Below are 166,497 nucleotides of genomic sequence, written 5' to 3' on the forward strand. Positions count from 1 at the left end.
TCAGAATTAAGAGCACAAGTACAAAAAAAGGTACTTACTTTACCCATTAGTTTTTTTGATAATACAAAATCTGGTGCTTTAGTTTCTAGAATAATGACAGATGTAGAAGGCGTAAGAAATTTAATTGGTACAGGTTTGGTACAACTTATTGGCGGTTCTTTTACTGCAATTTTAACCTTAGTAATTCTCTTAAAAATGAATGTGTGGATGACCGTTTTTACCTTCGTTCCATTATCTATATTTGGTTTAATTGCGTTAAAATCTTTCAAATACATTCGCCCAATTTTTAGAGCAAGAGGTAAAATAAATGCAGAAGTAAAAGGACGTTTAACAGAAACTTTAGGCGGCATTAGAGTTATAAAAGCCTTTAATGCAGAAGCTCAAGAAACAGAAATTTTTGAAAAAGGCGTTGCAGAAATTTTTGTAAACGTTAAAAAAAGTATGACAGCCACTGCAATCATGACCAGTTCTTCTACGTTTTTAATTGGTTTGGCAACTACAGGAGTAATGGGAATTGGCGGTTATTTTATGATGCAAGGAACCTTAACCTTTGGAGATTTTGTACAGTTTACCTTTTTACTAGCCTTTATGGTGGCACCAATTGTACAAATGAGTAATATTGGGAGTCAGCTTACAGAAGCTTTGGCTGGTTTAGACAGAACAGAAGAATTAATGAATTTACCAGCAGAAGAAGACGATAAAGACAGAACAATAGAACTAGAAAACATAAAAGGAACGCTAAGTTTTAAAAATGTGTCTTTTGCCTATGATGAAGGAAAGGAAGTATTACACAATATTAATTTTAACGTTCCTGCAGGTTCTGTAACAGCTTTAGTAGGCAGTTCTGGTTCAGGTAAATCTACCATTGCAGGTTTATCTGCTACTTTTTTAAACCCAAAATCTGGCACAGTTACTATAGACAATCGTAATTTATCAAAAGTAAAATTAAATAGCTTTAGAAAACATTTGGGTGTAGTTTTACAAGACGAATTTTTATTTGAAGGAACCATAAGAGAAAATATTTTATTTCCAAGACCAAACGCAACAGAAAAAGAATTGCAAAATGCTGTAAACGCGGCATATGTAAATGAATTTACAGATCGTTTTGAAAATGGTTTAGATACGTTAATAGGAGAAAGAGGTGTAAAGTTATCTGGCGGACAAAGACAACGTTTGGCAATTGCTAGAGCCATTTTAGCAAATCCAAAAATTATTATTTTAGATGAAGCCACTTCTAGTTTAGATACAGAAAGTGAAGCGTTAATACAAAAAAGTTTATCAGAATTAATTAAAGATAGAACTACCATTGTAATTGCGCACAGATTAAGTACTATTAAAAAAGCAGCTCAAATTTTAGTTATAGAAGCAGGTAAAATTGCAGAAAGAGGCACACACGAAGAGCTAATTGCAAAACAAGGCAGGTATTACGATTTGTACACCTATCAATCTAAGATTTAGTGAAACTCAATTTTTAAAAGTTGCGAAGCAACGCATTAAAAATTGCAAGTTGAACAAATCCCGCCTTTCAGCGGGATCTTAATGTGGAGTTATCAAAATTAATTTGCACTTTTTCTACGTGGTTTTTGCAAAGCAACGCATTAAAAATTGCAAGTTGAACAAATCCCGCTTTTTAGCGGGATTTTAATGTGGAGTTTTCAAAATTAATTTGAACATTTTTCAATGTGATTTTTGCAAAGCAACGCATTAAAAATTGCAAGTTGAACAAATCTTGATGATTGGTTTGTTCTTTAAATTTAGATTTTAAAATTATAAATAAAAGGAACTAACACCGTTTTAGATTGTGAAATATCAGCAAAAAACGATTTAAATAAATATTTATCTATTTTTGTAAGCATTTCATTTTAAAATAGACTCTACGCAAATCAACTTAAAACAAATTCAAACATGAAAAATTACATTTTTATATGCTTAGCAGCAATCTCAATATTATCTTGTAAAAATGAAACCAAAAAAGGTACGGATAAAATCACAAAACAAGAAGTTGTTTCAGAAAATTTTCCGTCAGAATTGGGTAAAGTATTTGGAGCTCATGGAGGTATTAATGTTTGGAGAAAAGCAAGAATTTTATCTTTTAATATAATGGACGAAGTACATACCACAGATTTATATTCTAGAAAAATTGTAGTAAATCATAAAGATTATTCTTTAGGTTTTAACGGAGAAACAGTTTGGTTAAAAGAAGCTAAAGAAGGAAATTTTAAAAGTAATAAAGACTTTTATTACAACCTGTCTTTCTATTTTTATGCCATGCCTTTTGTTTTGGCAGATGATGGAATTACCTATACAAAAGTACCAGATTTAAAATTTGAAGGCAATCTATTTCCTGGTTATAAAATTTCTTATGCTTCAGATAAAGGAACTTCTCCAGAAGACAATTATATTATTTACTACAACCCAGAAACCTATCAAATGGAGTGGTTGGCTTATACAGTAACATTCAATTCTAAAAAACCAAGTGAGAAATACAATCTAATTCGTTATAATTCTTGGGAAAATTCTACAGGTTTGCTATTGCCAAAGTCTATTGCTTGGTATAATAAAGATGATAGTGGAAACCCAACAGAACAAGCAAGACCTTCTACTCAATTTACATTGCCACTGGTTAGTCAAGAAAAATTAGCAGATTCGTTTTTTGAGAAACCTATGAAATAAGTTGGCAGTTTTTCAGTAGCAGTAAAACCGTTGGTTGGCTTGTTGTATTTATAATAAAAACATTACTTTTATTTTATGTATTCAATAATCTTATCATAAACAGAAACATAATAACTATGAAACCTCGAAAGCAAAACGTTTTCGAGGTTTTTTGTGTTTTTAAGAATGTCTAAATTAAACAATTTAATGTCTGCAACTTCTTCTTCCTGGATTTTTAATTCAGATACAGGTTTTTTAAGTTCTGCAATAAACACATGATGATGTTCATTATCTTGAATACCATTTGCATGCGTAACTTGATGAATTCTTGTGCCAATTTTAATCAACTCTTTTTCATGCAATTCTAAACCAATTTCCTCTAAAACCTCTCTTTTTGCAGATGCTAAAATGGTTTCTCCAGCACCAATGTGTCCAGCTACAGAAATATCCCACAAACCAGGAAATACTTTCTTTGTTAATGCTCTTTTTTGAAGTAGTATTTTTTTATCAGCAGTAAACAACCAAATATGTACAGTGGCATGAAACCAACCGTTTTTATGCGCTTCAGATTTTAAAGCAGTTTTTCCTGTTGGTTTTCCTTCTGGCGTTAAAATGTCTATAAGTTCGTCCATTTTTAAAAATTATGAATTACGAATTTGTAATTAAAAATTCGTAATTCATAATTAAAGTATTTTTATTCAAAATAAGAAAACGTTTCTCCGTATTTAATATTTAACAAAGTTTCGTAAATCATTTTAATCACATTTTCAACATCTTCTCTATGTACCATTTCTACAGTTGTGTGCATGTAACGTAAAGGCAAAGAAATTAATGCAGAAGCCACACCACCATTGCTATACGCAAAAGCATCTGTATCTGTTCCTGTAGCTCTAGAAAGGGCAGAACGCTGAAAAGGAATTTCTTTAGCTGCTGCAGTTTCTGTAATTAAATCGCGTAATTTTTGTTGAACAGCTGGTGCATAAGCCACAACAGGACCTTTGCCAATTTCTAAAAGCCCCGCTTTTTTAGGTTCAATCATTGGCGTAGTTGTATCATGCGTTACGTCTGTTACAATGGCTACATTTGGTTTTATTGTTTGTGTAATCATCTCTGCACCACGCAAACCAATTTCTTCTTGCACAGCATTGGTAATGTATAAACCAAATGGCAATTCTTTTTTGTTTTCTTTTAATAAACGTGCAACTTCAGCAATCATAAAACCACCCATTCTATTGTCTAAAGCTCTGCAAACAAATTTGTCTCCATTTAAAATATGAAATTCATCTGGATAAGTAATTACACAACCAACATGTACACCTAAAGCTTCTACTTCTTCTTTGGTAGCACAACCTGTATCTATAAAAATATTGTCTGGTTTTGGAGCCTCTTCATTGGCTTTATTTCTGGTGTGTATTGCTGGCCAACCAAAAACACCTTTAACAATACCGTTTTTAGTATGAATATTTACAATTTTACTAGGTGCTATTTGATGATCTGAACCACCGTTTCTTATTACATAAATTAACCCATTGTCTGAGATGTAATTTACATACCAAGAAATTTCATCTGCATGCCCTTCTATAACTACTTTGTATTTTGCATCTGGATTAATAATACCAACCGCAGAACCATAAGTGTCTGTAATAAAAGTATCTACATAAGGTTTTAGATAGTCCATCCAAATTTTTTGACCTTCCCATTCATAACCTGTTGGTGCTGCATTATTTAAGTATTTCTCTAAAAAGTCTAAAGATTTTTTATTTAATATTGATTTTTCTGCCATTATTGTATTGTTTTCTAGAATTTCTATTTTTTTAAGTAGGGTAAAAATAAAACGTTTTTTTAGCAATTGCATTAAAATTGTCATAAAAAATGTAACAAAAACCATTAGCAGAATACTTATAAATCAGTTATATTTAATTTTTAAAAAATGATGCAAAATTCAAAATTATTCTTGGTGTTTATAATGCTATTTTTGGCGAGTTGTAATTTACAAGAAGCTCCTAAAAATATAGCACCTTCACCAAATTTTAAAATTGGTAAAAACGGTTTTGAGAAAAAATTACAAACCATTTTTGATTTTGAAAAACTTTCTGTAGGTACTACTGTAACCAGAAATTTAGGTATTTCTAAAACCGGTTTAAATTTAACTTTTAAAGTAATAGACTTAAAGTTGATGTCTGATGAAAGAATTTACAAACATAGTGAAGTTATTAAGTTTGAAACCAAACAGAATTTGCTAAAATTAAACACGTACGATTTTTTAACTATTATTTTTAAAGAAGAAATAAAAGAGGGAGATTTTACAAAATCATCAACTATAAAAATTAAAAAGCAACTAAACTAAACCCAATTGTTATGAAATTAGTAATAAAAAATTTAACAAAGACCTATAAAAACGGAGTTAAAGCAATAGATAATTTAAGTTTAGAAATTGGTACAGGTATGTTTGGTTTGTTAGGGCCAAATGGTGCTGGTAAATCTTCTTTAATGCGAACTATAGCCACTTTACAAAGTCCAGATTCTGGTAGCATAAAATTTGGAGATATAGATGTTTTAAAAGACAACATGTCGCTTAGAAAAGTATTGGGTTATTTGCCACAATCTTTTGGTGTTTATCCTAAAATGTCTGCAGAAGATTTGTTAGATTATTTTGCTACTTTAAAGGGGATTTCAAATAAAATAGAAAGAGCAACTATTGTAAAAGAAGTTTTAGAAATTACCAATTTATACGATGTAAGACGCAAATATGTTGCAGGCTATTCTGGCGGAATGAAACAACGTTTTGGCATTGCACAATTGCTGTTAAACAACCCAAAGTTAATTATTGTAGATGAACCAACAGCCGGTTTAGATCCTGCTGAAAGGCATAAATTTTTAAATGTTTTAAGAGAAGTAGGTAGCAATTGTACCATTATATTTTCTACACATATTGTAGAAGATGTAAAAGAATTGTGTAATGAAATGGCTGTTTTAAACGGCGGAAAAATACTAAAACACACCACACCACAAAAAGCAACGCAAGAGTTGGAAGGCAAAATTTTTAAAAAAGCAATAGATAAGGAAGATTTAGAGCAACACATGCAATTATATACTGTTTTATCTAGAAGTTTTAATGCAGATAATACCCTAAATATTAGAGTGCATGCACAAGAAAAACCATCAGAAGAATTTGCAGAAGTACAACCACAGTTAGACGATGTATATTTTATTGCTTTAAAACAAGATGAACCTGTTTTGGCTTAAACTTAAAATTTATAGTTTAAGATTTTAGTTTATTCAGTTACACAATTTAACAATTACACAACTCTCCATTTTTATGTTTTCAACAATATTTAAACAAGAATTAAAATATTGGTTTCATAAACCTTTACTTTATATATATGCAAGTATTTTTTTGTTACTTGCCTTTTTTTTAGCAGCGAGTTCAGCGGGTTTGTTTGATAGTATCAATGGCACAACAGGTTCTTCTAGAATTGTAAACTCTCCATTACAGGTTACAGGTACTTTTAATGTACTTACTATTTTTATTTTCTTTTTATTTCCTTCTATTATAGGGGTTTCTATTTATAGAGATTTTAAAAGTGAAATGCATACCATTTTATTTTCTTATCCGTTTACCAAAACCAATTATCTTTTTGCAAAGTTTTTTAGTGGTATTTTGGTAGTATCTTCAATTGTTTTAATGATTGCTATTGGTTTAATTATAGGTTTTAGATTTCCTGGAACAAACCAAGACTTGGTTGGTAATTTTAATTTTGTTACGTATTTACAATCTTACTTGGTATTTATTTTACCCAATGTTTTGTTTTTTGGTGCCGTAGTTTTTGCTGTGGTTACTTTTTCTAGAAGTATTGGTGCAGGTTTTATTACAGTTATTATTTTACTATTTTTTCAAGGGGCAATTGGTGGTATTTTATCAGAACCAGAACAAGCAAATTTATTGGCTATTTTAGATCCTTTTGGTTTTTCTGCTTTAAGTAAATACACTAAATATTGGACCATGTCTGAGCAAAATGAGTTGCAAATTCCTATTAAAGCGTATATTATTTATAATCGTTTGTTTTGGTTGGCAATATCTTCTTTAATATTTGGCTTGGTTTATAAGTATTTTAAATTCAGTCAGAATGCATTAAGTATTTCTTTTAAGAAAACGAAAGGAGAACGTTTTACAAAAACCAATTTTAGTGGTATATCAACTATAAAACTAACCAAGGTTTCTTATAATTTTTCTTTTCTTCAAAACTTAAAAACTACCTGGAGACTTTCTATATTAGAATTTAAATACATTTTTAAAAGTTTACCTTTTATTTGTATTCTTCTTGTTGGCATTTTAATATTATTAATAGCCTTATTTGGTATTGGAGAAATTTTTGGAACCAAAACATTGCCTGTAACATGGCAAATGCTAACAGGTGGTGCAGCTTTTTCATTAATTATAAATTTATGCACGTTTTTATACGCAGGTATGTTAATTCAAAGAGCAAGAACTGCTAAAATGAATCATTTGGTAGATAGTACACCAATACCAAACTGGACATTATTATTGTCTAAGTTTATTGCGCTTATAAAAATGCAATTGGTTTTATTAGCAGTTATTATGGTGGCTGGTATTTTGTTTCAAACCTACAAAGGTTTTTACGATTATGAAATTATGCATTATGTAAAAGAATTATTTGGTTTAAAATTCTTGAATTATCTCGTTTGGGCGTTTTTAGCAATTTTTATTCAAACCTTATTTAAAAATCAATATTTAGGCTTTTTTGTATTGTTAATTCTAACAATTATTATTCCACTTTCTAGTTTAATTGGTGTTGAATTGGCTGTTTTTAAATACAATGAAGGACCAGGTTTTAATTATTCAGACATGAATGGTTATGGCTCTGCATTATCTAGATATTTATGGTATAAATTGTATTGGATTTTAGGTGGCTGTGTTTTATTAATGCTAAGTTTATTATTTTGGGTAAGAGGAATTCCTAATAATTTTGCAGAACGCCTTTCTTTGTTTGGTAAACGTTTTAAATTACCACAACAATTAGCTTTAGGTACTTTATTTATTGCTTTTTTAAGTTTGGGAATTACCATTTATAAAGCTACTAAATCAGACTCTAAAAATTCCTCTTCTAAACAAGCAGAATTAGATGCTGTAAAATGGGAAAAAACATATAAAAAGTTTGAAAAATACAAACAACCAAGAATTGTTGGAGTAGTGGCAAATATGGATATTTTTCCCAAAAAGAGAACTTACAAAGCATCTGCTGTTTTTACAATGGTAAATAAAACAAACCAAGCTATAGACAGTATTTTCTTAAATCATAATTCTTTAAAAAGTACATTTGAGTTTAATAAACCCAATAATTTGGTGTTAGAAGATACCGTTTTTCATTTTGATATTTATCAACTAGAACAAAAATTACAACCTGGAGATTCTATACAATTAGCAATAACATTAAAAAGTAAAAAAAATACTACGTATCAAAGAAAATCGCCAATTAGAGAAAATGGCACCTTTATTAGTAACCGTATTTTTCCTTCTTTGGGTTATTCTTCTGCTGGTGAGTTAAGAGATGACAAAACCAGAGAAAAATACGATTTACCTAAAAATAATTTGCGTCCACACCCAACAGATTCTTCAGCTTTGGGCAATACGTATATCTCTAAAGATTCTGATTGGATAGATTTTGAAGCAACTGTTTCTACTTCTGAAGATCAAATAGCCATTGCACCAGGTTATTTGCAAAAAGAATGGGTAAAAGATGGTCGTAAATATTTCCATTACAAAATGGATAGCAAAATTTTGAACTTTTATGCTTTTAATTCTGCAAGGTACGAAGTGAAAAAAGAACTATGGAATGGCATTAGTTTAGAAATTTATTACCACAAACCACATACGTATAATTTAGATAGAATGATGAAGGGAATGAAAGCTTCCTTAACATACAATGCAGCTAACTTTAGTCCTTATCAATTTAAACAAGCAAGAATTATAGAATTTCCAAGAACAGGAGGAACCTTTGCACAAGCTTTTGCCAATACAATGCCTTTTTCTGAAGGAATTGGTTTTATTGCAGATGTAGATGATAAAGATGAAAACGGAGTAGATTATCCATTTGCAGTAACAGCACATGAAGTAGCACACCAATGGTGGGCACATCAAGTAATTGGTGCAGACGTTTTAGGAGCTACTTTATTATCTGAAAGTATGTCTGAATATGTTTCTTTAAAAGTTTTAGAAAAAAATCAAGGAAAACAAAAAATGAGAACTTTTCTTAAAAAAGCTTTAGATGGTTATTTAATGCAAAGAACTTTTGAAACCAAAAGAGAAAAGCCTCTAATGTATAATGATGGTCAAGGATATATCCATTACCAAAAAGGATCTATGATTTTGTATGCAATGAGCGATTATTTAGGAGAAGAGAAAATGAATAACGCCATTAAAAAATATATAGAAAAGGTAAAATTTCAAGAACCGCCTTACACAACTTCTATAGAATTTGTGAATCATATAAAAGAAGTTACACCAGATTCTCTGCAATATTTAATTAAAGATATGTTTGAAACCATAACTTTATACAAAAATAGAATTGTAGCTGTAGAATCTACAGCGTTAGAAAACGGTAAATATAAAGTAGATATTGAGTTTGAAGTAGCTAAATACAGAAATGATGAAAAAGGAAAAAAGTTCTATGGAGAACAAGTAGGCGATACCTTAAGTTACAAAACAGCAGAAATGAAAAAGCCAATTTTATCTGTGCCTTTAGCAGATTTTATAGATTTAGGTATTTTTACAGAAGAGGAAGTTGATGGTAAAAAGAAAGAAAAACAGTTGTATTTAAAAAAGCATAAAATAACAACAATTTATAATAAAGTTTCTATAATTGTTGATGAAAAACCTACAGAAGTAGGTATAGATCCATACAATAAATTAATAGATACAAAATCTGAAGACAATAGAAGGGCGTTTTAAAAAGTCTTATAAAATCAAAAAAAGCAATTACGAATAACGTAATTGCTTTTTCAGTTCGGGGTAAATTTTTTATATAAATTATATTTTTAAGTTAGGGCTTAAAGTATAATAAAAATTATTTACCATTTTTAGATATTTTTTACACATAATTTGTTAGGGCAAATTATACAGAATAAATAATATCTGCTAGGGGTTAATGTGTAATTGTTAATAATTAACTTCTTACATTGCAAGAATAATAAAAAAAAATTATTTAACAAAGAATTATGATGAAAAAATACATTTTTTTACTTTTTATTATAAAGCTATTAACTTCATGTAAACAAAACAATAAAATAGAAGTTAATTTTTTAGACGAATATGTATTAAAAGATAGTATAACATTTAAAAACACTATTATTGGTGGTTTATCTGGCATAGATATTTTTAAGAATAATTTTTATATAGTTGTAGATGATGCTAAAAATCCTAGATTTTTAAAAGGAAGCATTACAATTGTAGAAGATAAAATAGATACTATTTTATTTAATAATGTGCAGCTATTAAAAGATACGTTAATTCCGTTTTATAAAAATAATTATTTAGATTTAGAATCACTTTTTGTAAACTCAACAACTAGTGAAATCAATTTTTTTAGTGAAGGATCTGTAAATAAAGGCAATAAACCTACTGTTTTTGTAACCGACTTAAATGGGCAATTTAAATATGAATATGAGTTACCAGATTCATTTCAAAAGTTAGATAATATGCACCATAATGCAGTTTTTGAAGGTGCATCAAAAGGCGTTTCTAAAAAAGGGTTTTGGGCTATAATGGAAGCACCTTTAAAAAGCGATGGCGAAAAACCAACATTTACGAAAACACAATCTCCTGTTAGGTTAACTTATTTTGATTATCAAACAAAACAAGCAACCAAACAATTTGCGTATCAACTAGAAAAAATAACAAAACCTGCAAAAGGAAATATAAATTTAAATGGCGCAACAGCCATTTTAGAATATGCAAAAAATAAATTTTTTATTTTAGAAAGAACGTATCAAAATAATTATGGTGCAAATGCTAATATTGTTAGAATTTTTGATGCTGAAATTAACAACACAACTACAGATATTTTAAAAACAAAATCTTTAAAAGAATCGAATTACATTCCTTTAAAAAAACGATTAATCTTTAATTTTGAAGAAGTTAAAGAGCAATTAACAGCTGGTGTTATAGATAATATTGAAGGCATTGCTTTTGGACCAAGATTAACAAATGGCAGGCAGTCTTTAATTTTAGTTTCAGATGATAATTTTCAAGTGTATGGCAAACAATTAAATCAGTTTATTTTAATGGAAATTGTAAAAGAATAATTACTACTTTTATACACGCTAAAAATTAATTCAACTAATGCTTCAAAGATTTAAAGAGAATATTTTAAGAAAAAAATTACTAGAAGTAATAGCTAAAAATAAAAGAGTTGATGGTTTATCAGCAAAAAAAATAAAATCTGTAGGTATTATTTGTTTAGATGAATTTTCTTCAAAATTAAATTTAGCAAAAGAAATTGAACGCATTTTAGAAGTAAAAAATGTGAAAATTTATAGTTTTAAGAAGTTTCATAAAAAAGAAGAAATTTCTAAGATACACTTTACAGAAAAAGATATTAATTTTAATGGACAGTTTACCCAAACAGATTTTAAAAACTTTTTAGAGCAACCTTTAGATTTATTAATTGGTTATTTTTCTAAAAATAACATCTTTTTAGAAAGTGCAATAGTACAGTCTAAAGCAGTTTTTAAGGTTGGGTTTTCTAATGTAAATGAAGACTTATATAATATAGAAATTTCTGAAGATGCCCATAATCTAATTGGTTTTACTACAGAATTGAAAAAATACCTTCAGATACTTAAAAAATTATAAAATTAAACTTTCTTTTTAAAGTTGTTTATTCTTTAATTTTCATGTAAAAAACTACTTTGCAATTCAGCTTAAAATTGTAATTTTGTTTTATAAAATAATAGAAATGCAAAAATTTACAGGTACTGGTGTTGCGTTAATAACTCCTTTTAAAGAAGATTTAAGTATAGACTTTAATGCACTAGAAAAGTTGGTTAATTATAATATAGACAATGGTACCAATTATTTAGTAATTAATGGTACTACAGCAGAAAGTGCCACGTTAACAAAAGCAGAAAGACAACAAATTATAAATGCCATTGTAAAAACAAACCAAGGTAAATTACCTTTAGTTTTAGGTATTGGTGGCAATAATACAACAGCAGTAGTAGAAGATTTACAAACTACAGATTTAAGTAAAATTGATGGTATTTTATCTGTAGCACCTTACTATAGCAAACCAACCCAAGAAGGTTTTTATCAACATTTTAAAGCAATTGCCCAAGCTACAGAAAAGCCAATTATATTGTATAATGTGCCAGGTAGAACTGCAAAAAACATGGATGCAAACACAACTTTAAGACTGGCAAGAGATTTTAGTAATGTTGTAGGTGTTAAAGAAGCAGGTAACAACATGCAACAGTATTTAGAGTTAATTAGAGATAAGCCAAAAGATTTTTTAGTAATTTCTGGCGATGATGATTTAGCTTTAAGCGTAACTTTAGCCGGTGGTTCTGGTGTTATTAGTGTAATAGGTCAAGCTTTTCCAAAACAATTTTCTACTTTAATCAATCATGGTTTAGAAGGAAATAATAAACAAGGTTATGCAATCCATTTTAAAATGATGGAAATTATAGATTTAATATTCGCAGAAAATAATCCAGCAGGAGTTAAGTTTGTATTACAACAATTAAATATTTGTAGAGATACAGTACGTTTGCCTTTAGTAAATGCTAGTGAAGATTTGCAAACGAAAATAGCTGCTTTTGTAAAGCAATTTTAGTAAAACAAAAGCAAATACTTTTTTAAAACAATCATTTTTTTAAAATGATTGTTTTTTGTTTTTATAGATTAACAAAGATTTAGTAAACTAAATCTGTAGACCTCATTTTTTTTAAAGATACTTGTAGCATACAATTAAGCATAAAAAAGAACGTTTAAGAAATAAATAAGACTAGAAATTTTGCTTTAAATTAGTTGAAAATTTTAGTTGTTTTTCACACAATTTTTTATTTGTAAGATGTAAAAATAATTTTTTTTATAATCCATAATTAATCACTAATTTTGCCCGATGCAAAAATTTAAAAATTTAGCGGTATTAATAGCTAGTAGTTTGTTACTGTTTTCCTGCGGAGAATATCAAAAAGTATTAAACAAAGGTACAACTAGCGATCAGTTTAAAATGGCTGTAAAAATGTATGAAGGTCAAAAATTTGACAAAGCATTACGTTTGTTTGAAAAAGTAACACCAGCTTACAGAGGTAAACCTCAAATGGAGCGTATCTCTTTTATGGTTGCTCAATCTAATTTCAACGAAAAAAACTATACAGAATCTGGTTATTATTTTGACAGATTTGGTAAAAATTATCCTAAAAGTTCTAAAAAAGAAGAAGCTGCATTTTTATCGGCTTACAGTTATAAATTAGCTTCTCCGCGTTTTAGTTTAGACCCAACAGACACTAATAAAGCGCTAGAATCTTTTCAAAGTTTTATAAACACATACCCAGATTCAGATAAAGTAGAAGAAGCAAACAAACACTACAAAGAATTAAGAACTAAATTAGAAGAAAAGCAGTTTGAAATAGCAAAAACCTATTACAGAACAGCAGATTATGATGTAAGAAATTATAAAGCAGCAATGCAAGCTTTTGATAATTTATTAGAAGATTATTTAGGAACCAAATTTAAAGAGGAAGCCTTATTTTTAAAGTTTAAAGCGGCCCATGATTATGAGTTAAAAAGTACAGATAGAAGAAAACAAGAACGTATTAAAATAGCTTTAGAAGCTTACGATAAATTTAAATATAGTTTCCCAGAATCTAAGTTTTTAGATGAAGCCAATGAAATGGAAGCAACTTTGCAAAAAGAAAAGGTTAGAATTGATGCCTTAGTGGAAAAAATGAAAAAAGCAACCAAGAATACAAAAGAAATCATAAAATAATAGTATGGATTATAAAGATACAGACGCAGCATTAAGTACAATTACTTACAATAAAAACGAAATTGAAGCGGCTACAGAAAATATTTATGAAGCAATTTCAATTATCTCTAAAAGAGCAGAGCAAATTAATTCTGATTTAAAAAGAGAGTTGGTAGATAAGTTAGATGAATTTGCTACGTATAACGATTCTTTAGAAGAAGTTTTTGAGAATAAAGAGCAAATAGAAGTTTCTAAATTTTATGAAAGATTACCAAAGCCGCATGCAATTGCAGTAAATGAATGGTTAAATGATAAAGTTTACCACAGAACTCCAGAAACAGAATAAATGTCTGTCTTAAAAGGAAAAAAGATTCTTTTAGGAATAACGGCAGGTATAGCAGCATATAAAACGGCAAGTTTAGTTCGTTTATTTATAAAATTAGACGCAGAGGTTAAAGTTATTATGACTCCTGCGTCTAAAGATTTTATAACACCTCTTACACTTTCTACGCTGTCTAAAAATCCCGTGCATTCCACTTTTTACTCAAAAGAAGACGAAAACGAATTGTGGAATAATCATGTAGATTTAGGCCTTTGGGCAGATTATATGGTTATAGCACCTGCAACTGCAAATACCTTGTCTAAAATGGCAAATGGTACTTGTAATAATTTATTATTAGCCACTTATTTATCGGCAAAATGTCCTGTTTATATTGCTCCAGCCATGGATTTAGATATGTATAAACACGGTTCTACAAAAGCAAGTTTAGATAAATTACAGGCTTATGGTAATGCTATTATTCCTGCAACTTCTGGAGAATTAGCTTCAGGATTAGTAGGTGAAGGAAGAATGGCTGAACCAGAAGATATTGTTGCTTTTTTAAAGAATGATATTTTAGAAAAATTACCTTTAAAAGGAAAAAAACTACTCTTAACAGCAGGTCCAACTTATGAAGCTATAGATCCTGTTCGTTTTATTGGGAATCATTCTTCTGGTAAAATGGGGTTTGCTATTGCAATGGCGGCAGCAAATTTAGGCGCAGAAGTTTTTTTAATTGCTGGTCCAAGTCATCAAAAAATAAAACATAGTTTAGTACATAGAATAGATGTGGTTTCTGCAGAAGAAATGTATATACAAGCACATAAATACTTTAAAAATGTAGATATTGCCATATTATCTGCTGCAGTTGCAGATTATAAACCTAAAAATATAGCAAGTCAGAAAATAAAAAAGAAAGATACAACGTTAGATATAGCATTAGAACCAACAAAAGATATTTTAGCATCTTTAGGAGCTATTAAGAAAAATCAATATTTAGTAGGTTTTGCTTTAGAGACTAATAACGAGTTGGAAAATGCAAAATCTAAATTAAAAAGAAAAAACTTAGATGCCATTATTTTAAATTCTTTGCAAGATAAAGGTGCAGGTTTTGCTACAGACACCAATAAAATTACTATTATTGATGATTCTTTAAATGAAAAATCTTTTCCATTAAAGTCTAAAAAGGAAGTTGCAAAAGATATTATAGCAGAAATAGTACTCAAAGTAAAATAGACTTTTTAATTATAGATATAAAGTATTTTGAATTTAGTTTTTGAAGATAATTAAAAGTCTACGATAACTTTTTAATAAGAAATAACATTTTAGTATATGCGTAAAATTGCTTTTTTAATTATATTTTTTAGTTTTATTTTTAACTTAAGTAGCCAAGAATTAAACTGTTTGGTAACCGTAAATTCAGAGCAAATTGCGGGTTCTAATCAGCAGGTATTTGGTACTTTGCAAAAAGCGTTAACAGAATATATCAATCAAACCAAATGGACCAATAGAACTGTAAAATCTGAAGAAAGAGTAGATTGTGCAATGACTATTATAATTAATTCTAGAGATAATAATACCTTTACAGCTAGTTTGCAAGTACAATCTTCAAGACCCGTTTATAATTCTAGTTATGTAACTCCAATTTTAAATTTAAAAGACAACGAATTCAATTTTAACTATAACGAATTTGATCCTTTAATTTATAATAAAAACCAATTTGATAACAATTTAGTTTCTACAATTGTTTTTTATGTTTATGTTATTCTTGGGTTAGATGCAGATACTTTTGCATTAAAAGGAGGAGAAACAGAATTAAAAGAAGCGCAAAATGTAATGTTACAAGCACAACAAAGTGGCATTGGTTCTTGGCAAAATGTAGTTGGTGAACAAAATAAATTTTTATTAATTGATAATCTATTGTCTGGTAAATTAGACGCATATAGAAAAACAATGTATAATTATCACAGAAACGGTTTCGATTATTTAACAGATGCCAAATCAAAAGCACAACAAGCAATAGAAGATAGTATTTTGTCTTTAGAAAGTATCTTTAATAAAAGTGTAGGTAATTATTTAATTCGATTATTTTTTGACGCAAAATCAGACGAAATTGTTAGTATATATTCAGAGCCCACTAAAACAAGTAGAAAGCAACGTATGTTGCAAGCTTTAAAAAGAATTTCTCCTAACAATAATCCAAAATGGAGAAAATTAAACTAGATTTTAACTAATTTTATTTTAGATTGATTTTATATAAATCAACAAATTTTCATTAATTTTATACTTCAAAAAATTAGAAAATTTGCTTTCACAATTATCCATAAATAATTACGCTTTAATCAATCAGTTAAGTATAGATTTTTCTTCTGGTTTGTCTATAATTACTGGAGAAACAGGCGCAGGTAAATCTATTTTACTAGGTGCTTTAGGTTTAGTACTTGGCAATAGAGCAGATTTATCTTCTTTAAAAGACACTTCTAAAAAATGTATTGTAGAAGCAAAAGTAGCTTTAGAAAATTATAATTTACAAGACTTTTTTGTGGCTGTAGATTTAGATTATGATGCAGAAACCATTATTAGAAGAGAAATTTTACCTTCTGGTAAATCTAGAGCTTTTGTAAACGATACACCTGTTACCTTAACCGTTTTAAATCAATTAAGAACAAAATTAATTGATGTGCATTCACAGCATCAAACCACAGCATTATCAGATATTTCTTTTCAATTTGCTATTATAGATGCCCTGGCAAAAAACCAAGCACGCCTTACTTCATACAAAAAAGGGTTTTTACAACTCAATCAATTAAAAAAAGAATTAGAGGCTTTAGAAGAACAACAAAAAGAGGCAAATAAACAATACGATTATAATTTACACTTATTTACCGAGTTAGAAGAAGCAAATATTAAGTTAGAAGAGCAAGAGGAGCTAGAAGAAAAATTAGAGAAATTAAATAATATAGAAGACATTAAACTTAACTTATCTGAAAGTTTAGAAATTGCTACAAATGAAGAAATTGGCCTACAAAATTTATTAAATACTTTAGAACATAAAATTGCCAAAGTAGCACCTTTTTCTAAAGATTATCAAGAAATTGCAGATCGAATTACATCCATAAAAATAGAAATGGATGATATTGTTGCAGAGATAGAAAATGCAAATGAAAACGTAAATTTTAACCCCAATGAAGCCGAAGAAATCAATGACAGACTGCAATTACTATATAATTTACAAAAGAAACATTATGTAAGTTCTAATGAAGAACTTTTAAAAGTTTTTGAAGAATTATCTCTAAAAGTACAACAGGTTGAATCTGCAGAAGACACAATCAATCAAAAAAAGAAAGAAATTCATAATGTTTCAGATAAACTAGACCAAGTAGCAGATTTAATTACAAATGCCAGAAAAAAAGCAATTCCTAAACTTACAAAACAGCTAGAAAATATTTTGGCAGATTTGGGTATGGAAAATGCCCGTTTTGCTATCAACATAAAACAAACCATTATTTATTTTGCTAACGGAAAAGATAATTTAGAATTTTTATTTTCTGCAAATAAAGGAGGTAATTTTGGCGAACTAAAAAAAGTAGCTTCTGGTGGTGAATTATCAAGAATAATGCTTGCTGTAAAACAAGTATTATCAGAAAATACAAATTTGCCTACCATTATTTTCGATGAAATAGATACAGGAGTTTCTGGAGAAGTTTCAAACAAAATAGCTACTATAATGAAACAAATGAGTATAAATATGCAGGTAATTGCAATTACACATTTACCACAAATTGCGGCAAAAGGAGCAAATCATTATAAAGTATATAAAAAAGAAATTAATGGCATTACCACCACTAATTTAAAAGAACTTTCAGCAGAAGAAAGAGTTATAGAAATCGCAGAAATGTTAAGCGGTAAAAATATTTCTGATTCGGCATTAACCCACGCAAAAGAATTATTAAACTAGCTTTTTTAGAATAAAAGAGCAAAAGAAATTTGTAATTCATCACAACAGAAAAACACACAATACACCATAAAAATATTGTTTTCTCAAAAGTCTAAGTGCTTTGCAGCAAACCATCAACTATAAACAGCCACCAACATGCAAAACTTATTAAAAGGTAAAAAAGGAATTATTTTTGGAGCGTTAAACGAAAATTCTATAGCTTGGAAAACAGCAGAAAAAGCTTTTGAACAAGGAGCAGAGTTTGTTTTAACAAACGCGCCAGCAGCTTTAAGAATGGGGCAATTAGATGTTTTAGCAAAACAAACAAAAGCAACTATAATTCCTGCAGATGCAACTTCTATAGAAGATTTAGAAAATTTAATAGATAAATCTATGGAGCTTTTAGGCGGCAAAATAGATTTTGTAATGCACTCTATAGGAATGTCTGTAAATGTTAGAAAAAAAAGAGATTATACAGATCCAAATTACGATTTTACAACAAAAGGTTGGGACGTTTCCGCAGTTTCATTTCATAAATTAATGAACGTTTTATACCACAAAAAAGCAATGAATAATTGGGGCAGTATTGTGGCCTTATCTTATATGGCAGCCCAAAGAGTTTTTCCAGATTATAATGATATGGCAGACAACAAGGCATTTTTAGAAAGTATTGCCCGTAGTTTTGGCTATTATTTTGGTAGAGATTTTAAAGTGCGCGTAAATACCATTTCCCAATCTCCAACGCCAACAACAGCAGGTACAGGTGTTAAAGGTTTTGATGGTTTTATAGCCTATGCAGAAAAAATGAGTCCATTAGGCAATGCATCTGCCTCAGATTGTGCAGATTATACCATTTCTCTATTTTCAGATTTAACTAAAAAAGTTACCTTACAAAATTTGTATCATGATGGTGGCTTTTCTAATATGGGCGTAAGTGATGCTGTAATGCAAAAATTTGAGTAATATTTTTAGAAGCTATTTCCAGCTTTTCGCACTCGCTTTTTTTGTCGAAAAAGACAAAAAAGAGCTCAAACAAAGCTTCAATCTGGGCTAAACTAGTTTGCCAACTTTAGTAATTAATTCAGGTAAAAGTTCCTTTCAAACAAAAAATATCCGCTAAAATAAAACGGATTTATTCAATTTTAAACAAGGCAACAAATCAATTTATAATAAATTTGTTTGTTCTATTATGCTTTGGTTCATTTCTACCTTGGCCAAACCACAAGATTTACTGGTACTTCTGCAAGAAGAAAAACAAACAAACCCAATAACACAAATTGCAATAAATACTACTTTTTTCATTTTATAAATACTTTAAGGATTAAATGTACATATTTTTTATCAACTCTCCAGAATTTTTCTTCTCTTGAATAACGTTAAATTGTACCATTTTATTTTGAATACGGGTTACTAAGTTTTTGGTTAATGGTTTTCCATCATTCCATTCTGTAATTTTAAGCCACTTTTGTATGTCTTCTAATTGCTGTTCATACCTTGTTGCTAAAATTTCATCAATATTATTAATTTTTTTAAAATTACGCGTTTCAGCATTTATAATATCTAAAACTTCTTTAACTTCATTAAAATTATTTTCTAAAACTTCATTTCTAACAGCAATAACAAAACAAGGCCATGGAGTAGGGCAGTCATCAATTCTTCTAAATGTACCATTGTCTACCAAAGGTTTTGTGGTAAAATGTTCCCACATAAAATAGTCTGCTTCACCATTAGTTAAAGCAGCTATACCACCTTGTAAATTACCAATAACTTTAAATTTTAAATTCTCAATATTCCAACCTTGGTTGTAAGCATTTACAATTGCCATTAAATGAGATCCAGAGCCAAACCTACTAATAGCAATAGTTGCATGCTCTAAATCTGCCATTTTTGTAAATTTAGATTTTGCGCCTACATGAATTCCCCAAATAAGTGGTGTGCTTACAAAAGTTTGCAAAATTTTAGACGGATTTCCGTTGGCAATATCTTTAATAATACCTTCTGTTAAAACAATAGCAATATCAACCTCACCTTGGCGTAAAGCCTTACACATTTGTCCTGTTCCTCCAGGAAAATCTTGCCATCTTAAATTGATGTTTCTTTTTGTATAAGCTTTATTTTTTAAGGTTAAATACCATGGATAATTAAAATGTTCTGGTACGCCACCCACTTTTAGGTTTGTCATAGTTTTACTGAAATAGAAATAACAAAATTATAATAAAAAGCATTATTGATAAGATAATTATTAATGATTTTGATATTTTTTTTAAATTATAGTTGTAATGAGGTGTTAGTTGGTCTAAAATGTCAATATTGTTGGCTACACAAATGGCATCAATTTTTGAAAAATCTTTTTTTAAAGCATAAAAAATAAGACTGTTTGCGTTGGTAAAAACTTCAATTTCATTTTTAATAGGTATATTATGTTCGCTCATTAATGTTTTAAAAAGCAATAAACTTTCTACTTTTATAAAAAACCGAACACTTTTAGCACCTTCAAACACTTATTTTACAAATTTATGTAAAGCATATACAATTAAATCTTCTATAACTTTGCTAGGATTTGCACTAAACGTACCATTTGCTCTATTGGCAATAATTGCATTTAAAGAAACTGCATTATGACCTAATAATTTACAAAGGCCATAAATAGTGGCTGTTTCCATTTCTAAATTTGTAATTTTATGTTCATTGAAAATAAAACTATCTATGCTGCTATTTAATTTTGTATCTTTTAAAGGCAAACGCAAAACTCTACCTTGAGGGGCATAAAAGCCACCGGCAGTTGCTGTAATTCCTGTAATTATATGCTCTGAAATAAACCGATTTGCAAGTGTTTTGCTATTTTCTAAACACAAAGGTCGCGCCTTTTTAGGATCCCATTTGGTCTGTGCTATAAAAGCGTTTTCAATTAAAGGTGTCGTAAATTTATCAATTTGATAAAAATGTAACATTCCGTTTAAATCTAAAGCATATTCACTTAATAAAAAAGTGCCTAAAGGAATTTCTTTTTGCAGCGCACCAGAAGTACCAATTCTTACAATATTTAAAGGTGTTAGTTGTTGTTTTGGTTCTCTTGTTACCAAATTGATATTTACAAGAGCATCCAACTCATTTAAAACAATATCTATATTATCTGGCCCTATACCTGTAGAAATTACAGATAATTTTTTGCCTTTGTAAAAACCAGTAACTGTTTTAAACTCTCTTTTTTGGGCAGAAAATGTTATCGAATCAAAATGTTTAGTAATTTTTTCTACACGATCTTGATCGCCAACAAAAATAATATCTGTAGCAATATCTTTTGGTTTTAAATTTAAGTGATAAACACTACCATCTTCATTTAAAATTAATTCAGATTGTTTTAAAGCCATAATTTTAGATATAGTAAAATTTAGTTTGTTTTTTAACCGCCAACACGTTTTACTTTAAAACCTTTGTCTTTTAGCATTTGCATAATTTTATCTCTATAATCGCCTTGAATTATAATTTTATCATCTTTAAAGCTACCACCAACAGAAAGTTTGGTTTTAATTTCTTTTGCTAAAATTTTAAAATCGGATGTTGCTCCTGTATAACCTTCTAAAATTGTTATGGGTTTGCCTTTTCGTTTTTCATATTTGCAAATAATTGGATCGTTTTGTAACCAAATATTAGATTTTGCTTCTTTTGGAGTTTCTGTTTCCTTATGCTCAGGAAATAAGTTTTTTAATTGATCTTTTAAATCCATAATCCTATCCTAACCTTCCCAGAGGGAAGGAACTAGTAAGTTTGAAAACTAGTTTTTATTTTTTTATTTATAATTTTTTTTCAAAATCATTTCTTCCATTTGAGGAAATGAAGTGGGAATTTTATTTTTTTAATCCTAATTCCCTTAATCTTTCGTCTAAAAACTCACCAGCTGTAATGTTACCAAACTGTTTTGGGTTGTTTTTATCGATACAGTTTTCTAAAACATCTAATTTCATTTCTGAAACAGGATGCATAAAAAACGGAATAGAATATCTAGAAGTGCCCCACATTTCTTTTGGCGGATTTACTACGCGATGAATTGTAGATTTTAATTTATTATTACTGTGTCTAGACAACATATCGCCAACATTTATCATCAACTCATCAGGTGCTGCTATGGCATCAATCCAATCGCCATTATTATTTTTAACTTGTAGTCCTTTTCCTTGAGCACCCATTAACAATGTAATTAAATTAATGTCTCCGTGTGCTGCAGCTCTTTCTGCTCCTTTTGGTTCTGTTTTTATTGGAGGGTAATGTATGGGACGTAAAATACTGTTTCCGTTTTTAATATAATTGTCAAAATAAGTTTCTTCTAAATTTAAGTGTAATGCTAAAGATCTTAAAATATATTTCGCTGTTTTTTCTAACATTTTATAAGTTTGTTTGCCAACTTCGTTAAACTTAGGCAATTCTTTTACCAAAACATTTTCTGGATATTCTTTGGCTTTCTCAGCATCATTTTCTACATATTGCCCAAAATGCCAAAACTCTTTTAAATCTGCCTCTTTTTTACCTTTTGCAGATTCTTTACCAAAAGAAACATAACCTCTTTGGCCACCAATACCAGGTATTTCATATTTTTCTTTTGTTTCTAGCGGTAATTCGAAAAATTTTTTTATTTCTGCGTACAAATCAGAAACCAATTGTTCATCTAAAAAATGGCCTTTTAAAGCAACAAAACCAATGTTTTCATAAGCATGACCAATTTCAGATATAAATTTTTGCTTTCTACTTGCATCTGAAGATAAAAAGTCTGCTAGATTAATGCTGGGTATTTTATTCATCTTATTATTTTATAATAAACAACGGTTAAAGTTACTAAAATTTAAGGATTTTAAAAAGCGTGTTATTTTTTTAAAAAAGGTATTTGATACGAAATTGTGTAGTTGAAACCAAAACCAGTGTTCGTAGAAAAAATTCTATTAAAACCAGGAGCGTATAATGTTTTAAAATTATTAGGATCTTTAACTGCCATTAAAATTTTATAAGACCCGCTAAAACCCATAAATAAGTTGTTGGCAACTTCTACTTTAAAACCAATAATTAACTCAGACCAATGGGCATTTAAGTCTGTTGTGGTTTGGCTATTTAAGTTTTCTTGGGCTAAAAAATAATTGCTGTTATCTGCGTCAGATACATTTGGTGTATAACTATTTAGGGTCTGTTCAAACATTGCAAAACCATATCTATAACCAACATAAATTTCGTTATTCATGTCTAACCAATTTTTAAAAACATTGTAATTAATACCTAATCGTGCATAATTACCTTTTGCTGTAGAATTTGTTACCCTAAACTCTTTGGTTGTTTGTTCTTCAAAACCAATTTCTACTGCAATATATAAGTTCTTTTTAATTCTGTAATCTGCAACAATTTCTAAACCAGAATAATCTGCATTTACTGCGTCTAATATAGGTTTGCTTAAATCTACACCTAAACGTAACCCATATTTAGTTTTGTAAATAATACTATCTTTAGTTTTAGGCTTTAAACTATCTTTTTGTTGCTGAGAAAAACCATCAACAAGAACAAATAACATAAAAATACTAATGAAATACTTGTACATGTGCAGCAGTTTGATCATCTAAATTAAGGGCAGTATCTGGTGTAAAATCTATAAACCAAGTATTGTTTGGTGATGTAAATTCTACATTATTAAAAATTACTTTAAAACCACAAGACCTAGAAACATATTCTTCTTCAATATCATATTTTACAGAAAATTGATTGACAACTCCGTTTTTTGAAAAATTATAAACGGTTTCTAAAGCATTTGGGTTTAAAGGTATGGCAATACTATCTATGGTAACATTGTTATATCTGGCAATAGTATCACTATTTACTTCAGAATAAACGTAAAGATTTTGTACTCTTTTTGGAGTTTCTCTGTTTGTAGCATCAAAAAACCGAATAATTAATTTAGAAGTTACAGGATTTTGTATACAGAAATCGTCTTTTTCGCAAGCCGAAAAAATAGCCGATAAAAGTAGTAAATAGATAATTGTTTTTTTCACAGCTCAAATATAGCAATAAGATTTTTTTTATTGGCTTATTCTTCTTCAACTTCTACAATTTTATTGATAGCTGTTGCCAATTTAAAATCTAATTCAGTTACACCATCAGCATCATGTGTTGTTAGTTTAATTTCTAAAACATTATAAACATTTGTCCATTCTGGATGATGGTTTAAAGCTTCGCATTCAAAAGCAATCCGATTCATTGCAGACATACAATCTTTAAAATTATCAAATTCAAAATCGGTTTGTAATGCATTGTCCGCATATTCCCAATCTATTAAATTTTCTAATTTTTTATTAATTTCAAAAAGTGATAATTTTTTCATTCAATAAAGGTTTTTTATGTTTTTTATTTTCTAAAACTTGGTATTTAACGCTAATTATTAATTAAATTAAGTTTTTAATTAAACCATTGTTACATTTAAAAGTCTAAAGTAACAAATACCTATTAATAGTGCTTCATAAAAGTTAAATTATTAAACAAATTTAATAGTCAAAACAAACCAAATGAAATTATTTAAAACCTTATGTATTCTTTTTCTTCTTCTTTTTTCTAAAACCTTTTTTTGTCAACAGCAAGCTCCTAATATTTTATTAATTGTAGCAGATGATATGGGTTTAGATGCATTAGCAGGTTTTGATTTTGGTACAGATTTTCCTAAAACACCAACTATAGATTCTTTTAGAGAAAACGGTTTAACCTTTACCAATTGTTGGGCAACGCCACAATGTTCACCAACGCGAGCAACCATTATTAGTGGTAAATTTGGCATTAAAACAGGAGTTTTGAGACCACCTTTAATTTTAGACACCTCTCACACATCTGTTTTTACAAAGATAAAAGAACAAAGTACCACAGATTATAGTATGGGTTTAATTGGTAAATGGCATATTGGTGGCAATAGCAGTAGTAATTACAGTCACCCCAAAGATTCTGGAGTGCCCTATTATGAAGGTTTATTTACAAGTCAAGTAGATGATTACTACAATTGGACCAAAGTAAATAATAACGAAGAAGAAGAAGAAGTTACAGAATATGTAACTAGTCATTTAACAGATAGCGCAATTTCTTGGATAGATAATCAAACGAAACCTTGGTTTTTATGGCTAGCACATGTGGCGCCACACGTGCCATTTCAAGTTCCTCCAGAAGGAACTTATACAACAGCCATTACAGATAATAGAACTACCTATTTAGCAATGATAGAATCTTTAGATTTTGAAATAAATAGACTTATTGCAAGTATGGATGAAGATACCAAAGAAAATTCAGTAATTATATTTATTGGAGATAATGGTACACCAAGTAAAGCAAATACTTATTTTCCAAGAGGACATGTAAAATCTTCTTTGTATGAAGGTGGTATTCGAGTTCCTTTAATAATTACAGGTAAATCTGTAGAAAGAGTAAATGAAGTAGAAGCAAGTTTGGTACATACTACAGATTTACATGCTACAATTTTAGAGTTGGCAGGTGTGCAGTTGCTTGGTGGTTCAGATAATAGTTTTAGTTTAAAACCAGCACTAAAATTTGAAAATCAAATTAAAAGAGAAATAAATTATACAGATTATGAAAGCAATAATATAGAATCTTGGGCAACTAGAAATGCAACTTACAAGTTAATAGAAGATGAAAATGGTAATGAAGAATTTTACAATATAATTACAGACATAAAAGAAGAAAATAATTTAATAGGAAATTTAACTATAACAGAGCAAACTATAAAGGAAATGTTGCAGCAGGAAGCCCAAACTATTAGAACCAGTTGGTCTTGTAATGATGGCATTAAAAACGGAAATGAAACCACAATAGATGATTGTAATAATACTTGTGGTGTAACAGATGTATTAAGTTATGATAATATAGCGTGTTGTGGCACACCATCTAGCCCAAGTATATATTATGAATTTACAGAAAATAATAAAAGAGTAGTTTATTCTAACAATTACCCAAATCATAATTTTTGTTTTGTTTCTACCAGAATACCAGAACCTTATTATAGAACTTATCAGTTTGATTTGAAACCTCAATTAACAAACCAAATTACTAGTTTAACAAGAGCTAACGGAAGACCTGTAAACTTTTTTGGTATTGCTTTAAACGGAGTGTATATGATGCCAGCACCAGCAACACCTTTTATTTTTGAAGATGTTAATACAGGACAATACAATTGGGATTGGGTTTTTGAACCCACTACAAATATTGGTGAAGGAAGAGATTTTGTGGGTTTAGATTGTGCATCTGCCCATGTAAATCCTAATTCTGGCTATCATTATCATGGTAATATGTTTGAGTATGTAGAAGAATTAAAAGAAGGTATTTCTACTTTAAATTCTCCACCAACAGAAGTTTTACAAGTTGGTTGGGCAGCAGATGGTTTTCCAATCTTATATCGTTTTGGACCAGATAAAGATGGAAATATAAAAGAAATGTTTCCTAGTTTTCAACTTAAAAGTGGTTTAAGACCTGGAGATGGTATTAGTGCACCTTGTGGACCTTATTCTGGAAAATATACCAATGATTTTGGCTATGTAGCAGGAAAAGGAGATTTAGATGAATGTAATGGAATTGAAGCCTCTGTAACTTTAAACACTGCTCAAGGAGAAGAAACTTTTGCCTATTATTATGTGGTAACACAAGATTTTCCACAAATATCTAGATGTATGAAAGGTAATTTTAATGATAGTTTTATTAGCAATCGTGGTGGTTTAAATGATGTTGATAACGATGGTGATGGTTTTGTAAGTGCTTTCGATTGTGATGATACAAATGCGAACGTAAACCCTTTTGCAACAGACAATCCTGCAACCACTGTTGATGAAAGTTGTGGTGCAACATTAAGCACTAAAAATGTAAGTTTAGAAGATTTAGGGTATTATATAAGTGCTAATCCTAATAATGGTAACTTTTCTATAATTTCTACCAATATAGAAAAATATGAAGTGAAGTTGTTTTCTATGACGGGGAAACTTGTAAAGCAAAAAACGGGTAAAGGTGTTTTAGAAATAAATACAAGAACAAGCTCAGGAGTTTATTTGCTTAGTATTATTGTAAATGGAAAATTATTAGGAACTATGAAAACAATTATAAAATGAAAATTTTAATATGTACTTTTTTGTTTTTACTAAATATCAGTAATAAAAACAATACTCATGATGCTATTTCTGCAACGTTTAATGTCATAAAAAAAGGACATGTACTTATGTTAGAAATAGATTTTGACGAAGAAAATTTTATAAAGTTTGGAGAGTCTAGTAGTTTACGTGTTTCTAAAGAAGATTTTAGAAATTACCTTTATAAAACCACAAACTGGGAAATAGATGGAGAAATATTAAACCCTAAAGTTTTAACTTTAAAATCTACAGAACAACATACAAGAGTTATTTGCTTTTTGTCTAAAAAAGCTAAAAATATTAAATCTATTAAAGTTAAAAATGAATTTTTATTAAATATAGACTCTCATTCTAATATTATAAAATTAGATATTAATGATACTTTTAAAGATTTTAGGTTGCATAAAGATAGAAGGGAAATCGTAGTAAATTATTAAAATTACCTGTTGTGCATTTTAAATTATGCTAATTTTAATATTACTGATATTTCTATCAAAAATAAATTTGTTGATATATTGTATAGTTGTTAAAGAGGTTATTTTGGATAATACCCTTGTTTGAAACCCATCAAAAGATTTCGCATAATTTCTTCTAATCATAAATTGGTCGCAGAGTTGTGAGCATAAAGTTTCTATTCGTTTTCTTTTTTTTCTAAAAATATAAGGTTGATTTTTATAATTATTTTGATTGTATCTCATTGGAGTATTCAATTTTATATTACAGGTTTCAAATAAGTTTAGCTGAATTTATGCCGATAAATAACCACGATCTCCAATTAAAGTACAATTATTAATTTGATCTTTAATATCCTTTAAATAGTTGATGTCGTGCACGGATGCTGGGCTCAAATCTATACATTGAAACACTCCACTAACAGAACAAATGGCGTGTAATTTATAGCCATAATATTTCGAACCTTGTGAAGCACAAAATCCTTTATTTGGAACAGTTTCAATATTTTCTTTACAAACTTTAGAACAAGTACTTCTTGATAAATTACAAACTTCTAAAGGCATACTATCAACAACAAAATAATCCTCAAAATCATTAAAAAAGGAAGCTAATTTTAAACAAATACTATTTATATTTTCAAATAAATTCCTCCTTCTTCTATTGTAAACACTTCTTTCAATTTTTGATAAAAATGATTTGGGAAGATTTCTAAATAAATCATTCTCACTGTCAATACTCATCAATTCAGCAGTTAAACTTAAACTAATCAATTCTAAATCACTCATTTTAGGTATTCTTCTCTGATAAGTTAAAAGCTGTTCTTATGATATTTTTCTTAATACTTCCAAGATTCTTTCGTAATTTGTATTCAAGTGTTCATCATTAATGTTTTAGGGCTAAAATAATTTACTGTCTTTTAGTAAGATTGGTAACTTTTATTCTTTTAATCATAATGCACAACAGGTTAAAACCTTACCTTTTTATCAAACCAAGAGAACTATTTTAATAAAATTTAAAGTGGTTTTTTCCTATTAACCTTCATTTTTTTCCTGTTTAGCTTTTGTGTTTTATAAAAAGCAACCTTTTTTAGTATGTTTATATTTACTTAATGTTAAGATTTAATTTAAATAATCTTTTTAAACTTAAATTTAGTTAGAAAAATATTCTTCAGGCTATTTTTTTCGGTGTTTAAATGCAAAACTTCACCATACCAAATTTATTTTTTACGAAGTTTTAAATAATTTTAATATTGAGACCTATTAAATTCAAAATGATATTTATAATGTCTAAGCTAAAAGATTTTATCAACCCAAAAACACAGTATACCAAAAGTGGAGAAATTAATATTGCTTATAAGGTATTAGGAAAAGGTGCATTAGATTTGGTTTATGTACCTGGTTGGGTTTCTAATATTGATTGGATGTTTAGTAGTCCAGATTTAGTAAGTTTTTTTAAGGAATTAAGTAAAACTGTAAGAATAATACTTTTTGATAAAAGAGGAACAGGCTTATCAGATCGTTTGGTAGAACTATCAACTTTAGAAGATAGGATGGAAGATATAAACGCTGTTATGAATGCTGTAGATAGTAAAAAAGCTATTCTTTTTGGACATTCAGAAGGAGGCAGTGCAGCCACTTTATTTAGTGCAACATATCCAAACAAAGTTATTTCTTTAATTTCTTTTGGAGCCTTTGCAAAACGTAGATATTCTAAAGAATATCCTTGGGCGCCAAAAGATAAAGAAAGGGAAAAATTATACAATATGATTGAAAATGACTGGTGTAGTGAAGAAAATTTATTAGAAAAATTAGCACCGTCTAGAGCAAAAGATACAAAATTTATGAGTTGGTTAGCAAATTATTTTAGATCTGGAGCAAGTCCTGCAGCTGCCATTAAACTTACTAAAATGAACACAGAAGTTGATATTGTAGATGTATTACCCTACGTAAATGTACCCACTTTATTAATACAACGTAAAGGAGATATAGATGTAAAGATTGAAGAAGGTAGGTTTATACAAGAACGTATAAAAGAAGCAAAATTTATTGAATTAGAAGGAGAAGACCATCTATTTTGGGTGGGTAACACAGAAATGGTTTTGATGGAAATGAAAAAATTTATAAAAAAAACGAAACCTAATAATACTAGTAAAAAAGGATTAAAAACAATTTTATTTGGACAATTTAAAACATGTAACTTTAATGCCAATAAATTAGATATTGTAGCACACTTAATTAAAAAATATGAAGGAGAAGTATTGCTAAGGCATCAAAAAAATATATCAATAGCTTTTGATGTTCCAGGTAAAGCAGTACATTTTAGTATTTCTTTTTTAAATAAATTTAAAGAACTTGGTATTGAATTGTCTATGGGTTTATATATAAATGAGGTCACTCTAAGTGGAAATCATATATTAAACGATAAAGATTTTTATATGACAAAAATAATTCAAACTCAATTGCACCCAAATCAGATTTTAGCTTCAAAAACTGTAAAACACTTATTATCTGGTTCTAATTTTAACTTTATAGAAAACACCTCTGTTTTAGGATTTAAAAGTAATACTTTAATCAAGCTTTATGATGTTTCAGAAAAAGAAAAACCTTCTATAAATGTAGAAAAAACAACTAATTTTACCTTTTCTTATTACGATTCCTTTTTGGAAAAAGTACTTGAAATTATAGATAATAACTTAGAAAATGACACGATAAGTGTAGCGCTTTTAAGTAAAAAAATGAGAATGAGTGAACGGCAATTACAAAGAAAAATTAAAGAGATGACCAATAAATCTCCAAGTCAGTTAATCAACTCAATTTGTTTAAATAAAGCAAAAGAATCTTTAATGTCTACAAATTTAACAGTTTCTCAAACGGCTTTTAAATTTGGGTTTTCTAGTCCGTCTTATTTCGCCAAATGTTTTAAAAAAGAGTTTAATGTAAATCCAAATGTCTTTTTAAAAAAAATATAAAACCTTGTTTTTTGTGCTCATCTCTCCTTCTTGTTTTTCATAAAATTTAAAACTATTTCTTTTGAATACATAAAATTTCTGCATGTTTTGTGTTTTGAGATTTTATTTAAAGTTACAATAAAATTTAGGGTATTAATTTTAAAATATCTCTTTAATATATTCATTACTGAAAGATTTTAATAGTAATAGTTTATGATGCTTTTTTTAATTTTATAAGTAACTTTAAATCAAAATATATTTTTTATTTAAGAAACTTCAAAATCACTTCAACAGAAATCTCAAACTTTAAAAATAAATTATCCAAGCATTAGTTTCAGTAAAATTCAATGTAACAACATCATTATATTTTCCTTATTTGTAAATCAAATAATTCTTTTTTTAAAAAACACTTATTGTCGCTTTTTTAATAGTATCTGTCGTTTTATTTATGGTCTTTAAAATGCAACGACACTAATTTTGTATTGATAAAAAAGCAATTTAAACCTAAACTACTTTGAAATGAAAACAAAAACACTAATAAAACAATCCATTCTATGGTTGTTATTATTAATATCAACCATTGGTTTTTCACAGACTTTTACGGATAATGGCTATAATTTTAACGTACTATCCACAAATCCTAATGAAGTAGAACTCACAGGTGGCGGATCTGCAAATGCTATCCCTAGCAGCGCTACAGATAGTAATGGAATTGTATATACCGTAACAACTATAGGTAATTCTGCTTACAGAAATCGTGCAAGTAGTGTTACACTACCTAATACAATTACAACCATAAAATTTCGTGCATTTAGAGATAATAATCCACTCACTAGCATTACACTTCCAGCAAGTGTAGCTACTATAGAAGGAGAAGCCTTTTTTGAAGGTGGATTAAATGAAATTATTGCTCTAGGATCTGTACCTGCATCTATTTCAGCTAGTTCTTTTGGCACACGTAGTAATATAGATTTAACCATTCCTAGCGGAACAGAAAATATTTACAATGAGAATGGGTGGACGGGTTTTAAAACTATAAATGGTGAAACGCCAATAGGAGGTACATTTACTAACAATGGTTTTACTTATAGGATAGCTTCTAAAAATCCAAATACCGTCAGCTTAGTAAACGCAAACAATGCCGCTGGCAGTGTAACCATACCTGAAATAATAAATTTTGAATCGAAAAATTTCACTGTAACCGCTATTGGAGGTAATGCTTTTAGAGACGACCCTATTACAGCACTAATGTTACCTAACACAATTAAAGTTATAGGGTCAAGTGCCATTAGAAGCACTAATTTAACAAGTTTAGTGCTTCCCAATAGTGTAACAACTATTGAGAATTCGGGGATTTCTGTAAACCAAAATCTAACCAACATTACCATAGGTACTGGATTAGAAACCGTTGATTCCAATGGTTTTCGTGGAAATGGATCACTAACTACTGTAACCTCAAATGCTATTAACGCACCTTCTCTAGGTAGTAGAGTATTTAATGAAAGCCCTGGCCAGAAAAGCTTAGTAATTCCTAATGGTAGTGAAGCATCTTATGCAGCAGCAGGATGGAATAATAATTTCCTTACTATTAATGGAGTTGCAAGGATAGGTGGGCAATTCAATTCTGAAGGATTTACCTATCGTGTCACTGCAACCAATCCCAATGAAGTATCCTTAATCAACGGAAATGATGCCTCTGGAGATATTAGGATTCCTACTACTGTAACCCAAAACAGTATATCATTTAATGTAACCGCTATAGGTATAAGTGCCTTTAGAGATGATGCCATAACCAGTGTTATTATTCCAGCCAATATTATAAATATAGGTAATGATGCTTTTCTTAATACGAGTGAATTAACCTCGGTAATTTCTAATGCTACCACTGCACCTTCACTTGGTAGCAACGTATTTCGTGAAACCCCTAGTATTAAAGCATTAACGATACCTAATGGTAGCCAAACTTCTTATGAAGCAGCAGGGTGGAATGCTAATTTCTTATCTGTTAACGGAGTTTTTAGGATAGGTGGACAATTCAATTTTGAAGGATTTACCTATCGGGTAACTTCAGCCAATCCCAATGAAGTATCCTTAATCAACGGAAATAATGCATCAGATGATATTACGATACCTACTACCGTAACCCAAAACAGTATATCATTTAATGTTACAACAATAGGACAAGATGCCTTTAGAGATGATGCCATAACCAGTGTAGTTATTCCTGCTAATATTATAAGCATAGGTAATAATGCTTTTCGTAATACTAGTGAATTATCCTCGGTAATTTCTAATGCTACCACTGCACCTTCATTGGGTAGCAGCGTATTTCGTGAAACAACAAGTAATAAAGCATTAACGATACCTGATGGTAGTCAAACTTCTTATGAAGCAGCAAGGTGGAATACTAACTTTTTTACTATTAATAGTGTTGTAAGGATAGGGGTACAATTCAATTCTGAAGGATTTACCTATCGTGTTATTTCAGAAACCCCTAACGATGTATCTTTAATTAGTGGAAATAATGCCTCTGGTGGTATTACAATCCCTGATACGGTTAACGCTAACAATTTTACATTTAATGTTATAGTAATCGGACAAAATGCATTTAGAGATGATAACATAACTAATGTAGTTATAGGTGCTAATGTACAAGAAATAGGTAATGAGGCCTTTCGTAATACTAGTGAATTAACCTCGGTAATTTCTAATGCTACCACTGCACCTTCATTGGGTAGCAACGTATTTCTTGAAACCTCTAGTAGTAAAGCATTAACGATACCAAATGGAAGCCAAACTTCTTATGAAGCAGCAGGGTGGAATACTAATTTCTTATCTATTAATGGAGATGTAAGTATAGGTGCGCAATTCATTTCTGGAGGATTTACCTATCGTGTTGCTTCAGAAACCCCTAACGATGTATCTTTAATCAATGGAAATAATGCCTCTGGTGATATCACAATCCCTGATACGGTTACCGCTAACAATTTTACATTTAATGTTACAGTAATCGGGCAAGATGCCTTTAGAAATGATAGTTTAACCAGTGTTACTATTGGCGCTAACGTACAAGAGATTGGTATTCTAGCTTTTCAAAACAACCCTGATCTATTAACAGTTATTTCCAACAACTCACAAGCTCCAACTCTTTTAAGAGATATTTTTTCACAAACAGCTAGTAATAAAGCGTTAATCATACCAGAGGGCAGTGGCCCATCCTATCAAGAAGCAGGTTGGAATGCTTTCTTTAGCTCAATAAATGGTGTAGCACTTGATAATGAAATAACTGTAGATGGGCTTACTTACGAAATATTTTCTACAAGTCCTAGAGAAGTAATATTAACGGGAGGTACACCTTCGAGTAGTGATTTATTGATTCCAGCTTCTGTTTCTGACGGGATAAATAATTTTAATGTAGTTGCTATTGCTAACAGTGCTTTTGAGAGTGCCGGATTAACTAGCGTTACTTTTCCTAATACGTTGAGGCAATTGGGTAGTGTTGCCTTTCGCTTTAATTTCATTACAGAAGTTGTGATTCCTGAAGGAGTTACTCGAATTCCTCAACGTTGTTTCTCTAGTAACGACTTAACAAGTATTACATTACCTAATAGTTTAGAAAGTATTGATTTTAGATCTTTTGAAAGAAATAATCTTACCGAAATTACCATACCTCCTAAAGTAACACAAATTGCTCAATTAGCTTTTGACTTTAATAACTTAACTACAATTACATCGTTGAATACATCAGCACCAAGCGTAGTTGTTGGTACCAATGATGACTCATTTATTAGAGAAGATAGAATTGATTTATTCATCCCAACAGGTAGTACTCAATCTTATGAAAATGCTGGGTGGGTAGGTTTTAATTCGATTACAGAAATAGTTACAGGAGTTGTATTAACTCCAAAAGTTTTTTTACAAGGAGCAAGCATAAACCCAAAAACAGGTGAAGAAGATTTAATGCGTGATGATTTACGACAAGCTAATTTAATACCCACAAACTCTCCTTATGGCGATGGTGCTATTGTATCGCCAGTAGTATTTAGTGTTACAGGTAATGATGCTATTGTAGACTGGGTTTTTGTAGAGTTAAGAGATAAAAATAATATTTCTAATATTATAAAAACAGCACCTGCATTTTTACAAAGAGATGGAGATGTTGTAGCACTTGATGGTGTTTCTAATTTATCAATAAATATAGATGCAGATAATTATTTTGTAGCAATAGGCCATAGAAATCATATTGCTATTGTAACAGATACAGCTGTATCCTTATCTACAAACCAAACCATAGTAGATTTTACAAATAATGTAAGCTTTATAAGAGGAGGTAGTTTAGCTGTTTCCGAAGTTTTTACAGGACTACTATCTATGATAGCAGGAGATAGTGATGGCAATGGAAGCGTACAAACGGTAGATATAAACCCTATAGTAACCTCTATAGGTAATTTAGGCTACAACAACAACGATATTAATTTAAATGGAGCTGTACAAACTACAGATACTCCAACTGCAAGAAGTTTAATAGGTAAATTAAAACAATTCTAAATAAAAAAAACAGTAAAAACAACTAAAAAAATGGAGAAAATTACAGAAAAAATTAAATTACTTGCATTGGTAATTATTTTAACGAGTAGTCTTGTGTTTCAAAGTCAGACAATTAGCTATTCATTTGCGAATGCACAAAACACAGTAGAAGGTTCTAATACTTTTTATGAAGTAGATGTGCTACTTTCTACAGATACTAATTTTAAATTAGGTGCTGGTCAATTTTATATAGATTACAACACTGCAGCTTTTGGAGAAGCAATAGAAGGAGGTAATTTAACTTTTAGCAGACCAGCAGGTTCAGTATTAGCAGAAAAAATATTTGGAGGTGCTTTAGATGCCTATAACATTGTAAATACAAATAGTACAGCCTCTAAAGTAAGTTTTTCTTGGTCTACAGCAGTTGCTGGTCAAGTTTCAGAAAATGTAACGGTTGCAGGATCACCCAATCTCATTTGCCATTTAAAGATTTTGTATGTAGATACAAATGAAGCGCCTAATATTTCTTTTGATACCACAACAACACCAGATTTTGTAACGTCCTTTGGGTTAACCTTTATAGACACTACACCAATAGGTACACAATTACTAAATGACAATTATGACTCTTCTGGATCTGTTATTACACCTTTAATTACTTGGGAAGGTGGTTCAAATTCAAGTATAACGGATGCAAGCAACTGGGCAGGAGGTAATTTACCGTCTATAACAGATAATGTAACTATACCAAACGTAGCAATATCACCTAGAATTGATGCTGGAGTAACTTTTCAAGCGAATGATTTTACGGTTAACGGCTTGTTAAATATAAGAGAAGGAGGTAATTTATTAGTGGATGGTAATTTTACAAACACTAGGCAGGTAAGAATGACTTCTACAGCTACAGAAAGTGCAACTTTATTAGTAAAAGGTACTGCAACAGGAACTATAACCTATGAACGTGGAGGTTTAATAGCGAACGAATTTAGTATTGTAACAGCACCAGTAAACGGGCAAAGCATTAAAGCTTTTGTGGAAAACCCAACAAATGATATTAGAGTAAATACATCTGTAACACCAAATAGATTGGCAATTGCATTTTATGATGAAAGCCAACCAGTTGGTTCTAAATGGGTATATTATACTACAGATGATATAGCAACAGATGCACTTACTTTTGAACAAGGAAGAGCTTATGCAATATCAAGAAATACAAACGGAAGTGTAACGTTTACAGGAACTCTAGAAACAGAAAATGTAACTAAAAATTTAGATGTGGAATGGAACGCAATAGGAAATCCTTACACTACTTTTTTACCAGTAAATGAGAATGGCAATGCAAATTTTGTTTCAGATAATACTAGTAAATTAAATCCAGCTAACTTAGGTGTTTATGTTTGGGATAACACACAGGGTAAGTACATTGTTTTACCTTTATCTGGTCCAGAAAGTTTTGTAGCACCAGGACAAGGATTTTTTGTAAGAGCAGCTGTTGGCGCTACAGAAGTTTCTTTTGATGAAACACAAAGAATGACACAACCAGCATCTGGAGGTACTTTTAATAAAAATACAAATAATGAAACAGAAACCGGCATTACTTTAATCACAAAAGCAAAAGGTAAAAGTGTAAAAACAGTTGTTAATTATAGTAACAAAGCAACAGAAGGTTTAGATCCTGGTTACGATTTAGGAAATTTTGCAGGTGCCGAACTTGATGTATACACAAAATTACTATCAGATATTAATGGAGAAGATTTTACTATACAAGCTGTACCACTTCAAAATATAAATTCAACTAGTGTTCCTCTTGGTTTGGTTGCAGAAAAAGATACAGAATTAATTTTTTCAATAGAAACAAAAAATTTGCCTTTTGATACTAAAGTATATTTAGAAGATAAAGTATTAAATACTATAACCGAATTAGATGAGTCTGAACACATTGTTAATATTACAAATAAAATAAATGGTTCTGGTAGATTCTTTTTAAACACACAAAGTGCAAAAGAGGTTTTAAGTATAGAAAATAATTCTCTTTTAGCTGTAAAAATATATGCATCAAAAGAAACATTATTTATAAAAGGCTTAGAGAAGGGGGTATTTAATCTAAAGTTATTTAATGTAATAGGTAAAGAGGTATTTGCTGCAAAAGAAATAGGAAATGGAGCTAATAAAATAGCCTTACCAAATTTACAAACTGGTATTTATATAGTAAAAATAAATTCTAGTTTAGGTAGTAAAATAAGTAAAATTATTATCGAATAATTAAATAACTTTAAAAGAATAACATGAAAAAAAATATAAAGAATACAGAGGGAATTACTAGAAAAGAAGCAATAAATAAAATAGGTAATTATGGTAAATATGCCGCATTAACTGCTTTAGGAACATACATGATTTTAAGTCCGCAAAAAGCTCAGGCACAAAGTCCAGAAGCACCAGGATCTGGATTTTAAAAATAAATATTAGTATTCAAACAAGGTAAATGTTTTTATTGTTGGGGCACAATTTTAATTTTTTTACCTTGTTTATTTTTTAGTAAATATTCTTAAATTAAATAAGTGAAATTTTAAAATATTTTAAAAATTTAAAAAAATGTTTCATACTTTTCTAAGGAATTCTATTTTTCCAAATAATGAAGCATTTTTTTATTTTAATTAATAATTTCTCTAGATGTTTTTTCTATCCTAAAACAATTTTCTTCACCTAAAAACTCTGGATCTCCAAATTCTTCAGACCAAAAACCTTCTAAAATATCTTTAGAAATACATGTATAAACAACCGTACCAAAATAGGCAGTGTTTTCATCTCCTTGGTACTGAAAATTAATGACTAAAATATTGTTTTTAAAAAAACCAACTCCAAATTGTTCTTGACTTTTGTTGATGAGCCATTTGGCTAAAATTCTACCACTTTCATCAAAAGACAAAGAAAGTGTGCCTTTATAAGTGTTTTCAGAATTGTCTTGATTGCTTCCTATTATTTGATAATTGCCTATAAGATCTTCTTTTTTCATTTACTTCCCAATACAAAAATTTCCAAAAATGTGTCCAAGTATATCTTTATCTACATCATAATCTCCTGTAATGGCACCTAAATGACGTAAACATTCTCTTATATCTATTGAAAATAAATCTGTTGAAATTTCTAAATCGATGCCTTGTTTTACAGAACTTATAGCCTGCAAAGCATTATTTAAGGCTTCAAAATGGCGCGAATTGGTTACAATTGTTTCATTATTACTTAAAGCACCAATATTTACCAAAGAAGTTAATTCGTTTTTAAGTTCTTCTATACCTGTTTTACTTTTGGCAGAAAGTAAAATTAAATTTTCTATCTCAGATTGTAAAATAGCATTATCATGGCAAGATAAAGTATCTATTTTATTGGCAATTACCAGCAAACGTTTATTTGGAAAACGTGCTTTTATCGTTTCAATTTCAGTTAAAAATTCTTCTTTAGCGTAAGAAAATTTATTTGCATCAATTAAAAATATTATCAACTGTGCATTGTCTGCTTTTTCATATGCTTTTTTAATTCCAATAGATTCTACTACATCTTCTGTTTCTCTAATTCCTGCAGTATCTATAAACCTAAAGGCAACACCATCTATAATAATTTCATCTTCAATGGCATCTCTTGTAGTACCTGCAATATCAGAAACTATGGCTTTTTCCTCGTTTAAAAGTGTATTTAAAAGTGTAGATTTTCCAACATTGGGTTCTCCAATAATTGCAACAGGAATTCCGTTTTTCATCGCATTTCCAAAAGAAAAAGAATCTATTAATCGTTTTAAAACAAAGGTGATTTTTGCAACCAATTCTTTAAATTTTGTTCTATCTGCAAACTCTACATCTTCTCCAGAAAAATCGAGTTCTAGTTCTATTAAAGCAGCAAAATCTAACAATTGTACACGCAATTCTTTTAATTCGTTGGTAATACCACCGCGCATTTGTTGTATTGCCATTTGATGACTTGCTGCAGAATTTGAGGCAATAACATCTGCCACAGCTTCCGCTTGCGATAAATCCATTTTTCCGTTTAAAAAAGCACGCATGGTAAATTCGCCATTATCTGCCATTCTGCAACCATTTTCTAAAAATAATTGTATAATTTCTTGCTGAATAAAAGCAGAACCATGACAAGAAATTTCTACTACATTTTCTCCTGTGTAAGAATTTGGGTTTTTAAAAACAGAAACCAAAACTTCATCTATAATAACACCTTTGTGCACAATATGCCCCAAGTGAATGGTATGTGTTTTCTGTTGTAAAAGTGTTTTATCTTTTTTAATAGATTTAAAAAAAGTATTCGCAATTTTAATAGCACTTTCTCCAGAAAGTCTTATTACAGCAATTGCACCAACTCCGTTTGGTGTTGCCAGCGCTACAATGGTATCATTTTGAATCATAGCACAAAAATACAGAAAGATTTTTGGGATTAAAGCAAAAGTCTTTCTCAAAAGTAAAACCTTTTAAGATTTTGAGTTACTTTATTGTAACAAAATAAATTTAATGACGTCCTATAAATGATTAATTAGAAATTAAAAAAATAAAAAATGAAAGAAGACAATCAATTATTGGTAATTACACATTTAAGTCAGTTATTAGATTTAGTAAGTGGTATAGGTGGTTTTATAGTGCCTTTGGTGTTATGGCTCACTAAAAAAGATGAAATTTTTGGAATGGACGCGCATGGAAAAGCTATTTTAAATTTTAGAATTTCTATGTTTATCTATATTTTAATTTGTATTCCTTTAGTTTTATTTTTAGGTTTAGGTATTTTAGGATTTATCACAATTGGTATTTTTTATTTAATTTTCCCAATTATCAATGCCATTCGTGTAAGTAACAACCAAGCACCAAATTATCCTTTTAGTATTGCATTTTTAAAGTAATTAACGTTTAAAAGTTTTCTGTTTTAAATTTTAACTAATTTTACAGGAAATAGTAAGGTTTAAAATTACAGAAGAGGTAATGATAAAAACGTTTGATTTAATTAGTAATTCTGATGTAACCATTAGAAAAGCACTAGCAAGTTTTGTGCAAAAAGATAGGGTTTATAAAAATAACTATTTACAAGCTAACTATAAAAAAGCGTTTGATGGGTATTCTTTTATTGGGCAAAAAGACAGTTTAAATCAGTATGATACAGACATGCTACATTCTTTTGTTTTGTCTGATTTTCAAGAAGTAGAACATTTTCCAAAAGAATTTCATCCTTTTCTTAAAAACGAATGGAAACCTTTAATAAAACGCATTAAAGCTTTAGAGTTGGCGAGCATTAAAAAGTTGAATAATTCAATTTTAGAACAGTTGTATAAAGACGATGTTATTGGTTATATGATGTCTTGTAACTATTATCCTAAACCTTTAAAATATAGCGCTTTTGCTAAAAATAATACGCGTTTGTCTGCACACAAAGATGTTTCTCTGTTTACTACTTTTCCTTTTGGTATAGCAAACGGTCTCTCTTTCTTTAACGAAGAAAAAAATAGGGTAGCAGTTGGCGAGAAAAACACAATAATTCAGTTTTCTGGCTATTTTTTAGAGTTTGTTAGTCAGCATAAAATAAAAGCTTTAGAGCATCAAGTAAATTTGCCCAAAGATTTAAATACAGAGCGTTATTCTTTCGCTATTTTTTCGATACCAAAGCCCAATATTAGTTTTTGGTTGGGCAACAAAAAAATAGAAAGTAATAATTATTACAAGAAGTACTTATCTCTTTTTTAAACGTAAATTTAGCTTATAAAAATGAATTTTTCTCTTGAAATAATTGCTGTTGTTTTAAACTTAATTTACCTTATTTTACTGATCAGAGAAAATATTTTATGTTGGTTTTTTGGGATTGCAGGATCTTTAACAAGTATTTACCTTTTTTATACTATAGGTTTGTATTCAGAGTCTATTTTATATGTTTATTATGTAATTATAGGTGCTTACGGTTATAAACTTTGGAAAAGAAAAGAAACTAAAAAAGATGGATTAAAAGTACAAACCATTAGTTTAAAAAAGCATTTTTTAATTATCTTTTCAGCAATTATAGTTGCCTTAATTGTAGGTTATATTTTTGAGAAAAATACAGATGCAACAAATCCGTATTTAGATGCTTTTACCACTATATTTAGTTTTATTGCAAGTTTTTTAGAGGCAAAAAAAATTATAAGCTCTTGGATTTTTTGGATGGTTGTTAACGCACTTACTATTATCTTATATCTGCAACAAAATTTATTTATTTATCTGTTACTTACTGTAATTTATGTTGTGTTTTCTGTAATAGGTTATTTACAATGGAAGAAAAAACTAAAAAGCTATTAAAATAGTTAGAGTCTAAAGTTGTTACACCTTACAATTATTAAAAACAATTGTAAGGTGTTTTTTGGTTTATCACTTTACATCAATTCTACTTTTACAAACTACAAAAGAGCTTCTTTTAATAATGTAATTGGGTGTTTTGCAATACGTTTTGTACCATCAAAAATTTGATGCCTGCAACTGGTTCCTGCAGCAGCAATTTCTGTATCTGAACTACAATTTCTAACCTTTGGAAATAAAGTATCTTCACCCACTTGCATAGAAACTTGGTAATGTTCTTTTTCATAACCAAAAGAACCTGCCATACCACAACAACCTGTATTCATTATGGTTACTGTATAATTTTCTGGAATATTTAAAATTTTAAAGCTAGCTTGTGTGCCAGACAATGCTTTTTGGTGGCAATGCCCGTGAATTTTTAAAACCTTATTTTCTTTTGTAAAAAGTGCGGTATCAATATTTTCTGCTTGCAATTCTTTAGCTAAAAACTCTTCAAAAGTAAAAACATTGTCAGCAATTTTTTCTGCGGATGTTTTATCGTCTGCCAAACGTAAATATTCATCTTTAAAAGTTAATATTGCAGAAGGTTCTACGCCAATAAGCGGTGTTTCTGCAGTAATTAGGTCTTTAAAAATAGCTATATTTTTATTACATACTTCTTTGGCCTGCTTTAAAAAACCTTTAGAAATATAACTTCTACCGCTTTCTTCGTGATTTATAATTTGTAAATTATAACCTAGTTTTTCTAGTAAAATAAAAGCATCTTTACCAATCTCCACATCATAGAAGTTGGTAAATTCATCATTAAAAAGGTAAACTGTTTTAAGATTTTTAGTTTTTGTTTGAGATGCGTTTATTTTGGCAGCATTTACAGTTGATTTTTTAGTTTTACCATACCAAGAATTTAGTGTTTTCTTTGCCAATTTAGGCACTGTTCTTTCTACAGCAACGCCCATTGCTTTTTTAGCAAAAGGAGTATTTAAAATTGCGTTGGTAAGCGCAGGAGTTAGGCTTCCTAATTTATTTAGTTTACCATTATTCGCAAATAATTTACTTCTAAAAGAATACCCATTTGCCTCTTGAAATTGGTATAAAAACTCCGCTTTCATCGTAGCAATATCTACATTACTTGGGCATTCAGATGCACATGCTTTACAGCTTAAACACAAGTCTAAAACTTCTTTTAATTCTTTAGAATTGAATTTGTTAATGGCTGTATTATTGGTTAAAACATCGCGCAAAGTATTTGCTCTTGCTCTAGTGGTATCTTTTTCGTTTTTAGTGGCTCTATAACTTGGGCACATTGTTCCGCCAGCTTCTACTGGTTTTCTACAATCTCCAGATCCGTTGCACTTTTCTGCTAATTTTAAAATTCCTTCACTATCAGAAAAATCTTGAATGGTTGCTATTTCTGGCTCTTTTCTATCTACTTCATAACGCAAATTCTTATCCATAGGAAAAGCATCTGTAATTTTACCTTGGTTAAAAACGTTATTTGGGTCAAAAGCTTTTTTAATTCGTCTTAATAATTCGTAATTTTTTTCGCCAATCATTAAAGGAATAAATTCTGCACGTACAATTCCATCGCCATGTTCACCAGAAAAAGAACCTTTGTATTTTTTAACCAATTGGGCAGTTTCTGTAGTTATTTTTCTAAATAAAACAACGTCTACCTTCTTTTTTAAATTTAAAATTGGTCTCAAATGCAGTTCACCAGCACCAGCGTGCGCGTAATAAATAGCATCTTGCTGGTATTTGTCCATTATTTGCGTAAATTCTTCAATGTAATTTGGCAAATCATTTAAGGCAACAGCTGTATCTTCTATACAGGCAACGGCTTTCATATCACCAACCATGTTTCCTAAAGCACCCAAACCAGCTTTTCTTAAATAATGTACTTTGGCAATATCTTTTCCGTATACTTTTGGGTGATGATAGCCAAAATTGTTTTGCTCTAAATCTGCAATTAAATTGTCTGCTAAAACTTCTGCTTCTGCTACAGAGTTTGCAGAAACCTCTAACATTAAAACCGCTTCTGGATCTCCTTTTAAGAAAAACCTATTTTTAACCAATTCTCTATTGTTTTTAGTACAATCTAAAATGGCTTTATCCATTAATTCACAATTGTATAAATTATGATTCATGGCTGTTAATGTAGCTTTTAAACTTTCGTTTATAGACGTAAAATGGGTACAAACCATAATACTTTCTTTTGGCGCTAAATTGTCTAATTGTAAAGTTATAGCAGTAGAAAAAGCCAAAGTACCTTCACTACCAGATAAAAATTTGGCAACATTTATTGTTTTTTCTGTTCCACCAAATAACTCAGAAGTTAAAAATTCATCTACAGCATAACCTGTATTTCTTCTATGAATTTCTGGTTTTGGAAATTCTTTGTGTATTTCTTGTTGATTTTCTTCTGAAGAAAGCTCTTTAAAAATAGCCTTATAAATTTTACCTTCTTGTGTATTTTCTTTGGTTTTACTTATAAATTCTTCCGAAGAAATTTCTTTAAAAATAGCGGTAGAACCATCACTTAAAATGGCATCTATTTGCAAAACCTTATCTCTTGTAACTCCGTATTTTATAGATGTACTTCCAGAGGAATTATTACCTACCATACCACCAATCATACATCTGTTAGATGTTGATGTATTTGGACCAAAAAACAAACCAAAAGGTTTTAAATAAACATTTAAAGAGTCTCTTACAATTCCTGGTTGTAATGTAATTGTTTTTGCATTTTCATCTAAGCTAATAATTTTGGTAAAATGTTTAGAAACATCTACCACAATGCCATCTCCAACACATTGGCCAGCAAGTGAAGTTCCTGCAGTTCTAGGAATTAAAGTAATGTTGTTTTTGCTAGCGAAATCAATTAAAATTTTAATGTCTTTTTCATCTTTTGGATAAGCAACTGCTAACGGAATTTTACGATACACAGATGCATCTGTTGCATACAATGTTTTGTGTAAATTATCGAATAAAACATCGCCAGAAAGCGAATTGTTTAGGTTTTTTAAAGCGGTATTATCTGTCATCAAAAAAATGTAAAAAAATTCAATTACAAATATCTGAATAAAAAACCCAACATACTATTTTAAGAAACTTCTTTGCTTATTTTTATTGATTCTATAAAAAATGATTTCAAAATTTAATAAATATAAATTTGAATTTTAGAATACCACGTTTTTTAATTCAGAAAAATCATGAATTATAGCATCTGCATTTGCTAAGGTTTGCCCTTCAGAAAGTATGTTGGCGTAACCAAATACAAAAATATTGGCATCATTTGCAGCTTTAATTCCGTTGTCTGAATCTTCTATAACCACGCATTTTTCTTTTGGTATTTTAGATAAAAGTGCGGCTTTATTAAAAATTTCTGGGTGTGGTTTTGAGGCTTTTAAATCTGCACCACTAATTTTTGCGGTAAAATATTTTTCTAAACCAAAACGCTTAAAAACTCTGTTGATATTTACCATAGCAGAAGAGGATGCTAAAATTAGGGTAATGCCTTGGTCATAAAAATATTGAATAATTTCTTTTACGCCAGAAACCAAACTTAAATTAGGATCGTTTTCAAAGAAATTTACATAACGTGCTCTTTTGTCTAAAACCAAATCTTCTGGCTTGTTCTCTAAATTAAAATGTGCCACTAATTTTTGAAAGGCATTTAAGGTAGATGAGCCTGTAAAAGATTTATACAATTCCTTAGAAACATCAACATTTAAAGCCGTAAACGTTTGGTAATAGGCTTTTTTATGAATTTCTTCTGAGTCTATAATAACGCCATCCATATCAAAAATTACGCATTTGATTTCTTTGGGAATTTTCATTAATTAAAAAATTGAATTAGATCATTAATGTTTGCAATAATTATATAGGAGCATAAAATAACAGTTCCTGTATTTGTAACTAGAGCCACTATTTTTTTTGCAACACTTTTTTCTTTAATGCCTTTAACGGAATAAAAAAGCCCAATGCAACCAAAAACACATATTGCAAAAGTTAAAATGCCAATAAAAGTAGCTATAATATCAAAATACACACTTTTATCAAAAAAGCTTAAAACCATCACCATAACAATTAGCAACAGAATTGATAAACTAAATTTAACAGCTTTGGTTGTATATGTGCTCATTTTGTTTTTTTAGTTTAAAAACTTTGCTTTTAATTCTTTTGTAGGAATCATGCAACTTTCTTTTTTACCAAACCATTTATATCGGTTTTTTGCAATAAAATCATAAACCAAATCTCTAAAACCTTCTGGGAAAATCCAAAATAGTTTGGTTAAGCTCCAAAAACCGCCAAATGCATTCATTATTTTTAATGCTGCTGTAGATTTTATATCATAGGCAACATTAGGTTCATATAAAATAATAGAATCTATTTTGGTAACGTCTATTTTTAGGTATTCTATAATTGATTTGCCTGTTTTAGATTGTAATGAAGCAAATAAAAAGGCATTATTTTTATCATACTTAATAGCAGTTGTAACAGCGCTGTTGCACAAATTACATACACCATCAAATAGAATTACCTTTTTATTTTTAGGAATATTAGTCATTAAAAACCGCTTAAATCTTAAGAATACCAAAGATACTTTAAGTTTTTAATATCATCATAAATAATTAAAACTTTCTGTTTGTATTGGCAATTTTTTATCTTTTTGGCCTAAAAATAAGCTTTTAAAAAAATAATTTTAATTTGTGTAACATTATTAAAACTGATGCGTCTTATGGTTGTATTTGAATGGTTTTTACGGCTTTTAACATAAAATTAGTAAGCACAAATGTAAGCTTTCAATACTTTTATATCAAAATAACCAAACAATGATTAAAATAGAAAAATTACACAAATCTTATCCTATAGGTAAAGATTCTTTACACGTTTTAAAAGGTATAGATTTACATATTAAAGAGGGTGAGTTTGTTTCTATTATGGGATCTTCAGGATCTGGAAAATCTACCTTATTAAACATTGTTGGTTTATTAGATGTTCATGATGAAGGCAATTACTTTTTAAATGGACAACTAATTAAAAATATGAATGAAAAAAAAGCCGCACTTTTAAGAAATAAATTTTTAGGTTTTATTTTTCAATCTTTCAACTTAATATCTTACAAAACAGCTTTAGAAAATGTTGCTTTACCTTTATATTACAAAGGTATTAGTAGAAAAGAGCGCTTAAAAACAGCCTTAGATTATTTAGAAAAAGTAGGTTTAAAAGATTGGGCAAATCATTTACCAAATGAGCTTTCTGGTGGTCAAAAACAACGTGTGGCAATTGCAAGAGCTTTGGTTACCAAACCAAAAGTAGTTTTGGCAGATGAACCAACAGGAGCTTTAGATTCTACCACAACAGATTCTGTAATGGATTTGTTAAAAGATATTAATAATGAAGGAATGACTGTTTTTGTAATTACACACGAAGAAGAAGTTGCAGAACAAACCAAACGTGTGGTGCGTTTAAAAGATGGTTTAATTATCAGTGATGAAATTACTGCAGTAGGAAAATCTAAAGCAGTTTAATTATGTTTGATTTAGACCGTTGGAGAGAAATTTTTCAGAGTATTAATAAAAACCGATTGCGTTCTGTAATGTCTGGTTTTACAGTAGCTTTTGCTATTTTACTATTTACCTTATTATTTGGTATTGTAAGTGGTTTAAGCAATACCTTTAAAGGTGCTTTTGTAGACGATGCTCAAAACGCAATGTTTATTAGAGTTTGGAAAACTTCTAAACCTTATAAGGGTTTACAAACGGGTAGAAGAATTCAACTTAAAAATAAAGATTACAATTACGTAACAGAAGAGTATGCGAATAAAATACAATACCAATCTGCTAGAATTTATAAAAACTTTGCCATAAAGTATAAAAGTAATGCCAGTAACTATCGTGTAATGGCCGTAAATCCAGATCATCAATTTTTAGAAAAAACAATGATTGATGAAGGTAGGTATATGAATGAGCGAGATTTAAATGAAGCTGCTAAAGTTATTGTTATTGGTAGATTAATTAAAAAAGATTTATTTGGAGAACGACCTGCATTGGGAAAAAGAGTTAACGTTAACGGCAGTTCTTATTTAATAATTGGTGTTTTTTCTGATGATGGTGGAGATAATGAAGAAAGAAAAGCTTATATACCATTAACTACAGCACAAAGAATGTATGGTAATAACGATTATGTTAGCCAAATTGCGCTTGGTTATAATCCTAATTTAAGCTTAACAGAAGCGGTTACATTTGGTAATCGTTTAGAAAGAGATTTAAGAAATAAATTAAACATTCATCCAGATGATCAAAGTGCGCTTTCTGTTAGAAATATGGCAGAAGCAAACAAAGGTATTGGCCAGTTTATGGGTATTTTATATGCAATTGTAATTATTGTAGGTTCTGGAACTTTAGTAGCAGGAATAATTGGAATTTCTAATATTATGATTTTTGTAATTAAAGAAAGAACCAAAGAATTTGGTATTAGAAAAGCTTTGGGTGCTAAACCATTATCTATTGTTAGTATGGTGGTGCAAGAATCTGTATTAATAACCACTTTAGCAGGTTATCTTGGGCTCTCTTTAGGAACCTATATTTTAAGTTTAATAGGCAATAGTTTAGAGGAAAAATACTTTATTAAAGACCCAAGCGTAAGTCCATCAATTGTAATTGTAGCCACATTAGTTTTAATTTTATCTGGGTTAATAGCAGCTTATGTTCCAGCAAAAAAAGCAGCAAATATTAAACCAATAGAAGCTTTAAGAGCAGATTAATTATGAAATTTTTATTTGATTCAGATTCTTGGCAAGAAATTTACGGAAGTATCCGTAAAAATAAAATACGAACAGGTATTACCATAATAGGTGTGCTTTGGGGTATTTTTTTATTAGTTGTGTTATTAGGTGCAGCAAGAGGAATGGAAAATGGTTTCAACAAAATTTTTGGAGATTTTGCAACCAATAGTGTTTTTGTTTGGACACAGGCTACAGACACACCGTTTAAAGGTTTTCAAAAAGGTAGAACTTTTCGATTAACCATGAATGATATTGACGTTTTAAAAACTGAGTATGCAGATGAAATTAAATTATTAGCACCTAGAAATCAAAGAAATAATTTAGTAATTAAAGATTTTAAATCTGGAGATTTTAAAGTAAGCGGAGATTACCCAATTTTAGATCAAATTCAGAAGAAACCATTATTATATGGTCGTTTTTTAAATGAAAATGATATTTCATCTAGTGCAAAAGTTACTGTAATTTCAGAAGAAATGTACAAGCAATTATTTGATAAGGGAGAATTTCCCATAGGTGAATACTTAAAAATAAACAGTATAAGTTATAAGGTTGTTGGGGTTTATAAACGTTCTAGTAATGTAGATATTGATGGAGACACAGCTTACATACCTTTTACAACTTTTAGAAAAGTTTACAATACCTCAGATAAGGTAGATTGGATGATGATTACTGCCAATGAAGGTACGAATATTGAGCAAATGGAAAAAGACATTTTACTCACTTTAAAAGGTTTGCATAAAGTACATCCAGATGATGAAAGAGCTTTTGGTAGTGTAAATTTAGGTAAAGAAATTGGTAAGGTAACTGGTTTTTTAACAGGTTTACAGTTTTTAACATGGTTTGTAGGAATTGCTACACTTATTGCTGGTGTTTTTGCAATTGGTAATATTTTATTAATAACCGTTAAAGAACGTACCAAAGAAATAGGAATTAGAAGAGCATTAGGTGCAACACCAAAGAGCATTCGTCAACAAATTATATTAGAATCGGTTTTTTTAACCACTATAGCAGGTATGATAGGTATTATATTTGGCAGTTTAGTATTATTTTTAATTGATACTGCTTTTGGCCAAGGAGAAGATGCTGCACTTATAAACCCAACAGTAGACATTCCTGTTATTATGATAGCATTTGGCACACTAGTATTTTTAGGAACTTTAATAGGTTTAATTCCTGCACATATGGCAACAGTGGTAAAACCAATAGAAGCATTAAGAGAAGAATAAATTCAATCAATTCACAATAAATTATGAGTAAAAGATCAAAAATTATTATAGGAATTATAGCAATAGGTTTTATTGTTGCACTTCTTTGGTTTGGTAAAAAGAATAAAAAAAATATTGTAGCTTTTGAAACGGAAACACCGTTTAAAACCACAATTGTAAAGAAAACTGTAGCTACAGGTAAAGTAACGCCATTAGAAGAAATTGAAATTAAACCCCAAATTACTGGTATTATTGATAAAATAATGTTAACCGAAGGTTCTAAGGTTAAAAAAGGAGATTTAATTGCAACAGTAAGAGTTGTACCAAATGAACAATCTTTAATAAGTGCAAAAGGTAGAGTAGACAATGCCAAAATTAGACTTAATAATGCACAAATTTCTTATAAACGAAGCAAAAATCTTTTTGATAAAGGTGTAATTGCCAGAGCAGAATATGAAGGTGTAGAGTTGCAATACAACCAATCTAAACAAGATTTAAAGAACGCGCAAAACGATTATCAAATTATTAAAAGAGGTTCTGCAGGTTCAGGAGCATCTGCAAATACCAATATAATTGCACAAATGTCTGGTACTATTTTAGAAATTCCTGTGAAAGAAGGAGATCAAGTAATACAATCTAATAATTTTAATGCAGGTACAACAATTGCGTCTATTGCAGATATGAATAAAATGATTTTTGAAGGAAAAGTAGACGAATCTGAAGTAGGTAAATTGGTAAAAGGTGCTGATATAGACGTTTCAATTGGTGCTATTGAAGGAAAAAAGTTTCCTGCAAAACTAAATTTTATTGCACCAAAAGGTACAGAAGAAGGTGGTGCCGTGCAATTTAAAATTAAGGCTGATGTTTCTTTAGATGATAATTTTTTTATTAGAGCAGGTTATAGTGCCAATGCAGATATTGTATTAATTAAAAGAGATAGCGTTTTGTCTATTAAAGAAGCTCTATTACGATTTAATAAAAAAACAGAAGAACCTTATGTAGAAGTAAAAACAGGCGAAGATACATTTGAAAAAGTAACATTAAAATTAGGTACTTCAGATGGTGTAAATGTTGAAGTTTTAGAAGGTGTTACTGCAGAAGATGAAATAAAAATTTGGAACAAAGTTTCTAAAAAAGACAAGGAAAAGGGAAATAACTAATTTTAAAAATTAGTGATTTAGAAAATCAGGAACTTTTAATTAAGCTCCTGATTTTTTTTGTGAAACAGTATTTTCTATACAGTTTGTCAATCTTCAGGAATCTCTTAAGAACTAGTTTGTGTTGGGACGCTTACAGCGAGACAAACTGAACGGTTATTCTAATGTAAGTAACATTAGAACAATACTACACACAACTTTGTCATTCTGAAAGAATCTCTTGAGAACTTGTTTGTTTTTGGGACGCTTACAGCGAAACAAACAGAATGGTTATTTTAATGTATGTAAAATTAGAAAAATACTCCGCGCAATTTGTCATTCTGAAAGAATCTCTTAAGAACTAGTTTGTGTTGGGACGCTTACAGCGAGACAAACTGAACGGTTATTCTAATGTAAGTAACATTAGAACAATACTACACACAACTTTGTCATTCTGAAAGAATCTCTTGAGAACTTGTTTGTTTTTGGGACGCTTACAGCGAAACAAACAGAATGGTTATTTTAATGTATGTAAAATTAGAAAAATACTCCGTGCAGTTTGTCATTCTGAAAGAATCTTTTGAGAACTCTTTTGTGTTAGAGACGCTTACAGCCAGACAAACGGAATGGTTATTTTAATGTATGTAACATTAGAAAAATATTCCACATAGTTTGTCATTCTGAAAGAATCTTTCTGAATGGTTATTTTAATTTAAGTAACATTAGAAAAGTACTACACACAACTTTGTTATTCTGAAAGAATCTCTTGAGAATTTGTTTGTGTTTGAGCCGCTTACAGCGAGACAAACTGAATGAATTTTTGTTGATATATGTAACAAAAAAAACTAAAAACTACCACCAAACTAAAAAGAACTTTTCTATTTCTCCATTTGGATTTTTTAGCCAACAAAGTGGCGAAAAATTTCTATTCAAATAGTCTTTTGCATTGTTTTTAAAAGCAGAAAAAGAGAACCAATTTACATTTTTATGAGGTAGCATTAACCAATCTTTTTTATCAGGAATATAAAATTTACAAGTAAAAAATTTTTCTAACTCAGTTGTGTTTATGTAAAAACCAACAATACATGCTGTATTTAGCTGTTTTAATTGAATATTTTTACAGGATAATGGCACAAACAATTGCGCTTTAAAATATACTTTTTGGGCAATTTTACTTGTATCTAGTTTTAAGTTTTCTAAATAAGAAATACATTCCTTAGAGTAGAGCAGTGGCAATTGTTTTTCTTTTAATTTGGTTAACTTTTCTAATAAAGCGTCTTTTCTATTTGGTCCAATAAAATGCTCAATTTCGTTATTGCCAACACGTTTAACGTATAAATAGAATTTATAAATTATTTCTAAATGAACTGGTTTGTTATTTTCTATTAAAATACAATCCAACTCACCTAAAGTTCTTTTTTCTTGCTGAATTTGAATGTTTTCTGCTAATATTTCAATAGATTTTTCATTTTGTAATTGAAATGAAACAAAACGCTCAATATATTTTCCTAAGCGCAGTTTTTCATTAAGAACAATATCAATTTTACTTGATTTTTGTTTGATATTGAAATGCTCCATATCAAAAACTTCTTTATTTTTCCACAAACTAGGTGTTTGTAAAAAACCATCGAATCTTTTCTGTATTTCTTTAGTTTTTTGATGCATTTCAAAATCGAATTTACAAATCTATTTTGTAAATTTAACCTTTAAAATATTATAAAATGCAAATTGAAAAATCTACATTAAAATACCTTGAAAACCTTCAGAAAAACAATAATAGAGATTGGTTTGCAGAACATAAAGATACCTATGCTAAAGCACAAATAAATGCTAAAGCAGTATTTAGTGCCATACATGAAAAATTACAAGGGCATGATGAAATAGAAAAATCTAAAATGATGCGTATTTACAGAGATGTGCGTTTTTCTAAAGATAAAACACCCTATAAAGCACATTTTGCCAATTCATTTTCTAGATTAGGTAAAGAATTAAGAGGAGGTTATTTTTTAAGAATTAGACCAGGAGAATCTTTTTTAGCAGGTGGTTTTTGGGAACCTAGTAAAGAAGATTTGTTTCGCATTCGAAAAGAAATAGAATTGGACGCTTCTGAAATTAAAGACATTTTAAAAGAAAAGAATTTTAGAAAGCATTTTGGAGGAAACTTTGAGAGTTTTAACGAATTAAAAACAGCACCCAGAGGTTTTGATAAAGAGCATCCAGATGTAGCTTTATTGCGTAAAAAAGGTTTCGTAGCCATTGAAAACTTTACAGATGAAGAAATTTTATCTGCAGATTTTGTAAACCAAGTAGATGAAAGTTATAAAGCGTTAAGACCTTTTTTTAATTTGTTTAGTGATATTTTAACAACCAATTTAAACGGAGAGAAAATTGTTTAAAGACTTAAGGATTAGTTAATATAGTAGTTGCTAAAAAAAGTTATTTTTGATTAAAAGAGATTATGAAATATTTAATTATTAGCTTTATTATGTTGTCAGCATTTCCAACATGTTGTAATGAAGATAGCGTAGAGGTTGAAAGAATTTTATTATCTAAAGAAGAGGATAATTTAATTAATTATACTAAAGATGAAGTTGTAAAATTTAAACATTCTAACGGGTTTACTTTTGATGTATTAGTAACGAATAACGATTATTCTTTTAGAAGAAGTTTTGATGAATCTTGTGCTGAATGTTGTGGAGGAGAATATAAATCATTGCAAGAAAGATTTGTCTCTTTAACGTCAAATTACCCAAATTTGACAATGACATTATCTTTATCAAATAATAATTTTAGTTATTCAGAACATAAAAGCATCAATTTTAGTCTAAATAGCTACAGCACTAACTTGTTTTATGATAATAAAAACGAATTTATTTGTGATAGTTTAGTGGTTTGTCACGATCAAATTAAAATAAATAACACAAATTATTTTAATGTTTTAGAGAAAAAATTAGATAGCAGATTTCATGTAAATGATACTATAGATTTTTACCCACAAAAGCTTTTTTACAACACAACAAAAGGAATTATTCAAATTAAAATGTCAAATAATGAGTCGTATTTTATTGATAATTAGTTTTTTGTTTTTTTTAGGTTGTGTTAAGGATGAGCCTATTGGTATATTTAGTTTATCTAAAGAGGCCAGTAAATATAAAATAGATGGTGAAATAACATCTTTTAAAATGATTGATAATAATGGCATTACAGATTTGTTTCGTCAGGAAAATTTTAGTTTATATCATCACGAACCTTGGGAAGGTGGCTTTTTTGAAAGTTATGACATAGCCTATAGATCTATCATTAATAATTATTATTTTAATTTAAGATTAAATGCAGATGACTATTCTTCAACTATGAGTTTTACTTGGAATCAAAACAATTATGTTTATTATGATTTTAAATATAAAGAAACCGATTCAGATGGTTTTAAACCTGTTATAAGTTTTTATAAATCAATTATGATAAGGGGTGTAAATTATAAAGATATTATTGAATTAGATTATAGTAAAGGCGTAGATAAAATAAAAGACAATACTCCTCTTAAAGCGTTTATTTCTGGAAAAAAAGGGCTACTTAAAATTGTACGTAAAGATGGCATTGTTTTAGAAAGAATAAGCTAATTTAAATTCTTATTAACTTCTCTTTTTAAAATCCAAATAGTAGTTATAGTAGATAATGTATCTGCAATAGGAAAAGACCACCAAACACCATTTACTCCAAAATAAATAGGTAAAAAATAAGCTAGCGGTATTAAGAAAATTCCCTGCTTTAATAAAGTTAAAAATAAAGCAGGACCTGCTTTACCTGCTGCTTGAAAGTAAGCAGAACCAATAAGTTGCATGGTAACAATAGGTGTTACTAAAAATACAACTAACATTGCATTTGGCGTTTTTTCTAATAGAGTAGTATCGTTTGTAAAAATCCAAATTATTTGTTCTTTAAAAATTACAATGGCTATAAAAATTATAGTACCTAAAATAGTTCCAAAATAGATCGATTTTTTAATAGTTTCTTTTACTCTATTATTTTTTGCAGCACCAATATTAAAACCAGCAACAGGTAAAAAACCTTGTGATACTCCTAAAACAGGTGAGAGTGCAAACATCATTACTCTATTAATAATTCCAAAAACGGCAATAGAAATTTCTCCTCCATATTTAAAAAGGGAGTAGTTTAAAACAATCATTAAAATACTAATTGCACCTTGTCTTACAATAGAAACACCACCTAATTCTGTAATTTCTTTAACAATTTTAAAATCTAATTTAAAGTTTTTAGGTATTATTTTTAATTCGCTTTTAGAAGACAGAAAAAAAGATAAAATATACAAACCACAACTTGCATAGGCTAGGGAAGTGGCCAAACCTGCGCCCCACATGCCCCAATTAAATACTTTTATAAATAAAATATCTAAAACAACATTTAAAACTGCTGGAACCATCATTGCATACATGGCAAATTTAGGTTTGCCTTCTGCTCTAATGGTTGGGTTACCCATCATTGCAAAAGCTAAAAACGGAACTCCATAAATAATAACACTAAAATATTCTGAAGCAATTGGTAAAATAGCGCCTTTTGCACCAAATAAATTTAAAATGGGAATACTAAATACGTTTCCAAAAACAACAAAAATAATTGCTAAAATAACAGTTAAACAAATCTGATTTCCAAAGGTTAAAAAGGCTTTTTGAGCGTTTTCTGCTCCCAATGCTCTAGAAATAATAGAGCTTCCTCCAATTCCAATTCCCATTCCAATAGAAGAAATTAAAAAGGCGATTGGTAAAACAACAGTTATGGCTGCAATTGCTAAAACACCAATCCATTGCCCAACAAAAATGGTATCAACAATCATGTTTAAAGACATTACAAGAATACCTATAGTTGCAGGAACAGCCTGTTTAATTAATAATTTGCTAATTTTTTCTGTACCTAAATCGGTTGCCAATTGTGCCATAAATGCAAAGAAACTACTTTATATTTGCAATCACTAAAACGATAATTAATAAAAACGAAAAGTTATTATAAATTCAGTTTTATAATATGTAAGATGATGGAGCAGTTTTTTGAATACAAAATAAAGGTTACAACAGCAGATTTAGACGATTTAAACCACGTAAATAACGTAGTTTATGTAAAATGGATGGATAAAGTTGCTTTTGAACATTGGGCTTTTTTAACTTCAGAAAAAAAATTACCTCAATACATTTGGGTAGTTTTAAAGCACGAAATAGAATATTTTAAACAAGCAGTTTTAGGTGATGAAATAACTGTAAAAACTTGGGTTGGTAATACAAGAGGTTTTAAATCTGAGCGTTTAATGGAGTTTTATAAAGACGATGCTCTTCTAGTAAAAGCAAAAACAGTTTGGGGTATGTTAGTTGCAGATACCTACAAACCTGCTAGAATTCGCGAGGATGTTTTAGAAGTTTTGTATCCAGAATAGCGTTGTTGGCTTTTATATTTTTTAAAAATAATTTACCTATTTATTATAAATTCTTAGAATTCATCAAAGGCATTTTTTATCTAATAGAACCATGTATTATTGGTTCATAAAAAATAGCGATACACTTTCCGTTTAAAATCATTGCAATAAAAGTATCTTTGCCAAAGATTTAGAAACACAAAGTTATGTCAACATTTTTAGCATTAGGAATTCAGCAAGAATATATACAAGGTTTAAAAGAATTAGGAATTAAAGTTCCGTCTGAAATTCAAGAACAAGCTATACCTATTTTATTAAAGTCTAAAACCGATTTTGTTGGTTTAGCGCAAACAGGAACTGGTAAAACTGCAGCTTTTGGTTTGCCAATACTTCAAAATATAGATGCTTCTAAAAATGAAATTCAGGCGCTAATTTTATCGCCCACAAGAGAGTTGGTGCAACAAATAAAAAAACAACTTTTTAAATTTACGAAATACTGTAATGATAAAATTTTTTTAGAAGCCGTTTATGGTGGCGAAAAAATAGACATTCAAATTAAAAACTTAAAGAGAACAACACACGTAGTTATTGCAACTCCTGGTAGGTTGGTAGATTTAATAGAACGTGGCGAAATTGACATTAGCAATATAAATACTTTGGTTTTAGATGAAGCTGATGAAATGTTGTCTATGGGTTTTAAACAAGATTTAAACCGTATTTTAAAGTTTACGAAAGGCGAAAGAAATACATGGTTATTTTCTGCAACAATGCCAGAAGAAATTCAACGTATAATTAAAACTTATATGGATTCTAATGCACCAAGAGTAGAAGTAAATAAAAATGCATTGGTAAACGAAAATATTAGGCATCAATACGTAAAAACAACAATCAAGCAAAAAACAGATGCCATTATTTCTTATATAGAAAAAAGAGGAACAGAACGCGGTATTATTTTTTGTAGAACAAAGTTAGGCGTTCAAAACCTGTGCAATCAATTAAAAGAAGAAGGTTTTTCTGTAGGTGCCTTAGAAGGAGATATGCAACAAAGAGACAGAGAAAAAGCAATGAGAGCATTTAAAAACGGTAGCTTACAATATTTAATTTCTACAGATGTTTCTGCAAGAGGTATAGATGTTAGAGGCTTAGAATTTATAATTCATCACCAATTACCAGAGCAATTAGAATATTATACGCACAGAAGTGGAAGAACTGCAAGAGCTGGAAAAACTGGGAATTCTATTGCGTTTATTTTACCAAGTGAATTGGAAAGAATTCATCAAATACAAAAAAATTTACAGATTAAGTTTACAGAGTTAAAAGTTTAACATGAATATTATTTATGCCATAGACATTTTAGGAACATTTGCTTTTGCAATAAGTGGTGCATTGGTGGCTCTTGATAAAAAATTAGATGTTTTTGGTGTAATTATAATAGCGTTTGTTACAGCTGTTGGTGGTGGTATGTTAAGAGATATTTTAATAGATGCACATCCTATAAATTGGATTGGAGATTTAAATTATCTCTACACTATTTTTATGGCAGTTGTTGTTACTTTTTTATTTAAATCTAAAATTTCGCACTTAAGTAAAACCATGTTTTTGTTTGATACAGTTGGTTTAGGTGTTTTTACTTTGTTAGGTTTAAAAAAAGGAATTTCTTACAATTTACAGCCAATAATTGCCTTAATTATGGGCATGATTTCTGCAGTGTTTGGTGGCGTCTTAAGAGATGTTTTAACAAATAAAATTCCTTTAATTTTTGAGAAAGAAATTTATGCTTCTGCATGTTTAGTAGGTGGTTTTACCTATATGTTAATTAACAAGTTAACAGAAGTTCCAGAAAATATAAATTTTATAATTGCTTCAGCTGTAGTTATTATCATTAGGGTAGTTGCTGTTAAATTTCATTTAGAATTACCAAAAATAAAAAATGATGTATTTACAAAAAAGTAAGTAGTATGTTGGTTTTTGAAACAATTGCTGATTTTAAAAAGTACTTAGGAAAAGATTTACCAACAGGGAATTGGTATAAAATAACCCAAGAAATGATTGCCAATTTTGCCAATGCAACTTTAGATAAACAATGGATTCATGTAGATGAAGTTAGAGCAAAAAAAGAATCGCCTTTAAAAAGTACCATTGCGCATGGTTTTATGTCTGTTGCCATGATTTCTAAATTATTAGAAGATATATTTATAATTAAAAGCCTTAAAATGGGCTTAAATTATGGGTTAAATAAAGTGCGTTTTCCTAATCCTGTTCCTGTAAATAGCCAATTAAGAATGCATGCAAAGTTAACAGCTATAGAAGATTTAGCAAATAACGGAATTAAAGTTACTTTTTCTTGTACCATAAAAATTAAAGGCCAAGAAAAACCAGCTTGCGTGGCAGAATTTCTATGCGCTTTGTTTGAATAATCACTATTTTATGTATTATTTTTTACAAAATGTAAAATAAACTTGTCATATTTAAAAATGTAAAGTATATTTGTCATTATAGTAAATATATTTGTCTAATTGTAAAATAAATAAGATGTTAAAACAAACCATTTGCGAAAGAGAAAGAAGTCAATTAAAAAAAATGAATAAATTTCAATTGGGTAATTCCTACAAAAAAGTAGGAATTATTATTGCAATAGTAAGTTTTCTTTTCATGATTTTAAGAAAATATGTAGAAGCTTCTGAGTGGGTTAGACCTATTTTACATGGATTTTTATTATTCGGACTTTTAGTAATATCTGTATCAAAAGAAAAGTTAGAAGATGAATTTGTTGATAGTTTACGTTCACAAACCTATAGATTAGCATTTATTTTAGCCATTGTATATGCTTTGGTACAACCATTAATAAATTATGGAGTAGCAGTTTTGTTACATCAAGATGATGAATTACAGGGATTTAGTTATTTTCAAGTGTTGTTTTTTATGTTGATTGTTCAGTTATTATTTTTTTGGCAATTAAAAAGAATGAATAAGTAATATGAAAAATACACTTAAAGTTCAGCGTGCTATTTTAGATTTAACTCAAGACGATTTAGCCAAAAAAATTGGGGTTTCTAGACAAACCATCAATTCTATTGAAAAAAATAGATATGTACCTTCTACAGTATTAGCTTTAAAACTCTCTAAAGTTTTTAATATTTCAGTAAATGAATTCTTTATTTTAGAAGAAGAAGATTAAAACTAAAAAAAATCCTTCAAATAAAAAGTTTGAAGGATTTTTTAATTAATTTTTTTTTATTAATTGATAGAAATAACTGCCTCTTTAAACAAAGTTGCTTTTGATTTAAAGAAAGCGTTTTCTAATTTAATAGCTTTCAATTTAGAGTCTATAAATTTTTGTTCACGAGAATTTACTAAAAACAAAGAGCTTTCTCCTAAAAAGAATTTACGTTCCTCTGCTTTTAACAATACACTGTAATCCCTTACATTATTGGCAGTATAATCGCTTTGTAGTATAAAAGATTCTAGCTCTTGCAAAATGGCGTCTATTTTATTTTTAATGACCACTCTTGTTGCTTCTCTTTCAAAAATTTGATCTTGTAATTTAATTTTCGCTAATTTTAAATCTCCACGCTGTTTTCTAATAAATAAAGGCGTACTAAACTTTATTCCACCTTTGTAATTATCTACACCAAAAGCATTAAATTGGTTTACTTCTGGGGCAATAAAATTATAATTCAGGTCTATTTTAGGCAGTAAATTATTCAATTTTAGTTTACGTTCTACGTCTAAACTTTCTACTTTAAAGTTTAAAGACCTTATTTTTGGATGATTTTCAAGATCAAAATTTTCATTATTAAATAGGGCAATATTAAAAGTTCTATCTATGCTATTAAAGGTATCTACATCTGGTATTATGTTTTCTTTCAATTCTATTGGTGTATTGTCATTCAACCATAAAAAATTAGACAATTCTAAAGAAGATTTAATAAGATTAATACGCGCTTTTTCTAAATTTAACTTTCTAGTGGTTAAAGTTATACCTGCCTCTAAAGTATCTATTGCTGGTTTTTCTCCTTCTTCAAAGGCTCTTTTAGTACTTTGAAAACGGATTTTAGCATTTTCTAAAAAATCTTGAAAAACTAGCTTTTCATTATACGTTTTTAACCAATTAAAATAAGATAACGAGGCATCATACAAAATTTTGTTTACCATTATTTGTTGATCTTCTCTGGCTTGATCTCTAAAAAATTTGGCTTGTTTTAAAGACGCCATTCTATCATTAGTTAATAAATTTCTAGCTAATGAAACGGATACACCTGCACTGTATAAACCCTCTAAAGGAACATTATTTTCTGGATTTAAAAAAACACCATCATTTTGCTCAAAAGTTCCTTTAAATTCTATACCATACCAAGTAGGTATTTTAAAAGCACCGTTTAGTTTGTTGTAATATTCCGTTTCTTTAAATAATTTTTTATCGTAGTCTACTTCTATTTTAGGATCAAAAGCACCTCTAGCTTTTAATAATTTAGCTTCACTATTATTAATAATTAAGTTTGCTTGTTTCACAATTGGATGATAGGTTTTAACATAACCCAAATATTCAGATAAAGTCATAATAGACTCTATTTGATTTTGTGCATTTTGCTGCCAAAAAATCAACAGAAATATTAAAATACTATATTTTTTCATATTTTATTTCTTTTTTGCGTCTGATTTCCCTTTTCCTTTTGCGTTTGGTTGATAGTAGTTAGGAGGGAAGCCATTTAACTGTCTCCAAAGTTCAAACCAAATTGGCACATCTTCTAAAAGAGCAATTGTTCTTGCACCAGAGCCAACTCTAATAGCTTCTGGCCATTTGTGGTCTGTTTCATCTGGTGCTAGTAATATACGAAACATGCCATTATCACTAATAAAATTTTCTATAGCCACAACTTTTGCGCCATACGTACCATAAGATACATTTGGCCAACCAGAAAATACAATTGCAGGCCAACCATCAAATTGTACGCGCACTTTTTCATCAATATGTAAAAGTGGTAAATCTATTGGTCTTACAAAGGTTTCTACGGCAAAATCAAATTTTTGCGGCATAATACCAACTAAAGATTCTCCTTCTTTAAACGTGCCTCCAATACCACCTTTAATGGCTTTATTTATGTAGCCGTTTTGTGGAGCAGTAACATATAATAAATTTCTTCTAATTCTGTAATTGCTATTGCTGTTTTCTAATTTAGAAACCTGTACTTCAGCATCAAAACCACTAGACATTGCAGTAGACATATCACTTTGTGCTTTAGAAATTTTATTAGTGTATTCTGCATTAATTCGGTTTAACTCTATTCTTGCGTTAATTACATTATTTTTGCTTTCTAATAATTTGTTTTCTTTACCAATTAATTCCGCCTGTGTTTTTTGTAATTTTAAATTTTTCTCCTCAACATCTTTAACAGGAGAAATTCCCTCACTTTGTAATGTTACTGCACGATTAAATTGTCTTTCTGCAATTTTAATATTTGTTTTTGCAGCCTCAAACTCTATGCTATCACTTTGTACTTTAAGCTTAGATTGTAGCAGTTTGTTTTCTGCCATATCTAACTTTAATACTTGCTCATTTTTAAGTGATTTTATTTGCCTTTGTAAGGCGTTTACTTTTTCTTTATAAGCGCCAACAGATAAAACTTTTGAATTAATTTGTTGATTGGTTCTCTCAATTAATTGATCGTCGAAATAATCACTCTTAATTTCAGAAATTCTAAGAATAGTATCTCCTTTTTTAACAAAATCTCCTTCTTTTACAAACCATTCTTCAATTCTACCAGGAATTTGAGATTGTATACTTTGTGGTCTTTGATCTGGAGTTAAGGTAGTTACAGATCCATTACCAGAAATATTTTGTGTCCATGGTAAAAACAGTAAAATTAAAAGTAATAAAGCAAAAATTATTAAAAAACGATTTAAGCTTTTGTAATAGTTTTTATTAAAAACTTTTTTACCAGATTTGTAAGACGTTAAGTCTATATTTTTATATAATTGATTGTTAGATATGTTTAACATTGTATTTATTTTATAATTTTTATAGAACCACTATCTAAAGTAATTATTTGATTGCATTGCGTCTTCCATTTCTCTTTATTACTTACCACAATTAAAGCCCAAGGTCTTTCTGGAGCGGTTAAATAACTAATAATTTCTTTGGTTTCATCTTTATTAAATTGATCTAAAGGTTCTTCTAAAATCATTATTTTTGGTTGTTTAATAATGCCTCTAGCCAATATTATTTTTTTTGCAATTGTAAAAGAAATTTGTTTTCCTTCTGGATGTATAATTGTATCTAAACCATCTTCTTGTTCTCTTAAAAATTGACTTAAGCCTACAACATCCAATGCTTTAAAAATACGGTCGTCTGTAATTTCTTTGTTCCCAAAAACTAAATTGTCTCTAATGGTACCTTCAAAAGGTGTTTCTTCTGCAAGAGATAAACCCAATTGAGATCTGTAATGATTTAAGTGTAAGCTGCTTAATGATAGGTTGTTTACATAAATATTACCAGCAGTTGGTTCTATAACACCAGCCAATAATCTTAACAAACTAGATTTTCCTGAGCCACTTTCTCCATTAATAAGAATTCTACTGTTAGGTTTTAAAGTAAAAGAAATATCCTTTAAAATTGGTTTTTTTCTATTTGCAACGCTGTATGTTACATTATCTAATTCTAAGATTAAACCATCTTTAAATATAGGTTTGTTTCCTGTTTGAGATTCTAGATTCTTATCAACAACTTGTCCTATTTTTTCTATTGATGTTAATACGTCATAAAAAGATTCTAGACCCACAATTAGCTTTTCAACAGACTGTATTACCAATAAAATTATAATTTCTGCTGCTACAAATTGCCCTATATTCATTTCTTGATTTAAAACCAAGGCACCACCAATTAATAGTAAACTGGCAGTAACAATAACTTTAAAACCAATCATTTGGCTAAATTGTAATATTAATATTCTAAAGTGATTTTCTCTAGCTTCTATGTATTTGTTAACTAAGTCATCATTTTTTTCTAGTGCTAAATTGGTATTTCCAGACAATTTAAAGCTAACTACTGTTCTTGCCACTTCTTGAATCCAATGTGCTACTTTATACTTTATTTTAGATTCTTTTAAACTGGTTTCTAAACCTTTTTTGGCTGTAAATTTAAAAACAATAAAAATTAGAAATAATAATAAAATACCAAATATTATAAAAAATGGGTGATAAAAAGATAGTAGCAATAAAGCAAAAACAATTTGTAATAAGGCAGTTGGGACATCTAACAAAATTTTAGATAACCCTTTCTGAATGGTTAACGTATCAAAAAATCTATTGGCCAATTCTGGCGGATAATAATCTCTTAACTCATTCATTTTTATTTTAGGAAAACGGTAACTTAACTCAAAAGAAGCTCTCATAAAAATTCTTTGTTGTATGGTTTCAATAATTCTTAATTGCATTAATTGTAAAGAACCAGAAAAAATTACCCCAATAGTTACTACAATTACTAAAATTACCCAAGAAGTAGAAATTTGCGCACCTTGTATTAAGTTAATAATTGCTTGAATACCTAAAGGCAAAGATAAGGCTACAAGACCTCCAAAAATAGCGTAGTAAAAAATTTGAAAGATATCTTTTTTCTCTAATTTCAAGAGATTGGTAAACCTTTTCCATGGTGATAATGGTGTAGTATTCATAATTATAAAATAGTATTTTTAACTAATTGAGTAAAAAAGTGTGTAGGTGTTTGTTCTTTTGTGTAATTTGTTATTGATGGGAAATGTTCATTTAAAAAATGTTGTCTTAGACCACCTTCTAATATAGAGGAAGCTAAACTTAAAGCATATTCATACGATGGCTTTATTTCTAGAATAATACGTTCTAAACGAACTATTATTCTTTTGTATACTTCAAAATATCCTTCTTTATTTTCTGTATCTACCTTTTTTGTTAAAAAAGATTTAGAACTTTCATTCACAATAATTTTGTACAAAATAGCTTCGTTTATATGAGAATAATTGCTATCTAAAGTAACCTTTCTAGTTACTATATAGATAGCTTTTTCTAATTTTTCAATTTTATCAGAAATACTGTAGGTTTCTATAACTAAAAGATATTCTAACCAAGCCCAATACCAAGAAGATAAATAAAGTAACAATTTATGTTTACTTTCAAAATATCTGTAAACCGAACTTTCATTTGAGCCAATTTTTGCACCCAACTTTTTAAAAGTAAAGTTTTCGAAACCAATTTCATCTATTAGCAAAATACTATGCTCAATAATTTTTTTACCTAGCACAGAAGTTTCTGGGTCTTTTAAAAATATTTTATCGGGTACAGATATTTTTAAACTGGATAATAAACTTTTCATTTTTATAAATTAAAGTGCGAATATAATAGTAATGCTTTCAAAAATAAAATAGGTACTATTTTTTTAGTTAATATTTAACATCTAAAACAAAGTTTAAAAATTCAATGATATTTTGTATCTTTGTATTGTTAAAGCGTGGTAAACCATATTTTTATTATTTAAAAGTGTATTATTTTTGATTAAAAATGATTGCTGTCTTTAACATGAATACTAATTATTTAATACTCTAAATTTATTAATGGCAAAATCGCAACAAACATTTAGTAAAAGTGAAAAAGAAAAAAAACGTTTAAAAAAGCGTTTAGATAAGCAAAAGAAAATGGAGGCTAGAAAAGCCGAAAAAGAAGAAAATGGCACAACAGGAATACAGTTTGCTTATGTAGACCATAATGGTAATTTAACAGATACGCCGCCAGATCCAGAATTAAAAGTAGAATACGAATTAGAAGACATACAAATTTCTACAACTAAAAAAGAAGATTTGCCTGAAGAAGATCCTGTTAGAAAAGGAAAAGTATCTTTCTTTGACACTTCTAAAGGTTTTGGTTTTATTATTGATACAGAAAATAACGAAAAATATTTTACACACGTTAGTGGTTTAATTGATCAAATTGCAGAAAATGATAAAGTTTCTTTTGAATTAGAAAAAGGAATGCGTGGTATGAATGCTGTAAAAGTTACTAAAATTTAAAACATACTTTTTAATATATTTAAGGTCTTTTCAATTTATTGAAAAGACTTTTTTTTTAGGCAAAATGTAATTTATATTTGCTCAAAAATAAACGACCTTATTACCATGAAAAATAATTTAAAGTTTTCTTTTTTAATACTTTTTTTAATTTCTAGTTTGGCTATAAAATCTCAAATTAAAGGTAAAGTAGTAGATGCTTTAGATAATTATCCTTTAGAATTTGCTTCTGTAGCTTTGTATAAAACAACTTCAAAAACTTTAGAAACTGGTGTTATAACCAACGCAAAAGGTCTTTTTACTATTCAAAATATTAAACCTGGTACATATTATTTAGAAATTTCTTTTTTAGGCTATCAATTAAAAACTATAAAAAATATAAGTATTACTATTAAAAATCAGAAAAAAGAGCTTGGTGTTTTAAGTTTACGCTTAGGTAAAGGTAGTCAACTGAATGAAGTTGTTGTTAAATCTGAAAAAAATGTTGTTTCTCACAAAATAGATAAACAGGTTTTTGATGCCAAAAAGTTTCAAAATGCAATTGGCGGAAATGCAGTGGATGTAATTAAAAACTTACCATCTGTTAATACAAATGGTTTAGGTGAAATAAGCGTGAGAGGAAGCACAGGATTTACCGTATTAATTAATGGAAAACCTACTCAAGGAGATCCTTCAAGTATTTTGGCACAATTGCCTGCCAATGCTTTACAAACGGTAGAGTTGGTTACTGCACCTTCTGCAAAATACGATCCTGAGGGAAAAGCGGGAATTTTAAACATAATCACTAAAAAAGGAGCTATAGATGGCACTTTTACTCAAATTAATTTGCGTGGTGGTTTTCCTTCCATAGAAAATTATAATACTCAAGTTCCTGCAGAAAGATATGGATTAGATGCAACTGTAAATAAAAGAACGGGGAATTGGAACCTTTCATTTGGTGCGAGTTATCAAAGAAATGATAAAACTGGTAGAAGAGAAGGGGATGTTTTTATAAATAATATGTTAGCCAATAGAACTACTTTTTTACCTTCTGATGGTGAGCGTAGTTTTGATGAAGTTACGTATAATGGAAGGTTTAATGTTGATTATAATCCAGATGAAAAGAACATTTTTTCTCTTGGTTTTTTTGCAGGAAAACGCACTAAAGAGCGTTTGGCAGATATTGTTTATAATAATTCAGCAGTTTCTCCTATTGGTAGCAATAATCTATTGTATGAGTTCACTTATTTCAATCATAATTTAAGAATTAGAAAAGCAGATTTTGCCTTAGGTAGTTTTGATTATTCACATAAATTTGATAATACTTCTAAAATTACGACTTCATTTTTATATGAATATACATTTTTAGGTGGTCCTACAGAAAATGATAATTTAGGTTTTCCAGACAGTTCAATTGTGTATCAAAGAGAATTTAATACCAATGATAATCCGTTGTATGGTGCAAGATTTAATTTAGATTATCAATTTAAACCTTTCCGTTTTGGTATTTTAGAAGTAGGTTATCAATATAGAGATTTAGATCATACAGGTAAATTTGTATATCAAAGAGATGGTGCTTTAGTGCCAGAATTTTCTAGCGATATTCGTTTAAAAAGAAAAATTCATTCAGGATATTCTCAAATAACGGGTAAAAGAAACAAATGGGCTTATAATGCAGGTGTTCGTTTAGAGGCTATGGATAGAGTTTATAAAGAAACTTTAAGAAGTGATGGTATTCTAAATACATTCAACTTAGATTTTCTAAAATTATTTCCTTCTGTATCCTTACAATATAATATTAATGACAAAACCAATGTAAAAACAGCTTACAGTAAAAGAGTTGAGCGAACAACTACTTTTAAGATGAATAGTTTTGCTGAGCGAGAACATTCTGAAGTTTTTGAACAAGGAGATAATACTTTACAACCAGAATTTATAGATTTGGTAGAATTGGGCATTACAAAAAAGCTTAAAAAAGGAAATGCTGTTTATGCTACAGCGTATTTTAGACATGTAGACAACGTTATTAATAGAGTAAATACTTTGGCTTATCAACAAAATGGTGCAGTAATAGATAGTATTATTAATAGAGTATATTCTAATGTAGGCAAATCTAATACCATTGGTTTAGAAATTGGTGCTACTATTAAACCAACCAAAAACTGGACAAATTTTGTAGGTTTTAATATCTATAATTATGATATTAATGGCGTTCTTAACTTTAGACATAGAGATGGTATTGCTCGAGATTATAATATTGATAACAATTCAACCATTTATTCCATTAATGTAAATTCAACATATAACTTTTGGGAAAATGCTTCTTTACAGTTTACCTTTAATTACTTATCAGATAGAGTAACTGCTATGGGTGAAGATTCTCGTTTTTATTCGCCAAATTTAACCTTTAGAAAAAAACTATTTAAAGAGAAGTTAGTAGCTACTTTACAATGGCAAAATATGGATATGGATTTATTAAAAACAAATGAGCAACGAATTACAACTTCTAGAGTAAATGAATTTTTTACCACTACAAATTACAAATATGAAGTAGATATGATAACTTTAAACCTTTCTTACACATTTAACGCGGCTAAAAATAAATCAAAATTTATTGATAGTGAATTTGGTAAAAGAGAGTTTTAAAATATTTAACTTTTAAAGTAGATTATTGCTGCTGCTGCTGTTGCTGTGTTTGTTGTTGTTCGTTTTGGTTTTTTGCGGGTCTAATATCTACTGAAACTTTCATTGTACTTTTACCAGATCCATAAATAACGCCTTTTAATGGTGGTACATCATAATAATCTCTACCATAAGAAGTAATAATGTGTTGGTTTTTTGGTATTTGATCATTTGTAGGATCAAAATCTACCCAACCAAAATTAGGTATATAAACAGAAAACCAAGCATGAGAAGCATCTGTACCTACTAATTTTTCTTTTCCTGGAGGTGGTAAAGTTTCAATATAACCACTTACATAACGTGCAGGTAAACCAACAGAGCGCACACAAGCAATGGCAACTTGCGCAAAATCTTGACAAACACCCTTTTTTGCTTTCATTACTTTATTTATTGGTGTTGATACAGTACTAAAATTAGGATCAAATTTAAAGTCTGTAAAAATACGTTGCATTAATTCTTTTGAGGCTTCATAAACAGAACGTTCTGGTTTAAAAGAAACTTCTGCATATGCTTTAATAATGGGCGAAATGTTTTTAATAAATTTAGAGTCTAATAAAAACTGTTTCGCATCTAAAATTTCTGTATTTGTATTTTTTAAAGCAGCTTTTGCTTCATTTAATGTAAGTGCAAAAGATAATGGATAATCTTTAATGTTTTTTTGTAATTCGTAAGCTCTTTTAATTGTGCTTTTTGCGGTTACAATTAATTCTTTGTGTTGTTTTTCTATGGAAAAGTGCGTAATTAAATTTCCATAAAAGTCTTTTTTTTCTGATATTGAAGCAGGCTCTGGAGTAATTTCTAAGTCAAAATCTAACACCTCTTGACCAGCTGAATTTTGTGGTTTTAAATTCGCTAAATTGTGGCAATAAGTAACTGTATCGCTATAGGTATAACTTGTGGTATGTATTACAGAAAAAATCATTTATTCATTTAAGTTTTGTTGTACTAATTGACTTTGTTCTTCAGAATGATTGAAATACAGATCCGTTAAAGAAATATAAGTTTGGTGTAAACAATCACTTAAATTGGAAAGCATTTTGTCTAAACTTTTTCTTGTATAATCTTCTTTATCTGTTGCAATTAAATCTTTAGCATTTGCGTTTTCAATAATTTCAAAAGCCTCTACTATTGCTTGCTGAACAGCTGTAAACTCTATATTGTTACTTTTTTTAGGGAGTTTAAAAACATCTTTTCTAATTCGTTTTATTTGGTATTTTAAAGATTTAGGATAAGAATTGTCTAATAAAATTAAATTAACCACATTTTCTACATTCAAATAAGATCTAAAACTGTATCTATAAATATTTAAACTTTCATGACTGTTTAATAAAGATTCTAAAATTTCGTATTCTACATCTTCATCATAAGTAATAGCTAACAAAGCTCTAGTTTTATCTATAGTTATGGTTGCCAATTCTATTTGTAAACCAATAAAGTAGAGTAGTAGACCCTGATCTACTAAAATACTTTCTTCAATTAAACCAATAAATGCAATTAGTTTGGTAATAATATTGTCTAATAGTTTGGTTATTTTAGGAATGTTTTCGTGGTCTTTTTTATCGAAATCTTGCCACTCTTTTTGCAACATATCATACACACGCCACATATCTTTAGACCATAAATTACGTAACGAATAGTAAGAATTTTTAAAAGATAATAATGCATGTGCTAAGCTACCAACTTTGGTATCTTCAAATAAAACAATGGCAATTTCTTTTAAAGGATTTTCTAGTGCTTTTTCTTTGTTTTTGCCACTAAAACCAGGAAATATAGAGGTTAAATGAGTAACAGATTGGTAAAGAATCTGTAAACTTTCTGAGTCAGATTCTCGTTTGTTAAACTCAGCATTAGAAGTTTGGTTTAAAACCATTCTAATATATCTGGCTGTAGCTAAAGTTCTAGCCAAATACCTACCAGACCAAAATAGGTTTTCTGCGGTATTACTTTGTAAATTTTCTATACCTTTTAATACATTTGTGCTAGAATGATGCCAATGATAGCGTTGTCTTTTTTTGGTAAAATCATCACTAGTATTTGTTACCCAAAAATCTTTACTGGTGCCACCTTTTTGGTTAGATACATTTAATTCTTCTCGTTCAGCAGCAACTCTTACCAAACCACCTGGCATAACACTGTAAGAATTCTCTTTTGCCACAGAAAAGGTTCTACACATTACTTTTCTGGGTTCTAAATTTTCTTTGGTAAGATTTGGTGCCGTAGAAAAAGAAATTTTTTGCTGCGCCACAAAACGGTAAGGTTTTGCTAGAATTTTTTGTTTTAATTTCTCTAATTCTTTTTCTGACAAAAATTCACAGAAATAAATACTTTCTCTGTTTGTTTTATCAATAGGTTTTACAACCAGGTCTTTTATGTTTTCTAAAACATACTTTAATTCTTTTTCTTGTCCACACCACCAGGATGCAATTTGTGGTAATAAAAGTTCTTCTTTTAAAAAGTATTTACAAATTGAATTTAAAAAAGGAATTAACCCCGGGTTTTCTAATACACTGCTACCTACAGGATTCATAATGGCAACATTGTTTTTTCTTACCACTTTTAAAAGACCTGCAACGCCTAAATAAGAATCTCCTCTTAATTCTAAAGGGTCTACAAACGCATCATCTACACGCCTGTAAATTACATCAACCTGTATTAAACCTTTTAGGGTTTTTATCCATACTTTTTCATCTCTTACCACTAAGTCATTTCCTTTTACCAAAGGATAACCTAAAAAAGAAGACAAATAACTATGTTCAAAATACGTTTCGTTATGTGGACCAGGTGTTAAGATTACAATATTTGGATCCTTTTTATTGTTAGGTGCACTATTTATTAAAAGTTCATTAAAATCCTTAAAAAAATCAAACGGTTGTTGTACGTTAATATCTGTAAAAAAGTTAGGAACTACTTCTCTTGTAGAAAATCTATTTTCTAAAGCATAACCCATTCCAGAAGGTGCCGCAGTTCTGTCATTAACTACCCACATTCTTCCATCTGGACCTCTTGCCAAATCAGCCGAATGAATTAAAAGATTTTTATTGGTGTTGTACTGTATTTGGTCACAAGGTCTTAAAAAACCTCTGTGAGAATAAATAATTTCTTGTGGTACAATACCTTCGCTAATTAATTCTCTTTTACCATAAATATCTTTTAAAATTAAATCAAAAAGTGTGGCACGTTGTTTTAATCCTTCTTCTAAAGAATTCCATTCTTTTTGATCTATAATAAAGGGAATTATATTTAAACTCCAAGGTCTATTTAATCCGTTAGGATCATTATAAACATTGTAAGTAACACCATTTTCTGATAGCAACCAATCTAAATCTTCTTGTTTTTTAATTAATTTTGGTATACCCAAAGAAGAAAAGTTAGCTAGTAATTTTTTCCAATTAGAATTTATAGTCATATCAGATCTTAAAACTTCATCATAATTTTCAAAATCTTTAAAATAATCTTTAAATAATTCATTCGTCACCATACGCACACTTACCGTTTATTTTTTAAAACGCAAATCTAAGGTATTTGGATATTCTGGGTTCACAGGAATCTCTTTAAAACTGAATTTTTTTAAACTTCCTTGTTTTTCAACAGAACGCTCCACATCTTTGTCGGTATTTTTCTTTTTTTCTTTCTCTGTGGATATTTCACCTTGTGTATGACCAAAATCCCAAAAACGATTGATTCTTCTAGATTCTGCCTCAAAACTATTTATAGGATAGGTTTCATAAGATCTACCTCCTGGATGCGCAACAAAATAGGTGCAACCACCAATAGAACGTTTGTTCCAAGTATCTACAATATCAAAAACCAAAGGTGTATCTACTCCAATTGTTGGGTGTAGTGCAGAGTAGGGATTCCAGGCTTTATAACGCACACCTGCAACATATTCTCCATGCACACCAGTGTTGTTTAATTGTACTTTTACACCATTACAAGTTAAGATATATCTTTCTTCTGTAAAATTACTAACTTTTACTTGTAATCTTTCTAAAGATGAATCTACATACCTCGCAGTTCCACCGCCTGTCATTTCTTCACCTAAAACATTCCAAGGCTCTATTCCTGCTCTTAATTCTAAATGAATGGTATTAATATCAACCATACCATATAAAGGAAAACGGAATTCGAAAAACGGATTAAACCAATCTTCTTTAAATTTGTAACCTGCTTTATTTAGTTGATTTACAATATCTTTAATATCTTCTCTTACAAAATGTTCTATTAAAAATTTATCGTGTAATTCTGTACCCCATCTTACCAAATCATGTTCGTAAGGTTTTTTCCAAAACCAAGAAACTAAGGTTCTTACTAATAAGTTTTGTAGTAAACTCATTTGTGCATGTGGTGGCATATCAAAACCTCTTAGCTCTAAAATACCCAATCTACCAGAAGAAGAATCTGGAGAATACAATTTGTCAATACAAAACTCTGCTCTGTGAGTATTTCCTGTTAAATCTGTTAATAAATGACGAAATAAACGGTCTGTTAGCCAAAAAGGAACATCGCCATCTTTTGGTATTTGACTAAACGCAATTTCTAATTCGTATAAGCTATCATGTCTTGCTTCATCTACTCTTGGTGCCTGACTTGTTGGTCCAATAAAAGAACCAGAAAATAGGTAGGATAAACCTGGATGATGTTGCCAAAACGTAAGTAAACTTCTTAATAAGCTTGGTTTACGTAATAAAGGACTGTCTTTTGGAGAAACACCGCCTAATGTAACATGGTTTCCACCACCAGTGCCTGTATGTTTGCCATCTAGCATAAACTTTTCTGTTCCTAATCTAGATTTTTTAGCTTCATTATAAATGGTAAACGTTGTGTTTTTAAGTTGTTTCCAGTTTTTAGACGGATGCACATTTACTTCAATAACTCCTGGATCTGGAGTTATTTTCATAGATTCTAATCTATTATCATGTGGTGGGCCATAACCTTCTAAAATTACAGGAATTTCTAATTCTCTTGCTGTTGCTTCTATAGATGCCAACAAATCTAAATATTGTTCTGCATCTTCTAAAGGTGGTAAAAATAAATGTAATTTTCCTTCTCTAATTTCAGAGCACAAGGCTGTTCTTACAAAATAATTTGGCATATTTTGTGGAATACCATTTTGTAAATAATCTGCATGCCTTTTAGAAACAATTTGTCTAAAACTAGGCAAACGTTTCTTTTTTGAAAATAAATCTGGTTCGTATATAGGAAAAAGTTCGTGTTCTGGTTTTTGTTGTAAGCTATTTAATGGTAAACGCAAACCTAAAGGAGAGTTTCCTGGAGTTAAATAAATATGATTTCTTCTAAAAGTCCACTCGCTGCTAAACCATTTTTCTTCCGTTTTATTTAATGGCAAAACAAAACCAACAGGTTTAGACATTCCATTTTCTAAAATTTCATTAATTTTTTTCTCAGCTAATGTACTGTCTTTATCTTCTTCAGGATTGTAATCTATTGGTAAATTCCCTTTCTCATACAACATTAAAAAAGCGTCTTCATAGGTAGGCTTTATGTGTTTTGGCGTAACGGCTAAATACCTTGTAAGTGTTTCTAAAAATAAAATATCTGCATTTTCAGGAATTTGTGTTTCTGGAGCTAGAGCAGCCAATAAATTGGGATTAAACCATATTTTTCTTTCGTCTTTTCGCCAACATAATTCAATAGACCATCTTGGTAATGGTTCTCCTGGATACCATTTGCCTTGCGCATGATGTAAAAAACCACCTTCCGAAAATTTATCTAAAAAACGTTTTGATAAATCTGCGGCCAATTTTCTTTTATGGACACCATCTGCATCTGTATTCCATTCTGCGCCTTCCATATCGTCTATAGAAACAAAGGTAGGTTCGCCACCCATAGTTAAACGAACATCGTTTTTTTGCAGTTCTTTTTCTACTTTATTTCCTAATTTATCAATGGCTTTCCATTGTTCTTGGGTGTAAGGTTTGGTAACTCTTGGCGATTCAAAAATTCGGGTTACAGAATTTTCAAATTCAAATTCGGTTTCACAAACGTCAGAAAGTCCAAAAACGGGAGCAGCACTTTCAAAAGAAGGTGTACATGCTAAAGGAATATGACCTTCACCTGCTAATAAACCAGAGGTGGCATCAAAACCAATCCAACCAGCACCTGGTAAATATACTTCTGCCCAAGCATGTAAATCTGTAAAATCTTCTGCAGGTCCAGAAGGCCCATCTAAAGATTTTTCATCAGACTTTAATTGCACCAGATATCCAGAAACAAAACGTGCGCCAAAACCTAAATGTCTTAAAGCTTGCACTAATAACCAAGCATAATCTCTACAAGAACCGTTTTTTTGATGCAACGTTTGCTCACAAGTTTGCACACCAGGTTCCATTCTAATGTTATAACTTAGGTATTCATAAATTTTTCTATTGATGTCTATTAAAAAGTAAATTGTTTTTCTAGGCGTCATGTCTAAAGAAGCAACAAAATCTTTTAATAAATCTCCTCTCTCTGTAACCTCTAAATACGGCTGTAACTCTTTTTGTATGGTTTCATTATAGGTAAAAGGAAATTCTTCTGCAGATTCTTCTACAAAAAAATCAAACGGATTAATTGTTTTTAAATCAGCAATAATTTCTACATCTATAGAGAGTTCTTTAGTTTTATCCGGAAAAACTACTCTGGCTAAATAATTTCCAAATGGGTCTTGTTGCCAGTTAAAAAAATGGTTTTCTGGTGTTATTTTTAAAGAATAAGATTCTATTGGTGTTCTAGAATGTGGCGCTGGACGCAACCTAAAAATGTGTGGCGAAAGTTTAACGGAACGATCATATTTATATTTTGTTTTATGAGATATTACAATTTTTAATGCCATTCTAGATGTTTTTTGTAAATATTTTGACTGAATTATTTCTTTGAAAAATACAATTATTGGTAAAATTAATCATTTTTAATTAAATTATTACAAATAAAAATATTATTGAATTTTTACAAAAATTGATTTTTTGATAAATTAAAATCAGTGATTTGCTTGTTTAGGCAAAAATAATTCAAATAAATCATATATTTTATTCTTAATTTACTTTTTATTTTATTAGTTTTACAAAACCAAAAGCAACCACGTTTTGAAAGCACCTATTAATTTACCTATTTTTTCATCTTACGAATTTGATTCTAGATTTTATGATGAAATTTTTACAGAAAATAACCAAGTTAGAGAAGTTTATGAAACTTTATTTAATTTATTTAGTGAGTATTCTGTAAATGACTTTTCTAACCTAAATGAAAAGGCAAAAGATGCTTTTTTTAATCAAGGTATTACTTTTCAAGTGTATGGAGATCAAGAAACTAAAGAGAAAATTTTCCCTTTTGATTTATTTCCAAGAATTATTGGGAATAAAGAATGGACTAAAATAGAAAAAGGAGCTTTGCAGAGAAGTAAAGCTTTGAATGCGTTTTTATGGGATTTGTATCATGATCAAAAAATAATTAAAGATGGTATTGTTCCTATAGAATTAATAAATTCTTCTGTGAATTTTTTAAAGGAAATGAAAGGTTTTAATCCACCAGGTGGCATTTACAATCACGTTTCTGGAACAGATTTAATAAAACATTCCGATGGTGATTATTATGTTTTAGAAGATAATATTAGATGTCCTTCTGGGGTAAGTTATGTTGTTGGTAACAGAGCAGCATTAAAAAGAACTTTATTTGGTGTTTTCAATCACTATCAATCTTATAATGTATCAGATTATGGGCAAAACCTTTTAGAGATTATAGAATCAGTAAAACCTAAAGGTGTAGATTTACCAAAATGTGTGGTATTAACTCCTGGAGTTTACAATTCGGCTTACTACGAGCATTCTTTTTTAGCTAAGCAAATGGGTGTAGAATTGGTAGAAGGACGCGATTTGTTTATAGAAAATGATTTTGTGTATATGAAAACCATTAGAGGTTTAGAAAGAATAGATGTAATCTATAGAAGAGTAGACGATTTATTTATAGATCCTTTAGCATTTAAAAAAGATTCCTTATTAGGTGTTCCTGGTTTGTTTAAAAGTTACAAAAAAGGAAAAGTATGTTTAGTAAACGCACCAGGAACTGGTGTTGCAGATGATAAAGCGATTTATACCTACATGCCACAAATTATTAAGTACTATTTAAATGAAGAACCCATTTTAAATAATGTACATACTTACCATTGTAGCAGACCAGATGAATTGAAATATGTTTTAGAAAATATAGATAAATTGGTTATTAAACCTGTAGATGAATCTGGTGGTTATGGAATTTCTATTGGAAATAAATTAACGAAAGCAGAAATAGAAAAAGTAAAAATCACAATAAAAGAAGATCCAAGAAAATACATTGCACAACCTATAATGTCTTTATCTACACACGCTACATATATAGAAGAAGAAAATTCTTTTGAGCCTAGACATGTAGATTTAAGAACGTTTACATTATTAGGTAAAGACAAAGATTTTGTTTTAAAAGGTGGTTTAACAAGAGTTGCTTTAAAAAGAGGTAATTTGGTAGTAAACTCATCTCAAGGTGGTGGTTCTAAAGATACTTGGATTTTAAAAAAATAAAATAATTTTATGTTAGCAAGAGTAGCCAATAATTTATTTTGGATGGGACGTTATATAGAACGTTCAGAACACATAGCAAGATATTTGAACGTGAATTATTTCTCGTCCTTAGATGCACCAAATGATCTATCTCAATCTAGACAATTTGTATTGCGTTCTATGCTTTTTGTGGCAGATGAAGAAGAATTAAAAGATCTAAAAGAGTTTGATGAGCAAAAAGTGTTGTTTGATATTGGTTTAAATCCAGAAAAACAATTCTCTATTTTAAATTCTATAAGTAACGCTCAACAAAATGCAAATAGTGCTAGAGATTTAATTTCTTCAGAATTATATGAATCTATAAACACCCTTAAAAGAGCTGTAATTAGTTTTGATAAAGACAAGTTTCTTAAAAATGGTTTGTTTGAATTTACAAAAATGATTACCACAAATGTACCTTCTTTAAGAACTAAAATTAGAGGAACTTTATTGCATGATGAAGTGTATGCAATAATAATGCTAGGTATTTATATTGAAAGAGCCAACCAGGTAATTAGAATTGTAAACTCTAAATATAATGATGCATTAGTAGGTAAAGTAAATTCTGATATTTCTGTAGAAACAAGTTATGAGTGGACTACTTTACTAAAATGTGTAGAAAGTTATGATATGATGCGAAGGTATTACAGAAAAGCTCCTACAAGCACCACTGCTTTAGATTTTTTAATTTTAAACCCCTATTGTCCACGTTCAATAATGAAATCTTTACACAATATACATTACTATATTGGTTATTTATGTAAAGACGACATACCACATAAAGATTCTGCAGCATTTTTTATCGGTAAATTAAAATACGAACATCAATATAAAACCATAGAAGATGTGCAAGGAGACCTAAAAGGATTTATAGAAAAGTTAGTGGAAGATCTTTCTCTTATAGGTGAAAAAATGGATAAAGATTACTTTAGCAGATTTTAAAAACTAAGCATTATAAAACTCCATGCTTTCTATTATTAACTGTTCAGCAACTTTACAATCTAATTTGTAATCTTCATAATCGTTTAATAATACAAAGTTTACTTGTCCGTTTACGTTTTTCTTGTCGTGTTTTAGCAATGCTATTATTGCTGTAAAATCTTCTTTTAAAAGCGTAATTTTTTCATAAATAGATAAAACCACAGCTTTAATTTCGTTTACATTAGCTTTAGGAAAATCTAATAGTTTGTGAGACATGTAGCTTTCACAAACCATACCAATGGCAATAGCTTCGCCATGTGTTAAGTTCTCTTTATTTTCAGATTCTAAATAAAAAGACTCAATTGCATGACCTAAAGTATGGCCAAAATTTAAAATTTTTCGCAATCCATTTTCTTTAGGATCTTGTAAAACAACTTCATTTTTAATTTCTATAGATCTAAAAATTAAATCGCTAATTTTTAAATTATTATTTTCCTTAATTTCTTTAAAAAGTTTTAAGTCGTAAGTAATACCATATTTAATAATTTCTGCAGTACCAGATTTTATTTCTCTTTCTGTAACTGTTTTTAAATATTGCTCATCTACAATAACCATTTGCGGATTTGCAAACAAACCAATCTGATTTTTTAAAACACCCAAATCTACGCCAGTTTTACCGCCAACAGAAGCATCAACCATAGAAAGTAAAGTAGTAGGTATGTTTACAAAATCTATTCCTCTTTTAAAACAAGAAGCTACAAAACCACCTAAATCTGTAATAACGCCGCCGCCTAAAGTAATCACCAAACTTTTTCTATCTCCACCTAATTCTGTAATTGCATTCCAAACGCCAATACAAGTTTCTAGATTTTTATTAATTTCTCCAGAGGCTATTTCTATAACTTCAATAGGTCTTTCCGTCTTTAAATTGGGTATAAATTTAGGATAACAGTGATCCATTGTATTTTCATCAACCAAAATAAAAATAGTAGAGTATTTTTTTTCTGCTATTAATTTAGAAAGTGCGATATAGCCATTTTCTTGAAAATGAACAGGATAACTAATTGCTTTTATAGAATTCATTACAAACGATTTTAAAATGCAAATTAAATAGAAAATATTGAATTATAGGCAGTCTTAACCTATCTTTGTTAGACAAAATTTTAACAGATGAACCTTTTTAACAATACAAAAGTTGCTTTTTCATTAAAAACAGATTCGCAGTTAGAGAGAGCTTATTTTTTATTTAAAATGATACAAAGTGAGCCTATGGTTAAAATAGGTAGTGCTGTTACCAATTTTGCATTAAAAGTGCATTTGCCAGTAGAAGGTTTAATACGTTCTACAGTTTTTGACCATTTTTGTGGCGGAGTTACAGAAGAAGATTGTTTACCAATTATAGATAATATGTACAATAATGGTAACGTTTGTAGTGTTTTAGATTATTCTGTAGAAGGCAAAGAGCAAGAAGTTAGTTTTGATGGTGCTTTAGAAAAAATTCTAAAAATTATAGATTTTTGCGAAGAAAAAGATGCCATACCTTTTGCAGTTTTTAAACCAACTGGCTTTGGTAGATTTGCATTATATCAAAAAATTTCTGAAAAAAAACTATTAACTTTAGAAGAAGAGAAAGAATGGGAAAGAGTAGTAGCCAGATATCATAAAGTGTGCAAAACAGCACAAGAAAAAAATATTCCATTATTAATAGATGCAGAAGAAAGTTGGATGCAAGATGCAGCAGACAATCTTATTGAAAACTTAATGGAAACCTACAACAAAGAAAAAGCAATTGTTTTTAACACCCTACAAATGTATCGTCATGATCGTTTAGCGTATTTAAAACAAGTACACCAAAAAGCTCAAGAAAAAAAATATCATATTGGTTTTAAAGTGGTTAGAGGTGCTTATATGGAAAAAGAAAGAGCAAGAGCAGAAGAAAAAGGATATCCATCACCAATTTGTAAAGACAAAAACGCCACAGATATCAACTTTAATAAAGCCATAGAATTTATAATAGAACATAAAAATATGGCGCTTTTTGCTGGTACACATAATGAGGAAAGCTCTTATTTGTTAATGGATTTGGCTAAGAAACACAACATAAAAAAAGACGACAAACGCCTTTGGTTTGGGCAATTATTTGGCATGAGTGATCATATTAGCTACAATTTAGCAAATGAAAAATACAACGTGGCCAAATACCTTCCTTTTGGGCCTGTAAGAGATGTTATGCCATATTTAATAAGGCGTGCAGAAGAAAACACCTCTGTTGCTGGCCAAACCAGCAGAGAGTTAAACTTGTTAAAAGCAGAAAAAAAGCGCAGAAAATTATAATGCAAACTTTAGACGAAATAAAACAATTATTACACAGAAATAAATTAAGACTGCACCAAGAATTACTGCAAAGTAAAGAAGCAATGCAGCTCATAAGAAAATCTGTTAGTACCAATTTAACTGAAGAAGAAAAAGAAAAAATAAAAATTCAGTTGCTAGACATTTGTAAAGCCATACCAGCTTTTGCCGTATTTATGCTACCAGGAGGCGCTCTGTTATTACCACTTTTAATTAAATTAATACCAGATATTTTACCATCTGCCTTTAAAGAAGACCTTTCAGAAGAAGAATAAATAAAATGTTTAGGGCAATCCCACGCAAAAAAGCGTGGTCGCGCTTTACACTATATCTTTTTTTAAAAACCTGAAAAAAAATCAGGGTTTTAAAAAAAGGATGCCGTTGCAATCGCTATTGCACATTTTTGCCAACAATTAGAAAAACCAAAGACAAAATATTTTAAATTAGCAAAAGCTATAAAATTGTTTTAAATGTTTTTAGAAGTAAAGAAACCCTTAGTAAGTGTAGCTTGGTTACAGCATAATTTAGAGAACAAAAACCAGATTGTTTTAGATTGCACCATTGCAAAAGTAACCGATAAAACAAAAGATAAAACAGAACAAAAACAAATTAAAAACGCACGTTTTTTTGATTTAAAACAGGTTTTTTCAGAAAAATCGGCAACTTTTCCAAACACCGTTTTATCACCAGAACAATTTCAAGAGAAAGCACAAGAATTAGGCATTAATAAAAATAGTTTTATTGTTTGTTATGACAATTTAGGAATCTATTCTTCACCTAGAGTTTGGTGGATGTTTCAACTCATGGGTTTTACAAATTGTGCCGTTTTAGATGGCGGTTTTCCAGAATGGATTTCAAAAAAATATCCCGTAGAAAATCCTCATAATAAAAAATACACAAAAGGAAATTTTAAGGTAAATTATCAACCCCAAAAAATAAAATACACCAAAGACGTTTTAAATGCTTTAGAAAATAATGAGATTTTAATTGCAGATGCACGCTCTAAAGGCAGGTTTTATGGCACAGAACCAGAGCCAAGAGAAGATTTAAAAAGCGGTCACATACCAAACTCTGTAAATTTACCTTTTACAGAAGTTTTAAAAGAAGGCAAATTAAAATCAGAAGAAGCGTTAAAAGAACTCTTTACAGATTATAAAACCAAAAAAGAAATTATATTTACCTGTGGTTCAGGAATTACAGCTTCTATTTTAGCATTATCAGCAGCAATGGCAGGCATTAAAAACACTGCCGTTTATGATGGTTCTTGGACAGAGTGGGGCAGTACCAAAAACTTACCAATACACGTATAACTATGAAATTAAATTGGACAAAAAAAGAATTTGAAGCTTATTTACTGCTATTTGCAGCGCATGCAAATCATGTAGAAGATAAAAAAGAAAACGAATTTATTAATACATTGGTAGATAAAAAAACGTTACATAAAATCCACACAGAAGTAGTTGTAGATTCAGAAGAAGAAAATTTAAGTAAAATTCAAGAATATATATCAAATAGCAAGTTTACCAATTCAGAAAAGGAAAATTTACTAAGAAATATTAAAAAAGTACTATTTGCAGACGGTTCTGTAGATATTTTAGAGAAAAAAGCATATACAATTTTGCAAAAAATGCTCAGTTAATTAACACTAATCAGCGGTATTTAAGATTATAACTAGAAAAAATAAAAAATATTTTTTAAAATATTTTAGAGTGTTTTATTCTTTAAAATAAAATAAAATTAAGATATTTGCATCATTAAAATAATAAAATGAAATTTATTCAATTACATCGTCATCATTTAAATAATTGCTCAATCGCGATTTAAAAATGTATTGAATAAAGTCAACATATTTATAAACCCGTTTGAGCAAATCAAACGGGTTTTGCATTTTTAAATTTAAAACAATTAGAAAATATAAAAATCAGTTTGATTGTTCCGTTTAAGAACAGTAAAAAGATAAAAATAAAGATGAAAAACTTAAGAATTGCAGTACAAAAATCTGGTAGATTAAATGAAGATTCTATGAGAATCCTTAAAGATATTGGTATTGCTATAGACAATGGTAAAGATCAATTAAAGGCAGCCGCAAGAGATTTTCCTGTAGAAGTTTTCTATTTAAGAAATGGTGATATTCCTCAATATTTAAAAGATGGCGTGGTAGATGCTGCCATTATTGGAGAAAATGTACTTATAGAAAAAGGAGCAGATATAGAATTTATAGAACGTTTAGGTTTTTCTAAATGTAAAGTTTCTATTGCAGTACCCAAAGAATCTACAGCAAATTCTTTAAAAGATTTAGATGGCAAACGCATTGCAACATCTTACCCAGAAACCGTAAAAAAATACTTAAAAGAGCAAAATATAAATGCACAATTGCACAAAATTAATGGCTCTGTAGAAATTGCACCAAATATTGGTTTGGCAGACGGTATTTGTGATATTGTTTCCAGTGGATCAACCTTATTTAAAAACGGATTAAAAGAAATTGAAGTTCTTTTAAAATCTGAAGCAGTTTTAGCAGTTTCTCCACAAATATCAGCAGAAAGAAAAGCTATTTTAGAAAAAATTCAATTTAGAATTCAATCTGTTTTAAAAGGTAGAAATTCTAAGTATGTGTTGTTAAATGCACCGAATGAAAAATTAGACGCAATTTTAGATTTGTTGCCAGGTATGCGTAGTCCAACTGTTTTACCGTTGGCAGAAAAAGGTTGGAGCTCTGTACACACCGTAATTTCTAAAAATCAGTTTTGGGAAATTATAGACGAATTAAAAGCCAATGGCGCAGAAGGTATTTTGGTTTGTCCAATAGAAAAAATGGTGCTCTAAAAACGTCATTACAAAAGAGGAAAAATTAAAGTAATCTCTTTTTTAATACAAAGAATGCTTTACAAACTCACAATGACAAAAATATATATTTTTTGGGCGTTTTAACGGGCTTTACACTATATCTTTTTGCTGAGTTTTCGATACAAATTTGCAAAAAAGCAAATTCACTCAAACTAAGCAAAAAGGATGTCGTTTCAATCCCTAACGCTTGGGCAAGTTAATAAGAATTTAGAATTATGAAAATCATAAACAATCCACATAAAAAAGATTGGAAAAAAATCTTAGAAAGACCTACCAAAACGGTTGATGATATTGAAGGTGTTGTTAACGATGTTTTTACGGATGTTAAAGAAAATGGAGATAAAGCCATTGCAAAATACACCCAAAAATTTGACGGAGTTGCTTTAGATAACGCCATTGTTTCAGAAACTGAAATTAATGAAGCAATTGGTTTAGTTTCTGAAGCATTAAAAGAAGCAATACAGTTAGCAAAATCAAATATAGAAGCTTTTCATAAAGTACAAAAAACAGAAAAAGTTTTTTTAGAAACCACAAATGGTGTGGAATGTTGGCAAGAAAAAAGACCAATTACTAAAGTAGGTTTGTATATTCCTGGAGGAACTGCGCCTTTGTTTTCAACAGTTTTAATGCTATCTGTTCCTGCTCAAATTGCAGGTTGTAAAGAAATTGTGTTGTGTTCTCCGCCAAACGCATCAGGTAAAATTCATCCAGCCATTTTATATACAGCTCATTTATGTGGTGTTACCAAAATTGTAAAAATGGGTGGTATACAAGCCATTGCAGGTTTAACTTTTGGTACAGCAACAATACCACAAGTGTATAAAATATTTGGTCCAGGAAATCAGTTTGTAACGGTTGCAAAACAGCTTTCAACAAAATTTGGTGTTGCTATAGACATGCCAGCAGGTCCAAGTGAATTGTTAGTGGTTGCAGATGATGCTGCAGACGCAAGTTTTGTAGCTGCAGATTTGTTAAGTCAAGCAGAACATGGTGTAGATTCTCAAGTTATTTTGGTATCAACTTCCAAAAAATTAATTGCAGATGTTGAAGTAGAGATTAACAAACAAATAGAAGAGTTACCAAGAGTAGAAATTGCCAAAAAAGCCATAGAAAATTCGAAATCTATATTGGTAAAAGACCACGCAGAGGCTTTAGATTTAATTAATGAATATGGTCCAGAACATTTTATTGTGTGCACAAAAGATGATGATTTTTATGTAAACAATATTGAAAATGCAGGCTCTGTTTTTATTGGAAATTATACACCAGAAAGCGCAGGAGATTATGCATCTGGCACAAACCATACTTTACCAACAAACGGATTTACAAAAGCATATTCTGGTGTAAATTTAGATAGTTTTAATAAAAGTATTACTTTTCAAAAAATATCTGAAACAGGTATAAAAAATATAGGAAAAGCCATTGAAATTATGGCAGAAACAGAAGGTTTACAAGCGCACAAAAATGCGGTTACTTTGCGTTTAAAATATATTAAAAATAATTAATAAGAGCGATATTTTTTCCTTTTAATGGAAGATGTCCAAAAGACAAATGGGGAATTTCAATATAAACAATCTCGTAAGAGAAAATATCAAAAACATCAAACCATATTCTTCTGCAAGAGATGAATATAAAGATGCTACTTCAGACCAAATGGTGTTTTTAGATGCTAATGAAAATCCGTTTGAAAACGGTGTAAATCGTTATCCAGATCCACAGCAACACGCCGTTAAAGACTTGTTATCAAAAATAAAAAAGGTTTCTAAAGAAAATATTCTTCTAGGAAATGGAAGTGATGAAGTTTTAGATTTATTGTTTAGAGCTTTTTGCGAACCCAAAGAAGATAATATTATTACTTTACCGCCAACTTATGGTATGTATAGTGTTTTAGCCAATATTAATAATGTAGAAAATAAAACGGTTTTATTAACACAAGATTTTCAACCAAAAGTTAATCAGATTTTAGAAAAAATAAATGAGAATTCTAAAATGCTTTTTTTATGTTCGCCAAATAATCCTTCAGGAAATAGTTTTTCAACCAAAATTATAGAAGAATTGTTACACAAATTCAATGGTTTTGTAATTATAGATGAAGCTTATATTGATTTTTCTGAGGAAAAAAGTTGGTTAGCAAGATTGGAAGAATTTCCAAATTTAATTGTAACGCAAACCTTGTCTAAAGCTTATGGTCTAGCAGGAATTAGGTTAGGTGTTTGTTATGCATCACCAGAAATTATAAAAATTTTAAATAACATAAAACCACCTTATAATGTAAACCAATTAACGCAACAAAAGGCAATTGAGCGTTTGCAAAAGGTAAATGAAGTTCAGCAAGAAATTATAGCAATTAAGAACCAAAGAAATCAGCTAATTTCTAATTTAAAAGAAATTGATTTTATAAAAGAAATTTACCCAACAGATTGTAATTTTGTTTTGGTAAAGGTAGATGATGCAACAAAAAGGTATAATCAATTAATAGCGAAAGGAATTGTAATTCGTAATAGAACTACACAGCCTTTGTGCGAAAATACATTGCGTTTTACAATAGGAACTGATGTTGAAAATAATAGATTATTACAGGCTTTAACGGAAATAGAATAAAATGTTATTCCTGTGCAGGCAAGGAATCCAAAATTAAAATTAGAAGTAGATTCCTGTTTTTACAGGAATGACAAGAAAAACTAAAATGAGTAAAAAGGTACTATTTATAGACAGAGACGGAACATTAGTTTTAGAACCGCCCGTAGATTATCAACTAGATAGTTTAGAAAAGTTAGAATATTATCCAAAAGTATTTCAATACATGGCAAAAATTGCGTCTGAATTGGATTACGAATTGGTAATGGTGACCAACCAAGATGGTTTGGGAACCAATTCTTTTCCTGAAGAAACGTTTTGGCCAGCTCAAAATAAAATTATTGATGCTTTTGCAAAAGAAGGTGTTGTTTTTTCTGAAATTTTTATAGATAAAACTTTTCCTCATGAAAATGCAGAAACACGTAAACCAAGAACAGGTTTGTTAACTAAATATTTTTCTGAAGAATATGATTTAGCAAATTCTTTTGTTTTAGGAGATAGAATTACAGACATGGAATTGGCTAAAAATTTAGGTGCAAAAGGTATTTATTTATCAGAAAACCCTGATTTAGGAGCAGATGAAATAGAAACTTCTAAGCAAGAAATTTTAGATTGTATTGCGTTAACATCTACAGATTGGTCTGCAATTTATGAGTTTTTAAAATTAAAAGATAGAGTTGCAGAAATTACTAGAAATACCAATGAAACTAAAATTTACATCAAACTAAATTTAGACGGTTCTGGTAAAAATAATATTGCTACAGGCTTGCATTTTTTTGATCATATGTTAGATCAAATTGGTAGACATGGAAACATGGATTTAACCATAAAAGTAGATGGCGATTTAGAAGTAGATGAACATCACACAATAGAAGATACCATGATTGCTTTTGGAGAATTATTCAACAAAGCATTAGGCAATAAATTAGGCATAGAACGTTATGGTTTTTGCTTACCAATGGACGATTGTTTAGCACAAGTTGCAGTGGATTTTGGTGGAAGAAATTGGCTAGAATGGGATGCTAAATTTAAAAGAGAAAAAATAGGTGATATGCCAACCGAAATGTTTTTCCATTTATTTAAATCATTTACAGATGGCGCAAAATGCAACCTAAATATTAAGGCAGAAGGTGTTAATGAACATCACAAAATAGAAGGTATTTTTAAAGCTTTTGCTAAAGCGATGAAAATGGCTGTTAAAAGAGATCCTAACAAGATGTTTTTACCATCTACAAAAGGATTGTTATAGTTGATTGTGATTTGTTTTTAGTTCTTGGTGTTTTAAACCATCAATTAAAAACCAAAAAACATCAACAATAAACCAATAGAAAAAATGAAATTAGTAATTATAGATTACGGAGCAGGAAACATAAAAAGTATTCAATTTGCTTTTAAAAGATTAGGAGTTGATGCCATTTTAACAAATAATGTGAATGAAATTAAAACTGCAGATAAAGTAATTTTTCCTGGAGTTGGAGAAGCAAGTTCTGCAATGAAAATGTTAAAAGAAAGTGGTTTAGATACTTTAATACCTACTTTAAAACAACCCGTTTTAGGAATTTGTCTAGGAATGCAATTAATGTGTAACTCCTCTGAAGAAGGAAACACTAAAGGATTGGGCATTTTTAATGTAGCTATAAAACGTTTTACAGATAAAGTTAAGGTTCCTCAAATGGGTTGGAACGTAATTTCTAATTTAAAGTCAGATTTATTTACGGGAATCAAAGAAAATGAATTCATGTATTTAGTGCATAGTTTTTATGCAGAAAAATGTGAAGAAATGATTGCTGAAACAGACTATGAAATTGCATATGCATCTGCTTTACAGAAAAATAATTTTTATGGTGTGCAATTTCATCCAGAAAAATCTGGAATAGAAGGAGCAAAAATTCTACAAAACTTTTTAGATTTAAAAAATAAATAACAATATAAATATGGCAAGAAAATTAATTAGTTCAGGATCTCCTTTTGAAGATGAAATGGGATACTCAAGAGCAGTAGTAGAAGGAGATTGGGTTTTTGTTTCTGGTACAACCGGTTTTAATTATGAAAACATGACAATTGCAGATGATGTTGTAAGTCAAACAGCGCAATGTTTTGAAAATATAAAAGCAGTTTTAGAGCAGGCAGGTTCTAGTTTAGATAAAATTGTGCGTGTAACGTATATCTTACCAGTTGCAGCAGATTTTAATTCAATTTTACCAGTATTAAAAAAATATTTGGGAAATGTAAAGCCAGCAGCAACTGTTTTTTCTGCAGCTTTAATTGATGAGAAAATGAAAATTGAAATTCAGGTTACAGCTTTAAATAAGTAATTTATTGATAGTTATTAGTTTATGATTGTTTGTAGAAAAATGTAAATATTCACCAACCAAAAACTAAAAACCGAAAACCAAATAAAAAATGAGAATAATACCTGCAATTGATATTATAGATGGTAAATGTGTGCGTTTAACCAAAGGAGATTACAATACAAAAAAAATCTATAACGAAAATCCAATAGAGGTTGCTGCAGCATTTGAAGATGCAGGGATTGAATTTTTGCATGTGGTGGATTTAGATGGTGCAAAAGCAAGTACAATTGTAAATCATAAAGTTTTAGAAAAAATTGCAACAAAAACAAATTTAAAAATTGATTTTGGTGGTGGTTTAAAAGCTGACAAAGACTTGGAAATTGCTTTTAATTCTGGTGCAAATCAAATTACTGGTGGCAGTATAGCTGTTAAAAACCCAACAATATTTAAAAGTTGGATTGAGAAATTTGGTTCAGAAAAAATAATTTTAGGTGCAGATTTTTATCCAGATAATTCAGGCGGAAAAATAGCAACAAACGGTTGGCAAGAAGAAAGTTCTTTAGAATTGATCCCTTTTATTACAGGCTATCAAAAAGAGGGAATACAGTATGTAATTTGTACAGATATTTCAAAAGATGGTATGTTACAAGGCCCTAGTTTTGATGTTTACCAACAAATTTTATCAGAAGTAAAACCCTTAAAATTAATTGCATCAGGAGGAATATCATCTTTTGATGAAATTCCAAAGTTGGCAGCAAATGGTTGTGAAGGCGTAATTATTGGAAAAGCAATTTATGAGAATAAAATTAGTTTGAAACAACTAGAAAAATACATAGTTGACGGTTTATAATTATCATTTTTAACCAAAAACCACCAACCAAAAACCACCAACCAAAAACCAACAACCACCAACCAACACAAAATAAAATGTTAACAAAAAGAATAGTACCTTGTTTAGATATTAAAAACGGAAGAACTGTAAAAGGTGTAAATTTCGTAAATTTAATTGACGCAGGAGATCCTGTGGTTTTAGCAAAACAATATGCAGATTTAGGTGCAGATGAATTGGTGTTTTTAGATATTGCAGCAACTTTAGAAAATAGAGGAACTACGTTAGATATGGTTTTAAAAGTAGCAGAACAAGTAAATATTCCGTTTACAGTAGGTGGTGGTATTTCTTCCGTTGCACATGTAGATAAATTATTAAAATGTGGTGCAGATAAAGTCTCAATTAATTCTTCTGCAGTAAAAAGACCAGATTTAATAAACGAATTGGCAGAAAAATTTGGGAATCAATGTGTGGTGGTTGCCATAGATGCAAAACAAGTTGAGGGAGAATGGTTAGTGCATTTGGCAGGAGGTACAATTCCAACAGAAATTAAGTTGTTTGATTGGGCAATAGAAGTTGAAAAACGTGGAGCAGGAGAAATATTATTTACGTCTATGAATCATGATGGAACCAAAGCAGGTTTTGCGAATAAAGCTTTGGCACATTTATCATCAATAGTAAATATACCTATTATAGCTTCTGGAGGAGCTGGAAATATGCAACATTTTGCAGATACTTTTATTGAAGGAAAAGCAGATGCAGCTTTAGCCGCAAGTGTTTTTCATTTTGGTGAAATACCAATTTTAGAATTAAAAAAAGCATTAAAAATACAGGGAATTCCTGTAAGAATATAAAATTTGTTGTTAATACATGGTTTATGTTTCTTTGAAATACGGATCATCAACCAAAAACCATCAACCAAAAATCATAATAATGAACATAGATTTCAATAAAAATAACGACGGTTTAGTACCAGCAATCATTCAAGATGCCACTACAAAAAATGTATTGATGTTAGGATATATGAATGAAGAAGCTTTTGCAAAAACACAAGAAACCAAATTGGTTACTTTTTTTAGTAGAACTAAAAACAGATTATGGACTAAAGGTGAAGAAAGTGGTAATGTATTAAATTTAGTAGATATTAAACTAGATTGTGATAACGATACCTTATTGATTTTTGTAAATCCAAAAGGACCAACTTGCCATACAGGCACAGGTACTTGTTGGAATGGAGAGAATACGCCTAACTATGGCTTCTTTTCTACGTTAGAAGACGTTATTAAAGAAAGAGTTGCCAATAAAGACACTAAAAAATCTTATGTAGCTAGTTTATTTGACAAAGGAATTAACAAAGTAGCACAAAAAGTAGGTGAGGAGGCAGTAGAAACGGTTATTGAAGCTATGGATAATAATGATGAATTGTTTTTGTATGAATCTGCAGATTTACTTTTTCATTACTTAATGTTGTTACAAGCCAAAGGTTTTACCTTAAAAGATATTGAAGCAGAATTAATAAAAAGACAAAAGTAAAATTATTTAGTTTGCTCTTTTGAAGTTTAAAAGTTTGAGATCTATTGAGAATAAGAATAGGTTAGCAATTAAAATATTAATCTTAAGATTTTAATAATTCTAAAGTGACTAAATAGATATCCTGTTTGGTCATTTTTGCTTTTAACCAAGCATAAAAGCTTATAATAAATAGATCTTCTTTTTTATTATTTTTAAATTGAAAAGCTGTTTTTACTTTGTTGTAAAAAGATAAAGTAGTTACGCTTTCAGGATTTTTATAGTAAGTTTCTACCAATTTTAAGTAGGTAATCACTTTATTTTGATTTGCCTTTTGTAGATGTTTATTATAAGTTCTTTTAAAGCTTAAAATTCTGGACTCTACAGCATTTATATTTCCCAGATCAATTTGAAGTAAGATATCTACAATGTTCTTTTTAATTAACCAATCTATGCCTACTTTCTCTAAATACCATTTATCTGTGTGGTATAGTTTCGTAATAACTTTATTCGCTTTTATTACATCTCCTTTTTGAAAATAAAATACAATTAAAGCCAGTTTTATATCCAATTGGTCTATAATAGTTGTTTTTTTTGTAAGTTTTACGTTCTCTAAAATAATAATGGCATTATCATTATCTCCTTGGTAATTATTATTCAAAGCAGAAAGCAAATAAAATTTATTTACAAATTCTGTATAATATTGCTGTTTATGCGCTAACATTAAAGTATGCATGCGTTTTAAATACTTTTCAGATGCTATAAACTTTCTATTACGAAATAAAGTATTGGCAATTATGTATAAAATTTCAATATGGTAATAATTTTGCTTTTCAATAGATTTATGGTTTTTAATGATGTTGTAACTGTCTAGTAAAAATGGTTCTATGTTCCAATATTCATAGTTTTGAGCAGAAGAAATATTAATAATTTGAATAATTTGATATAGAGATTTGAAAGATAAATCTTTAGAAATTTTAATATTTTCAATTTCTAACGAAGTTGTTACAAAAGTATTAATATCAATTATTTTCTGTTGATGTGTTACCTCAGAAAGTGCTCTTCTTATTTTTGCATACGCTATATTTAAAGATTCTTCTAATTGATGCTTTTTCTGATTTTGTTTGTGCTCGTGAACTAAATCATTAATATTTAGATCTGGAAAATGATAAGAGTACTGAATTTTAGTATGATAAATTTCATTTAAAATTGGATATAGTTGTTGCTCTTTTGCAATAACGGCAGCTTTTTCTAAAATTTGAAATCCTATTTTAAATTGCTTTTTAAGCATAAAACTTCTAGAAGAAACAATTAATTTTATTAAGTGTATGTCTATAGAATTCTCTTTTCTTAAACTTGTATTGGCAGAGAAATCAATTAAAGAATCAAACAAACGCTTTCTTAAAGCATGAAAAGCAACTTTGTTGTCTTTTTTATAAAGTTGTATGCAGATTTCTTTAGAAGACAAGTCTTTATCTCTTAACAACTTTACAAGCTGTACGTTTTTAGCATCTTGTCGTTTGTTCTTTTTATTTAAATAATTTAAAAACTCTTGCTGTTGTTCTTTGGATAAACTATTAATAATGGCTTTTAAATCTATCATTATATCATCAGTAATTTATTAAAAAATATATGTGTAAGACTATTTTTATATAAATATATCGTCAGTAATTTTTAAAATGTGTTTTTACAGTATTGTATTTCTATCGCAAATTTGCAGTATAATTATTAAACTAAAAATTATGAATTATCAAACAACAGTTTCTGCAAATGAAGAAACTAAAAAACAAAGTAAAAAGAACAATTTTAAAAACATTGTAAATCCAAAACCAACTGCAGCTTATGTGGGGTCAAGTTGGGGTGTTGTAGTTATAGGGTTACTTTCTTATTGTATTGGTTTGTGGAATGCAACTATGGAGTTGAATGAAAAAGGTTACTATTTTGCGATTCTTTTAATGGGAATTTATGCAGTTATTTCACTTCAAAAAGCAGTAAGAGATAAAGCAGAACAAATTAAAGTAAGCGAAATGTATTACGGCATTAGTTGGGTAGTTGTAATTGCATCTTTATTATTATTAATAATTGGTTTAAGAAATGCAGATTTACTGTTAAGTGAAAAAGGTTTTTATGCAATTTCTTATTTATTAAGTCTTTTTGGAGCAATTACCGTTCAAAAAAACACCAGAGATATCGATTTTATCAACACTAAAAATGAAGAAGAAAATAGTTAGTTTGATAATGGTTTTAAATCCAAAACCCCATAAGTTTAGGCTTGTGAGGTTTAAAAAAACAAACGTTCGTAAATTTTTTACGAGCGTTTTACACGAATAAACATATAATATCTAATATGCATTTATTAGAATTACTTTTAAAATTGCTAAAACTCTTTAATTATTTGCTCAAAACCAAACACGCATAAAGTGCTAGCAGTAATTATTCTTAATCACTTTTATTGATGTTGTACCTTTTTACAAAGAAAAAACATGAAATAGACTAATGCCCAAACTCAAAGTAATCATAAAATGCTGTTTTAGTTACGGTTTAAACGGCAGTTTTTTAGGTAATTACAACTATTTTTTTGTTATTTAGTTAAGCAATAATAATTAAAAGTAAGCGATTAAAAGTTCTTTTTATATTTGGTAAAATAGTGATTTGCAAAATAATAATAGTAATTTCGCAACCTTTAAAAATAAAGTATTGAAAGCTACTAAAACCCAAATATTAATTGTTTTCTCGTTTATTGCTATTTATATAATTTGGGGTTCTACCTATTTATTTAATAAAGTTGCAGTTACAGAGTTGCCACCTTTTTTTTTAGCAAGTATACGTTTTTCTATAGCAGGTGTTTTAATGATGCTTATCGCTAAAATAGCTGGTGCTAATTTTAAAATTTCTTTAAAGCAACTTAAAAACGCATCCATTGCTTCTTTATTTTTTTTAATTCTAGGAAATAGTGTTTTTGTTTGGGCTTTACAATTTGTAGATAGTGGTTTTGCGGCATTAATAGCATCTACACAGCCTTTGTTTGTATTGTTAATATTACGTTTTATTGATAGAAAACCAATGCAGAAAAAATCTATTGTTGGTGTTACTTTAGGTATTTTGGGTATGTACTTGCTAATTAGTCAGCAAGAATTGGTTACTTCAGAACAAACAATTATAGGTATTTTAGTAATGTTGGGTTGTGTTTTAGGGTGGAGTTATGGTGGTGTTTTTGTATCCAAGGCAGATTTACCTAAAAATTTTTTAGTAAGTACAGGCATCCAAATGATTGTAGCTGGTGCAGTTTTGGCTTTAATTAGTATAAGTTTTAAAGAAACTTGGTCTTTACCAACAAATTGGAGTGCTAATGTACAAATAGCTATGCTTTTATTAATTTTTTTAGGTGGTATAGTTGCTTTTACTGCTTTTAATTACCTTTTAAAGGTGGTTTCTACAGAAAAAGTAGCCACATCTGCTTATGTAAATCCAGTGATAGCTTTGTTTATGGGTTGGTATTTTTTAGATGAAAAAATAAGCACACAATCTATGGTAGCATCTGTTGTTTTATTAACAGGTGTTTATTTTATAACTTCTAGAAAAAGAAGGTAAATTTTTAGCAAATGAATCCAAATAAATTCTCATTTATAAATCCAAAGAAATTTCCATTTTTTTATGGTTACATAATTCTATTTTTTGGTAGTATTGGTGTTTTGTTTAGTATTCCAGGGCAAACCGTAGGTGTTTCTGTATTTACAGATCCTGTAAAAGATGCACTTGGTTTAACTCGAAATCAATTTAGTAATGGGTACATGATTGGTACTTTACTTAGTGCTTTTTTTGTAACCAAAGCCGGTGTTTTGTTTGATAAGTTTGGGGCTAGAATAGTTGCTTTTTTTGCAGCTACAGGTTTAGGTTTTGCACTATTATTATTTTCTATATCAGAAAATATCAGCAACTTTTTAAAAACTAGTTTTAATACAGGTTCTTGGGTTATTTCTTTTGTAATTATTTGTTTATTATTCTTTTTCATTCGTTTTTGTGGTCAAGGAGTATTAACCATGGCTTCTAGAAATATGGTAATGATGTGGTTTGATAAAAATCGCGGAAAAATGAATTCGATAAGTAGCATAACCGTTTCTTTAGGTTTTTCCAGTTCGCCAATTTTAATAAATTATTTAATTGATAAAAATGGATGGGAGTTAAGTTGGCAAATTCTAGCATTATGCCTATTTATATTCGGTATTTTAATACTTCAATTCTATAGAAATAAACCCGAAGATTTTGGTTTTATTCCTGATGGTTTTGTTAAAAAAACAAAAAAAGAGAAAGCTCCTGTTACAGAAATTAATTTTACATTAAAAGAAGCAAAAAAAACACGTGCCTTTTGGATGTTTGGTTTGGCGTTGTCTTTTAATAGTTTTTTTGCTACGGGTTTTACGTTTCATGTAGTTTCTATTTTTAAAAGTCAAAATTATACTAAGGAAGAGGCTATCTCAATTTTTTTACCAATCTCGATTATTGCCATAAGTATTTCTACATTAGCAAATATTCTAAGTGATTATGTACAGCACAAAGTTTATTTATATGTAATGATTTGTTGTGGTTTTTTAGCAGCTTTTGGTTTACTTCTATTAAATCAATCTTATGGCGTTTACTTGTTAGTTATAGGTTTAGGAAGTTTTAGTGGCTTATTTGCAGTAGTTAATGCTGTAACTTGGCCACGTTACTTTGGTAGGAAATATTTAGGAGAAATTACTGGTAAAGTAATGAGTTTTTTGGTAATTGCAAGCGCTTTAGCACCAAGTTTAATGAGTTATTGTTACACAAAACTAGGTAGCTACAGCTATGTTAGCTATATTTTAATTGCTTTTTTATTGTTTTTAACCATTGGTAGTTTAAAGCTATATAAACCAGAAAAATAACCGATTATTCATTATTGTCAAAACCGTAGTTTTTAAACAATAAATTTTCTTGTGAAAAGATTAAGCTCCTACTAATTTAATGAAAGCGGAACATTTTTATTTAGTAATCTATAGCACGAATGCTAAAATTCCTGAAAGAAATAAATTTTATCGAAATAAAAATTTTTAATAAATGCCACTGCTTTCAAACAGTGGTGTTTTTTGTTTGAATCAGAAAAAAAATTACAAAAGCCTGTAATAATTCTTTAACCCAACAAGTCTGCCTATATTTGCACACTTTTTAAAATTTAATAGCAATGGCAAATCAAATTAAAAATCAACAAGAAATCTTGCAAAAACTGGGTATTACACAGTTAAACAGAATGCAAGAAGAAGCGGTTGCTACAATACGTAAAAATGATAATGTAATCTTACTATCGCCAACAGGAACAGGAAAAACATTAGCTTTTGCCTTACCTTTATTAGAATTTTTAGATCCTAATTTAGAAGAAATTCAAGCTTTAATTTTGGTGCCTTCAAGAGAATTAGCAATTCAAATAGAACAAGTAATACGTGCTATGGGTTCTGGTTTTAAAGTAAATGCTGTTTATGGCGGTAGACCTATGTCTAAAGACAAAATAGAATTAAAGCATTTGCCAGCAATATTAATAGGAACTCCAGGTAGAATTTCAGATCATTTTGCAAACGAACGTTTTTCAAAAGAATACATTAAAACTTTGGTTTTAGATGAGTTTGACAAGTCTTTAGAAGTTGGTTTTGAGTATGAAATGCGTGGTATAATAAATGAATTAACTACTTTAAATAATAGAATCTTAACTTCTGCAACACAAGGAGTTGAGATTCCTGATTTTGTAGCGTTACAAAAACCAAACATTATAAATTATTTAAAAGCAACAACCTCTAAACTACAGATTAAAACGGTAGTTTCTCCTTCAAAAAATAAACAAAACACCTTATTGCATTTATTAAATTTTATAGGCAATAAACAAGGTATTATTTTCTGTAATTTAAAAGATACAATTCAAACATTAAATAACTTTTTAGAAACTAAAAATATTAAACACGGTTGTTTTAGTGGCGGAATGGAGCAAAAGGATAGAGAACGTTCTTTAATAAAGTTTAGAAACGGTACAAATCAACTTTTAGTTGCAACAGACTTAGCAGCAAGAGGTATAGATGTTCCAGAAATGGATTTTATAATTCATTATGAATTGCCACAAGCCGTAGAAGAATTTACGCATAGAAACGGACGTACAGCAAGAGTTGCAGCAGAAGGAACTGCTTTTATTTTAAAATGGAAAGACGAGCGTTTGCCAGAATTTATTAAAGAAGAAAGCCTACAAAATATCACAAAACAAGCGGAAAGAGAAGCTGTTTTTTGGGAAACCTTATTTATTTCTGGTGGTAGAAAAGACAAAATTTCTAAAGGAGATATTGCTGGTTTGTTTATAAAACAAGGAAAACTAGGCAAAAACGAACTGGGAATCATAGAGTTAAAGCAAGATTGCGCTTTTGTAGCAGTTCCTGCAACGCAAAGTAACAATTTAGTAGATATATTAAACAATTCTCGTTTAAAAAAGAAAAAGGTTAGAATTTATAAAGTTTAAAATTCAAATATTTTCAAAAAGTAAAAATATGTCAAAGCAATTTTCAGACTTAAGAATTCAAGAAGAACTTCTAAATGGGCTAAAGGATTTAAATATTTCTAAACCCACAGAGATTCAAGAAAAAATAATTCCAGTTTTATTAAACAAAACAGCAGACGTTGTGGGTTTAGCAAAAACAGGAACAGGTAAAACTGCCGCTTTTGGTTTGCCATTATTGCAATTAATAGATGTAAATAATAAAGAAGTGCAGGCAGTAATTTTAGCACCAACAAGAGAGTTAGGTCAGCAAATTTCTTGTAATTTAAAGTCTTTTTCAAAATACATTCCTGCCATTTCAATTGCTTCAATTTGTGGTGGTATTCCTATTAAACCTCAAATAGAACGCCTAAAAGAAGATACACATATTATTGTTGCAACTCCTGGTAGGTTGGCAGATTTAGTAAAAAGAGAAGCCGTAAACCTAAAAAATATTGCTTATTTTATTTTAGATGAAGCAGACGAAATGGTAAGTGCTTTAAAAGCCGATTTAGATTTAATTATTAAAGAAATCCCTAAAAAAAGAAGAACATTATTGTTTACAGCAACCTTATCTGGTGCAATTAAACAATTGGTAAACAATTATATGTCTAAAGAAATACTTCAAATAGAAGTAAATATGGAATCTTTAGGACATAAAGGGATTGACCATAAATATGTAGTTGTAGAACCAATTGAAAAATTAGAGGTTTTATTACATTTTTTAAATGTTAATGCCAGTAAACGTGGTATTATTTTCTGTAAAACAAAAGCTGCTGTTAATAAATTAGCCAAAAAATTAGCAATTAATAAGTTTTCTTCGGGTGCAATTCATGGTAGTCTAACGCAAGGAATTCGTGATAGAATTATGAATCAATTTAGAGAAGGACATCTAAATATTTTAGTAGCAACAGATTTGGCTGCCAGAGGTATAGATGTAAAAGACCTTTCTTATGTTGTAAATTATCATTTACCAGATACTTATGATGCTTATGTGCACAGAAGTGGAAGAACTGCTAGGGCAGGAGCAAGCGGACTTTCTTTAACCATTATTCAGCAAGAAGAAATAGAAGACATTTCTGAATTTGAGCGTGCTTTAGATATTCGTTTTCAGGTATTTGAAAAAGCAAGTGCTAAAAATATCGAAGAAAATAACGCATTAATTTGGGCAAATAAAATTTTTAAAACAAAACCCAATAAACAGGTTTCTGAAGATTTTAAAGCACAAATAAAAACAATATTTCATCACTTAACAAAAGATGAATTGGTAGATAAAATATTGGCAAATTATTTAGCAAATACAAAAACAACAAGTCTTACAACAGAAGTTTCAAAAAAGAAAAAAAAGAGTAAATCGTAACCTGAAAAATTGCTTTATATTAAATGCTTTCAAAAGAATATCATTCCAAGTTATAGCGATTTACACGATTACATTAATTATGAAAAATAAGTTCTTGTAAATTTACTTTTTTTGGTAGAATTGTATCCAGAACATTTTTAAATGCACAAATTATAATTTAGTTTTATCATTTCATGAGCGATAAAAAACATAATAAAGAGATAGAAATTTGCATCAATACAATACAAAAGTATTTAGATGATACCAACCAGCTTTTTGAGCTACCAGAAGAGCAAAGAGTAGCTTTGTTTAAAGTTGCTGGCGCATTATCTCGTCCTAATAGACACGAGTTTCAACGAAGAAGAAAAGATGCGAAAAAAGCCGCAAAACGCAAGCAAATAGAAAGCGATAAACACGCCAGAAAATCTACAGGAATTCGTTCTGCAAGAGAAGCAAAATTATTTGTTGCCCCAAAATTGCTTGGTGCAGCAGCCATACCAGAAGATACACCAGAATTAGAATCGCCAAGAAACTGCTATGTATGTAAAACAGTTTATACAAAATTGCATCATTTTTATGATACCATGTGTACTTCTTGTGGAGATTTAAATTACGCAAAACGTTTTCAAACAGCAGATTTAAAAGACCAAGTTGCTGTAATTACAGGTTCTCGTTTAAAAATTGGGTATCATATTACCTTAATGTGTTTGCGTTCTGGAGCCACTGTAATTGCAACCACACGTTTTCCAGCAGATTCTGCAATTCGTTTTTCTAAAGAAGAAGATTATAAAGATTGGAGCCATCGTTTGCACATTCATGGCTTAGATTTAAGACACATACCAAGTGTAGAAATTTTTTGTAATTATATAGAACAAAAATACAATCGTTTAGATATTCTCATCAATAATGCAGCACAAACGGTTAGAAGACCTTCTGGTTTTTATTTTCATTTAATGGAAAATGAGAAGAAACCCATTGATCAATTACCAAAATTAGCACAAACATTATTAAAAGAACACGCAGCTTGTTTAGAGGAATTGTCCAGTTTAAGCGTTTCAACTGCAAAAACAAGTAAAAACAACGTTTTACCTGTAACTTGGCATGGGCCAGAACCAGGTATTGGCTTAAGAAATTCGGCAGAATTATCTCAAATTCCGTATAGTTTTGATAATTCTCTGCAAACCGCAGAAGTTTTTCCAGAAGGAGAATTAGATGCAGATTTACAACAAGTAGATTTGAGAAAAACCAACAGTTGGCGTTTAAAATTAGGACAAATAGAAACCACAGAAATGGTAGAAGTACAGCTGGTAAATGCTGTAGCACCTTTTGTTTTGTGCAATCGTTTGTCTAATTTAATGATGAAAGAGAATACGGGTAAAAAACACATTATTAATGTAACTGCTATGGAGGGCAAGTTTCATCGCTTTAAAAAAGAAGACAGGCATCCGCATACAAATATGGCAAAAGCGGCATTAAATATGTTAACGCATACATCTGCAAGTACCTTTGCAAAATCTGGTATTTATATGAATGCTGTAGATACAGGTTGGGTTACAGATGAAGACCCCGCAGAATTGGCAAAAAAGAAAGCAGAAACACACGATTTTCAGCCGCCTTTAGATATTGTAGATGGTGCAGCAAGAGTTATGGATCCTTTAATAGATGGCATAAACACAGGCAAACATTGGTGTGGTAAATTCTTAAAAGACTACTTTCCAATAGATTGGTAAGCCATTTATGCTTTTTATTAGGAGCTATTCGCGCTTTCAACACTCGCTTTTTTTGTTCAGAAAAAGAACAAAAAAGAGCTCAAACAAATGTTTCAATCACGGCTAAACTTGTTTGCCAACATAGTTTGGTTTTAAACAGCATAAATCATCAAAAAACAAAAAACCTCAAAATCTTGTTTTAAAGAAATTGAGGTTTTATATTTTAGTAAAGTTTTAATTTAGAATTCTGTAGCAGGTAAAATTTTACCAACACATTCTCCAAATCCAATTCTTACTTTATCATTTTTACAATGCGCCCGCATAATTACAGTATCATTATCATTAATAAACTTTCTGGTAGAACCATCTTTTAAAGTAATAGGGTTTTGTCCTTTCCAAGTTAATTCTAACATAGAGCCAAAACTATCTTTTGTTGGTCCAGAAATGGTTCCAGAACCCATCATATCTCCAGATTCTACAGGACAACCATTTACAGTATGATGCGCCAATTGTTGTGCCATTGTCCAATACATGTATTTAAAGTTAGAGTTTGCAACTACCGTTTCCTCACCATTTTCTGGTTGAATACCAACTTGTAAATTAATATCATAACTACATTTTTTAGTTTGTTTTAAGTAAGGTAAAGGTTCATGTAACTGCTTAGGATTTTCTGTTCTAAAAGGCTCTAAAGCATCTAAAGTTACAATCCAAGGAGAAATGGTAGAGGCAAAGTTTTTTCCTAAAAAAGGCCCCAAAGGCACATATTCCCAAGCCTGAATATCTCTAGCAGACCAATCATTAAATTGCACCAAACCAAAAATGTATTCTTCTGCCTCTTCAATAGGAATTCTTTCTCCTAAAACATTTGCATCTGTGGTTATAAAAGCCATTTCTAGCTCAAAATCTATTAATTTAGAAGGGCCAAAATTAGGTATTTTACAGCCTTCATTAGGTTTTGTTTGTCCATAAGGTCTTCTAATTTTTGTACCAGAAGGCACAATGGAAGAACTTCTACCATGATAACCAATAGGTACATGCAACCAATTTAGTAATAATGCGTTTTCTGGATCTCTAAAAATAGAACCTACATTAGTGGCGTGTTCTTTACTCGCATAAAAATCTGTGTAATCTCCAACAGCAACGGGTAAAAGCATTTCTACTTCATCCATTCTAAAAATAATTTTATCTTTATGTGCTGCATTATCTCTTAAAGCACCATTGGTAACATCAAAAACTTCTGCAATTCTATTTCTTACCAAACGCCAAGTTTTTCTGCCGTCTGCAATAAAATCGTTTAAATTATCTTGCAGAAACATGTCGTCAGTTAAAGGGATACCATCAAAATAGCCCAATTGATGAAAAGCACCTAAATCTATAGCAAAATCTCCAATTCTACTGCCTATAGTAATAATATCATCTCTAGTTATAAAAACACCAAAAGGTATGTTTTGTATGGGAAAGTCTGAGTTTGCTGCTACTTTTAACCAAGATTTTCTATTTGGGTTGTTTGCTATTATCTTCATCTGTTAAATTCTTTTTACCAAATCTATATAATTTTTTTATCATTTTCATTAAGAAATTTAAGCAATAACTTATTTTTAACAATCCTTTTTTTTATTCATAATAAATCTTAATAAGTTTTAATAAATAGTTTAAAAATGTAATAAAAAAAGTAGCTTTTTGCTTATTTTTGATGCTTTCTATAAAACAATAAAAATGCAATTAGATAATCAAATTTTCGACCTTATTCAGGAAGAAAAAGAAAGACAATTAAACGGTTTGGAGCTTATTGCTTCTGAAAACTTTGTGAGCGATCAAGTAATGCAGGCTCAAGGTTCTATTTTAACTAATAAATACGCAGAAGGTTATCCTGGAAAACGTTATTATGGTGGATGTGAAGTTGTGGATATTGTAGAGCAAATTGCAATTGATAGAGCTAAAGAATTGTTTGGTGCTGAATATGTAAATGTACAGCCACATTCTGGTTCTCAAGCAAATACAGCTGTGTTTTTTGCTTGTTTAAATCCTGGAGATAAAATTTTAGGTTTCGACCTTTCTCATGGTGGGCATTTAACACATGGTTCTCCTGTAAATTTTTCAGGAAAATTATACAATCCTGTTTTTTACGGAGTAGAAGAAGAAACAGGTGTTTTAAATTATGATAAAATTCAGGAAACTGCAACTAGAGAACAGCCAAAACTAATTATTGCTGGTGCTTCTGCATATTCTAGAGATATAGATTTTGAGCGTTTTAGAGTAATTGCAGATTCTGTTGGTGCTATTTTAATGGCAGATATTTCTCACCCTTCTGGTATGATTGCTAAAGGTATTTTAAATGATCCTTTACCACATTGCCATATTGTAACAACTACAACTCATAAAACTTTACGTGGGCCAAGAGGTGGTTTAATTATGATGGGGAAAGATTTTGACAATCCTTTTGGATTAACTTTAAAAAGTGGAAAGCCTAAAAAAATGTCAATGTTATTAAATTCTGCTGTTTTTCCAGGAAATCAAGGAGGACCATTAGAACACGTAATTGCAGCAAAAGCGGTTGCTTTTGGTGAAGCTTTAACAGATGAGTTTTTAGAATATCAAATTCAAGTTAAAGAAAATGCTGCTGCTATGGCAAAAGAATTTGTAGCTAAAGGGTACAAATTAATTTCTGGTGGTACAGACAATCACTGTATGTTAATAGATTTACGAAACAAAAACATTAGTGGTAAAGATGCAGAAATTGCTTTAGGTAAAGCAGATATTACTGTAAATAAAAACATGGTACCTTTTGATGATAAATCTCCTTTTGTAACTTCTGGAATACGTGTTGGAACGCCAGCAATTACAACAAGAGGTTTAAAAGTAGAAGACATGAAAGCTGTAGTTGACTTTATAGATGAAGCCATACAAAATGCAGATAATGATGAAGCGTTACATGAAATAGGTGAGCGTGTTGCAGTTATGATGAGTGCAAGAAGATTATTTGTAATGTAAAATGTAATGCCTTCAAATAAATAGCGCATTTTTACAGATTACTTAATAAATAACTTAAAAAGCATCAAGATTTAAACCTTGATGCTTTTTTATTTTTATTAAAGACCTTTGTGCGTTTGGCTAACAAAAAACACATAACTTTAAATACTATTTTTGTAATTATTTAATTTCTACTTTTAATACATTTCCGTGATAATGACCGCATAAATTTAACGTGTGCATTTTATCATGAGTAATATATTTGATATTTTTAATTGCACTTGGTTCAATCTTAATCTTTTCTTTAAAATCTGCATGCATTAAGAAATTATCTATTATTATTAGGTTTAATTCTTTCCATTTTAAGGGTAAAACTGCCAAACTATCTAAATTTAAATCTTTAAAATTTAGCAGTTCAACTTTTTTTAGTTGCTCAATTTTTACGGTTTTGTCTCGTTTATTTATCCGTGTATTTTTAATGTTTTCTTTATCTAAAAAGAGTAAAGGAAAAAAAGGCACTTTTTGATTATTTAAAAATACATGATAATCTTTATATGTTTTTTCTAAAACCTTATCTCTAGTGTATTTTATATTTCTGCTAGCGCAACTAAACATAAAAAGTAATGCAAATAATAACAGGTAAATTCTCATTTTGTTTTTTATCAAAAATAGATATCGCTTTTTATTTGAGAAAGTTACAATTAGTAAACACTACTAGTTTATTAGGTAACAGGAAATTTAAATAACAAAAACATGTACTTAAGATTTTTTAAGAACTGGCGCGTTCAATAATTTTTTCGGGTAAAGATTTTTTAGCTTTTGCGCCCATTTTTTTCAATTTTTCTATACTCGTTATAATATTTCCTCTTCCTTCAACTAATTTATTCATAGCACCAGAATATTCTTTTTTACTATCGTCTATTCTTTTACCAATATTAATTAAATCTCCTAAAAGACCTTGAAATTTGTCATACAAAGCACCTGCTTGTCTTGCAATTTCTAAAGCATTTCTTTGTTGTTTTTCGTTATTCCACATAGAATCTATGGTTCTTAATGTAGCCAATAGGGTAGAAGGAGTAACAATTACAATATTTTTTTCAAAAGCTTTGTTGTAAATGTGATTGTCTGCATTTAAAGCAACTGCAAAAGCAGGTTCTATAGGTACAAACAGCAATACAAAATCTGGAGATTCTATTCTGTAAAGATCTTCATATTTCTTTTCACTTAATTGCTCTACGTGCGTTTTTAAAGACAATACATGCTTTTTAAGATGTTTTTCTTTTAATGTTTCATCTTCCTCATTAATAAATTGTTCATAAGCTACCAAAGAAACTTTAGAATCTACAATCATTTTTTTGTTATCTGGCAAATGAATTACAACATCTGGCAAAACACGTTTACCCTCATCATTAGTAAAACTTTGTTGCACAAAATATTCTCTATCTTTTTCTAAACCAGATTTTTCTAAAACACGTTCTAAAACCAATTCGCCCCAATTTCCTTGCATTTTATTATCACCTTTTAAAGCTTTGGTAAGGTTTAAAGTTTCTTTACTCATTTGCTGATTCAGTTCTTTTAAACCTAAAATTTGCTGACGCAAAGCAGCATGATAATCGATACTTTCTTTGTGGGTTTTTTCTACTTTATCTTCAAAACCTTTAATTTTTTCCTGAAGCGGACTTAAAATGTTTTTTATGTTTTCTTTATTTTGTTCTGTAAACTTTGTAGATTTTTCATCTAAAATTTTATTGGCTAAATTTTCAAATTCTTTAGTAAATTTTTCATTTAGTTGTGCTACTTCTACTTTATTTTCTGAAAGCTTTATATTTAAATTGCCAATTTCTGAATCTTGCCTTGTATTTACAGTAATTAAGTTTTCTTTTTCTTGCTGAATTGTTTTCAACTCTTTTTGCAGCGCTATGTAATTATTTTCTGTAATATCTTTAGATTGTTGCAGTAAAACAACGCGTTCTTCTAATGTAGCTTTCTCTTTTTCTACAGCAGTTTTTTCTTTTTCAAAATTAAGTTTCGATTTTAAATTCCCTATAAATAAACCAATTAGTGCAAAAATTATGGCTATTAATAAGTATATGATGATTTCTGTCATAATGTAATTTTAAGTCCTTAAATTTATCACTTTAAAAAACAACAAAAAACCTTTACTTAGGGTTTTTGTAAACAATCTTAAAAATATTTTTTTTGAAATTAATAGCTACGTTTATATTTTACAAAATTTTAGGTTGGAAGGTAGAAAATGGTTTTCCTAAAGATATAAAGAAATTTGTTGTAATTGCAGCGCCACATACAAGTTGGTTAGACTTTCCTATTGCTATTTTAACAAGAATGAGTGAAGGAATAATGATAAATTTTATTGGAAAAAATGCATTATTTAAATGGCCTTTTGGTTACTTTTTTAGAGCTTTAGGAGGCACTCCTGTAGATAGAACTAAAAGTACAAATATGGTAGATGCTGTAATTAAAGTGTTTCATGCTAAAGAAGAGTTTCGTTTGGGCATATCTCCAGAAGGAACAAGAAAAAAAGTAGACAAATGGAAAACAGGTTTCTATTATATTGCCCAAGGTGCAAAGGTACCCATTGTAATGGCTACTTTAGATTTTGAAAATAAAAAGGTAAAAGTGTCTAAACCAATTTACACAACGGGTAATATAGATGAAGATTTTAAAGTTTTTAAGTCTTTTTTTAAGGGTGTAAAAGGTAAAAATCTTAATTTATGTTAAATTATTTATTTTTTTTAAGACGCTTTCATTTATTTTGCGTAATTTTGTTATAGTAATTAAAATTGCTTAATAGAGATTAGGGGCTTTATTATCAAATCATTACTTAATAGCATACGCTATGATATGGTCTCCAGTTTTACTGGAGACTTTTTTTATGCATATTTTTTTGTAACTTTTTCTGTAATTCTTACAATTAATTCCGTTGCTTTTTGCATAGATTCTAAAGGAACATACTCAAACCTGCCATGAAAATTATGGCCGCCAGCAAATATATTTGGACATGGTAAGCCTTTATAAGAAAGTTGAGAACCATCTGTACCACCTCTAATAGGTTTAATTATTGGTTTAATGTTGATGTCTTTCATGGTTTCTTCAACTATATTTACAATGTGCATTACTGGCTCAATTTTTTCTTTCATGTTAAAATATTGATCTTTAATTTCCACAGAAATTAAATCTTTACCAATTTTTTTGTTCAAATTAAAAGCAATTTGTTGCATTTGCTTTTTTCTTTCTTCAAACAAATTAATATCATGATCTCTTATAATATATTCTAATATTGTTTTTTCTACATCACCCAAAATATCATGCAAGTGATAGAAACCTTCGTATTCGCTTGTTTTTTCGGGTACTTCATTTTTAGGTAAAGCAGCAATAAACTCATTTGCAATTAACATAGCGTTTATCATTTTTCCTTTTGCATAACCTGGGTGAACCATTTTACCTTTTATGGTAATTGTAGCGCTAGATGCATTAAAATTTTCATATTCCAATTCGCCTATTTGACTACCATCCATGGTGTAAGCCCAATCTGCCCCAAATTTATTTACATCAAACAAATGCGCGCCTTTGCCCACTTCTTCATCAGGTGTAAAACAAATTCTAATTTTACCGTGCTTTATTTCTGGATTTTGAATAAGATATTCCATAGCCGTTACAATTTCTGTTACACCAGCTTTATCATCTGCACCCAAAAGTGTGGTGCCATCTGTAGTAATTAAGGTTTGGCCTTTATATTGCAACAAATCGTCAAAATCATTTGGCGATAAAATAATATTTTCCGTTTTATTTAAAACAATATCTTTTCCGTTATAATTTTCTATTATTTGTGGTTTTACGTTTTTCCCGGTAAAATCTGGACTTGTATCTATATGCGCAATAAAACCAATTGTGGGTACTTTATAATTTATATTGCTTGGTAATGTTGCCATGATATAGCAGTTTTTATCTAACACTACATCTGACAAACCAATATTTTTTAAATCTTGTTCTAAAATCTTTGCCAAATTCCATTGATTTTCTGAGCTTGGAAAAGCTGGGTTTTTAGGATTTGATTCTGTGTTTACAGTTACGTATTTTATAAAACGTTTTTTAATAAGTTCTTTAGCTATCATTCTTCTGTTATCAAAATTTTGTTGAATAAGGAAATGGCTTTGCATACTCTTTTTTCTATCAAAGAATCGCCATAAATTTCTGCTTTTGCAATTAAAGATTGTTTTTTGTTTAGCGCAATAAATAATTGCAAAGATTGGTAATTGTACTTGTTTTTTATACCTTTTGCTAGTATAAAATAACTTGGTTTGTTAAGAAATATAGGTTCTTTTGCTTTTTTTTGAATTCGTTTTTCTGCTAAATTTTCTTGTTCCAATTTTAATTTAAATAGTTCATTAATTTCTATTCTATTAGAAAATAGGGCAATATCTAGCAATATTGTTTTTGTTAATTGTTTTGTAGTATCTGCAGTGTATATTGATGATTGTAGTTCATCTGTATAAAAATTGGTGTTCCATTGTTTTGGCAGAGAAATTTTAAAACTTTGCTTTTGGTCTGTTATGGTTTCTAAATTAGAAAAGAAAGCTTCTTTACAGCTAAAAATATATTGTAATTCGTTTGTTTTTGTGCAGCCTATTAGCATCAGCAATATTAGGAAACTTACTACCTTAATTATTTTCATAAAATTAGAATTCAAGTTTACCAATTTTTTCATTGCCACTTAACCAAGCTGTGTTTTTGTCTGCAAATTGTATGGCGTAATAACTATCTTTAGAAATATCTGACCAAGTTTTACCACCATCATTAGAAAATGAAACTCCTGTTTTACCAACAGCAAAAACTTCTTTACCAAATGTATTTGGTACGTATTGTACGCAACTTTTATAATTTGGTATCTGTTTGTTAGCTACCAATTGCCAAGTTTTACCGCCATTTGCAGTTATTGCTTTGTTTGCTTTATTTTCTAATGGTTTAGAATAATCTCCACCAATAATAATTCCGTTGTTTTTGTCTAAAAAATCTATAGAATAAATACCTTGAGGTCCATTTCCTTGAATAATTGGTGTGCTAAAAACTTGCCAAGTTTTTCCATAATTATTAGATTTTAAAATGTTAGCTTTTGCACCACCAGAAGCAATCCAAACGGTACTTCCTATAGTTTTAATATTGGTATTGCTTGCTGCAAAAAAGGCTTCGCCTTTTGCTATTTCTGGTAAGTTTTCACACGGAATTTTATGCCAATTTTCGCCACCATCTTGTGTTATAATTATAGATGCACAGTTTTCTGTTGGATCTCCAACTGCAATGCCATGTTTGTAATCATCAAAAAAAGTAAGTGTATCATAAAAAACTTTTTCATGTGTTTCTTTATAAATTAAAGTTATTTCATCTTCATAAATTTTATATAATAATGCAGGATTTTCAATAGAAAGCGCAAAAATAGCTTCATTATTTACAGCAATACTTCTAAAATTTGGTATTATAGAGTCTTGATAAACAGGTTTGTAAATTGATTTATTTTTTTTATCATCTGAAAAATAACCAATACTCCCATTTGAAGTTGCGTAAACAATGTTGTCTTTATCTAAAACTTCAATTGCTCTAATGCTAGCACCTTCTATTTTAAATTCTTTAATAGTTATTTTATCTATATTTCTTGGTTGATAAGCTTGTTTGCAAGCAACAAAAAAAAGGAAAGTAAAAATAATTGTTATTATTCTTTTCATTTTTAATATTTTTATACGACTAAAATACATAAAGTAATAGAATTAATGAAAAAAGCATTGGTAATTTCTGGAGGTGGAAGTAAGGGAGCATTTGCAGGTGGAGTTGCACAATACTTAATGAAGAATGAAGGTAAAGAATACGATCTGTTTTTAGGAACATCTACAGGTAGCTTAATGGTTTCCCATTTGGCAATGGGTATGCTAGACGAATTAAAACATTTGTATACCAATGTAAATCAAGAAACTATATTTAGTAATAATCCGTTTAAAATTAAAAAAGTTGCTGGCGAAAAGGTGATTAGTATCAATCATTTTAATACATTTTGGAACTTTTTAAACGGTAGAAAAACTTTTGGAGAAAGCAAAAATTTACGTGCTTTAATTAAAAGAAATATTACTAAAGAAATGTATAACACTATAAGAGCCACACAGAAAGAAGTGGTGGTAACTGTATCTAATTTAACGGCCAATCAAATAGAATACAAATCTATAAATGATTGTTCTTATGACGATTTCTGTGATTGGATTTGGGGTTCTTGCAATTATGTGCCATTTATGAGTTTGTTGGAAAAAAATTATTGTCAATATGCAGATGGTGGCTTTGGTTCTTTAATACCTATAAGAGAAGCAATATTAAGAGGCGCTACAGAAATTGACGCCATTATTTTAGAAACAGAAGTAACGCAAATAAATAGATTGCACGCTAAAAATCCGTTTTCTTTATTGTTTGATGTTTTTGATTTTATGTTGGTACATGTAGAAAGGCATAATATTACTATTGGTAAATTGGCTGCTGCTAATAAAAACGTAAACTTAAATTTGTATTATACACCTACCGTTTTAACTACAAATTCTTTAGTTTTTGATAAAGTATTAATGAAAAAATGGTGGCAATCTGGTTTTGATTATGCCAAGTCTAAAGACGAAGAAAAAATGAGTGAATTTAGGCCAGATGTTTTAACAGATAAGGAAATAGAAGATTGTTTAGAAGATCCTAATAATTTAAACATTAACAAATCAAAGTAAAAGCATAAAAAAAGCTCCTTAAAATATTTAATTTTAAGGAGCTTTTAAATTATTTAAAAAAACTAATTGTCTATTTCTGTATACATATTATTACCAGCAGGCATTGCCAATTTAGAATCGTAAATTTGTTCTATATTTAAAGCATTTTGTGATTTAAAATTGCCCTTAGCACCAGTAGTAATAAAAGTTAATGTTCGGTTTAAAAGAGGATCTGATTTTTCTCCTAAAACACCTAAATTACCAGGATTTTCAATGATGTTTATACCATTAAAATTACTACCAGCAACATTACCAGGAATAATGCCATTTGGGTAATTATTACCATCTTTATTCTGAATTTCAAAAACTAAAGGTTGCATAGCGTAGGTGTGATCTGGATTTAAATTATCGCCATTTCTAAATAAGTTTTCAGAATCATATAAAGTAATAGAGCCAACTTGTTTTCCAACGGTTTCTGTACCAATTACTTGTACATCAATATAGGCATCTAAAGCATTAATTACCAATTCTGATGCTGAAGCAGAACTACCTGAAACAATAAAATATACACGTGTTAAATTTAAACTATTTATAGCCTCATTAACACCATTATTAACAATGATTGAAGTAGGAAAATTATCTACAAAATTATCTTCATCTAAAGCATTGGTAACTTTCTGGTTCCAGACTTGTTTTGCATAGATTTCATTAGCAAATTGTCCTGTAATCATAGCACCTAAATAACCTGCAGTTCTTGTAGAACCTCCTGGGTTATATCTTAAATCTACAATTAAATCGTTAATGTTTTCTGATTTAAAATTGCCAAAAACGGCATTTAATTCTCGGTCAAAAGAACTGGCAAATTGGTTATACATTAAATACCCAATTTTTCTATTACCTTCTTCTATAACTTCAGAAACGGCTATTGGGTTTTCTTGTAGTTCTGTTTTTGTTAGAGAAAAAGTTGTGTTGTTATCTGTAGGATTTCCATTATTAAAATCTCCTATGCCAATAGTAAATGCATTGTTGTTGCCAAAAAGTAAATCTCTAAAATTAACATCTGTAAGTTGTGTGCCATTTACGCTAGTTATTAACATACCTCTTTGTACACCTGCTGTGTCTGCACTAGAATTTGGTACAACATAACGTACATAAGCATAAACATTTGTATTGCTGTTTTGGTATCTTACAAAACCAAGCTCCATACCTGTGGTTAAATTTATGCCTTGAAAAGAGTTTTCTAGAGCAACATAATCATCTACTATCCAAGAAAAACGATCTACATTTCCTGCGTCAAATAATAAACTGTTAAAAGTACTTTCTGGCGAATCTAAATCTCTATAAAATGTGTAAATATCTAACAAATTGTTAAATCTATTATCTGCTAAATTGGGCACATCTTCTTGCCATAAATAATACAAGTTTAAACCTCTCCATATAAAATAATTGATATCATCTGCAGTGGTTACTTCAAAAGGAGGTTCACTTTCTTCAACTTCATTACTACAAGAAAAATTTAAAAAAAGTGATAGCGTTAAGGTAATTATTACATATTTTTTCATAATTGTTAATTTGTATTAGGTAAATTTTGTGTTATTAACACACCATTATCTAACAATCTTTGCGCATCTAAAGAATTATAAATAAACTCATAATTGTTAGGATTACAATTAAAGTTTACACCAGAATTACCGGTAGAAATATAGGTTAAAACTCTATCTAATATTGGTTCTGTGCGTTCTCCTAATTCTCCTAAATTTAAAATATCTTCATTTGTACAAGTTGTAATGTTAGGTGTAAAACCATCTATAAAACTTTGGTCGTTATTATTGGTGAAAGTTAACACAGTTGGTTGTGTTGCTATAGTATGTGTAGTATTTCTATTGGCAAAATTATAATCTTCAGAATTGTATAAAGTAAGTATTCCATTAGGGTTTCCTGCAGTATTTGTGCCAATTATTTCTACATTTATGTAGGGTTTTAAACTGTTTATTAACAGTTCTATACCAGATGATCCATCAAAATTTTCACCATTTAAAATTAGATATACATTATTTAAATTTAGGCTATTTAAGTTACCTCTTTCAGCTATTTGTGTAGGGAAATTGGTTACTAAAGCTTCTGGTTCATTGTCTAAAAACCAACGTTGTGCTTTTGCATTCCATTCTTTTTTTATTAGAGGTTCTGCTGCAAACTGGCCAGTAATTAAAGCGGCTAAATAAGCGATGTTTGTTTCTGTTTCAGAGCCAGAAATACTGTATCTTAAATCTAAAATTAATTCATTAACAGCCTGATTTTTAAATGCTAAAAAGGTGTTATTTAATTCTTCAATTGAATTTTCTGAAAAATCATTAGCAAATAATAAATATCCAATATTAGCTGCTCCTAAAGCAAACGTTTTTTCAATTAATGCAGTTGGGTAGTTGTAATTTTCTTTTTCTAATGAGACTACTTTTCCGTTAGCAGTAATGTTTACGCCATCAAAATTAACCATACCTAAGTTAAATGGATTTGTATTTGTAATTAATAAGTTTTCAAAATTTGTTTTTGTTAAAATGGTTCCATTAACACTGTTAAAAAATTCTCCTCTTCTAATGTTTTTGTTACTTGCATTAGAATTTGGTAAAATATGGCTAACAATACCAATAATATTATCCGTATTATTTGGTTGCTCAATGGCAATAAATTCCATACCATTGGTAAACGCAGTTCTAGGCAAATTGATGTTTAAATTGGTGTAATCTAGTATCAGATTAGAATTTTCATCAGTAGGTATTAAAAGACCATTAAAAAGTACTTGGTTATCTGCAAAGCCGTTTAAATAATTATTTAATTCTTGGTCAGAATTAAAACGTCTATCTGCTAAATCAGGTATTTGATCTTGATAAAGGTAGTATGCGTTTAAGCTTTTCCAAATAAAATCTTGTACAACTATATTTTCTGGTATCGTAATTTCTTTTTCACATTGTATAAAACTGAATATACAAACTAAAAATAAGGCGCTTTTAAAAAGGTTTTTCATCAATACTAAAATAAAGATTATTTGCTAATTCTAACGCAAAACTATAACAAATAGTATTATTTTTAACATCTGTTGTAACAAAAAACAGTGCCAATCGTTCTAATAATGTAAACCTTGAAATAAAATACAATAATTAGGGTTTTTTAAACCAGTAAAATTAGAAATGAAACAATCAGAATTTTTACAAGTTGTTTTACCTTTTAAAGACAAGTTATTTAGGTTGGCAAAAAGATTGTTGGTTTCTAGAGAAGAGGCAGAAGATGCTACGCAAGAACTTATTTTTAAATTATGGAAAAGTAAAGAAAAAATAGAGAATTATAAAAATGTAGAAGCTTTTGCAATCACAATGACTAAAAACTATTGTTATGATCGATTAAAATCTAAACAAGCCAATAATTTAAGTTTAATACATACCAATTATAAAGAAAAAGAAACGTCTTTAGATAAAAAAATAGAATATAAAGACAGTGTAAATCTAGTACATCAATTGATAGAAACCTTGCCAGCACAACAAAAAATTATAATTCAGTTAAGAGATATTGAACAATATGATTTTGATGAAATTTGTAAAATTACAGACATGAAACCCAACACAGTTAGGGTGGCATTATCTAGAGCAAGGAAAACAATTAGAGAAGCATTAATAAAAAAACACAACTATGGAGTTAGCTAACATAGAAAAATTAATAGAAAAATACCTAAACGCAGCAACTACTTTGCAAGAGGAAACTACCTTAAAAATCTATTTTACAGAAGGTGATGTTGCGCCTCATTTGCAAGAATATAAATACCTGTTTGCGTATTTTAAAACAGCAAAGCAAGATAAATTTACAAAAACCATTAATTTAAAAACTAAAAAACGAAATTATAAATGGTTAAGTGTAGCAGCATCTGTAATGCTATTGTTTAGTGTATTTATTGGCAAACAAGAATATGATAAATACCAAGCAAAAAAAATGTATGCTCAAATAAGTAAGGGTTTAAAGTTATTATCTTCAAATCTTAAAAAAGGAGAAAAAGCTGTTGCTCATTTGTATGTATATGAAAATTCAGTAAAAAAAATAGTAAAGTAAAAAACAGTAAATAAACACAGAAATTATGAAAAAAAATATAGTATTAATAGCTTTTATTCTTGCACCAATGATGTTTAGTGCACAGTCTTTTTTTGAGGCTTTAGAAGATATGGATGGAGTAGATATGGTAGTTGTAAACAAAGATGCTTTTGAGCTTTTATCTAAATTTAGTCCAGAAAAATTAGAGGCAAGTAAAGAAATGAATGTCTTTAATATGATTACAGAGTTAAATGAATTTAGAATGTTTTCTGCTGATGATGTTAAAATTGCAGAAAAAATGGAAACTATGGTAAATGGTGCCATTAAAAAGAACAGGTTAACAGAATTAATGCGCATTAAGGAAGACGATTCTAGAATTAAAATCTATGTAAAAACAACAAAAAATAAAGATTATGTAAGTGAGGTTTTAATGTTTATTAAAGGTTTAGACAAGCAAACTAAAGGTATTACAGAGTCTATGATTATTTCTTTAACGGGCAATATAGATGTAAATAAAATGTCTGATTTAGCCGATGCTTTTATAAAAGAAGATAAAAATAAGGACAAATAATAACAAATTGAATTTAGTATTCAGTTTTAAAATACCTAAAAATATGTCAAAAATAACCAAACTTTTTTCCTTATTATTTTTTGTAATGCTTGCAAGCTCTTGTAATAATGAAAAATCATTACAACGCTACTTGGTAGACACTAATGGTAAACCAGGTTTTATTACGGGAGATTTACCTATAAGTACAGTTTTATCGCCAAAGGCGGATGTTTCTAAGGAAGTAAAAGAAACCATTAAAAGCATTAAAAAAATTAACGTTACTTTTTTGCCAAAGACAAATGATAATTCAGAAAAGTACGAAGTTGAAAAAGTAAAATTAAAAACCATTTTTAAAGGAAACAAAACCTATAAAGACTTGGTAGCCATGAAAATAAAAGGCATGAATGTTAAAATTTATTTTACAGGTGATACCAATAATATCGATGAAGTTATTGCATTTGGATATGGTGAAAATACTGGAGTAGGAGTTGCCAGATTGTTGGGAGAAAATATGAACCCCGCAAAAATTATAAATGCACTAAAAAGTATGGATTTTGATGAGAAAAGTCCTGCATTACAACAATTTGCAAGTTTGTTTACCAAATAAAAATAATGCATTGTTTTTAAGCCATAATTCTTAGCAGAATTATGGCTTTTTTTGTTATTTTTAGAAAAAATTGTAATGAGATTATATATTTTAATTCTTCTATTCATTATCACTATCACATCTTGTGTGAGCGTACAAAAACACAATAGACAAATATCTAAATTACACAGCGTAAAAGAACTAAGTGCAGATGTTGACGAATTGTATTCACAACTTCAAAAATACCATCCAAGATTGTATCAATATAAAAGTAAAGTTGTTTTAGATTTTAAGTTTGATAGTTTAAAGCAATCTTTAACACCAATGAATAGTAAAGATTTCTATAAAAAAACAGTTCAGGTTGTTTCACAAATGGGACATGGACATACAGGGATAACTCCACCCAAAAAAATAAAAACTAAAGAAGAAAGAAAATTATATCGCAGGCAAAAAAACAATTTTAATACTTTAGATTTTGAGTATTTAAACAAACAATTATTTATAAGCAAAACCAAAGAAAAAGATGGTGCTTTATTGTTTGCAGAAGTTCTTAAAATAAACAATGAGGATGTTAGTGTACTTACCAAAAAATATCGAAAAATATTTTCGTCAGATGGTTACAATACTACATTTTATGATAAGGTAATTGGCAAACATTTTAAAAAGTATTTTTATAGAGACAAAGGTGAATTAGACAGCATTTCTTTAACTTTACAAATAGAGGATTCAACATTTATAAAAACTTTTAGAACAATTCTTAGAAAAAAAAGCACAAAAAACAGTCTTAAGAAAAAATCAGATTCAATTAAAAAAGATGCTACAAGAAAGAAACCTGTTATTCTAAGTAAATTAGAGAGAAAAAAGAGACGTAAGTTCAATAAAATACATGGCTATAATTATTCAGAGAAAACCTACACTAGAAATTTATCTTTTATTGGTAAAGATAGCACAGTTGCTTATATGAAAATAAGAGGTTTTGGAAACGGAAGTTATAAAGAATTCTACGAGCAAACTTTTCAAACTTTAAAAAATAGAAATACAGAAAATCTAATAATTGATTTGCGCTATAATGGCGGAGGAAGAGCCGCAGAAATTAGAGATTTATATGCCTATTTAACGGATAAAGAATTCCAATTTTTTACAAAGAGTGAAGTAAAAACAAGATTTCCTGTTTTAAATTCTGTTTATACAAATACCAATAATTTATTCTCAAAAATAGTTGTAGGAATTGGGTCTCCCGTAATCGTAGCTTACCGTGTTTTTAAAGTTAAAAAAGAAAACAATCAGTTGTATTTTAATTATAAAACTAAAATTAAAGAACCAAATCCTTTAAATTTTAAGGGTAAAATTTATGTATTAATTAATGGATACTCTTTTTCTGCTTCCGCAATTTTAGCAACTTACTTAAAAGCAAATCAACGTGCTATTTTTGTTGGCGAAGAAACTGGTGGAGCATACAATGGCACTGTGGCAGGTTTTACAAGAGTACATGATTTAAAGCATTCTAAAGTTAGGGTTCACTTTGGTCTTATGCAAATACAAACACCATTTTTACAAAAGCCAGATGGTTTTGGTGTAAAACCAAATTTAGCCATTTCACCAACTTTAAAAGATAGAAAAGCCAAAATAGATCCAGAATTAGATTGGGTTTTAAAAGATATTGTAAGTCAATAATATAAAATTAAAACACTTATTTTTCTAATGCGTTTGTTGCTTTCTGTTTTTAACTACGCATTAACAACTTCACTAGTTTATTTTCTTATTTTTGAAAAATTAGACAACACATTTTATGAAGATTAAAAATAGTTTAATTCTTATTGTACAATTTGTTTTTGCCATAAATTTTGCGCAAAATACAGTAGCTTACAAAGCCGAAAAAGAAAAAAAACACAACTTAATACATACCAAATTAAAAGTAGATTTTAATTTTGATAAAAAGCAAGTAAATGGCGAAGCTTGGGTAACTGTAAAACCACACTTTTACAGCACAAATACATTAATTTTAGACGCCAAAGCCATGTTGTTTCAAGAGGTATCTTTAAACGGCAATATTTTAAATTATAATTATGACGATTATCAGCTAAACATAAAACTGCCAAAAAACTATACCAAAGAAGAAAGTTTTACAATTTACATTAAATATACAGCAAGACCAGACAAAGTAAAAAACAAATTAACCAATACTTTAGCTACAGAGAAAGGCTTGTATTTTATAAATCCGTCTGGTAAAGACAAAACCAAACCTACACAAATCTGGACACAAGGCGAAACAGAAGGCAGCAGTTGTTGGTTTCCAACAATAGACGCACCCAACCAAAAAACTACGCAAGAAATTTACATTACAGTACCCAATAAGTATAAAACACTTTCTAATGGTAAACTAATTACAGCTGTAATAAATAAAGAAAATAGAACAGATTATTGGAAATTAGATCAAAAACATGCACCATATTTAGCATTTTTAGGTGTTGGAGATTTTGAAGTAATCGAAGACACACCTTATAAAAATATACCTATTAATTATTATGTAGAAAAAGAATTTGCACCTTTTGCAAAATCCATTTTTGGGAATACCCCAGAAATGATGCATTTTTTTTCAGAAAAATTAGGAGTAACATTTCCTTGGAACAAATACAGCCAAATTGTTGTAAGAGATTATGTTTCTGGAGCAATGGAAAACACAACGGCAGTTGTACATAGTGAAATTGCATACCAAAAACCAGGGCAATTAATAGATAAAAATGTGCATGAAAATACAATAGCGCACGAACTTTTTCATCATTGGTTTGGTAATTTGGTAACGTCAGAAAGTTGGGCAAATTTAACGTTAAACGAATCTTTTGCCAACTACAGCGAATATTTATGGCAAGAATATAAATATGGCAAAGAAGCTGCAGAAATGCATCTATTTGAAAACAATAATGCATATTTAAGTGGGCAAGAATCAGACAAAAATTTGGTACGTTTTGATTATTTAGAACATCAAGATATGTTTGATTTAGTAAGCTATAATAAAGGTGGCGCAATTTTACACATGTTACGAAATTATGTTGGAGACGAAGCTTTTTTTGCCAGTTTAAAAACCTATTTAAACACTTATAAATACAAAGCGGCAGAAGCCCACGAACTGCGTTTAATTTTCGAGAAGGTAACAGGCAAAGATTTAAATTGGTTTTTCAATCAGTGGTATTTTGGGGCAAACCATCCAGAATTAACCATTTCTTACGATTACAATTTATTAAGGAAAACAGTAACTATTAATATATTACAAAACCAAGCACAACCTTTTCAATTTCCTATTGCTTTAGATTTTTTTGAAGGTGGCAAAAAATACAGAAAAACTGTATTTGTAGAAAATAAAGATGCCTCTTTTACTTTTAATTATAAAGTACAACCCACTTTAATACAAGTAAATGCAGATGGAGTTTTATTGTGCAAAATCAATGAAAATAAAGTACTTAGCGATTATATTTTTCAGTTAAAAAATGCTGATCATTTTATGCATCGTAGAGAAGCTTTATTAGAAGTAGTAAAAAAGCAAGAAGACAAATTGGCTTTTAACGCCGTTGTAAATGCTATGGATGATGATGCTTATCAAATTCAAGTATTGGCTTTAGAAAATGTAGATTTAATAAATAAGTTTGCTAAAAAAGATGCCATTCAAAAAATAATGAAACTTGCAAGTACAACAGAAAATACTATGGTACAAGCTGCAGCCATACAAACTTTAGGTAAATTAACAGATCCAGAATTAAAAAACTACTTTGTAAAAGGTTTAGAAAGCGAGTCTTACGCCGTTTTAGGAAAAAGTTTAGTAGCTATGTTTTATATAGATAAACCATTGGCTATAAAAAAATCAAAAGAGCTGCCAGATGAAATTCGTAAAATACTGGCAACACCTTTAACAAAAATTTTTATAGCTTCTAATGATGAAACAGAATTACCTTTTATAGCAAAAAGTGTAGTTTCTGGTATGTTTTTATCGGGTAATGGACCTAATAAAAAGTTATATGAAAAAGCTTTTCAGCAAGTATCTAAAAGCAATAACATGAAAGCCATACAAAACCTAACAGAAGATATGGTAGCCAAAGGCATTCAGTACAAAAAATTTAATTTTGATAAAGTTGTAATCAACTTAATGCGTAAAATGGTGCAAGCGCAAGAAATTAGCGATAATACCAACAAAGACAGAAATGTGGCCTTAATTAAAACGGCTATGGAGCGTTTACTGTAAAGCTTACTTATTATTTTATCAAATAATAACCTATATATCTAAAGAGTGTTTGGCGTAAACTGTATTTCATCTCTTTTGTATTTTCTTACAACGTAATTATTTTAGTAAATGTAAATATTTTAATAGAAAGGAATAAGATTTCTATTAAGAGTAAAAGGTATTGGTACTTCAATGAATTAACGATGTAATTTTTAGTTATTCAAAATTACTTTAACAAACCAGTTTCTTATTGTTATAATTTAAAATGCAAAACCAGGTTTATATAATTCTTGCATTTTTAATGTAAACTTGAATTACTTTCCTTTCTATTTTCGTAATAAGTTTCTTTATAAATATACTACCATTTAGAAAAATAGATTTTAAGCACATTTAAAATGGTTACAAAATCTTAAAATTTATTTTTGATATTCATCAAAAGTACCATCCGTATAAAAAACTAAAATCCGCTGTATTTTTTTTTCTGAAGTTTTCTCTGAAGATGAAAATAAAGATGGAGTAGGAGCTGCTACTTTTTCTTTGGTTGTTACTTTATTCGGAAACATTCCAACACCATTTACAAGCCATTTAATATCTACATCTTCAAATTCTGAAGTTACTTTTAAAATAAAATCTAAACTTGGTTTGTTTCTCCCAGACAAAATATGCGATATGCTAGAACGCTGCACACCAACTTTATCTGCAAACATAGAAGCAGAAAGTGCATGAAAAGTCATTATTTCTTTGAGTCGATTTGTAAACTCTGTACTGTTTATCATTGTAAATTATTAGTGTTTTACAAATGTAAATAATTCAGTGTAATAATCAAAATCATTTATAACTATTATTTAAAAAGTGATTTTAAGTATTAAACAATAACTTTATATAATTAAACTTAAATACCTTAAATTAAGTAATTTAATCCTTAGTTATAGTTATTTATTATCAGAAAATACCTGAAGCTTTATAGAAACACTAAAGTTGATTATTGTAGTTTACAAAAGTAACATTATTCACTATTTTATAAATTTACATTTGTAACATAATTACAATTTACAATTGTAAATTTTAGTTTGATTACAAATGTGAATAGCTTATTTTTACAACCTATATTTTAGTTAAACTTATGAGCATCACAAGCACCGCATTTTTAGAATCAATATTTAAAACACAAAAAGAAAAAACACTTTCAGGAAAATGGATTCGATTTAAGGATCTTAAAAACTTGTTTCAGAAATATGAATCTTTATTTGATGTTCAACAAATAGGCGTGTCTGAATATGACAGACCTATATATCAATTAAAAATAGGCACTGGTCAAAAGAAAATTTTACTTTGGTCTCAAATGCACGGAAATGAAAGTACAGGTACAAGAGCCTTGTTTGATTTATTCAACTGTTTTTTAAATGACAATGCAACAGAATTAAAAACCATTTTAGACAACTGTACTTTAGTTTTTATACCCATGTTAAATCCAGATGGGGCAGAAGTATATACGAGAGTAAATGGCAACAATATCGATTTAAATAGAGATGCTGTAGCTAAAACAGCCAAAGAAAGTAAATTACTGCGCAGCGTTTTAGAAAGTTTTAATCCGCAGTTTTGCTTTAATCTACACGACCAAAGAACTATTTTTAATGTAGAAGGCACAAAAAACCCAGCTACCATTTCGTTTTTAGCGCCATCAGAAGAAATTACAAGAAAAATAACGGCAGGTAGAAAACAAACCATGAATGTAATTATTGCAATGAATAATATGTTGCAAAAAATAATACCCAATCATGTGGGTAGGTATACAGACGAATTTTACCCAACTGCAACCGGAGATAACTTTCAAAAATTAGGTTACAACACCATTTTAATAGAATCTGGACATTATAAAGAAGACTATAATAGAGAAGAAAGTAGAAAATATACTTTCTATTCTATTTTACAAGGTTTGTCTTACATTGCAAATACTTCAGATTTTAGTACCTATAAAGATTATTTTAATATTCCCAATAATAGTAAGGACTTTTATGATGTAATTCATAGATTTTCAGACAGTTCTAAAGATGTTGCTTTTCAATATAAAGATGAAATCTTAGAAAATAAATTGGTATCTAAATTGATTCAAGTAGATGATGATTCTTTAAAAGAGAAGTTCGGGCACTCTGAAATCGTTTTTTAATTGTAAAAAAATTAAATTTTTCTCATTTTTTTTCTTGTTTACTTTAATTAAATTTATAGATTTGCAATGTTAATTGAATAATACCTAAAAATGAAAAAATTTATATTAGACGAAATTGATCATCAAATATTAGACATCTTAATTGAAAATGCAAGAACACCTTTTACAGACATTGCAAAGCAATTATTGGTCTCTGCAGGTACAATTCATGTGCGCGTTAAAAAAATGGAAGATGAGGGCATTATTCAAGGTTCTACACTTACATTAAATTATGAGAAAATGGGCTACTCTTTTATTGCTCATGTAGGTGTGTATTTAGAAAAAACTTCTATGACACAAAATGTTATTGAAAACCTTAGAAAAATACCTAATGTAACCGTAGCTTATGTAACTGCTGGTAAATATAATATTTTCTGTAAAGTAAGAGCCAAAGGCACCAATGATGCAAAAGATATTATCTATCAAATAGATGATGTACCTGGAGTAAACAGAACAGAAACTATGATTGCTTTAGAAGAAAGCATAAACGATAAAAAAAGAATGATGCATGCCATTTTTAAAGAATTATAGGCATAAATTCTATTCAAATACATCAAAATCTCTATTTAATTATAGAGATTTTTTTTGTTAAAAATCTCTATAAATTTTTAAATAATGTATATATTTAAATAAGTAAATCATATTATATTTTTTGTGTGAAAAACTTTCAAGAAACCCATAAAAGATTTTTTACTGGAGAAAAAAACGGAAAATTAGTATTAAAAATAATTGAATAGTGGAACAAGAACATTTTTTTCAATGCCCATATTGTTGGGAAGAAATTTCTATGATTTTAGACAGCAGTGTGCGCCAACAAACCTATATAGAAGATTGCGAAGTTTGTTGCAATCCCATAGAAATAACACCAAGTTTTAATGATGGAGAACTCATTGGTTTTCAATCTCAAAGCATAGAACAATAATTTTTAGAAGCTGTTTCCTGCTTTCACTACTCGCTTTGCACAAAAAAGTGCAAGAGCTCAAACAGACCGTTCAATCAGGGCTAGCACCGTTGGTTAGTTTTCTGCTTTTAGAAGAAATTTAAGATTATTTAAAAACTTATTGCAACGGATTTTGCCAAGAAAAACGCTCAAACAAAGTAAGCCAATCTTTAGGAAAAGGCGCTTTTAAAAGTAATTTCTCTAATGTAAACGGGTGTTGAAATTCTAATTTACCAGCATGTAAAAACAACTTGTCACAATTTAACTTTTCAGCAAACATTATATTATGGTTTTTATCGCCATATTTAGGATCGCCAAGTAAAGGATGACTAATTTTATTGCAATGCACTCTTAATTGGTGCATTCTTCCCGTTTGCGGTTTCATTTCTATTAAAGAATATCTAGAAGAATCGTAAGGTTTTACAGGAATCTCTAAAGTAATGTTGGCCAACGTTTTTAAATACGTTAGCGCCTCTTTATGAACATTGGCATCTCTACCTTTTACAGGCGAATCTATTTTTTTTTCATCTGGAGAAAAACCACGAACAATACCAAAATATACCTTTTCAATAGCGTTATTGGTAAACAATTCTTGAAATTTAGAAATAAAACTTTTTTCTTTTGCCAAAAGAATAATTCCAGATGTTTTTCTATCTAATCTATGAATTGGGTAAGTTTTAAAACCTTTTTCCCTTTCAATACTTTGTAAAAGAGCAGTTTCTTCTGCAACATTTCTAGAATGATGAGCATGATGTACCAACATATTATTCGGTTTACTAACGCATAAGATGTATTCATCTTCAAAAAGAACAGTTATACTCATTGTAGGTTTTTAAATTTCAAAAATAGTATTTAATTTATAGAGTTAATTGTAAGGAAGTATCAATTTTTAATACCAATTATATAACCTTTACTTTTATGATAATTTTAAAACTAAACTTTAATTAAAGTTGTAATTTTAACTACTAAATACAAGAAAATGAGAATAGTACTACTCTTTATAATAACTGGTTTTATAAGTTGTGTAAGCGCAAAACATAGCGCTACAGGCGCAGAAAAAAGTTTTTTAGAAAAAATAGTTTCAGAAAAAAAATTCGAAGTAGTGTTTGATAATGCAAACCCTTTAGCCGTTAATAGATTAATTGCTCTAGAGGGTTTATTGCCACCAGGAAGTAATGCAGCAAGCATAAATTTGGTAGGAAATTCAAATTATTTTAGAGTAGAAAAAGATAGCTTATCTATGTATATCCCTTATTATGGAGAACAACAAATAGCTAGAGGTTATAATGAAGATCCTGGTATTAAATTTAATGGAAAGCCTTCAAAAACAGCAATAACATACAATAGTAAAAAAGAAGCATACATTATTAAGTATTGGGCAAAGTCTGCCATAGAAAATTATATGTTAACCCTAACTTTGTACGCTAATAAAAGTGCTTTTTTAAGCGTAAATAGTAGTCACAGAACCAATATAAATTACAATGGTTCTTGGAAAGAATTGCCAGATAAATTAAAGGAGAAATAAACAAATGTTAACTACAAACCTCTAGATTTTAATTCTAAATATTTGTTTACAGTATCTCCTGTTAAATTTTCTGGCGTTGTTAAAACAGCAGCAATGCCGTATTTTTTCAATTCGTTTACAATGCTTATTTTTTCATACATAAATTTTTCTGCAATTATGCTATCGTAAACTTCTTGTAAATTATCTGTTTTAGAGTTTATTAAGGCATTTAGTGCAGTATTTTTAAAGAAAACTACTAAAACCAAGTGGTTTTTTGCCAAAGCCCGTAAATAATTAATTTGACGATTTAAACCATCCATAGTTTCAAAATTGGTAAAAACAATTAACAAACTTCTATGGGTAATTTTACGCTTTACAACGTTGTATAAACCGCCAAAATCCGACTCAGAAAAATCTGTTTTTAAATTATACAATGCCTCAGAAATTAATCGCATTTGACTGTTTCTTTTTTCTGCAACCACCAAATCTTCTAACTTTTTAGAAAAAGACAACATGCCCGCTTTGTCTTGTTTTCTTAAAATAATGTTGCTAATTGCTAAAGTGGCATTTATTGCATAATCTAATAAACTAAGACCGTTAAACTGCATTTGCATGGCACGTCCTTTGTCTATTATAGTATAAACAGGTTGCGATTTTTCTTCTACATATTGGTTCACCATTAATTGATTGCGTTTTGCAGTAGCTTTCCAGTTTAAGGTTCTAATATCATCACCAGAAACGTATTCTTTAATTTGTTCAAACTCTAAAGAGTGCCCAATTCTTCTTATTTTTTTTGTGCCATAACTAATGGCATTATTATGAAACGCTTTAAAATCGAAGTTTTTAAATTTTAAAAAGGAAGGATAACATTTTAAAACAACAGCTTGCCCTAAAACATATTTTTTAGTAGCCAATTGCAAAGGTGTATTTGTATAAATATTGGTTTCACCAAAATTATAAACACCTCTTTCTGTTGGTTTTACATCATAAAAAAAAGTTTTTACTTGATTTGGTAAAACATCTAAAGGAAAAATAAAATCTCTTTTTTGAAATTGAAATGGCAATTCTTCTATTATAGATAAATGACTCTTAAATGGATAGCTATTTTTTAAAACAATCGTAATTTTATTCACATCTCCATTAGACAAACGTTCAGGTAAATTTCTTTGTAAAGTTATTCCGTTTTTTAAACGATATAGCAAAAAAATATCAATGAAGGTTAAAAGATAAAGTATAAAAAGTAAAACCTTTGCCACCAGAAAAAATAAAGGCACAAAAAAACCAACCACAAACAATACAGCTACAATGCCTAGAGCGTAGAAAAAACGATTGTTTAAAAAAAGTGACTTATAAAGATTTTTCAATTTTATGGTTTTTAACTTTTAACTTTTGACTTTTGACTTTTGACCTTTGACTTTTGTTTTTTTTGTTTGTGGTTGCTGTTTATTACCATCAACTAAAACCAAACAATTCTTAATTATCTTGGTATTTCTACAGCCTCAATAATCTGATTGATAATTTGTTTGCTTGTAACACCTTCCATTTCTCTTTCTGGTGTTACAATTACACGATGCTCTAAAACAGGAATTGTAGCATTTTTTATATCTTCTGGTGTTACAAAATCTCTACCAGCTATTGCTGCAAATGCTTTACTTGCAGCTAAAATTGCAATACTAGCTCTTGGCGATGCACCCAAATATAAAAACGAATTGGAACGTGTATTTACTACAATATTAGTAATGTACTTTATTAGGTTTTCTTCAATAGTTACTTGCGTTACTAAATTTCTGAATTCCAATATTTTAGCACCAGAAATTACGGTTTCTATTTTACTAGTTTTGGTAACTTCTTTTAGCGCTTGTTCTCTAAGAATAATTTCAAATTCTTCTGCTGCATTTGGATATTCAACATTAATTTTAAATAAAAAACGATCTAATTGTGCTTCTGGTAATCTGTACGTTCCTTCTTGCTCAATTGGGTTTTGTGTTGCCAAAACCATAAAAGGTAAATCCATTTTATAAGTGGTACCATCTATAGTTACTTGTTGTTCTTCCATAACCTCAAATAAAGCGGCTTGTGTTTTGGCAGGGGCTCTATTAATTTCATCAATTAAAATCATATTCGAAAAAATAGGTCCTTTTTTAAACTCAAACTCTGTGTTTTTTTGATTGTAAACAGAAGTTCCTAAAATATCTGAAGGCATTAAATCAGGGGTAAACTGAATTCTACTAAAATCAATAGCAATAGTTTTAGAAAGTAATTTTGCAGTAATTGTTTTTGCCACTCCAGGAACACCTTCAATTAACACATGACCATCAGAAAGTAAGGCAACCAATAAAAGATCTAGCATATTTTTTTGCCCCACAATTACCTTTTTTAATTGTGTTTTTATTTGATGTACATTTTCTTGTAATTCACTTAAATCTATTCTATTGGTAAATGCCAAATCTGCATTATTTTCTTCCGGATTTGTATTCTCTATATTTGGTGTTTCCATAGTTATTTGTTTAAGAATTTTTCTATCATTTTATGTAATACAATTAGCTCTTCTTCAGAACATTCGGTTTTTTTATTTAAAGCGATAATTGTATGTATTAAATATTTTGTTTTTTGCAAATCATTGCCCGATTTTAAGGCTAATTTCATCATAAAATCGGCATTTAAATTGTTGGTATTTAGTAAATATTTAGAACGAATTTTTGCCAAGAAAAACGCTATTTTTTTGTCTACTAAATTTTTGTGATCCCCTTCATTTAAATACAAATTAGAAATGGTTTGTGTAAAGGCAACCGTTGTATTTTTTAATTCATTTATAATAGGTATGGCACGTTGTTTTCTTCTTGCGTTAAAAAGCATAAATAACAATAAACCTATAAAAGAAACCACTAAAAACCAAGTTAAGGTTTTATGTTTTAAAAAGAATTTAAAAATAGAAGGTTCTTTAGGTTTTGAGCCATAAGTGCTGTTTTTAATATGTTTATCCCATAAAATAGTTTGATTAGGAAGGTAAGAAAACAGATTTTCTACATAATTTTCTTTATCATTTAAAAGATAATAGTTAGTAAACACTACAGGATTTAAATGCAGGTAAAAAGCACCTTTACCATGATAGATTTTTATAAAATTTGGCAAATTTTCTCCTCCAATTTCTGTGGTTCCTAAAACAATGGTTTTGTTTGTATTGTATTCTAAAAAATAGGCTGTTCTAATGTTTCTTTCAAAATTAAAAACGGTGTCTTTAAATGCTTTGTTTTTTAACGAAAACTTACCCGATAATTTTTTTAAATTGGCTCTGTTGTATGCCATTTTATCTAAAGAGTTGGTTGTAAATTCTAAAGCATCTTTAAAATCTTTTCTAAAATAATTTAAAGCAATAAAAGCTGTATTTCCGTTTTTAACAAATTCTAACAAAGCTTTATTACCTTCTTTATTTTGTTTTAAAGCAAGGTCTTTTATAAGAATATAACTTTTTTTAGCAATAGAATCTTCGTTGTAATGAAACAAAGTATAATCGTAAAAATGTTCTTTTAAAATTTCTATATGTTGATTTTCAAATACATTTTCAGCTTCATTAAAAATAATATAATTACCAAACGGACTTTTTTCTTTTTCTTTATAATTTTCTGTCCAATTGGTTTTATTACAACTAGAAAAACATAGCATTACCATTAGAAAACTTAACAAATAATAGTACTTTTTATGCATCATTTTGTTAGGGTTTTAAAGGATACATATTTAGCTTGTACTTGGTAAAAGTCTGTAGCTTCAATAGAAAATTCGCCATACCAAACATAAGTGTATATGTAAGACAGGTAAGAGAAAGCATCTCTAACTTCTCCTTTTTCTAATTCAAATTTATACTCAGTATTGGTTTTGTCTTTATGATAATCTATTAATTTTTTACTAGACAAATCTTTTAAAATCAACAAATAATGATAACGAATTGCCAATCTATAATTTGTGTTTTCTATGGCGTTTTTTAATAAATTTTCTAAATCTATTTCATGAATATCGTCTTCTTCATAAATTAATTTTTCTGCTACTTTTTTGTTTCCTTTTTTAAAATTGAAGAAATTTAATTCTGCTCCTAAAACCAACTTCAATATTATAAACACAACAAAACCACCCAATAAAAACGGAAAAATGGTTTGTAAAAAAGAGGCAATTATTTTTAAGAATTTTAAATTTGGTGGAGTAGAGGGTTTTTGTTCTTTAATTTCTTCTTCAACATAAATAAAATCTTTGTTATTATATTTTTGCTTTAAATTTTCTTTAAAGTTGCGTTGTTTTGTGTAGTTTATCGATTTTACATATTTGGTAGTATCCTGTACAACAAAAGCGTTTTCTGTTGCTATAAAAGTACTGTCTTTTACTTTTTCTTGCGAAAAACCAAACCTAGTAATTAGTAGTAACAAAAAATAAACGAGTACCTTTTTCATTAACGCAATTGGTGTTTTTGAGCCACCTTAAATGGTAAAATTAAATAGTAATAGCCAATAGAAACCAAGCTGAATATAATAATTGCAAAACAAACAAAAGTGGGCATTATATTAGAATAACGCGTTACATAACCTTCTAAAAAAGCGGCAGCAATGGTAAAAGGAATGGTGCTGATAAAAATATAAAATGCGTCTCGCATGCCAATTTTAAAAGATTGCAAACGTTTTAAAGTACCAGGAAATAAAATACTAGCACCAATAATATAACCGGTTGCTGCTTCTATAATAATGCCAAAGATTTCATAAGTACCATGTATCCAAATGCCTTTAATACTATCAAAAAGACTGTTTTGTTGATAAAAAAAAGCTTGAAATACAGCTACCATAATTCCGTTTACAACCACATAATAACCAGTGCCTAAACCTAAAAATAAACCCGATAAAAACATGTTTAAACCCACTCTTTGGTTATTGTTATAAATGCCTATAAATGTGCCCCAATTGCTACCACCTTTATAAATGGCCATAGCATCGCCACTTTCAATGTTTTCTAGCGTTTGGTCTATATAATCATTTCCTAAAATTTGTCTGGCAAATGTTTCATCATTAAAAGTTGACAGTAAACCGATAAAAAAACAGATAAAAAAGAAGGCAAAAGATAAATAAAAGTATTTTCTATATTGATAGGCGAGTAGGGGCACCTTATCAAAAAAGAAATATAAAAAAGCGTTTTGATCTCTTCTTTTGGTTTGGTACACCTTATCAAAACTATGTTTTGCCAATTTATTTAAATAGGTGGTAACCTTACTTTTAGAGTAATAGGTTTGTGCATATGCCAAATCATTCATGATTTTTATATGCAGGTTGGCTATGTTGTCTGGACTTTTTTTAGTTTTATTTGAAATAACTTGTTCAAATTCGAGCCATTTTTCTTTATTTTGCTTAATAAAAGCGATCTCTCTCATTAAGAGCGAATTTAATCATTGCATGAAAACACTCCAAATAAAAACGGCTCAAAATGTAAATATAAAATTTACTGTTGCTAATGCAGGCCAACGCTTGTTGGCTTTTGCAATAGATAATGTAGTAAAATTTGCTTATGTTTTTTTTATATATTATGTATTTGATTTTCAAGCAATAGAGGGGTTGTATGCCAATGATAATTGGACTAAAAAAGCCATAAGCATCTTAATTTTAGTGCCTGCAACGTTTTATACATTATACCAAGAAATTTTATTTAGTGGCCAAACGTTGGGTAAAAAATTATTAAATTTAAAAGTAATTAATACAGATGGTTTTAAACCCAGTACTACAGATTTTGCAATTCGTTGGTTTTTAAGAATTGTAGATTTTAATTTATTTATATTGCTTGCTGTGTATATTTATTCTAGTAACACAGATACAACCAAGCAGGTTTTAATGGGAGTTGTTTTTTTGTTGGGAAAATTGGTGGGATTGTTCTTAATTGTTTTTACGAATAAAAATCAGCGTTTTGGAGATATAATTGCCAATACCATTGTAATTGATACCAAAGACGCCGCTAAATTTTCTGATACTATTTTAGAAGAATTGGTAGAAACGTATAAACCAACGTATCCTAATGTTATTCAATTGTCTGATAATGATGTGCGTATTATTAAAGATACGTTTAAATCTGCTAGAAAGTTTAACGATTATAAAACCCAGATTAAATTACGCTCTAAAATTATAGAAGTAACAGGTATTGTGAGTAAACACAAAACAGATGCTGAATTTATAACAGCCATATTAAAAGATTACAATTATTATACAGAGAAGATGTAGTTTATAGTTTGTTTTGGGATTGTAAAATATTCTATTTAACATAATATAAATTATAATACATCATTAAGACTAGTCTGGTTATTGTCATTGTACATAATTCTAACATTACCGTCATTGGTTGTAGTTTTTAACCAGAAACTAATTGTTTTTGGTAAAAAGGGATTTGAGCTAGTAACTTTCCAACTAAATTTGCTGTAGGCACTTGAGCATAAGATAAGCTGACAATCAACAACATGAAATAAAGTAGTTTATTTTTCATTTTAAATAGTTTATGTATTTTAAAAATCAAAAGAAAAATTATAATATGAAGTGTTAATATTTTGCTTTATGAATGTCAATATGGCTTTGTGAATGAAAATAAGTAAAACTAAAACCCTCAAAATTCAATTGAATTTTGAGGGTTTTATAATTGTAAAAGATTATAAACTAATTAGCTATTTGTAGAATAAAGTCTTTAATTTTTTTCTGAGACATTAAACCATATTGAAAAATTTTGGTTTTGGTTGTTTTACTACCAATAGTTCTTTCTGCCTCAAGCAAATGATAAACCCCATTAATTGCCTTTGTAGGCATTTTATTTTGAGAATATAATGCAAAATGTAAAATAAAAACAAAAATGTATTTTAAATTTTTCATGTTATTCTATAACAGTTAATTGATATCTATAGTAGCTCCACATCCTGAATTTGCACTATATACTTTAGTATTGGTAGTACTATAATTATTGCTTCCGCCAGATTTTGTTTTTACCTGTAAGTAAGCATTTGTATCACAACTCCAAGTTGCTGTACTACCACTGTCTATTCTTGTACCTGGATTACGACTTCCAGATTTACCTACATAGATGGTGCTACCTGTATTATTGCGAAGTGTTACTGTATTTCTTGCTTTTGCACTTTGATAATTTTGCTCGTTCTGCTTTATTCTTCTTTGTAAATCTTTATACTCGGGTGTAGCTTTTATAGAGTCGTTGTAACGCTTAATTTCGGCGTCTCCTGCATTGCGTGCTGCTTTTATTTTAGCAATATCGCTTTTATCTTTTGCAGTAAGTTTATAGGCAGCCTGTTTTGCTTGCATTGCTATTACATAATTGGTAAACTTATCTACAAGGTTTAAACTTTTTAAATATTTATGCGTTGAGCTAAGTCCGATACTATTTAGTTTATTTTTCATTTTAGTTAAAAAACCACCTTTCTTTTTTTTCTTTTTAGTAGTAGTTTCAGCATTTTTAACTAGTGCATAGATTTTTGTGATGTCATTAACAGATGGCATGTCGTTATCTGAAATTTTATCTAATACAAAAATAATTTCGTCTACAACAACATACCCTTCTTTTGTACGGGTATGTTTCATGCTCATAGTAAGAGGATAGCTATCCATTCTACCATAATCACTTAATTCTGTTTCGCCAATTTCTCCCCAATCTTTTGCTACTGGTTTTCCAACAAAACCTACAGGAATTCCATTAGCTATACGTACTATATTTACTTTAACTTTAGGTAACGATCTTCCAAAATTACAAGAACCATCTCCGTTTGGTGATATCCCTGTAAAACCTTCGTAAATTGCATTTTCTCCATTAGCTTCAAGAGCTTTAAAGAGTGATTTTTGTGCTTGTAGTGTTATGCTGAGTAAAGCACACATACTAAGTAAAACTATTTTTTTCATCTATTTAAGTTTTTGTATTATTTTGTTTTAGTGAGAGTTGACTATTGCTTACCAAATGTCCATAATGGGTTTCATTATTTATTTTATGATGTTTATTTTTTTATACGGACTATATCTTAATTCGTCTGTTGAAGAACCTTTTAATCTTAAAAAATACTCTCCTGTGTTTGGAATTTGCGTTATAAAATTTGGTGTAAGGATTGAATAACCTACTACACTATTATCTGTTACAAATCTACTTGTTGTAACTTCTCCTAACTTATTTAAATTTAAATCATAGATTTCAACACTTAAATCTAGACCATTGGCAAGTGCCCAAGACCCTCCAAAGAAAAAATCGAATCTTCTTTTAGTAGGTAAGTTTAATTCGAACAAAACTGCTGCACTTGTTGTTCTTTCTGCAGAAAAGAAAAAAGTATATAAAAAACTATCTTCATCTCCATCTACCATAATATAAGGTCTGTCTGGGGCGGTCGGAGGAATACTAATTTCTAATTCAGTATTACTTTCTTTTTCTACAATATAGGCTTTATAAGTATCTTCTTTAGCTTTAAACTGTTCTTTTACAAAATCTAATATATTAACAGTAGCATTGGTATCATCTATTTTAGAAAACTGAAGTGGTAACGTATATTCTTCCTTTAACACATCTCCTTTAATTTTTATTTCATAATTGTAGGTACTATTATATCCTTCTACAGATACTTCTGCTTCCCAAAAGTTGTTAACTACATTTCCTAAATCATAAAGAAAGTAGGTGTCTCTGAAGTTCGCGAATGTTTTTGTGAAATAGGCTTTTGTAATGCTTTTTTCTTTTGAAGTTTCATCAATGTTATCATCATTATCTCCACAAGACACGAATTGTAAACCAATTATTAATACGAATAATCCCTTTTTTAAATTTTCCATTTTTTTATTATTTAAATATGAATTGCAATAGTAATTGTTGATACTTATTTTAAGAGAAACTAATTAATGAATAGCAAATTGGGTTTGTGAAAGGAAAATTACATAATATTATTTCATTAAAAAAGCTTTTTAAAAGGCATAGATACAATAACCCTAGTTCCTTGTGAAGCGTTGTTTTTCTTCAAATCTTCAATTACATAACCAACTTTAGTAGCGTATTGTTTTTGGAAAATTTTTAAGCGTTTTTTTATAGAGCTTAAAGCAAAAGATTCGTGGTGGTTATCTTGTCTAATTTTTATCTCCTTACTTTTTTTTCGCCCAATACCGTTATCAGTAATAATGCATTGTAATGCTTCATCAGTTAAATTAAAGACCACAGAGAGTTCTTTTTTTCCAGTTTGGTGCATTAAACCATGTATTAAGGCATTTTCAATAAACGGCTGAATTAATAACGAAGGTATCTCTAAAGCTTCTGCTGAATCAAAAGAAATAGTATAGTTAAAATCGTCTCCAAAACGAAGTTTTTCTAATTGTAAGTAAATGTTTAAGAATTCGATTTCTTTTTCGATTGGAATAAAATCTTGATTGGAATAATTAAGTGTGTTACGTATTAATTCAGCAAATAATACAATGTAGTCGTAAGAGGTGTCTATATCTTGTTTTAAAACTAAATCTTGTATAGAATTTAAAGCATTGAATATAAAATGAGGGTTCATTTGTGAGCGTAACGCTGTTAAATTTTGAGAAATTAATTCTTTTTCTAAGTTTATTTTTTCTAATTGTACAAGACGCTCTTTTTCTTTATTTCTTATTTTTCGCTTAAAGTAAAGCACCACGCTACCCAAAACAATCATTGAACTACCTAATATAAACCACCAGGTTTTCCAAAACGCTTTTTTTATGGTGAATGTTAACTCTTCTATGTTATATTCATTTTGGTTTCCTTCAATATATGGCTGTACCTGAAATGTGTATTTTCCTGATGATAAACTGTTGTACTTTACAGTACTTACTCCAGTCTCTGTTGTAGACCAATTATTATTTATTCCTTTTAATCTGTATTTGTATTTTCCGTTTTGATGAAATGAAAATCCTTTAACGTTAAAGCCAATTTTTATCGTATTTTGAGTATAGTCTAAAGTATATGCTGATTTTATCGGTGTATCTTTCTCATTAATTTGAAGTTCGTTAAAGTAAATATCTGGATTATATGTTTTAAAGGTTTTTGTCTTATCTAAATAAAATAATCCTACATTAGACGCGAAAAACACAAGGTTGCCAATAAATTCTATACCTGAAATATCATAAGAAGGAACACCTTCTTTTTTGGTTAGTTTTTTAAATTGTAAAGTGGTTGCATCAAACTTTTGAATGCTATTTTCTGTAACAATCCATAGTTTATTTTTATGGGCTTTAATTGTTGAAATATTATTTGAGGTTAATCCATTTTTAATGGTGTAATGTTTTACTACAGTATTGTTTTTTATTCCTAAAACACCCTCTTTAAAAGTGCCAACCCAAATAACGCCGTTGGCTGTTTTAGTTATCGATTTACAGTAGATTGCATTATTTTTATATTTAATTGTTTTGGGAGTCCAAAGACTGTCATACACCATTAGACCATCTACATAAGAAATATATACTTCTTTAGTTTTCTTATTATAAAAAGAGGAATAAGTTCTTTTTTCTTCAGAAATAAAATTAAGTATTTCTTTATTTGATTTTAAGTCTGATTCCTTTAATAATTTGGCATGCAAATGATTTGTGTATAATAAATCACCATTATCTATATTTAAGAAACTTTTGGCATTATTAAAGGTCCTAGTTTTTATGTTTTTAAGCGTTTTATAATTTATTACATAAGAAGATTGATCTTTGCCTACAATAATATTTCCACTTGGGTGGTATATAAGATTTGAAACTCTATCTTTAGTAGGTAAGTTTATAATTTTTGACTGATGATTATTAGTATTATAAAAACCAATATTACCATTTTTGAGTCCAAATAATAAGGTACTGTCATTTATTTTATCTAAACTGCTAATGTTTTTATTTATAGTTGAGATATTCCCTTGTTCAATATTAATATTTGGTATTATATAAATACCATTGTTTAAAGTAGTGCACCAATAGTTATTATCTTTATCTTTTATAATGTTAGTAACATTTATATCATTTAAAAAATGGTTTTTTAAATAAAAATGGTTTTCAATGTATTCATATACCCAAACTCCGTTTCTAGTTCCAAATCAAATTTTATTATTGGTTGTATATGATTCATAAATTTGTAGGTTAGCTACTTCTTTAAGCCCTTTTACAGCCTGAAAACTTTTTTTTGTAGTATTAAATTGAAAAAATGTATTAATATTATCTCTATTTTGTCTTAAAAACATAGAGTCTCCAATGTTAAATATTTGAGATTTTTGTTGAACAATTCTACGACCTTTACTATTTTTAAGTGCTAAGTTTGTTTTTATTAAAGTTTTAAGGGTGTTGTCTGCTGAAATTTCGGAGATGAAATCGTCTGAGCTCAAAAAAATAGAGTTATTAGCTAAAAAAGGATTTCCATAACGCTTTGTAGAGTCATTAATAACAGTAATAGCTTTAGTTTTTATGTTTATTTTATAAATCTTTATTGCTGTAAATACCCATAAATAATTGGGTTTAACAACAAAGCTTGCTAATTCTCCTTTTAACTGTTCTTTTAAATCAGTAAAAAGTTTTAATTGATTGTTTTGTGTGTAAAAAAACTGTCCAGAAATATTATTACACCATATATTTCCTAAATAATCTTCTTGAACATTAAAAGTTGACAACCCTTTTTGTTCGGAACTGGTATAACTTTTATATGCTTTGCCATCATAACGAAATAGTCCCCTATCTGCACATAGCCATATAAAACCTTTACTATCTTCAAGAATGTCATAAAGCTCTTTATTTGGTAATCCTTCTTTTTCAGAGAGATGTATTGTTACCGGTTCTTGAGACAGTACTAAAAAAGAGGTGAAAAAAAAGATCAGTATTAAAACTTTAGATTTGAAATACGATATTTTGGACAAAAAATTATTTAAGAACTTTTTCAAAATCTTCTATCTTGTTTCTTGATATTTTCGTTTTAAGACTTCCGTTTGCTAAAGTGACTAGTAGCTCTGTTTTATGTAATAATTCAACAAAATTTAAATTGATAATCCATCCTCTATGAGAACGGAAAAAAGAAAGTTCTTTTAAAAAGATTTCTTCAAAATATTTAAGGTTTTTACTAGTAGTGATTTGTTTGTTTTCTTTTAAATGAATTACACTATATGAACCACTAGCTTCAATAGCTACTATGTTTTTTAAATCAACAATATGTCTATTTCCTAATTCTGGAATTACTATTTTTTTATAATTTTTATCTTTTATAGTTTTTAATAATGATTGGTAATCAATTAATTGATTCTTCTGTTTTAATTTTTCTTCTAATTTTTCAAGTGCTATATTTAGTTTAGTTCTATCAATTGGTTTTACTAAATAATCAATAGCATTTAGTTCAAATGCTTTTATAGCGTATTTATCATAAGCTGTTATAAAAATAATTTCGAAATCAATTTTATCAAAAAACTTTACAATTTCATAGCCCGCGTAATTAGGCATCTGTACATCTAAAAAAACAACGTCTGGTTGAAGTTCTTTAATTTTTTTTACACCTTCTTCTAAATTACTACAAGTAGAAATGATATTTATGTTTGTTGTAGCTCTATTTAATAAGTTTACTAAAACATCTCTAGCTCTTTGTTCGTCGTCTACAAGTACTGCTTTTATTTGAGTCATAATCACAAAAGTAAAAATAGCTAATTACGTATAAGGAAAAGACTTTATAAAAGAAAAATTGGGTTTGTAAAGTAACTAATTTTCGAATTAATGTAAAATTACAAGAAATAATCTTATTCCACACACATTACACTACTCTCGTATCGTCGCTTCGTAAAAAGAGTGTTCCATTAACTTTGTAAAAGAAACTTTTGATAATAATTTTTTTCAAGAACTACAGTAACAACTTTCGCTTTTAACCAAAGCTCAAGTTACATAAAGCAGAACATTATAGTACAAATATATAGTAATTTCTGTATAGCCGTTTTTTAGGCTATTTAATCATAATATCAGATATAACACCTTTAGGTTTATATCGATAGATATTATGTTAAAGGAAATTACGGCTTATTAACTTCTAGATAGTATTTGAAAGCTATAATTCTCTATTATGTAAAGAATCTTGTATTTGGTATTATGCAATGATATTTTTTAAATACGTTATTATAAGAAACATCTAGAATATTAAAATTTGAAGCTATAATTTGCCATTATATAAAATTGCCTCTTGCAAAAACGCTCGATTGTTTTTTAAAAATAATTATGCTAATGCAGTAATTTTTTTGGATAAACTTTATAAGAATAGCAGGAACAACATAGAATAGAACAAAAGCACAAAATTATCAGATTTAATTTTTTCATAATTATTATTAAAAAATTTGTATTTGTATGGTCGTGTTCCTAAAACATTTTTACTTTTGGGTTAATCAATCTTATTTTGTTTTCTACTTTAGAAGAAAATTAAGTAAATTCACTTGAAATTTATTTTGATGTTCTGAATTGGTAAAAAACACATAACCCACTTTTTTCTCTACATTAAACATATAAAGTCCTGTATGACTTAAGTTATCACCTCCGTGAGAATAAGTAGTTCCATATTCAGAATATTCTATAACAATACCCAAACCATATTTTTGTTCTTTAGATCTACTAGTAGCAAGTTTTCTTGATTGTATTTTTAACAATTCATCGTGGCTTTTTTCTGATATAATTTTATTGTTTATAAGCGCCAATAAAAACTGTGAGAACTCTTTAGAATCTGTTTGTAAACTAGAAGATGCTTTAAAATTAGGGTCTTTTGCGCTATTACCATATCCTTTATTTAGTTTTCCTCTAAAATGACCATCTACTCTATGTTTTTCTATATAATCGTTCCAAACAAAGCTACTGTTGTTCATACTAAGAGGTTCAAAAACCTCCTTTTTTATCAAATCTTGTAAATCATTCTTTTGTATGCCTTTTAAATGCGCAACAACTAATGCCAAATACTCATAACCTTCTCCTGAATATTGAAATTTAGTTCCTGGTTCAAATTTTATAGTTAGCTTGCCTTTAGGGTTATAATTTCCTTTTTCATCTAAATATCTCCAATTAGGAAAACCACTTGTATGAGATAATACCATTCTAGCAGTAATAGACTTATATCTATCATCATAAGCAATATCGGGATATTCCATATAAGTGTACAATGGTGTATCTAAATCAAGTAGTCCATCATCTACCATTTTTAAAACAAAAAAGCTAAATACGGTTTTAGACATAGAGGCTGCATCAAAAATAGTAGCATCATTTACTTTTTCTTGATTTTCAATGTTTTTAACTCCTAATGCTGATTGATATACTATTTTATCATCATTTATAAATGCTATAGAAAGACCTGGCATATTTAGAGAGTCCATTTGCTTTTTTATAAAAGCATCCATTGTAGATTTTGAAATAAGGTTTCCATTAAAAGATCGAATAGAAATTTCTGAATTTACTTTACAAGATGATATTGCTATACTTAATATAAATAATAGGTATACTGTTTTATTTTTCATTTGGTTATGTTTATTTATACGTTTTATTTACTCGAGAATAATCTCCATTTTCATCTAAAAAGACTAGGCTACCTCCTACTTTCTTAGGAAGTATGATTAAAAGAGAAATATCTGGCGCTAAAAAAGTGTTTTCATCTACAGGAATAAGTTGATGTCTTTGATTATCAATTTGAATGAATAATTTTTTGTGTTCGTTCGTTATTATAACAAAATGGTTTTTCCAATCATATTGACCTGCGTATTCATTAAAATCTTTACCTTTATTATCATAAATTTCATAAGCAGATGGCTTAAAATAATCCCAATTATATTCTTTTGCAGTTGCTCTTATAATATAATCAAACAACTGTTGTGTATTCACTCCATTAGCCATCATAATAATTGCTTGTTCCTTTTCTACAGAGCCGAAAATAACAGAAGTAAAACCATAATTTTGACCTGTATGCCTAAAAGCGATATCTTCTACATCACGTTTCCAGTTTAATAAAGTGAAACCTAGTTTTTTAAGATTACCTCCTTTATTAAATATCTCTTTGGTTATTTTTTGTGATACTAATTTATGACTTCCTTTATGATGGTCTGTAAGTAAAGTGTGAGTAAACTTAGCCAAATCGTCTGGAGTTGTCCAAATACCTCCTGCAGCTTTAAATGTAATAATATTATAAGGTTGTGGTTGCAAATTCTCTGAATAACCAGTAGCTTTTGTTGCCAAAAGGCGTTTAGGTATTGGTTGAATAAATGAGCTGTTTTTCATTCCACTTGGTTTAAAAACCAATTCATCTATAATATCTTCAAACTTTTTATTGGTAACATCTTCCATTAATTTTTCTAAAATTAAATACCCAGGATTTGAATATCTATAGGTAGAACCTGGAACTGAAATTAATTTTACAGCTGGGTGTTTAGATGGTTTTTCTCCTCTTAATGTTTGTTCTATTGTAGGTAGCTTTTCATAAGGCATATAATTAGAGCCATAATACCTATTAAAACCTGATGTATGCCCAATTAATCTTCTGAGCGTAACTTTTTCTTTTTTTGTAAATTCATTTGTTGGTACTTTCCATCCTTTTAATTTATTATTTACATCTTCATCTAAATTTAAAATTCCTTTTTCAGCTAAGTTTAATGCAGCTACACTAGTTATTGGTTTTCCTAATGAAGCACCTGTAAATACAGTTTTATCATCTATTTTTATTGAGTCTTTAAGATTTGCATACCCATAATTCTTAGACCAAGAAATTTTGCCTTTATCAACAAAAACAATTCGAAGACCAGGCACTTTATATTCTTGCATTACATCTTCTACACGCTTTGGTTGTATTTTATTTTTTAAATAGTAGAATGGAGTTAAATTATTTACAATATGTTCTCGATGCAAAATTATAGGGTCTTCAATTTTACTTTCGGAATTGTTTTCTTTAGGTTGTTGACAAGAAAATAAATTAGAAAGCACTAATAGAATAAAAAATACTTTTTTCAATGTGATTAATTTTAAAGGTTAAATTGAGTACAAAGATTTCATAAAATACTTTTTCAAAGCAATTTATATGAATAATTTAGTCTTTTTGAATGCAAAAAGACTATTTAGATGCTGTTTTTTTTAAATGCTGATGGCGAAAGGTCAGTTTCCTTTTTAAATATTTTAAAAAAGGTACTTCTAGATTTAAAACCACAAGACTCCCCTATTCCTTCCATTGTGTATTTATTGTATTCATTAGAGCGTAATCTTTTTTTGGCTTCTTCAATTCTATACTTATTAATTAAATCATAAAAAGATATTTGCATTTCATTATTTAAAAATGTAGAGAGACTTCTTTCTGATAAATTGATTTCTTCGGATAAAATTCTTAATGTTAAATCAGAATGTAAGTATAGTTTTTTTTGATCAAGTATCTTTTCAATTTTTAATTTTAAAGCAGAAAAATCTTCTGATTTTTTTGATTTATATTCTTTTTTTGTGAACGGTTTTTCAATGATAAAATAAGGCAGAAAAATTGTAGATTGTTTTAAACCATTATAACCTAAGATAATTATTGCAATAACTAAAAATATGAGGGTAATAAAATCATCCCAGAAAACATTATACTTAAAGAAAATTTCTAACAATGTAATAATTAAATCTACAGTAATTACAGCAGAAATACTCAATAAAAAAAACTGTAACCAAGAAAAATCTTTTTCTTTTATATCTGAATAATGTTGTTTCATAGTTTTTTTTACATGATAAAACAATTTTAAAGATAAGATACAATAGAAAATAAAAAATAAATCTTTTATTAATGTAATGTTTACATATCTATAAATCTTATATAGATACGTAAACGTATCTGGCTCTGTAAATATATTAACAAACCTAGGAATCGTATAAATTAGAAAATAGATTAAAAAAGGAATAAAATGAAACCATTAAACCATCGGATATTATACAATGCAGAATAAGAGTGAAGAATGTTTATCAATATAAATATCCAGAATACAATTAATAACTTTTTAGGAATATCTTTCTTCTTAAGTCTTATTAAACCCGCTAAAACAAAAAGTGTTAATAATATTCCTGTTGTAAGTATGAAATTAACTAATATTTCTAATGATTGCATATAGCTAACAAATGTAGTATTTTAATTAGCTTTGATTTTAAATTATAAAAATTAATTATCATTCCACACACATTCCCACTTCTCTCCTATCGTCGTTTCGTAAAAAGCGTATTCCATTACATTTTTAAATAAATTTTTAGAAGAAAAAAAAAAGAAAAATTGAAGATTTAACTTCGCTTTTTACCAAAGCAAAGTAACATAACGCAGAACATTATAGTTCGTTTATATAATAATTTCTGTATTGACGTTTTTCCGGCTACTCAATATAAAATTACATATAATGTCTTTAGATTTATAGTAATAGATTTTGTGTTAAAAGAAGTTGTGTGTAATTTCAGAGCATCTTAGATATTTACCTACTATTGGGTATTGAATTTAATTTCATCACAACTAAATTTACAAATTAACTAAAACATATAAAAGATGAAAAAACGCTTATTTTTAAACTTAACATTTTTATTATTTACAATTGGAATATTTGCTCAGAGTTCAGGCTCTTTTTCAGGAACATTAGTTTTTACAGATGCTGAAGATATTTTTTCTTTTACCTCTACTGGTAATGGAACTTATAATTTTACTGGAACTTATACTGGAAATGGAAATTGGATATCTTCAGTGGCCTATATTGGTTCTTTAAATAATTATAATATTGGAAATGTAAATGGTTCAAGTGGTTCTTTGAGTTTTTCCACAGGTTGTGTGGAATCTGGACAAACTATAAATCTCTTAATTAATGCATCAGTTGATACTAATGAATCTTTTAGTTATCAAATTAATTATCAATTTACACCAATGACATATTCTACAAACGAAATAGAACCTAATGATACTTTTGCTCAAGCAATTAATACAATTGAAAACACAAATTATGAAGGTTGGTTTAATTTAGCCAATGGTCAAACAGAAAATGATAGTGATGATTGGTACAAATTTACATCCCCAAGAAATGGTAAATTAAGTATATCAGTTATTAATGGAGGTGAATCAGGGGGTACAATAATACCAAATTTATATAACAGTAATAACTTAAATCAAATAATTACACCAACATCTTTTGAACAAAATGGAAATACAAATATTAGGGTTTTTAATAATTTTAATTTTGAAAATCAAGAATTTGGAATTGAATTAGGAGGCAACTGTTTAAGTTATCAAATGAGCTGGAAAATTGAAGATAATACATTAGATATAGAAAAATATAGTTTAGAAAATTCAATAAAATTATTTCCAAACCCAGTTTCAAATAGTTTAAGCGTTACAATTAACAACAATTTGAATATTGAGAAAGTTGAAATTATTGAAATTACAGGGAAATTAATAAAGAAAACTAATTTAATTAATAATTCCATTTCTACTCAAAACTTGAAAAGTGGAATTTATTTTGTGAAAATTCATTCAGATAAAGGAATTATAACTAAAAAAATTATAAAATCTGAATAAAAAACTACACACAACAGCGTGTATAATTCATTGCTAGTTTTAGTCTACTTACGAAAATCCTCGCGGATTTTCTATTCGGTTTTTATTTGCTAACTTTGGTGCTTAAACACGCAACGAAATCATACACATCAACGTTACTAGATATTGGAATTAAATTTGTAAAAAAATACCTACAAAGAAAATCCGTGAAGATTTTTTAAGTAGGCAATTTGTAAGTAATAAATTATATAGCGTTTTATAGGTAATTGTTATTCATTTAAAACGATTATTGTTTCAATAACCTTATTTTTTTTGTCAACCTTTACTTTTGTAATATTTCCATTTTTCATATAATTCATAAATGCAGTTTTTTTTAGAATCTAAGTTCAACTCATAAGTGCAACAGATAAATTTAAAACACTTGAAGTAATCACTCCAAGTGTTTGGGGTCAAACACCTAAATTTGTCTTGGATGAAAAAATATAAGCAATTAACCTTAGCACAAAGGTATCAAATAGAAGCGTTATTACAAGCAGGAATAACTCAAACATCAATAGCTATCCAATTAGGTGTTGATAAAAGCACTATTAGTAGAGAGTTAAAAAGAGGTATTGCTTTACGAGGCAGAACAGCTGGAGAATATATAGCCGCCAATGCCGAACGTAAAACAAGAAGTAGACATAAACATAAGTTTAAAAGAGTATTATTAACAGCTGAATTAAAATCTTCTATAAGAGCAAAGATGATAGTAGACAAATGGAGTCCAGAACTTATCTCTAAGAAATGGAAGCAAGAAAATATTCCAATAGTCTCACACGAAACTATCTATAAATGGATATGGGAATCCAAACACACAAATACTAAAGAAAATAAGCCTTATAAGGAGCTTTATAAAGAATTAAAACACGGAAAAAGAAGACAAAAAAGGGGAAATATCAAAGATACAAGAGGAGCTATAAAAGATCGTGTACACATCTCAGAGCGTCCAGCGATTATTGAAAAAAGGCAACGAATTGGAGATTTAGAAGCAGATTTAATGATGGGGAAAGATCATAAGTCAGCACTATTAGTACTTACTGATAGAACAACTTTAATTACTATGATAGATAAATTAACAGGAAAAACAGCCTATGAAGTGACTTCTACAATTAAAAAAAGGTTAAGTAGGTTTAGTTCTAGCTATATTAAAACTATAACTTTTGATAATGGAAAAGAGTTTGCTGGACATAAAGAAATTGCAAAAGAATTTAACGTAAAAACATACTTTACAACACCTTATACATCGCAAGAAAAAGGAACTGTAGAAAACAGAATTGGAGTAATCAGAAGATTTTTCCCAAAGAAAACAGATTTAAATAAAATCTCTAATCAAAGAATTAAACAAGTAGAATTATCAATTAATAATAGACCTATTAGAAAATTCAATTATCTTAGTCCTATTGAAACTCTAAATAATAAGTTTGTTGCGCTTATGAGTTGAACTCAGCGAATTCTCTAAAGTAACTTTCACATATTTTGTATCAACTCTTTTTAAAGAACCTGTTAATGCATCAACTCCCCAGCCTATAATACTGAAACCATTTAAAATACTAACTAGATTGAATTTACTGTCCATAACAATTACCTTTTCCTTATAATTTTCTAGTTTAAAATCAATTCTGTCTTCCGCTTTTACTTTTAATTGAATTGGTGTTTGTCCTTTTTCAAACCCATTTACAAAAACCTTTGCTCCAGGAGGATCACTTTCAAACATTACTTTCCTTTTTGAACCCGTAAAAATTGATGCGCAACTTGTAGTTAGCATAATTGTCATTGCCATTGCAATAATTGATAATTTTTTTTTCATTATAATAGTATCTAATTAAATTTACTTATTTCTTTTTTTAGTCTTTTTTCAGTTTAATTCCGACTTTTTCCGTATAATTTATTACGATACAAAAAAGATAAATTTTGATTAGATTTTATTACGGGTTTCCTCATTTCGACTTAAATATTATTTAAGTTACTTGTTTTCAATAAGGTGAAATTTAAATTTGTTGAGGAAAGTTATTGGATGGAGGAAAGATTAGCTTAATTACCTAAGAAGTCTAGTATAAGGCCCACAAATTAAGCAAGTGTTTTTGCTAGAGTTTTATTGGCTATTTTTTGGGCTCTAAACAAAGTTTTTATTGCATCAGGACGCAGTACCAATTGCATCAGCATCCGATAAGTATTGCGTCCTGATGCAATTTTTAGTGTAAAATCAGTAAAATATTACCCAACCATTCCTGTTATAAAAATATCTACGTATTTTTTCATTTTAGATAATATTCTATCGCCAATTTCGCGTGCTTTTAAAATACTTGGTCTATTGTCTAAACATTTAAAAATGTCTTGTCTAATGGGTTCTTGACCGTTAAACGTATAGCTTTTTATTAGGGCATTAAATTGTTTTTGGTCTAAATTTTCTTCTTCGCAGATTTTAGACAATGCTTTAATTCTTTCTTCTTGCCAATACTTTTCAAATTCTTCGGTAATTTTATCTGCGTCTTTTATTTTAGGTAAGTTTTCTTCTATAAATTTCTCTATCAATTCTTTTTTACTTCTTAATTTGATATCACCACCCAATAAATCTATAATCGCTTTCTTTTGTTTTTTAGCTTCTGTAGTATCAGCAGTTTTTAATTTGACCAATAACTGTAAAATATAAGCTACATTAATTTCATCTCTATGAATTAATTCCAATTCAAAATCGATATCATTTAAAATAGATGCTTTTTCTGCAGGATTGTTGGTTTTTATCCTTTCGTGGATGTCTAAATATTTGCTTTTAAAGTTTTCAAAATCTTGTTCATTAATACCTAAATCTTCCCAATTGAAATCTACATAAGATTCTAATACGTTTTTTGCTCTTAAAACTCGTCTAAATGCTTGTACAAAAGCCAATTGTTGGTCTTCTCCTTGTAAACCGTCTACACTTTTATAGGTTGGTGTAATGCTTAATAAATGGTCTAAAGCTTCATCAAATTTTGTAGCAATATCTTTATAAGGTGGTGTAATTATGGTTTCACTAGCATCTTTGTTAGAAAATAAAGTAATGGCTTCATCTGTAGCCTTTTTTAAGTTTCTAAAACATAAAATATTTCCTTGTGATTTTTTTTCGCCTAAAATTCTATTGGTTCTAGAAAAAGCCTGAATTAAACCATGGTGTTTTAGGTTTTTATCTACATACAAAGTGTTTACTTTTTTAGCATCAAAACCTGTTAACATCATATTTACTACAATAACCAGGTCTAACCTGTCTTTGGCATCGTTAAAGTTTTTCTTTTCTCTATCTTTTAAACGTTTGCTAATGTCTTTAAAATAATCTTCAAATAATTTACTATCTTTTGTAGAAAACTTAACGTTATACATTTTGTTATAATCTGCAATAAAAGCATCTAATTTTTCTCTAGAATGACTAGAACTGTAATCAATTTCTGTTTCTGCAGCTTTAGCCATTTCATCTTCTGGTAAATAATCTTGTGCATCTTCATTGGCTTCATTAGCACCGTAAGAAAAAATGGTCGCTATTCTTAAATTGTGTGCTCCTTCCCTCTTTTTTTCTTGAAAAATATCATAATATTTTATCAAAGTTTTAATATCGGAAACAGCAAATAAGGCAGAATATTCTTTATTAAACGTTTTTGTACCATGGTAAGCAATTATATAATCTACAATTTTACGCAGTCTTATTTCGTCTTTAAAAACTGCTGCTTTGTCTATATCTTCTACTTCTATATCTAATAAAGTTCTGTTTTTTTGCTTGTATCTGCCAATGTATTCAATTCCAAATTTTAAAACATTATCGTCTGCAATGGCATCTGTAATTACATATTTGTGCAAACACTCTCCAAATAAATCTTTGGTGGTTCTTTTACCCAATTCGTTTTTAGAGGCATTGTCTGCAAAAATTGGTGTTCCTGTAAAACCAAATAATTGGCTATTGGTAAAAAAATCGGTAATTTTTTTGTGTGTATCTCCAAACTGACTTCTATGGCATTCATCAAAAATAAGCACCACTCGCCTATCTTTTAAATTTGCTAATTGCCTTTTATATTGGTCTTTAGAAATGGCATTATTTAGCTTTTGTATGGTAGTTAATACCAATTTAGAAGTATCTGCCAACTGTTTTACCAAACTGCCAGTGTTATTGGTAACATCTACACTATCTTTTTTGAAAGAATTAAATTCTTTCATAGTTTGATAGTCTAAATCTTTTCTATCTACCACAAACAACACTTTATCAACCTCTGGCAAATCCATAATAATTTGGCTTGCTTTAAAACTTGTTAAGGTTTTACCAGAACCTGTAGTGTGCCAGATATAAGCATTATCTTTTGTAGTTTGTACTTGTTTTACAAGATTTTCTACAGCATAATATTGGTAAGGCCTTAACACCATTAAAATTTTATGCGTTTCGTTTCTAACAATATATTTAGCAATCATTAACCCTAAATGGTTTGGGTTTAAAAAAGCACGGGCAAAATGGGTTAACTCATGGATGTTTTTATTGTTTTCATCTGCCCAAAAAAAAGTTTGTTTTACAGATTGTAAGGCATTATTAGCTAAATATTTAGTATTTACGCCATTGCTAATTACAAATAATTGTACATACTGAAACAAACCATAATTAGACCAGAAAGAGTGTTTTTGATAACGATTAATTTGGTTGAACGCTTCTTTAATTTCTAAACCACGTCTTTTGAGTTCTATTTGTACCAATGGCAAACCATTGACTAACAAAGTAACATCATACCTGTTTTTATAAGTACCTTCTTGTGTAATTTGGTTGGTTACTTGAAACAAATTGTCTGTCCAAACTTCACTATTAAAAAAACGAATGTAGGTAGCTTCTCCCCTGTCGTTCTCAAACTGAAAACGACCTCTTAAAGTCTTTGATTTTTCAAATACATTGCCTTTTTCTAAGTGATTTAAAACCTTTTGAAATTCTTTTTCTGAAAAAACACAATTATTAAATTGTTCTAGTTGATGTTTTAAATTAGCTACCAAGGCAGAACCATCTAAAACTGTTACATTTTGATAGCCTAAACCTACTAATTGTTGAATTAGTTTGTTTTCTAGTTGCAATTCTGATTGTTTGGTCATTTTCTTTTTTAACTCATTTATTTTACTGTTGCCATAAAGGCTCATTTTTCCAATTTAATAAATTACCTTTTCCATCTGATGGAATACCTATGTATTTTATAGGAACTGATGGATATTTATTAAATAAATCATCAACTTTATTTGCCAATGTATTTGTTGGATTTGCTCTATCTAACATATATTTTAAAACACATAGAAAATAAAACATACGTTTATTATTCTGATATCTTATGTTTACCCAATTGCCTTTTGGTTTTAAAAGTCTATTGGGTTCTATTGCTAAATCTCTATTCCATAATCTAGAATGATGCGCACATAAATTTCTTACATAAGTTAGTGTATGTAACCAAGAAGTAAATACTTTGTGATGTACATCAAAAAAAGAAGCAATTCTTTTTTTGTCTTCATTGTTTCGCAAACCTCTGTAAATATGAGACAACTCTCCCATTGTTAATAATTCTAAACACATCCAAGAAGGTGGGTTTGATGGAGATTGATAAGTATCTATATAATGTTTGATAAATACTTCTGGTTTTCGATTAGATTTTGCTTTAGAAATAATGTTTTGTAAATCGTTGTAAGGATCTACTAAATTACCAACCCTATTATAAAAAGGTTGCTTAAAAATTGCTTTATTATCTTGCCAATGTGCATCTTTATAATGTAATGCCATTGTGTAAATAAATTGTGTACGAATGGTTATTTCTAAACGCTCTATGCAATCAAAAACCAATAAACGTAAATCTTTATCAAACATGTATGTCTGTACAATTTGATTAAAATTTACACCAGCATTAAAGGTGTCTTTAGTTTGTTGATATGGTAAAAAATAGGCGCTTAGTCTATAATAACTAATGCTTTGTAAATATTGTATGGCTTTTGTTGCATCTTTAACCTGTAAGTTTCTGCCTTGTAATTGTGCTAATTGCGCTACAAAAGACAAAGGAGGTTTATTGTATATTTTTTTTGACATCGCATTAAATGAAAAAACCTTCCAAGTGTGCATTGTAAAGAGGCAAGGAAGGTGTATTATTGTTAGTAGGTTGTGTACTGTCTAATGCTAAAAATGTACAAAAATTGTTATTTTGCAACACTGCAAAACTACACTTTTTATAACATTTAGCAATAGGTATTAACATTTTTTTGTTGTTTTTAACATTATTTATTTAAACAAACATTTGCTGCAACAAACCTTTTTTAAACGCTTGTGTTTTGTCTATTTGTGTTTGTACGGTTTCTATTTTTTTATCTATAGCACTTAAATAATTGGCTATTTTTTGTTGTTCTTTTAGGGATGGGATTTTTAATTTAAAATTATTAATAGCCTTTGTATCTAAAAAAGGTTGAGCGTTACCAGTAAAAAGCCCTCTTTGTTGTCTTAATATTAAGTCTGATTTTAAGTAGAAAATTAAAAAGTCGGCTTTTACTTTTTTTGCTCTTATTCTTGGCGCGTTATAACTAAAAGCTAAATCTATAAATTCATTTGGCACTTTAAAAGTTATACCTGCTGTCGCTCCAGTACCAGCAATTAAAATATCATCTTTTGATATTCGAAATCTTTTAATATCATTTGTATTTTTAATAAAAACAGGTTCATTGCCTAAAAAATCACCAATTCTAATTAATCTAATACTATTTGATTCTTTATTAACATAATTTATATATTGCGAACCTGCTCCTCTTTTTATATCTGCAATCTCCCCCAACCTCTTCTCTTCCCAATCTGGGAAAGAATTTTGTTCATTTTTAGAATTAGAGATTGCTTCACTATCGTTCGCAATGACGCCTGTTTTATTTGAGTCTGGTTTAAAACGCAATTGCTGACTAAACAATTGTTGCATTACGCCTTTTTTGTAGTTGGCTAACAACTCCTTTTTTTGCCCAAGTTGTTGGATTTTGGTATCTACAGCTGTTAAAAATGTGGCTATTTTTTGTTGTTCTTTTAGGGATGGAAATGCAATTTTAAATTTAACAATTTCACCTACAGTTAATTGTGGTTGAGCACTACCAAACGAAATTTTTTTAATTTCATTTTGAATTTGATTAGATCTGAAATATCTATTTAGATAATTAGATACAACAAATTTAGAATCTGTTCGAATTAAAACCATTCCAGAATTTATTCTTAAATTTTCGAAATGAATACTTTCATTGTAATATGCGATATGACCCACTGAACCTCTTGTAGTTAGAACAATATCAAATCTTTTCAGCTTTCCTTTTCTTAAAAGTAAATCTTTTTCTTTACTTATAAATGATGTTACCGCAAATGAAAAACCTTTTTTAGTTACATTTTTTGCATTTAAAAAAAGACAAAAGCCATCGTTTGAAAAATCATTACCATTAGGATAATTTTTTCCTCTATCACCATCAATTACCTTTATATTAATAGTATTTAATCTCTTTTTACTCCATTCACCCTCAAACTCTTTAAAACGAAGTTTGGGTACAAGTAAGTCATTACGAAGCTCTTGTTGCGAGGTACGAAGCAATCTTGCTGAAGTAATCTCTTTATTATTGGGTTGTAGGTTATTCATTTTAACTTTTTAGTTTGTATTTAGAGATTGCTTCACGCTCACTGCGTTTCGTTCGCAATGACGTTAAAGGTTCGCAATGACTTCTTTGTTTGCAATGACGTTTAGAATGGCGTTTCAATATTTAATTCTTTACAGAAATTTGCAATAGTTTGGTCTGTTGCTGCTATGTCTTTTTCTAAGTTTTGTAAATCTGTGGCAACTGCTTTTAAATCTACAAGTTCTTCTTCTTCAAAAGTATCTACATACCTTGGTATGTTTAAATTGTAATCGTTTTCTTGTACTTCTTCTAAAGTAGCCAAATAACTATATTTATCTTTGGTTTGTTTGGTTCTGTAGGTTTCTATAATATTTTGTAAATGTGTTGCTGTTAAAACGTTTTGTGTCTTTACTTTTTCAAAAGCATTACTGGCATCAATAAATAAAATATCTTTTGTAGTTCTGTTTTTCTTTAAAACCAAAATACAAGTGGGTATGCTTGTGCCATAAAAAATATTGGCTGGCAAACCAATAACAGCATCTAATTGGTTTTTGTCTTCTATTAAATATTTACGAATATGACCTTCTGCTGCACCTCTAAACAAAACGCCATGTGGTAAAACACAAGCCATGGTGCCATTATCATCTAATTGATGAATCATGTGTTGTACAAAGGCAAAATCGGCTTTACTTTTGGGTGCCATTTTTCCATAAGGCGAAAAACGTTCGTCACTAATAATACTATCTGGATTCCATTTTGCAGAAAAAGGCGGATTTGCAACAATGGCTTCAAAACGTTGTTCTCTATGTTTTGGAGACGGATTTACCAATGTATCTTCATTATAAATATCGAACTTTTTGTAATGTACATCGTGCATAATCATATTCATTCTACACAAGTTGTACGTTGTTGGGTTGCTTTCTTGCCCATAAAAAGCACCAACTTCTTGTACTTCTTTGGCAACTCTTAATAGTAAAGAACCAGAGCCACAAGTTGGGTCGTAGACAGATTTTAAACGTTGTTTGTCTGTAGTTACCAATTGTGCTAATATTTTAGAAACTTGTTGTGGTGTGTAAAATTCGCCTGCTTTTTTTCCTGCTCCAGAGGCAAATTGCCCAATTAAATATTCGTAAGCATCACCTAAAACATCATTTTCATCGTTTTCTAAATCAAAGTCTATGTTTTGTAAATGCGTTAATACTTTTACAACGAGTTCGTTTTTGGCTTCTTCTGTTTTTCCTAGTTTGCTACTGGTTAAATCTAAATCTTCAAAAAGATTGCCAAAATCTTCTTCAGATTCGCTGCCCATTGTACTTTGCTCAATGTTGGTAAGCACTTTTTGCAAGTCTTCTAAAATAAATTTGTTTACACCACCAGCATTTCCTCTTTTAGCCAATTCATCAAACAATTCTGTAGGATGTAAGAAATATCCCAAACCATCTAAAGCCATAAATTTTATTTCTTGAAACAAAATCTCTTCTTTTTCATGCCCTATAACTTCGTTGTAAGTTAAATTATCTGGTTTTAAAATATAATTGGCGTGCAAGCTCATTTTTTTACTTAAATATTTGTAAAAGATAAAGCCTAGTATATAATCTCTAAAATCATCTGCATCCATATTACCACGTAAATCGTTGGCAATATTCCATAAAGTTTGTTGTAATTGTAGTTGGTTTTCTGACATTTAATGGTGTGTAATTTTATATGAAATAGGTTTCATAAAGTTTCGCAATTTGTTTTTTTAAAATTAATGAAAAATTAGCATTGCGCAAGGAGAAATTAAGGTTGTTTTTAAATTGTGAAGTTGTTTGGGTATTACTTTAATAATACAATCTAAAATCTAACAATTTACAAGCCTTATAAAATTTTTGATGCAATTCTTCTACCACATCTAACACATTTTCATCTTCATTAAATAAGTTAAAAAAAGCTTTGTCTAGTTGAATGCTCGAAATTCCGTTTTCCAGATTTCCGTAACCAGAAATTGCTCTTGCGCCTGTAATATCTAAAAAATATTGCGCTTCCTCCTCTTCTAAATCCAATACTTTTGCGTTAGAAAAATGTAGAATTTTTCCTTGTAATCTGCCTTCAAACAATTCTGCAATTTCTTGTAAGCTGTAGTAATAATCATTTATGCACACATTATTTGCTTCACCAGTAAAAATTAAGTAAATAATTTCATAATCTTTAAAGTTATGATCTTCTGATAATAAAATAGTTAAACTATCTTCTAAACCCTCTATAGTATCACAGGTTTTATGAATGCTAGCAATACCAAATTGTGCTGTTAATTGTGCCAAATCTTTTTGAGTTGCTGTAATTAAATCTGTTTCAACATCATTAACAGCCTCTAAACAGTAAATAAAATAATCTGTATTCTTTAATTGTTCTTGTGGTAATTGTGGCTTTTTCTGTAACAAACTTCCTGTTTTTTGAAAATGATTAGTGTTGCTAATTTAAGAAATGATTTTTTTTTAGGATGAAATACACTAAAGAATTATTAGAGAGTTTAAACTAAACTTAGTAAACGATTAAAAAAAAGGTTATTTAGATAATGAGTAACCTTTTTTTATTTTTAAGATTTCTTTAGTATTTATTTTTTGTAAATTATAGCCATGAAAACACAAAACTACACGCCAGGTATTTTACAATACATTCCTTTTTTTTATGTGATTTGGTCAGATGATTTATTATCCTACTCAGAAATTTCTGTAGTTACCAAAGCTTTGGCAAAAGATGCTACACTTACTAAAGAAGATTTTGCATATTTAAGAGCCTGCTTGGATAAAAAAAATCCGCCAGCAAATGATACTTTAAAAGACTGGAAAAACACTATTGCCAATGCAAATATAAAGTTAGTGGAAAGTGATACCTATCCCCTAGCCAGTTTTAGTCAAAAAATGATTTGCCATCATTTTGAAGATTGTCCGTTTAATCCGCATTTAAAAGACATTGAAATCAATTTAGGCATACAGCCAAACCATTACAACCATTTATTTGAAATAGAAATTGTAAAAGAAACTACTGCAGATTTTTATGATGCAACAGCAATAGACACGCTATTAAAAGGAACAGAAACTGCTGTAATTGATGCTTTTAGAGAAACGGTTAAGCACCCACTTTTTAAATGGCAAATTAAAAGAACTAAAGAAGATTTTAGAGCACATGTTTTAGAACAAGTTAATTATTTGGCGACTAAAGGTTATGGCGCTATGGCTTTTTCTGATGTTTATGGCGGTACAGAAAACATGAATGGCTATGCAGCTATTTTTGAAAACATGATGTATGTAGATGGTAGTTTAACCATAAAATTTGGCGTTCAATTTGGTCTTTTTGGTGGAAGTATTCAAAAATTGGGCACAAAAAAACACCACGATCAATATTTACTAGAAACAGGAAAAGCAAATATTTTAGGCTGTTTTGCTATGACAGAAACAGGCCATGGCTCTAATGTTAGAGGTATTAAAACTACGGCTACTTTTGATGCTGAAACTGATAGCCTTATTATACATACACCAGGAAAAAATGATAATAAAGAATATATTGGCAATGCTTTAGATTCTAAAATGGCATCTGTTTTTGCGCAATTAATTGTAGCTGGCAAAAACCATGGTGTACATGCTATTTTAGTAAATATTAGAGATAAAAATCATAATTTAATGCCAGGTGTTGTTATAGAAGATAATGGTTACAAATTAGGTTTAAATGGTGTAGATAATGGTAAAATTTGGTTTCATCAAGTGCGTGTTCCTAGAGAAAATCTATTAAATAAATATGGAGATATTACTAAAGATGGGCACTATTTTTCTAAAATAGAAAACCCTAGCAAACGTTTTTTTACCATGTTAGGTACTTTGGTTGGTGGTAGAATTTGTGTGGCACGTGCAGGTTTAGGCGGTGCAAAAAAGGCTTTAGCCATTGCTGTAAAACATGCTCTAAAAAGAAGGCAATTTAATGATAGTATTAAAATACAAGAAGATTTATTAATGGATTATCCAAGTCATCAACTACGCTTAACGCCCGCTGTTGCTGCTTGTTTTGTATATGATGTTACTTTAACACATGTAATGAAAGTGTATAGTGATAAAAACACCACCGATAAACGAAAAATAGAAACACAAGTTGCAGGTTTAAAATCTATAATTACTTGGTTTGCCAATGACACCATACAAGAGTGTAGAGAAGCTTGTGGCGGAAAAGGCTATTTAATAGAAAATCAAATTGCAGATTTAAAAGGAGATGTAGACATTTTTACCACTTTTGAAGGTGATAATCACGTTTTGTTACAATTGGCTGCAAAAGGAGTTTTGTCAGATTTTAAATCGGAATTTAATAGTGCTGGTTTTACAGCAGTACTAAAATTGTTAGGCAATAGAATTAACGATAAATTTAATACTATAAACCCAATTTATACCAATAATGTAGACAAAGAGCATTTATACAATGCTAACTTTCACAAGCACGCTTTTAATTATAGAACCAGAAGATTAACGTATACAGTTGCCAAGAGAATTAGAGATTATGTAAAAAAAGGAGTACCTGCTTATCAAGCTTTTTTAAAAGTACAAACGCATTTATTGGCTTTAGGGAAAGCCTATAGTATAGAATTAGCATATACTACCTTTGTAGATTTTACAGCAACAATTCAAGATGAAAAAAACAAGCAACTTTTTGAGAAATTGGGAACATTGTACGCGCTAAATGAAATTAAAGAAGATGCATCTTGGTATTTGGAACAAGGCTATATTGGTAGTACAAAATCGAAAGCAATTCGCAAACGTGTAGAAAGACTTTCTACAGAATTAAGACCACATATTGGTGTTTTGGTTGATGGTTTTGGTATTCTAAAACATTGTTTGGAAGCGCCTATTGCGAATTAAAAGCGAAAAAAAATACACTTTTAAAAGTTTTGCTGTTTTAAAATGTGCTGAAATCTGAATTAAACGAATTAAACTTAGGTTTATGACGTGTTGTAAAATATACCAAAGAAACTTTTTGCTTCTAAATTAAATTATTGAATTTTGATAAAAGTAACTTTTAAGTTACCTTTGCAGTAATGGAAAAAGTTAGAGAAGTAATACAATACAAAAATCATTTTGAAAACTTTCTAATTTCTCAACCTGAAAAAGTACAGGATAAGATATTTAAAGTAATTGAAATTATTGAGACATATCAACACGTGCCGAAAACATATTTAGCACCAATGAAAACGCACAAAGGATTGTATGAAGCTCGTATAAAATTAGGCTCGAACATTTGGAGAGTTTTTTGCTTTTTCGACAAAGGAAAATTAGTTATTCTTTTAAATGGTTTTACTAAAAAGACACAGAAAACACCGAAAAAAGAAATAAATAAGGCTGTGAAACTAATGAAAGAATATTACGAAGAAAAAAACAAATAATTATGGAAACTAAAAGCTGGAAAGAAATTAAAAACAGTGTTTACGGAAAAAAAGGAACTGAACGCAGAGACGAACTCGAAAGAGATTTTGAATCATTTAAAATTGGGTTACTTTTAAGAAATGCTAGAGAAGGTAAAAACCTAACTCAAGAACAACTTGGAGAAATTATTGACAAAAAAAGAACTTATATTTCAAGGGTTGAAAATAATGGAAGTAATTTAACATTAAAAACTCTTTTTGATATTGTTGAAAAAGGTTTAGGCGGAAAAGTGAACATTTCTATTGAAATATAGAAAGTACATTTTACAACACCGTATAAATTTTATTGCTTTTATTGGCTTATTTTGGAAACTTCTCGCACACTTTTAATTCAGTAAATATTTACTAACTTTACGCTAAATCAACGCAACAAAGTTTATACATTCACGTTACTTTACTAAACGAAAAGGAGCGTTTCCTAAAGATAACTTTTTTATAAAAAGCAATTGAAATATTTTTGAATGAAAATCTAATTTTATGAAAAAAATAGTTGTTTTAATTGGTCTAATAAGTCTACTTGGTTATCAACAAAAAGAGGAATCTCTATTAGATAAATATTGCTTTGTTGTTGGAACTTTACGCGATTATATGGGGCGTGAAAAATATAATAGTGAAAAAGATTTGGTAGATCAATATCATCCATCAGAAAAAAAAATATATAAAGCGATTGAGGCTATGTTTCAAAAATCATATCCAGATTTAAAGTTAAACGTTTATGAAAATAAAAAAACAGACTACATTAGGTATCAATTGCGTTCCAAAAACCTTAAAGATACATTAGACAACTTTTACAACTTTACATATTCTGGTCGTGGAAGAGCTAGAAAATATATTGATTTTGATGCCATTAATATCGATTCATTAATTAAGAATAAGCATTTCTTTCAAGAAAATTATGATACCATATTTGAAGGAAGTTTAAAACAAGAAATCTTTAAAACAAAAAAACAAAAATTATCTTTTATCACTGGAGCCTATGTGAGATATGGTTCTCAATTAGATACTTTGCATCAAATAAGTTTAGCGAATTCCACAAGTAAAGTAAAAGTCTTAGAAGAGCTACTTAAAGATATCGGTTGCACAGATGTTGTTTATGAAATTAGAAAAGCCATACCTTATGGACATAAAGTCCGTTTTAAACCTACCAAATCATTAAAAAATTATTTTGAAAAATATAGGTTTTTAAAGTGATCTGATTTTATCCTTGAACCAAAAAAAAAAGGAAATTTACCACATGATTTAATATGATTATCTTGCTTTAAAATTTTATACCAATTTTTATAATGGCAAAATCAACTATAAAATACTCTAGAAGAACATTTACAAAACTAGCTGCTACCGCTTTTGCTGGTTTGCCACTACTTTCTTTTCAAAATGGATTTGTTGATAGCGTTGTAAATAGTCCAAAAAAGTTAGATATCCATTTATTCTCTAAACATTTGCAATTTTTAGAATATGATGCAATGGCCCAAGCTGCCGCAGAAATGGGGTTTAATGGTTTGGATTTAACCGTTCGTAAAAACGGACATGTTTTACCAGAAAATGTAAAAACAGATTTACCCAAAGCTTTTAAAGCCATTATAAAACAAGGTTTAACTCCTAAAATGTTAACTACCAATGTTTGGGATGCTAAGGATCTGGTACATCAAAATGTACTTAAAACAGCAAGTAATTTAGGTTTTACGCATTATAGAACCAACTGGTTAAAATATCCAGAAAATAAATCGATACCAGAAAGTCAGGCTTTGTTTGGTAAACAAGCTAAAGATTTGGAAATTTTAAATAAAAAATTAGGAATTATTGGTGGCTATCAAAACCATACAGGTAAAAATGTAGGCGCACCAATTTGGGATTTAATTCCTATTTTAAAAGCCACAGAAGGTAAATTTATAGGCAGTCAGTATGATATTAGACATGCTGTTATAGAAGGTGGAGAAAGTTGGGAATTGGGCCTTAGAATTATAAAACCATACATTAATTCAATTGTAATAAAAGATGTAAAATGGGGCAAAGTTAAAGGCAAATGGAAACCCATTAGTGTGCCTATGGGTGAAGGAATGGTAGATTTTAAACGTTATTTTAAGTTGCTTAAAAAATACAATATTAATGTACCTGTTTCTTTGCATGTAGAACATGATTTAGGTGGCGCAGAGAAAGGACGAGCAAACTTTACAATACCTGAAAAAGAAGTTTATAGACGCATACAACAAGATATAAACTATGTAAAAGAAGTTTGGCAAACGGTATAAGTTATTCTTAAACTAAAATTGTTGTTCCTGAATCTGTTTTATTTTTATTTTCATCAAAATAAAAATCGATTCTTCCTAAATGAACACCATAAGCACCTACTTGATTTACCAAGATGTTTTTATCATCTAAATTTTTTACAAGTGTTGGTTTTGGTAAAAATGTATGTGTGTGTCCTCCAATAATTAAATCGATATTTTTTGTAATTTTTGCTAAATTTAAATCAGAAATTTTATCAGGATTATTTTTGTAATAATAGCCCAAATGAGAGAGACAAATAATTAAATCGCACTTTTCAACAGTTTTTAATTTTGTAGTAATGTCTTGCGAAACAGTTACAGGATCTAAATATTTGGTTTCTTTGTACATTTTTTTGCCAACTAAACCTTCAAGCTCTACTCCTAAACCAAAAATCCCTATTTTAACGCCGTCTTTTATAATTATTTTATAAGGCTTAACATGGGTATCTAAAACAGTATTTTTAAAATCGTAATTTGCAGAAACAAAATCGAATTTTGCATTTGGTAATTGTTTGTACAAACCTTCAATTGAATTGTCAAAATCATGATTTCCAATTGTGGCAACATCATATTTTAACATGCTCATCAACTTAAACTCTAATTCACCACCAAAATAATTAAAATACGGTGTTCCTTGAAAAATATCACCAGCATCTAATAATAAAGTGTTTTTATTTTCGCGCCTAACTTGGTCTATTAAAGTAGCTCTTCTTGCCACTCCTCCTCTATTTGGGTTTCTGTTATGCGTTGGTTTAAATGGCTCTATATGGCTATGTGTATCATTTGTATGTAAAATTGTAATGTGTTTTTTAGCGTTGGTTTCTAAAGTTGGTAAAACCAAACCACTTGCCATTGTTAAGGCAGAAGCACTTCCTAACTGTTTTATAAAATTTCTTCTTTTCATCATAATTATTGTACAATTACACGATTATCAATTACAGCTTTCAATTCTGTTTCTTTTTCAAAATAAACAATAATAGCATCTCTAATTTTGTAATTTAATTTTGTTAAAGAAATAGGGTTTTTAAAAAAATTCATACGATCGCCACCAGTTTGTAAATAATCTGATGTTAAAACGGTATAATTCTTATTTTGGTCAAACTTTTTACCACCAATTGATAATTCAAAAGCATTGTTTTTAATGGTTAACTGCATTTGTTTAGATAACGGATGTGCAGTTTTATTTTGAATAAGATAGGTTACCAATTCCACAATTTTTTCTCCAGATAATTCTACTACAACAAACTCATTTTCAAAAGGCATTAATTTAAAAGCGCTTTCTTTGGTAACGTTTCCTGTAGAAATTGGCGCACGCAAACCACCACTATTAAACATGGCAAAATCTATGTTTTGTTTCGTTTTTTCCAGGTAGATGGGATTTGCAATTTCATAACATAAATCTGCCATTAGATTTCCTAAAATACTTTGCATGCCAATAGCTTTTTTGGTAAAATCTAGAGGTGCTTTGGTTAAAACACGTTGCATTTCATTTACCAACTTTTCTTTATACGGAGCTATCATACTATCAATTTTAGCATCAGCCATTAAAGTTGAATCTATTGCAATGTTTTTTGCTGTAATTTTAGTTAATTTTTTAGGCGAAGTTGTTACTGTATTACAAGAAACGGCTAAAAATAAAATGCAAATAAAAAAGATGTATTTCATTGTTTTTTTTTGGTTGAAGTTTTAAAAATAATACATTTTTAATTAATGTGAACTGTAATATAATGTTGATTTAAAATTTGTGAATTGTCAGTTCTAGTGATTTTTAGAAACGTAAAATTGTATCGAGAATTCATTCCATTTAAAATTTAGAATCAAACTCTAATAAACTTTGTTTTAAGTAAAATTTACTACTGTTTTAAGGCACTAAAAAGCTTCCTTTAAAACCATTTTCTGTTTTATCAAAACCAACTCTAATATGGTTTGGGCGTTTCAGTTGTAAATATTCAATATGGTTTGGTATAATTTTAATTATGCAAAAATTAGGTTCATTATCACTATAATTTACAGCATCAGGATTGTTAATAATAGCACCTGGTGCTAAAGCTGTGGTGTAATCTTTTTTAGCATTTTCACCTACAGCACTCCAAAAAGGTTTCAATTCTTCTTTATCTGTAACCACAATTGCTTTACCGTCTAAACGAATTTGTAATAATTTTTTAGGATGATAAAACAAGGCGCTTACAGTATTGTTTTTCTTAATATGTGCTACTTTTTGAGACCTTGTATCTGTGTAAATAATAGTGGTAAAATCTGGCAATACTTTTCTTAAAACAACAGTTCTTAAGCTTACATTATTATTTTGAATTGTACCAAAACTAAAATACCGAAATGGATGTTTTCTTTTGCTAAATCCATGAATCAATTCATGTTTTAAATTTTCTAAAATTTCTGGAATCATCATATAATTGTAGGGTTCTCTTTTTTATAAAATTTAGACTTCTTTTCTTAATACTTCTAAAGGCGGACTTTTAATAACAGATTTTAAATTGATTAAACCAATAAAAACGACTAAAAGTGTAATTATTGGTAAAAAAACAACAAACGGAATTGCAGAAGGAACAAAAGGTTCTTTAAAAACCAAAGTAGCCAACAACTGACTGGAAATTAAGGAAAGTAAAATTCCTGTTAAACTACCTAAAACGCCCAAATAGATATATTCTAAAGCCGTTATTTTTAAAATCTGTTTGCTTTTTGCACCTAAGGTTCTTAACAATACACTTTCTTTTACCCGTTGATATTTGCTATTTCTAACAGAACCAATCAACACAATAAAACCTGTAAGAATGCTAAAAAATGCCATAAAATTAATTACCCATGTAACTTTGCCTAAAATGTCTTCTACAATGGTAAAAACTTGTCTTAAATCTAAAATAGTAACATTGGGGAATTTTTGCACCAAATCTCTTTGCAGTGCTGCTGCACTTTCTTCAGTTTCTGCAAAAGTAGAAATTACATTAAATTGTGGTGCGTTTTCCAAAACTCCTTCAGGAAACAATACCATAAAATTAACTTGCATGCTGCTCCAATCTACTTTTCTAATGCTACCCACAATGGTTTCCATAAACAAACCTTGTATGTTAAACGCAAGTGCATCTCCTACTTTTAAATTGGCATCTTTTGCCAAATTATTAGAAATAGAAACATAAACAGGTGTATTGGGTTTCTTTTTTCCTTGATAAGTTCCTGAAATAATTTCTTCTGTTTCAGATAATTCATTTCTATACGTAACACGAAATTCTCTATTTAACATCCATTTTCGCATGCTAATTGCAGTATCTTTTCTAATTTCATTTGCTGTTTTACCTTGCATTGCTGCAATTCTCATGGTAATAATGGGGATGTTATCAATTACTTCAAAATTTTTACTTGTAAAATTAGCTACCAAGTCTTTTACTTGGTTTTGTTGTACATCTAACAAAATAATATTTGCTTCTGTTTTTTTACTGTTGATGTTTGTTTTTGCTAATAAAATATCTTTACTAAAATACAAGGTACTAATTAAGAATGTACCAAACCCAATAGCCAAAACCAACACTAAAGTTTGGTTGTTTGGTCTAAAAAGATTCAATAAACTTTGTCTGCTTACAAAACCCCAAGAAGTAGGAAAATACTTTTTAACCAATTGTATAAAAAGCATTGAAATGCCTGTAATTATTGCAAATATTACACAAATTGTCAACGTAAAGAAAAATCCATTTTTGGCATCGTTTAACATCCAAAAAGAAAATAAAAAAATGAATAATAAAATGGTTAAAAACACTACTATTCTTGCTTTTTTTGGTTTCTGTTGCTTTTCTTCTTGTCCTCTTAAAACCTCTAAAGGAGAAACATACCAAGTGCCTAATAAAGGTAAAAGTGCAAATAAAACCGACATTAAAATTCCTAAAATAATTCCCATTACAATAGGTTGATAGGTAATGCTTATTTTTACAGTAAAAGGCAAAAACTCTTGTAAAATATAAGGAAATGCATATTGTAAGCTTGCACCAATTAACGCACCAATTAAACCGCCAACAAAGCCAACACCTATAATTTGTAAAAGATAAATGATAAAAGTTTGTTTTCTAGAAGCACCTAAACATTTTAAAATAGCAACATTTTTTAGTTTTTCTTTAATGTAAATATGCACAGCACTTGCAATACCAATACAACCTAATAACAATGCAATAAATGCAACTAAATTTAAAAATCGCCCAACATTATCATATCTTTTCCCTAACCTTTGGCTTGTGCTTGTATGGGTATCTAAATCTGCATTTTCTACATCTAAAATAGGATCTAGTTCCTTGTCTAACAACTCCAAATCCATTTCTGGTGCTTTAAAGAAATATTGGTATTCTTTTCTACTTCCCAATTGTAATAAATTGGTTTTTTCTAAATAGTTTAAAGGAATTAAAACTGTTGGTGCTATTGATGAAGAAATAGCTGTAGTACCAGGAATTGCTTTTAAAGCACCAATAATAGGAAAAATAACTTTACCCAGTTTTATAGAATCACCCGGATTTAAATTATATTGTAACAACAAAGTGGCATCAACCAAAGCACCACCTAATTTTTGATAGTTTTCTCCTGCATTTTCTGGCACAGTAGTTAACTTTCCGTAAAACGGAAAATTACCTTCCATAGCTCTAACTTTTACTAATTTTGTACTTTCACTTTTTGGAAAAAGTGCCATAGAAACAAAATTGATTTCAGCAGCATCTGCATGTAAAGAATCTATAATTTTTAAAACTTTTTTTGAAGGAGTTTTTCGAGCATCAATAATAAAATCTGCGCCCATTAAAGCCTTTGATTGATTTTTAATGTTTTGCTTTAAATTATTGCTAAACAATTGAATAGAAACTACAGCGCCAATACCCAAAACAATAGATGCCATAAATAATAGCAATCTAGAAATGCTTGCTTTACCATCTCTCCAAGCCATTTTTAAAAGCCATCTAAAAGGTGTTTTTACATTATTTTTATGCATGAATATGAGAAGTTTTTTCGTTTGCAATAATTTTACCACCTTTTAAACGTAAAATTTGCTGAGTTCTATTCGCCAATTCTAAATCGTGTGTAATAATTACCAAAGTTGTGCCTGAAGCTTTGTTTAATTCTAATAATAACTGAATTACTTTTTCGCCAGTTTCTTCATCTAAATTTCCTGTGGGTTCATCTGCAAATAAAATAGTTGGTTTGTTGGCAAATGCTCTTGCTAAAGCAACTCTTTGCTGCTCTCCACCAGACAATTGTGTTGGATAATGGTTTAACCTATCTGCTAAACCAACTTTGGTTAACAATTCCATTCCTATTTTAGTTGCATTTTTATCGCCTTGTAATTCTAAAGGAACAATTACATTTTCTAATGCAGTTAAAGTGGGTAACAATTGAAAATTCTGAAAAATAAAACCCACTTCTTTATTTCTTAGTGCAGCTCTTTCATCTTCATTTAAGTTTTCCAAATTAGTGCCACACAATTCTATGCTTCCTTTTGTAGGATAATCTAAACCAGCGCACAAACCCAACAACGTAGTTTTTCCGCTTCCAGAAGGACCAACTATAGAAAAAACACTTCCTTTTTCTACTTCAAAAGAAATATTGTTAAGAACTGTTAATTGTTTAGAACCACTGCTGTAAGTCTTCTCTAACTGCTGAATCTTTAATATCTTTGACATTGATCTCTTAATTTTGAAGTAAAAATGAACACATCGAAAAATAATCAATTGAAAATGAAACAAGGCGCTTTAAAACGAGTTATTTTCTTAAAATTCTGTTATTTTTCTATATTGATATTATTCATTTCTTGTAAAAACGAAACTAACAAACCAAATAAATTATCGTTAGATTCAAAACAAGCTACAGAAGTTATAACGTCTACAAAAACTACCTCAAAAAAGATTATTTTTTTTGGTGATAGTTTAACGGCAGGTTATGGTTTAGATGATGTAAACGATGCTTTTCCTGGTTTAATTCAACAAAAAATAGACAGTTTACAATTAAAATACACAGTTATAAATTCTGGCGTAAGTGGAGAAACCACTGCTGGTGGTAAAAATAGAATAGATTGGGTTTTAAGCACAAAACCAGATATTTTTATCTTAGAATTGGGTGCAAACGATGGTTTGCGTGGTTTACCTTTAGCAGAAACCGAAAAGAATTTACAAGTGATTATAGATCGTGTAAAAAGCAAATATCCTGATACAAAGATTATTTTAGCAGGAATGCAAATTCCACCCAATATGGGACCAGAATATTCCACAACTTTTAAAAACATTTTTCCAAATCTTGCAGAAAAAAACAAGTTGGCTTTAGTTCCTTTTTTATTAGAAAATGTTGGCGGTATTGCAGCTTTAAATCAAACGGATGGCATACACCCAACAGCAGAAGGACACAGCATTTTAGCAGAAAATGTTTGGATAATTTTAAAAGAAATCTTGTAACATGAAAAATACTAAAAACGGAGTTTTAAATGTATTAGATACACCATTAGAGGTTTGCTCTTGCAACCCAAAAACAGGTTTTTTTAGAGATGGTTTCTGCAATACCAACATGCAAGATACTGGCACACATGTGGTTTGTGCAATTGTTACCGAAGAATTTTTAAAGTATTCTTTATCTAAAGGAAACGATTTAATTACACCAATACCCTTTTATAATTTCCCTGGTTTAAAACCAGGAGATCAATGGTGTTTGTGTGTTTCTAGATGGAAAGAAGCTGCAAAAGCTGGGGTTGCACCTTTGGTAGATTTAAAAGCAACTCACAAAGCCGCTTTAAAATATGTTTCTCTAGAAAGTTTACAAAAATATAGTATTTAGCATTCGTTTATTTTTTGTTTTTTAATATGCTATATCAAGTGTAAAAAGGCTGCCCAAAGTTTCTTCCATTTCTTTTATTTTATGAGTTGCATTTATTTCTTTTAAAATATTTAATATGCAAATTCCCTATTTAATTTATTTTAAGTAGCCACTTATTTGTAAACTAAGACCAATTTAAAAAATTGATTTTATTTTAAGAATTATACAGTTTACAAAATTTCAATAAAGTATCTTCGCGCGCATTATGTGGATGTATTTAGGTTTATTAGCGGCATTGTTTTTAGGTTTGCACAATTTGTGTAAAAAACATGCGGTACAAGGCAATGAAGTTTTTCCTGTTTTGTTGGGAACAATTTTAGCAGGTTTTATGGTTTTTGTTCCTTTTTTTATAGGTTCTATTTATTATCCTGATGCTACCAAAGAACTTGGTTTTTATATTGAAACAATTCCATTAAAAACACATGGTTTTATCTTTATAAAATCTATGATTATGGCCAGTTCTTGGGTTTTAGCTTATCAAGCTTTAAAACATTTACCTATAACAATTGTTGCACCTATACGATCTGCAGGTCCTTTTTTCACCTTTATTGGTGCTATAATTATCTATAAAGAATCGCCTAATTTTTTACAATGGATTGGTTTTTTTGTTATTATACTTTCCGTTTTATTGTATTCTAAAATTGGCAAAAAGGAAGGCATTATTTTTAAACGAAATAAATGGATATTCGCCATAATTGGAGCAACTTTTTTAGGTGCTTTAAGTGGTTTGTATGATAAGTTTTTAGTACAAACTTTGGCACTAAATCCGCAAACGTTGCAGTTTTGGTTTTGTTTTTATACCATATTAATTTTATTATTCATATTAAGTATTACCTGGTTTCCTTATCCAGAAAAAAGAAAAGCGTTTAAATTTAGGTGGACAATTATTGGTGTAGGTGTTTTACTACAAACTGCAGATTATTTTTATTTTAAAGCTTTACAAGATCCAGATGCTTTAATTATGTTGCTTTCTGCCATAAAAAGGAGTCAGTTAATTATTGCTGTTGTAGTTGGTGGTTTGTTATTTAAAGAACAAAATAAACGTAAAAAATTAGTACCTCTTTTTGGAATTTTACTAGGTGTTTTTTTGATTTTGTATTCTTAATTAAAGTTTAGCCACAAGCAAAAAAAAATTACGTTCCAATTTAAAGTTTTACCTTTGTAGAAAAAAATAATGGCTGATAAAGCATTCATAACATCTGAAATATTAAAGTGGGCTAGAAAGTCCGCTAAAATTTCTGCGGAAGATGCTGCCAAAAAAATTTCTGTATCACCCGAAAAATATTTAACTTGGGAAGATGGAGTTGATTTTCCAACTATTCGACAAGCGAAAATCTTAGCGAAAAGTTTTAGAAGACCTTTTTCGTTATTTTTCTTGCCTGAAATACCAAAAGATTTTCATCCACTTCAAGACTATAGAAGAGATGACTCTCAGGAATTAGATACAGCTTCTTTATTTATAATCCGAGAAGTTCAAGAAAAACAAAATTGGATAAGTCAACTATTTGAAGAAATAGGAGAAAGTACACTTCCATTTGTTGGTAAGTATTCCATTAACGATAATCCAGAGACTGTTGCAAAAGACATTTTAGATACTTTAAAGATTAATCCGAGTGATTATAAAAAAACACCTATTTCTGAATGGATAGATAAAGCAGAAAGTGCAGGAATATTTATTTCTCGTGCAAGTTTCTTACACTCAAGATTAGTTTTAGATAAAGATTTAATTCAAGGATTTGCAATTACAGATAAATATGCACCATTTGTTTTTGTAAACTCAAAAAACTGGAATGCACCACAACTTTTCACGCTTGTCCACGAATTAGCTCACATTTGGATAGCAAAATCAGGTGTATCAAATGAAATAGAAATTGATTTTATAGACAAACCAAAATCAAAATTTCATCCTGTAGAGTTATTTTGCAACCAAGTTGCAGCAAATGCATTAATGCCTAAAGAATTAATAACTCAACTTGGAAATGATACTTTTGAGTCAAATAATAAGATTTTTAAACAATCAAAAGAACTTGGAATAAGTTCGTTTGCTTTTTTAGTTCGTGCATTAAACTTAAATTTAATTTCTCAATCCGAATACAAGTCTTTAAAACAACATGCTCAAAATGAATTCGAAAAGTTTTTAGAAAGAGAAAAAATTAAAAAAGAGAAACAAAAAGAACGAAAAGGAGGTCCTGATGCTTATTTACTTCGTTTAAATAAAAACAGCAAACTATTTACAAGAATAGTGATGGACTCTTTTAAAAATGGCTCACTATCACCTTCAACTGCTAGTAATCTGCTTAATACTCAGATAAATAAATTTCAAAAATTCGAAAAACTACTTGCCTAATGTTTAAAAATGAAAAAGTAGTTTACTGTATTGATGCTAATATTCTAATTCAAGCTTGGCAAAAATATTACTCGCCCGAAATTTGTCCATCGTATTGGGAAGTATTAAATGATTTAGGTAAAAAGGGAATAATATTTATTCCAGAATTAGTTTACGAAGAAATTGAGAGTGGAGAAGATAACCTATCAGAGTGGTTAAAGAAAAGTGATATTCCAATTAGAAAAATTGATGGAGAAGTAACAAATCACCTAAAACAAATATATTCATCTAATCCAAATCATAAATACCTAGTTTCAAGTAACGGAATTCACTCAAAAGCTGACCCTTGGGTTATTGCACACGCTATGAAAGAAAATGCAATCGTAGTTACAAAAGAAACGAAAGACTATTTTAAAAAACAAACGAAAATTAAAATACCTCACGTTTGCGACAATATGAATGTTAAGTGGATAGATGATTTTGAATTTATTAGAAATTTGAATATTAAATTTACTTGTAAATCGGAATAATTCCAGATGGCTAACACCGTATATAATTTATTGCTGGCTTCTTGCCTACTTGCGAAAGTCCTCGCAGACTTTCTTGGTCGGTAATTATTTACTAACCCGAGTTCGATTAATATTTAGATAGATTTTATTAGCAAAAAAGATAGATTTTTAGTAAATTAAAGTACTGAAAT

Annotated in this window: 149 protein-coding genes and 1 pseudogene (1 of these 150 cut by a window edge); 85 read left to right on the top strand and 65 right to left on the bottom strand. The window is 29.2% G+C overall.

Annotation, left to right across the window (positions count from 1 at the left end; translation table 11 throughout):
- Together Q0762_RS03810 and Q0762_RS03815 are read left to right on the top strand one after the other, a co-directional pair.
- A protein-coding gene (locus Q0762_RS03810) for an ABC transporter ATP-binding protein (protein ID WP_298763765.1) crosses the window boundary here: on the top strand, window positions 1–1,458 show its 3' portion. It extends 309 nt beyond the left edge of the window; 1,458 of the gene's 1,767 nt are visible here — the last part of the coding sequence; its start codon lies beyond the left edge, outside the window; it ends in the stop codon at window positions 1,456–1,458.
- A 447-nt stretch (window positions 1,459–1,905) separates the two neighbouring features.
- Window positions 1,906–2,673, top strand: a complete 768-nt coding sequence (locus Q0762_RS03815; RefSeq protein ID WP_298763766.1) for a DUF6503 family protein — start codon at window positions 1,906–1,908, stop codon at window positions 2,671–2,673.
- Between the two features lie 68 nt (window positions 2,674–2,741).
- Here Q0762_RS03815 and Q0762_RS03820 read toward each other — a convergent pair whose 3' ends face one another.
- Window positions 2,742–3,284: an NUDIX domain-containing protein gene (locus tag Q0762_RS03820; protein WP_298763768.1), complete on the bottom strand. Its 543-nt coding sequence runs from the start codon at window positions 3,282–3,284 to the stop codon at window positions 2,742–2,744.
- Window positions 3,285–3,346: 62 nt separating this feature from the next.
- Entirely contained in the window at window positions 3,347–4,435 is a 1,089-nt protein-coding gene (locus Q0762_RS03825) for a M42 family metallopeptidase (protein ID WP_298763770.1), read from the bottom strand.
- A 147-nt stretch (window positions 4,436–4,582) separates the two neighbouring features.
- Here Q0762_RS03825 and Q0762_RS03830 point away from each other — a divergent pair, with 147 nt between their 5' ends.
- From Q0762_RS03830 to Q0762_RS03885, 12 genes are all read left to right on the top strand, one after another.
- The gene (locus tag Q0762_RS03830) at window positions 4,583–4,999 is read left to right on the top strand and encodes a hypothetical protein (RefSeq protein WP_298763772.1); all 417 of its coding nucleotides are present in this window, start codon (window positions 4,583–4,585) and stop codon (window positions 4,997–4,999) included.
- Between the two features lie 11 nt (window positions 5,000–5,010).
- Entirely contained in the window at window positions 5,011–5,898 is an 888-nt protein-coding gene (locus Q0762_RS03835) for an ABC transporter ATP-binding protein (protein ID WP_298763775.1), read from the top strand.
- A gap of 73 nt (window positions 5,899–5,971) precedes the next feature.
- A complete protein-coding gene (locus Q0762_RS03840; RefSeq protein ID WP_298763777.1) occupies window positions 5,972–9,622 on the top strand; it encodes a M1 family aminopeptidase in 3,651 nt (1,216 codons plus the stop codon).
- Window positions 9,623–9,888: 266 nt separating this feature from the next.
- Complete coding sequence (locus Q0762_RS03845) at window positions 9,889–10,974, top strand: esterase-like activity of phytase family protein (protein WP_298763779.1); 1,086 nt, start codon at window positions 9,889–9,891, stop codon at window positions 10,972–10,974.
- Between the two features lie 37 nt (window positions 10,975–11,011).
- Complete coding sequence (locus Q0762_RS03850) at window positions 11,012–11,524, top strand: hypothetical protein (protein ID WP_298763781.1); 513 nt, start codon at window positions 11,012–11,014, stop codon at window positions 11,522–11,524.
- Window positions 11,525–11,627: 103 nt separating this feature from the next.
- A complete protein-coding gene (dapA, locus tag Q0762_RS03855) occupies window positions 11,628–12,503 on the top strand; it encodes a 4-hydroxy-tetrahydrodipicolinate synthase (protein WP_298763783.1) in 876 nt (291 codons plus the stop codon).
- Between the two features lie 288 nt (window positions 12,504–12,791).
- A complete protein-coding gene (gene bamD / locus Q0762_RS03860) occupies window positions 12,792–13,661 on the top strand; it encodes an outer membrane protein assembly factor BamD (protein WP_298763786.1) in 870 nt (289 codons plus the stop codon).
- A 4-nt stretch (window positions 13,662–13,665) separates the two neighbouring features.
- Window positions 13,666–13,986, top strand: coding sequence for a DNA-directed RNA polymerase subunit omega (locus Q0762_RS03865; RefSeq protein WP_298763788.1), 321 nt, complete (start codon window positions 13,666–13,668; stop codon window positions 13,984–13,986).
- A complete protein-coding gene (gene coaBC / locus Q0762_RS03870) occupies window positions 13,987–15,195 on the top strand; it encodes a bifunctional phosphopantothenoylcysteine decarboxylase/phosphopantothenate--cysteine ligase CoaBC (RefSeq protein ID WP_298763791.1) in 1,209 nt (402 codons plus the stop codon).
- Window positions 15,196–15,291: 96 nt separating this feature from the next.
- Window positions 15,292–16,182 (top strand): DUF4835 family protein, encoded by an 891-nt coding sequence (locus Q0762_RS03875; protein WP_298763794.1) that lies wholly within the window; start codon window positions 15,292–15,294, stop codon window positions 16,180–16,182.
- Window positions 16,183–16,264: 82 nt separating this feature from the next.
- Window positions 16,265–17,917, top strand: coding sequence for a DNA repair protein RecN (gene recN, locus Q0762_RS03880; protein WP_298763796.1), 1,653 nt, complete (start codon window positions 16,265–16,267; stop codon window positions 17,915–17,917).
- A gap of 135 nt (window positions 17,918–18,052) precedes the next feature.
- The gene (locus Q0762_RS03885) at window positions 18,053–18,859 is read left to right on the top strand and encodes an SDR family oxidoreductase (protein WP_298763798.1); all 807 of its coding nucleotides are present in this window, start codon (window positions 18,053–18,055) and stop codon (window positions 18,857–18,859) included.
- A gap of 201 nt (window positions 18,860–19,060) precedes the next feature.
- Here Q0762_RS03885 and Q0762_RS03890 read toward each other — a convergent pair whose 3' ends face one another.
- The 9 genes from Q0762_RS03890 to Q0762_RS03930 all read right to left on the bottom strand — a co-directional run bounded on the left by Q0762_RS03890 (window position 19,061) and on the right by Q0762_RS03930 (window position 24,251).
- A complete protein-coding gene (locus Q0762_RS03890) occupies window positions 19,061–19,198 on the bottom strand; it encodes a hypothetical protein (protein WP_298763801.1) in 138 nt (45 codons plus the stop codon).
- A gap of 19 nt (window positions 19,199–19,217) precedes the next feature.
- Window positions 19,218–20,078 carry a substrate-binding domain-containing protein gene (locus tag Q0762_RS03895; RefSeq protein ID WP_298763803.1) on the bottom strand — a complete coding sequence of 287 codons (861 nt, stop codon included), beginning with the start codon at window positions 20,076–20,078 and terminating at the stop codon, window positions 19,218–19,220.
- Window positions 20,079–20,082: 4 nt separating this feature from the next.
- The gene (locus Q0762_RS03900; RefSeq protein ID WP_298763806.1) at window positions 20,083–20,328 is read right to left on the bottom strand and encodes a hypothetical protein; all 246 of its coding nucleotides are present in this window, start codon (window positions 20,326–20,328) and stop codon (window positions 20,083–20,085) included.
- Window positions 20,329–20,397: 69 nt separating this feature from the next.
- The gene (locus Q0762_RS03905; protein WP_298763809.1) at window positions 20,398–21,267 is read right to left on the bottom strand and encodes a nucleoside phosphorylase; all 870 of its coding nucleotides are present in this window, start codon (window positions 21,265–21,267) and stop codon (window positions 20,398–20,400) included.
- 32 nt (window positions 21,268–21,299) lie between these two features.
- Window positions 21,300–21,623 (bottom strand): translation initiation factor, encoded by a 324-nt coding sequence (locus Q0762_RS03910; RefSeq protein ID WP_298763812.1) that lies wholly within the window; start codon window positions 21,621–21,623, stop codon window positions 21,300–21,302.
- Window positions 21,624–21,744: 121 nt separating this feature from the next.
- A complete protein-coding gene (locus Q0762_RS03915) occupies window positions 21,745–22,692 on the bottom strand; it encodes a 2-oxoglutarate and iron-dependent oxygenase domain-containing protein (RefSeq protein ID WP_298763815.1) in 948 nt (315 codons plus the stop codon).
- A gap of 62 nt (window positions 22,693–22,754) precedes the next feature.
- On the bottom strand, window positions 22,755–23,474 hold the full coding sequence (locus Q0762_RS03920) for a DUF6048 family protein (protein ID WP_298763818.1): 720 nt from the start codon (window positions 23,472–23,474) through the stop codon (window positions 22,755–22,757).
- Window positions 23,455–23,922, bottom strand: coding sequence for a DUF6452 family protein (locus tag Q0762_RS03925; RefSeq protein ID WP_298763821.1), 468 nt, complete (start codon window positions 23,920–23,922; stop codon window positions 23,455–23,457). Before Q0762_RS03925 ends, Q0762_RS03920 begins: the two co-directional genes overlap by 20 nt.
- Before the next feature lie 35 nt (window positions 23,923–23,957).
- On the bottom strand, window positions 23,958–24,251 hold the full coding sequence (locus tag Q0762_RS03930) for a 4a-hydroxytetrahydrobiopterin dehydratase (RefSeq protein WP_298763823.1): 294 nt from the start codon (window positions 24,249–24,251) through the stop codon (window positions 23,958–23,960).
- 181 nt (window positions 24,252–24,432) lie between these two features.
- On the opposite strand from Q0762_RS03930, the gene Q0762_RS03935 reads away from it, so the two are divergent.
- Window positions 24,433–27,021, top strand: a complete 2,589-nt coding sequence (locus Q0762_RS03935; protein ID WP_298763827.1) for a sulfatase-like hydrolase/transferase — start codon at window positions 24,433–24,435, stop codon at window positions 27,019–27,021.
- Window positions 27,018–27,476, top strand: coding sequence for a DUF6702 family protein (locus Q0762_RS03940; protein WP_298763830.1), 459 nt, complete (start codon window positions 27,018–27,020; stop codon window positions 27,474–27,476). Before Q0762_RS03935 ends, Q0762_RS03940 begins: the two co-directional genes overlap by 4 nt.
- 18 nt (window positions 27,477–27,494) lie before the next feature.
- Here the strand turns inward: Q0762_RS03940 and Q0762_RS03945 are convergent.
- A pseudogene (locus Q0762_RS03945) lies at window positions 27,495–28,277 on the bottom strand (IS982 family transposase).
- A gap of 497 nt (window positions 28,278–28,774) precedes the next feature.
- Here Q0762_RS03945 and Q0762_RS03950 point away from each other — a divergent pair.
- From Q0762_RS03950 to Q0762_RS03965, 4 genes are all read left to right on the top strand, one after another.
- Window positions 28,775–30,460: an alpha/beta fold hydrolase gene (locus Q0762_RS03950; protein WP_298763832.1), complete on the top strand. Its 1,686-nt coding sequence runs from the start codon at window positions 28,775–28,777 to the stop codon at window positions 30,458–30,460.
- 498 nt (window positions 30,461–30,958) lie between these two features.
- Complete coding sequence (locus Q0762_RS03955) at window positions 30,959–34,987, top strand: leucine-rich repeat domain-containing protein (RefSeq protein WP_298763835.1); 4,029 nt, start codon at window positions 30,959–30,961, stop codon at window positions 34,985–34,987.
- A 30-nt stretch (window positions 34,988–35,017) separates the two neighbouring features.
- Window positions 35,018–37,228: a T9SS type A sorting domain-containing protein gene (locus tag Q0762_RS03960; RefSeq protein WP_298763839.1), complete on the top strand. Its 2,211-nt coding sequence runs from the start codon at window positions 35,018–35,020 to the stop codon at window positions 37,226–37,228.
- A 23-nt stretch (window positions 37,229–37,251) separates the two neighbouring features.
- Window positions 37,252–37,419, top strand: a complete 168-nt coding sequence (locus Q0762_RS03965) for a hypothetical protein (RefSeq protein WP_298763841.1) — start codon at window positions 37,252–37,254, stop codon at window positions 37,417–37,419.
- Window positions 37,420–37,616: 197 nt separating this feature from the next.
- Here the strand turns inward: Q0762_RS03965 and Q0762_RS03970 are convergent, their stop codons facing one another.
- Window positions 37,617–37,979, bottom strand: coding sequence for a hypothetical protein (locus Q0762_RS03970; RefSeq protein WP_298763844.1), 363 nt, complete (start codon window positions 37,977–37,979; stop codon window positions 37,617–37,619).
- On the bottom strand, window positions 37,980–39,374 hold the full coding sequence (gene mnmE, locus Q0762_RS03975; RefSeq protein WP_298764125.1) for a tRNA uridine-5-carboxymethylaminomethyl(34) synthesis GTPase MnmE: 1,395 nt from the start codon (window positions 39,372–39,374) through the stop codon (window positions 37,980–37,982).
- A 147-nt stretch (window positions 39,375–39,521) separates the two neighbouring features.
- On the opposite strand from mnmE, the gene Q0762_RS03980 reads away from it, so the two are divergent.
- From Q0762_RS03980 to pnuC, 3 genes are all read left to right on the top strand, one after another.
- The gene (locus Q0762_RS03980; protein ID WP_298763846.1) at window positions 39,522–39,860 is read left to right on the top strand and encodes a DUF4870 domain-containing protein; all 339 of its coding nucleotides are present in this window, start codon (window positions 39,522–39,524) and stop codon (window positions 39,858–39,860) included.
- 79 nt (window positions 39,861–39,939) lie between these two features.
- A complete protein-coding gene (locus Q0762_RS03985; RefSeq protein WP_298763848.1) occupies window positions 39,940–40,695 on the top strand; it encodes a 2OG-Fe(II) oxygenase family protein in 756 nt (251 codons plus the stop codon).
- Between the two features lie 21 nt (window positions 40,696–40,716).
- Window positions 40,717–41,280 (top strand): nicotinamide riboside transporter PnuC, encoded by a 564-nt coding sequence (gene pnuC / locus Q0762_RS03990; protein WP_298763850.1) that lies wholly within the window; start codon window positions 40,717–40,719, stop codon window positions 41,278–41,280.
- A gap of 98 nt (window positions 41,281–41,378) precedes the next feature.
- Here the strand turns inward: pnuC and Q0762_RS03995 are convergent, their stop codons facing one another.
- The 4 genes from Q0762_RS03995 to Q0762_RS04010 form a co-directional block, all read right to left on the bottom strand.
- On the bottom strand, window positions 41,379–44,318 hold the full coding sequence (locus tag Q0762_RS03995; RefSeq protein ID WP_298763853.1) for an FAD-binding and (Fe-S)-binding domain-containing protein: 2,940 nt from the start codon (window positions 44,316–44,318) through the stop codon (window positions 41,379–41,381).
- 135 nt (window positions 44,319–44,453) lie between these two features.
- Window positions 44,454–45,113: an HAD family phosphatase gene (locus Q0762_RS04000; RefSeq protein ID WP_298763855.1), complete on the bottom strand. Its 660-nt coding sequence runs from the start codon at window positions 45,111–45,113 to the stop codon at window positions 44,454–44,456.
- Complete coding sequence (locus tag Q0762_RS04005; RefSeq protein WP_298763857.1) at window positions 45,113–45,418, bottom strand: hypothetical protein; 306 nt, start codon at window positions 45,416–45,418, stop codon at window positions 45,113–45,115. The genes Q0762_RS04000 and Q0762_RS04005 overlap by 1 nt, the downstream gene beginning before the upstream one ends.
- Window positions 45,419–45,427: 9 nt before the next feature.
- Window positions 45,428–45,844: a thiol-disulfide oxidoreductase DCC family protein gene (locus Q0762_RS04010; RefSeq protein ID WP_298763859.1), complete on the bottom strand. Its 417-nt coding sequence runs from the start codon at window positions 45,842–45,844 to the stop codon at window positions 45,428–45,430.
- A gap of 265 nt (window positions 45,845–46,109) precedes the next feature.
- Between Q0762_RS04010 and Q0762_RS04015 the strand changes: the two genes are divergently transcribed.
- Genes Q0762_RS04015 through Q0762_RS04030 form a run of 4 tightly spaced genes read left to right on the top strand, consistent with a single transcriptional unit; the run spans window position 46,110 to window position 50,429 of the window.
- Entirely contained in the window at window positions 46,110–46,808 is a 699-nt protein-coding gene (locus tag Q0762_RS04015) for an ABC transporter ATP-binding protein (RefSeq protein ID WP_298763861.1), read from the top strand.
- A 2-nt stretch (window positions 46,809–46,810) separates the two neighbouring features.
- Window positions 46,811–48,043 (top strand): ABC transporter permease, encoded by a 1,233-nt coding sequence (locus tag Q0762_RS04020; protein WP_298763863.1) that lies wholly within the window; start codon window positions 46,811–46,813, stop codon window positions 48,041–48,043.
- A 2-nt stretch (window positions 48,044–48,045) separates the two neighbouring features.
- Entirely contained in the window at window positions 48,046–49,290 is a 1,245-nt protein-coding gene (locus Q0762_RS04025) for an ABC transporter permease (RefSeq protein ID WP_298763865.1), read from the top strand.
- A gap of 23 nt (window positions 49,291–49,313) precedes the next feature.
- Window positions 49,314–50,429, top strand: coding sequence for an efflux RND transporter periplasmic adaptor subunit (locus Q0762_RS04030; RefSeq protein WP_298763868.1), 1,116 nt, complete (start codon window positions 49,314–49,316; stop codon window positions 50,427–50,429).
- Between the two features lie 828 nt (window positions 50,430–51,257).
- Here Q0762_RS04030 and Q0762_RS04035 read toward each other — a convergent pair.
- On the bottom strand, window positions 51,258–52,070 hold the full coding sequence (locus tag Q0762_RS04035; protein WP_298763870.1) for a DUF1853 family protein: 813 nt from the start codon (window positions 52,068–52,070) through the stop codon (window positions 51,258–51,260).
- Window positions 52,071–52,126: 56 nt separating this feature from the next.
- Here Q0762_RS04035 and Q0762_RS04040 point away from each other — a divergent pair, with 56 nt between their 5' ends.
- The 3 genes from Q0762_RS04040 to Q0762_RS04050 all read left to right on the top strand — a co-directional run bounded on the left by Q0762_RS04040 (window position 52,127) and on the right by Q0762_RS04050 (window position 54,025).
- Window positions 52,127–52,801, top strand: a complete 675-nt coding sequence (locus Q0762_RS04040; protein WP_298763872.1) for a DUF2461 domain-containing protein — start codon at window positions 52,127–52,129, stop codon at window positions 52,799–52,801.
- 62 nt (window positions 52,802–52,863) lie between these two features.
- Window positions 52,864–53,481 (top strand): hypothetical protein, encoded by a 618-nt coding sequence (locus tag Q0762_RS04045; protein ID WP_298763874.1) that lies wholly within the window; start codon window positions 52,864–52,866, stop codon window positions 53,479–53,481.
- Window positions 53,456–54,025 (top strand): hypothetical protein, encoded by a 570-nt coding sequence (locus tag Q0762_RS04050; RefSeq protein WP_298763875.1) that lies wholly within the window; start codon window positions 53,456–53,458, stop codon window positions 54,023–54,025. Before Q0762_RS04045 ends, Q0762_RS04050 begins: the two co-directional genes overlap by 26 nt.
- Here Q0762_RS04050 and Q0762_RS04055 read toward each other — a convergent pair.
- A complete protein-coding gene (locus tag Q0762_RS04055; RefSeq protein WP_298763878.1) occupies window positions 54,022–55,359 on the bottom strand; it encodes an MATE family efflux transporter in 1,338 nt (445 codons plus the stop codon). The genes Q0762_RS04050 and Q0762_RS04055 overlap by 4 nt on opposite strands.
- A gap of 93 nt (window positions 55,360–55,452) precedes the next feature.
- Between Q0762_RS04055 and Q0762_RS04060 the strand changes: the two genes are divergently transcribed.
- The 6 genes from Q0762_RS04060 (at window position 55,453) to Q0762_RS04085 (ending at window position 59,005) form a co-directional block, all read left to right on the top strand.
- Complete coding sequence (locus Q0762_RS04060; RefSeq protein WP_298763881.1) at window positions 55,453–55,848, top strand: thioesterase family protein; 396 nt, start codon at window positions 55,453–55,455, stop codon at window positions 55,846–55,848.
- A 185-nt stretch (window positions 55,849–56,033) separates the two neighbouring features.
- Window positions 56,034–57,152, top strand: coding sequence for a DEAD/DEAH box helicase (locus tag Q0762_RS04065; RefSeq protein WP_298763883.1), 1,119 nt, complete (start codon window positions 56,034–56,036; stop codon window positions 57,150–57,152).
- Between the two features lies 1 nt (window position 57,153).
- Entirely contained in the window at window positions 57,154–57,780 is a 627-nt protein-coding gene (locus tag Q0762_RS04070) for a trimeric intracellular cation channel family protein (RefSeq protein ID WP_298763885.1), read from the top strand.
- Between the two features lie 5 nt (window positions 57,781–57,785).
- Window positions 57,786–58,244 carry a MaoC family dehydratase gene (locus Q0762_RS04075; protein ID WP_298763887.1) on the top strand — a complete coding sequence of 153 codons (459 nt, stop codon included), beginning with the start codon at window positions 57,786–57,788 and terminating at the stop codon, window positions 58,242–58,244.
- A 115-nt stretch (window positions 58,245–58,359) separates the two neighbouring features.
- Entirely contained in the window at window positions 58,360–58,803 is a 444-nt protein-coding gene (locus Q0762_RS04080) for a hypothetical protein (protein ID WP_298763917.1), read from the top strand.
- A 1-nt stretch (window position 58,804) separates the two neighbouring features.
- Window positions 58,805–59,005 carry a helix-turn-helix transcriptional regulator gene (locus Q0762_RS04085; protein ID WP_298763919.1) on the top strand — a complete coding sequence of 67 codons (201 nt, stop codon included), beginning with the start codon at window positions 58,805–58,807 and terminating at the stop codon, window positions 59,003–59,005.
- Window positions 59,006–59,064: 59 nt separating this feature from the next.
- Here the strand turns inward: Q0762_RS04085 and Q0762_RS04090 are convergent, their stop codons facing one another.
- From Q0762_RS04090 to Q0762_RS04105, 4 genes are read right to left on the bottom strand one after another with little or no spacing between them, the layout of a single operon-like run.
- The gene (locus tag Q0762_RS04090) at window positions 59,065–60,462 is read right to left on the bottom strand and encodes a TolC family protein (RefSeq protein ID WP_298763921.1); all 1,398 of its coding nucleotides are present in this window, start codon (window positions 60,460–60,462) and stop codon (window positions 59,065–59,067) included.
- Window positions 60,463–60,465: 3 nt separating this feature from the next.
- The gene (locus Q0762_RS04095; protein WP_298763923.1) at window positions 60,466–61,827 is read right to left on the bottom strand and encodes a biotin/lipoyl-binding protein; all 1,362 of its coding nucleotides are present in this window, start codon (window positions 61,825–61,827) and stop codon (window positions 60,466–60,468) included.
- A 5-nt stretch (window positions 61,828–61,832) separates the two neighbouring features.
- Window positions 61,833–63,497 carry an ATP-binding cassette domain-containing protein gene (locus Q0762_RS04100; protein ID WP_298763924.1) on the bottom strand — a complete coding sequence of 555 codons (1,665 nt, stop codon included), beginning with the start codon at window positions 63,495–63,497 and terminating at the stop codon, window positions 61,833–61,835.
- 2 nt (window positions 63,498–63,499) lie between these two features.
- Window positions 63,500–64,171, bottom strand: coding sequence for a TetR/AcrR family transcriptional regulator (locus Q0762_RS04105; RefSeq protein WP_298763925.1), 672 nt, complete (start codon window positions 64,169–64,171; stop codon window positions 63,500–63,502).
- A gap of 238 nt (window positions 64,172–64,409) precedes the next feature.
- Here Q0762_RS04105 and Q0762_RS04110 point away from each other — a divergent pair, with 238 nt between their 5' ends.
- Both Q0762_RS04110 and Q0762_RS04115 read left to right on the top strand, forming a co-directional pair.
- Entirely contained in the window at window positions 64,410–64,862 is a 453-nt protein-coding gene (locus Q0762_RS04110) for a cold-shock protein (protein ID WP_298763926.1), read from the top strand.
- A gap of 105 nt (window positions 64,863–64,967) precedes the next feature.
- Window positions 64,968–67,484 (top strand): outer membrane beta-barrel protein, encoded by a 2,517-nt coding sequence (locus Q0762_RS04115; RefSeq protein WP_298763927.1) that lies wholly within the window; start codon window positions 64,968–64,970, stop codon window positions 67,482–67,484.
- Between the two features lie 22 nt (window positions 67,485–67,506).
- On the opposite strand, the gene Q0762_RS04120 is transcribed toward Q0762_RS04115, so the two are convergent.
- Genes Q0762_RS04120 through Q0762_RS04130 form a run of 3 tightly spaced genes read right to left on the bottom strand, consistent with a single transcriptional unit; the run spans window position 67,507 to window position 74,352 of the window.
- Window positions 67,507–68,442 (bottom strand): transglutaminase family protein, encoded by a 936-nt coding sequence (locus tag Q0762_RS04120; protein WP_298763928.1) that lies wholly within the window; start codon window positions 68,440–68,442, stop codon window positions 67,507–67,509.
- Window positions 68,443–70,998, bottom strand: coding sequence for a circularly permuted type 2 ATP-grasp protein (locus tag Q0762_RS04125; protein ID WP_298763930.1), 2,556 nt, complete (start codon window positions 70,996–70,998; stop codon window positions 68,443–68,445).
- 15 nt (window positions 70,999–71,013) lie between these two features.
- Window positions 71,014–74,352 (bottom strand): DUF2126 domain-containing protein, encoded by a 3,339-nt coding sequence (locus Q0762_RS04130; protein WP_298763931.1) that lies wholly within the window; start codon window positions 74,350–74,352, stop codon window positions 71,014–71,016.
- 250 nt (window positions 74,353–74,602) lie between these two features.
- Here Q0762_RS04130 and Q0762_RS04135 point away from each other — a divergent pair, with 250 nt between their 5' ends.
- Window positions 74,603–76,069, top strand: coding sequence for a circularly permuted type 2 ATP-grasp protein (locus Q0762_RS04135; protein ID WP_298763933.1), 1,467 nt, complete (start codon window positions 74,603–74,605; stop codon window positions 76,067–76,069).
- A gap of 9 nt (window positions 76,070–76,078) precedes the next feature.
- On the top strand, window positions 76,079–77,029 hold the full coding sequence (locus tag Q0762_RS04140; protein WP_298763935.1) for an alpha-E domain-containing protein: 951 nt from the start codon (window positions 76,079–76,081) through the stop codon (window positions 77,027–77,029).
- Window positions 77,030–77,032: 3 nt separating this feature from the next.
- Here the strand turns inward: Q0762_RS04140 and aroB are convergent, their stop codons facing one another.
- Window positions 77,033–78,091 carry a 3-dehydroquinate synthase gene (gene aroB, locus Q0762_RS04145; protein ID WP_298763937.1) on the bottom strand — a complete coding sequence of 353 codons (1,059 nt, stop codon included), beginning with the start codon at window positions 78,089–78,091 and terminating at the stop codon, window positions 77,033–77,035.
- 87 nt (window positions 78,092–78,178) lie between these two features.
- Between aroB and Q0762_RS04150 the strand changes: the two genes are divergently transcribed.
- From Q0762_RS04150 to hisIE, 13 genes are all read left to right on the top strand, one after another.
- Window positions 78,179–79,342: a proline dehydrogenase family protein gene (locus tag Q0762_RS04150; RefSeq protein WP_298763938.1), complete on the top strand. Its 1,164-nt coding sequence runs from the start codon at window positions 78,179–78,181 to the stop codon at window positions 79,340–79,342.
- The gene (locus tag Q0762_RS04155; RefSeq protein ID WP_298763940.1) at window positions 79,342–79,635 is read left to right on the top strand and encodes an LETM1 domain-containing protein; all 294 of its coding nucleotides are present in this window, start codon (window positions 79,342–79,344) and stop codon (window positions 79,633–79,635) included. Before Q0762_RS04150 ends, Q0762_RS04155 begins: the two co-directional genes overlap by 1 nt.
- Window positions 79,636–79,830: 195 nt before the next feature.
- Complete coding sequence (locus tag Q0762_RS04160) at window positions 79,831–80,670, top strand: sulfurtransferase (protein WP_298763942.1); 840 nt, start codon at window positions 79,831–79,833, stop codon at window positions 80,668–80,670.
- Between the two features lie 2 nt (window positions 80,671–80,672).
- Window positions 80,673–80,999 (top strand): hypothetical protein, encoded by a 327-nt coding sequence (locus Q0762_RS04165; protein ID WP_298763944.1) that lies wholly within the window; start codon window positions 80,673–80,675, stop codon window positions 80,997–80,999.
- Window positions 81,000–81,328: 329 nt separating this feature from the next.
- Complete coding sequence (hisG, locus tag Q0762_RS04170) at window positions 81,329–82,186, top strand: ATP phosphoribosyltransferase (RefSeq protein WP_298763946.1); 858 nt, start codon at window positions 81,329–81,331, stop codon at window positions 82,184–82,186.
- Window positions 82,187–82,422: 236 nt separating this feature from the next.
- Window positions 82,423–83,712 carry a histidinol dehydrogenase gene (gene hisD / locus Q0762_RS04175; protein WP_298763948.1) on the top strand — a complete coding sequence of 430 codons (1,290 nt, stop codon included), beginning with the start codon at window positions 82,423–82,425 and terminating at the stop codon, window positions 83,710–83,712.
- Window positions 83,713–83,758: 46 nt separating this feature from the next.
- Window positions 83,759–84,808, top strand: a complete 1,050-nt coding sequence (hisC, locus tag Q0762_RS04180) for a histidinol-phosphate transaminase (protein WP_298764127.1) — start codon at window positions 83,759–83,761, stop codon at window positions 84,806–84,808.
- 85 nt (window positions 84,809–84,893) lie between these two features.
- Window positions 84,894–86,033, top strand: coding sequence for a bifunctional histidinol-phosphatase/imidazoleglycerol-phosphate dehydratase HisB (hisB, locus tag Q0762_RS04185; RefSeq protein ID WP_298763950.1), 1,140 nt, complete (start codon window positions 84,894–84,896; stop codon window positions 86,031–86,033).
- A gap of 84 nt (window positions 86,034–86,117) precedes the next feature.
- Window positions 86,118–86,708 (top strand): imidazole glycerol phosphate synthase subunit HisH, encoded by a 591-nt coding sequence (hisH, locus tag Q0762_RS04190; protein WP_298763952.1) that lies wholly within the window; start codon window positions 86,118–86,120, stop codon window positions 86,706–86,708.
- 10 nt (window positions 86,709–86,718) lie between these two features.
- A complete protein-coding gene (locus Q0762_RS04195) occupies window positions 86,719–87,099 on the top strand; it encodes a RidA family protein (protein WP_298763954.1) in 381 nt (126 codons plus the stop codon).
- 88 nt (window positions 87,100–87,187) lie between these two features.
- A complete protein-coding gene (hisA, locus tag Q0762_RS04200) occupies window positions 87,188–87,928 on the top strand; it encodes a 1-(5-phosphoribosyl)-5-[(5-phosphoribosylamino)methylideneamino]imidazole-4-carboxamide isomerase (RefSeq protein WP_298763956.1) in 741 nt (246 codons plus the stop codon).
- Window positions 87,929–88,005: 77 nt separating this feature from the next.
- Window positions 88,006–88,761: an imidazole glycerol phosphate synthase subunit HisF gene (gene hisF / locus Q0762_RS04205; RefSeq protein ID WP_298763958.1), complete on the top strand. Its 756-nt coding sequence runs from the start codon at window positions 88,006–88,008 to the stop codon at window positions 88,759–88,761.
- Between the two features lie 16 nt (window positions 88,762–88,777).
- Entirely contained in the window at window positions 88,778–89,440 is a 663-nt protein-coding gene (gene hisIE / locus Q0762_RS04210) for a bifunctional phosphoribosyl-AMP cyclohydrolase/phosphoribosyl-ATP diphosphatase HisIE (RefSeq protein WP_298763961.1), read from the top strand.
- Window positions 89,441–89,522: 82 nt separating this feature from the next.
- Here hisIE and Q0762_RS04215 read toward each other — a convergent pair whose 3' ends face one another.
- On the bottom strand, window positions 89,523–91,019 hold the full coding sequence (locus Q0762_RS04215; protein WP_298763962.1) for a hypothetical protein: 1,497 nt from the start codon (window positions 91,017–91,019) through the stop codon (window positions 89,523–89,525).
- A 139-nt stretch (window positions 91,020–91,158) separates the two neighbouring features.
- Here Q0762_RS04215 and yiaA point away from each other — a divergent pair, with 139 nt between their 5' ends.
- From yiaA to Q0762_RS04245, 6 genes are all read left to right on the top strand, one after another.
- Window positions 91,159–91,647 carry an inner membrane protein YiaA gene (yiaA, locus tag Q0762_RS04220; RefSeq protein ID WP_298763965.1) on the top strand — a complete coding sequence of 163 codons (489 nt, stop codon included), beginning with the start codon at window positions 91,159–91,161 and terminating at the stop codon, window positions 91,645–91,647.
- A 466-nt stretch (window positions 91,648–92,113) separates the two neighbouring features.
- A complete protein-coding gene (locus Q0762_RS04225; RefSeq protein ID WP_298763968.1) occupies window positions 92,114–93,007 on the top strand; it encodes an EamA family transporter in 894 nt (297 codons plus the stop codon).
- A gap of 11 nt (window positions 93,008–93,018) precedes the next feature.
- The gene (locus Q0762_RS04230) at window positions 93,019–94,320 is read left to right on the top strand and encodes a nitrate/nitrite transporter (RefSeq protein WP_298763971.1); all 1,302 of its coding nucleotides are present in this window, start codon (window positions 93,019–93,021) and stop codon (window positions 94,318–94,320) included.
- A 296-nt stretch (window positions 94,321–94,616) separates the two neighbouring features.
- Window positions 94,617–95,927 carry a DEAD/DEAH box helicase gene (locus tag Q0762_RS04235; protein WP_298763974.1) on the top strand — a complete coding sequence of 437 codons (1,311 nt, stop codon included), beginning with the start codon at window positions 94,617–94,619 and terminating at the stop codon, window positions 95,925–95,927.
- A gap of 28 nt (window positions 95,928–95,955) precedes the next feature.
- Window positions 95,956–97,302, top strand: a complete 1,347-nt coding sequence (locus Q0762_RS04240; protein ID WP_298763976.1) for a DEAD/DEAH box helicase — start codon at window positions 95,956–95,958, stop codon at window positions 97,300–97,302.
- A 173-nt stretch (window positions 97,303–97,475) separates the two neighbouring features.
- Window positions 97,476–99,011, top strand: a complete 1,536-nt coding sequence (locus tag Q0762_RS04245; RefSeq protein WP_298763979.1) for an SDR family oxidoreductase — start codon at window positions 97,476–97,478, stop codon at window positions 99,009–99,011.
- A 218-nt stretch (window positions 99,012–99,229) separates the two neighbouring features.
- Here the strand turns inward: Q0762_RS04245 and fahA are convergent, their stop codons facing one another.
- The gene (gene fahA / locus Q0762_RS04250; RefSeq protein WP_298763982.1) at window positions 99,230–100,513 is read right to left on the bottom strand and encodes a fumarylacetoacetase; all 1,284 of its coding nucleotides are present in this window, start codon (window positions 100,511–100,513) and stop codon (window positions 99,230–99,232) included.
- Between the two features lie 193 nt (window positions 100,514–100,706).
- Here fahA and glyA point away from each other — a divergent pair, with 193 nt between their 5' ends.
- On the top strand, window positions 100,707–101,981 hold the full coding sequence (gene glyA / locus Q0762_RS04255; protein WP_298763984.1) for a serine hydroxymethyltransferase: 1,275 nt from the start codon (window positions 100,707–100,709) through the stop codon (window positions 101,979–101,981).
- Between the two features lie 159 nt (window positions 101,982–102,140).
- Here the strand turns inward: glyA and Q0762_RS04260 are convergent, their stop codons facing one another.
- Window positions 102,141–102,611, bottom strand: coding sequence for a hypothetical protein (locus Q0762_RS04260; RefSeq protein ID WP_298763987.1), 471 nt, complete (start codon window positions 102,609–102,611; stop codon window positions 102,141–102,143).
- Window positions 102,612–102,729: 118 nt separating this feature from the next.
- Complete coding sequence (rmuC, locus tag Q0762_RS04265; protein ID WP_298763990.1) at window positions 102,730–104,067, bottom strand: DNA recombination protein RmuC; 1,338 nt, start codon at window positions 104,065–104,067, stop codon at window positions 102,730–102,732.
- A 92-nt stretch (window positions 104,068–104,159) separates the two neighbouring features.
- Between rmuC and Q0762_RS04270 the strand changes: the two genes are divergently transcribed.
- A complete protein-coding gene (locus tag Q0762_RS04270; protein ID WP_298763992.1) occupies window positions 104,160–104,699 on the top strand; it encodes a 1-acyl-sn-glycerol-3-phosphate acyltransferase in 540 nt (179 codons plus the stop codon).
- A gap of 152 nt (window positions 104,700–104,851) precedes the next feature.
- Here Q0762_RS04270 and pepT read toward each other — a convergent pair whose 3' ends face one another.
- Genes pepT through Q0762_RS04285 form a run of 3 tightly spaced genes read right to left on the bottom strand, consistent with a single transcriptional unit; the run spans window position 104,852 to window position 107,698 of the window.
- Window positions 104,852–106,093, bottom strand: a complete 1,242-nt coding sequence (gene pepT, locus Q0762_RS04275; RefSeq protein ID WP_298764129.1) for a peptidase T — start codon at window positions 106,091–106,093, stop codon at window positions 104,852–104,854.
- Complete coding sequence (locus tag Q0762_RS04280) at window positions 106,090–106,653, bottom strand: hypothetical protein (protein WP_298763994.1); 564 nt, start codon at window positions 106,651–106,653, stop codon at window positions 106,090–106,092. Before Q0762_RS04280 ends, pepT begins: the two co-directional genes overlap by 4 nt.
- Window positions 106,654–106,657: 4 nt before the next feature.
- A complete protein-coding gene (locus Q0762_RS04285; protein WP_298763997.1) occupies window positions 106,658–107,698 on the bottom strand; it encodes an oxidoreductase in 1,041 nt (346 codons plus the stop codon).
- 45 nt (window positions 107,699–107,743) lie between these two features.
- Between Q0762_RS04285 and Q0762_RS04290 the strand changes: the two genes are divergently transcribed.
- Window positions 107,744–108,724, top strand: a complete 981-nt coding sequence (locus Q0762_RS04290) for a patatin-like phospholipase family protein (protein WP_298763999.1) — start codon at window positions 107,744–107,746, stop codon at window positions 108,722–108,724.
- A gap of 62 nt (window positions 108,725–108,786) precedes the next feature.
- Here the strand turns inward: Q0762_RS04290 and Q0762_RS04295 are convergent, their stop codons facing one another.
- Together Q0762_RS04295 and Q0762_RS04300 are read right to left on the bottom strand one after the other, a co-directional pair.
- A complete protein-coding gene (locus Q0762_RS04295) occupies window positions 108,787–110,265 on the bottom strand; it encodes a S41 family peptidase (protein ID WP_298764002.1) in 1,479 nt (492 codons plus the stop codon).
- 5 nt (window positions 110,266–110,270) lie between these two features.
- Window positions 110,271–111,725 carry a hypothetical protein gene (locus Q0762_RS04300; RefSeq protein ID WP_298764004.1) on the bottom strand — a complete coding sequence of 485 codons (1,455 nt, stop codon included), beginning with the start codon at window positions 111,723–111,725 and terminating at the stop codon, window positions 110,271–110,273.
- Window positions 111,726–111,888: 163 nt separating this feature from the next.
- Between Q0762_RS04300 and Q0762_RS04305 the strand changes: the two genes are divergently transcribed.
- The 6 genes from Q0762_RS04305 to Q0762_RS04330 all read left to right on the top strand — a co-directional run bounded on the left by Q0762_RS04305 (window position 111,889) and on the right by Q0762_RS04330 (window position 118,147).
- Window positions 111,889–112,398, top strand: coding sequence for a sigma-70 family RNA polymerase sigma factor (locus Q0762_RS04305; protein ID WP_298764007.1), 510 nt, complete (start codon window positions 111,889–111,891; stop codon window positions 112,396–112,398).
- Window positions 112,385–112,798, top strand: a complete 414-nt coding sequence (locus tag Q0762_RS04310) for a hypothetical protein (protein ID WP_298764010.1) — start codon at window positions 112,385–112,387, stop codon at window positions 112,796–112,798. The genes Q0762_RS04305 and Q0762_RS04310 overlap by 14 nt, the downstream gene beginning before the upstream one ends.
- A gap of 25 nt (window positions 112,799–112,823) precedes the next feature.
- Entirely contained in the window at window positions 112,824–113,348 is a 525-nt protein-coding gene (locus Q0762_RS04315) for a DUF4252 domain-containing protein (RefSeq protein WP_298764013.1), read from the top strand.
- Between the two features lie 43 nt (window positions 113,349–113,391).
- Window positions 113,392–113,934, top strand: a complete 543-nt coding sequence (locus Q0762_RS04320; protein WP_298764017.1) for a DUF4252 domain-containing protein — start codon at window positions 113,392–113,394, stop codon at window positions 113,932–113,934.
- Between the two features lie 126 nt (window positions 113,935–114,060).
- Complete coding sequence (locus tag Q0762_RS04325) at window positions 114,061–115,587, top strand: S41 family peptidase (protein WP_298764019.1); 1,527 nt, start codon at window positions 114,061–114,063, stop codon at window positions 115,585–115,587.
- Window positions 115,588–115,702: 115 nt separating this feature from the next.
- Complete coding sequence (locus Q0762_RS04330) at window positions 115,703–118,147, top strand: M1 family metallopeptidase (protein WP_298764022.1); 2,445 nt, start codon at window positions 115,703–115,705, stop codon at window positions 118,145–118,147.
- 395 nt (window positions 118,148–118,542) lie between these two features.
- On the opposite strand, the gene Q0762_RS04335 is transcribed toward Q0762_RS04330, so the two are convergent.
- Window positions 118,543–118,902, bottom strand: coding sequence for a helix-turn-helix transcriptional regulator (locus tag Q0762_RS04335; protein WP_298764024.1), 360 nt, complete (start codon window positions 118,900–118,902; stop codon window positions 118,543–118,545).
- 347 nt (window positions 118,903–119,249) lie between these two features.
- On the opposite strand from Q0762_RS04335, the gene Q0762_RS04340 reads away from it, so the two are divergent.
- The 3 genes from Q0762_RS04340 to Q0762_RS04350 all read left to right on the top strand — a co-directional run bounded on the left by Q0762_RS04340 (window position 119,250) and on the right by Q0762_RS04350 (window position 121,254).
- Window positions 119,250–120,293 (top strand): M14 metallopeptidase family protein, encoded by a 1,044-nt coding sequence (locus Q0762_RS04340; protein ID WP_298764027.1) that lies wholly within the window; start codon window positions 119,250–119,252, stop codon window positions 120,291–120,293.
- 90 nt (window positions 120,294–120,383) lie between these two features.
- Window positions 120,384–120,863 (top strand): winged helix-turn-helix transcriptional regulator, encoded by a 480-nt coding sequence (locus Q0762_RS04345; RefSeq protein ID WP_298764029.1) that lies wholly within the window; start codon window positions 120,384–120,386, stop codon window positions 120,861–120,863.
- A gap of 205 nt (window positions 120,864–121,068) precedes the next feature.
- Entirely contained in the window at window positions 121,069–121,254 is a 186-nt protein-coding gene (locus Q0762_RS04350) for a CPXCG motif-containing cysteine-rich protein (protein ID WP_298764032.1), read from the top strand.
- A gap of 136 nt (window positions 121,255–121,390) precedes the next feature.
- On the opposite strand, the gene Q0762_RS04355 is transcribed toward Q0762_RS04350, so the two are convergent.
- Entirely contained in the window at window positions 121,391–122,095 is a 705-nt protein-coding gene (locus tag Q0762_RS04355; protein WP_298764036.1) for a pseudouridine synthase, read from the bottom strand.
- Window positions 122,096–122,251: 156 nt separating this feature from the next.
- Here Q0762_RS04355 and Q0762_RS04360 point away from each other — a divergent pair, with 156 nt between their 5' ends.
- The gene (locus Q0762_RS04360) at window positions 122,252–122,797 is read left to right on the top strand and encodes a DUF4251 domain-containing protein (protein ID WP_298764039.1); all 546 of its coding nucleotides are present in this window, start codon (window positions 122,252–122,254) and stop codon (window positions 122,795–122,797) included.
- An 11-nt stretch (window positions 122,798–122,808) separates the two neighbouring features.
- Here Q0762_RS04360 and Q0762_RS04365 read toward each other — a convergent pair whose 3' ends face one another.
- From Q0762_RS04365 to Q0762_RS04385, 5 genes are all read right to left on the bottom strand, one after another.
- Window positions 122,809–124,140 (bottom strand): DUF58 domain-containing protein, encoded by a 1,332-nt coding sequence (locus tag Q0762_RS04365; protein WP_298764041.1) that lies wholly within the window; start codon window positions 124,138–124,140, stop codon window positions 122,809–122,811.
- Window positions 124,141–124,253: 113 nt separating this feature from the next.
- Entirely contained in the window at window positions 124,254–125,273 is a 1,020-nt protein-coding gene (locus tag Q0762_RS04370; RefSeq protein ID WP_298764043.1) for a MoxR family ATPase, read from the bottom strand.
- A gap of 2 nt (window positions 125,274–125,275) precedes the next feature.
- Window positions 125,276–126,484: a hypothetical protein gene (locus Q0762_RS04375; RefSeq protein ID WP_298764045.1), complete on the bottom strand. Its 1,209-nt coding sequence runs from the start codon at window positions 126,482–126,484 to the stop codon at window positions 125,276–125,278.
- Window positions 126,481–127,215 (bottom strand): hypothetical protein, encoded by a 735-nt coding sequence (locus tag Q0762_RS04380; RefSeq protein WP_298764048.1) that lies wholly within the window; start codon window positions 127,213–127,215, stop codon window positions 126,481–126,483. The genes Q0762_RS04375 and Q0762_RS04380 overlap by 4 nt, the downstream gene beginning before the upstream one ends.
- Window positions 127,215–128,180: a stage II sporulation protein M gene (locus tag Q0762_RS04385; RefSeq protein ID WP_298764050.1), complete on the bottom strand. Its 966-nt coding sequence runs from the start codon at window positions 128,178–128,180 to the stop codon at window positions 127,215–127,217. Before Q0762_RS04385 ends, Q0762_RS04380 begins: the two co-directional genes overlap by 1 nt.
- Window positions 128,181–128,202: 22 nt before the next feature.
- Here Q0762_RS04385 and Q0762_RS04390 point away from each other — a divergent pair, with 22 nt between their 5' ends.
- Window positions 128,203–129,018: an RDD family protein gene (locus Q0762_RS04390; protein ID WP_298764053.1), complete on the top strand. Its 816-nt coding sequence runs from the start codon at window positions 128,203–128,205 to the stop codon at window positions 129,016–129,018.
- 127 nt (window positions 129,019–129,145) lie between these two features.
- Here Q0762_RS04390 and Q0762_RS04395 read toward each other — a convergent pair whose 3' ends face one another.
- From Q0762_RS04395 to Q0762_RS04440, 10 genes are all read right to left on the bottom strand, one after another.
- The gene (locus Q0762_RS04395; RefSeq protein ID WP_298764055.1) at window positions 129,146–129,277 is read right to left on the bottom strand and encodes a hypothetical protein; all 132 of its coding nucleotides are present in this window, start codon (window positions 129,275–129,277) and stop codon (window positions 129,146–129,148) included.
- 167 nt (window positions 129,278–129,444) lie between these two features.
- A complete protein-coding gene (locus Q0762_RS04400; protein WP_298764058.1) occupies window positions 129,445–129,654 on the bottom strand; it encodes a hypothetical protein in 210 nt (69 codons plus the stop codon).
- 15 nt (window positions 129,655–129,669) lie between these two features.
- Window positions 129,670–130,686: a hypothetical protein gene (locus tag Q0762_RS04405; RefSeq protein ID WP_298764061.1), complete on the bottom strand. Its 1,017-nt coding sequence runs from the start codon at window positions 130,684–130,686 to the stop codon at window positions 129,670–129,672.
- A 78-nt stretch (window positions 130,687–130,764) separates the two neighbouring features.
- Window positions 130,765–131,595 (bottom strand): hypothetical protein, encoded by an 831-nt coding sequence (locus Q0762_RS04410; RefSeq protein ID WP_298764063.1) that lies wholly within the window; start codon window positions 131,593–131,595, stop codon window positions 130,765–130,767.
- 116 nt (window positions 131,596–131,711) lie between these two features.
- Entirely contained in the window at window positions 131,712–133,352 is a 1,641-nt protein-coding gene (locus Q0762_RS04415) for a sensor histidine kinase (RefSeq protein ID WP_298764065.1), read from the bottom strand.
- 492 nt (window positions 133,353–133,844) lie between these two features.
- Window positions 133,845–134,654, bottom strand: a complete 810-nt coding sequence (locus tag Q0762_RS04420; protein WP_298764067.1) for a hypothetical protein — start codon at window positions 134,652–134,654, stop codon at window positions 133,845–133,847.
- Window positions 134,655–134,658: 4 nt separating this feature from the next.
- Window positions 134,659–135,405, bottom strand: a complete 747-nt coding sequence (locus Q0762_RS04425) for a response regulator (protein ID WP_298764069.1) — start codon at window positions 135,403–135,405, stop codon at window positions 134,659–134,661.
- A gap of 764 nt (window positions 135,406–136,169) precedes the next feature.
- Window positions 136,170–137,264: a serine hydrolase gene (locus Q0762_RS04430; protein WP_298764073.1), complete on the bottom strand. Its 1,095-nt coding sequence runs from the start codon at window positions 137,262–137,264 to the stop codon at window positions 136,170–136,172.
- A 10-nt stretch (window positions 137,265–137,274) separates the two neighbouring features.
- Window positions 137,275–138,744 (bottom strand): serine hydrolase, encoded by a 1,470-nt coding sequence (locus tag Q0762_RS04435; protein WP_298764075.1) that lies wholly within the window; start codon window positions 138,742–138,744, stop codon window positions 137,275–137,277.
- A gap of 104 nt (window positions 138,745–138,848) precedes the next feature.
- Window positions 138,849–139,472, bottom strand: a complete 624-nt coding sequence (locus tag Q0762_RS04440; RefSeq protein WP_298764076.1) for an AraC family transcriptional regulator — start codon at window positions 139,470–139,472, stop codon at window positions 138,849–138,851.
- Between the two features lie 812 nt (window positions 139,473–140,284).
- Between Q0762_RS04440 and Q0762_RS04445 the strand changes: the two genes are divergently transcribed.
- Both Q0762_RS04445 and Q0762_RS04450 read left to right on the top strand, forming a co-directional pair.
- Window positions 140,285–141,301 carry a T9SS type A sorting domain-containing protein gene (locus Q0762_RS04445; RefSeq protein WP_298764077.1) on the top strand — a complete coding sequence of 339 codons (1,017 nt, stop codon included), beginning with the start codon at window positions 140,285–140,287 and terminating at the stop codon, window positions 141,299–141,301.
- A 451-nt stretch (window positions 141,302–141,752) separates the two neighbouring features.
- Entirely contained in the window at window positions 141,753–142,760 is a 1,008-nt protein-coding gene (locus Q0762_RS04450) for an IS30 family transposase (RefSeq protein WP_298764079.1), read from the top strand.
- Here Q0762_RS04450 and Q0762_RS04455 read toward each other — a convergent pair.
- The 6 genes from Q0762_RS04455 to Q0762_RS04480 all read right to left on the bottom strand — a co-directional run bounded on the left by Q0762_RS04455 (window position 142,728) and on the right by Q0762_RS04480 (window position 151,341).
- Window positions 142,728–143,126, bottom strand: a complete 399-nt coding sequence (locus Q0762_RS04455; protein WP_298764081.1) for a PEGA domain-containing protein — start codon at window positions 143,124–143,126, stop codon at window positions 142,728–142,730. The two genes, Q0762_RS04450 and Q0762_RS04455, sit on opposite strands and share 33 nt — an antisense overlap.
- Window positions 143,127–143,533: 407 nt before the next feature.
- Window positions 143,534–146,407 carry a type I restriction endonuclease subunit R gene (locus Q0762_RS04460; protein WP_298764083.1) on the bottom strand — a complete coding sequence of 958 codons (2,874 nt, stop codon included), beginning with the start codon at window positions 146,405–146,407 and terminating at the stop codon, window positions 143,534–143,536.
- A 22-nt stretch (window positions 146,408–146,429) separates the two neighbouring features.
- Window positions 146,430–147,380, bottom strand: a complete 951-nt coding sequence (locus Q0762_RS04465) for an Abi family protein (RefSeq protein WP_298764085.1) — start codon at window positions 147,378–147,380, stop codon at window positions 146,430–146,432.
- 193 nt (window positions 147,381–147,573) lie between these two features.
- Complete coding sequence (locus Q0762_RS04470) at window positions 147,574–148,944, bottom strand: restriction endonuclease subunit S (protein ID WP_298764087.1); 1,371 nt, start codon at window positions 148,942–148,944, stop codon at window positions 147,574–147,576.
- Window positions 148,945–149,045: 101 nt separating this feature from the next.
- Window positions 149,046–150,605 (bottom strand): type I restriction-modification system subunit M, encoded by a 1,560-nt coding sequence (locus tag Q0762_RS04475; protein WP_298764089.1) that lies wholly within the window; start codon window positions 150,603–150,605, stop codon window positions 149,046–149,048.
- Between the two features lie 136 nt (window positions 150,606–150,741).
- Window positions 150,742–151,341, bottom strand: a complete 600-nt coding sequence (locus Q0762_RS04480; RefSeq protein WP_298764091.1) for a DUF6642 family protein — start codon at window positions 151,339–151,341, stop codon at window positions 150,742–150,744.
- Window positions 151,342–151,536: 195 nt separating this feature from the next.
- On the opposite strand from Q0762_RS04480, the gene Q0762_RS04485 reads away from it, so the two are divergent.
- The 5 genes from Q0762_RS04485 to Q0762_RS04505 all read left to right on the top strand — a co-directional run bounded on the left by Q0762_RS04485 (window position 151,537) and on the right by Q0762_RS04505 (window position 156,610).
- Window positions 151,537–153,801: an acyl-CoA dehydrogenase gene (locus tag Q0762_RS04485; RefSeq protein ID WP_298764094.1), complete on the top strand. Its 2,265-nt coding sequence runs from the start codon at window positions 151,537–151,539 to the stop codon at window positions 153,799–153,801.
- Window positions 153,802–153,977: 176 nt separating this feature from the next.
- Window positions 153,978–154,322, top strand: a complete 345-nt coding sequence (locus Q0762_RS04490; RefSeq protein WP_298764096.1) for a type II toxin-antitoxin system RelE/ParE family toxin — start codon at window positions 153,978–153,980, stop codon at window positions 154,320–154,322.
- A gap of 2 nt (window positions 154,323–154,324) precedes the next feature.
- On the top strand, window positions 154,325–154,615 hold the full coding sequence (locus tag Q0762_RS04495; RefSeq protein WP_298764097.1) for a helix-turn-helix transcriptional regulator: 291 nt from the start codon (window positions 154,325–154,327) through the stop codon (window positions 154,613–154,615).
- A gap of 223 nt (window positions 154,616–154,838) precedes the next feature.
- On the top strand, window positions 154,839–155,552 hold the full coding sequence (locus tag Q0762_RS04500) for a hypothetical protein (protein ID WP_298764099.1): 714 nt from the start codon (window positions 154,839–154,841) through the stop codon (window positions 155,550–155,552).
- Between the two features lie 92 nt (window positions 155,553–155,644).
- Window positions 155,645–156,610, top strand: coding sequence for a sugar phosphate isomerase/epimerase (locus Q0762_RS04505; RefSeq protein WP_298764101.1), 966 nt, complete (start codon window positions 155,645–155,647; stop codon window positions 156,608–156,610).
- A 7-nt stretch (window positions 156,611–156,617) separates the two neighbouring features.
- Here the strand turns inward: Q0762_RS04505 and Q0762_RS04510 are convergent, their stop codons facing one another.
- From Q0762_RS04510 to Q0762_RS04530, 5 genes are all read right to left on the bottom strand, one after another.
- Window positions 156,618–157,532, bottom strand: a complete 915-nt coding sequence (locus Q0762_RS04510) for a bifunctional UDP-sugar hydrolase/5'-nucleotidase (protein ID WP_298764131.1) — start codon at window positions 157,530–157,532, stop codon at window positions 156,618–156,620.
- Window positions 157,533–157,537: 5 nt separating this feature from the next.
- Window positions 157,538–158,293, bottom strand: coding sequence for a 5'-nucleotidase C-terminal domain-containing protein (locus Q0762_RS04515; protein WP_298764103.1), 756 nt, complete (start codon window positions 158,291–158,293; stop codon window positions 157,538–157,540).
- A 196-nt stretch (window positions 158,294–158,489) separates the two neighbouring features.
- Window positions 158,490–159,035 carry a pyridoxamine 5'-phosphate oxidase family protein gene (locus Q0762_RS04520; protein WP_298764105.1) on the bottom strand — a complete coding sequence of 182 codons (546 nt, stop codon included), beginning with the start codon at window positions 159,033–159,035 and terminating at the stop codon, window positions 158,490–158,492.
- Between the two features lie 30 nt (window positions 159,036–159,065).
- On the bottom strand, window positions 159,066–161,558 hold the full coding sequence (locus Q0762_RS04525; protein ID WP_298764133.1) for an FtsX-like permease family protein: 2,493 nt from the start codon (window positions 161,556–161,558) through the stop codon (window positions 159,066–159,068).
- 37 nt (window positions 161,559–161,595) lie between these two features.
- Window positions 161,596–162,291: an ABC transporter ATP-binding protein gene (locus Q0762_RS04530; RefSeq protein ID WP_298764107.1), complete on the bottom strand. Its 696-nt coding sequence runs from the start codon at window positions 162,289–162,291 to the stop codon at window positions 161,596–161,598.
- Window positions 162,292–162,315: 24 nt separating this feature from the next.
- On the opposite strand from Q0762_RS04530, the gene Q0762_RS04535 reads away from it, so the two are divergent.
- From Q0762_RS04535 to Q0762_RS04555, 5 genes are all read left to right on the top strand, one after another.
- On the top strand, window positions 162,316–163,056 hold the full coding sequence (locus tag Q0762_RS04535) for an arylesterase (RefSeq protein ID WP_298764109.1): 741 nt from the start codon (window positions 162,316–162,318) through the stop codon (window positions 163,054–163,056).
- Between the two features lies 1 nt (window position 163,057).
- Complete coding sequence (locus Q0762_RS04540) at window positions 163,058–163,432, top strand: DUF2237 domain-containing protein (protein WP_298764111.1); 375 nt, start codon at window positions 163,058–163,060, stop codon at window positions 163,430–163,432.
- A gap of 244 nt (window positions 163,433–163,676) precedes the next feature.
- Complete coding sequence (locus Q0762_RS04545) at window positions 163,677–164,576, top strand: EamA family transporter (RefSeq protein ID WP_298764114.1); 900 nt, start codon at window positions 163,677–163,679, stop codon at window positions 164,574–164,576.
- Window positions 164,577–164,645: 69 nt separating this feature from the next.
- Window positions 164,646–165,818, top strand: a complete 1,173-nt coding sequence (locus Q0762_RS04550; RefSeq protein WP_298764116.1) for an XRE family transcriptional regulator — start codon at window positions 164,646–164,648, stop codon at window positions 165,816–165,818.
- Window positions 165,818–166,327: a DUF4411 family protein gene (locus Q0762_RS04555; RefSeq protein WP_179314801.1), complete on the top strand. Its 510-nt coding sequence runs from the start codon at window positions 165,818–165,820 to the stop codon at window positions 166,325–166,327. The genes Q0762_RS04550 and Q0762_RS04555 overlap by 1 nt, the downstream gene beginning before the upstream one ends.
- Window positions 166,328–166,497: the final 170 nt, after the last annotated feature.

The organism is uncultured Polaribacter sp., assembly GCF_947495205.1.
Taxonomy (GTDB): Bacteria; Bacteroidota; Bacteroidia; order Flavobacteriales; family Flavobacteriaceae; genus Polaribacter.

Bases quoted from the DNA above. Each gene is read 5' to 3' on its own strand.
- Q0762_RS04165 (WP_298763944.1), top strand. From the start codon at position 80,673: ATGAAATTAAATTGGACAAAAAAAGAATTTGAAGCTTATTTACTGCTA.
- Q0762_RS03960 (WP_298763839.1), top strand. From the start codon at position 35,018: ATGGAGAAAATTACAGAAAAAATTAAATTACTTGCATTGGTAATTATT.
- Q0762_RS04425 (WP_298764069.1), bottom strand. From the start codon at position 135,405: ATGACTCAAATAAAAGCAGTACTTGTAGACGACGAACAAAGAGCTAGA.
- Q0762_RS03950 (WP_298763832.1), top strand. From the start codon at position 28,775: ATGTCTAAGCTAAAAGATTTTATCAACCCAAAAACACAGTATACCAAA.
- Q0762_RS04040 (WP_298763872.1), top strand. From the start codon at position 52,127: ATGCAAATTGAAAAATCTACATTAAAATACCTTGAAAACCTTCAGAAA.
- Q0762_RS04160 (WP_298763942.1), top strand. From the start codon at position 79,831: ATGTTTTTAGAAGTAAAGAAACCCTTAGTAAGTGTAGCTTGGTTACAG.
- Q0762_RS04320 (WP_298764017.1), top strand. From the start codon at position 113,392: ATGTCAAAAATAACCAAACTTTTTTCCTTATTATTTTTTGTAATGCTT.
- Q0762_RS04195 (WP_298763954.1), top strand. From the start codon at position 86,719: ATGGCAAGAAAATTAATTAGTTCAGGATCTCCTTTTGAAGATGAAATG.
- Q0762_RS03875 (WP_298763794.1), top strand. From the start codon at position 15,292: ATGCGTAAAATTGCTTTTTTAATTATATTTTTTAGTTTTATTTTTAAC.
- hisB (WP_298763950.1), top strand. From the start codon at position 84,894: ATGAGTAAAAAGGTACTATTTATAGACAGAGACGGAACATTAGTTTTA.
- bamD (WP_298763786.1), top strand. From the start codon at position 12,792: ATGCAAAAATTTAAAAATTTAGCGGTATTAATAGCTAGTAGTTTGTTA.
- Q0762_RS04155 (WP_298763940.1), top strand. From the start codon at position 79,342: ATGCAAACTTTAGACGAAATAAAACAATTATTACACAGAAATAAATTA.
- Q0762_RS04525 (WP_298764133.1), bottom strand. From the start codon at position 161,558: ATGGCTTGGAGAGATGGTAAAGCAAGCATTTCTAGATTGCTATTATTT.
- Q0762_RS04015 (WP_298763861.1), top strand. From the start codon at position 46,110: ATGATTAAAATAGAAAAATTACACAAATCTTATCCTATAGGTAAAGAT.
- Q0762_RS04475 (WP_298764089.1), bottom strand. From the start codon at position 150,605: ATGTCAGAAAACCAACTACAATTACAACAAACTTTATGGAATATTGCC.
- Q0762_RS04375 (WP_298764045.1), bottom strand. From the start codon at position 126,484: ATGATGCATAAAAAGTACTATTATTTGTTAAGTTTTCTAATGGTAATG.
- coaBC (WP_298763791.1), top strand. From the start codon at position 13,987: ATGTCTGTCTTAAAAGGAAAAAAGATTCTTTTAGGAATAACGGCAGGT.
- Q0762_RS03885 (WP_298763798.1), top strand. From the start codon at position 18,053: ATGCAAAACTTATTAAAAGGTAAAAAAGGAATTATTTTTGGAGCGTTA.
- Q0762_RS04345 (WP_298764029.1), top strand. From the start codon at position 120,384: ATGAAAAAATTTATATTAGACGAAATTGATCATCAAATATTAGACATC.
- Q0762_RS04115 (WP_298763927.1), top strand. From the start codon at position 64,968: ATGAAAAATAATTTAAAGTTTTCTTTTTTAATACTTTTTTTAATTTCT.
- Q0762_RS04005 (WP_298763857.1), bottom strand. From the start codon at position 45,418: ATGAGCACATATACAACCAAAGCTGTTAAATTTAGTTTATCAATTCTG.
- Q0762_RS04295 (WP_298764002.1), bottom strand. From the start codon at position 110,265: ATGAAAAAATATGTAATAATTACCTTAACGCTATCACTTTTTTTAAAT.
- Q0762_RS04090 (WP_298763921.1), bottom strand. From the start codon at position 60,462: ATGAAAAAATATAGTATTTTAATATTTCTGTTGATTTTTTGGCAGCAA.
- hisG (WP_298763946.1), top strand. From the start codon at position 81,329: ATGAAAAACTTAAGAATTGCAGTACAAAAATCTGGTAGATTAAATGAA.
- Q0762_RS04380 (WP_298764048.1), bottom strand. From the start codon at position 127,215: ATGAAAAAGGTACTCGTTTATTTTTTGTTACTACTAATTACTAGGTTT.
- Q0762_RS04125 (WP_298763930.1), bottom strand. From the start codon at position 70,998: ATGGTGACGAATGAATTATTTAAAGATTATTTTAAAGATTTTGAAAAT.
- Q0762_RS04130 (WP_298763931.1), bottom strand. From the start codon at position 74,352: ATGGCATTAAAAATTGTAATATCTCATAAAACAAAATATAAATATGAT.
- Q0762_RS04485 (WP_298764094.1), top strand. From the start codon at position 151,537: ATGAAAACACAAAACTACACGCCAGGTATTTTACAATACATTCCTTTT.
- Q0762_RS04285 (WP_298763997.1), bottom strand. From the start codon at position 107,698: ATGAAAAGAATAATAACAATTATTTTTACTTTCCTTTTTTTTGTTGCT.
- Q0762_RS04230 (WP_298763971.1), top strand. From the start codon at position 93,019: ATGAATCCAAATAAATTCTCATTTATAAATCCAAAGAAATTTCCATTT.
- Q0762_RS04440 (WP_298764076.1), bottom strand. From the start codon at position 139,472: ATGAAACAACATTATTCAGATATAAAAGAAAAAGATTTTTCTTGGTTA.
- Q0762_RS03920 (WP_298763818.1), bottom strand. From the start codon at position 23,474: ATGTACAAGTATTTCATTAGTATTTTTATGTTATTTGTTCTTGTTGAT.
- Q0762_RS04065 (WP_298763883.1), top strand. From the start codon at position 56,034: ATGTCAACATTTTTAGCATTAGGAATTCAGCAAGAATATATACAAGGT.
- Q0762_RS03970 (WP_298763844.1), bottom strand. From the start codon at position 37,979: ATGAAAAAAGAAGATCTTATAGGCAATTATCAAATAATAGGAAGCAAT.
- glyA (WP_298763984.1), top strand. From the start codon at position 100,707: ATGCAATTAGATAATCAAATTTTCGACCTTATTCAGGAAGAAAAAGAA.
- Q0762_RS04390 (WP_298764053.1), top strand. From the start codon at position 128,203: ATGAAAACACTCCAAATAAAAACGGCTCAAAATGTAAATATAAAATTT.
- Q0762_RS04465 (WP_298764085.1), bottom strand. From the start codon at position 147,380: ATGTCAAAAAAAATATACAATAAACCTCCTTTGTCTTTTGTAGCGCAA.
- Q0762_RS04445 (WP_298764077.1), top strand. From the start codon at position 140,285: ATGAAAAAACGCTTATTTTTAAACTTAACATTTTTATTATTTACAATT.
- Q0762_RS04020 (WP_298763863.1), top strand. From the start codon at position 46,811: ATGTTTGATTTAGACCGTTGGAGAGAAATTTTTCAGAGTATTAATAAA.
- Q0762_RS04520 (WP_298764105.1), bottom strand. From the start codon at position 159,035: ATGATGATTCCAGAAATTTTAGAAAATTTAAAACATGAATTGATTCAT.
- Q0762_RS04315 (WP_298764013.1), top strand. From the start codon at position 112,824: ATGAAAAAAAATATAGTATTAATAGCTTTTATTCTTGCACCAATGATG.
- aroB (WP_298763937.1), bottom strand. From the start codon at position 78,091: ATGAATTCTATAAAAGCAATTAGTTATCCTGTTCATTTTCAAGAAAAT.
- Q0762_RS03835 (WP_298763775.1), top strand. From the start codon at position 5,011: ATGAAATTAGTAATAAAAAATTTAACAAAGACCTATAAAAACGGAGTT.
- Q0762_RS04510 (WP_298764131.1), bottom strand. From the start codon at position 157,532: ATGAAAAGAAGAAATTTTATAAAACAGTTAGGAAGTGCTTCTGCCTTA.
- Q0762_RS03955 (WP_298763835.1), top strand. From the start codon at position 30,959: ATGAAAACAAAAACACTAATAAAACAATCCATTCTATGGTTGTTATTA.
- Q0762_RS04495 (WP_298764097.1), top strand. From the start codon at position 154,325: ATGGAAACTAAAAGCTGGAAAGAAATTAAAAACAGTGTTTACGGAAAA.
- Q0762_RS04080 (WP_298763917.1), top strand. From the start codon at position 58,360: ATGTTAAAACAAACCATTTGCGAAAGAGAAAGAAGTCAATTAAAAAAA.
- Q0762_RS04240 (WP_298763976.1), top strand. From the start codon at position 95,956: ATGTCAAAGCAATTTTCAGACTTAAGAATTCAAGAAGAACTTCTAAAT.
- Q0762_RS04060 (WP_298763881.1), top strand. From the start codon at position 55,453: ATGATGGAGCAGTTTTTTGAATACAAAATAAAGGTTACAACAGCAGAT.
- Q0762_RS04355 (WP_298764036.1), bottom strand. From the start codon at position 122,095: ATGAGTATAACTGTTCTTTTTGAAGATGAATACATCTTATGCGTTAGT.
- Q0762_RS03905 (WP_298763809.1), bottom strand. From the start codon at position 21,267: ATGGCTTTAAAACAATCTGAATTAATTTTAAATGAAGATGGTAGTGTT.
- Q0762_RS04095 (WP_298763923.1), bottom strand. From the start codon at position 61,827: ATGTTAAACATATCTAACAATCAATTATATAAAAATATAGACTTAACG.
- Q0762_RS04290 (WP_298763999.1), top strand. From the start codon at position 107,744: ATGAAAAAAGCATTGGTAATTTCTGGAGGTGGAAGTAAGGGAGCATTT.
- Q0762_RS04500 (WP_298764099.1), top strand. From the start codon at position 154,839: ATGAAAAAAATAGTTGTTTTAATTGGTCTAATAAGTCTACTTGGTTAT.
- Q0762_RS04330 (WP_298764022.1), top strand. From the start codon at position 115,703: ATGAAGATTAAAAATAGTTTAATTCTTATTGTACAATTTGTTTTTGCC.
- Q0762_RS04530 (WP_298764107.1), bottom strand. From the start codon at position 162,291: ATGTCAAAGATATTAAAGATTCAGCAGTTAGAGAAGACTTACAGCAGT.
- Q0762_RS04430 (WP_298764073.1), bottom strand. From the start codon at position 137,264: ATGAAAAATAAAACAGTATACCTATTATTTATATTAAGTATAGCAATA.
- Q0762_RS04245 (WP_298763979.1), top strand. From the start codon at position 97,476: ATGAGCGATAAAAAACATAATAAAGAGATAGAAATTTGCATCAATACA.
- Q0762_RS03995 (WP_298763853.1), bottom strand. From the start codon at position 44,318: ATGACAGATAATACCGCTTTAAAAAACCTAAACAATTCGCTTTCTGGC.
- fahA (WP_298763982.1), bottom strand. From the start codon at position 100,513: ATGAAGATAATAGCAAACAACCCAAATAGAAAATCTTGGTTAAAAGTA.
- Q0762_RS04305 (WP_298764007.1), top strand. From the start codon at position 111,889: ATGAAACAATCAGAATTTTTACAAGTTGTTTTACCTTTTAAAGACAAG.
- Q0762_RS04030 (WP_298763868.1), top strand. From the start codon at position 49,314: ATGAGTAAAAGATCAAAAATTATTATAGGAATTATAGCAATAGGTTTT.
- Q0762_RS03865 (WP_298763788.1), top strand. From the start codon at position 13,666: ATGGATTATAAAGATACAGACGCAGCATTAAGTACAATTACTTACAAT.
- Q0762_RS03820 (WP_298763768.1), bottom strand. From the start codon at position 3,284: ATGGACGAACTTATAGACATTTTAACGCCAGAAGGAAAACCAACAGGA.
- Q0762_RS04050 (WP_298763875.1), top strand. From the start codon at position 53,456: ATGAGTCGTATTTTATTGATAATTAGTTTTTTGTTTTTTTTAGGTTGT.
- Q0762_RS03935 (WP_298763827.1), top strand. From the start codon at position 24,433: ATGAAATTATTTAAAACCTTATGTATTCTTTTTCTTCTTCTTTTTTCT.
- Q0762_RS03890 (WP_298763801.1), bottom strand. From the start codon at position 19,198: ATGAAAAAAGTAGTATTTATTGCAATTTGTGTTATTGGGTTTGTTTGT.
- Q0762_RS03910 (WP_298763812.1), bottom strand. From the start codon at position 21,623: ATGGATTTAAAAGATCAATTAAAAAACTTATTTCCTGAGCATAAGGAA.
- Q0762_RS04455 (WP_298764081.1), bottom strand. From the start codon at position 143,126: ATGAAAAAAAAATTATCAATTATTGCAATGGCAATGACAATTATGCTA.
- Q0762_RS03815 (WP_298763766.1), top strand. From the start codon at position 1,906: ATGAAAAATTACATTTTTATATGCTTAGCAGCAATCTCAATATTATCT.
- hisD (WP_298763948.1), top strand. From the start codon at position 82,423: ATGAAAATCATAAACAATCCACATAAAAAAGATTGGAAAAAAATCTTA.
- Q0762_RS04360 (WP_298764039.1), top strand. From the start codon at position 122,252: ATGAGAATAGTACTACTCTTTATAATAACTGGTTTTATAAGTTGTGTA.
- yiaA (WP_298763965.1), top strand. From the start codon at position 91,159: ATGAATTATCAAACAACAGTTTCTGCAAATGAAGAAACTAAAAAACAA.
- hisIE (WP_298763961.1), top strand. From the start codon at position 88,778: ATGGTTTATGTTTCTTTGAAATACGGATCATCAACCAAAAACCATCAA.
- Q0762_RS04470 (WP_298764087.1), bottom strand. From the start codon at position 148,944: ATGAATAACCTACAACCCAATAATAAAGAGATTACTTCAGCAAGATTG.
- Q0762_RS04540 (WP_298764111.1), top strand. From the start codon at position 163,058: ATGAAAAATACTAAAAACGGAGTTTTAAATGTATTAGATACACCATTA.
- Q0762_RS04405 (WP_298764061.1), bottom strand. From the start codon at position 130,686: ATGAAAAAAATAGTTTTACTTAGTATGTGTGCTTTACTCAGCATAACA.
- Q0762_RS04010 (WP_298763859.1), bottom strand. From the start codon at position 45,844: ATGACTAATATTCCTAAAAATAAAAAGGTAATTCTATTTGATGGTGTA.
- Q0762_RS03825 (WP_298763770.1), bottom strand. From the start codon at position 4,435: ATGGCAGAAAAATCAATATTAAATAAAAAATCTTTAGACTTTTTAGAG.
- Q0762_RS03930 (WP_298763823.1), bottom strand. From the start codon at position 24,251: ATGAAAAAATTATCACTTTTTGAAATTAATAAAAAATTAGAAAATTTA.
- mnmE (WP_298764125.1), bottom strand. From the start codon at position 39,374: ATGATTCAAAATGATACCATTGTAGCGCTGGCAACACCAAACGGAGTT.
- Q0762_RS04120 (WP_298763928.1), bottom strand. From the start codon at position 68,442: ATGATTTTTTCTGTAATACATACCACAAGTTATACCTATAGCGATACA.
- Q0762_RS04550 (WP_298764116.1), top strand. From the start codon at position 164,646: ATGGCTGATAAAGCATTCATAACATCTGAAATATTAAAGTGGGCTAGA.
- Q0762_RS03980 (WP_298763846.1), top strand. From the start codon at position 39,522: ATGAAAGAAGACAATCAATTATTGGTAATTACACATTTAAGTCAGTTA.
- Q0762_RS04070 (WP_298763885.1), top strand. From the start codon at position 57,154: ATGAATATTATTTATGCCATAGACATTTTAGGAACATTTGCTTTTGCA.
- Q0762_RS03985 (WP_298763848.1), top strand. From the start codon at position 39,940: ATGATAAAAACGTTTGATTTAATTAGTAATTCTGATGTAACCATTAGA.
- Q0762_RS04085 (WP_298763919.1), top strand. From the start codon at position 58,805: ATGAAAAATACACTTAAAGTTCAGCGTGCTATTTTAGATTTAACTCAA.
- Q0762_RS03915 (WP_298763815.1), bottom strand. From the start codon at position 22,692: ATGAATAAAATACCCAGCATTAATCTAGCAGACTTTTTATCTTCAGAT.
- dapA (WP_298763783.1), top strand. From the start codon at position 11,628: ATGCAAAAATTTACAGGTACTGGTGTTGCGTTAATAACTCCTTTTAAA.
- Q0762_RS03940 (WP_298763830.1), top strand. From the start codon at position 27,018: ATGAAAATTTTAATATGTACTTTTTTGTTTTTACTAAATATCAGTAAT.
- Q0762_RS04110 (WP_298763926.1), top strand. From the start codon at position 64,410: ATGGCAAAATCGCAACAAACATTTAGTAAAAGTGAAAAAGAAAAAAAA.
- Q0762_RS04215 (WP_298763962.1), bottom strand. From the start codon at position 91,019: ATGATAGATTTAAAAGCCATTATTAATAGTTTATCCAAAGAACAACAG.
- Q0762_RS04035 (WP_298763870.1), bottom strand. From the start codon at position 52,070: ATGCATCAAAAAACTAAAGAAATACAGAAAAGATTCGATGGTTTTTTA.
- Q0762_RS04490 (WP_298764096.1), top strand. From the start codon at position 153,978: ATGGAAAAAGTTAGAGAAGTAATACAATACAAAAATCATTTTGAAAAC.
- Q0762_RS04545 (WP_298764114.1), top strand. From the start codon at position 163,677: ATGTGGATGTATTTAGGTTTATTAGCGGCATTGTTTTTAGGTTTGCAC.
- Q0762_RS04450 (WP_298764079.1), top strand. From the start codon at position 141,753: ATGAAAAAATATAAGCAATTAACCTTAGCACAAAGGTATCAAATAGAA.
- Q0762_RS03900 (WP_298763806.1), bottom strand. From the start codon at position 20,328: ATGAGCGAACATAATATACCTATTAAAAATGAAATTGAAGTTTTTACC.
- Q0762_RS03840 (WP_298763777.1), top strand. From the start codon at position 5,972: ATGTTTTCAACAATATTTAAACAAGAATTAAAATATTGGTTTCATAAA.
- Q0762_RS04055 (WP_298763878.1), bottom strand. From the start codon at position 55,359: ATGGCACAATTGGCAACCGATTTAGGTACAGAAAAAATTAGCAAATTA.
- Q0762_RS04505 (WP_298764101.1), top strand. From the start codon at position 155,645: ATGGCAAAATCAACTATAAAATACTCTAGAAGAACATTTACAAAACTA.
- Q0762_RS04260 (WP_298763987.1), bottom strand. From the start codon at position 102,611: ATGAGAATTTACCTGTTATTATTTGCATTACTTTTTATGTTTAGTTGC.
- hisA (WP_298763956.1), top strand. From the start codon at position 87,188: ATGAGAATAATACCTGCAATTGATATTATAGATGGTAAATGTGTGCGT.
- Q0762_RS04140 (WP_298763935.1), top strand. From the start codon at position 76,079: ATGTTAGCAAGAGTAGCCAATAATTTATTTTGGATGGGACGTTATATA.
- Q0762_RS04100 (WP_298763924.1), bottom strand. From the start codon at position 63,497: ATGAATACTACACCATTATCACCATGGAAAAGGTTTACCAATCTCTTG.
- pnuC (WP_298763850.1), top strand. From the start codon at position 40,717: ATGAATTTTTCTCTTGAAATAATTGCTGTTGTTTTAAACTTAATTTAC.
- pepT (WP_298764129.1), bottom strand. From the start codon at position 106,093: ATGATAGCTAAAGAACTTATTAAAAAACGTTTTATAAAATACGTAACT.
- Q0762_RS04045 (WP_298763874.1), top strand. From the start codon at position 52,864: ATGAAATATTTAATTATTAGCTTTATTATGTTGTCAGCATTTCCAACA.
- rmuC (WP_298763990.1), bottom strand. From the start codon at position 104,067: ATGACAGAAATCATCATATACTTATTAATAGCCATAATTTTTGCACTA.
- Q0762_RS04385 (WP_298764050.1), bottom strand. From the start codon at position 128,180: ATGAGAGAGATCGCTTTTATTAAGCAAAATAAAGAAAAATGGCTCGAA.
- Q0762_RS04025 (WP_298763865.1), top strand. From the start codon at position 48,046: ATGAAATTTTTATTTGATTCAGATTCTTGGCAAGAAATTTACGGAAGT.
- Q0762_RS04280 (WP_298763994.1), bottom strand. From the start codon at position 106,653: ATGAAAATAATTAAGGTAGTAAGTTTCCTAATATTGCTGATGCTAATA.
- Q0762_RS04460 (WP_298764083.1), bottom strand. From the start codon at position 146,407: ATGACCAAACAATCAGAATTGCAACTAGAAAACAAACTAATTCAACAA.
- hisH (WP_298763952.1), top strand. From the start codon at position 86,118: ATGAAATTAGTAATTATAGATTACGGAGCAGGAAACATAAAAAGTATT.
- Q0762_RS04300 (WP_298764004.1), bottom strand. From the start codon at position 111,725: ATGAAAAACCTTTTTAAAAGCGCCTTATTTTTAGTTTGTATATTCAGT.
- Q0762_RS04395 (WP_298764055.1), bottom strand. From the start codon at position 129,277: ATGAAAAATAAACTACTTTATTTCATGTTGTTGATTGTCAGCTTATCT.
- Q0762_RS03965 (WP_298763841.1), top strand. From the start codon at position 37,252: ATGAAAAAAAATATAAAGAATACAGAGGGAATTACTAGAAAAGAAGCA.
- Q0762_RS03830 (WP_298763772.1), top strand. From the start codon at position 4,583: ATGATGCAAAATTCAAAATTATTCTTGGTGTTTATAATGCTATTTTTG.
- hisC (WP_298764127.1), top strand. From the start codon at position 83,759: ATGGGGAATTTCAATATAAACAATCTCGTAAGAGAAAATATCAAAAAC.
- Q0762_RS04515 (WP_298764103.1), bottom strand. From the start codon at position 158,293: ATGAAATACATCTTTTTTATTTGCATTTTATTTTTAGCCGTTTCTTGT.
- hisF (WP_298763958.1), top strand. From the start codon at position 88,006: ATGTTAACAAAAAGAATAGTACCTTGTTTAGATATTAAAAACGGAAGA.
- Q0762_RS04535 (WP_298764109.1), top strand. From the start codon at position 162,316: ATGAACACATCGAAAAATAATCAATTGAAAATGAAACAAGGCGCTTTA.
- Q0762_RS03895 (WP_298763803.1), bottom strand. From the start codon at position 20,078: ATGACAAACCTAAAAGTGGGTGGCGTACCAGAACATTTTAATTATCCA.
- Q0762_RS04105 (WP_298763925.1), bottom strand. From the start codon at position 64,171: ATGAAAAGTTTATTATCCAGTTTAAAAATATCTGTACCCGATAAAATA.
- Q0762_RS04150 (WP_298763938.1), top strand. From the start codon at position 78,179: ATGAACCTTTTTAACAATACAAAAGTTGCTTTTTCATTAAAAACAGAT.
- Q0762_RS03850 (WP_298763781.1), top strand. From the start codon at position 11,012: ATGCTTCAAAGATTTAAAGAGAATATTTTAAGAAAAAAATTACTAGAA.
- Q0762_RS04075 (WP_298763887.1), top strand. From the start codon at position 57,786: ATGTTGGTTTTTGAAACAATTGCTGATTTTAAAAAGTACTTAGGAAAA.
- Q0762_RS04555 (WP_179314801.1), top strand. From the start codon at position 165,818: ATGTTTAAAAATGAAAAAGTAGTTTACTGTATTGATGCTAATATTCTA.
- Q0762_RS04340 (WP_298764027.1), top strand. From the start codon at position 119,250: ATGAGCATCACAAGCACCGCATTTTTAGAATCAATATTTAAAACACAA.
- Q0762_RS04410 (WP_298764063.1), bottom strand. From the start codon at position 131,595: ATGGAAAATTTAAAAAAGGGATTATTCGTATTAATAATTGGTTTACAA.
- Q0762_RS04235 (WP_298763974.1), top strand. From the start codon at position 94,617: ATGGCAAATCAAATTAAAAATCAACAAGAAATCTTGCAAAAACTGGGT.
- Q0762_RS04310 (WP_298764010.1), top strand. From the start codon at position 112,385: ATGGAGTTAGCTAACATAGAAAAATTAATAGAAAAATACCTAAACGCA.
- Q0762_RS03845 (WP_298763779.1), top strand. From the start codon at position 9,889: ATGATGAAAAAATACATTTTTTTACTTTTTATTATAAAGCTATTAACT.
- Q0762_RS04335 (WP_298764024.1), bottom strand. From the start codon at position 118,902: ATGATAAACAGTACAGAGTTTACAAATCGACTCAAAGAAATAATGACT.
- Q0762_RS04000 (WP_298763855.1), bottom strand. From the start codon at position 45,113: ATGAAAATTCCCAAAGAAATCAAATGCGTAATTTTTGATATGGATGGC.
- Q0762_RS04400 (WP_298764058.1), bottom strand. From the start codon at position 129,654: ATGAAAAATTTAAAATACATTTTTGTTTTTATTTTACATTTTGCATTA.
- Q0762_RS04370 (WP_298764043.1), bottom strand. From the start codon at position 125,273: ATGGAAACACCAAATATAGAGAATACAAATCCGGAAGAAAATAATGCA.